At 60.1% G+C, this 207,917-nt stretch carries 182 protein-coding genes, 1 tRNA gene and 3 riboswitches; of the genes, 76 read left to right on the forward strand and 107 right to left on the reverse strand.

Features of this window, described 5'->3' with window-relative positions:
• The first annotated feature begins 264 nt into the window (after positions 1–264).
• The 4 genes from EDE09_RS13555 to EDE09_RS13570 all read left to right on the forward strand — a co-directional run bounded on the left by EDE09_RS13555 (position 265) and on the right by EDE09_RS13570 (position 5,755).
• The gene (locus EDE09_RS13555) at positions 265–1,218 is read left to right on the forward strand and encodes an ornithine cyclodeaminase family protein (RefSeq protein WP_105372256.1); all 954 of its coding nucleotides are present in this window, start codon (positions 265–267) and stop codon (positions 1,216–1,218) included.
• Positions 1,218–3,704 (forward strand): ATP-dependent helicase HrpB, encoded by a 2,487-nt coding sequence (gene hrpB / locus EDE09_RS13560; RefSeq protein ID WP_132411002.1) that lies wholly within the window; start codon positions 1,218–1,220, stop codon positions 3,702–3,704. The genes EDE09_RS13555 and hrpB overlap by 1 nt, the downstream gene beginning before the upstream one ends.
• 86 nt (positions 3,705–3,790) lie before the next feature.
• Positions 3,791–5,107 carry an ActS/PrrB/RegB family redox-sensitive histidine kinase gene (locus tag EDE09_RS13565; RefSeq protein WP_245422857.1) on the forward strand — a complete coding sequence of 439 codons (1,317 nt, stop codon included), beginning with the start codon at positions 3,791–3,793 and terminating at the stop codon, positions 5,105–5,107.
• 72 nt (positions 5,108–5,179) lie between these two features.
• Positions 5,180–5,755 (forward strand): ActR/PrrA/RegA family redox response regulator transcription factor, encoded by a 576-nt coding sequence (locus EDE09_RS13570; RefSeq protein WP_105372253.1) that lies wholly within the window; start codon positions 5,180–5,182, stop codon positions 5,753–5,755.
• Here EDE09_RS13570 and EDE09_RS13575 read toward each other — a convergent pair whose 3' ends face one another.
• Complete coding sequence (locus EDE09_RS13575) at positions 5,756–6,244, reverse strand: MmcB family DNA repair protein (protein WP_105372252.1); 489 nt, start codon at positions 6,242–6,244, stop codon at positions 5,756–5,758. It abuts the gene before it with no gap.
• Positions 6,245–6,423: 179 nt separating this feature from the next.
• Here EDE09_RS13575 and EDE09_RS13580 point away from each other — a divergent pair, with 179 nt between their 5' ends.
• Entirely contained in the window at positions 6,424–7,092 is a 669-nt protein-coding gene (locus EDE09_RS13580) for a L,D-transpeptidase (RefSeq protein WP_105372276.1), read from the forward strand.
• 79 nt (positions 7,093–7,171) lie between these two features.
• Here EDE09_RS13580 and EDE09_RS13585 read toward each other — a convergent pair whose 3' ends face one another.
• From EDE09_RS13585 to hslV, 7 genes are all read right to left on the reverse strand, one after another.
• Positions 7,172–9,343, reverse strand: a complete 2,172-nt coding sequence (locus tag EDE09_RS13585) for a malate synthase G (protein ID WP_132411004.1) — start codon at positions 9,341–9,343, stop codon at positions 7,172–7,174.
• Positions 9,344–9,439: 96 nt separating this feature from the next.
• The gene (locus tag EDE09_RS13590; RefSeq protein ID WP_132411006.1) at positions 9,440–11,443 is read right to left on the reverse strand and encodes a hydantoinase/oxoprolinase family protein; all 2,004 of its coding nucleotides are present in this window, start codon (positions 11,441–11,443) and stop codon (positions 9,440–9,442) included.
• A gap of 51 nt (positions 11,444–11,494) precedes the next feature.
• Positions 11,495–12,913, reverse strand: coding sequence for a cytochrome P450 (locus tag EDE09_RS13595; RefSeq protein WP_132411008.1), 1,419 nt, complete (start codon positions 12,911–12,913; stop codon positions 11,495–11,497).
• 43 nt (positions 12,914–12,956) lie between these two features.
• Positions 12,957–13,871 carry a DUF1402 family protein gene (locus tag EDE09_RS13600; protein WP_245505143.1) on the reverse strand — a complete coding sequence of 305 codons (915 nt, stop codon included), beginning with the start codon at positions 13,869–13,871 and terminating at the stop codon, positions 12,957–12,959.
• A 230-nt stretch (positions 13,872–14,101) separates the two neighbouring features.
• Positions 14,102–15,409 (reverse strand): ATP-dependent protease ATPase subunit HslU, encoded by a 1,308-nt coding sequence (gene hslU, locus EDE09_RS13605; RefSeq protein ID WP_105372247.1) that lies wholly within the window; start codon positions 15,407–15,409, stop codon positions 14,102–14,104.
• Entirely contained in the window at positions 15,406–15,930 is a 525-nt protein-coding gene (locus EDE09_RS13610) for a GNAT family N-acetyltransferase (protein WP_132411012.1), read from the reverse strand. The genes hslU and EDE09_RS13610 overlap by 4 nt, the downstream gene beginning before the upstream one ends.
• Positions 15,917–16,444: an ATP-dependent protease subunit HslV gene (hslV, locus tag EDE09_RS13615; RefSeq protein WP_112738415.1), complete on the reverse strand. Its 528-nt coding sequence runs from the start codon at positions 16,442–16,444 to the stop codon at positions 15,917–15,919. The genes EDE09_RS13610 and hslV overlap by 14 nt, the downstream gene beginning before the upstream one ends.
• Positions 16,445–16,622: 178 nt before the next feature.
• On the opposite strand from hslV, the gene hisB reads away from it, so the two are divergent.
• From hisB to coaA, 7 genes are read left to right on the forward strand one after another with little or no spacing between them, the layout of a single operon-like run.
• The gene (gene hisB, locus EDE09_RS13620) at positions 16,623–17,231 is read left to right on the forward strand and encodes an imidazoleglycerol-phosphate dehydratase HisB (protein WP_132411203.1); all 609 of its coding nucleotides are present in this window, start codon (positions 16,623–16,625) and stop codon (positions 17,229–17,231) included.
• A gap of 19 nt (positions 17,232–17,250) precedes the next feature.
• A complete protein-coding gene (locus EDE09_RS13625; RefSeq protein ID WP_132411014.1) occupies positions 17,251–17,733 on the forward strand; it encodes a DUF2628 domain-containing protein in 483 nt (160 codons plus the stop codon).
• Complete coding sequence (gene hisH / locus EDE09_RS13630) at positions 17,733–18,383, forward strand: imidazole glycerol phosphate synthase subunit HisH (RefSeq protein WP_132411016.1); 651 nt, start codon at positions 17,733–17,735, stop codon at positions 18,381–18,383. Before EDE09_RS13625 ends, hisH begins: the two co-directional genes overlap by 1 nt.
• A 29-nt stretch (positions 18,384–18,412) precedes the next feature.
• Positions 18,413–19,156 (forward strand): 1-(5-phosphoribosyl)-5-[(5-phosphoribosylamino)methylideneamino]imidazole-4-carboxamide isomerase, encoded by a 744-nt coding sequence (gene hisA / locus EDE09_RS13635; protein ID WP_132411018.1) that lies wholly within the window; start codon positions 18,413–18,415, stop codon positions 19,154–19,156.
• Positions 19,153–19,929: an imidazole glycerol phosphate synthase subunit HisF gene (hisF, locus tag EDE09_RS13640; RefSeq protein WP_105372240.1), complete on the forward strand. Its 777-nt coding sequence runs from the start codon at positions 19,153–19,155 to the stop codon at positions 19,927–19,929. The genes hisA and hisF overlap by 4 nt, the downstream gene beginning before the upstream one ends.
• A 14-nt stretch (positions 19,930–19,943) precedes the next feature.
• On the forward strand, positions 19,944–20,267 hold the full coding sequence (locus tag EDE09_RS13645) for a phosphoribosyl-ATP diphosphatase (protein WP_105372239.1): 324 nt from the start codon (positions 19,944–19,946) through the stop codon (positions 20,265–20,267).
• Positions 20,264–21,253 carry a type I pantothenate kinase gene (coaA, locus tag EDE09_RS13650; RefSeq protein ID WP_105372238.1) on the forward strand — a complete coding sequence of 330 codons (990 nt, stop codon included), beginning with the start codon at positions 20,264–20,266 and terminating at the stop codon, positions 21,251–21,253. Before EDE09_RS13645 ends, coaA begins: the two co-directional genes overlap by 4 nt.
• A gap of 27 nt (positions 21,254–21,280) precedes the next feature.
• Here coaA and EDE09_RS13655 read toward each other — a convergent pair whose 3' ends face one another.
• The 3 genes from EDE09_RS13655 to EDE09_RS13665 all read right to left on the reverse strand — a co-directional run bounded on the left by EDE09_RS13655 (position 21,281) and on the right by EDE09_RS13665 (position 24,042).
• A complete protein-coding gene (locus EDE09_RS13655; protein ID WP_132411020.1) occupies positions 21,281–21,892 on the reverse strand; it encodes an alpha-ketoglutarate-dependent dioxygenase AlkB in 612 nt (203 codons plus the stop codon).
• Between the two features lies 1 nt (position 21,893).
• A complete protein-coding gene (gene arfB, locus EDE09_RS13660) occupies positions 21,894–22,328 on the reverse strand; it encodes an alternative ribosome rescue aminoacyl-tRNA hydrolase ArfB (protein ID WP_132411022.1) in 435 nt (144 codons plus the stop codon).
• Between the two features lie 103 nt (positions 22,329–22,431).
• Positions 22,432–24,042 carry a phosphoenolpyruvate carboxykinase gene (locus EDE09_RS13665; RefSeq protein WP_132411024.1) on the reverse strand — a complete coding sequence of 537 codons (1,611 nt, stop codon included), beginning with the start codon at positions 24,040–24,042 and terminating at the stop codon, positions 22,432–22,434.
• Positions 24,043–24,369: 327 nt separating this feature from the next.
• Between EDE09_RS13665 and EDE09_RS13670 the strand changes: the two genes are divergently transcribed.
• The 12 genes from EDE09_RS13670 (at position 24,370) to trxA (ending at position 42,006) form a co-directional block, all read left to right on the forward strand.
• Positions 24,370–25,092 carry a response regulator transcription factor gene (locus EDE09_RS13670; RefSeq protein WP_105372275.1) on the forward strand — a complete coding sequence of 241 codons (723 nt, stop codon included), beginning with the start codon at positions 24,370–24,372 and terminating at the stop codon, positions 25,090–25,092.
• Positions 25,093–25,194: 102 nt separating this feature from the next.
• Positions 25,195–26,958 (forward strand): sensor histidine kinase, encoded by a 1,764-nt coding sequence (locus tag EDE09_RS13675; RefSeq protein ID WP_245505144.1) that lies wholly within the window; start codon positions 25,195–25,197, stop codon positions 26,956–26,958.
• Positions 26,955–27,419, forward strand: a complete 465-nt coding sequence (locus EDE09_RS13680; protein ID WP_112796089.1) for an HPr kinase/phosphatase C-terminal domain-containing protein — start codon at positions 26,955–26,957, stop codon at positions 27,417–27,419. Before EDE09_RS13675 ends, EDE09_RS13680 begins: the two co-directional genes overlap by 4 nt.
• 125 nt (positions 27,420–27,544) lie before the next feature.
• Positions 27,545–27,946, forward strand: coding sequence for a PTS sugar transporter subunit IIA (locus EDE09_RS13685; RefSeq protein WP_105372232.1), 402 nt, complete (start codon positions 27,545–27,547; stop codon positions 27,944–27,946).
• A gap of 14 nt (positions 27,947–27,960) precedes the next feature.
• Entirely contained in the window at positions 27,961–28,239 is a 279-nt protein-coding gene (locus EDE09_RS13690) for an HPr family phosphocarrier protein (protein WP_105372231.1), read from the forward strand.
• Between the two features lie 165 nt (positions 28,240–28,404).
• Positions 28,405–29,805: an adenosylhomocysteinase gene (gene ahcY / locus EDE09_RS13695; RefSeq protein ID WP_105372230.1), complete on the forward strand. Its 1,401-nt coding sequence runs from the start codon at positions 28,405–28,407 to the stop codon at positions 29,803–29,805.
• Between the two features lie 221 nt (positions 29,806–30,026).
• Positions 30,027–32,609 carry a PAS domain-containing sensor histidine kinase gene (locus EDE09_RS13700; RefSeq protein WP_132411028.1) on the forward strand — a complete coding sequence of 861 codons (2,583 nt, stop codon included), beginning with the start codon at positions 30,027–30,029 and terminating at the stop codon, positions 32,607–32,609.
• Entirely contained in the window at positions 32,606–34,117 is a 1,512-nt protein-coding gene (gene tsaE / locus EDE09_RS13705) for a tRNA (adenosine(37)-N6)-threonylcarbamoyltransferase complex ATPase subunit type 1 TsaE (RefSeq protein ID WP_132411030.1), read from the forward strand. Before EDE09_RS13700 ends, tsaE begins: the two co-directional genes overlap by 4 nt.
• Before the next feature lie 22 nt (positions 34,118–34,139).
• Positions 34,140–34,874 (forward strand): nucleotidyltransferase family protein, encoded by a 735-nt coding sequence (locus EDE09_RS13710; RefSeq protein ID WP_132411032.1) that lies wholly within the window; start codon positions 34,140–34,142, stop codon positions 34,872–34,874.
• A gap of 9 nt (positions 34,875–34,883) precedes the next feature.
• Entirely contained in the window at positions 34,884–38,078 is a 3,195-nt protein-coding gene (addB, locus tag EDE09_RS13715) for a double-strand break repair protein AddB (RefSeq protein WP_132411204.1), read from the forward strand.
• Positions 38,071–41,613: a double-strand break repair helicase AddA gene (gene addA, locus EDE09_RS13720; RefSeq protein ID WP_132411034.1), complete on the forward strand. Its 3,543-nt coding sequence runs from the start codon at positions 38,071–38,073 to the stop codon at positions 41,611–41,613. Before addB ends, addA begins: the two co-directional genes overlap by 8 nt.
• Positions 41,614–41,685: 72 nt before the next feature.
• Complete coding sequence (gene trxA / locus EDE09_RS13725) at positions 41,686–42,006, forward strand: thioredoxin (RefSeq protein ID WP_132411036.1); 321 nt, start codon at positions 41,686–41,688, stop codon at positions 42,004–42,006.
• Between the two features lie 78 nt (positions 42,007–42,084).
• Here the strand turns inward: trxA and EDE09_RS13730 are convergent, their stop codons facing one another.
• From EDE09_RS13730 to EDE09_RS13770, 9 genes are all read right to left on the reverse strand, one after another.
• Positions 42,085–43,437 carry a folylpolyglutamate synthase/dihydrofolate synthase family protein gene (locus EDE09_RS13730; protein ID WP_132411038.1) on the reverse strand — a complete coding sequence of 451 codons (1,353 nt, stop codon included), beginning with the start codon at positions 43,435–43,437 and terminating at the stop codon, positions 42,085–42,087.
• Between the two features lie 32 nt (positions 43,438–43,469).
• Positions 43,470–44,366: an acetyl-CoA carboxylase, carboxyltransferase subunit beta gene (gene accD / locus EDE09_RS13735; protein ID WP_105372222.1), complete on the reverse strand. Its 897-nt coding sequence runs from the start codon at positions 44,364–44,366 to the stop codon at positions 43,470–43,472.
• Positions 44,367–44,407: 41 nt separating this feature from the next.
• Positions 44,408–45,247, reverse strand: coding sequence for a tryptophan synthase subunit alpha (gene trpA, locus EDE09_RS13740; protein ID WP_132411040.1), 840 nt, complete (start codon positions 45,245–45,247; stop codon positions 44,408–44,410).
• Between the two features lies 1 nt (position 45,248).
• The gene (gene trpB / locus EDE09_RS13745) at positions 45,249–46,469 is read right to left on the reverse strand and encodes a tryptophan synthase subunit beta (RefSeq protein WP_132411042.1); all 1,221 of its coding nucleotides are present in this window, start codon (positions 46,467–46,469) and stop codon (positions 45,249–45,251) included.
• Between the two features lie 10 nt (positions 46,470–46,479).
• A complete protein-coding gene (locus EDE09_RS13750; protein ID WP_132411206.1) occupies positions 46,480–47,136 on the reverse strand; it encodes a phosphoribosylanthranilate isomerase in 657 nt (218 codons plus the stop codon).
• A gap of 561 nt (positions 47,137–47,697) precedes the next feature.
• A complete protein-coding gene (locus EDE09_RS13755) occupies positions 47,698–48,459 on the reverse strand; it encodes a M48 family metallopeptidase (protein WP_112796065.1) in 762 nt (253 codons plus the stop codon).
• 87 nt (positions 48,460–48,546) lie between these two features.
• The gene (locus EDE09_RS13760) at positions 48,547–48,969 is read right to left on the reverse strand and encodes a DUF2852 domain-containing protein (RefSeq protein WP_132411044.1); all 423 of its coding nucleotides are present in this window, start codon (positions 48,967–48,969) and stop codon (positions 48,547–48,549) included.
• A gap of 147 nt (positions 48,970–49,116) precedes the next feature.
• Positions 49,117–50,400: a polyhydroxyalkanoate depolymerase gene (locus EDE09_RS13765; RefSeq protein ID WP_132411208.1), complete on the reverse strand. Its 1,284-nt coding sequence runs from the start codon at positions 50,398–50,400 to the stop codon at positions 49,117–49,119.
• A gap of 261 nt (positions 50,401–50,661) precedes the next feature.
• Positions 50,662–51,504 (reverse strand): fumarylacetoacetate hydrolase family protein, encoded by an 843-nt coding sequence (locus EDE09_RS13770; protein ID WP_132411046.1) that lies wholly within the window; start codon positions 51,502–51,504, stop codon positions 50,662–50,664.
• Positions 51,505–51,661: 157 nt separating this feature from the next.
• On the opposite strand from EDE09_RS13770, the gene EDE09_RS13775 reads away from it, so the two are divergent.
• A complete protein-coding gene (locus EDE09_RS13775) occupies positions 51,662–52,261 on the forward strand; it encodes a nitroreductase family protein (protein ID WP_132411048.1) in 600 nt (199 codons plus the stop codon).
• Positions 52,262–52,404: 143 nt separating this feature from the next.
• On the opposite strand, the gene gyrB is transcribed toward EDE09_RS13775, so the two are convergent.
• The 5 genes from gyrB to EDE09_RS13800 all read right to left on the reverse strand — a co-directional run bounded on the left by gyrB (position 52,405) and on the right by EDE09_RS13800 (position 57,724).
• Positions 52,405–54,840, reverse strand: a complete 2,436-nt coding sequence (gyrB, locus tag EDE09_RS13780; RefSeq protein WP_105372214.1) for a DNA topoisomerase (ATP-hydrolyzing) subunit B — start codon at positions 54,838–54,840, stop codon at positions 52,405–52,407.
• 139 nt (positions 54,841–54,979) lie between these two features.
• Entirely contained in the window at positions 54,980–55,345 is a 366-nt protein-coding gene (locus EDE09_RS13785) for a helix-turn-helix transcriptional regulator (RefSeq protein ID WP_112796052.1), read from the reverse strand.
• Positions 55,342–55,914: a Smr/MutS family protein gene (locus EDE09_RS13790; protein WP_132411050.1), complete on the reverse strand. Its 573-nt coding sequence runs from the start codon at positions 55,912–55,914 to the stop codon at positions 55,342–55,344. Before EDE09_RS13790 ends, EDE09_RS13785 begins: the two co-directional genes overlap by 4 nt.
• Positions 55,911–57,029: a murein transglycosylase A gene (locus tag EDE09_RS13795; protein ID WP_132411052.1), complete on the reverse strand. Its 1,119-nt coding sequence runs from the start codon at positions 57,027–57,029 to the stop codon at positions 55,911–55,913. The genes EDE09_RS13790 and EDE09_RS13795 overlap by 4 nt, the downstream gene beginning before the upstream one ends.
• On the reverse strand, positions 57,026–57,724 hold the full coding sequence (locus tag EDE09_RS13800; RefSeq protein ID WP_105372273.1) for a Tim44/TimA family putative adaptor protein: 699 nt from the start codon (positions 57,722–57,724) through the stop codon (positions 57,026–57,028). The genes EDE09_RS13795 and EDE09_RS13800 overlap by 4 nt, the downstream gene beginning before the upstream one ends.
• 124 nt (positions 57,725–57,848) lie before the next feature.
• On the opposite strand from EDE09_RS13800, the gene EDE09_RS13805 reads away from it, so the two are divergent.
• Positions 57,849–58,370 (forward strand): FxsA family protein, encoded by a 522-nt coding sequence (locus EDE09_RS13805; RefSeq protein ID WP_132411054.1) that lies wholly within the window; start codon positions 57,849–57,851, stop codon positions 58,368–58,370.
• An 85-nt stretch (positions 58,371–58,455) separates the two neighbouring features.
• Positions 58,456–58,932, forward strand: a complete 477-nt coding sequence (secB, locus tag EDE09_RS13810; RefSeq protein ID WP_105372209.1) for a protein-export chaperone SecB — start codon at positions 58,456–58,458, stop codon at positions 58,930–58,932.
• A 48-nt stretch (positions 58,933–58,980) separates the two neighbouring features.
• Here secB and dnaQ read toward each other — a convergent pair whose 3' ends face one another.
• The 5 genes from dnaQ to EDE09_RS13835 are packed head-to-tail and all read right to left on the reverse strand — an operon-like array spanning position 58,981 to position 62,577.
• Positions 58,981–59,685, reverse strand: coding sequence for a DNA polymerase III subunit epsilon (gene dnaQ / locus EDE09_RS13815; RefSeq protein WP_105372208.1), 705 nt, complete (start codon positions 59,683–59,685; stop codon positions 58,981–58,983).
• Positions 59,678–60,280 carry a dephospho-CoA kinase gene (coaE, locus tag EDE09_RS13820; RefSeq protein ID WP_132411056.1) on the reverse strand — a complete coding sequence of 201 codons (603 nt, stop codon included), beginning with the start codon at positions 60,278–60,280 and terminating at the stop codon, positions 59,678–59,680. The genes dnaQ and coaE overlap by 8 nt, the downstream gene beginning before the upstream one ends.
• A complete protein-coding gene (locus EDE09_RS13825; protein WP_132411058.1) occupies positions 60,277–61,137 on the reverse strand; it encodes a shikimate dehydrogenase in 861 nt (286 codons plus the stop codon). The genes coaE and EDE09_RS13825 overlap by 4 nt, the downstream gene beginning before the upstream one ends.
• Positions 61,130–61,723 (reverse strand): Maf-like protein, encoded by a 594-nt coding sequence (locus EDE09_RS13830; protein ID WP_132411060.1) that lies wholly within the window; start codon positions 61,721–61,723, stop codon positions 61,130–61,132. The genes EDE09_RS13825 and EDE09_RS13830 overlap by 8 nt, the downstream gene beginning before the upstream one ends.
• Before the next feature lie 32 nt (positions 61,724–61,755).
• Complete coding sequence (locus tag EDE09_RS13835) at positions 61,756–62,577, reverse strand: pyruvate, water dikinase regulatory protein (protein WP_132411062.1); 822 nt, start codon at positions 62,575–62,577, stop codon at positions 61,756–61,758.
• Between the two features lie 404 nt (positions 62,578–62,981).
• Here EDE09_RS13835 and hemE point away from each other — a divergent pair, with 404 nt between their 5' ends.
• The 8 genes from hemE to EDE09_RS13875 all read left to right on the forward strand — a co-directional run bounded on the left by hemE (position 62,982) and on the right by EDE09_RS13875 (position 71,648).
• Positions 62,982–64,016 carry a uroporphyrinogen decarboxylase gene (hemE, locus tag EDE09_RS13840; protein ID WP_132411064.1) on the forward strand — a complete coding sequence of 345 codons (1,035 nt, stop codon included), beginning with the start codon at positions 62,982–62,984 and terminating at the stop codon, positions 64,014–64,016.
• Positions 64,013–64,558 (forward strand): protoporphyrinogen oxidase HemJ, encoded by a 546-nt coding sequence (hemJ, locus tag EDE09_RS13845; protein ID WP_132411066.1) that lies wholly within the window; start codon positions 64,013–64,015, stop codon positions 64,556–64,558. The genes hemE and hemJ overlap by 4 nt, the downstream gene beginning before the upstream one ends.
• Before the next feature lie 182 nt (positions 64,559–64,740).
• Entirely contained in the window at positions 64,741–66,006 is a 1,266-nt protein-coding gene (gene rho / locus EDE09_RS13850; RefSeq protein ID WP_105372201.1) for a transcription termination factor Rho, read from the forward strand.
• A gap of 85 nt (positions 66,007–66,091) precedes the next feature.
• Positions 66,092–67,390: a tRNA uridine-5-carboxymethylaminomethyl(34) synthesis GTPase MnmE gene (gene mnmE, locus EDE09_RS13855; protein ID WP_132411068.1), complete on the forward strand. Its 1,299-nt coding sequence runs from the start codon at positions 66,092–66,094 to the stop codon at positions 67,388–67,390.
• 48 nt (positions 67,391–67,438) lie between these two features.
• The gene (gene mnmG / locus EDE09_RS13860; RefSeq protein ID WP_132411210.1) at positions 67,439–69,313 is read left to right on the forward strand and encodes a tRNA uridine-5-carboxymethylaminomethyl(34) synthesis enzyme MnmG; all 1,875 of its coding nucleotides are present in this window, start codon (positions 67,439–67,441) and stop codon (positions 69,311–69,313) included.
• A complete protein-coding gene (gene rsmG, locus EDE09_RS13865; protein ID WP_105372199.1) occupies positions 69,313–69,930 on the forward strand; it encodes a 16S rRNA (guanine(527)-N(7))-methyltransferase RsmG in 618 nt (205 codons plus the stop codon). Before mnmG ends, rsmG begins: the two co-directional genes overlap by 1 nt.
• Positions 69,931–69,943: 13 nt before the next feature.
• A complete protein-coding gene (locus EDE09_RS13870; RefSeq protein WP_105372198.1) occupies positions 69,944–70,735 on the forward strand; it encodes a ParA family protein in 792 nt (263 codons plus the stop codon).
• A 28-nt stretch (positions 70,736–70,763) separates the two neighbouring features.
• A complete protein-coding gene (locus EDE09_RS13875) occupies positions 70,764–71,648 on the forward strand; it encodes a ParB/RepB/Spo0J family partition protein (protein WP_105372197.1) in 885 nt (294 codons plus the stop codon).
• A 6-nt stretch (positions 71,649–71,654) separates the two neighbouring features.
• Here EDE09_RS13875 and holA read toward each other — a convergent pair whose 3' ends face one another.
• Genes holA through leuS form a run of 3 tightly spaced genes read right to left on the reverse strand, consistent with a single transcriptional unit; the run spans position 71,655 to position 75,854 of the window.
• Positions 71,655–72,686, reverse strand: coding sequence for a DNA polymerase III subunit delta (holA, locus tag EDE09_RS13880; RefSeq protein WP_132411070.1), 1,032 nt, complete (start codon positions 72,684–72,686; stop codon positions 71,655–71,657).
• Positions 72,674–73,234, reverse strand: a complete 561-nt coding sequence (locus EDE09_RS13885; protein WP_105372195.1) for a hypothetical protein — start codon at positions 73,232–73,234, stop codon at positions 72,674–72,676. Before EDE09_RS13885 ends, holA begins: the two co-directional genes overlap by 13 nt.
• A complete protein-coding gene (gene leuS, locus EDE09_RS13890; protein ID WP_132411072.1) occupies positions 73,224–75,854 on the reverse strand; it encodes a leucine--tRNA ligase in 2,631 nt (876 codons plus the stop codon). Before leuS ends, EDE09_RS13885 begins: the two co-directional genes overlap by 11 nt.
• A gap of 174 nt (positions 75,855–76,028) precedes the next feature.
• Between leuS and EDE09_RS13895 the strand changes: the two genes are divergently transcribed.
• The 5 genes from EDE09_RS13895 to minE all read left to right on the forward strand — a co-directional run bounded on the left by EDE09_RS13895 (position 76,029) and on the right by minE (position 80,708).
• Entirely contained in the window at positions 76,029–76,688 is a 660-nt protein-coding gene (locus EDE09_RS13895; RefSeq protein WP_105372194.1) for a YggS family pyridoxal phosphate-dependent enzyme, read from the forward strand.
• Between the two features lie 104 nt (positions 76,689–76,792).
• Positions 76,793–78,715: a propionyl-CoA synthetase gene (locus tag EDE09_RS13900; protein WP_105372193.1), complete on the forward strand. Its 1,923-nt coding sequence runs from the start codon at positions 76,793–76,795 to the stop codon at positions 78,713–78,715.
• A gap of 154 nt (positions 78,716–78,869) precedes the next feature.
• Positions 78,870–79,604, forward strand: coding sequence for a septum site-determining protein MinC (gene minC / locus EDE09_RS13905; protein WP_105372192.1), 735 nt, complete (start codon positions 78,870–78,872; stop codon positions 79,602–79,604).
• A gap of 31 nt (positions 79,605–79,635) precedes the next feature.
• Complete coding sequence (gene minD, locus EDE09_RS13910; RefSeq protein WP_105372191.1) at positions 79,636–80,451, forward strand: septum site-determining protein MinD; 816 nt, start codon at positions 79,636–79,638, stop codon at positions 80,449–80,451.
• Positions 80,448–80,708, forward strand: a complete 261-nt coding sequence (gene minE / locus EDE09_RS13915) for a cell division topological specificity factor MinE (protein WP_105372190.1) — start codon at positions 80,448–80,450, stop codon at positions 80,706–80,708. The genes minD and minE overlap by 4 nt, the downstream gene beginning before the upstream one ends.
• A gap of 87 nt (positions 80,709–80,795) precedes the next feature.
• On the opposite strand, the gene EDE09_RS13920 is transcribed toward minE, so the two are convergent.
• Positions 80,796–81,506 (reverse strand): DUF1013 domain-containing protein, encoded by a 711-nt coding sequence (locus tag EDE09_RS13920; RefSeq protein ID WP_105372189.1) that lies wholly within the window; start codon positions 81,504–81,506, stop codon positions 80,796–80,798.
• Positions 81,507–81,726: 220 nt separating this feature from the next.
• Between EDE09_RS13920 and acs the strand changes: the two genes are divergently transcribed.
• Positions 81,727–83,679, forward strand: a complete 1,953-nt coding sequence (gene acs, locus EDE09_RS13925; RefSeq protein ID WP_105372188.1) for an acetate--CoA ligase — start codon at positions 81,727–81,729, stop codon at positions 83,677–83,679.
• A 79-nt stretch (positions 83,680–83,758) separates the two neighbouring features.
• Here acs and EDE09_RS13930 read toward each other — a convergent pair whose 3' ends face one another.
• Both EDE09_RS13930 and EDE09_RS13935 read right to left on the reverse strand, forming a co-directional pair.
• Complete coding sequence (locus EDE09_RS13930; RefSeq protein WP_112796010.1) at positions 83,759–84,205, reverse strand: thermonuclease family protein; 447 nt, start codon at positions 84,203–84,205, stop codon at positions 83,759–83,761.
• A gap of 49 nt (positions 84,206–84,254) precedes the next feature.
• Positions 84,255–84,473, reverse strand: a complete 219-nt coding sequence (locus tag EDE09_RS13935) for a DUF1674 domain-containing protein (protein WP_105372186.1) — start codon at positions 84,471–84,473, stop codon at positions 84,255–84,257.
• Between the two features lie 111 nt (positions 84,474–84,584).
• Between EDE09_RS13935 and htpX the strand changes: the two genes are divergently transcribed.
• The 4 genes from htpX (at position 84,585) to purH (ending at position 90,435) form a co-directional block, all read left to right on the forward strand.
• The gene (gene htpX, locus EDE09_RS13940) at positions 84,585–85,550 is read left to right on the forward strand and encodes a zinc metalloprotease HtpX (protein ID WP_105372270.1); all 966 of its coding nucleotides are present in this window, start codon (positions 84,585–84,587) and stop codon (positions 85,548–85,550) included.
• Positions 85,551–85,609: 59 nt separating this feature from the next.
• Complete coding sequence (locus EDE09_RS13945) at positions 85,610–86,956, forward strand: transcription antitermination factor NusB (RefSeq protein ID WP_245505137.1); 1,347 nt, start codon at positions 85,610–85,612, stop codon at positions 86,954–86,956.
• A gap of 98 nt (positions 86,957–87,054) precedes the next feature.
• Positions 87,055–88,737: a heparinase II/III family protein gene (locus tag EDE09_RS13950; protein ID WP_105372184.1), complete on the forward strand. Its 1,683-nt coding sequence runs from the start codon at positions 87,055–87,057 to the stop codon at positions 88,735–88,737.
• A gap of 81 nt (positions 88,738–88,818) precedes the next feature.
• Positions 88,819–90,435 (forward strand): bifunctional phosphoribosylaminoimidazolecarboxamide formyltransferase/IMP cyclohydrolase, encoded by a 1,617-nt coding sequence (gene purH / locus EDE09_RS13955; RefSeq protein ID WP_105372183.1) that lies wholly within the window; start codon positions 88,819–88,821, stop codon positions 90,433–90,435.
• Positions 90,436–90,446: 11 nt separating this feature from the next.
• Here purH and EDE09_RS13960 read toward each other — a convergent pair whose 3' ends face one another.
• Both EDE09_RS13960 and EDE09_RS13965 read right to left on the reverse strand, forming a co-directional pair.
• Positions 90,447–91,844 carry an MFS transporter gene (locus tag EDE09_RS13960; protein WP_105372182.1) on the reverse strand — a complete coding sequence of 466 codons (1,398 nt, stop codon included), beginning with the start codon at positions 91,842–91,844 and terminating at the stop codon, positions 90,447–90,449.
• A gap of 153 nt (positions 91,845–91,997) precedes the next feature.
• Positions 91,998–96,764, reverse strand: a complete 4,767-nt coding sequence (locus EDE09_RS13965; protein ID WP_132411076.1) for an NAD-glutamate dehydrogenase — start codon at positions 96,762–96,764, stop codon at positions 91,998–92,000.
• A 171-nt stretch (positions 96,765–96,935) separates the two neighbouring features.
• On the opposite strand from EDE09_RS13965, the gene pdxY reads away from it, so the two are divergent.
• Positions 96,936–97,808, forward strand: coding sequence for a pyridoxal kinase PdxY (pdxY, locus tag EDE09_RS13970; RefSeq protein ID WP_105372180.1), 873 nt, complete (start codon positions 96,936–96,938; stop codon positions 97,806–97,808).
• Between the two features lie 72 nt (positions 97,809–97,880).
• Entirely contained in the window at positions 97,881–98,555 is a 675-nt protein-coding gene (locus EDE09_RS13975; protein WP_132411078.1) for a carbonic anhydrase, read from the forward strand.
• Positions 98,556–98,570: 15 nt separating this feature from the next.
• Here EDE09_RS13975 and EDE09_RS13980 read toward each other — a convergent pair whose 3' ends face one another.
• A complete protein-coding gene (locus EDE09_RS13980; RefSeq protein ID WP_105372178.1) occupies positions 98,571–99,380 on the reverse strand; it encodes a lytic transglycosylase domain-containing protein in 810 nt (269 codons plus the stop codon).
• Positions 99,381–99,575: 195 nt separating this feature from the next.
• Positions 99,576–100,610 (reverse strand): aspartate-semialdehyde dehydrogenase, encoded by a 1,035-nt coding sequence (locus EDE09_RS13985; protein ID WP_105372177.1) that lies wholly within the window; start codon positions 100,608–100,610, stop codon positions 99,576–99,578.
• Between the two features lie 497 nt (positions 100,611–101,107).
• On the opposite strand from EDE09_RS13985, the gene EDE09_RS13990 reads away from it, so the two are divergent.
• Positions 101,108–102,991 (forward strand): MFS transporter, encoded by a 1,884-nt coding sequence (locus EDE09_RS13990; protein ID WP_105372176.1) that lies wholly within the window; start codon positions 101,108–101,110, stop codon positions 102,989–102,991.
• Positions 102,992–103,058: 67 nt separating this feature from the next.
• Here EDE09_RS13990 and lpxE read toward each other — a convergent pair whose 3' ends face one another.
• The 5 genes from lpxE to EDE09_RS14015 form a co-directional block, all read right to left on the reverse strand.
• Positions 103,059–103,865 carry a lipid A 1-phosphatase LpxE gene (gene lpxE / locus EDE09_RS13995; RefSeq protein WP_105372175.1) on the reverse strand — a complete coding sequence of 269 codons (807 nt, stop codon included), beginning with the start codon at positions 103,863–103,865 and terminating at the stop codon, positions 103,059–103,061.
• A gap of 130 nt (positions 103,866–103,995) precedes the next feature.
• Entirely contained in the window at positions 103,996–105,105 is a 1,110-nt protein-coding gene (gene leuB, locus EDE09_RS14000) for a 3-isopropylmalate dehydrogenase (RefSeq protein ID WP_105372174.1), read from the reverse strand.
• 102 nt (positions 105,106–105,207) lie between these two features.
• Positions 105,208–105,597, reverse strand: coding sequence for a RidA family protein (locus tag EDE09_RS14005; protein ID WP_105372173.1), 390 nt, complete (start codon positions 105,595–105,597; stop codon positions 105,208–105,210).
• A gap of 12 nt (positions 105,598–105,609) precedes the next feature.
• Positions 105,610–106,215: a 3-isopropylmalate dehydratase small subunit gene (gene leuD, locus EDE09_RS14010; RefSeq protein ID WP_105372269.1), complete on the reverse strand. Its 606-nt coding sequence runs from the start codon at positions 106,213–106,215 to the stop codon at positions 105,610–105,612.
• 138 nt (positions 106,216–106,353) lie between these two features.
• Positions 106,354–106,581: a hypothetical protein gene (locus EDE09_RS14015; RefSeq protein WP_105372172.1), complete on the reverse strand. Its 228-nt coding sequence runs from the start codon at positions 106,579–106,581 to the stop codon at positions 106,354–106,356.
• Between the two features lie 108 nt (positions 106,582–106,689).
• On the opposite strand from EDE09_RS14015, the gene EDE09_RS14020 reads away from it, so the two are divergent.
• Both EDE09_RS14020 and EDE09_RS14025 read left to right on the forward strand, forming a co-directional pair.
• Positions 106,690–107,592 (forward strand): CoA ester lyase, encoded by a 903-nt coding sequence (locus EDE09_RS14020; RefSeq protein WP_105372171.1) that lies wholly within the window; start codon positions 106,690–106,692, stop codon positions 107,590–107,592.
• Entirely contained in the window at positions 107,589–107,795 is a 207-nt protein-coding gene (locus EDE09_RS14025) for a DUF1737 domain-containing protein (protein WP_105372170.1), read from the forward strand. The genes EDE09_RS14020 and EDE09_RS14025 overlap by 4 nt, the downstream gene beginning before the upstream one ends.
• Before the next feature lie 12 nt (positions 107,796–107,807).
• Here the strand turns inward: EDE09_RS14025 and EDE09_RS14030 are convergent, their stop codons facing one another.
• A complete protein-coding gene (locus EDE09_RS14030; protein WP_105372169.1) occupies positions 107,808–108,245 on the reverse strand; it encodes a metallopeptidase family protein in 438 nt (145 codons plus the stop codon).
• 172 nt (positions 108,246–108,417) lie between these two features.
• Between EDE09_RS14030 and EDE09_RS28650 the strand changes: the two genes are divergently transcribed.
• From EDE09_RS28650 to bfr, 5 genes are all read left to right on the forward strand, one after another.
• Entirely contained in the window at positions 108,418–109,356 is a 939-nt protein-coding gene (locus EDE09_RS28650; RefSeq protein WP_245422851.1) for a hypothetical protein, read from the forward strand.
• Positions 109,253–110,818 (forward strand): DNA polymerase Y family protein, encoded by a 1,566-nt coding sequence (locus EDE09_RS14035; RefSeq protein WP_245422849.1) that lies wholly within the window; start codon positions 109,253–109,255, stop codon positions 110,816–110,818. Before EDE09_RS28650 ends, EDE09_RS14035 begins: the two co-directional genes overlap by 104 nt.
• Positions 110,815–114,252 (forward strand): error-prone DNA polymerase, encoded by a 3,438-nt coding sequence (locus EDE09_RS14040; protein ID WP_132411080.1) that lies wholly within the window; start codon positions 110,815–110,817, stop codon positions 114,250–114,252. The genes EDE09_RS14035 and EDE09_RS14040 overlap by 4 nt, the downstream gene beginning before the upstream one ends.
• Positions 114,253–114,402: 150 nt before the next feature.
• Positions 114,403–114,714: a (2Fe-2S)-binding protein gene (locus EDE09_RS14045; protein ID WP_132411082.1), complete on the forward strand. Its 312-nt coding sequence runs from the start codon at positions 114,403–114,405 to the stop codon at positions 114,712–114,714.
• Entirely contained in the window at positions 114,680–115,165 is a 486-nt protein-coding gene (gene bfr / locus EDE09_RS14050) for a bacterioferritin (RefSeq protein WP_105372165.1), read from the forward strand. Before EDE09_RS14045 ends, bfr begins: the two co-directional genes overlap by 35 nt.
• A gap of 221 nt (positions 115,166–115,386) precedes the next feature.
• Here bfr and EDE09_RS14055 read toward each other — a convergent pair whose 3' ends face one another.
• The 10 genes from EDE09_RS14055 to obgE form a co-directional block, all read right to left on the reverse strand.
• Entirely contained in the window at positions 115,387–115,923 is a 537-nt protein-coding gene (locus tag EDE09_RS14055; RefSeq protein ID WP_132411212.1) for an RNA pyrophosphohydrolase, read from the reverse strand.
• 16 nt (positions 115,924–115,939) lie between these two features.
• Positions 115,940–117,133 (reverse strand): divergent polysaccharide deacetylase family protein, encoded by a 1,194-nt coding sequence (locus tag EDE09_RS14060; protein WP_132411084.1) that lies wholly within the window; start codon positions 117,131–117,133, stop codon positions 115,940–115,942.
• A gap of 85 nt (positions 117,134–117,218) precedes the next feature.
• On the reverse strand, positions 117,219–118,550 hold the full coding sequence (locus EDE09_RS14065) for a S41 family peptidase (protein WP_105372162.1): 1,332 nt from the start codon (positions 118,548–118,550) through the stop codon (positions 117,219–117,221).
• Positions 118,540–119,922, reverse strand: coding sequence for a murein hydrolase activator EnvC (locus EDE09_RS14070; protein ID WP_132411214.1), 1,383 nt, complete (start codon positions 119,920–119,922; stop codon positions 118,540–118,542). Before EDE09_RS14070 ends, EDE09_RS14065 begins: the two co-directional genes overlap by 11 nt.
• Before the next feature lie 122 nt (positions 119,923–120,044).
• Positions 120,045–120,527 (reverse strand): 23S rRNA (pseudouridine(1915)-N(3))-methyltransferase RlmH, encoded by a 483-nt coding sequence (gene rlmH, locus EDE09_RS14075; RefSeq protein WP_132411086.1) that lies wholly within the window; start codon positions 120,525–120,527, stop codon positions 120,045–120,047.
• A gap of 107 nt (positions 120,528–120,634) precedes the next feature.
• Positions 120,635–121,108, reverse strand: coding sequence for a ribosome silencing factor (gene rsfS / locus EDE09_RS14080; RefSeq protein ID WP_112737256.1), 474 nt, complete (start codon positions 121,106–121,108; stop codon positions 120,635–120,637).
• Positions 121,109–121,218: 110 nt separating this feature from the next.
• Positions 121,219–121,878 (reverse strand): nicotinate-nucleotide adenylyltransferase, encoded by a 660-nt coding sequence (locus EDE09_RS14085; RefSeq protein WP_207914843.1) that lies wholly within the window; start codon positions 121,876–121,878, stop codon positions 121,219–121,221.
• Positions 121,853–123,136, reverse strand: a complete 1,284-nt coding sequence (locus tag EDE09_RS14090; protein ID WP_132411088.1) for a glutamate-5-semialdehyde dehydrogenase — start codon at positions 123,134–123,136, stop codon at positions 121,853–121,855. The genes EDE09_RS14085 and EDE09_RS14090 overlap by 26 nt, the downstream gene beginning before the upstream one ends.
• Positions 123,129–124,304, reverse strand: coding sequence for a glutamate 5-kinase (gene proB / locus EDE09_RS14095; RefSeq protein WP_132411090.1), 1,176 nt, complete (start codon positions 124,302–124,304; stop codon positions 123,129–123,131). Before proB ends, EDE09_RS14090 begins: the two co-directional genes overlap by 8 nt.
• Positions 124,301–125,362 carry a GTPase ObgE gene (obgE, locus tag EDE09_RS14100; RefSeq protein ID WP_132411092.1) on the reverse strand — a complete coding sequence of 354 codons (1,062 nt, stop codon included), beginning with the start codon at positions 125,360–125,362 and terminating at the stop codon, positions 124,301–124,303. Before obgE ends, proB begins: the two co-directional genes overlap by 4 nt.
• A gap of 98 nt (positions 125,363–125,460) precedes the next feature.
• Here obgE and EDE09_RS14105 point away from each other — a divergent pair, with 98 nt between their 5' ends.
• Positions 125,461–126,324, forward strand: coding sequence for an endonuclease/exonuclease/phosphatase family protein (locus EDE09_RS14105; protein ID WP_132411094.1), 864 nt, complete (start codon positions 125,461–125,463; stop codon positions 126,322–126,324).
• Positions 126,325–126,363: 39 nt separating this feature from the next.
• Here EDE09_RS14105 and EDE09_RS14110 read toward each other — a convergent pair whose 3' ends face one another.
• The 4 genes from EDE09_RS14110 to rplU form a co-directional block, all read right to left on the reverse strand.
• Positions 126,364–126,951, reverse strand: coding sequence for a GNAT family N-acetyltransferase (locus EDE09_RS14110; protein ID WP_132411096.1), 588 nt, complete (start codon positions 126,949–126,951; stop codon positions 126,364–126,366).
• Positions 126,948–127,583, reverse strand: a complete 636-nt coding sequence (locus EDE09_RS14115; RefSeq protein WP_105372154.1) for a GNAT family protein — start codon at positions 127,581–127,583, stop codon at positions 126,948–126,950. The genes EDE09_RS14110 and EDE09_RS14115 overlap by 4 nt, the downstream gene beginning before the upstream one ends.
• 128 nt (positions 127,584–127,711) lie before the next feature.
• The gene (gene rpmA, locus EDE09_RS14120) at positions 127,712–127,981 is read right to left on the reverse strand and encodes a 50S ribosomal protein L27 (RefSeq protein WP_105372153.1); all 270 of its coding nucleotides are present in this window, start codon (positions 127,979–127,981) and stop codon (positions 127,712–127,714) included.
• A 30-nt stretch (positions 127,982–128,011) separates the two neighbouring features.
• On the reverse strand, positions 128,012–128,323 hold the full coding sequence (rplU, locus tag EDE09_RS14125; protein ID WP_105372152.1) for a 50S ribosomal protein L21: 312 nt from the start codon (positions 128,321–128,323) through the stop codon (positions 128,012–128,014).
• Between the two features lie 316 nt (positions 128,324–128,639).
• On the opposite strand from rplU, the gene EDE09_RS14130 reads away from it, so the two are divergent.
• Positions 128,640–128,729, forward strand: a tRNA-Ser gene (locus EDE09_RS14130).
• 232 nt (positions 128,730–128,961) lie between these two features.
• The gene (locus EDE09_RS14135; RefSeq protein ID WP_245505138.1) at positions 128,962–130,494 is read left to right on the forward strand and encodes a hypothetical protein; all 1,533 of its coding nucleotides are present in this window, start codon (positions 128,962–128,964) and stop codon (positions 130,492–130,494) included.
• Between the two features lie 30 nt (positions 130,495–130,524).
• Here EDE09_RS14135 and EDE09_RS14140 read toward each other — a convergent pair whose 3' ends face one another.
• Complete coding sequence (locus tag EDE09_RS14140; RefSeq protein ID WP_132411098.1) at positions 130,525–131,763, reverse strand: glycosyltransferase family 87 protein; 1,239 nt, start codon at positions 131,761–131,763, stop codon at positions 130,525–130,527.
• Between the two features lie 246 nt (positions 131,764–132,009).
• Here EDE09_RS14140 and EDE09_RS14145 point away from each other — a divergent pair, with 246 nt between their 5' ends.
• Positions 132,010–132,837, forward strand: a complete 828-nt coding sequence (locus tag EDE09_RS14145; RefSeq protein WP_132411100.1) for a RibD family protein — start codon at positions 132,010–132,012, stop codon at positions 132,835–132,837.
• On the opposite strand, the gene EDE09_RS14150 is transcribed toward EDE09_RS14145, so the two are convergent.
• The 4 genes from EDE09_RS14150 to EDE09_RS14165 are packed head-to-tail and all read right to left on the reverse strand — an operon-like array spanning position 132,796 to position 135,997.
• Complete coding sequence (locus EDE09_RS14150) at positions 132,796–133,581, reverse strand: class I SAM-dependent methyltransferase (RefSeq protein ID WP_165924174.1); 786 nt, start codon at positions 133,579–133,581, stop codon at positions 132,796–132,798. The genes EDE09_RS14145 and EDE09_RS14150 overlap by 42 nt on opposite strands.
• The gene (locus EDE09_RS14155) at positions 133,578–134,624 is read right to left on the reverse strand and encodes a glycosyltransferase family 4 protein (protein WP_132411104.1); all 1,047 of its coding nucleotides are present in this window, start codon (positions 134,622–134,624) and stop codon (positions 133,578–133,580) included. The genes EDE09_RS14150 and EDE09_RS14155 overlap by 4 nt, the downstream gene beginning before the upstream one ends.
• Positions 134,621–135,019, reverse strand: coding sequence for a 6-carboxytetrahydropterin synthase (locus EDE09_RS14160; protein ID WP_132411106.1), 399 nt, complete (start codon positions 135,017–135,019; stop codon positions 134,621–134,623). The genes EDE09_RS14155 and EDE09_RS14160 overlap by 4 nt, the downstream gene beginning before the upstream one ends.
• Before the next feature lie 9 nt (positions 135,020–135,028).
• Complete coding sequence (locus tag EDE09_RS14165; protein ID WP_245505139.1) at positions 135,029–135,997, reverse strand: zinc-binding alcohol dehydrogenase; 969 nt, start codon at positions 135,995–135,997, stop codon at positions 135,029–135,031.
• 300 nt (positions 135,998–136,297) lie between these two features.
• Between EDE09_RS14165 and EDE09_RS14170 the strand changes: the two genes are divergently transcribed.
• Both EDE09_RS14170 and EDE09_RS14175 read left to right on the forward strand, forming a co-directional pair.
• Positions 136,298–137,083 carry a CDP-alcohol phosphatidyltransferase family protein gene (locus EDE09_RS14170; protein WP_132411110.1) on the forward strand — a complete coding sequence of 262 codons (786 nt, stop codon included), beginning with the start codon at positions 136,298–136,300 and terminating at the stop codon, positions 137,081–137,083.
• Complete coding sequence (locus EDE09_RS14175; protein WP_132411112.1) at positions 137,073–137,822, forward strand: FkbM family methyltransferase; 750 nt, start codon at positions 137,073–137,075, stop codon at positions 137,820–137,822. The genes EDE09_RS14170 and EDE09_RS14175 overlap by 11 nt, the downstream gene beginning before the upstream one ends.
• 1 nt (position 137,823) lies before the next feature.
• On the opposite strand, the gene EDE09_RS14180 is transcribed toward EDE09_RS14175, so the two are convergent.
• Positions 137,824–138,714: a lysylphosphatidylglycerol synthase transmembrane domain-containing protein gene (locus tag EDE09_RS14180; protein ID WP_132411114.1), complete on the reverse strand. Its 891-nt coding sequence runs from the start codon at positions 138,712–138,714 to the stop codon at positions 137,824–137,826.
• A 285-nt stretch (positions 138,715–138,999) separates the two neighbouring features.
• Between EDE09_RS14180 and EDE09_RS14185 the strand changes: the two genes are divergently transcribed.
• Positions 139,000–140,433, forward strand: a complete 1,434-nt coding sequence (locus tag EDE09_RS14185; protein WP_207914844.1) for a sulfatase-like hydrolase/transferase — start codon at positions 139,000–139,002, stop codon at positions 140,431–140,433.
• A gap of 12 nt (positions 140,434–140,445) precedes the next feature.
• Here the strand turns inward: EDE09_RS14185 and EDE09_RS14190 are convergent, their stop codons facing one another.
• From EDE09_RS14190 to kynU, 5 genes are all read right to left on the reverse strand, one after another.
• Positions 140,446–141,159: an ABC transporter ATP-binding protein gene (locus EDE09_RS14190; protein WP_105372123.1), complete on the reverse strand. Its 714-nt coding sequence runs from the start codon at positions 141,157–141,159 to the stop codon at positions 140,446–140,448.
• A complete protein-coding gene (locus EDE09_RS14195) occupies positions 141,156–142,928 on the reverse strand; it encodes a branched-chain amino acid ABC transporter ATP-binding protein/permease (RefSeq protein ID WP_132411115.1) in 1,773 nt (590 codons plus the stop codon). Before EDE09_RS14195 ends, EDE09_RS14190 begins: the two co-directional genes overlap by 4 nt.
• Positions 142,929–142,931: 3 nt before the next feature.
• A complete protein-coding gene (locus EDE09_RS14200) occupies positions 142,932–143,966 on the reverse strand; it encodes a branched-chain amino acid ABC transporter permease (RefSeq protein WP_132411117.1) in 1,035 nt (344 codons plus the stop codon).
• 302 nt (positions 143,967–144,268) lie between these two features.
• Positions 144,269–145,384 (reverse strand): ABC transporter substrate-binding protein, encoded by a 1,116-nt coding sequence (locus EDE09_RS14205; protein ID WP_105372263.1) that lies wholly within the window; start codon positions 145,382–145,384, stop codon positions 144,269–144,271.
• A gap of 172 nt (positions 145,385–145,556) precedes the next feature.
• The gene (kynU, locus tag EDE09_RS14210) at positions 145,557–146,750 is read right to left on the reverse strand and encodes a kynureninase (RefSeq protein ID WP_132411119.1); all 1,194 of its coding nucleotides are present in this window, start codon (positions 146,748–146,750) and stop codon (positions 145,557–145,559) included.
• 174 nt (positions 146,751–146,924) lie between these two features.
• Here kynU and EDE09_RS14215 point away from each other — a divergent pair, with 174 nt between their 5' ends.
• A complete protein-coding gene (locus tag EDE09_RS14215; RefSeq protein ID WP_245505140.1) occupies positions 146,925–147,845 on the forward strand; it encodes an alpha/beta hydrolase in 921 nt (306 codons plus the stop codon).
• Here the strand turns inward: EDE09_RS14215 and EDE09_RS14220 are convergent.
• From EDE09_RS14220 to cobA, 7 genes are all read right to left on the reverse strand, one after another.
• Positions 147,838–149,835, reverse strand: a complete 1,998-nt coding sequence (locus EDE09_RS14220; protein WP_132411121.1) for a CocE/NonD family hydrolase — start codon at positions 149,833–149,835, stop codon at positions 147,838–147,840. The two genes, EDE09_RS14215 and EDE09_RS14220, sit on opposite strands and share 8 nt — an antisense overlap.
• 26 nt (positions 149,836–149,861) lie before the next feature.
• On the reverse strand, positions 149,862–151,493 hold the full coding sequence (locus EDE09_RS14225) for an ABC transporter ATP-binding protein (protein WP_132411123.1): 1,632 nt from the start codon (positions 151,491–151,493) through the stop codon (positions 149,862–149,864).
• A complete protein-coding gene (locus tag EDE09_RS14230) occupies positions 151,486–152,313 on the reverse strand; it encodes an ABC transporter permease (RefSeq protein ID WP_132411125.1) in 828 nt (275 codons plus the stop codon). Before EDE09_RS14230 ends, EDE09_RS14225 begins: the two co-directional genes overlap by 8 nt.
• Positions 152,310–153,317, reverse strand: a complete 1,008-nt coding sequence (locus EDE09_RS14235) for an ABC transporter permease (RefSeq protein ID WP_132411127.1) — start codon at positions 153,315–153,317, stop codon at positions 152,310–152,312. Before EDE09_RS14235 ends, EDE09_RS14230 begins: the two co-directional genes overlap by 4 nt.
• An 80-nt stretch (positions 153,318–153,397) precedes the next feature.
• Positions 153,398–154,987, reverse strand: a complete 1,590-nt coding sequence (locus tag EDE09_RS14240) for an ABC transporter substrate-binding protein (RefSeq protein WP_132411129.1) — start codon at positions 154,985–154,987, stop codon at positions 153,398–153,400.
• 335 nt (positions 154,988–155,322) lie between these two features.
• Positions 155,323–156,636 carry a cobyrinate a,c-diamide synthase gene (locus tag EDE09_RS14245; RefSeq protein ID WP_132411131.1) on the reverse strand — a complete coding sequence of 438 codons (1,314 nt, stop codon included), beginning with the start codon at positions 156,634–156,636 and terminating at the stop codon, positions 155,323–155,325.
• Positions 156,633–157,415, reverse strand: a complete 783-nt coding sequence (cobA, locus tag EDE09_RS14250) for a uroporphyrinogen-III C-methyltransferase (RefSeq protein WP_105372260.1) — start codon at positions 157,413–157,415, stop codon at positions 156,633–156,635. The genes EDE09_RS14245 and cobA overlap by 4 nt, the downstream gene beginning before the upstream one ends.
• A 52-nt stretch (positions 157,416–157,467) precedes the next feature.
• Between cobA and EDE09_RS14255 the strand changes: the two genes are divergently transcribed.
• Entirely contained in the window at positions 157,468–158,577 is a 1,110-nt protein-coding gene (locus EDE09_RS14255) for a cobalt-precorrin-5B (C(1))-methyltransferase (protein ID WP_132411133.1), read from the forward strand.
• On the opposite strand, the gene cobM is transcribed toward EDE09_RS14255, so the two are convergent.
• From cobM to cbiE, 3 genes are read right to left on the reverse strand one after another with little or no spacing between them, the layout of a single operon-like run.
• Entirely contained in the window at positions 158,553–159,350 is a 798-nt protein-coding gene (gene cobM / locus EDE09_RS14260) for a precorrin-4 C(11)-methyltransferase (RefSeq protein WP_132411135.1), read from the reverse strand. The two genes, EDE09_RS14255 and cobM, sit on opposite strands and share 25 nt — an antisense overlap.
• Positions 159,347–159,763, reverse strand: coding sequence for a cobalamin biosynthesis protein (locus tag EDE09_RS14265; RefSeq protein WP_132411137.1), 417 nt, complete (start codon positions 159,761–159,763; stop codon positions 159,347–159,349). The genes cobM and EDE09_RS14265 overlap by 4 nt, the downstream gene beginning before the upstream one ends.
• Positions 159,739–160,983, reverse strand: a complete 1,245-nt coding sequence (cbiE, locus tag EDE09_RS14270; RefSeq protein ID WP_132411139.1) for a precorrin-6y C5,15-methyltransferase (decarboxylating) subunit CbiE — start codon at positions 160,981–160,983, stop codon at positions 159,739–159,741. The genes EDE09_RS14265 and cbiE overlap by 25 nt, the downstream gene beginning before the upstream one ends.
• Before the next feature lies 1 nt (position 160,984).
• Here cbiE and EDE09_RS14275 point away from each other — a divergent pair, with 1 nt between their 5' ends.
• On the forward strand, positions 160,985–161,752 hold the full coding sequence (locus tag EDE09_RS14275) for a cobalt-precorrin-6A reductase (RefSeq protein WP_132411141.1): 768 nt from the start codon (positions 160,985–160,987) through the stop codon (positions 161,750–161,752).
• On the opposite strand, the gene EDE09_RS14280 is transcribed toward EDE09_RS14275, so the two are convergent.
• Genes EDE09_RS14280 through EDE09_RS14310 form a run of 7 tightly spaced genes read right to left on the reverse strand, consistent with a single transcriptional unit; the run spans position 161,716 to position 169,903 of the window.
• Positions 161,716–162,480, reverse strand: a complete 765-nt coding sequence (locus EDE09_RS14280; protein WP_132411143.1) for a precorrin-3B C(17)-methyltransferase — start codon at positions 162,478–162,480, stop codon at positions 161,716–161,718. The two genes, EDE09_RS14275 and EDE09_RS14280, sit on opposite strands and share 37 nt — an antisense overlap.
• Positions 162,477–163,229, reverse strand: coding sequence for a precorrin-2 C(20)-methyltransferase (locus EDE09_RS14285; RefSeq protein WP_105372109.1), 753 nt, complete (start codon positions 163,227–163,229; stop codon positions 162,477–162,479). The genes EDE09_RS14280 and EDE09_RS14285 overlap by 4 nt, the downstream gene beginning before the upstream one ends.
• Positions 163,226–163,855: a precorrin-8X methylmutase gene (locus EDE09_RS14290; protein WP_132411145.1), complete on the reverse strand. Its 630-nt coding sequence runs from the start codon at positions 163,853–163,855 to the stop codon at positions 163,226–163,228. The genes EDE09_RS14285 and EDE09_RS14290 overlap by 4 nt, the downstream gene beginning before the upstream one ends.
• Positions 163,852–165,165, reverse strand: coding sequence for a precorrin-3B synthase (gene cobG, locus EDE09_RS14295; protein WP_132411147.1), 1,314 nt, complete (start codon positions 165,163–165,165; stop codon positions 163,852–163,854). The genes EDE09_RS14290 and cobG overlap by 4 nt, the downstream gene beginning before the upstream one ends.
• On the reverse strand, positions 165,162–168,452 hold the full coding sequence (gene cobN, locus EDE09_RS14300; RefSeq protein WP_132411149.1) for a cobaltochelatase subunit CobN: 3,291 nt from the start codon (positions 168,450–168,452) through the stop codon (positions 165,162–165,164). Before cobN ends, cobG begins: the two co-directional genes overlap by 4 nt.
• Positions 168,453–168,467: 15 nt before the next feature.
• On the reverse strand, positions 168,468–169,505 hold the full coding sequence (gene cobW, locus EDE09_RS14305) for a cobalamin biosynthesis protein CobW (protein WP_132411151.1): 1,038 nt from the start codon (positions 169,503–169,505) through the stop codon (positions 168,468–168,470).
• Positions 169,502–169,903, reverse strand: a complete 402-nt coding sequence (locus EDE09_RS14310) for a DUF1636 domain-containing protein (protein ID WP_165924176.1) — start codon at positions 169,901–169,903, stop codon at positions 169,502–169,504. The genes cobW and EDE09_RS14310 overlap by 4 nt, the downstream gene beginning before the upstream one ends.
• 106 nt (positions 169,904–170,009) lie before the next feature.
• Positions 170,010–170,212: riboswitch (cobalamin riboswitch) on the reverse strand.
• Between the two features lie 58 nt (positions 170,213–170,270).
• A riboswitch (cobalamin riboswitch) is annotated at positions 170,271–170,464 on the forward strand.
• A gap of 36 nt (positions 170,465–170,500) precedes the next feature.
• Between EDE09_RS14310 and EDE09_RS14315 the strand changes: the two genes are divergently transcribed.
• Genes EDE09_RS14315 through EDE09_RS14330 form a run of 4 tightly spaced genes read left to right on the forward strand, consistent with a single transcriptional unit; the run spans position 170,501 to position 173,519 of the window.
• The gene (locus tag EDE09_RS14315) at positions 170,501–170,677 is read left to right on the forward strand and encodes a CbtB-domain containing protein (protein WP_105372259.1); all 177 of its coding nucleotides are present in this window, start codon (positions 170,501–170,503) and stop codon (positions 170,675–170,677) included.
• Between the two features lie 13 nt (positions 170,678–170,690).
• Complete coding sequence (locus tag EDE09_RS14320; RefSeq protein WP_132411155.1) at positions 170,691–171,446, forward strand: CbtA family protein; 756 nt, start codon at positions 170,691–170,693, stop codon at positions 171,444–171,446.
• Entirely contained in the window at positions 171,443–172,057 is a 615-nt protein-coding gene (gene cobO / locus EDE09_RS14325) for a cob(I)yrinic acid a,c-diamide adenosyltransferase (RefSeq protein ID WP_132411157.1), read from the forward strand. The genes EDE09_RS14320 and cobO overlap by 4 nt, the downstream gene beginning before the upstream one ends.
• A gap of 4 nt (positions 172,058–172,061) precedes the next feature.
• Positions 172,062–173,519, forward strand: a complete 1,458-nt coding sequence (locus EDE09_RS14330) for a cobyric acid synthase (RefSeq protein WP_132411159.1) — start codon at positions 172,062–172,064, stop codon at positions 173,517–173,519.
• On the opposite strand, the gene cbiB is transcribed toward EDE09_RS14330, so the two are convergent.
• Entirely contained in the window at positions 173,503–174,468 is a 966-nt protein-coding gene (cbiB, locus tag EDE09_RS14335) for an adenosylcobinamide-phosphate synthase CbiB (RefSeq protein ID WP_132411161.1), read from the reverse strand. The two genes, EDE09_RS14330 and cbiB, sit on opposite strands and share 17 nt — an antisense overlap.
• Between cbiB and cobD the strand changes: the two genes are divergently transcribed.
• Positions 174,467–175,489 (forward strand): threonine-phosphate decarboxylase CobD, encoded by a 1,023-nt coding sequence (cobD, locus tag EDE09_RS14340; RefSeq protein ID WP_132411163.1) that lies wholly within the window; start codon positions 174,467–174,469, stop codon positions 175,487–175,489. The genes cbiB and cobD overlap by 2 nt on opposite strands.
• Here cobD and EDE09_RS14345 read toward each other — a convergent pair.
• The 3 genes from EDE09_RS14345 to EDE09_RS14355 are packed head-to-tail and all read right to left on the reverse strand — an operon-like array spanning position 175,482 to position 179,365.
• Positions 175,482–176,480, reverse strand: coding sequence for a P1 family peptidase (locus tag EDE09_RS14345; protein WP_132411165.1), 999 nt, complete (start codon positions 176,478–176,480; stop codon positions 175,482–175,484). The two genes, cobD and EDE09_RS14345, sit on opposite strands and share 8 nt — an antisense overlap.
• Before the next feature lie 4 nt (positions 176,481–176,484).
• A complete protein-coding gene (locus tag EDE09_RS14350) occupies positions 176,485–178,026 on the reverse strand; it encodes an aldehyde dehydrogenase family protein (RefSeq protein WP_132411167.1) in 1,542 nt (513 codons plus the stop codon).
• A gap of 55 nt (positions 178,027–178,081) precedes the next feature.
• The gene (locus EDE09_RS14355) at positions 178,082–179,365 is read right to left on the reverse strand and encodes an FAD-binding oxidoreductase (protein ID WP_132411169.1); all 1,284 of its coding nucleotides are present in this window, start codon (positions 179,363–179,365) and stop codon (positions 178,082–178,084) included.
• 99 nt (positions 179,366–179,464) lie between these two features.
• Between EDE09_RS14355 and EDE09_RS14360 the strand changes: the two genes are divergently transcribed.
• On the forward strand, positions 179,465–180,388 hold the full coding sequence (locus EDE09_RS14360) for a LysR family transcriptional regulator (protein WP_132411171.1): 924 nt from the start codon (positions 179,465–179,467) through the stop codon (positions 180,386–180,388).
• Between the two features lie 53 nt (positions 180,389–180,441).
• Entirely contained in the window at positions 180,442–180,678 is a 237-nt protein-coding gene (locus EDE09_RS14365; RefSeq protein ID WP_105372094.1) for an Lrp/AsnC ligand binding domain-containing protein, read from the forward strand.
• Positions 180,679–180,731: 53 nt separating this feature from the next.
• On the opposite strand, the gene EDE09_RS14370 is transcribed toward EDE09_RS14365, so the two are convergent.
• From EDE09_RS14370 to purU, 3 genes are all read right to left on the reverse strand, one after another.
• On the reverse strand, positions 180,732–180,929 hold the full coding sequence (locus EDE09_RS14370) for a hypothetical protein (RefSeq protein WP_105372258.1): 198 nt from the start codon (positions 180,927–180,929) through the stop codon (positions 180,732–180,734).
• A gap of 424 nt (positions 180,930–181,353) precedes the next feature.
• Complete coding sequence (locus EDE09_RS14375) at positions 181,354–183,999, reverse strand: aminotransferase class III-fold pyridoxal phosphate-dependent enzyme (protein WP_132411173.1); 2,646 nt, start codon at positions 183,997–183,999, stop codon at positions 181,354–181,356.
• A gap of 84 nt (positions 184,000–184,083) precedes the next feature.
• Positions 184,084–184,968, reverse strand: coding sequence for a formyltetrahydrofolate deformylase (gene purU, locus EDE09_RS14380; RefSeq protein WP_132411175.1), 885 nt, complete (start codon positions 184,966–184,968; stop codon positions 184,084–184,086).
• 317 nt (positions 184,969–185,285) lie between these two features.
• Here purU and EDE09_RS14385 point away from each other — a divergent pair, with 317 nt between their 5' ends.
• Positions 185,286–186,335, forward strand: a complete 1,050-nt coding sequence (locus EDE09_RS14385; RefSeq protein WP_245505141.1) for a glycoside hydrolase family 5 protein — start codon at positions 185,286–185,288, stop codon at positions 186,333–186,335.
• 43 nt (positions 186,336–186,378) lie between these two features.
• Positions 186,379–188,253 (forward strand): alpha/beta fold hydrolase, encoded by a 1,875-nt coding sequence (locus EDE09_RS14390; RefSeq protein ID WP_245505142.1) that lies wholly within the window; start codon positions 186,379–186,381, stop codon positions 188,251–188,253.
• Here the strand turns inward: EDE09_RS14390 and EDE09_RS14395 are convergent.
• The 5 genes from EDE09_RS14395 to EDE09_RS14415 are packed head-to-tail and all read right to left on the reverse strand — an operon-like array spanning position 188,221 to position 194,029.
• The gene (locus tag EDE09_RS14395; RefSeq protein ID WP_132411179.1) at positions 188,221–190,650 is read right to left on the reverse strand and encodes a glycoside hydrolase family 2 protein; all 2,430 of its coding nucleotides are present in this window, start codon (positions 190,648–190,650) and stop codon (positions 188,221–188,223) included. The genes EDE09_RS14390 and EDE09_RS14395 overlap by 33 nt on opposite strands.
• Complete coding sequence (locus EDE09_RS14400; RefSeq protein ID WP_132411181.1) at positions 190,647–191,630, reverse strand: DUF1839 family protein; 984 nt, start codon at positions 191,628–191,630, stop codon at positions 190,647–190,649. The genes EDE09_RS14395 and EDE09_RS14400 overlap by 4 nt, the downstream gene beginning before the upstream one ends.
• A gap of 4 nt (positions 191,631–191,634) precedes the next feature.
• Positions 191,635–192,546 (reverse strand): amino acid--[acyl-carrier-protein] ligase, encoded by a 912-nt coding sequence (locus EDE09_RS14405; RefSeq protein WP_132411183.1) that lies wholly within the window; start codon positions 192,544–192,546, stop codon positions 191,635–191,637.
• A gap of 50 nt (positions 192,547–192,596) precedes the next feature.
• Entirely contained in the window at positions 192,597–193,778 is a 1,182-nt protein-coding gene (locus EDE09_RS14410) for an acyl-CoA dehydrogenase family protein (RefSeq protein ID WP_132411185.1), read from the reverse strand.
• On the reverse strand, positions 193,778–194,029 hold the full coding sequence (locus EDE09_RS14415) for an acyl carrier protein (protein ID WP_105372086.1): 252 nt from the start codon (positions 194,027–194,029) through the stop codon (positions 193,778–193,780). The genes EDE09_RS14410 and EDE09_RS14415 overlap by 1 nt, the downstream gene beginning before the upstream one ends.
• Positions 194,030–194,206: 177 nt before the next feature.
• A riboswitch (TPP riboswitch) is annotated at positions 194,207–194,336 on the forward strand.
• Positions 194,337–194,432: 96 nt separating this feature from the next.
• Between EDE09_RS14415 and thiC the strand changes: the two genes are divergently transcribed.
• Complete coding sequence (thiC, locus tag EDE09_RS14420; protein ID WP_132411187.1) at positions 194,433–196,244, forward strand: phosphomethylpyrimidine synthase ThiC; 1,812 nt, start codon at positions 194,433–194,435, stop codon at positions 196,242–196,244.
• A gap of 782 nt (positions 196,245–197,026) precedes the next feature.
• On the opposite strand, the gene EDE09_RS14430 is transcribed toward thiC, so the two are convergent.
• Positions 197,027–198,073, reverse strand: coding sequence for a lysine-2,3-aminomutase-like protein (locus EDE09_RS14430; RefSeq protein WP_132411191.1), 1,047 nt, complete (start codon positions 198,071–198,073; stop codon positions 197,027–197,029).
• Positions 198,070–199,140 (reverse strand): EF-P lysine aminoacylase EpmA, encoded by a 1,071-nt coding sequence (gene epmA / locus EDE09_RS14435; RefSeq protein WP_132411193.1) that lies wholly within the window; start codon positions 199,138–199,140, stop codon positions 198,070–198,072. Before epmA ends, EDE09_RS14430 begins: the two co-directional genes overlap by 4 nt.
• Positions 199,141–199,306: 166 nt before the next feature.
• On the opposite strand from epmA, the gene efp reads away from it, so the two are divergent.
• The gene (efp, locus tag EDE09_RS14440; RefSeq protein WP_105372082.1) at positions 199,307–199,876 is read left to right on the forward strand and encodes an elongation factor P; all 570 of its coding nucleotides are present in this window, start codon (positions 199,307–199,309) and stop codon (positions 199,874–199,876) included.
• Positions 199,877–199,960: 84 nt separating this feature from the next.
• On the opposite strand, the gene EDE09_RS14445 is transcribed toward efp, so the two are convergent.
• The 5 genes from EDE09_RS14445 to EDE09_RS14465 form a co-directional block, all read right to left on the reverse strand.
• On the reverse strand, positions 199,961–201,394 hold the full coding sequence (locus tag EDE09_RS14445) for an efflux transporter outer membrane subunit (protein WP_132411195.1): 1,434 nt from the start codon (positions 201,392–201,394) through the stop codon (positions 199,961–199,963).
• A gap of 131 nt (positions 201,395–201,525) precedes the next feature.
• On the reverse strand, positions 201,526–204,624 hold the full coding sequence (locus EDE09_RS14450; protein WP_132411197.1) for an efflux RND transporter permease subunit: 3,099 nt from the start codon (positions 204,622–204,624) through the stop codon (positions 201,526–201,528).
• A gap of 44 nt (positions 204,625–204,668) precedes the next feature.
• The gene (locus tag EDE09_RS14455; protein ID WP_132411199.1) at positions 204,669–205,862 is read right to left on the reverse strand and encodes an efflux RND transporter periplasmic adaptor subunit; all 1,194 of its coding nucleotides are present in this window, start codon (positions 205,860–205,862) and stop codon (positions 204,669–204,671) included.
• 158 nt (positions 205,863–206,020) lie between these two features.
• Entirely contained in the window at positions 206,021–206,572 is a 552-nt protein-coding gene (locus EDE09_RS14460) for a TetR/AcrR family transcriptional regulator (RefSeq protein ID WP_105372078.1), read from the reverse strand.
• A gap of 92 nt (positions 206,573–206,664) precedes the next feature.
• On the reverse strand, positions 206,665–207,612 hold the full coding sequence (locus EDE09_RS14465; RefSeq protein WP_132411201.1) for a phosphoribosylaminoimidazolesuccinocarboxamide synthase: 948 nt from the start codon (positions 207,610–207,612) through the stop codon (positions 206,665–206,667).
• Between the last annotated feature and the right edge of the window lie 305 nt (positions 207,613–207,917).

A 207,917-nucleotide genomic window follows, 5' to 3' on the forward strand; every position in this document is an offset into this window, starting at 1 on the left:
ATTTCTTCAGAACGAAAGTCGTCGTCGCCAGCAGCGCCGCCGCCCTCGTCAGTGAGCGGGGTTATAAATCCATGCCCACAAACAAGTCAACAGGCGTTTTTAAAAAAATGTCATTTTTCTTCGGAGGGGCCGAAACCCGACCGTTTCCGCGAACAATTTGAACAAAGATTAACGAAAAGGCAGCCGTCGGTCCCCAAAAAGCGCTTTAACCGCCCCGTTTGCGATTGCTAGGGTGAGGGACATTTTTGGCGGCTGGAGTATGACATGCTGGTATTAAACGAGGAACAAACGCGCAGAGCGCTTCCCTGGGCGGAATTGATCGAGGCTATCGAGCACATGTTCCGCAGCGATTGCGTGATGCCCGTGCGCCATCATCATGACATGGAGGTTCCGGGCGAAGCGACCGCGGTGATGCTGCTGATGCCGGCCTGGGTGCCGGGCGACCATATCGGCGTCAAGATCCTCAACCTTTTTCCCGACAACCATCTGCGCTCGCTTCCCACCATCATCGGCAGCTATCTCCTGTCGTCCGGCAAAACCGGCGAGATGCTGGCGATCGTGGAAGGAGGAGAACTGACCGCGCGAAGGACGGCGGCGACCTCGGCACTTGCTGCCAGATATCTCGCCTCCCCGCATGCCGAGACCATGCTGATGGTCGGCACAGGGCGGCTTTCGCTCAATCTCATGCAGGCCCATTCCATAACCCGCCCTCTCAAGCGGTTTTTTATCTGGGGGCGCAATCCAACCAAGGCTGACGAGACCGCCAAAGAAGCACGGGCCCTCGGGATCGACGCCGTGATCGTCGACGATCTTGCCGAAGCGGCGCGGCGGGCAGACATCATCTCCTGCGCAACTCTGTCGGATACTCCGCTCATTCGCGGCGAGTGGCTGAAACCTGGGGCACATCTCGACCTTGTCGGGGCCTTCAAGCCCACTATGCGCGAAAGCGACGACGAGGCGGTGCGGCGCTCTTCCGTCATTGTCGATACCCGCGCCGGCGCGATGAAGGAGGGCGGGGATATCGTGCAGCCGCTTAAAAACGGTGTTCTCATGAAGGACGACATCAAAGCCGATCTTGCGGATCTGGCCCATGGAAGACATCCAGGCCGCATCAGCGCCGACGAGATCACGCTTTTCAAATCCGTCGGTGCGGCGCTGGAGGATCTGGCGGGGGCAATTCTTGCCTATCGCCATGCCAGCGGCCAGGTGCCCGGCTGATGAAAGCATTGCAGGAGCCGGGCGCGGTGATCAAAAACCTGCCGACGCTCCCCGTCACCCACGTTCTCGGCGAGATCACCCAGGCTGCCGCCAATGGCACGCGTGCCGTGCTGTCGGCGCCGCCCGGCGCAGGAAAAACGACGCTTGTGCCGCTGGCATTGCTGGAAGAGGCCTGGTGCACCGGCAAGATCATTCTCCTCGAACCGCGCCGGCTGGCCGCTCGCGCGGCCGCCTCGCGCATGGCCACGCTACTCGGAGAGCAGGTCGGAGACAGGGTCGGCTACCGGATGCGGCTCGACAATCGCATTTCCCCGAGAACCCGGATAGAGGTGGTGACCGAAGGCGTTTTCACCCGGATGATTCTCGACGATCCGGAACTTACCGGCGTTTCCGCGGTCATTTTCGATGAGTTCCACGAGCGCTCGCTGGACGCCGATTTCGGGCTGGCTCTGGCGCTCGACGTGCAGTCGGCACTACGCGAGGATCTGAGAATTCTCGTCATGTCGGCGACGCTCGACATCGAGCGGGTGGCAGGGTTGCTCGGCAATCCGCCGGTGATCAAGAGCGAGGGCCGCAGCTTCCCGATCGATATCCGATATCGCGACCGGGCACCGAGCGAGCGGATCGAGGATGCCATGACCCGCACCATCATAGAAGCACACCACCATGACGCCGGGTCGATCCTCGCTTTTCTTCCGGGACAGGCGGAAATCCAGCGCACCGCCGAGCGGCTCCAAGGCAAGTTCGGCCCCGAAACAACGATCGTCCCTCTTTATGGAAACCTTACGCAGAAGGAGCAGGACCTGGCGATCAGGCCGGCGCCGGCAGGCAGCCGCAAGATCGTGCTCGCCACCTCAATTGCCGAGACATCCATCACAATCGACGGGGTGCGGATCGTCATCGACAGCGGACTGCAGAGACTGCCGGTATTCGAACCGTCGACGGGTATCACGCGGCTGGAGACGGTGCGGGTTTCGCGCGCCTCCGCCGACCAGCGAGCCGGACGCGCCGGACGCACGGAGCCGGGGATCGCGATCCGGCTCTGGCATCCCGGCCAGACGGCGGCACTTCAGGCCTTCACCCCGCCGCAAATCCTTGCAAGCGATCTTTCCGCCCTAGCGCTCGATCTTGCCCATTGGGGCGTGCAGGATCCCGCAGCACTTGCCTTTCTCGATCCGCCGCCTGCGCCGGCCTTTAAAGAGGCAGTGGCGCTGCTTTCAGAGCTCGGCGCACTCGACGACCAGGGCAGCTTGACCGGAAAAGGACGCCTGATGCGCGAACTTACTCTTCCGCCCAGGCTTTCCGCCATGGCGATTTCCGCCGCAAAAGAGGGCCTTGGTCGTCAGGCATGCCTGCTCGCCGTGCTTCTCACCGAGCAGGGGCTCGGCGGAAACGATGTCGATCTCGATGAGCGGCTGAGGCGCTTCCGCAACGAACGCGGCGACCGGGCCGATTCGGCAAGAAAACTCGCAGAGAGAATTGCATCCAATTTGCCAAAAGCTGCGCGAGCGGGCGAAATAGTCCCAGCCGGCCGGCTTCTGCTTCATGCCTATCCGGATCGGGTCGCCCTTCAGCGAGGCGGCCGCGGGCGCTTTGTCATGACGAATGGCCGGGGCGCGGAACTGCCGGAAACGGAAAGGCTTGCTTCGGCGCAGATGCTTGTCGTTGCCGATCTTACCGGTCGAGCCGCGCAAGCGCGCATCCTCGCAGCGGCAGAGATTACCCGGGCGGACGTGGAAGAGGAGCTGTCCGACGCGATCGAACAAAGGGATGAATGCTTCTTCGACCGCGCCAGCCGGCAGGCGCGCGCCCGCCAGGTGAGACGCCTCGGCGCCATCATCCTCGAGGAAAAACCACTGCCGCGCCCGCATGGCGAAGCGGCGGCCAAGGCGCTTGCCGATGGCGTCCGCGAGCTCGGTCTCCAGGCCCTGCCGTTCTCCCGGGATGGCACACAGCTTCGCGAAAGGATCGGCTTTCTTAACCGCACGATCGGCGAACCATGGCCGGACATGAGCGACGAAGCGCTGCTCGCCCGGCTCGACGAGTGGTTCGTGCCGTTCCAGAGCAACGCTTCGAGCCTCGATGCCGTGGATGCGGGAGGCCTTTTTGAAGGGCTGCGCTCGCTCATTCCTCATGCGGCGGCGCAGGATCTCGGCAAACTTGCGCCCACGCATTTCGAGGCGCCGACAGGCCAGCGTCATCCCATACGCTACGATGGCGAAGAGCCGGTCCTGGCAATCCGCGTGCAAGAACTGTTCGGGCTGAAGAAACATCCGGCCGTCGCGGGCGGGAGGCTGCCGTTGCTGCTGGAGCTTACTTCGCCGGCGCATCGCCCGATCCAGACAACCCGCGACCTTCCCGGCTTCTGGGCGGGATCCTGGAAGGATGTGCGGGCCGAGATGCGCGGACGATATCCAAGACATCCTTGGCCTGAAGATCCTTCGGAGGCTTCCCCGACGACACGTGCCAAACCGCGAGGGACGTGACAGAATGCCGCCTGCGACCCGATGTCGAGCCGGTTTATGAAGCGGGTCGATTTCATCGGCATCCGCCGGAAAGCAGAGGCAAGGCGTTGAGTCCAGACAGTTCATCGGTGCGTTACGCGCAGTTCGGCCCTTCCAGCCGCCGCATCCGGCTTGAAACATTGGTACGGCTGCGCTGGCTTGCGGTCACGGGCCAGACGATCACCGTGCTGGTCGTCGGGCTGCTGCTGGATTTCCCGCTTCCTTTAAAGGAGGCGGCCATCCTGATCGGGGCGCTGGCCGTTGCGAACCTCATCCTTTCCGTCTGGTTTCCGCAAACGCACCGGCTGGGTCCAAAGTCGGCCCTGGCGCTGCTCGCTTTCGACCTCCTGCAGATGGCGGCCCTGCTTTTCATCACCGGCGGGCTCGCCAATCCGTTTGCGCCTCTGATCTGCGTGCCGGTCATCATCGCTTTTGCGTCGCAGCCGCTGCGGCATTCGCTGGTCTTGATCGTCTTCGCGCTGATCTGCACCACAGTGATCGCCTTCTCTCCCTATGCCGTTCCCTGGTACGAGGGAGAAACCCTGAGAATCCAGCCGGTCATGCAGCTCGGCGTCTGGTGCTCGATCGCTTCGATGATGATGTTCGCCGCCTTCTATGCCTATCGGGTCTCGCATGAAGCGACGCTGCTTGCCGACGCGCTTGCCGCCACGGAACTGGTGCTGGAACGAGAAAAGCACCTCTCGCAACTGGACGGACTGGCGGCGGCGGCGGCGCACGAACTTGGTACACCGCTGGCCACGATCAGCGTCGTTGCCAAAGAGATGGAGCGCGAGCTCGCAGAGAACGATCGGTTCCGCGAAGATGTTCAGCTCCTCAGGAGCCAGAGCGAACGATGCCGCGACATCCTCCGCCGGCTCACCTCGCTCTCCGCCGAAAGCGAGGAGCATATGCGCCGCCTGCCACTCTCTTCTCTGGTAGAGGAAGTGGTCGCGCCCCATCGTCAGTTCGGCATCGAGATCAAGCTCGTCGAGAAGAGTGACCGGGCGAGCGAACCGGTTGGCAGCCGCAATGCCGGCATCATCTACGGGCTCGGAAACCTGATCGAAAATGCCGTCGACTATGCCAGAAGCAAGGTTATCGTGACGGTCGAGCACAGCGCGGAACACGTGGCGATCACCATCGAAGACGATGGCCAGGGTTATGCGCCGGATATTCTCTCTCGGATCGGCGAACCATATATGACAAAAAGACCGCGGGAAGACGAGCGCGCAGGCGGGCTGGGCCTCGGGCTTTTCATCGCAAAGACGCTCCTCGAGCGCTCGGGTGCGTCGATCCGTTTCGGCAATCGCGACAACGGCGACGCGGGCGCACGCATCCGGATCGAATGGCCGCGATCGGTGATGGAAACCCATGATCCGAAATGATTTGCACCCCGGGTGCGAACGATCATAATTGACAAGGAAGGCGGGCCTTCAAGAAAGCCCGTGGAGAAAAAAATGGAACCGCACCTGGAAAATCAGAAAGCTCATACGGATCATGGACTGGGGCCTGACCCGTCGCTGCTGATCGTCGATGACGACGGGCCTTTCCTGCGCCGGCTGGCGCGCGCGATGGAAAGCCGGGGATTCCAGGTCGACACGGCCGAATCGGTCGCTGAAGGCATCGCCAAGTCGAAAGCCCGCCCGCCGAAATATGCAGTCGTGGATCTGCGCCTTGGGGATGGCAATGGACTTGATGTCATCGAAGCCATCCGCCAGAGCCGCGAAGATACCAAGGTGATCGTGCTCACCGGCTACGGCAATATCGCGACCGCGGTGACCGCCGTGAAACTCGGAGCGCTGGATTATCTCGCCAAACCCGCAGATGCCGACGATATCTTTCATGCGCTGACGCAGCGGCCGGGCGAAAAGGCTGATGTGCCGGAAAATCCAATGTCGGCCGACCGCGTGCGCTGGGAGCACATTCAGAGGGTCTACGAAATGTGCGAACGCAACGTCTCCGAAACCGCGCGCCGGCTCAACATGCATCGCCGCACGCTGCAGCGCATTCTCGCGAAACGCGCTCCGAAGTAATCACATTTCGTCGAAGCTTTTGCCGTTCGCCCATTCGGCCAGCATCAACCGCTGGGCGGCAGCGCGAGAGAAATTCAACGTCACCGCCTTGCGGGTTGCAGGTGCAAGCCTGTGTTCAGGCGCGTCACGCAGAAGATGTCCGCCGTAACCGTCCGAAAGGAACAGGCCGCAATCCTCCGGAAAGATGTCGAGCGGCACGTCCTTGTGAGTGGCGAAAAAAAGCCTGTCGCAATAGGAGCGGTAATCGGGCCATTTCCGGTCGACGCGGAAGTCCTCGATCGAGGTCTTGATTTCGATGATCCAGATTTCGCCCTTTTCGGAAATCGTCATGAGGTCGGCCCGCCTTCCGTTCGCGAGCACAAGCTCGGGCAAAAGCGCGTGGCGCATCTCGTGCAGCAGAATCTGCACGCCTCTTCGAACCAGCATGGCGCGCGCCGATTGACGCCCATCTATTAATGGATTGTTACTGGCGATGTTGAGTATAGTCATGTCTTCCGGCTACTGCCGCTGATAATGTTGCAAAAACGCAATGGCGTTTTTCTATTATGCGCCCGGCCCATCTCGCAGCATCGAGGCACCTTGCCAAGGCCAATTTAATCGAAAATAACGGCTTATCAAAGGTGCTCGCGCACCTGCCTCAATCGATTCGTTTATCCCAAGAGATTTCCATGCGCTTACGCAACAGCATGCTCGCACTCGGCCTGTTGGCGGCTACCGCCCTGGCCGGCTGCTCCACGACGTCGTCTTCCGGTGGCACCGAAGTGGCTACCGTCACAACCTCGCAGATTTTCACCGAATCCTACGGCTCGGTAAAGGATGCCGGCTATACTCTTCCGGCCATCCCGATCAGCCGCATGGACAAGAAGTTCCATCGTCAGATCGTCAGCTATTCCACAACCGAAAAGCCGGGCACGATTGTCGTCAATACCCGCGAGCGGTTCCTCTATTATATTCTGCCGAACGGTAAGGCCGTACGCTACGGCATTGGCGTCGGCAAACAGGGCTTCGCCTGGTCCGGCACGGCCTACGTTGCATGGAAGCAGGAATGGCCCACCTGGCACCCGCCGAAGGAAATGGCCGTGCGTCGTCCGGACGTCGCAAAATACGTCGAAGACGGCATGGGGCCGGGCCTTAGCAATCCTCTCGGGGCGCGAGCGATGTATCTCTTCAACGAAAAGGGCCAGGATACGCTGTTCCGCCTGCATGGAACGCCGGAATGGGCCTCGATCGGCACGGCCGCTTCTTCCGGCTGCATCCGCCTGATGAACCAGGACATCATCGACCTCTACAGCCGCGTCCGCCCCGGCCGCAACACCAAGGTCGTCGTGATCCAGTAATCGCGAAATTCGAAGTGAACGCAAAAGCCGCCGAAGATATCTCCGGCGGCTTTTTCTTTGGCAGCAATCAAAATATCCGTCAGTTGGCGAGCTTTGCTTTGAGTTCGATGCGCCGACGGTGCAGGACCGGCTCGGTATAGCCGTTTGGCTGCTCGCGACCCTTCAGCACCAGGTCCAGCGCGGCCTGGAAGGCAACAGAGCCCTTGAAATCCGGCGCCATCGGGCGGTAAAGGGGGTCACTTTCATTCTGGCCGTCGACGACCGCCGCCATGCGCTTCATGGTCTCGATGATCTGCTCCTCGCCGACCAGACCGTGGTGCAGCCAGTTCGCCATGTGCTGGGCGGAAATGCGCAGCGTCGCGCGGTCTTCCATCAAACCCACGTTGTTGATATCAGGCACCTTGGAGCAGCCTACTCCCTGATCGATCCACCGGACCACATAGCCGAGGATGCCCTGGGCATTGTTGTCGAGTTCGCGTTGGATTTCCTCCGGCGTCCAGTTCGGCCGTAGTGCCACCGGAACGGAAAGAATATCCGAAAGCTTTGCCCGCGGCCGGCTCTTCAAACCCGCCTGAACCTCGGCGACATCGACCTTGTGGTAGTGGGTCGCGTGCAGTGTTGCAGCGGTTGGAGACGGCACCCAAGCGGTATTGGCACCGGCCTTCGGATGGGCGATCTTCTGCTCCAGCATCGCCGCCATCAGGTCGGGCATGGCCCACATGCCTTTGCCGATCTGGGCATGTCCGGAAAGCCCGCATTCCAGGCCGATGTCGACATTCCAGTTCTCATAGGCCGCTATCCATGCCGCCTGCTTCATGTCGCCCTTGCGGATCATCGGGCCGGCTTCCATCGACGTATGGATTTCGTCGCCGGTCCGGTCGAGGAAGCCGGTGTTGATGAAGACCACCCTTTCCCGCGCCTGCCGGATGCATTCCTTCAGATTGACGGTCGTCCGGCGCTCCTCGTCCATGATCCCCATCTTGATCGTATTGGTGGGCAGGCCGAGCGCTTCCTCCACCCGGGAGAATATCTCGCAGGCAAAGGCGACTTCTTCCGGTCCATGCATCTTCGGCTTGACCACATACATGGAGCCTTCGCGCGAATTCTGGCGGCGACCGTTCGGTCCGATATCGTGGATCGCAATCAATGCCGTGACCATGGCGTCCATGATCCCTTCCGGCACCTCGTGGCCCTCGCTATCCAGCACGGCCGGATTGGTCATCAGGTGCCCGACATTGCGCACCAGCATCAGTGAACGGCGCTTCAGCGAAAACCGCGAGCCGTCCGGCGCGAAATAGTCCGTGTCAGGGTTCAGCTTTCGGGTGAAGCTCTTGCCCACCTTCTCGACTTCTTCTGCCAGATCGCCTTTCATCAGGCCAAGCCAATTGCGATAGACCACGACCTTGTCTTCCGCGTCGACGGCGGCGACGGAATCCTCGCAATCCATGATCGTGGTGATGGCCGACTCGAGGCGGACATCCGAGATCTTCGCCGGATCGTCCTTGCCGGTCAGCGTGGTTGCGTCGATCACGATCTCGATATGCAGGCCGTTCCTTCTCAGCAGCAAATGGGTCGGCTGCGACGGCTGGCCAAGATAGCCGGCAAATTGAGTAGGGTCGGCAAGCTCGACGGTCTTGCCATCCTGGGCTGCAACCTTCAGCTTGGCATCGGTGACGACGAAGGAGGTGACTTCGCTCCAGCTTGCCCCCGACAGCGGCACGGACCGATCGAGGAATTCGCGCGCCCAGGCAATCACCTTCGCGCCGCGAACCGGATTATAGCCCTTGCCCTTTTCGGCTCCGTCGGCTTCGGGAATGGCATCCGTTCCGTAGAGCGCGTCATGGAGCGAACCCCAGCGCGCATTGGCGGCATTCAGCGCGTACCGGGCGTTCATCACCGGCACGACGAGCTGCGGCCCGGCGATCCCGGCAATCTCGGGATCGACCTTGTCGGTCGAGACGCTGAAATCCGGCCCTTCGGGCAAGAGATAACCGATCTCGCGGAGGAAAGCCTCATAGGCCGCTAGATCCGTTGGCGCGCCGTTCTTGCGGTACCAGTCGTCCAGCTTCTGCTGAAAAGCGTCACGGGTGGCAAGCAAGGCGCGGTTCTTGGATGCGAGATCATGAACGATCTTCGAAAATTCGGAGAAAAACCGCCCGGCATCGACGCCGGTGCCCGGGAGTGCTTCCTTCACCAGGAAATCGTGAAGCTCCTCGTCGATCGCGAGACCGTTCTTTTCAATGCGACCCATGCATACCTCCCGATGTGCGCTGCAAAAAGTGTCTCACATTGCGCGGGCAAGGACGGGTGTCAATGCGACGAAGGCCTGAAACGGTTCGGTTCCGCCTCAACCTGCGGCGATCCGCGGCCTTCCCGTGGCCGTGGCCGTAATCCTGGCCTCTATGAGTTTTCTCGACCCTTCGATTTCCGGCGCGTCCACATCTTCCGAAAGCGTGACGACCGCCTCGTCGGCTCCCCCGGCTTTGGCCTGTGCCAGCGCCGCGGATACCGCTCGTTCCCGTGCAGCCGCCAGTGCTGAGGCCTCTCCAACGATCGCCAGTCGTTCGCCACCGCCGGACAGGATAAATCGACCTTCATCCGGAGAGGTCACGACGACACTGACGACCGCGCGGATTTGCCCCACGACCGCCCCGACCGCATTGGCGACATCGGCGTCCGACGGAATGACGGCTTCTGCGCCCAGCATATCCGCCACCGCAGGATAATAGACAGGAGCCGAAGCCCCGAGCCCGATCAGCGGCCGATCGAGCGACAGCAGCAAGCGGGCGATGCCGGGGCTTTTCTTGAGTGCCCGGTCGACAGCCAATGAAACGGATGGATCGATCCCTTCCGCCCCATCTTCCGCCAGACAGGTCGCAAGGACAGCCTCCGACGATTGGCGGGTCAGCCGGTAGACGATCTTCTCGGCGAATTCCTCCGGCGATCCCGCGATCTGTCGGCCGGAGCCATCCTTGCGCCGGATCGCAAGTTCCAGCCCCATTCGTGCCGCGTCGCCATTCCATTGGTTCTGCCGTCCAAGCACATGCAGGGCGTCCGAAGGCGTCAGGCCTGCCAGATGCACCAGGCCGCGCGCAACCAACCGGTCCAGTACCGCCTTCTGGGAGTTCATCGTCAAGAGATCGTTGAGTGCGATCGGCCCCTCTCCTATTCGGGCATAGAGGGCCTGCTCCGGCGTCGGCAGGCCCTGAGCCACCATATCCGGCACTCCTGTGCGCACCGCAAACCGGCCGTCATGCCGACCGACATGGGTGGCACGCAATTGCCTCTCGAGAGAGGAGATAACCGCTTCGCCGTGCGTTGCAGCCAGCAAACTGAGCGGCAACAGACGCCGAGGACCCAGCGTGAATCGGGCATCGAGGCCGCGATCATCGATATGCACCTCCGAATCGCCGCCTAGCCCATAGGTGCGCAGTGCCACGGCCTCCACCATGGTCCGATGGCCGCCCACGACCGCGCCTTCCTCGGCGAGCTTCGGCCGCCCTCCGTCAAGCACCGCGACATCGGTCGTGGTGCCGCCTATATCCGAGACGACGGCCTCGTCCAATCCAGTGAGAAACCGTGCACCCACCAGGCTGGCCGCCGGACCGGACAAGATCGTTTCGATAGGATGAAGCCGAGCCTCGGAAGCAGAAATCAGCGCGCCGTCGCCGCGCACGACCATCATCGGCGCCGATATGCCGCGGCTCGCCAGAAAATCCTCGCAGGAGCCGATCAGGCGATCGACAATCGAGACAAGGCGCGCGTTCAGCAACGTCGTCAGCGCCCTTCGCGGGCCTCCGAGTTTCGAGGTGAGTTCATGGCTGCATGTAACCGGCAGATGCAAAAGATTTCGAATGCGGTCTCTCACCCGGATTTCGTGAGCCGGATTCCGGACGGCGAAATAGCCAGCCACGGCAAAGGAGGAGACGGTGGTACCGAGCCCGGACATCGCCTTGTCAAGCTCGCTCATCTCGAGCGGCGTTTCGTTTCCATGGACATCGTGGCCGCCGGGTAAAAAGATCACGGGATCATTGCCAAGGGCTTCGGACAGCCCGCCGCGGGTGACATCCTCCGGTCCGAAGCCGATCATCACCAATGCCGCGCGGCCGCCCTGCCCTTCGACGAGTGCATTGGTGGCGAGCGTGGTCGAAAGAGAGACGAGCCCGATTTCCGAGGCGGAATACCCGCTCCTTGCAAGGACTGCATCGACGGCACCGGCGATGCCATCAGCAAGATCGTGCCGTGTCGTCAGCGACTTGGCCTTGGCGATGACACCCTCGCCTTCCCGGAAGAGTACGGCATCCGTATAGGTGCCGCCCGTGTCGATGCCTAAAAGAATGGGAGAGGTCACGCGAAATTCCTGAAGATCGTTCTCCGATCAATATCGCATGCTTGGCAAAGATCAATTCACCAAGGAAGACGTTGAGCGTCGCAGACTGACTCGCATCGGCATGCCATTACGGGGCTGTGTCGTCAGCTTCTGCACCGGCCAGACCTTGGTCTTCGGCGTCACGTCGAACCGATAGCGGTGCATCAACACCGAGAGTGCGATCACCGCCTCCTGCAGCGCAAAGGTCGCCCCGATGCAGGTTCTTGGCCCGACGCCGAAGGGCAGATACTGGAAACGGTTGATGCTGCCGCGGTTTTCGGGAAGGAAACGCTCGGGCATGAAGGCGCGCGGCTTATCCCAGAGAAGCTCGTGGCGATGCAGGGTCCATGGCATGACGAGAACCGTAACCCCGGCATCGATATCGATCGCTTCCCCTTCCGGGCTCGTCCAGGAATCGCGTGCGATTGCAGCACGGTTCAGCGAAGGTGCCGGCGGATAAAGCCTCAACGCCTCTTCGAAGGCAGCCCGCACCCACGGCATCAGATCCAGCCACTCGACAGGCTCTGCTCCCGTCACAAGAACCCGGTCGATTTCCTCTTCCATACGCTCGCGGATATAGGGCGATTGCCCCACGCAATAGAGTGTCCAGGCAAGCGCCCGGGCCGTCGTTTCGTGGCCAGCGCCGATAAACGTCAGGATATTGTCCTCAATCTCGTCCCGAGTCAGGCCTTCGGGACCTTCCAGCTGCAGAAGAAGCGTCAGGAAGTCCTGCGGCACCGTGTCCGGGTCCTTGCGCATCCGCTCGCGACGAAGCGCCATGGTCTCCGCCACGATGGCTCGGAATTTTTCCAGCACCCTTCTTCCGCCGATACGGGTCAGCCGGGGCACCCAGGGCGGTGCACGCATCATGTCCATGGGGTCGATACGCCCCATTCGATGCAGGAGCTGGTCGACGTCCTCCGATACCGAGTCCTTGCCCCCGGCAATTTCGCCGGAGAACAGCGTCTCGGACAGGATGGCATAGGTGAGATCGGTCATTTCGACGGAGATGTCGAAGACTTTCCCACCAGCGCCAACGTCCTGATATTTCCTGGCGAATTCCAGCACTTCGGCCAGCATCTGGCCCGCGAAGCCTTTGGAATGCCTGGGGGTGAAGACAGGCGCCATGGCTCTGCGCGAGCGCCTCCAGACCTCTCCCTCGGCGGTCAGCAATCCGTCCTTCAGGATCGGGCGCAAGACCAGCTGGCGGATTTCCGACATCTCGTAGTTTGCGGAGTTGTCGACCATGATGTGGCGGATAAGACCCGGATGATTGACGATCAGGGTCCTCTCCTTGAAGAACTTCGTCTCAATCCAAGGCAGGGTATAGGAAGCCCGGCCCCAAAGCTCCAAGGGATTGCGCAGAGCGATCCAGATCACCTCGGCGGGATTGAGCAGCCGATTACGCGGTACGGGCGCCGGCGGTACGAAGGGTTCGGGGCGCATGTCCATCGACGGCCCTCCTCAAAGGTCTCCTGAGGAAGAATATCAGCCCTCAGAGAAGAGATTTCAACTCGGCCAGCTTGTCGTTGACGAGCCAGCCGTAATAATTCTCCTCGGGCAGACCGCCGCGGTTCTTCAGCGCTGCGGCGCGTTCGGCCGATCCGCCGGTGTTGTAAAGGGTCGCGGTGACGCCGGGGTTGCGGGAGATGTCGATGCCCGCAATAGTCTTATAATCGTCGATGGCGCGGCGGATGCTGGCGGCCATATAGGCAAGCGATTTGTCCGGATCCATGATTGCATCATAGACGCTCGCAGCTTTGTTTTCATCCAGCTTCGGATAGCCGGATGTCCTTGCAACCATGTCCGACAACATCAAGGCCGTCAGCGGATTGACCTGGCCGAGGCCGAAGGTCTGGCCGGCATAAAAGGGCTGGAAGAAGACGGCGCTGAAACGGTTGTCTGGATAGGACACGCCCGTCACAGTGCGGCCCCGGAAACTCCGCTCCCAGACAGTCTCGCGGCAGGTCCACAGGCGGTAGGAATCGGAAACGTCGTCACATTTTTCGAATTCCGGCCGGGCGAGAAATTCCTGGATCGACTCGTCGCCGTAGCCGAACCGGAAACTGTTGCCGGCATAAGCCGCTGCCTTGACATAATAGGTCTGGAGCCGGTCATAGGCGTCGACATTGTAGGTGTGTTCGCCGACGATCGCGCCGATCATGTGGATCGCGTCGATGCCATAGTCGGCAGCGGTCGCCTTGATTTTGGCGACCAGCTTCCTGTCGGAGGCGAGCAGATCGCGGATCTTTTCGTATTTTTCATCGAAGCTGGTCTTGCCGGCACGGGTCCGGCGCACCGACGCACCCGGCACCTTCGGTTGCTCGGCATGGCGATTTCCCTCCGGCACCACCGTCAGACCGGTGGCGAAAACGGAGGAAGCCGCCGGTAGAGCGACGGCAAGAACCAATGCCAGAAGAATGCGTCTCAAGATTTCGTGTCCCAGGATTTCGTCTATGCCGGCTTCCGGCACGGGATGCTTAAAGCCATTCCATCGGCTCGCTTCAAGGGGGAACCGCATTTCCAGAAAACACGTCCCCCTTACGTGAATCGTCACCGACCTGTCGAGACGCGACCATTCAAAATCCCGTCAGTCTGCATAAAAGCAGCCGGACGTTGCCCGGCTGCCACGTTGCGACACTATAGAATGTAACGGGACAGATCGGTATCGGCGGCAAGATCACCGACATGCTTGCGGACATATTCCGCATCGATCATCACCGACGTACCTCCCTGGTCCGGAGCGTTGAACGAGATTTCGTCAAGAACCCGCTCCATTACTGTCTGGAGACGGCGGGCGCCAATGTTTTCCACCGAGGAGTTGAGATGTACGGCGACATCCGCCAATGCGTCTATCGCATCCTCGGTGAAATCGAGCGCCAGTTCTTCCGTGCCCATAAGCGCCTTGTACTGCCGGATCAGGCTTGCTTCCGTTTCGGTCAAGATCCGGCGGAAATCCTCCTTCGTCAGAGGCCTCAGTTCCACGCGGATCGGCAGGCGGCCCTGCAGTTCCGGCAGCAGGTCCGAAGGCTTCGCCACATGAAAGGCGCCGGAAGCGATGAAGAGAACATGATCCGTCTTCACCGGCCCGTATTTGGTCGAAACGGTCGTCCCTTCGACCAGGGGAAGCAGGTCACGCTGGACGCCTTCCCGGGAAACCCCGGCACCGAGGCCACCGTCACGGGCGGCAATCTTGTCGATCTCGTCCAGGAACACGATCCCATCATTCTCGACCGACCGGACAGCTTCCCGCTGGATGACCTCGTTGTCGATCAGCTTGTCGGATTCATCCCGGATCAGTTCGCCATAGGACTTCGCCACCGTCGTACGCACCTTCTTGGTACGACCGCCCATCGCCTTGCCGAACATTTCGGACAGGTTGAGCACGCCGATATTGGCGCCCGGCATGCCTGGAATTTCGAAGCCGGGCATACCTGAGCCCGTATCGGAGATTTCGATCTCGATCTCCTTGTCGTCCATCTCTCCGTTGCGCAGTCTCTTGCGGAAACTGTCGCGCGTCGCTGGAGACGCGGTCGCACCCACAAGCGCATCGAGCACTCTTTCTTCCGCGCTCATATGGGCCTTGGCCTGCACTTCCGCGCGCTTCTTCTCCCGCACCAGGCCGATCCCGACTTCCACGAGATCGCGAATGATCTGCTCGACGTCGCGACCTACATAGCCGACCTCGGTGAACTTGGTCGCTTCGACCTTGATGAACGGCGCTCCGGCAAGTTTGGCCAGACGGCGGGATATTTCCGTCTTGCCGACGCCGGTCGGGCCGATCATCAGGATGTTCTTCGGCATCACCTCGTCGCGCAGGCTCTCGTCGAGCTGCTGGCGGCGCCAGCGATTGCGGAGCGCAATCGCGACGGCGCGTTTGGCGTCATGCTGACCGATGATGTAGCGGTCGAGTTCAGAGACGATTTCTCTGGGTGAAAAAGTAGTCATTTCAAATCCGTTTCTTCCGGTGCATCCAGCGCCATGAAATGCGCCGGACCATAGATGGATGTCCTGGTGTCGATGTAGCGGAAACCTGCCTTTTCATAGGCGCGGATCGCGCGGATATTTTCCGGGTCGGGGTCGATGACGATCCGTTTGGCGCCGGCTGCGAAAAGTTCATCCACAAGCTGGCGAACGATCGCACTGCCATGCCCTTTTCCAATGAGATCCGGCGTCCCGATCGAGATATCTATGCCAAGTGTGCCTTTCGGCTGATCCTGGTAGGGATGCCCCTCTTCCAGATGCGGATCGTAGTACTGGAGGTAAGCGATCGGCTGGCCGTCCAACTCTGCGATCATAGGCCTCGTTTCGATACTCGACATCGAGTGCCTGATGCTTGTCAGCTCCTCACCGACCTCGCCCCACCATTCCGCCACATGCGGTTCGGCGAGCCACTTCGCCAGCAGAGGAAAATCTTCGCTGACGACATCGCGGAAATGATAGCGGCGGGCGCCGTCAGCTGTCGGCATCCAACGCTTCCACAACCAGGTTGTGATTGGTGTAGACGCAGATGTCGGCGGCAATATCGAGCGCCTGCCGGGCAATCTCTTCCGCCGACTTGTCCGTATCCATCAGGGCGCGCGCGGCGGCGTAAGCAAAATTCCCGCCGGAGCCGATCGCCGTCACGCCATGTTCGGGTTCCAGCACGTCGCCATTGCCGGTCACGGCAAGCGTGGTGGATTTGTCGGCGACCAGCATCATCGCTTCGAGATTGCGCAGATACTTGTCCGTGCGCCAATCCTTGGCAAGTTCGACGGCCGCGCGCATGAGCTGACCCGGATATTGCTCGAGCTTCTTTTCCAGCCGGTCGAGCAGGGTAAAGGCATCCGCCGTGGCGCCGGCAAAACCGGCAATCACTTCGCCCTTGCCGATACGGCGCACCTTGCGGGCATTGCCCTTCATCACGGTCTGGCCGAGGCTCACCTGGCCGTCACCAGCCATGATCACCTTGCCGCCTTTCCGTACAGTGATAATTGTTGTCATTCAGCACCCGTTGAGCCCCTGGTGGGGGCATTGGTTGGAGGCACGAAAAGCCTCGTTGGACCCTATGTAAGTTGGGCGCCGCGGAATGCAATCTTGCGGACGGGGATGTCCGGCTTTTGCTGGATATTTGGCTTTCTGCCTGATAAGGAGCCTCATCTAGTGCATGGAGCAGACCCCGATGGGCGAAACCACGATCCGGCGTGCAGGAACCATTTCCCGCAAGACCAACGAGACTTCCGTTTCCGTTTCCGTCAATCTCGACGGCACCGGGGCGGCAAAGGTTTCCACGGGCGTCGGTTTTTTCGATCATATGCTCGACCAGTTGTCACGACATTCGCTTATCGACATGAATATCGACGTGAAGGGCGACCTGCATATCGATGATCATCATACGGTAGAAGATACCGGAATCGCGCTCGGGCAGGCACTTTCGAAGGCGCTCGGCGACAGGCGGGGCATTCAGCGGTATGCTTCGATCGACCTTGCTATGGACGAAACCATGACCAAGGCCGCCATCGACATTTCCGGCCGGCCTTTCCTTGTCTGGAACGTCGCTTTCAGCGCGCCGAAGATCGGCGCATTCGATACGGAACTCGTGCGGGAATTCTTCCAGGCTTTTGCCCAGAACGCCGGCATCACGCTGCATGTGACGAACCACTACGGCGCGAACAACCACCATATCGCCGAGACCTGCTTCAAAGCCGTGGCGCGGGTGCTCCGCGCGGCAACCGAAATCGATCCGCGGCAGGCCAATCGCGTCCCCTCCACAAAGGGAATGCTGGTCTAGCCGCTCCGGGAGAAACTCCTTGAGAAGCTATCTCGTTCTGACACCGCCTGGAGGCCCGGATAGGGACCACCGCTCGACGCTCGTACTGCCGGACGGGTTTTCCTGGATGGCGCTATTCTTTCCATGGATCTGGCTCATCTGGCACAGGCTCTGGCTCGCCGGGATCGTGGTACTCTTCGGCCAGATCGGCGGCGGCCTTCTGACGAGCTTGCCCGGTTTCGAGCTTGGAGGCTTCCTGTGCGCCTTCGCGATCAACTTGCTCGTCGCGCTGGAAGGTCGACATTATCGCTCCGAAGCGCTGATCAGACGCGGCTGGACGGTGGAAACGGTGATTACCGCGCCCGATCTGGCGACAGCGGAAGAGATCTATTTTTCCCATCTGCCGCAACCCGACGAACAACAACTGCCGGCCCCGAGCGCATGGACGAAGCAGGCAAAGCCGTCCACGTACGGCTGGCAAGGGCCAGGTATCGGCCTTTTCGACTACCAAGGAGGACGCTGATGCGCGTCGCAATCATAGACTACGGGTCGGGCAATCTGCGTTCTGCGACCAAGGCCTTCGAGCGGGCCGCCCGCGAGGCGGGCATCGAGGCCGTGATCGACCTCACCGACAAGGCGGATGCCGTCGCGACAGCCGACCGGATCGTACTACCGGGCGTTGGCGCCTATGCCGATTGCCGGGCGGGGCTTGATGCGGTTCCGGGCATGCGGGACGCCATCATAGACGTCGTCGAACATAAAGGGCGCCCCTTTCTCGGCATCTGCGTCGGCATGCAGCTTATGTCTTCGCGTGGGCTAGAGAAGACGATCACCGAAGGGTTCGGCTGGATCGAGGGAGACGTTGTCGAGATGACCCCCAACGACCCTCACCTGAAAATCCCGCAGATCGGCTGGAACACGCTCGACCTGCATCACCCCCACCCGCTCTTCGAAGGCATTCCGACAGGTCCCGCCGGGCTGCACGCCTATTTCGTGCATTCGTACCATCTGGCGGCAAAACACCGGCACGACGTGATCGCCACCACCGAGTACGGCGGCGCCATGACGGCTTTTGTCGGACGCGACAATGTCGTGGGCTCTCAGTTCCACCCGGAAAAGAGCCAGACACTGGGCCTCGCCCTGATCTCCAATTTTCTGCGCTGGAAGCCTTGAGCTCGCGTACTGCCAGGACTGAACACCCCATGATCCTATTTCCCGCAATAGACTTGAAAGACGGCCAGTGCGTCCGCCTGAAGCTCGGCGACATGGCGCAGGCCACCGTCTACAATCCCGACCCCGCAGCGCAGGCCAAGGCCTTCGAGGACCAAGGCTTCGAATGGCTGCACGTGGTTGACCTGAATGGTGCCTTCGCCGGCGAAAGCGTCAACGGCGCCGCCGTCGATGCAATCTTGAAAGCCACGAAGAACCCCGTTCAACTCGGCGGCGGCATCCGGACGCTCGATCATATTGAAGCCTGGCTTTCGCGCGGACTTGCCCGCGTCATCCTCGGAACCGTTGCCGTGCGCGACCCGGGGCTGGTGATCGAAGCCTGCAAGAAGTTTCCCGGCAAGGTCGCCGTCGGCATCGATGCCAAGGGCGGCAAGGTCGCCGTCGAAGGCTGGGCCGAGGCTTCGGAACTTGGCGTCATCGAGCTTGCCCGGAAGTTCGAGGGAGCCGGCGTTTCAGCCATCATCTACACGGATATCGATCGCGACGGCATTCTGACCGGTATCAACTGGCCTTCGACGCTTGAGCTTGCGAATGCTGTTTCCATCCCAGTGATCGCGTCCGGCGGGCTTGCTTCTCTTGACGATATCGCCCGCATGCTGGAACCGGATGCGGCGCGGCTCGAAGGTGCAATTTCCGGCCGCGCGCTTTACGACGGCCGTATCGATCCCGCGCAGGCATTGGCGTTGATCCGCGCCCAGAAAGGACGTGCCGCATGACCTTGAAGGCCCGCGTTATTCCTTGCCTGGATGTTAAGGACGGCCGCGTCGTGAAAGGCGTGAACTTCGTCGATCTCATCGATGCCGGAGATCCGGTGGAGGCCGCAAAAGCCTATGATGCTGCCGGCGCCGACGAATTGTGCTTCCTCGACATCACCGCCTCTTCGGACAATCGCGAAACCATCTTTGACGTGGTTGCCCGCACGGCAGAGCATTGTTTCATGCCGCTCACCGTCGGCGGCGGGGTGCGGGCCACTTCCGACATCCGCAAGCTGCTGCTGGCCGGAGCGGACAAGGTCTCGATCAATTCGGCCGCCGTCAACAATCCGGATTTCGTGGCAGAGGCGGCCGACAAGTTCGGCAACCAGTGCATCGTCGTCTCGATCGATGCCAAGAAGGTATCGGCTGCTGATGAAACCGCCCGATGGGAGATCTTCACCCATGGCGGGCGCAATCCGACAGGCATCGATGCGGTCGAATTTGCGATCAAGATGGTGGAGCGGGGCGCGGGCGAACTGCTTGTGACCTCCATGGACCGCGACGGCACGAAAAGCGGCTACGACCTACAACTGACGCGCACGATTGCCGATAGCGTCCGAGCGCCCGTCGTCGCATCCGGCGGTGTCGGCAATCTCGACGATCTGGTCGCAGGCATCAAGGAAGGCCACGCCACCGCCGTGCTCGCCGCATCGATTTTCCATTTCGGTACCTATACGGTGGGTCAAGCGAAGCATTATATGGCCGAGCATGGCGTTGCGATGCGGCTCGACTGACCGGGAGAGACAGTGTGAGTGAATTTTCTCTTGGTGACCTCGAACGGATCGTGGCGCAGCGCGCCAAGGCCTCGCCCGATGAATCCTGGACGGCGAAGCTCGTGGCCGCCGGGCAGATGAAGGCCGCCAAGAAGCTTGGCGAAGAGGCCGTCGAGACGGTCATTGCGGCAGTCTCACAGGACCGGAAGGATCTGGTCGGCGAAAGCGCGGACCTCCTCTATCACCTTATGGTCGTATTGAATATTGCCGGCATCCCGCTACAGGATATCCTGGAAGAGCTTCAACGGCGGACCGGTCAATCCGGGATCCAGGAAAAGGCGGGCCGGCCGACATCATGAATATAGCACCTCAATCCGCCGAAACGTCCGATCCGGACGCGATTGTCGAATATTACTCGCCCTATCATCGATTCACGGCTGACGAATGGGCGAGGTTCCGCGCCGATACGCCCCTGACGCTGACGGCGGACGAGGTAGGGCGGCTTAGATCCCTCGACGACCCGATCGATCTCGACGAGGTGCGGCGGATCTATCTCTCGCTCTCGCGCCTGCTGTCTTCGCATGTCGAAGCTTCTCAGCTTCTATTCCAGCAGAGAAACCGCTTCCTGAGCCTCTCGGACGTCACCAAGACGCCTTTCATCATTGGAATCGCCGGGTCGGTGGCCGTCGGCAAATCGACGACAGCGCGTATCCTGCAGGAATTGCTCGCCAGATGGCCGTCGAGCCCGAAGGTGGATCTGATCACCACAGACGGTTTTCTCCATCCCAATGCCGTGCTGCAGCGCGAGAACCTGATGGAGCGCAAGGGTTTTCCGGAAAGCTACGACGTGGGCGCCATCCTGCGCTTTCTTTCGGCGATCAAGGCAGGCGAGCCCAACGTCAAGGCGCCGCGCTATTCGCACCTCACCTATGACGTGCTGCCCAACGAATTCACTCTCGTCGACCGGCCGGACATATTGATCTTCGAAGGCATCAATGTCCTGCAGTCGCGGGCGTTGCCCGCCGATGGAAAGATCGTGCCGATCGTTTCGGATTTCTTCGATTTTTCGATCTATATCGACGCGGACGAGGAGCAGATTCATACCTGGTACGTCCAGCGCTTCATGAAACTGCGCCAGACCGCCTTCCGCGATCCGACTTCCTTCTTCAAGAAATACGCTGCCATTGACGCGGACGCAGCACGCGCCGTCGCCGAGGGGCTTTGGGAAAACATCAATCTCAAGAACCTGCGGCAGAACATCCTGCCGACGCGTCCTCGCGCCGACCTCATCCTGCGTAAGGGGCGCAATCACCTCGTGGAAACGGTGTCGCTCCGCAAATTGTAGGCGATGGATCGGCGGCTATCGATAATTTTAGATGTTGACTCGGCGAAGGGTCAGATTGATCCGGCCGCCGTTCTTCAGAAGCGTAGACGTGCCGGGATAGATGCGATCGACGCCGTGGAAGACCAGCCGCCCTTCCCCGCCGAGCACTACGATATCCCCGCTCGCCAGCCGGAAGGAACGCGTCGGGTCCTTGCGGCTCAAGCCACCGACCCGGAACAGACAGCTGTTGCCAAGTGAGACCGAAAGAACCGGCGCTGCCAGATCGATCTCGTCCCTGTCCTGGTGCAGCCCCATCTTGGCCTCGTCCGAATAGAAATTGACGAGACAGGCTTCCGGCGCTTTCGGGTAGTCCGAGAGCGACGTCCACAGATCGATCAGTTCCTGCGGAATGGCGGGCCATGGCTTCCCCGTTAGCGGATGAAACGGTTGATACCGATAGCCCCCATCCTTGTCGGTCACCCAGCCGAGCGACCCGCAATTCGTCATGCGCACCGACATGGGTTTTCCCGTGCCGGGCATTTCCGGCACATAGAGCGGCGCTTCCGTTACAATGGCGCGAATCCTCTCGACCAGGCGTTCCTGCGCCGGCCGATCCAGATATTCCGGCAGATGACGTATGCCGTTCGATAGCGTTGCCAAGTCAATCTCCGGTGGGGCGGCCCCGCATTTTCTTCACCTCCGAGCGGCCGGACTTCTCCTTCAGCCGGCGCTCGACCGAACCTTTGGTCGGCTTGGTGGCTTTTCTTGGCGGCGGCGGCGGTTTGGCGGCCTCCAGGATCAGTTCCTTCAACCGCTCGCGCGCCTCTTCGCGGTTGCGCTCCTGGCTCCGGAAACGGCTCGCTTCTATCATCAGCACACCGTCCTTCGACACCCGTTTTCCGGCAAGCTTGAGGGCATTTGCCTTGATTCGCTCAGGCAGCGAGGGGGAATTGGCGATATCGAAGAACAGCTGAACGGCTGTGGAGACCTTATTGACGTTCTGCCCGCCCGGACCGCCGGCAAGCACGAACTGCTCGGTCAATTCCCATCCGGCGATGGTAATGCGGCTGTTGATAACGAGGGGATTGCTGGCCATGATCGACGGGTCTTTGCGTTTGGCCGCATCTTTCCCACAAAGCCGGCAAAAAGAAAACCGCCAGCTGAGCAGCCGGCGGTTCCACGTGAATCATTGCTTGAGCTTATTCGGCGGCGACGAGAAATCCAGGCGCCGCGTCGCGCACCTCGCTGTCGACGTGATCCTCGAACTTCTCGAAGTTCGAAATGAACATCGAAACCAGCTTCTGCGCCTGAACGTCGTAAGCCAAGCCGTCGGCCCAGGTCGAGCGCGGGTCGAGAATAGAGTTGTCGACACCCTCGACGGCAACGGGCACCGCAAAACCGAAATTCGGATCCGTGCGGAACTCGGCGCTGTTGAGACTGCCGTTGAGAGCGGCGGTCAACAGAGCGCGGGTTGCCTTGATCGGCATACGGCGACCGACGCCGTAAGCGCCGCCGGTCCAACCGGTATTGACCAGCCAGCAATTGACGCCGTGACGGGCGATCAGCTCCTTGAGCAGATTGCCGTACTCGGCCGGATGGCGCGGCATGAAGGGAGCGCCGAAGCAGGTCGAGAAGGTGGCCTCCGGCTCTGTCACGCCTTTTTCCGTACCGGCGACCTTGGCGGTATAACCGGAAAGGAAGTGATACATGGCCTGTTCCGGCGTCAGCTTGGCGATCGGCGGCATGACGCCGAAGGCATCGGCCGTCAACATGATGATCGTCTTCGGATGCGGTGCAAGGCCGGTTTCCGATGCGTTCGGGATGAAATGCAGGGGATAGGCGCTGCGGGTGTTTTCGGTCAGCGAGCTGTCGTTGAAGTCCGGAACGCGGTTCTCGTCAAGCACGACATTCTCGAGCACGGTGCCGAACCTGCGGGTCGCGGCATAGATTTCCGGTTCCGCCTCGGCAGATAGCCTGATTGCCTTGGCATAGCAGCCGCCTTCGAAATTGAAGACGCCGGTCTCGCCCCAACCATGCTCGTCGTCGCCGATAAGGGTTCGGCTGGGATCAGCCGAAAGCGTCGTCTTGCCGGTCCCCGAAAGGCCGAAGAAAACGGCGGTATCGTCCGCCGAGCCGACATTTGCCGAGCAGTGCATCGGCATGACGCCCTTGGCCGGCAACAAATAATTCAGGACCGTGAAAACTGACTTCTTGTTCTCGCCCGCATAGGACGTGCCGCCGATCAGAACCAGGCCATTGGTCAAGTCGCAAGCAATGACCGTCTCCGAGCGGCAACCGTGGCGGGCCGGGTCAGCGCGGAAGCTCGGGAGGTTGATGATGGTCAGCTTCTGCACGAAGTTTTCGAGAGAGGCGCGGTTCGGCCGGATCAAAAGATTGCGGATGAACAGCGCGTGCCAGGCCAGTTCCGTGATCATACGGGTCGGAAGCGCATTTTCCGGATCGGCGCCGCCGATCAGATCCTGCACATAGAGAGCCTTGCCAGCGGCATGGGCGAGCATGTCCTTCCGCAGGACCTCGAAGTGTTCCGGCGACATGGGCTTGTTATTGTCCCACCAGATCTGGTCTTCGGTATTGCCGTCGCGGACGATGAATTTGTCCTTGGGGGACCGGCCGGTGTGCTGTCCCGTGATGGCCCTCAGCGCGCCGTCGGCCGTCAGATCGGCTTCACCGCGGCGAATGGCTTCTTCATAAAGCTCGACTTCGGACAAATTGTAATTGACACGCGATACATCGCCGAAACCGATCGCCGCCAACCCGTTGGACGGGTTGTGAAGTCCAAACTCCTCCATGCGCGCATTCCTTCCGCTTATAGTTGAACGTGGCGCGAAATTAATGGGGGATTTCGGAAAGGGCAAGGGCAATTCCTAAAATTGCCTAGCAATATCAATTAATTAATCGATTTAAAAAAATTTATTACTCTTTAAATCGGTTTAAGGATGGTTTTAATCCCGCGTTAGCGGCACGTCGAATTTCTGATACAATTCTAGGATCGTAAGCCGCCCCTTTATCTTTGCCACAATTTGTTCCACCTTTATACTCAAGAAGCGCATCGGCTGAAGCCCCCGGGCTGGGGCGATTCCGGGAGATGCGCATAAATGGTGACGGAGACGGAGAGCATGCAGACAATCGCGCTCGTGGACGACGACCGCAATATCCTGACTTCGGTGTCGATTGCACTGGAGGCGGAAGGATACAAGGTTGAAACCTATACGGACGGCGCCTCTGCGCTCGACGGGCTGATCGCCCGCCCGCCGCAGCTGGCAATCTTCGATATCAAGATGCCGCGCATGGACGGAATGGAACTGTTGCGGCGACTTCGTCAGAAGTCGGACCTGCCCGTCATCTTCCTGACGTCCAAGGACGAGGAGATCGACGAGCTGTTCGGACTGAAGATGGGCGCCGATGATTTCATCACCAAACCGTTCTCACAGCGTCTTCTGGTGGAACGGGTGAAGGCGATCTTGCGCCGCGCGGGCAGCCGCGAAGCGCAGGCTGTCGGAAGCGGAAAGGTGGCATCGGATCAGCAGGCCGCGCGCACGCTGGAGCGGGGCCAGCTCCTTATGGACCAGGAGCGTCACACATGCACCTGGAAGGGCGAGCCGGTGACACTGACGGTGACCGAGTTTCTGATCCTGCATTCCTTGGCGCAGCGGCCAGGAGTCGTGAAGAGCCGCGACGCGCTGATGGATGCGGCTTATGACGAGCAGGTCTATGTGGACGATCGCACGATCGACAGCCACATCAAACGGCTGCGCAAGAAATTCAAGATGGTCGACAACGACTTTGATATGATCGAAACGCTCTACGGCGTAGGTTACCGGTTCCGCGAGGCGGCTTGAAACAGGCTTCCTTGCGGCATGATAACTTGAGGCCACGGCCGGACCAGAGATAATTGGTCCGGTGGAAGGACTGCAGTGGCAGATCAGACATTCGACAATGAAATGGCCAGAACGGAGAAGGTCGAGGCGCGCCGCGCGCCGCGGCGTTTCTGGTCGCGGCCTTTCACGCTCATCCGCCGGGTGTTCGGCCACGCCGTCTTTTCCAGCCTCACTCGCCGCATCCTGTTTTTCAACATCGCCGCGACGGTTGTTCTCGTCGCGGGCATCCTTTACCTCAACCAGTTCCGCGAGGGACTGATCGACGCCCGGGTGGAAAGCCTTCTGACCCAAGGCGAGATCATTGCGGGGGCGATCTCGGCCTCCGCGTCCGTCGACACCAACTCGATCACCATCGATCCGCAAAAGCTTCTCGAACTTCAGGCCGGCCAAAGCATTACGCCGGTGCCGAACGACGAGGATCTGGATTTTCCGATCGATCCGGAACGGGTGGCCCCGGTCCTGCGGCGTCTCATTTCGCCGACCCGCACGCGCGCCCGCATCTTCGACGCCGACGCCAATCTGCTGCTCGACTCCCGCCATCTCTATTCGCGCGGCCAAGTCCTGCGATTTGACCTGCCACCGGTCGAAAACGAGACGCAGACCTGGAGCGAATGGTTCGGCAGCCTTTTCAACCGCCTTCTGCAGCCGGGCAATTTGCCGGTCTACAAGGAAGCTCCGGGCGGTGACGGCTCGATTTATCCGGAAGTGATGAATGCGCTGACGGGCGTGCGCGGAGCGCTGGTGCGCGTCACCGACCGCGGCGAGTTGATCGTATCCGTCGCGGTCCCTGTCCAGCGTTTCCGGGCTGTCCTTGGCGTACTTCTGCTCTCGACCCAGGCCGGCGATATCGACAAGATCGTACATGCCGAGCGGCTGGCGATCATGCGGGTCTTCGGCGTCGCGACACTGGTCAACATCCTGCTGTCGCTGCTCCTGTCATCGACTATCGCCAATCCGCTGCGGCGGCTCGCGGCAGCGGCTATCCGGGTGCGGCGGGGGGCCAAGCAACGCGAGGAGATCCCGGATTTTGCCTACCGGCAGGACGAGATCGGCAACCTTTCGATCGCCCTGCGCGAAATGACCAACGCGCTTTATGATCGGATCGATGCGATCGAGAGTTTTGCAGCGGACGTCAGCCACGAACTCAAGAACCCGCTCACTTCGCTGCGAAGCGCGGTGGAAACCCTGCCTCTTGCCAAGTCGGAGGAGTCGAAGCAGCGGCTGACGGAGATTATCTTCCACGACGTGCGCCGCCTCGATCGCCTCATCAGCGACATTTCCGACGCCTCGCGGCTTGATGCGGAGCTTGCCCGTTCCGATGCCTCATCGGTCAACATGGAAAACCTGCTCGGCAATCTGGTCGATATCTCGCGCCAGATACGAACCGGACGCAAGCCGGTAGAGATCGACCTGGCGGTCGACCGCAAGGGTGGCAACAAATCGGCCTATCTCGTCAACGGCCACGATCTCCGCCTCGGGCAGATTGTTACCAATCTCATCGAAAATGCCCGCTCCTTCGTACCGGAGAAAGGGGGGCGCATTTCGATCCGCCTGTCGCGTATCAAGGACAGCGTCACCATCACCGTCGATGACAATGGCCCTGGTATTCAGGCGGAAGATATCGACCGGATTTTCGAGCGCTTTTACACCGACCGGCCGGAAGGCGAGAGCTTCGGCCAGAATTCCGGCCTTGGTCTGTCGATCAGCCGTCAGATCGCGGAAGCCCATGGCGGTACGCTGAAGGCTGAGAACCTGCACGACCCGAAAACCGGCGCCACGTCGGGTGCGCGATTCGTCCTCTCGCTGCCGGCCGGCGAAACGCAATGAACGGAGGCACGCTCAACATCCACGCCACGGCCGTGGTTCTGGGCACGCGCGGAATTTTGTTCACTGGGCCTTCCGGCAGCGGCAAATCCATGCTCGCCTTCGCCTGCATCGCCGCAGCCCGAAGACAGGGTGCCTTTGCGGCTTTGGTCGCCGACGACCAGGTTTTCGTCTCTCGCCACGGTGAGCAGCTCGTCGCAAGCCGTCCCGACCCGATCGCGGAGCTTATCGAATTACGCGGCAGCGGCATTGCAAAGGTTGAGAGCATTGCGGCCGCCGTACTCGATCTCGCCGTGGCAGTCATCCCCCATCCGGAAAGCGAGCGGCTCCCACCCGAAAACGAACGTTTCTCCATTGCCGGCATCGGAGAGCTTCCGCTCATCAGGATATGGCAAGGAACGCCTGATCCGCTTGCGGTTCTCGCAGCGTTTGCCTCCGATCTCCACGGTGAAATCCCCTTTTGATTGTCCGGCCGCCTGATTTTTTAACTTGAACTTCGATTCTACATGGAGAAGATGGCTTCCCACCGCTGGACGGCTTTATTGCGATGCGATAATGCCGCGAGTTTCCATAGCAGGGGGCAGTTTTCATGATCGGACTTGTGCTTGTCACTCATGGCAAGCTGGCTGAGGAATTTCGTCATGCAGTCGAGCATGTCGTCGGACCTCAGAAATTCATCGAAACCGTATCGATCGGCCCCGAAGACGACATGGACCAACGCCGGCAGGACATTGTCGATGCCGTGAGCAAGGCAAATGACAGCCATGGCGTCATCATCCTTACCGACATGTTCGGCGGCACCCCTTCCAACCTCTCCATTTCCGTCATGGAAAGCGGCAAGACGGAAGTTATCGCCGGCATGAATCTGCCCATGCTCATCAAACTTGCCGGGGTGCGCAGCGACAACAACATGGACAAGGCCCTCGCCGAAGCGTCGGAGGCCGGCCGAAAATATATCAATGTCGCAAGCCGTGTCCTCAGCGGCAAATGAGAACCAACGCCCGGATGTCGTCCTCCCTCTCCCGCGAATTCCTGATCGTCAACAAGCGCGGCCTGCACGCCCGCGCATCCGCTAAATTTGTGCAGATGGTCGAAAGCTTCGATGCGCAGATCACCGTCTCTAAGGACGGCACGACGGTCGGCGGAACATCGATCATGGGGCTGATGATGCTCGCCGCAAGCACCGGCTGCACCATCGAGGTTGCCGCTGCCGGCAAGCAGGCCCTTGAGGCGCTGGAAGCGCTCGGACAGCTCGTAGCGAACAAATTCGGCGAAGAAGCCTAACCTTTCTCGTCATTTCGTCCTGATATAAAGATATAAAGACTTCTTTATATCCTGGTTGCCTCGTGACCGTAAGCCTGCTAAACCGCTGGCAGCCTTCGCCTGCCTGGGCGATCTGTCGCGCGTCCTGCACGCGAGGCAAGCGTTATCGAACACCTGGAGAGCTTCATGAGCACTGAAAAGGATTACGTCGTCGCGGATATCAATCTTGCCGCCTACGGCCGCAAGGAACTCGACATTGCCGAAACTGAAATGCCAGGCTTGATGTCCTGCCGCGCCGAATTCGGCGAATCGAAGCCGTTGAAGGGCGCTCGCATCACCGGTTCGCTGCACATGACCATCCAGACGGCGGTGTTGATCGAAACCTTGAAGGAACTCGGCGCTGAAATCCGCTGGGCATCCTGCAATATCTTTTCGACGCAGGATCACGCTGCAGCCGCGATCGCGGCAGCCGGCATCCCCGTCTTCGCCGTCAAGGGCGAGTCGCTGACCGAATACTGGGAATATACCGACAAGATCTTCCAGTGGGCCGATGGCGGCTTCTCGAACATGATCCTCGACGACGGCGGCGACGCCACCATGTATATCCTGCTTGGCGCCCGCGCCGAAGCCGGAGAGGACGTGTTGTCGAACCCGGGTTCGGAAGAAGAGGAAATCCTCTTCGCACAGATCAAGAAGCGCCTGAAGGCTTCGCCGGGCTGGTTCACCAAGCAGCGCGACGCCATCAAGGGCGTCACGGAAGAGACGACGACCGGCGTTCACCGCCTTTACGAACTCTCCAAGAAGGGCCTGCTGCCCTTCCCGGCGATCAACGTCAACGATTCCGTCACCAAGTCGAAGTTCGACAACAAATACGGCTGCAAGGAGTCGCTGGTCGACGGCATTCGTCGCGGTACCGACGTGATGATGGCCGGCAAGGTTGCCGTCGTTTGTGGCTACGGTGACGTGGGCAAGGGTTCGGCCGCTTCGCTCGCCGGAGCCGGCGCCCGCGTCAAGGTCACGGAAGTCGATCCGATCTGCGCGCTGCAGGCAGCGATGGACGGCTTTGAAGTCGTGGTGCTCGAGGATGTGGTTTCGACGGCAGACATCTTCATCACCACCACCGGCAACAAGGACGTCATCCGCATCGAGCACATGCGCGCGATGAAGGACATGGCGATCGTCGGCAATATCGGTCACTTCGACAACGAGATCCAGGTCGCAGCACTCCGTAACCTAAAGTGGACCAACGTCAAGCCGCAAGTCGACCTGATCGAGTTCCCGAAGGGCAACCGCATCATCCTGCTGTCGGAAGGCCGCCTCCTGAATCTCGGCAACGCGACGGGTCACCCGTCCTTCGTGATGTCCGCGTCCTTCACCAACCAGACTTTGGCGCAGATCGAGCTCTTCACCAACCAGGGTCAGTACCAGAACCAGGTCTATATCCTGCCGAAGCACCTCGACGAGAAGGTCGCGCGCCTGCACCTCGATAAGCTCGGCGTGAAGCTGACCGAACTTTCCGAGGAACAGGCTGCCTATATCGGCGTGTCGACTCAAGGGCCGTTCAAAGCGGAACACTACCGCTATTAATCGGTAGCCGGTTAATCCACAACATGTAGCGGCCGCAGCCTTGACAATAGGCTGCGGCCTCTTTTTTGGCCGAATCCCTTCCCGGCGATTCCCTTAACAAGTATCCTTTTATGAATGATTCGTGCGGTTCCGGCCCGTCGACCTCAGGTCGTCGGCTCCGGGCAAGGCACGAAATGGTATGTCTTGTCGATGAGCGGCAATTGGACGGAGACAGACCGGTTATGTCGGTAAAAATAACGAGCCTGTTCAAGCAGGCCGATCCCTCTTGCGACGGAGTTGGTTCTCCGGCCTCGCAATCCGTATCCGGAGATCCGGATGACGGAGCGGCTGCGGGCGGATTCAATCGTCTCGCCCGCTTCGGCAGCGCCATTCTTTCGGGAACCGCTCTCTCTGGACTTGCGACAGCTGCTCTTGCGCAGCAGTCCGCCACGGAAGCGACCCGCCTCTTTTCCTCAACCGAAGTCGTGGTTTCATCGGTCGTCCTCGGCGCACTTGGCGCCGCGCTTCTTTCCGCTGTCTGGCTGGTGCGTCAACGGGGCAATATGGAGGCCGAGACGCAGGAAATGCGCAGCGCACTTTCGGATGCACAACAACGCATTTCCAAATATGAGGCCCTGATCGCCGACAAGAACCGACGCATCGTCATCTGGGAGGGCGGAGCATCGAAGCCCGAGTTCCTCGGCCAGCTGCCAGCGGAGACCGGAGCTCCACAGCAGGATCGCGACTTCCTGGCGTTCGGCCGCTGGCTTCGCAGCCTATCTGCAGGCGAACTCGAAAAGTCGATTGAGCTTCTTCGCAGCGAAGCACGCACCTTCGATATGATCGTCGAGACCAACCGGGACGAGATTCTCGAGGTTCAGGGCCGCGTTTCGGGTGGCAAGGCTTTTGTGCGCTTTATCGCGCTCAATAACTTGCGCGCCGAGCTTGCCGAACTGAAAATCGAACGCGAACGGCTTGCCGGCTCGATTTCCCTATTCCACTCGCTGCTCGATGCGATCGAACAGCCGGTATGGCGGCGAGACCATCAAGGTAAACTCAGCTGGGTCAACCACGCCTATGGCGACGCCGTCGAAGCGCCCACGCCAGATCGGGCAATCGAAGAGGGACGCGAATTCCTCGGCACGATCGCCCGCGAAAAGATCAAGGCGGCCGCGACGCCGGCCTCACCTTTCCATGACCGGATTTCGACAGTGGTGCATGGCAACCGGACCATGTTCGATGTTGTGGACGTCGTCATGCCGGGCGGTTCCGCGGGCATGGCTATAGACGTGTCCGAGGCGGAAGCGGTGCGCGAGGAACTGAAGCGAACGCTGAGAAGTCATGCGGAAACTCTTGATCACCTCGCAACCCCGGTTGCGATTTTCGATGGGGACCGCCGGCTGCAGTTCTATAATCAGGCCTTTGCCCAGCTCTGGGGCCTAAGCCTTCCCTTCCTGGATTCGCGGCCGGACAATAGTGAGTTGCTGGACAAATTGCGCAGCGAAGGCAAATTGCCGGAGCAGCTCAACTGGCGGAGCTGGAAGGAAACCGCGCTTTCCGTGTACCGCTCGCCGGACACGCAGACGGACCTCTGGCATCTACCGAATGGCCAGACGCTGCGCGTGATTGCCACGGCGCATCCGCAGGGCGGCGCCACATGGGTCTTTGAAAACCTGACCGAGCAGGTGAGCCTCGAAACCCGCTACAATACATTGGTCAAGGTTCAGGGCGAAACCATCGACCACCTCTCCGAAGGCGTTGCCGTTTTCGGTCCGGACGGGCGCATCCGTCTCTCCAACCCGGCCTTCCGGGCGCTGTGGGGCATCACGGCCGACGAAGCCAAGCCGAACACTCACATCAAGGCGATCGAGGCGGCCTGCGCGCCGTCCTACGACAAGCCGGACGGCTGGCGCCGGTTTGGCCAGATGCTGACCAATTTCGATGACGAACGGCCCTCGCTTCAGGGAACCTTCGAGCTCTATTCGGGCCTGGTCCTCGACTATGCCGTGACCCCGCTGCCGAACGCCCAGACGATGTTCACCTTTGTCGATATGACGGCAAGTGCGCGGGCCGAACGGGCGCTGAAGGAGAAGAACGAAGCGTTGCGGAAGGCCGACGAGATCAAGAACGATTTCGTGCAGCACGTATCCTACGAGCTTCGCTCGCCGCTCACCAATATCATCGGTTTTACGGATCTCCTGAAGACGCCGGGCATCGGTCCTCTCAACGAGCGGCAATCGGAATATATCGACCACATCTCGACGTCGTCCTCGGTCCTGCTGACGATCGTCAACGACATTCTAGACCTTGCGACCGTCGATGCAGGCATCATGCAGCTCCATTATTCGGAACTGGCCATCGACGATCTGCTCGATGACGTGGCAATGCAGATTGCCGATCGGCTGCACGAAAACGGAGTTACGCTTGCCATCACCGCGCCGGCCGGCCTGGGCACGATCGTCGCGGACCAGCAACGGCTGAAGCAGATCCTCATAAAGCTGCTCACCAATGCAACGAATTTTGCGCCGGAAGGGTCAGCCATCACCCTCAATTGCTGGCGCACCCCCAATGACGTATTCTTCTCCGTGACCGACAGAGGCCCCGGCATCCCGGAAGAAATACTGAAGAACGTCTTTAACCGCTTCTCCTCCAGCGCCAAGGGTGGCAAGCGCAGCGGCGCGGGCCTCGGCTTGTCGATCGTCGAAAGCTTCGTCAATCTGCATCACGGTGACGTCACGATCGACAGCCAGCCGGGCCAGGGGACGACCGTCACCTGCCGCGTTCCGAGCGCCGCCGGCAAGACACATTCCGTCGCCGCCGAATGACGGGCGCCACGGATTTAACGCTTCTTCTTGCCAACGAAGCCGACACGATTCGGCTGGGGGAAGATTTGGCACTTGCGCTCAGGCAAGGCGACTGGCTGGCTCTTTCCGGCGATCTCGGCGCCGGCAAATCCACACTTGCCCGCGCTTTGCTGCGGGCATTGGCCGACGATGACGAGCTGGAAGTCCCAAGCCCGACCTTCACGCTCGTGCAGAGCTACGACCTGCGGATTCCGGTGGCGCATTTCGACCTCTACAGGCTCGGTCACGCCTCCGAGCTGGATGAGCTCGGTTTCGATGAAGCGCTCGCAAACGGCATCTGCCTTGTCGAGTGGCCGGAAATCGCCGACGACCTGTTGCCCTCCACACGTATCTCCCTGCGCCTCGAACATCATGAAGGCGGGCGACAAGCAACGATTAGGGGACCGGAAGCCCAGATGAAGCGCGTCCGCCGGGTTCTGGCGATCCGTGCGTTTTTGAGCAAGCATGGTCATGATAACGCTCGGCGCCGTTTCCTGACCGGCGACGCCTCGATGCGGGCTTACGAGAAGATCACGACATCGGCTGGCGAGACACTGATCCTGATGGACTGGCCAAAGCCGCCCGCAGGTCCGGCCGTACTCGACGGCAAACCTTACCCCAAGGTGGCGCATCTGGCCGAAGACGCCTATCCTTTCGTCGCCATCGCCCAGTATCTGCGCGAACTGGGGCTGGCTGCGCCGCAGGTCCTGCATGTCGACTATGACCAGGGCATTTTGCTGATCGAGAACCTCGGCAGCGAAGGCGTCCTGGACGCGAACGGTCGACCGATCCCGGAGCGCTACCGTGAAAGCGTCGTATGTCTTGCTTTTCTGCACAGCCACGAGATGCGGCAGGACCTGCCCGTCGGCGAAAGCCATATCCACCACATTCCGGACTTCGATCCGACCGCAATGGCTATGGAAGCTCGGCTTCTTGTCGACTGGCATCTGCCGTGGAAACGCGGCACTCCGGCGACCGAAGAAGAGCGGGAGGACTATCTTGCAATCTGGGCTGGCCTGATCCGGGAGCTGGAAGGTTCCGAAAAGAACCTTCTGCTGCGCGACTTCCATTCACCCAATATCATCTGGCGCCCAAACGAGTCGGGCGTGCACCGCGTCGGGCTGATCGATTTTCAGGATGCGATGATCGGTCCGACGGCCTATGATCTTGCGTCGATCGTCCAGGATGCGCGGGTCGACATACCAAAACCGCTCGCCGACCAGATGATGGTCGACTACGTGACCCTACGACGCTCGCTCGGCGCCTTCGACGAACCGGCTTTCCACAAAGCCTGGGCGATCATGGCGGCTCAACGCAATTGCAAGCTTTCGGGCCTCTGGGTGCGGCTCATGCAGCGGGATGGCAAACCGGGCTATATGAAGCACATGCCCCGCACGCTTGGTTACCTTGCAACCGCTTTAAAGCACGAAACCCTGACGCCTCTGCGGGAATGGTGCAAGAAGGTCGGAATAGAGCTACCCGAATCATAGCCACGGCTCTAAAACAGCAGGCATGACCACCATCCAACAGGCCATGGTACTTGCCGCAGGCCTCGGCACCCGTTTGCGGCCAATCACCGATACGATGCCCAAGCCGCTGGTGCCCGTCTCCGGCAAGCCGATGATCGATTATGCGCTCGACGCTCTGGCGGATGCCGGCGTCAGGCGCGCGGCCGTCAACGTCCACCATTTTGCCGGCATGATGGAGGCACATCTTGCAGCTTATCCCCGTCTGCAAATCGTGATCTCGGATGAACGTGCGGCGTTGATGAATTCCGGCGGAGGCCTCGCCAAGGGGCTCAAACTGCTGGATCCGGGTCTCCTCTACGTCATGAATGCCGATCTTTTCTGGATCGGCGAAAAACCAAGCGCAAAGACGAACCTTCAGCGCCTTGCCGAATTTTTCGATCCGAATGCGATGGATTTGGCACTCCTCTGCGTCCCCCTCGAACGGACCACCGGCCACAACGGCAAGAAGGATTTTCAGCTCGACCCGGATGGGCGCCTCTTTCGTTATGCCGATGGCGGCGATAACCCAGTCGTTTATGCCGGCGCGATCGTCATGCATTCCTCCCTCCTCGATGAGGCGCCGGCGGATGCCTTCAATCTCAACATCTATTTCGACCGGGCGATCGAAAAAGGCCGCCTGTTCGGCATGATGATGGAGGGAGAATGGATTACCGTCGGCACACCGGAAGCCCTGCCTGCCGCCGAGGCGGTCATTACCCGCCATTCAGCGGGAGCCTGAGCCGTGGATATGCGGCAGAAACGCGTGTTTTCCATCCCGCCGGGCGCGCCGTTTCTGAAAACGCTGGCCACTGCCCTTTGTGAAGGGCGCCTCGATGAGACGTTCCGTTACGATCCTTCCGAACCGCTTTCGCTCGCAAATGTAACGATCTTCGTGCCGACGCGGCGTTCCGCCCGCGTGTTGCGCTCGGAATTCGTCGATCTTCTCGGCGGTCGCTCGACGATCCTGCCGGTCATTCGTCCACTTGGGGAAACGGACGACGACAGCGGCTATTTCGACCTTGCGGCACCGGAGGAAATGGATCTGGCGTTGCCGATCGGCGGCACCGCTAGCCTCCTGGAACTCGGGCGGCTGATCCTTGCCTGGCGCAACCAGCTTCCGAAGATCGTGCTCGACATACATTCGGAATCGCCGCTTGTGGCCCCCGCAAGCCCCGCCGATGCAATCTGGCTTGCTCGGGCGCTTTCCGAGCTCATCACCGCGGTCGAGACCGAGGATCGCGACTGGTCTGACTTGAAGAACCTGAACACGGGTGAACATGCGCTCTGGTGGCAGCTGACTGCGGAGTTCCTGTCGATCGCCAGCGCCTTTTGGCCGGCGCGCCTGGAGGAACTCAAACGTTCTTCGCCGGCAAGACATCAGGCAGCAATCCTGCGTGGCGAGGCTAAAAGGATCGCTACACGCGATCACAAAGGGCCTGTTATCGTGGCGGGCTCCACAGGTTCCGTGCCGGCTGCGGCCGATCTGATCGCAGCCATTTCCCGGCTGCCGAACGGAACCGTGGTCCTGCCCGGTCTCGATCTTTCCATGCCGGCGGATCAATGGGCGACGATTGGCGAACACGCCATCGACGGCTTGTCCGAACCCGCAAGCCGCAGCCACCCGCAATTCGGCCTATGGCGGCTGCTGCAGAAGCTCGGCGTCACGCGGGACGATGTCCGCATCCTGGGTGAGGTGCCGGACGAACTGATATTCCGGGCAACCGCAATCTCGCAGGCCCTCGTCCCCGCCAAGGCAACCGATCGCTGGAATAGCTGGCGGGAAGCGGCTGACCCTCACCAACTCGGGCGGGCATTCGCCGAAGTATCCCTCATTGAGGCCGCCAACGAACGCGAAGAAGCCGTCGCGATCGCGATTGCACTGCGTCTGGCGCTCGAGGAACCCGGCAGAAACGGCGGAGACAGCCAAGCTGCGCTCATCACGCCCGACCGGATGCTTGCCCGCCGGGTCACCGCCGAACTCGCACGCTTCGGCGTCATCGCAGACGATTCGGCCGGCTCGCCCCTTTCCGGCACGCCGCAAGGCACGATCACCCAGCTCCTGCTGGAAGCGACGCTGCGACCGGGAGATCCGGTGGCCATCGTCGGACTTCTGAAGCATCCCCTCCTGCGTCTCGGCCTTCCGTCGGGCGACCTGCGCACCGCCGTCGAAGCCTTGGAAGTCCTGGCACTGCGCGGGGGAGTCGGCGACATGGACATATCCGCTCTGGAGCCGCTGCTTGAAAAGCAGCTCGCCGATCAGTTGGACGACAGGCACCCGCCCCGTTGGCGGCTCTCTTTGACCCGAGAAGCGGCAGACCAGGCCCGTGATCTGGCCCGCCGCCTATCCGAAGCGGTGGAACCGCTTGCCGGCGCGCTGCTTCGCAGACGTCCCGATGGTCGCGGGCTGACGACCCGTCTTCTCCTTTCCGACTGGGCGGAGCGAACCGGTCGGGCGCTGGAGGCGATCTGCATAGACGAAAAGGGAAATCTCGCTGCCCTCTGGTCAAGCGAAGCGGGGGAGCGGCTGGCGAGCCTCCTGTCGGAGGTCATCGACACGGACGGCCAGATGGAGGCGGACGGGCCGCAATGGGTCGATATCGTGATGGCGCTGACGACGGGGGAAGCGGTAAAGCCACGCTCCCTCAGCCATCCGCGTGTCTTCATCTTCGGCACGCTGGAAGCCCGCCTGCAGAGCGTCGACATGATGATCCTCGGCGGGCTGAACGAGGGCTCCTGGCCCGGCCAGACGGTGAACAACCCCTTCCTTTCCCGGACGATGAAGACGGATATGGGCCTTGAGCCGCCTGAGCGGCGCATAGGACAGCTGGCTCACGACTTCGAAATGGCCTGCGGAACCCGCCACCTTATCCTGTCGCGTTCGTTGCGCCAGGGTTCCACCCCGACCGTGGCCTCGCGCTGGCTGCAGAGGCTGCTTGCGCTCGGCGGCAAGTCCTTCGCTGACGAGCTGAAAGCCCGCGGTCAGCAATATCGCGACTGGGCCGCGGTCATCGATGCAGGCGAGAGGCAGGATCAAGCCAAGCGCCCTGCTCCGAAACCGCCGGCCGAGCTGCAGCCGACGAAATATTCATTCAGCGAAGTGGGTCGGCTGCGCCGCGACCCCTATTCCGTCTACGCCCGCCGCGTCTTGCAGCTCGATCCGCTTGCACCATTCAATCAAGATCCAGGCGCCTCGGAACGCGGCACGCTCTATCACGCCATCATCGATCGCCATACCCGCGAAGGCCACCAACCCGGATCGCCGGCAGCAAGCGAAGCGATGAAGCGAATCACCGAGGAGCTTTTCGACGCCGCACAATTGCCGCCGCATATCGATCAGGTCTGGCGGCCGCGTTTCCGGCACGTCGCCCGGGCGTTCCTCGATTGGGAAACCGGCCGCGCTCCGGACGTCCGCAAGACCTTGACGGAAGTCGGCGCCGGCTGGGAGCTGGAGCCTGCCGGCATACGCGTCACCGGCATTGCCGACCGCATCGACATCACGGGCTCCGGCCAGGCCGATCTCATCGACTACAAAACCGGCCTCAGCCCGTCCGTCTCGCAGGCACGGGCGTTGCTCGACCCCCAGCTGGCGCTCGAAGCAGCCGCCCTGATGGCGGGGGCATTCCGTGACGCGGGGCTGCTGCAGCCGAAGGACCTCGTCTATGTCCGCCTGCGGCCCGGAGACCGTTTCAAGTCGGAAAAGGTCAACAACGAGGATGCAAACGCAACGGCGAAACGCCAGCCCAAATCAGCCCTGGATCTGGCCCAGGAATCGCTTGAGCAGCTTACTCGTTTCGTCGTTGCGTTGCGCACCGGTCAAGCCGGCTTCGCATCCCGGCTGATCCCGTTCATGCAAGGCGATTTCGGCGGCGAATACGACCACCTTGCCCGTGTGGCGGAATGGTCCACCGCGGATGACGACGGGGAGGCCGAAACGGATGAATGACCACCTTCCCGAGGACGACGATCCGCTGCGGTGGATCGACTGGACGACAGTGCAGCAGTCGCTGGCTTCCGATCCGGTCAGTTCCGCTTGGGTATCGGCCAATGCCGGCTCCGGCAAGACCCATGTTCTGACCCAGCGTGTCATCCGGCTTCTGCTTTCCGAATGCCGGCCCTCCTCCATCCTCTGCCTCACCTACACGAAGGCTGCGGCGTCGGAAATGTCGAACCGCGTCTTTCAGAGGTTGTCCGAGTGGACGGTGCTCTCCGACGACGAACTGCGGAAAAGAATCGCAGCCATCGAAGGACAGGAGCCGGATTCGTTTAAACTTGCCGAAGCACGGCGGCTGTTTGCAAAGGCGCTGGAGACGCCGGGCGGCCTGAAGATCCAGACGATCCACGCCTTTTGCGAGGCGCTGCTCCACCAGTTCCCGCTTGAAGCCAATGTTGCCGGCCACTTTTCGGTTCTCGACGACCGCGCAGCATCCGCGCTGCTGGCGGAAGCCCGCCGCTCCCTGCTGACCGCCACGTCCGCGGAAGAGGACCCGGAACTTGCGGAAGCGTTCGCGCATGTACTCGATCTCGGTGACGAATTCGGCCTCGAGACCTTGCTGTCCGACATTATTTCGAACCGCACCGCGATCCGCCGCTTCGTCGCGCGGGCGGAGCGCCACGGTGGCGTCGGCGTTGAATTGAAACGCGCCTTCGGGCTTCAGCCGGCGGATACCGAAGAGAGCATCGCAGCCGGCTATTGGCCGCTGCCAGCTCTTTCAGGCCTGACGCTCGACCTCTATCTGGCCCTGGCCGACCAGAAAGGGGGGCAAAAGGTAACGGAGGTGGCCTACGGGCTTCGGATGGTCCAGAGGGAGCCCGACGTCTTCAAGCGGGCTCAGCATCTCGACCAGATTTTCCTGACACGCGAAGGCAAGCCGAAGGCGGACAGCTCGCTGATTGCCAAAGCGATGGTCACAACCGCGCCGGAGCTGGCGCAAGCGATCGAAGCCGCCCGCATGCATATCGTTGCATGCCGGGACCGGCTGCGGCTTATCCGCATGTTCGAAGCAACCAAGGCGGCACTGGCGCTCGCCCGGCGGCTCAACGAAGACTATGAGGACCTCAAGAAACGGCGCAGTCTGCTGGATTTCGAAGACCTGATAGCCCGTACCGCAGAGCTCCTCACCCGTGAGGGCGTCGGTGCATGGGTGCACTACAAGCTCGATCAGGGCATCGACCACATCCTTGTCGACGAGGCGCAGGATACCAGCCCTGTTCAGTGGACGGTCATCAAGTCGCTTGCCGAGGATTTCTATTCCGGGGCCAGCGCGCGGGCGGCCCGGCGCACGATCTTCGCCGTTGGGGACGAGAAACAATCTATCTATTCTTTCCAGGGCGCGCGGCCGGAACGTTTTGCCGAGGAGCGCAGCGAAACCGAAAGGCGGGTGACGGGAAGCGGTCAGCCGTTCCATCCGGTACGGCTTCCCCTCTCCTTCCGCTCCACCGCCGACGTGCTGGCCGCCGTCGACCAGGTGTTTTCGCTGGAAGAGAATTCGAGGGGTCTCAGCGCGCTGGGCGAGCCCGTTCAGCACCGCTCCAACCGGATCGGTCACCCCGGGGCCGTCGATTTCTGGGACGTCGTGATGCCGGAAGCCTCCGAGCAGGAGGAGGATTGGACCGCGCCTTTCGACTCGACGCCCGATAAGGCCCCGTCCGCCATTCTTGCAAGCCGGATCGCCAACCGGATCGGCGAAATGATCGGCAGCGAAACCATTATCGAGAAGGGCGTCGAGCGACTGATCGAGCCCGGTGATATCCTCGTGCTCGTCCGCAAGCGCGACGCTTTCGTCAATGCGCTCACCCGGGCGTTGAAACGGCGCGACAACATTCCTGTCGCCGGTGCGGATCGGTTGCGGCTGACCAGCCACATCGCCGTGCAGGACCTGCTGGCGCTCGGGCGTTTCCTGCTGCTTCCTCAGGACGATCTGTCGCTCGTCGCTCTCCTGAAAAGTCCGCTCTTCAACCTTTCGGAAGAAGATGTCTTCGAGATCGCAGCGCTTCGCCCGGCGAATGCGAGCGCCTGGACACAACTCAACGGCCTGGCGGAAGAACAGCCTTTGCGGTTCCGCAATGCAGCGGACCGGCTACAGCATCTCCTGACGCTTTCGCGGGAGGTCAGCCCGCATGATCTCTTTGCACGGATTCTCGGCCAGTATGGCGGCCGGCGTAAATTCCTTGGTCGGCTCGGCACCGAAGCCGGCGACATCCTCGACGAGTTTCTAACCTTCGCCCTGGATCACGAAACCAACGGTCTGCCTGGGCTGCAAGCCCTCGTTTCCACGCTTGAGCTGGAATCTCCCGAGGTGAAACGCGAGCAGGACGGCGGACGAAACGAGATTAGAATTATGACCGTGCATGCCTCCAAGGGGCTAGAAGCACCGGTCGTCTTTCTCGTGGACAGCGGTTCGAAAGCGTTCATTTCCTCCCATGTGCCAAAGTTCAGATTGCTGAGGATTGCGGGTGAGGAAGTGCCGGCCTGGGTTCCGGGGAAGGGGCTCGCCAATGCCCTCACGGCGGCCGATGACGAGCGGATAAGACGGTCGACCGAGGAAGAATACCGCCGGCTTCTGTACGTTGGCATGACTCGCGCCGCCGACCGGCTGATCGTCTGCGGCTACCGCGGCAAGATCGACAATCCCGACACCTGGCAGGCCATGATTGCCAGGGCGCTCTCAGCCGACGAAAACCGCTGCAAGCCGGTGCAGTTCTCCGGTGCGGACGGGGAATGGAGTGGCTTTCAATGGCGGCTGCCTGGAACTGCCGGCAGGATCGAGAAAAGTCAGGAAAGGCTCCCGGCGTCAGGAGACAAAAGCGCTCTGCCTGCCGCCCTCTCCAGGGCGCTACCGCCGCAGACGCTTTTGCCACGTCCCTTGAGCCCTTCGGGTGCCGGCGCCATGATCGATGACGATGCCGACGATCTGATCGTCACGTCACCGCTCTTCCGCGAAGAAAAAAGTGTCGGCCTCGCATTGCAAAAGGGCCGGCTCGTACACCGCATGCTGCAGATGCTGACGGAGTTTCCCGAGGCCGAGCGGGAGACCGCCGCCCGGCGCTATGCGGAGCGGGCCGCACGCTTCTGGCCGGCAGCCGAGCGAGACAATCTCGTGGCCAGCGTCATGTCGGTGCTTTCGCAGGCCGAGCTCCGGCCAATCTTTTCCGAAAAGAGCCAGGCCGAGGTCTCGATCATGGGGACCCTGGCTCTGGAGGGAAAGGACTATGCCATTTCCGGGCGAATAGACCGGCTCGTGGTGACGGAAGATCGGGTGATCATTCTCGACTACAAGACCAATCGCGTTCCGCCAGAGACGCCAGACGACGTGCCATTTTCCCATCGCGCCCAGCTTGCCATATACCGAGAAATCCTGAAGCCGCTTTATCCGGCAAAAGACCTCGACTGCATCCTCGTTTATACCGAAACAGCTGCCGTTATTACCCTACCACCGGAACTCCTGTCACGTTCGCTTGCAGAACTCAAAACAAAGTGAGATGACCGCCATTGAAAACTTTGAGCGCCCGTCTCACATTTACACCAACAGAGAATCGTGAAGGAGAGCCCTATGGCTACCGTGAAAGTCGATAACAGCAATTTCCAGTCCGAAGTCCTGAATTCGGCCGAGCCGGTGGTCGTGGACTTCTGGGCTGAATGGTGCGGTCCCTGCAAAATGATCGCTCCGAGCCTCGAAGAAATTGCCACCGAGCTGGCAGGCAAGGTGAAGGTCGCCAAGCTGAACATCGACGAGAACCCGGAACTGGCAGCCCAGTTCGGCGTACGCTCGATCCCGACGCTCGCGATGTTCAAGGACGGTGAAGTGGCCGACATCAAGGTCGGGGCCGCTCCGAAGACTGCCCTTTCGGCTTGGATCTCCGGCGCCGCTTAAGCCTTTTTACGCAGCATGACCTCGAAAAACCCGGTTGTCCCCTGCAGCCGGGTTTTTTGCTGTTTCCGAAAAGGACCCTTATTTCGGTGGAGTGCCGTTGTCGGCAAGCACGTTGCCGGCGAAATAAAGCGATCCGCCGATAAGGATACGGGGCGGCGGGGCTCCGGGTAGCTGCCTTTCCGTAATTTCCCGCAAGGCTTCCTCCGTCGAGCCCGCCGGTTCCGCGACCAGCCCTGCATCGAAGGCGGCATGGGCCAGGACCACGGGATCGAGTGCCGACTCACTGCCCCTGATGCGGACGGTGAAGACATGTTCGGCAATGTCTGCGAACGCCCGGAAATATCCGACAGGATCCTTGGTATTGATCATCCCGGCGATGATATAGAGCGGCCGAGGCTGGCGCTCCTCGAAGGCGGCCATAGCTTCGGCAACCACCTCGCCGGCACCGGGATTGTGTCCGCCGTCCAGCCAGATTTCCGCGCCTTCCGGCGCATGACCCAGAAGCTTGCCTTCGGTAATCCGCTGCAACCGGGCCGGCCACTCGACCGTTGCCATCGCCTTTTCCATCATGGCTTCGGTCACCGGAAAGCCTGCCGCCTTGACGGCTCGGATCGCCGCTGCGGCATTGGCATATTGGTGCCGACCGGGAAGTCTCGGCAGCGGCAGATCCGCAAGGCCAAATTCGTCCTGGTAAATCAGGCGGCCGAATTCCTCGTGGGCGGAAAAATCCTGACCGTAGACAGACATCGGACAGCCCAGCCGCTCCGCGGTGGAAACCAGTGTATCCTGGGCTGCCTCAAATTCCTGGTGCCCTATGACGACCGGCCGGCCGCGCTTCATGATGCCCGCCTTTTCCGCAGCGATCAGTTCCACACGATCGCCAAGATAGGCCTGATGATCCAGCGAGATCGGCATGATGACGGAGACGGCCGGATCGGAAATGACATTGGTGGCATCGAAACGGCCGCCCAGGCCGACTTCGAGGATGACCGCATCGGCCGGCTGCTCGGAGAAGAGCAGAAAGGTAGCCGCCGTCAGAATTTCAAAGACCGTAATGGTCTGGCCGTCGTTTGCGGCAGCGATACGTCGCAGCACATCCGCTAACATGGCATCATCGACCAGCTGGCCTCGCCCACCCGTGACGCCGATCCGGTAACGTTCGTGCCAATTCACGAGATGTGGGGAAGTATGAACATGCGTTGCATAGCCGCCCGCCTCGAGCAGCGCCCGGCAGAAAGCCGTCGCCGACCCCTTTCCATTGGTGCCTGCAACGTGGATGACCGGCGGCAATTTCTTATGCGGATTACCGAGAACTTCGAGAAGCCGTGTGATCCGATCAAGCGAAAGGTCGAAACCCTTCGGATGAAGGGCCATCAGCTTGTCGATTTCCTGTTCAGCCGCGCTGACAACGGGCTCGTTCATCGTGCTCATCCCGCCGCTCCGGCTCTCGACACGTCAATCGGTCAGGCGCTGGCCGCAACCGGTGCTGCAATCGCCTGCTGGATCGGCTGCTTCGTCAGCATTTTCAGGATTCTTGCCAGCGTCGACGGGATGTCGTGACGCTTTACGACCATATCGACCATGCCGTGTTCAAGCAGATATTCCGAAGTCTGGAAACCTTCCGGCAGCTTCTCGCGCAGCGTCTGCTCGATCACCCGCTTGCCGGCAAAACCGATCTCAGCACCCGGCTCGGCAATGTGGACGTCGCCCAGCATTGCATAGGAAGCGGTGACGCCGCCGGTCGTTGGATTGGTCAGCACGACGACATAGGGCAGGCCCGCTTCCTTCAGCATGTTGACGGCAACGGTGGTGCGCGGAAGCTGCATCAGCGACAGGATGCCCTCCTGCATGCGCGCCCCGCCGGAAGCCGGGAAGATGACCAGCGGGCACTTTTCGGAAACCGCCCGTTCGCAGGCCCTGACGATCGCCTCGCCGGCTGCCATGCCGAGCGAACCGCCGATGAAATTAAACTCGTGAACGACGGCGACGAGCTTCAGACCCTGCACCTGCCCGACGCCGGCCAGGATGGTATCCTCCTGCTCAGTCTTTACCCGGCTGTCCTTGAGGCGATCGGCGTAACGTTTGGAATCGCGGAACTTCAACGGGTCCTGAGCGACCTTCGGCTGCGGCAGCGATTCGAAGTGGCCGCCGTCGAACAGATCCTTCAGTCGCGCCTTGGCCGGCATCTTCATGTGATAGCCGGATGCGGGGATGACCCACTTGTTCTCTTCCAGATCCTTGTGGAAGACCATTTCGCCGGTTTCCGGGCATTTGATCCAGAGGTTTTCCGGAACGTCCCGGTTCGGGCGGCCAAGCATGGAATTGATACGTGGCCGGACATAATTGGTGATCCAGTTCACTTGGGCGTACTCCCGTTGGAATCTTGCCTAATGTGGGTAAACTATTCGGCGGCAACAAGGCGGGCGGCGCGTACGCCGGTCGCCAGGCCGCGAACCAGGGTCGAAACAGCTGCGACTGTATCCGGACCTGCCGCACCGTCCTTCGTCAGGCTGCCCGCAATCTGCGCGACGATTGCCGAGCCGACCACAACGCCATCGGCCGCAGCGCCAATCGCCTTGGCGTGATCGGCCGTCTTCACGCCGAAGCCGACGCAGACGGGCAGCTTTGTGTGGCCCTTGATGCGCTTGACGGCGCCCGAAACCAGCGACGGGTCCGGCAGAGCCGAACCGGTGATGCCGTTCATCGAGACGTAATAAACAAAACCGGACGTGTTCTTGAGGACGGCCGGCAGACGCTTGTCATCGGTGGTAGGTGTTGCGAGTCGGATGAAGTTGATGCCCTTGGCAAGAGCCGGGATACAAAGTTCATCGTCCATTTCCGGGGGCAGATCGACGACGATCAGGCCGTCTATCCCGGCCGAGATTGCGTCATCGAGAAACTTGTCGACGCCGTAGACATAGATGGGATTGTAGTAGCCCATCATCACAATCGGCGTCTCGTTGTCCCCTTCGCGGAATTTCCGCGCCAGTTCCAACGTCTTTGAAAGGGTCTGGCCGCCTTTGAGCGCCCGCTGACCCGCCATCTGGATTGCTGGCCCATCGGCCATCGGATCCGAGAACGGCATGCCGAGTTCTATGACGTCCGCACCGGCCTCCGGCAAAGCCTTCATGATGTTCAGCGACGTTTCGAAATCCGGATCGCCGCCCATGAAATAGGTGATCAGAGCGGGACGGCCCTCGGCTTTCAGCGCCGCGAAACGGTTGTCCATACGAGCTGTCATGTCAGAGTTCCATTCCGAGAATCTTGCCGACGGTGAAGATATCCTTGTCGCCCCGGCCGGAGAGGTTCATCAGGATGATCTCTTCCTTGCCCATTTTCGGCGCGCGCTTGATGACTTCTGCGAGGGCGTGGCTCGGCTCCAGTGCCGGAATGATGCCTTCAAGTCGAGTGAGAACCTGGAATGCGTCCAGAGCTTCCTGGTCCATGATCGGCACATATTCCACCCGGCCGATGGAATGCAGCCAGCTGTGCTCAGGGCCGATGCCCGGATAATCGAGGCCCGCCGAAATCGAATGGCCTTCGAGGATCTGCCCGTCTTCATTCTGCAGCAGATAGGTGCGATTGCCATGCAACACGCCCGGCGTGCCGGCGGTGATGGAAGCGCAATGTTCTTCGCCCTGAAGCCCGCGGCCGCCTGCTTCGACGCCGACGATCTTTACATCCTGGTCGTCCAGGAAGGGATGGAAGATGCCGATTGCGTTGGAGCCGCCGCCCACCGCGGCGATGACGACATCAGGAAGCCTGCCTTCCGCTTCCAGGATCTGCTCCCGGGCTTCAGTGCCGATGACAGACTGGAAGTCGCGGACCATTTCCGGGTAAGGATGCGGGCCGGCAGCCGTGCCGATCAGATAATAGGTGTCATCGACATTGGTGACCCAGTCGCGCAACGCCTCGTTCATGGCGTCCTTCAGCGTGCCGTTCCCGGCTGTCACCGGCTTTACTTCCGCACCAAGGAGCTTCATGCGGAACACATTGGGGGCCTGACGCTCGACGTCGGTGGCGCCCATGTACACGACGCAGGGGAAACCGAAACGGGCGGCGACGGTGGCTGAGGCCACGCCGTGCTGACCGGCACCGGTTTCTGCGATGATACGGGTCTTACCCATGCGCTTGGCAAGCAGGATCTGCCCGATGCAGTTGTTGATCTTGTGCGAACCGGTGTGGTTGAGCTCTTCGCGCTTGAAATAGATCTTCGCTCCGCCGAGATGGGCCGTCAGGCGCTCGGCGAAATAAAGCGGGCTTGGACGGCCGATATAGTGAGCGCCGAGATCCGCCAGCTCCTTCTGGAAGACAGGATCGGTCTTCGCCTTCTCCCATTCGCCCTGCAGATCCAGGATCAGCGGCATCAGCGTTTCGGCGACGAAGCGTCCGCCGAAAATGCCGAAACGGCCGTCCTCGTCAGGGCCGGAACGAAACGAATTGGGTTGTGGCGTCTGGTTCACTCTCAACTCCTTAGGCGATCTTCTGCCGCGCTGCTGCGATAGCATCGAAGACCGCATCGATCATGCCAAGGTCCTTGACGCCCGGCGCACTTTCCACACCGGACGACATATCGATACCGGTTGCGCGGGTAGACGCGAGCGCGGCAGCGACATTATCCTTGTTCAATCCCCCGGAAAGCATGTAATCCACGCTTTCGTCAAGCGAAGCCATCACACTCCAGTCAAAGGAAACGCCGTTGCCGCCCGGAAGTTCGGATCCCGCCGGGGCCTTGGCATCGAACAGGAAACGGTCGGCGACGCCGATATAAGCGTCGATGCGGTCGAGATCGCCGGCCTCCCTGACCGAAAAAACCTTCATGACCGGCAGGCCGTAGAGCGCCTTCAAGTGCAGGACGCGTTCCGGGCTTTCGTTGCCGTGCAGCTGCAGGATATCCGGACGGAGCAGTGAAACGATGTCGTCCAGCTCCTCGTCGTCGGCATTCACCGTGACGGCGACGATCTTCACGCGCCCCCGGACACGGTCCGCCATCTCGCCAGCAACCTCCGGCGCAATATTACGCGGGCTTTTGGGAAAAAAGATAAAACCGATATGCGTGGCGCCCCGCGCCACGGCGCGATCGACAGCCTCTGGGGTCTTCAATCCGCAGATCTTGATATCAGGTTTCATGAGGTGCGGGAGTGACACGAAATCTTGCCGAAGTCGAGGCAAATCGTGCCAAGACGGATTGGCCCCTTGGCGATCTTCGGGTCTTGCGGGGCTCGCCCGGGAGGACGAGCGTTTGTTCTTTCGTCATCCTCGGCCTTGAGGCGAGGATCGGCCGGGACACGTCGTGTGCCTCGTATAAATTAGTTTAGGTGACACGCAACGTGTCCCGTTCGGTGTGTTTTTTCCGCGCAACTCCGGTTCCTCTGCGGCGACCCGTTTGTCGATGATGTTTATCAGGGCCGGTTTGTGTGCGACACACGCACGCCCCGCCGGTTCCGGCGAGAGGGGAACCATTTTCTGCGCAGCCCCTGACGATCCGCTTGCATAAGGGCGGTTCGCCAGATCACCGGTCCCGCCTCGCCGGTTATGCGGGCCGGTGTAGCCGAAGCGGGATGGGCAAATTCTAGGCGAGCCCCATGGGACGGGGATGGGATTTTTGTTAAGCTATTGAAAAATCCGGCACCAGGAGCCGTATTTTGCCCCTCTCCCGCTGAGATAAAGAGAAGATGTGGCCCGTGGCGATCAATCAAAATCGATTGCATGGAGCTGCGACCCATGCTGCTTCAGCCATTTGCGGGCCTCTTCCATCCGCGGGCAGAGCTCCTTGCAGAGCGCCCAGAACTTCGGACCGTGGTTCATCTCCTTCAGATGCGCCACCTCATGGGCCGCGAGATAGTCGATGACGAGAGACGGGGCCATGACGATGCGCCAGGAAAAACTCAGGTTTCCATCCCAGGAGCAGGAGCCCCAGCGGCTGCGGGTATCCTTCATGGTGATCGACCGAACCGGCTTGCGGATCGCGGCAGCATGGCGAGCAACAAGAACCTCCAGATCCTTGCGCGCCTCCTTCTTGAAAAAGGCCGAAAGCCGTCGGCCTATGTGACCCTCAAGTCCGCTCACCTTCAATACCGGTTGACCGTCCAGTACCAGAGCCTCGGTTATCCCTCTCAGGGAGCCAGTATGCTCGATGCGGTGAGACACGCCACGAAATGGAACGCAGCCGCCCGGGCGAATGGGGTTTTCGGTGGAAAATTTCGCAAGCCGCGTCAGCAGCCATCCCTGATGACGGTCAAGAAAATCCTCGATCTCGTGCCGCCGCAACCCAAGTGGTACCGTGAGATTGAGCGCCCGACCGCCCGGCTCGATCCGGAGCGTGATGCGGGTGGCCCGACGATTTTCCCTGATCGTCAGCGGCATTGCGCGATCGCCGACATCCAGGGTGCGCTTCACCGTTTCGAGGGGTCTCGATTTTGTGCGGGGGGGCTTTTTCAGAAGCGCGAACATTCTTTCTTTCTAACCGATTCCCTTCCCTAAAAAAGCCGGCGTTTTCGACGCCGGCTCCATTCTGTTTCACGTGAATCCAAGCAGGAGTTACAGGTCGACGACCGGGTTCTCACCGGAAGGCCGATTCTTGCGCTCGCGCATGAAGCGGTCGAACTCGTCCTGGTCCTTGGCTCGGCGAAGCTCGCGGACGTAGGAATCGAATTCCTCGCGCATCTCGTCCAGCTTACGGCGCTCTTCTTCGAGGCGGTCGAGCTCAGCCTTGCGCCAATCGTCGAACGCGACGTTGCCCGTCGAAAAATGCGTGTTGTAACGAGACTTCGCCCGGCGGCAGCCGGCGAACATGCGATCGGCGCGATCGTTTGCGTCGCGCTTGAAGCAGCGAAGCCTGTCTCCGAAGAGGATATAGGCAAGCATGGCGAGGCCCAACGGCCAGAAGACCACAAAACCGAGCACCATGAGAGCGATGGTGGCCGGCGTCCACTCCGGACGAATCAATGCTGACTGGTTCATAGGTCACACCCTAAGGTTTTCAGCGGGTGGCCGCATGCCAGCCCGACTGAATTCGATTTGGTGAGCGTATGACCCCCCTTCAAGAAGGGGAATCATTAAATTCAAGAAGATGCTGAAATATATGCCGGAAATCGGAACGAGGCGGTCTCAGCCGGCCTTGCCGCCCTTGATGATCCGTTTGAACGGCGTCGTCCTGGATGGTGTGCGGGCGTGCTTTTGGGTGAACGCGACGATCCGGGGCGCGATCTCGCGACGGAACCGCGACCCGTTGAACACGCCGTAGTGACCGACATCCGGCTGCATGTAATGCTGGCGCATGTCCTCCGGGATGTTCGCGCAGATGGTCTGTGCCGCCTGCGTCTGGCCGAGACCGGAGATATCGTCGTTTTCTCCCTCGATCGTCAGCAGCGCCACATTGCGGATGGCCGACGTATCGACGGGGATGCGGCGATGCATCATCTCGCCCTTCGGCAGCGAATGCTTGATGAAGACCGTGTCGACCGTCTGAAGATAAAATTCTTCGGTGAGATCCATAACGGCCAGATATTCGTCATAGAAATCCCGATGCTTTTCAGCCGACTCGCCGTCGTTCTTGACAAGGTGTTCATAAAATTCCTTGTGCGCGACGAGGTGCCGGTCAAGGTTCATCGACATGAAGCCGGAAAGCTGAAGGAAGCCTGGATAGACACGGCGCATGAACCCCGGCTGCGGCCACGGCACGTTCATGATGACGTTTTCGCGGAACCATTCGAGCGGCTTCTGCTGCGCGAGATCGTTGACAGCCGTCGGATTGATGCGGGTGTCGATCGGCCCGCCCATCAAGGTCATCGAAGCGGGGATCATCGAATCCTGCTGGGACTCCATGACGGCCACCGCCGCCAGGACCGGCACCGAGGGCTGACACACCCCGATCACATGCGTACCAGGCCCGATGACATGCAACATCTCGATGATGTAATCGATATAGTCGTCCAGATCGAACCGTCCCTCGGACAAGGGCACCATCCGGGCGTCGATCCAGTCGGTAATATAGACATCGGCATGGGGGAGAAGCGCTTCGACAGTACCCCGCAGAAGCGTGGCATAGTGGCCGGACATCGGCGCAACCACCAGAATCTTTTGATCCTGCCCCCTGCCGCCCGCCACGTGGCGTTTGAAATGCAGAAGATTGCAAAAAGGCTTTGCCCAGACGACCTCCTCGGTCACCGCAACAGGCTTTCCGTCAATCGTGGTTTCGGCGTGTCCGAAAACCGGCTTACCGTAACGACGGGTGACCCGCTCGAAAACTTCCAAACCTGCCGCAACGGTGCGGGCCACGGTGGTCTGCGAGAAGGGGTTGAGGGGATTGGCATAGAAAAAGCGCATGGCATCCGCAGCGGCGCGGAAGGGCGCCATGACGGCGTGGTTCATCTCATAGAGCTGATAGAACATCGAGGTGCCACCTTTCTTGATTTCCGACAGGGTATTCGGCAGGGGCATCGAACCAATCGGTTCGTTATTTATGGGGGAACAGGCTAGCACTTTTCTATTGCAATGCAACATCTGGGAGAGAACCGGCTGGACATGCCTGAGGGCGGAACGAGCGGAACACAAATCATCTGTGCTCTCTAGAATGGCACGCAAGCCTTAAGGTTCCGTGATGGCCGGGCAGATACGGACTCCCACAAGCAAGGATGAGAGTCCGTCAATCACTTATACATCGGCGACAAAGGTCTGGCGCTGGCTGCCAAGGCCTTCGATGCCAAGCTCGACGACGTCTCCGGCCTTTAGGAACCGCGGAGGCTTCATGCCGAGGCCGACGCCCGGAGGCGTTCCTGTAGAAATGATGTCGCCCGGATGCAGCGACATGAACTGGCTGAGATAGGAAACGAGATAGCCGACGCCATAGACCATGGTTCTGGAAGAACCGTTCTGCATGGTTTCGCCATTGACCTTCAGCCACATGCCGAGGTTCTGCGGATCCGCGATCTCGTCCTTGGTGACGAGCCAGGGGCCGACAGGGCCGAAGGTGTCGCAGGACTTACCCTTTGTCCACTGGCCAGCGCGCTCCGTCTGGAACGCGCGTTCGGAAACGTCGTGGCTGACGCAATAACCGGCGACGTAATCCATGGCATCGGCTTCGGAGACGTATTTGGCGGTCTTCCCGATCACGACGCCGAGCTCGACTTCCCAGTCGGTCTTTTCCGAACCCCGCGGAATGAGGACGTCGTCATTCGGTCCGCAGATCGCGGAAGTCGCCTTCATGAAGATGACCGGCTCCGGCGGAACGGTCGCACCCGTTTCGGCGGCATGATCGGAATAATTGAGGCCGATGCAGATGAACTTGCCGGTGCCGGCGACGCAGGCGCCGATGCGGGTCGGCTGAAGCTCGGGCAGACTTTCCGGATCGATCGCCGCAATCTTAGCAAGTCCCTCCGGCGATATCGCCGAACCCGCTATATCGGCCACGTGGCCGGAAAGATCGCGAATCTTACCATTGCTATCGACCACGGCCGGCTTCTCCTGGCCCGGCTCACCAACGCGCATCAGTTTCAAGGAATCTCTCCTCCGGTTGTCAGACAAGGCGCGTTTATGGATCAAGAGCCCCTGCTTGTCACGTCCGTTTCAGGGGGAAAGTGACCTGTTGCCCTCGGCGGGCTGTCGACTATGTAGATGTCTGTGATTTTTTTTGCCAACCCGCCAAGGGAAGTTCATGACCAGCAGCAATTCCCGACAATCCGAGTTTCCCATCGATGCCTTTTTCCTGGATCGGTGGTCGCCGCGGGCCTTCACGGAGGAGACGATCAGCCAGGAGACGATGCTGACGATCCTAGATGCCGCCCACTGGGCACCGTCCTCCGGCAACAACCAGCCGTGGCGATTCATCTATGCACTTCGCGGAACTGCTTCGTTCCCCATTCTGGTGGACATCCTTGTCCCCGGCAACCAGCGCTGGGCAAAGAATGCCGCCGCACTCGTGTTCGTCGTCTCGAAAACCTATCGGGTTTCCAAAGACGGCGAACGAAAGCCCGCCTATACCCATTCCTACGATACCGGCGCTGCCTGGTTTTCCGTCATCTGCCAGACGATGAAGCTTGGTTATCACGCTCACGGCATGGAAGGTTTCGACAAGGAAAGGGCGATCGAGGCGCTCGGCATTCCGGAAGGCTATCGAGTGGAGGCGGCGGCGGCGATCGGCCGGATTGCCGATCGGAGCACGCTTCCTGACGATCTTGCCGAGCGGGAATTCCCGAGCAAGCGGAAGCCCGTTTCCGAAATTGCCTTCGAAGGCAGGTTCGCCGGGGAGCCATGAGGCTTGGCACCGAGATTTAAGAATTGTTTCACGTGAATCCCTATCCACAGGAAAGATTCACGTGAAACATTTTTTACTCTGGACATAGAAAAAGCGGCGGGCATTGCGACCCGCCGCTTTTATTGTCGTCCGGTGCCGGAACGTCAGATGTCGAGGTTGGCGACGCTTAGCGCGTTCTCCTGGATGAATTCGCGGCGCGGCTCGACTTCGTCGCCCATCAAACGCGAGAAGAGACCGTCGGCGTCCGTCGCATCATTGACCTTCACCTGCAGCAGAGAACGGACGTTCGGATCGAGCGTCGTTTCCCAAAGCTGCTCGGCATTCATTTCACCGAGTCCCTTGTAACGCTGCATGGAGAGGCCCTTGCGACCGGAAGCGAAGATCGAATCCAGAAGTGCACGCGGACCCGGAATCTCCTGCGCCCCTTCCTTGCGGCTGAGCACCGGCGGCGTGCGGTAGATTTCCTGCAGGCGCGCCGTCATCTGATCGATATGGCGGGCATCCGCCGAGCCAATCAGGGCAACATCGACGACCGCGACCTCCTTGACGCCGCGCACCATGCGCTCAAAGCGCAAGCCGCCTTCCGTCGTCACATGGCCGGACCAGCCCCGCTCCGTTTCTTCGGCGATCATGTCCAGCCGCCGGGCCACTTCATCTGCCGTCTGCCGGGCGCGTTCGGGATTATCCGTCAGTTCCGGGTTCAACGCGCCGGCGATCGCCGCCTGCTCGATGATCGAACGGCTGTAACGGGAGTGCAGCCCTTCGACCAGGGAGCGAAGGCGAAGGGCATCCTGAATCACTTCACGCAGATCCTGACCGGCCCTTACCTCTCCCGAGCCGAGCGTCAAGGTCGCGTCCTCCAGACCCATGCCGATGAGATATTCCTCAAGCGCCTTCTCGTCCTTCAGATACTGGACCGATTTGCCGCGCGTCACCTTATAAAGCGGCGGCTGGGCGATATAGATATGCCCACGTTCGATCAGATCCGGCATCTGCCGGAAGAAGAAGGTGAGCAGAAGCGTTCTGATATGAGCGCCGTCGACGTCGGCGTCCGTCATGATGATGATCTTGTGGTAACGCAGCTTGTCGACGTTGAATTCGTCCTTGCCGATCGACGTGCCGAGCGCCGTGATCAGCGTACCGATTTCCTGGCTCGACAGCATTTTGTCGAAACGCGCGCGCTCCACATTCAAGATCTTGCCGCGCAGGGGCAGGATCGCTTGGTTTTCGCGCGAACGGCCCTGCTTTGCCGAACCGCCCGCCGAGTCACCTTCCACGAGGAAAAGTTCGGACTTTGCCGGATCACGTTCGGAGCAATCGGCGAGCTTGCCCGGCAACGAGGCAATGTCGAGAACACCCTTGCGACGGGTGAGTTCGCGCGCCTTGCGAGCCGCCTCGCGGGCGACGGCGGCTTCGACGACCTTGCCGACCAAGATCTTTGCTTCGGTCGGATGTTCCTCGAACCAAGTGCTAAGAGCCTCGTTAACGAGGCTTTCGACCACTGGCCGGACTTCCGAGGAAACAAGCTTGTCTTTCGTTTGCGACGAAAACTTAGGATCCGGGACCTTGACGGAAAGCACCGCGGTCAAGCCCTCACGGCAGTCTTCCCCCTGCAGTGTGACCTTTTCTTTTTTGGTGATACCGGAGGTGTCGGCGTAAGACGTGACCTGGCGGGTCAGCGCGCCGCGGAAACCCGCCATATGGGTGCCCCCATCGCGCTGCGGAATGTTGTTGGTGAAGCAGAGCACGTTCTCGTGGTAGCTGTCGTTCCACCACATCGCGACTTCGACGGTGATGCCGTCCTTCTCGCCCTTGATGGCGACAGGCTTTTCGACCAGCGGTTTCTTAGCGCGGTCGAGATAACGGACGAAGGCTTCCAAACCGCCGTCATAGAGCATCTCTTCTTCACGGATATCCGGCTTGCGCTTGTCCGTTAGCCGGATTCTCACGCCCGAATTCAAGAATGCCAACTCGCGAAGACGATGCTCGAGGGTATTGTAATCGTATTCCGTCATGGTGAAGGTCTGCGGGCTTGCGAGGAAGGTAACCTCAGTGCCGGAGCGGCCTTCATACTCCCCGATAACCTTCAGCGGCGCATCGGCGACTCCATGCGTGAAGGAGATCTCGTGGACCTTGCCGTTGCGCCGGATGCGCAGTTTCAGCCAGACCGACAGAGCATTGACGACGGAAACACCAACCCCGTGCAGACCGCCGGAAACCTTGTAGGAGTTCTGGTCGAATTTCCCGCCGGCATGGAGCTGCGTCATGATGACTTCCGCAGCCGACACACCCTCGCCGGTGTGGATGTCGGTCGGAATGCCGCGACCGTTGTCCGTCACGGTGACCGAGCCGTCAGGGTTCAGCGCCACGGTCACCAGATCGGCATGGCCGGCCAGGGCTTCGTCGATCGCGTTGTCTACGACTTCATACACCATGTGATGCAGGCCGGAGCCATCGTCTGTATCGCCGATATACATGCCGGGACGCTTGCGGACAGCATCGAGGCCCTTCAGGACCTTGATCGAATCGGCACCATATTCGGCACTCGCGTCATTCTCGCTGACGGGTGTATCGGTCATCAATTTTCTTCCAATCGTTTGAGATGCTGGCCATGCGAATCACCAGCTATTCCACCCCCGAAATATAGGCAAACCGGGGCGGTTTCTAAAGGTTGGTCCGTGGGAACACGGCATGAAAGCCGTGGATGGGCGCCGAAAGTCAATCCAGAGGAGGGTTTTTCTTCAACAGCATGTCCATTTCTTCTATCACGTCCGGGGCCAAAGTGCGAATCCGTTGCGCAAGGCGGTTGGCAAAGGCGGTGTAGGACGCCGGCATGCCCGACGTGTCCAGAACCACCTTCGGATGAGAGTCCGCTGCGAGCCCGAACAGTTCTTCTGCCTCATCCCAGATGATATTAAAATACCCGGCAATTCTCTGCAGGAGCTCGAAGGTCGGCTTGCCGCGCCGCCCGTGTTCAAGCGCAGAAAGATAAGCTGGCGTAACGCCGATCGCTTCGGCCAGCATCCGCTGGGTGATACCCCTTCGGCGGCGTAGTTCACGAAGCGCCTGACCGAAGGGCGTCATTCGCGCTCTTCCCCATGAGCCCGGCTGCGGGCAAGACGGACATACATCGCACCTTCCCCGCCGTGATGGCGCGCGGCCCACTCGTACGACGATATCAGAAACCGGAATTCGGCCTTTGAAAACCAGAGGGGCACGGCGCGGCGCAAAGCACCTTCACTACCCATCGAGCTGCCTTTTCCGGTGATAACCAGCACATGACGAAGACCCCGCTCATAAGCCCGAAGCAGGAAATCGAGCAGCAGGTCATGGGCTTCGTCCTGGAAAAGGCCATGAAGATCAAGCCGCGCCTCGATCGGGAGCCGTCCCTTGGCGAGCTTCTTCTTGACCGGCTTTTCGAGCGGATGATGATGACCGACGGAGCGTTTCGGCTTCTTTGCGGTTTCGGCCACCGGGCTTCCCGGCAAAGGCATGGCTTTCGGTCGGACAGGTTGTTCCGCCATTAGTTTGGCCGCTTCCTGCTCTTCAAACTCGAGGATTTCCTTCATCCGGCCCGGCAAGGCACGCGCAGACTTAGCCACCTTGCCCCAAAGGATTCGCTCTTCCGGATCGAGTTTGCGGCCACCCTTCATCCGCCGAACCTGTCCGCCAGATGCCTTGGCAGGAGAATATAAAAATCGGCTTCGTTGCGAACCGTCCCCGCCAACTCGCCCGCCTCGAACCCGGAGCCGGTAAAAATGTCGCCGCGCGAAGGGCCGACGATTGCGGAGCCGGTGTCGAGAGCCAACATCAGGCGGCTAAAGGGCTTGCCACCATCCAGATGGGTCAGCGTCTCGGAGCGTATGAAGAAGGGAAAACCGAAGGTGTGTATCTGCCGGTCGACCGCCAGCGATCGGCCGGCGATCAGCGGCACCTTAGCCGCCGCCACCGGTCCTAACGACGGATCGGAAACATCCGCCTCCCGAAAGAAGATGTAGGAGCGATTGTGCCACAGGACCTCATCGACCTTAGCCGGATTCCGTTCAAGCCAACTTCGGATGCTCTGCATCGAAACCGTAGCCGGGTCGATTTCTCCCCGGTCGATCAGAAGCTTTCCGATCGGTGAAAACGGATGGCCCGCCTTTGCGGCATATGTGATGCGCCTCACTCTTCCATCGGGATATCTCAGGCGCGCCGCTCCCTGCACATGCGCGAAAAAGACATCCACCTTCGATCTGGCAAAAGCGATCTCGAGGCCTCGCCCCGCGAGAAAACCACGGTCTATCTCGCCGCGGTCCGGATAAGCGACAATCCCGGTTCCGGATTGACGTCCAAACATGTAGCCGGAGTCCATTTCCGCCGGCCGGTTGGAGTCATCAAGATCGATCAGATCCGGAGGGCGGTAGTAGAAAGGATAGCGCCATGTCCCGTCGGATGTCTCGGAGACTTCCACTTCCGGCTCGTAAAAGGCCGTTACGAAACCCCGCCGCCCGTCTTGCCGGGCGATCTGAAACGGGATGCAATGGGCTTCAAAAAAAGCACGCGCCGACGCCGCATTGGAAGGGCTCTCGCTCGCCTTTTCAAGAAGGACCGTCAGATCCCCGGCCGTCAGGCCAAGCGAGCCGGTACGATATGGCTTGACCTTGAGGACATCCTCAAGACAGGACCTCATTCCGGGAAAAAGCGCACGGGGGTCCTCGTCCTCCCATCCCGGCAGATCCGTGAAGGCAACCCGCCGCAGCGCAAACCCAGCAGAACCGCCTGTCATTGCTCGGATTCGGTAGCGACCAGCTTCCAATTCGGGTCGCGGGAGCGGATGTCGCGGGCAAAAGTCCAGATATCGGTCACCTCGGCCACGGTTTCCTGGTCACCATCAATCAAGGTACCCGCCTTGTCGTAGGTAGCGGAGATCAGCTGGCTGATGATACGGACCGTAATCTGCGTTTCGGAATCCTTGATGACGGCGTGGGTTATGTCCGATTTGTCGATGCCGACAAATGTGGATTTTACCACTTCCCCCCTCGCCTCGCGTTCGGAGATCGCTGCATCGAAACCTTCATAGACTTCCTTCGAGAGCAGACCTTTAAGGGTCTTACGGTCGCTATCGGCAAACGCCATCACGATCATCTCATAGGCCATGCGCGCACCATTGAGGAAATCGCGCGGGCGGAAGGACGGATCCGCCCTCAAAATCTCCCGAAGGGAGGCATTGAGCGGCGTGTCAGGCTTGGCAACGGCATCAATGTCCAGATAACGCTGCTCGTCATCGGGAGCATCGCGGCGCGGCAAGGTCACAACCTTGCTGTCGTCTCCGCCCGGATTCTTCGCCACATCCCGCGGGCTGTAAGGATCGAACGGCGGTTTCTCGTTTCCCGTCCGCCGGCCGAGCACACTGCGCAGCTGAAGGAAGATCAGCACAGCGGCGACGAGGAAAAAGAGTGTTATAAAGTCGTTGGAACCCATATTGACCCGCAATGCCGTTTAAATCGTTGGTACAGCTTCTCATATAGTCCGCATCCGCCCATCATTCAAATAGCGAAGGCGTCAGTATCGACACGCGCGGGGCGAGATTAAAACAGGGAACATCATGCGTTTCTTTCTGCTGCCAATTCTTCTTCTGTGGCCATTGGCCGAAATTGCGGGTTTTGTCCTCGTCGGCCGAGCACTCGGACTGTGGGCGACACTAGGCCTCGTGGTCGGCACGGCGATCCTCGGCGCCATCCTGCTTCGCAGCCAGGGCATGCAGATCCTGAAACAGATCTCGGCCGAAAGCCGCGACGGCCGGATGCCCGGACGCACCTTGGTCGACGGTGCGATGATCGTCGTAGCTGGTATCCTGCTTTTGCTGCCGGGCTTCCTGACTGATCTTATCGGGCTCGCGCTCTTCATCCCCTTCGTGCGCAGCTTTCTGTGGTCCCTGGTCGGCAGGCGCATCGTCGTGATCCGCACACGCACGACCAGCCACTACGAGGGTAGCCGAACTAGACCGGCCGGCCAGAAACCAGGCCCAGTCGTCGATCTCGACGAGGAAGATTTTCATCGAGACGACAATTCTGCGAATTCCGGTTCGACCTCCCCTTGGGCCGGACCCAAAAGTCGGGAACCTTGAACGGGCCTGGAAGTTTGCCAGGGTTGTAAGGCATATTCCGAAATGTTAGAGGGCCTCAACGTTCCAGAGCCTCGAGGAAGTCCCAATGGCAGACGAAAACAACCAGGCCGCCCAGCCGTCCATCAACATTCTGGCGCAATATACCAAGGATCTCTCGTTCGAGAATCCCGGCGCGCCACGTTCGCTGCAGGCCCGCGACAAGGCTCCCGGCATTACGATCAATGTCAATGTCAATGCCAATCCGCTTTCGGAGGCCGATTTCGATGTAGTGCTGACGCTGAACGCCGAAGCCAAGGATGGCGACAAGGTGGTTTTTGCGGCGGAGCTCGTGTACGGCGGCGTCTTCCGCATTACCGGCTTTCCTCAGGAACATATGCTGCCGCTTCTCTTCATCGAGTGCCCGCGGCTGCTTTTCCCCTTCGCCCGCCAGATCGTCGCCGACGTCACGCGTAACGGCGGCTTCCCGCCGCTGATGATCGATCCGATCGATTTCGCCCAGATGTTCACCCAACGTATGGCTGAAGAGCAGGCTCGCTCGAAGGTCCAGGCCCTGAACAGTTGATTCAAGCGTCATATCATCAAAAAGAAACCGGGCTAAAACCCGGTTTTTTTATTCGGCAGGCTTGTATTTGAGCCAGAGTGCCTTGTCTTTGAGCGAGGCCACCATTGCGGCATGCGCCTCGACCTCTGCTTCCGTCAATCTGTTCGGCAAAGGCCGTGGCCGGCCGACAGCAGTCACTACGATTTCGTCCACCTCGATGACGGTCGTTGACCGCTCGGTACCCATCAGGCCGAGGGCAGCCTGACGCCCGCCCGTCATCTCGATATAGACTTCCGCCAGAAGCTCGGAGTCGAGGAGGGCGCCGTGCTTGGTACGATGGGCGTTGTCAATGCCGTAGCGGCGGCAAAGCGCATCGAGCGAGTTCGGACCCATCGGATGCTTGCGGCGAGCCAGTGCGAGCGTATCGACTACACGGTCGGTCTGCACCGGGGGCAGTCCTATCCTTTCGAATTCTGCGTTGATGAAGCCGATATCGAAGTTGGCATTGTGGGCAATCCATTTGGCACCGTCGAAAAATTCGACGATCTGATGGGCAATATCTGCAAAACCTGGCTTGTCCTTCAGGAACTCATCGGTGATGCCATGCACCGCCAATGCATCCGGATGAACCTTGCGGTCGCCAGGATTGATGTAAAGATGCAGCGTCTTGCCTGTCGGAAAATTGTTGATCAGCTCGATGCCGCCGATTTCGATCACGCGATCGAATCGGGTCTCGAGGCCGGTGGTTTCCGTATCGAAGATAATCTCACGCATGCTCGCTCATCTTTCCGGATCTTAAAGAGGCGATTATTTCCCGCACCCTTGCTTTCGCGCTCTGGAGACCGAGGCCGGTGTCGATCAGAAAATCGGCTTTTTCTCGTTTCTCTGAATCAGGCAGCTGGCGGGAGAGAATCATCGCCAATTTTTCCTCGGTCATGCCGGGGCGCGCAAGTACCCTCGCCCGCTGGATCTGTGGATCACAGGTGACAACCACTACCACATCCACCCGATCTGCACCTTTCACCTCAAAAAGCAGCGGAATATCTAGGACAACAATATCCGTCTTCGACTGCCGATGCCGCTCGAGAAAGGCGATTTCACGCTGGCGGACCAGCGGATGGACGATCGCTTCGAGGATCTGGAATTTTTCTGGTGCGGCAGAAAGCTGGCGCGACAGCTCCTGTCGATCGACAGCGCCGTCCCTGACGCTACCTGGAAAAGCAATACCGATGGGTGCCACGGCATCGCCGCGGTAAAGGTCGTGCACAACGGCATCGGAATCATTCACCGGCACACCCTCCTCCGCAAACATTTTTGCGGTCGTGGACTTGCCCATGCCAATGGAGCCGGTGAGGCCGACGACAATCATCCGTGTCTTTCCATATCGGCAATCACTATATCCCGAAGCGCCGCATCGACAGTCGGCCGGCGGCCGAACCACTTCTCGAATCCCGGCACCGCCTGATGCAGAAGCATTCCAAGGCCATCGACAATCGGGAACCCCTGCTCTTCTGCCTGAGCCAGCAAAGGGGTCTTCAGTGGTATGTAAACGATGTCTGTCACCACGGCACCGCTACGGAGAGGGGAAAAATTCACGTCAGGTGCCGGACTGCCGTCCATACCAAGCGAGGTGGTGTTGACGAACAATCCTGCGCCCGTCATCACCTCGTTCAGGGCTTCCATTGGATGAGCATGTACCTTGGCGCCGAAGCGGTCTGCGAGCTCTTTTGCTCGGGGCAATGTGCGATTGACCACATGAATCTCGCCAATGCCGCGGTCACGGATCGCCTGAATGACCGCCCTGCTCGCTCCGCCCGCGCCGAAGATCACCGCCCGATCGGCTCGGTCCCAGCCAGGGTGACGGTCATCGAGATTTGCGGTGAAGCCGTAACCATCTGTGTTCGTCGCATGGAGGATTCCGTCCTCCATCCACAGCGTGTTGGATGCTCCGAGTTCTTCGGCCAGTTCATCCGGCCTGTCTGCGAGTTTAAAAGCAAGTTCCTTATGCGGAATGGTGACATTGCCGCCGCGATAACCGGAACTGCCATCCCTCAAAGAGCGGATAAAAGCTGGGAAGTCCGCTTCCGTCACCGCCTCCGCCCGATAGGAGCCGGCGATGCCGAATTGCTTCAGCCAGTAATTGTGGATCATCGGCGAGCGGGAATGCTTGACCGGCCAGCCGGTGACGAAGGCGTTAACCAAGAATGTTTCACGTGAATCAGCCATCGATTGCAGCAAGCTCCCGCAGCTTATCGAGGAGCGGCAACATCGGCAGACCCAGGATGGTGAAATAGTCGCCTTCAATCTCAGAGAAAAGTTGAATTCCCTCGCCTTCCAGCTGATAGGCCCCGACGCTGGAAAATGCCTTTTCGCCCACCCGCGCCAGATATCGGTCAACAAAGGCTTCCGTCAGCGGGCGCACCGTCAGGTTGGCGTGGGAGACGTGCTCCCACAAGACGCCGTGATCCCTGACAATGGCGATGGCGCTGTTCAGCCGGTGGGTCTTGCCCGACAGCGACAGAAGGTTCTCCTTCGCTTCGCCAAGCGATTTCGGTTTGTGAAAAACACGATTGCCGAGCGACATGGTCTGGTCCGACCCGATCACCAGCGCACCCGAATGCCGCTGACTGACCTCCAGGGCCTTTGCTCTCGCAAGAGTGAGTGCGACCTTATCAGGACTTGCTCCTTCCAGGCTGGCTTCAATCTTCCGCTCGTCGATATCCGCCGCCTGACTTTCAAAGGTCAAGCCGGCATTTTCCATAAGCATTCGGCGAAAAGGGCTGGAGGAGGCAAGTACGAGAGGCGACGTCACGAATATCTCCCAGAAACCGCAGGCGGTTTCGCTTAACGCAGCTTCGGGCGCAGCGCAACGATCGCCGCCGCCGTCTCTTCGATGGATCTTCGCGTTACGTCGATGATCGGCCAGTTATGACGCGCGCAAAGTGCTCGCGCATATTTCAGTTCCTCGTTGATGCTGGCCCGGTCGGTATAATGGTGTCGGTCGAAACCCTGCGTGGCGCCCAGATCACGGTTCTCGCGCACCTGACTGATCCGATCCGTCGTCGCTATCAAACCGACAATCAGGGGCCGGGCGGCACGATAGAGGCTTTCCGGCAGGTCCACGCCTTGAACGATCGGGATATTGGCAGTCTTGATGCCGCGATTAGCGAGGTAGATGCTGGTCGGCGTCTTCGAGGTGCGGCTGATCCCGATCAACACCACGTCTGCTTCATCATAACTCTCCGGCATCTGGCCGTCATCATGATCCATCGTGAAGTTGAGGGCTTCGATGCGTTTGAAATAATCGGCATTCAGAGCGTGCTGGGCACCGACGCGACGGCGCGACGGCGCACCCAGATAAGCCTGGAAGGTGATCATGACCGGTTCCAGGACATTCACTGAGGGCAGTCCCATGTCCCGGCACCGTTCATCGATCAATCCGGCCAGCTCGTGATCGACAATCGTATAGAGCACGATACCCGGTTCCTGGTCGACGGCTTCGAGCACCGCCAGCAGCTGCTTGCGGTTGCGAATCAGCGGGTAGACATGTTCGACTGCAAGCGAGGACTGAAATTGGGCGGCGGCCGCGCGGCCCGCGGAGATGAGAGTCTCTCCGGTTGAGTCAGATATCAGATGCAGATGGAAGAAATTTTTTCGGTTCTCCACGCTAATCTTTACCCTTTGTTGACAACCCGGGAGAGACGATCGACTCGGCCGGGCCAAAGCTCCGGGCTTGGGAAAACCTCCGAGTTTTCCACATTCGCTGGTTCTGCGGATGTAGATCGAGGATGCTTGTGCACTCTGTGGACAAGGGCATCAAGCACCTTTTCGCTCCACAGCTTATCCACAAACTGCATTCGCTCCAGCACTACCATAACGCTTTGATCCAACTTGAGGAATCGGCTTATCCCTAAAAACCTCGCAGTGACCGCGTTTTTCTCTCCCGAACTTTGCAAAAGGCGGCCGATGGTCGCGTTGCCCGTGGTTTGACTTTAATCCTTGCTACTCACCGACTCTAAGAAATAGAAACCTATTCTAGATTCATTTCTTTTATTTTAGGGGAGACCCCATTGACCGGCCCATACCGGAAGATCGTCGAGGTGCTGAACGGCCAAACCGTTGCTCCGCCACCAATCTGGCTCATGAGACAGGCGGGACGTTATTTGCCGGAGTACCGGGAAACCCGAGCCCAGGCAGGGAGTTTCCTCGATCTCTGTTACACGCCGGATCTGGCTGTCGAGGTGACTTTGCAGCCGATCCGGCGCTACGGCTTCGATGCGGCCATCCTGTTCTCAGACATTCTCGTGATTCCCGACGCGCTGAAACGGAATGTTCGTTTTGTGCAGGGCGAAGGGCCGCAGATGGATCCCATCGACGTTTCCGGCATCGGAAACCTTAGCGGCGATAGCGTGCTGGATCACCTGGCACCCGTGATCGAAACGGTACGTCGCCTGCGGCGGGAATTGCCGGAAGAAACCGCGCTGCTTGGTTTCTGTGGAGCGCCCTGGACGGTGGCGACCTACATGATCGCCGGACATGGGACGCCGGACCAGGCGCCGGCACGGCTTTTCGCCTACCGACATGCCGAAGCTTTTGAGAAGCTCCTGTCCTTCCTGGCGGAAATCTCAGCGGAATATCTGATCGCCCAGATCGATGCCGGTGCTGATGCGGTTCAGATTTTCGATTCCTGGGCGGGTGTGCTCGGCGAGCGTGAGTTCGAGGATTTTGCGGTAAAACCAGTGGCCCGGATGATTGAAATCGTCCGCGCCCGTCGGCCGCAGGCAAAGATCATCGCATTCGCCAAAGGGGCGGGCCTCAACCTGCTTCACTACCGCCAGAAGACGAAGGCCGACGCGATCGGTCTCGATTGGTCGGTTCCGCTTTCCTTCGCGGCCGAGCTGCAGAAGGAAGGCCCGATCCAGGGCAATCTCGATCCGATGCGGGTCGTTGCGGGTGGTAAATCGCTCGATGAGGGGGTCGACGCTATTCTCGACAAGCTTGGGCATGGGCCGCTGATCTTCAATCTCGGCCATGGCATCACCCCGGAGGCTGATCCGGAAAACGTGACGAGCTTGATCAGGCGGGTGCGTGAGGCAAGAGCATGAGCCCCGACGAGCTGCAGGCGGGAAAACCGGCGGGACGGCGCTCGACCCTCAGGGCGGTCGTGGCTCTCGGCATATTCATCGCAATCCTCGCGGCAGTTTATCTCGCCCGGCCGGATGATTTCATCCTTTACGTCAAGGCTTTTCATGTGATTGCCGTGATCTCGTGGATGGCCGGGCTTCTCTACATGCCGAGGCTGTTCATCTATCACAGCGACGCCGAACCGGGCTCGGCACAATCGGAAACATTCAAGATCATGGAGCAGCGGCTTCTGAGGATCATTATGAATCCGGCGATGATGATCACATGGGCTCTCGGTCTTTACCTCGCCTGGGATGTCTATCAGCTCCGGGGCGGGTGGCTGCACGGGAAAATCACCCTGGTGGTTCTTCTCACGGCGGTGCATGTGCTGTTCAGCCGCGCGGTGAGGGCGTTTGCCGCAGACGGTCCGAGAAGGTCGCCGCGTTACTGGCGGATGATGAACGAGTTGCCGACCTTGCTGATGATCGGAATCGTCATTTTGGTGATCGTAAAACCTTTCTGATCGCTTTCTTTGACGAGATTTGGCGAACCCTCTTGCGGCGTTCCACGTGAATCGCTATTTTCTCCCCATCTCATCTCGTGGCATGCGTGTAATTTCCCGTCGTCCCCGGATCATTTTCCGCGGTAGCGAATTTCACCGACACGCCTACAATCTCCCTGAAATCCTCAATATGGTCCCCCTTCATGGCTGAAATGAAGCTTCAAGAACTCAAGAGCAAATCCCCTACGGATTTGCTGACCTTTGCCGAATCACTTGAGGTCGAGAATGCCAGCACGATGCGCAAGCAGGAGCTGATGTTCGCAATCCTCAAGGTTCTGGCGAGCCAGGACGTCGAAATCATCGGCGAGGGGGTGGTTGAGGTCTTGCAGGACGGGTTCGGCTTCTTGCGGTCGGCAAACGCCAACTACCTGCCGGGTCCCGACGATATCTACATCTCCCCGTCCCAGATCCGCCGTTTCTCCCTGAAAAGCGGCGACACCGTCGAAGGGCCGATCCGCGGCCCGAAGGAAGGCGAGCGCTATTTCGCTCTGCTGAAGGTCAATACGATCAATTTCGACGATCCGGAAAAAATTCGCCACAAGGTCCATTTCGACAATCTGACGCCGCTCTATCCCAACGAGCGCTTCAAGATGGAGCTCGATATCCCGACCTCCAAGGACCTGTCCGCGCGGGTCATCGATCTGGTCGCTCCACTCGGGAAGGGTCAGCGCGGCCTTATCGTCGCTCCTCCGCGGACCGGCAAGACCGTTTTGCTGCAGAACATCGCCCATTCGATCACCGCCAATCATCCGGAATGTTACCTGATCGTTCTTCTGATCGACGAGCGGCCGGAGGAAGTGACGGACATGCAGCGTTCGGTGAAAGGAGAGGTTGTTTCCTCGACTTTCGATGAACCGGCGGTTCGGCACGTTCAGGTCGCCGAAATGGTCATCGAAAAAGCGAAACGTCTTGTCGAACACGGCCGCGACGTCGTGATCCTGCTCGATTCCATTACCCGCCTCGGCCGCGCCTACAACACCGTCGTTCCCTCGTCCGGCAAGGTTCTGACAGGCGGTGTCGACGCCAATGCGCTGCAGCGTCCGAAACGCTTCTTCGGCGCAGCCCGCAACATCGAGGAAGGCGGTTCGTTGACGATCATTGCAACCGCTCTGATCGATACCGGAAGCCGCATGGACGAAGTCATCTTTGAAGAGTTCAAGGGCACCGGCAACTCGGAAATCGTCCTTGACCGAAAGGTGGCCGACAAACGCATCTTCCCGTCGATGGATATCCTCAAGTCCGGTACCCGGAAAGAAGACCTGCTTGTGCCGCGCCAGGACCTGCAGAAGATCTTCGTGCTTCGTCGTATCCTTGCGCCGATGGGAACGACGGACGCCATCGAATTCCTGATCGACAAGTTGAAACAGACGAAGAACAACGCCGATTTCTTCGATTCGATGAACACCTGATCGTTAGCCGGATTCAATTACAGGAAGCGCTCGGCTCGTCTGGGCGCTTTTTGATTTTTCGGATCTGGTTTGTTAAGGCAATGCCATGATCTCATCCGATACGATCTTTGCACTTTGCAGCGGTGTGTTGCCGGCGGGTGTCGCAGTCCTGCGGCTCAGTGGCCCTGGATCCTTCGATGCGGCGCGCGTTCTGGCGGGAGATTTGCCGCAAGCCCGCCGGGCAGTTTTAAGAACAATTCGGAGCCCCGACGGCTTGGTTATCGACCAAGCGCTTGTGCTTCTGTTCCCAGCACCCAATTCGTTTACGGGAGAAGATTGCGTCGAGTTCCAGCTGCATGGCAGTCGCGCCGTTATTGCAGCCGTTTACGAGGAGCTCGAACGGCTCGGTCTGCGGCTGGCCGAGGCAGGAGAATTCTCAAGAAGGGCATTTGAGAACGGCAAGCTGGATCTGGTGGAGGTAGAGGGCCTCGCCGATCTGATCGCCGCCGAAACGGAGATGCAGCGCCGGCTGGCGGTAGAACAAAGTCTGGGCGGCCAATCGGCGCTTTACAATCAATGGGCCGAAAGGTTGACCCGGGCGCGGGCGCTGATCGAAGCCGAACTGGATTTTGCTGACGAGGACGACGTTCCAGGATCGGTTTCCGACGGGGTGTGGTCGGACATGGCAGATCTTCTTCTGGAGCTTAGGGAGCATATCGCCGCCGCCAGGGCGGGGGAGGTTATCCGAGACGGATATAAGGTGGTGATCGCTGGGCCGCCCAATGCCGGCAAGTCCAGTCTGCTGAATGCCTTGGCCAAGCGGGACGTTGCAATTGTAACGGAGATTGCCGGCACCACGCGAGACATCCTGCATGTGGATATCGACCTAGACGGCTATCTCGTGCGATTTTTCGATACGGCCGGTTTGCGGTCTACCGACGATCGCGTCGAGCTGGAAGGAGTTAGGCGGGCTTTGACTGCCATTGAGCAGGCGGACTTGATCCTGCACCTCGAAGAGATCGATTCGGAACCGCAACAGTCTATACCTCTTGGGATGCCCAACGTGCTGCGGATCGGCACCAAGGTCGACAGCCATGGCGCCTCGTCCGCCTATGTCCTCTGTATTTCCAGTCGCACCGGGGAAGGACTTGAGGCGCTACGGGCGCATTTGCTTGCTACCCTGCAACAATTATGGTCCGGGTCTCTGGTCCCGAACCGCCTGAGGCATAGCCGTCATCTTAAAGAGGCTTCCAATTTCCTAGAGGAAGCGTTAAACGGCAGTGAGCTTGATGTCCGAGCTGAAAGCCTGCGCGCCGCAGCCTCCTCTCTTGGCCGAATAACCGGCCATGTGGATGTCGAGCAGCTCTTGGATATCATCTTTTCGCAATTCTGCATCGGCAAGTGATTCACGTGAAACGCCCAGTGGCGGGTTCGTGGAGTGATGGAAATGGACATGACATTTGACGTGGTGGTTATCGGCGGGGGACATGCGGGCTGTGAAGCGGCAAGTGCTTCCGCGCGGATGGGCGCCAGAACGGCGCTGATCACCCACAAGATAGAGACGATCGGCGTCATGTCCTGCAATCCGGCCATCGGCGGGTTGGGAAAGGGGCACCTTGTCCGGGAGGTTGATGCCCTTGATGGTCTGATGGGTCGCGTTGCTGACGAGGCAGGCATACAATTCCGTCTGCTCAATCGGAAAAAAGGACCGGCGGTACGCGGGCCGAGAACTCAGGCTGATCGCAAGCTTTACCGCCTTGCGATGCAGAGAGAAATCCTGAACCATCCCAACCTTGACGTCATTGAGGGTGACGCCTTCGACATCCAGACCGCGGAGGGTCGAGTAACCGCGGTGGAGATGAAGGATGGACGCCGATTCGGATGCGGAACGGTTGTACTGACGACCGGTACCTTCCTCCGGGGTCTGATTCACATCGGAGATCAAAAGATCCCCGCCGGTCGGGCCGGAGAAGAGCCTTCGCTCGGTCTTTCGGCAACTCTTCAGAGATGCGGGTTACGGCTCGGGCGGTTGAAGACGGGCACCCCTGCCCGCCTCGACGGACGAACAATCGATTGGGGCGGTATCGGTCGCCAGGAGGCCGACGAGGAGCCCGTCCCGTTCTCGTTCATGACCGACCGGATTACAACCCAGCAAATCGCCTGCGGTGTTACCCGCACGACAGAAGCCACCCACAAGATAATCTCGGACAACATCCATCGCTCAGCGATGTATTCAGGGCAGATCGAGGGTGTGGGGCCGCGCTACTGTCCGTCGATCGAAGATAAGATTGTCCGCTTCGGAGAGAGAGACGGTCACCAGATTTTTCTGGAACCGGAGGGGCTCGACGATTTCACTGTTTATCCCAATGGCATTTCCACCTCGCTTCCCGCCGACATCCAGGATGCGTTTATTCGTACCATCCCGGGGTTGGAAAAGGTCGCCGTTCTCCAGCCGGGCTATGCGATCGAATACGATCATGTCGATCCCCGCGAACTGACACCCTCGCTTGAGGTCATGAAGATGTCCGGATTATTCCTCGCAGGGCAGATCAACGGGACCACCGGGTACGAAGAGGCGGCCGCACAGGGCCTGGTGGCCGGACTGAATGCGGCTCTCAAGGCGGGCGGCGAAGATCCTTACCACTTCAGCCGCGCCGATTCCTACATCGGGGTCATGATCGACGATCTGACTTCACGCGGCGTAACCGAGCCGTATCGAATGTTCACCTCTCGTGCCGAATATCGGCTTTCTCTGCGTGCGGATAATGCAGATCTCAGACTGACTCCGAAAGGCATTGATCTGGGTTGCATACATGCGTCACGGCAAGAAAAGTTTGAGGCATATAGCGGGGAGCTTGATCAGCTTCGAACTATACTGAAGTCGCTCGATCTGACGCCGAATGAGGCGGCCCGACACGGCCTGAAGATGAATCAGGACGGACAGAGACGGACCGCCTACGAAATTCTGGCCTATCCCGACCAAACTCTTTGTTCTCTTTCCGCCGTATGGCCTGAGCTGGCAGATGTTTCTCCGAAAGCACGGGAGGCTCTGGAAATTGAAGCTTGCTATGCGGTTTACATGGATAGGCAGGTCGCGGACATTGCCGCAACACAGAAAAATGAAGCGCGTTCGATACCTCAAGACTTTGATTTCGCTTCACTTTCTGGTCTTTCTAACGAGGTCAGGCAAAAGTTGGCGGCCTCGAGGCCTGCCAATCTGGCACAGGCAGCAAAGGTCAATGGTATGACCCCAGCGGCGCTTGCTTTGCTTCTGGCCTTGCTCCGCAAGGAAGAGCTGGCGGCCCATCGCGTTAAACGAGTCTCCTGATGTTGTTAAACGGCAGGAGTGTTTCACGTGAAACGCAAGAACGGCTGGAGCATTTTTCTAAGCTCTTTCAGAAATGGGCCAAGACGATCAATCTCGTTGCTCCTTCGACGTTGGATGAGTTGTGGCACCGTCATATCGCCGACAGCGCGCAAATCTTTCATCTCTCTCCCGGCCCCTACACTTGGGTTGATCTTGGATCGGGTGGAGGGTTTCCCGGTATTATCACCGCCATCTTCTTAGCGGAGATAGGTGGTGGCTGGGTTCATCTGGTGGAAAGCAACCAGAAGAAGGCAGCCTTTCTTCGGGTGGCCCTGAGCGAAACAGGAGCCCGCGGCTCGATCCACCCAATTCGGATCGAAGCAGCAACGAAAGCAATCACTGAATGTGATCGGATCTCTGCAAGGGCACTTGCGGACCTCGAACAGCTCCTCTCCTATACCGCACCATGGGCAGGCAATAAAAATACCAGGGCATTTTTCCATAAAGGCCGGGATTACGCGAGTGAGGTGCAGAAAGCCCGTGGTCGATGGTCATTTGATCTGTTAAAACATAACAGTGCCGTCGAGTCAGATTCTGTCATCCTTGAACTCAGCAATATCAGGCACAAAGAACCCTAACTTCAGGTGCGGTATGTTCGAAAAAAACCGGATTATCACCATCGCCAACCAGAAGGGTGGTGTCGGAAAAACGACGACGGCGATCAATCTAGCGACGGCCCTTGCTGCAATCGGCGAGCGTGTCCTGATCGTGGATCTGGATCCGCAGGGGAACGCCAGTACCGGTCTGGGGATCGAACGCCGCGAACGGAAGATATCCTCTTATGATTTACTGATGGGCTATAACTCGGTTGCTGAAACGGCCTTGGAGACCGCGGTGCCCAACCTCTGGATTGTTCCGTCGACCATGGACCTGTTGGGGTTCGAGATGGAGATCTCGCAATCTTCCGACCGTGCCTTCAAGTTGCGGCGAGCGCTAAACACCGACGAAGCCCAGTTCTATTCTTATATTCTTCTGGATTGCCCTCCATCGTTCAATCTATTAACGATGAACGCGATGGCTGCTGCTCATTCAGTTCTTGTACCGCTCCAATGCGAATTCTTCGCCCTTGAGGGGCTGAGTCAACTTTTGGAAACCGTTGATCAGGTTCGCCGCACCATCAATCCGGCTCTTGATATCCAGGGCATCGTGCTAACAATGTTCGACGCTCGTAACAATCTGGCCCAGCAGGTCGTCAGTGACGTCAGGACCTATTTGGGAGATAAGGTCTACCATACCCTTATCCCTCGCAATGTTCGAGTGTCGGAAGCCCCCTCTTATGGAAAACCGGCTATTCTTTACGACCTGAAATGTGCTGGCAGCCAGGCCTATCTGCAGCTGGCATCCGAGGTGATCCAAAGAGAGCGTCGGCGCAAAGCGGCGTGAATGCATCGACTGGAGTGAGTAGAAGCGAATGAATGACGATGTTTCGAAGCGGCGCCTGGGCCGTGGTCTCGCAGCTCTGATCGGTGAGATGGACCAACCGGTTCCGGTCGACGGAGGCACGCGCGGCGTCAATCCAGATCGCATGGTGCCGATTGAATATGTCGCTCGCAATCCGCGTAATCCGCGAAGAAGTTTCGACGAAAGCGAGCTGCAGGATTTGGCGAGTTCGATCCGACAACACGGGATCGTTCAGCCGGTGGTTGTCCGCCCGCAGGGCTCGGATCGTTTTGAAATCATCGCCGGGGAGCGGCGTTGGCGGGCGGCGCAACTTGCGGGTTTGATTGAAATTCCCGTTATCGTTCGCGATGTGGACGATCGTACCGCGTTGGAAATCGCCATTGTCGAGAACGTCCAGCGCTCCGACCTTAATCCGTTGGAAGAAGCGCTGGGCTACGAACAGCTGATCGCAGAGCATGGCTATACCCAAAACGATCTTGGCGAGATTATCGGCAAGAGCCGAAGCCATGTGGCAAACAGTCTGCGCCTGTTGAAATTGCCGGAACCTGTTCGGGATATGCTTGCCTCCGGGAGCCTCTCCGCCGGGCATGCGCGAGCGTTGATTACCACTTCGGATCCTGCGGCACTTGCTCGTACGATCGTGTCAAAAGGTATGTCGGTTCGCGATGCAGAACGACTTGCGCAGAACGACATCAAGGCCCAGAGCGAGGGAGCATCCGTTTCGAAGACGGAACAAAAGGATTCCGATACGCTGGCGCTCGAGCGCACGCTGACGGACTCTCTCGGGCTGGAGGTCAAGATCAACCACAAGAGCGGCGGCGGCCATGTGCGGATCAATTATCGGAGCCTCGATCAGCTCGAGGAGATCTGCCGCTTGCTGGAACGAAGACAATGAACAAAATCAACGGCTTGACTGAATAGTGATCGCCATCAGGGTTTGGAAAGCAATACTCGGCTCAAGGTTTTGTTTCTGACGCGACATCAATATAGCAGATTGCAGACGTTCGGTTTCGCGAGACAACGCCGGCGCGCTCCATGTCCGGAGCGCTTTTTCCATCATCGGCTTGCGCTTGAAGTGAATGTGTCGGCCGAGCGTCATCATCACCTGTGCGACGGGAAGTTTTTTCTCTTCCATTTCAGCTTTCATCAGATCCAGCAGCTGGAACTGCTTGAGGCAGGATTGCAGGACGAGGAAAATCGGAGTCTTGGAAGAGAGGACTTTCTGTATGGCGCGATGGAGGCTGGGCAGATCGCCACTCAGGATCGCATCCACTGCTTCGTCGGCTGAAACGCCGCTTGCATCGCCGATGATGTCGTGGATGTGTTCCTCCTCCACCATACCCTTGCCGCGGCAATAAAGGGCAAGTTTTCGAACCTCATTGCGAGAGGCAACCCGGTCTCCTCCCAGAAGGTCCAGGAGCTTCTGCCGCGCCGCGGTGCTGATTTTGAGGTTTTCGCCTCCGAGTTCGCTGTCGATGAGGCTGTTCAAGGCTCTTATGTCATCCGCATAACAGGGAATTACGGCAACGGATTTCGCGGGCTCGGCAGTCTTTCGCAGACCGCTCCCTTTTTTCAGATCCCCTGCCTCGATAATCAATATATTGGCAGGAGGCGAACCTGCGGCGAGAATCTGAACCGCATCGAGAAGCGGCTTTTCATTCGCGGCACCGCGGAGCCAGACAAGTTTCGATCCGCCGAAGAGGCCGAGCGAGTTCACTTCATCCAGAAGCCTGCCTGGATCTCCCTGAAGATCTGAAACATCCAGCTTCAGCGTGGCGAATGGGTCATCTTTCGGAACTCCCGTCCGGGCAGCGATTATCGCGGCGCGTTCCGAGACCAGACCGCGATCAGGCCCGTAAATGACGAATATCTTGTAGAGTTCGACACCCTTTTCTGCAAAACGGTCGAACTCGTGGGACTTTATTTCTGCCATACCGTCTGCGGCTGAGGTTCGCGGGCTATTACGATCGCGATCTCGGCGCGAATGAACTCGGCAAGCTCGCGTGCCGCGCGGTTTTCAGCATCGCGAATGGCCCGAAGCTTGGCAAAGCCCTGCCCCGAAACATCGATTAGAGACACCACCTCGCGCTTGCTGGACCTCAGCACCTGCCCGTCGCTCAAGCGTGTGATCGTGTAGGTCGCCCCGACCTGCACACGGCCGGGCACAGGTACGCCCGTCGTGGAGACGTTGTCGTCGTCCTCGTCGTCGATAATGCTCGACGCCGTGCTGGTGGCCGACAGCTTCACGTCATAGGCCGGGCGCACAGACTCACCGGCACCGCCAGATGTCAGGAAGATCAAGTGGTTGCGGATGACTTGGTCAATGCGGCTCTGGGGGTGGGAGAAACCGACCGCAGCAAGCCGTTCGCCCGTGCCCGCCGACTCCGAGTAGAGGGGACGGACCTGGCAGCCTGCCACGACGGCAAGCAGGACAAGGCTGGAGATAAGGCCGATGCGACGGAAGGAGCGGTCAGACGACAATGTTCACGATCCTCTGTGGGACGACGATGATTTTCTTTGGCGCCCGGCCATCAAGAGCCGCCCTCACCGCTTCCAGCGCCAAAACCGCAGCTTCGACGGCACTTTGATCCGCGTCGCGGGCGATTGTCAATTCGGCTCGTTTCTTGCCATTGATCTGGATGGGCAAAGTGATGTCATTTTCGACGACTAGGGCTTCATCGTACTGCGGCCAGGCGGTCTTGGTCAGCAATCCGCCGTTGCCAAGCGCAGCCCAGCATTCTTCTGCGAGATGCGGTGTCATTGGAGCCACGATCTGCACCAGTATCTCCGCGGCGTCGCGCACCGCAGCTCGAAATGCCAAATCGCCTTCGCCCGCCGCGACCCTGCCGAGCGGTGCAGCCAAGGCGTTGACAAGCTCGTAAATGCGCGCAACCGCCTTGTTGAAGGAAAGCTTGTCGTAGTCTCCCTGGACGGCCTTCAATGTTTTATGGGCCAGCTGCGAGATCGCAAGCGCCTCGCCCCCCTTAGCCGGCTTCGGCTCGATGGTGGAGAGGTTTCCGGATGCTTCGGAGATCAACCGCCAGAGCCGCTGTGTAAAGCGGTGAGCACCCTCTACGCCGGCCTCCGACCAAATGACGTCGCGCTCAGGCGGCGAGTCCGAGAGCACAAAGAAGCGAGCCGTGTCCGCGCCGTAGGACTCGATAATATCGTCCGGATCCACGACGTTTTTCTTGGACTTCGACATCTTCTCTATCGAACCGATGGTGATTTCCTCGCCGGTCGCCAGAAGGGTAGCGCGTCTTTTGCCGTCGACTTCCTCAATGCGGATATCGGCAGGCGCTACCCATTCGCCATTCTGCCCGGAACCCCGACGGTAAGTCTCATGAACAACCATGCCCTGGGTGAACAGGCCTTTGAAGGGTTCCTTCAGGTCGACATGGCCCGTCTCCCGCATGGCGCGGGTGAAGAAGCGCGAATAGAGCAGATGCAGGATCGCATGTTCAATACCGCCGATATATTGATCGACGGGCAGCCAGCGGTTGGCGGCGGCTGGATCTGTCGGCTCGTTTTCCCAAGGCGCGGTGAAACGGGCGAAATACCAGCTCGAATCGACGAACGTATCCATCGTATCCGTCTCGCGACGCGCATTCTTGCCGCAGTTCGGGCAGGCAACATGTCGCCAGGTCGGATGACGGTCCAGCGGATTGCCCGGCTGGTCGAAGGTCACATCGTCCGGCAATCTCACCGGCAGATCCGCTTTCGGCACCGGCACGACGCCGCAGTCATCGCAATGAATGACAGGGATAGGGCAGCCCCAGTACCGCTGCCGGGAAATGCCCCAGTCACGCAGGCGGAAATTTACCTTGCGTTCGCCCTGCGGCATATTGCCGAGCAGCGTGTCGGACAACTTATCGGCAACGATCTCGAAAGCTTCCTCTGTCGTTTTACCGTCCAGGAAGCGGGAATTGATCATTACGCCGTCATCGACGTAGGCCGTATTGCCGATCTCGAAGGTCGCGGCATCGCCGCCCTTGGGCATAACGACCGGAACCACGGGCAGATCGTATTTGCGGGCAAAATCCAGGTCGCGCTGGTCGCCGGAAGGGCATCCGAAGATAGCACCCGTGCCGTAGTCCATCAGCACGAAGTTGGCGACATAGACCGGCAGTTCCCAAGAGGGATCGAGCGGATGCCTGACCCGGATACCGGTATCCATGCCCTTCTTTTCGGCCGTCTCCAGCGCAGCCAACGAGGTCCCGTGACGTCGGCACTCTTCTGCAAAAGCTTCGATAGCCGGATCCTGTGCGGCAACGGCCTTTGCGATCGGATGGTCGGCTGCGATCGCCAGGAAAGAAGCACCGAACAAGGTGTCCGGGCGGGTGGTATAGACCACCACTTCGTTCTCACCGGCAGGGGCGGTGCCAGGGACGATCTCCCAACGCAAGGCCAAACCTTCGGACCGGCCGATCCAGTTCTTCTGCATCAGCCGGACTTTTTCCGGCCATTGATCCAGGTCATCCAGCGAATCGAGCAGGTCCTGGCTGAATTCGGTGATCTTGAAGAACCACTGCACCAGCTCTCGCTGTTCGACCAGGGCGCCGGAGCGCCAGCCGCGGCCATCGATAACCTGTTCGTTGGCCAGCACGGTCTGATCGACCGGATCCCAGTTAACCTTCGATTGCTTGCGATAGACCAAGCCCTTTTCCATCATGTCCAGGAAGAGGTGCTGCTGGCGATGGTAATAATCGACATCGCAGGTGGCGAATTCGCGCGACCAGTCCAGCGAAAGGCCCATGGCCTTCAGTTGCTTCTTCATCGCTTCAATGTTCTGGTAGGTCCAGGCCTTCGGATGAACCTTGTTGTCCCGAGCGGCGTTTTCGGCTGGCATTCCAAAGGCGTCCCAACCCATCGGATGCAAGACGTTGAACCCGCGAGCGCGCTTGTAACGCGCAACCACATCTCCCATCGCGTAGTTCCGCACATGGCCCATGTGAATGCGGCCCGACGGGTAAGGGAACATCTCCAGGACGTAATATTTCTCGCGCGGATCGCTGTTGTCGGTCTCGAAGACCTTGGCTTCGTTCCACTTCTGCTGCCAGCGAGGCTCGGCATCGCGCGGATTATAACGTTCAGTCGCCATTTCGATGATATTCCGGGAAATCAGGATAAAGAGTCGGGCGAGACCTTCACCATGAAACCCCGCAAGCGTCAAGTTTTACGGGGTCGGGAAGGGGCAAAGTTTCAGGCGGAAAGGCCTTGGCAGAGGCTTATATGAGGGCTACTCGCTGACATCGCAAGAAATGGAAAGGTGATCATGAGCGTCGAGCAGAGACTTCACGAAGTTCAGGAACGGATAGGCAAGGCGGAGCGTCAGGCGAAGCGTCCGGGCGGATCGGTGGCGCTCGTCGCGGTATCGAAGACTTTCGACGCAGATCACATCCGGCCGGTGATTGCTGCCGGCCAGCGCGTGTTCGGCGAAAACCGGGTGCAGGAAAGCCAGGGCAAATGGCCGGAGCTGAAGGGGGAGACGCTTGGCATCGAACTGCATCTGATCGGGCCGCTGCAATCCAACAAAGCGGAAGACGCGGTCGCCCTGTTCGACGTCATCGAAACCGTCGACCGGGAAAAGATCGCCCGGGCGCTGGCCGGCGAGATGAAACGGCAGGGAAGATCGCCGAAGCTCTACGTGCAGGTCAATACCGGGCTGGAGCCGCAAAAGGCGGGAATCGAGCCGAAGAAGACCGCCGAATTCGTGGATTTCTGCCGCGACGAACTTGGTCTTTCAGTCGAAGGCTTGATGTGCATTCCGCCGGCGGAGGAAAATCCCGGTCCGCATTTTGCGCTGCTTGCCAGGCTCGCCCAAGATTGCGCAGTGGAGAAGCTGTCCATGGGCATGTCGGGGGACTTCGAGACAGCGATCGAGTTCGGCGCGACCAGCGTAAGGGTAGGCTCGGCGATCTTCGGTGCCCGATAATAGACTTTTGTCAAGTCTCTCACGCTTTCGTCGGGGTTTCCCGTAATCCGTCGCCATCCTAGAGTGGCGGCCATCGGGCTGTGCTCATGTGACGGGAGGTGCAGATGCAAAGCCGCTATTTCGACGCCTATAAGGGCTGGCAGCAAAATCCGGAAGAATTCTGGAGGGCCGCCGCAAAGGAGATTCACTGGTTCAAGCAACCGGCCAGGATCTTCGACAGGGACCAAGGCGTTTATGGCCGCTGGTTTCCCGACGGGGAGACCAATACGTGCTACAATTGCCTCGACCGGCATGTCGAGGCCGGACGGGGCGGACAACGGGCCTTCATTTATGACAGCGTGATGACCGGCACGCAGAAAAGCTTCACCTACGACGACGTGCTTGTCGAGGTACAGGCGATCGCCGCAGTCCTCAGAAAACATGGCGTAGCCAAAGGTGACCGCGTTATCATCTATATGCCGATGGTGCCGGAAGCGGTGTTCTCCATGCTTGCCTGCGCCCGCCTCGGCGCGGTCCATTCCGTCGTTTTCGGCGGCTTCGCTGCACAGGAACTGGCCGCGAGGCTCGAAGACTCCAAGGCAAAGGTGATCATCAGCGCAAGCTGCGGTCTGGAGCCCGGGCGCGTGGTGGCCTATAAGCCGCTTCTCGATCAAGCGATCGACATGGCCAAGACCAAGCCGGATTATTGCCTGATCCTTCAGCGCGATCAGCTACACGCGCCGCTCCGCTACGAGCATGGAGATCGCGATTTCGCCGATGCGGTCGAAATGGAAAAGGTCAGCGGTACCGAGGTGCCGTGCGTCGCGGTAAAGGCCACCGATCCGCTCTACATCCTTTACACGTCCGGCACGACGGGACAGCCGAAAGGCGTTGTCCGCGACAACGGCGGACACATGGTGGCGCTCCGCTGGAGCATGGAGAATATCTACGGCCTGAAACCGGGAGACGTCTTCTGGACAGCCTCCGACATAGGCTGGGTGGTCGGCCATTCCTACATCGTCTACGGGCCACTTCTGGCCGGCAATACCAGCGTGATCTTTGAGGGAAAGCCGGTCGGCACACCTGACGCAGGTACCTTCTGGCGGGTGATCAACGACCACCGCGTCAAGGTTCTGTTCACAGCGCCGACCGCTTTCAGAGCCATCCGCCGAGAAGACCCGGAGGGTGATTTTATCGCCAGATTCGATACGTCCAGTCTGACGGCATTGTTTCTGGCGGGAGAGCGCGCCGATACGGAAACCCTGAAGTGGGCAGAGCAGAAGCTTCGGATCCCGGTCATAGACCACTGGTGGCAGACGGAAACTGGCTGGCCGATGGCGGCGAATACGATGGGGCTCGGCCTGATGCCGACCAAGCACGGTTCGCCTACGCGGCCGATGCCGGGTTATGCGATCGATGTGCTTGACGATGCCGGTCACCCGGTACCGTCGGGGACGCTCGGCAATATCGTCGTGAAATTGCCCCTGCCCCCCGGTTGTCTCGTCAGCTTCTGGCAGGCCGACGAACGGTTCCGTGACGCCTGCCTTGCCGAATTTCCCGGCTATTACAAGACCGCCGATGCAGGGCTTGTGGACGATGAGGGCTATGTGTTCGTCATGGCCCGCACCGACGACGTCATCAACTGCGCGGGGCACCGGCTTTCCACGGGAGCGATGGAGGAGGTGTGCGCCATGCATCCAGACGTCGCCGAATGCGCGGTCATCGGCGTGTCGGATGCGCTGAAAGGCCAAGTTCCCTGCGGTTTCGTTGTCCTGAAGCACAATGTCGCGCGTGATCATGCCCTGATCAAGAAGGAAGTCGTGGGGCTCATCCGAAACGAAATCGGCCCGGTTGCGGCTTTCAAGACGGTGATGGTCGTCGATCGCCTGCCGAAAACCCGTTCAGGCAAGATCCTGCGCGGCACCATGCAGAAGATTGCCGATGGAATGCCATGGAAAATGCCTGCCACGATCGACGATCCCGCCATTCTCGATGAAATCACATCCATCCTGAAGGCGAATGGATATGCGCGCAGCGCAGCAGCGTGAATCTTAGGAAAACCTGCCGAGCCCTTGAAACCTCCGGCGTCGGCCGGAGGTTTTCTATTACCCAACCGCTTAATAAACTGGCCCAACGGAGCTTGGCGTTAACTACTTGTTAACCATACCGGCAGTACACACGGTCAACGATTTATTTACGTAGATGACCAAAGTGCTAACAGACGCTCGATCGATCCGCATCAAGGGCCGCTCTTTTCTGGCGGTCGTCCTTTCTCCCGATCTTCCGTTCGACGACTGGCTCGCAAGGTTGGACGATCTGGCGGCGCGTTCGGCCGGTTTTTTCCTAGGACGTCCCGTCGTTCTGGATGTTACGGATCTGCCGATCGACCGGGCTCAATTGAAGGAGCTGCTCGCCGAGTTCAGCCAGCGCAATGTCAGCATCATGGGCATCGAAGGCGCGCGTCCCTCGATCCTTGGCCAGGGCATGCCGCCCGCTCTGAAGGGCGGGAGGCCTGTTTCCGACGAAGCCGTGGCCAAAGAACCGGTCATCGAGCTGCAGAACAACCCGGCCGACAGCAAATCCGCAGTCGTCGAAAGCCGGCAGCCATTGCAGTCCATCATCATCCGGGAACCGGTGCGCTCAGGCCAATCGGTGATCTTTCCGGAGGGCGATGTGACCGTCATCGGTTCGGTAGCTTCGGGCGCCGAGGTCATCGCCGGCGGGTCCGTCCACATCTACGGGACGCTGCGCGGCCGGGCGATGGCGGGTTCGGTCGGCAACGCCTCGGCGCGCATCTTCTGCCGCAAGATGGAGGCGGAACTGCTGGCGATCGACGGCATCTACAAGATGGCTGAAGACATGGCTCCGAGCTTGCGTGGAAAACCCGTCCAGCTCTGGCTCGAGGGCGATACAATCATGGCAGAGACACTTATCTGAGCCGGAGACGGCTGGGAAACAGGAGAGAAACATGGGGAAAGTCATAGTAGTCACGTCAGGCAAGGGCGGGGTCGGCAAGACGACCTCCTCCGCCGCGTTGGGAGCGGCTTTGGCGCACAAGGGCGACAGGGTCGTGATCGTCGACTTCGACGTTGGTTTGCGCAATCTCGATCTGGTCATGGGCGCAGAGCGCAGGGTCGTTTACGATCTGGTCAACGTCATCCAGGGCGAAGCAAAACTCAGCCAAGCGCTGATTCGCGACAAGCGGCTGGAAACACTCTTCCTGCTGCCTGCTTCGCAAACACGCGACAAGGACGCTCTTACTCCTGAAGGGGTCGAGACGGTCATCACGGAGCTGAAGCGAGTTTTTGACTGGGTGATATGCGACAGCCCGGCCGGTATCGAGCGCGGTGCGACGCTTGCCATGCGCCACGCCGATATCGCGGTGGTCGTGACCAACCCGGAAGTCTCCTCGGTGCGCGATTCGGACCGGATCATCGGGCTTCTCGACGCCAAGACCGCCAAGGCCGAACGGGGCGAACGCATCGAAAAGCACTTGCTGCTGACCCGCTACGATTCGAACCGAGCCGAGCGGGGCGACATGCTGAAGGTCGACGATGTTCTGGAGATCCTCTCGATTCCGCTCATCGGCATCATTCCGGAAAGCATGGATGTGCTGCGCGCTTCCAACATCGGTGCACCGGTCACTTTGGCGGACGCCCGCAGCGCTCCGGCAATGGCCTATTTCGACGCCGCCCGCCGGCTTGCCGGCGAGGTGCTGCCGATCACGATTCCCGGTGAAAAGCGGGGTATCTTCGGCAAAATCTTCGGAAGGAAGGCCGCATGAGCATTTTCAGCCTTTTCCGCAAACAAAGGTCTGCGCCAATGGCGCGCGAGCGCCTGCAGGTGCTCCTGGCGCATGAGCGCGCTTCCAGCAGTTCCGATCTCGTTTCCGTGCTCCGTGAGGAAATCCTGGCCGTCATAGCCAAGCACGTACAGCTCGACAGTGACAAGGTGCACGTAAAGATGGACCGTGACGAGAACGTTTCGATCCTTGAGATCGACGTGGAAATTCCGCTCGACGCGGCATTGCAGGCGGCCTGAAACAGCGGCCGACCGCGTCCTTTGGACCAAAAAAAACCCGCCGGATCGGCGGGTTTTTGCGTTCAATGGAATGGCAGGCGGATCTGCTTAGAAGCGATCGTCCTCGTCTTCCTCGTCGCGGCGATTGGACTTCAGCGAGCTCAATTTCGCGAAGACGGCATCCGCATCGATTTCCTTTTCTTCCTCGCGTTCCGGGCGATAGCTGAAGCCCAGGTTTTCGGTCTCGGAAGCCGGCTGCAGTGAGGCGCCGAGCTCGGCAGCCGTCGGCAGCGGACGGCCCTTGGAGGCGCGTTCGACTTCCAGGTCGAGATCGATCTGGCTGCAAAGGCCAAGCGTGACCGGATCCATGGGCGTCAGGTTGGCGGAATTCCAGTGAGTGCGTTCGCGAATCTGCTCGATCGTCGATTTCGTGGTGCCGACAAGGCGGGAAATCTGGGCGTCCTTGAGTTCCGGATGATTGCGGACCAGCCAGAGGATGGCATTTGGGCGGTCCTGGCGCTTCGAAACCGGCGTATAACGCGGGCCGCGGCGCTTCGATTCCGGCACGCGTACCTTGGGCTCGAGGAGCTTGAGCTTGTAGTTGACGTCTGCCTCACCCCGGCCGATCTCGTCGCGGGAAAGCTGGCCGGTGGCGATCGGATCGAGGCCCTTGATGCCCTGCGCCGCTTCGCCGTCGGCAATCGCCTTCACTTCCAAAGGATGAAGCTTGCAGAAATTGGCAATCTGGTCGAACGAAAGGGCGGTGTTGTCGACGAGCCAGACAGCGGTCGCCTTCGGCATAAGCAATTGTTGGGCCATGGGTATAGTTCCTCTGTCGTCCGCGCCGGTGTCGCGGGCCGTGGGTATCAACCACAATTTCCGGGAATTTACCGCCCTATAGCTGAAATGCGACGGAATTGCAAATCTTCAAATGACATGGCCGTTTGTCTAATTGCCGGGCCGGCTTCACCTGTTATGAATGCAAAACAGATTGCCTAGTCGACCATTGGCTGCGGCGTCGTTCGATGGGGAGGTATTCATGTCCGAAAAAGTTTATCCGGTGCTCAAGGCCACCAAAGCGAGAGCTTTGATCGATAAGGAAAAGTACGAGAAGTGGTATGAGGAAAGCATCGAGAACCCGGACAAGTTCTGGGGCAAACACGGAAGGCGCATCGACTGGTTCAAGCCTTACACAAAGGTCAAGAACACCTCCTTCAAAGGCAAGGTCTCGATCAAGTGGTTCGAAGACGGCCTGACCAACGTCTCCTACAACTGCATCGACCGGCATCTGAAGACGCATGGGGAGCGCACTGCGCTCATCTGGGAGGGCGACAACCCTTATATCGACAAGAAGATCACCTATAATCAGCTTTACGATCAGGTCTGCCGGCTGGCCAACGTCCTGAAAAAGCACGGCGTCAAGAAGGGCGACCGCGTTACCATCTATATGCCGATGATCCCGGAAGCGGCCTATGCGATGCTCGCCTGCGCCCGCATCGGGGCGGTCCATTCGGTGGTCTTTGGCGGCTTTTCGCCTGAAGCGCTGGCCGGCCGCATCGTCGATTGCGAGTCTACTTTCGTGATCACCTGCGACGAGGGCGTGCGCGGCGGCAAGCCGGTGCCGCTCAAGGAAAATACCGATACCGCCATCCATATCGCTGCCCGGCAATATGTGACGGTCGACAAGGTGCTCGTCGTACGCCGCACCGGCGGCAAGACGAACTGGGCGCCCGGCCGCGACCTCTGGTATCACCAGGAAATCGCCAGTGTGAAGCCGCATTGCGAGCCGGTAAAGATGAAGGCGGAAGACCCGCTCTTCATCCTCTACACGTCGGGCTCCACCGGCAAACCCAAGGGCGTGCTGCACACCACCGGCGGCTATCTCGTCTATGCGGCGATGACCCATGAATATGTCTTCGACTATCACGACGGCGACATCTACTGGTGTACTGCCGATGTGGGCTGGGTGACGGGGCATTCCTATATCGTCTACGGACCGCTCGCCAATTGCGCCACATCGCTGATGTTCGAAGGCGTGCCGAATTTTCCGGATCAGGGCCGCTTCTGGGAAATCATCGACAAGCACAAGGTCAACATCTTCTATACCGCGCCAACGGCGATCCGCTCGCTGATGGGAGCCGGAGATGAGTTCGTGAAGCGGTCATCGCGGGACAGCCTGCGCCTGCTCGGCACGGTCGGCGAGCCGATCAACCCGGAGGCCTGGGAATGGTATTACAATGTCGTCGGCGACAAGCGCTGCCCGGTGATCGATACCTGGTGGCAGACGGAGACCGGCGGGCATATGATCACGCCACTGCCGGGCGCGACGGATCTGAAGCCGGGTTCGGCCACCAGGCCGTTCTTCGGCGTGAAACCCGAACTGGTCGACAGCGAGGGCAAGGTGCTGGAAGGGGCGGCTGACGGCAACCTGTGCATCAGCGACAGCTGGCCGGGCATGATGCGCACGGTCTATGGCGACCACGAGCGCTTCATCCAGACCTATTTCTCCACTTACAAGGGCAAGTACTTCACCGGTGACGGCTGCCGCCGCGACGAAGACGGCTATTACTGGATCACCGGTCGCGTCGATGATGTCTTGAACGTGTCCGGTCACCGGCTTGGCACTGCCGAGGTCGAATCAGCCCTCGTTTCACATCATCTGGTGTCTGAAGCTGCTGTTGTCGGCTACCCGCACAATATCAAGGGGCAGGGTATTTATTGCTATGTCACCCTGATGGCGGGCAATGAAGGCAACGATGCGCTCCGGCAGGAACTGGTCAAGCACGTCCGTCAGGAGATCGGCCCGATCGCGGCGCCGGACAAGATCCAGTTCGCGCCAGGTCTACCGAAGACGCGCTCCGGCAAGATCATGCGCCGCATCCTGCGCAAGATTGCCGAGGATGATTTCGGGGCGCTCGGGGATACTTCGACACTTGCCGATCCCGGCGTTGTCGATGACCTTATCACGAACCGCCAGAACAAGGCAGGCTGACAAAAGGGCCGCCTCCCCAGAACCGATCCCCGAAAGTTGTCGTCCAACTTTCGGGGGCAGTTCAAACGACGAAAGTCTTTCAATCGGTATTACAGATCCGGTGTGGCTTCCTGCCTCCGTCATAGTCTTGCACGAGGCCGGCAAGCAGGAGGTTGCTTGCGGCATTGCGCCCGTCCGACAAGATGACGTCGGCGACGATGCGGCCGAAATATTTGTCGCCTGAAATACGCGTGAGTTGAATTCTGGAAGAGGCTGCGGCCAAGGTTTCCAAGGCCTGCTGCGCATCAAGCCCTTCCCGGCGGAGGTGATCGCATTTTGATTTCAATTCTGGCGCATCGATGCCGCGTATCCGGACATAGACTTCCATCTTTTGCTGCGGCCAGGGCTGGGCTTCAACCAGCAGGGTGTCGCCATCAATAACCCGCAGAATTTTCGCGGTGACAGGTCCTGAGATCTCCTCGCGCGCCGATGCTTGCGTGAAGAGGGTTGTGACGAAACCAGCCAGAATTAGAAGTTCCTTGAGCATGAAAGGAATAAATTCCGATCATGCGCCAAAGTCAATAGGAATATTTACCTTAAAAGTCGATTGCCCGGCCCTTGATTTCCCAATCGCCGAAACGGGCGGGATCGGCGCCACCGCGGCCGCCATATTCTGCCGGCGTCTCGGTCTTCGCTTCCGCCTGCCGGCGTTCCTCAGCTTCCTTCAGCGCGCGCTGGGCCGCTGGGGGCAGAGGTCTCGGTGGAGCTTCTTCCTTTGTGGCGGTGTCGCGATTGTCGTTCTCTGCGTTCTGCATCTTTCGGATCACTGGATGGTTTATTGAAAACTGCGGTCGAATTGACCACATCATAGGGCGTTCGTCGCCGCAGGAAAACCCTTGAGCGGCATCGGCAACGGAGAGATGACGATGAACGTGATGCGCACCGCCATGCTTCTGGCCTTCATGACGGCCCTGTTCATGGGCGTCGGATTCCTGATCGGCGGCAGGGGCGGGATGATGATTGCCCTGGTGATCGCGGCAGGCATGAATCTCTTTTCCTACTGGAATTCGGACAAGATGGTATTGTCCGCCTATCATGCCCAGGAGGTGGACGCACGCACGGCTCCGGAATTCTATAATATGATCCGGGACCTGGCGGCCAATGCAGGCCTGCCCATGCCGAAGGTCTACATCTATGATAATCCCCAGCCGAACGCCTTTGCCACGGGGCGCAACCCGCAGAATGCTGCCGTTGCCGCCTCCACGGGCCTCTTGCAGCGCCTGACGCATGAGGAGGTGGCGGGCGTGATGGCCCATGAGCTGGCGCATATCCAGAACCGCGACACGCTGACGATGACGATTACCGCGACGCTGGCGGGTGCTATCTCCATGCTCGGCAATTTCGCCTTCTTCTTCGGCGGCAACCGCGAGAACAATAGCAACCCGCTGGGTTTTATCGGCGTGCTGGTGGCGATGATCGTCGCGCCGCTCGCGGCCATGCTGGTGCAGATGGCGATCAGCCGCACCCGTGAATATTCCGCCGACCAACGTGGCGCCGAAATCTGCGGTAACCCGCTGTGGCTTGCCTCGGCGCTCGCCAAGATAGCCGGCGCGGCACATGCCATTCCCAATTATGACGCCGAACGCAATCCCGCTACAGCGCATATGTTCATCATCAATCCTCTGTCGGGCGAGCGAATGGATAACCTGTTTTCGACCCATCCAAACACCGAAAACCGGATTGCGGCCCTGGAGCAGATGGCAGGCAAGTTCCCCGGCGGCGGCTCGACGGGCGGCTTCAGGGCTGGTAGACCCCAGCGCACCGCGCGCTCCGTGCCGACGACCGGCTGGGGCCGCGGTTCCAATGAACCGCGAAAAGGTCCCTGGTCTTGAGTGAGCCCAAGAAAAACAAGAAGTCGCCTTCGCACAAGCAGTATCGCAGGAAACCGGACTTGCCCGCGCAAGGCCCCGTACAGGGCGAAGCGCTGAAACCGGGGCTCGAAGTGCGAGCGACCGCGGCCAAACTGCTGGCGGCGGTCGTGGATCGGAAGATCTCGCTCGACGGCATGCTCGATCCGGTCCATGGCAATCCGGCCTACAAAGCACTCAGCGATGCGGACCGCGCATTGACCCGCGCGATTCTCACAACGGCGCTGCGGCACCTGCCGCGGCTCGAAGCGGCAATTGCATCGCTGATCGAGACGCCGCTCCCGGAAGGCGCGCGCGCCCTCCACCACGTGCTTGTTACCGCTGCGGCGCAAATTCTCCATCTCGACGTGCCGCCCCATGCGGTTGTGGATCTTGCCGTTGAACAGGCCAATCGAGACCCACGTAACCGCCGTTTTGCAAAGCTCGTCAATGCCGTACTGCGCAGGCTGGTGCGCGAGAAGGACGAGGTTCTAGTACGAACAGCCTCTATCTCGCCCGTACCGGGCTGGTTCAGCCAACGGCTTGTCGCTGCTTACGGCGAGATTGCGGCGGCTCGCATCGCGGAGGCCCAGCTCGTGCCGCCGGCGATCGATCTGACAGTGAAGTCCAACCCAGAAGTTTGGGCCGAAAAACTCGGGGGCAAGCTTCTGCCGACAGGCAGTATCCGGATGCCGATGTTCGAAGGAGCGGTATCGGCGCTTGAAGGATTTGCGGAGGGTGTGTGGTGGGTGCAGGATGCGGCAGCCAGCATTCCTGCGAAACTTTTGGGGGATCTGAAGGGCAAGCGGGTGGCGGACCTTTGCGCAGCGCCGGGCGGCAAGACCGCGCAATTGGTCGCGGCCGGCGCTAAGGTGACGGCCGTCGAGCAATCTGCCAACCGATTGGCTCGATTGAAGGAAAATCTTGCGCGACTGAGCCTTGAGGCAGAGTTCATTGCCGGCGATCTTTTCGACTACAAGCCCGAAGAACTGCTGGACGGCGTCCTGCTCGACGCGCCCTGTTCCTCGACAGGCACGACGCGTCGGCACCCCGATGTGCTCTGGGTCAAAGGACCGGGGGATATCGCAAAGCTTGCTGCGTTGCAGGAAAAGATGCTGCGTCATGCAATCACGCTGGTGAAGCCCGGGGGCATCGTGGTTTTTTCCAACTGCTCGCTCGATCCTTCCGAAGGTGAGGAACTGGTGCAACGGGTGCTGGCAGATCATCCTGATCTGAAGCGTCGGCCTGCAGAAGCGCAGGATTGGCCCGGCTTGCAAGAGGCGATCTCTCCGCTTGGCGAATTCCGAACGACGCCGGCAATGTTACCAGGCGACGACGAATTCGCAGGTGGAATGGACGGATTCTTCGCAAGCGTGCTTCAGCGCCAGTAAGGCTTTGTTCACCATACAAGCCCATTGTTTCGAATGAGCTAAAGTGATTCCGGCCGACCGGCTGGAGATCGAATCCTGCGGAGTGTTCTAGATTGACCATGCGGCTCGCAGATCGCCGGAGGCTCTTCTCCTACGGCTTGCGGGAAATCTGGCGCCGCTTTTGCCGGCGGTCCGCCGGATTGCGTCTGGCTGCCACCTCTTTTTCTCTCCACGTTCCCGACCGGTTGATCGTTGCACCCACGGACTTGAGGTCGCTCGATCCTTTTGTCGCGGAAGAGATCCTTGAAGGCCGCTTTCCGTTAGCCGGCCGTATTCTGGAAACTTACGGGCGCTCGCCCTTTTCCGTCGAGCTTCCATCTCGCGCCTTTGCCGAGCGGCTGCACTCCTTTGCCTGGCTGAGGCATATCCGCACCAACAAGACCGAAGCCAGCTGTGCCCATGTTCGTCAGGTGGTGGCCGACTGGATAGCACTCTACGGTCGGCGGCCGAAGGGGTTGGCATGGGAGGCAAATGTGGCGGCCGAGCGGGTGATCGCCTGGCTCTCCCACTCCACGGTTGTCTTGCAGGGTGCCGAGGCGGGTTTTTACCGGCGCTTCATGAAAAGCCTAGCTTATCAGGTACGCTACCTACGGAAGATAGCCGGCTGTACGCCCGAAGGCGATACCCGGCTGAGGCTCCGCATCGCGCTCGCCATGGCCTCGATCTCGATGCCGACGCGGGCTGCCTATATCCGCCGCGAAGGCAATCGGCTCGACCGGGAGCTGGAACGCCAGATCCTGCCGGACGGAGGCCATGTATCGCGCAATCCGCGGACGGTGCTCGACCTGCTCATCGACCTTCTGCCGCTTCGACAGACCTATATCAACCTGGGCCACGACCTGCCGCAGAAGCTCATCCCGACAATCGACCGAATGTATCCCGCCCTGCGTTTCTTCCGTCACCAGGATGGTGATCTTGCTCTGTTCAACGGGGCCAGTGCCACGCCTGCAAGCGAGCTGATGTCCGTATTGCGGTACGACGAAACCGCCGGCAAGCCGTTCAAGGCCCTGCCGCACATGAATTACCATCGGCTTTCGGCAGAAGGCACCACGCTGATCGTCGATACGGGGCATGCGCTTTCGACGGAGCTTTCACGCGGAGCTCATGCCGGCTGCCTTTCGTTCGAAATGTCCTCCGGCCGGCACCGCTTCATCGTCAACAGCGGCGCGCCGAAACATGGCAGCCGTACCTACCGGCAGATCGCCCGCTCGACCGCCGCCCATTCGACCGTGACGCTCAATGAAACATCCTCCGGCCGCGTTGCCCGATCCAGGCTGGCGGGGCCGATCTTACTTGGCGGCGTATCGGAGGTGGAGGTGGAACGCTGGGACGACCCGCATGGCAACGACTGGCTGCGGGCTATCCACGATGGCTATGTCCGCGAATTCGGCTATCTGCACGAGCGCGAGATCGGACTCAACGCCAAGGGGAACAAGATCAAGGGGCATGATCGCTTGTTCCTGCCCGAAGGAGAGGCAGCCGACGACGATCCCTTCAGCGCAGCGGCACGGTTTCATATCCACCCGGCGATTACGCTCCTGCGACGTGATGAAGAAAGCGTCGTCATGCGCGCGGCGGATGGCGAAACGTGGGTTTTCGCAGCTCCCGGCCTGCAGGTCTTGATCGACGAGGATATCTTTTTTGCGGATGTTTCCGGTGCCAGGCCGAGCCAGCAGCTCGTCATCGAGTTCTCCCTGCCGCACATATCGGAAATCCGTTGGATGCTGAGGCGCGGCGAATAGGCTTCCCCTGAGGGCAGAAGCTATGCTAACGGCGGCAATCCTTCGCAGTGCCGATCTATGGCGCGTTCCCAGGAGAGACCGATGGCCGTCGTTTCCAAAAAAATCCCTGCTCCCGATCGTATCAAAATTCGCACCGCGCTGCTTTCGGTCTCCGACAAGACCGGCATCATAGAGCTCGCTGAGGCCTTGGTCTCTCAGGGCGTGAGGCTGTTGTCGACAGGCGGAACACACAAGGCGATCGCGGCGACGGGTCTTCCCGTGACCGACGTATCGGAAGTGACGGGTTTTCCGGAAATCATGGACGGTCGCGTAAAGACGCTGCATCCGACCGTGCATGGCGGACTTCTCGCCATCCGGGACGACCAGGAGCATGCGGCCGCGATGAAGGAGCACGGGATCGAAGCCATCGATCTCGCCGTCATCAATCTTTATCCCTTCGAAGAGGTGCGCGCCGCCGGCGGCGATTATCCGACCACGGTTGAGAATATCGACATCGGCGGGCCCGCGATGATCCGCGCCTCAGCCAAGAACCATGCCTATGTCGCGACCGTCGTCGATCCCTCCGACTATCCTGCACTCATCGAAGCGCTGCGGACCAACGATGGGCAAACGGTCTATGCCTTCCGTCAGAAGCTTGCCGCCAAAGCCTATGCGCGCACAGCGGCCTATGACACGGCGATCTCCAACTGGTTCGCCGAAGCGCTGGACATCGAAATTCCACGCTACCGGACGATTGGCGGTGTGTTGAAAGAAGAGATGCGATACGGCGAAAACCCGCACCAGAGCGCGGGCTTCTACGTTACCGGCGAAAACCGCCCCGGCGTCGCCACCGCCAAGCTTCTGCAAGGAAAGCAGCTTTCCTACAACAACATCAACGACACGGATGGGGCTTTCGAGCTAATTGCCGAGTTTGCGCCCGCAAAGGCGCCGGCCTGTGCCATCATCAAGCATGCCAATCCTTGTGGCGTGGCGACGGGCCCGAGCTTGAAGGACGCCTATCTGCGGGCGCTTGCCTGCGATTCCACCTCCGCTTTCGGCGGCATCATCGCATTAAACCAGCTTCTTGACGGCGAGACTGCCGAAGAAATCGTCAAGCTGTTCACCGAAGTGATCATCGCTCCCGAGGTTTCGGACGAAGCCAAGGCAATCATTGCCACGAAGAAAAACCTGCGGCTACTGGTGACCGGCGGCCTGCCGGACCCGCGCTCGCGGGGGATCACCGCCAAGACCGTTTCAGGCGGGCTCCTCGTCCAGACCCGGGATAACGGCATGATCGAGGATATCGATCTGCGTGTCGTGACGAAGCGGGCGCCGAGCGAGCGCGAGCTCGAAGACATGAAGTTCGCCTACAAGGTGGCCAAGCACGTGAAGTCCAATGCAATCGTTTATGCCAAGGACGGCCAGACCGCCGGCATCGGCGCCGGACAGATGAGCCGGGTAGATTCCGCACGCATCGCCGCCATCAAGGCGGAGGAAGCGGCAAAGGCCATGGGTTGGGCGGAACCGATGACCAAGGGTTCAGCTGTTGCCTCGGAGGCTTTCTTTCCCTTTGCCGACGGCCTGCTATCGGCGATCGCGGCCGGCGCAACGGCCGTTATCCAGCCGGGCGGCTCGATGCGCGACGATGAGGTGATTGCCGCTGCCGACGAGCACAACGTTGCCATGGTCTTTACCGGCATGCGCCATTTCCGGCATTGATCAGCCGACTATCATTCCGGTGCTGCGTCGGGGTTACCGGCCGGGTATGGCGTCGTAAGCAGCAAGAGGAAACCAGCCAGCAGGAAGAGGATCAGCGTGGCCATTCCCAGCCGCGCCGATCCGGTCGCATAGGTGGCCAGCGAAAAGAAGAGTGTCGCCATGAAACTGGTAGCCCGGCCCGACAGCGCGTAGATCCCGAAAAACCGACCTGCTTCGGAAGAACTGACGCTGCGGGCAAGATAGGAGCGCGACGAAGCCTGCACAGGGCCGAAGGCGACGCCTATCAACAGGCCGAAGAGCAGATAGGCTTTTTCAGCAGCTGTTCCGAACAACCCTCCTCCGTCGTCCATGGGCAGCGGAAGCATGCCGAAGAAGACGAAACCTGGGCCCGTCGAGACAATGCCGAGGGTTGCAATCAGCAGGCATACGAGGCTCGCTGAGACGACACGCTTCGATCCCATCGCCTTGTCGAGCGCACCGGCGGCAATGCAGCCGAAGATGGCAACCACGTTCAGCAGGATTCCGAAGATGCCGATTTCTATCGTGGCCCAACCGAACATTCCAGCAGCGAAGGTGCCGCCAAGGATCAGCACGCCGTTGACGCCGTCCTGATAGAGCATGCGCGCGATCAAGAACCTGGAAATGCCCGCCCTCTGCTTCAATTCACGGACAGTTCCTGCAAGCTCCTGCAAGCCGGAGCGTACAGCCTCTGCAAAGGGCATCGCCTTTCTGGTGTCGGGCGTGAAGAAAAACATGGGAAGAATGAAGAGGAAATACCAAAGCGCCGCGATCGGGCCGGTAATGCGGGCGTCTTCTCCGAGATGAGGGTCGAGCCCGAACAGCGGGGGAATGCCGATCAGGGTCAACCCGGTATCCGGGCTTGCTGCGAGGAGCGCCACCACTGCGATCAGCACGATCATGCCGCCGAGATAACCGAGGCCCCAGGCGACATTCGAAACCCTGCCGACCTCGTCCTTGCTGATGAGGCGCGGCATCATGGAATCGTTGAAGACGGTGGAAAACTCGGCTGCGATGGAGGCCAGGATCATGAAAATCAGCGGCCAAATGATCGGGGAGCCGGGCGCTGCGAACCACAACATAGCGACGCAGGTGATTTTGACCGCGGCGAAAGACGCGATCCATGGCTTTCGAGGACCCGATTGATCGGCGATCGAGCCGAGGATCGGTGACAGTATGGCAATGGTGATCGAGGAGATCGTCGCCATATTGCTCCAGGCTGCCTGTGCCGAGACAGGGTCACTGGTCAATCGGGCGACGAAATAGGGGCCGAACACGAAGGTCGTGACGACGGTAAAAAAGGGCTGAGCTGCCCAGTCGAAGAGCATCCAGCCCCAGATACCGCGCCGGCTGGATTTCGCCGGCGCTTCCTCAATCACATGAACAGCCATTTTACCCCCCGGATCAGAGCGCTCAAACCTCTTCAAGCGATGAAGGTCATTCTGGTAAACAAGTCGTCCAGGGGACATAGCTGCGTTATGCCCCGCCTGGAATGCCATGATCATGGTGGGGACCGCCGGACGGTCTGCGGCCTCTCCCCTTTGCTAGATTGCCGGTCCGCGTGCGAGATCTCCGAGAAGCCCGGCGGCAACGGTGATCTTGGGAAGCGTGAGATCGCTGCCCTCGCTCAGAGCCATAAGTTCTGCTCCGATGCGGTTCACGCGCGTCCGGTCATTGCCAACCCACGCCTGCAGCGGCTTCTTTTCCTTTGGATGAGCCGTGAGGGCGGCGATGATGATGTCACGTCGGGCTGAGGCGATCTGCTGCAGGCTGCGTGAAAGCGCCAGACTCTCGTAGTGATCTGAGGTGGCAATTCGCTCGCCGGCACCGATCAGCCGATTGATGCGGAACGTCTCGGTGACAGCGAAGTAGCTTTCCGTTGCGCGCGCCATGGTCTCGCCGGTACGATTGGCAACCAGCATGATTTCGGGCAGGAGAACCAGGGTTGGCAACAGCAGGATTTCCCGTGCGACCGCCGAAGGGACGCCCTGTGCCTCGAACTCCGTGGCCTGTGCCGCGGTTTCCAGAATGCTTCCGGCGGTGATGGAGGAACGCAGGCCCTTAATTGCGGCTCTGAGCCGGCTCATGGCACCGGTCATATCGCCGGCGCCGACCTGCGTCTGAAGAATGAGCCGGGTCGCTTCCGCGAAGATCAGCGTGGTGCGGGCGTAGAGATCGTTTTGGACCTGGCCCGAAATCCGGCCGTCCAATGCATCGATTTCCGCCCACAGCTTCGGCAGGTCGAAACTGTCGCGTGCCAGAAAAGCTGCCTTGACGACATTTGATGCCGCAGCGCCCGTCACGTCACTCATCAGCTGTACGAAACCGGGCCCACCCCGATTGATGGCCTCATTGGCCAAGGCGGTTGCCACGATCTCCCGATGCAGGCGATGATTTTCGATATCGGCTGCGTAGGGCTTCTGCATCTTTGCCGGGAAATAAGCTTTCAGCACGGCAGAAAAATAGGGATCGTCCGGGATGGAGCTGTCGATCAGTGCGTCGAACAGGACGATCTTCGAATAGGAGAGCAGAATACCGATTTCCGGCCGGGTCAGGGGGCGGTTGGAAAGATACCGTTCGGCCAGTTCGTTGTCATCGGGAAGCGTTTCCACCTTACGGTTCAGGAGGCCCTGGCTCTCAAGCACGGACATGAGGCGTGACAGTTCTTCCCGGTTGGCGACGCCCTTTCTCTCGGTAAGGGAGATTGCCAGCGGCTGAAGATAATTGTTGCGCAGAACGAGCCCGGCCACCTCGTCGGTCATCGAGGAGAGAAGCTGGTTGCGCTTCTCCCGCGTCAACCGACCGTCCTGCATCGCCGAGTTGAGCGCGATCTTGATGTTGACCTCGACGTCCGAGGAATTGACGCCCGCGGAATTGTCAATCGCGTCCGAATTGCAGCGCCCGCCGGCGAGCGAATAAGCGATGCGGCCCTTTTGGGTGACGCCAAGATTGGCACCCTCGCCGATCACGCTCGCACGCACGTCCGCCGCAGTAATGCGGATCGGATCGTTGGCGCGGTCGCCCACTTCGGTGTCGGCTTCGGAAGCGGCCTTGATATAGGTGCCGATGCCACCGAACCAGAGCAGGTCTACGGGGCTCTTCAGGATCGCCGTCATGATCTCGAAAGGCGTTGCCGTCGTCTTGTCGATGCCGATCGCTGCGGCCGCTTCCGGGGTCAGCCTAACGGCCTTCTCGGCTCTCGAAATGATCATACCGCCTTTGGACATCGTCGTCCGGTCGTAATCCTGCCAGCTCGACCGCGGCAGGGCGAAGAGGCGCTCGCGTTCGACAAAGGACTTTTCAGTGTCCGGATCAGGATCGATGAAGATGTCACGATGATCGAAGGCGGCAATGAGCCTGATCTTGCGGGACAGCAGCATTCCGTTGCCAAAAACGTCGCCGGACATATCTCCGACACCAGCCACAGTGAAGGGCGTGGTCTGGATGTCGATGTCCTTCTCGCGGAAATGCCGCTTGACGGCCTCCCAGGCGCCGCGGGCGGTAATGCCCATCTTCTTGTGGTCGTAGCCGGCGGAGCCCCCTGAGGCGAAGGCGTCGTCCAGCCAGAAGCCGGCTTCCTGGGCCAATCCGTTGGCGGTGTCGGAGAAGGTGGCGGTGCCTTTGTCGGCCGCTACGACAAAATAGGGGTCGTCGCCGTCGATGCGCATCGTATCCGCCGGCGGTACGATTTCGCCATCGACGATGTTGTCGGTGATAGAGAGCAACGTTCTGATATAGGTCTTGTAGGCTTCCCGTCCGGCGTTAAAGACCTCGTCGCGGGAGCCTCCGACGGGCAGCATCTTGGGGAAGAACCCCCCTTTGGCGCCCACCGGTACGATGACCGCGTTCTTGACCTGCTGGGCCTTCACTAGGCCCAAAACCTCGGTTCGGTAATCCTCGCCACGATCCGACCAGCGCAAGCCGCCGCGTGCAACTCTGCCGAAGCGCAAATGCACGCCTTCGACCTCGGTGCCGTAAACGAAGATCTCTCGGAACGGTTTTGGCTCAGGCAGCCCGTCGAGGAGTTTTGGATCGAGCTTGAAGGCCAACATTCGCTTTGGTGATCCTTGGGCGTCGCGCTGGAAATAGTTCGTCCTCAGGGTGGCATCGACGGCGTTGACGAAACGGCGCAGCGTCCGGTCCTCGTCGAGGTTCGGGACGTTACCGAGAGCGGCTTCGATCTCGGCATGGGCTTCCGTCAGCTTCTTCACCCGCACCTTTTCTCCAAGCTTCGGATCGAAGCCGTCGCGGAAGAGACGGAAGATGGCGGCCGAGATGGCAGGGTATTTGTTCAGCGTGTCGGCGATGTAATTTTGCGAGTATACGATCCCGGTCTGGCGAAGATATCGGGAATAGGCTCGCAACACAGTGACTTCTCGTGCGGAAAGTCCGGCGAGCAGCACCAGCCGGTTCAGACCATCATTGTCGATTGCGCCATCGAAAGCCGATAGGAAGGCCTCCTCCAGTAACATGCCTTCATGGGAAAGGTCGATTTCCCGCGCATTATTAACCTGCAATTCCATGTCGTGCAGTACGACCAATTTGCGATCACTCCCCAACCCGACATTGAGTTCGAAAGTCTGCTCGCTGACCACATGGAAACCCAGGTTTTCAAGAAGCGGTACACGGCGGGAGAGCGAGAGGTGCCGGCCCTTGTGGAAAATCTTCAGCGAAACGGTGGCGGCAGTATCGGCGGGGCGGCGATAGAAGGCGATGCGGATCGTTTCACCGGCAGCGCAGGCGACGATATCGGGAAGATCCTCAAAGGTTTCCTCGGGGGAAAAGGCTTCCTGGAAGGCCTGCGTTACGGAGAGGCGAGGGCCTTGTTTTGCCAAGGCCGCAAAACGATCCTCCCAAGGGGTCGCGATAAGTCGGATTGCCTCTTCGAGCTTTGCCTGCGGAACACGTGGAGTCTTGCCGCCGCGTCGACCTACGATCATGTGTACGCGGGCCAAACCGCCTTCCGGAAAGGCCGGATAGTAGGCAGAGATATGCCCGTCGTAGATATTTGCGAGATAGTCGCCCACCTTTTCACGCACCAGAGAATTGTAATCCTCCCGCGGAACGTAAATGATCACCGAAACGAACCGATCGAAATGATCGATGCGTGGCAGCGCGCGTACACGAGGCCGTTCGCTCAATTCCATGATCTGCTCGCAGAAGCGAGCAAGCAGGTCGGTGTCGATCTGGAAAAGGTCGTCACGCGGATAGGATTCCAGCGTATTTGCCAGCATGCGGCCTGAATGGCTGTCCGGATCGAAGCCGAAGTGTTCCTCAATTCTGGCGGCCTTGGCGCGCAGGAGCGGGATATCGCGAACGGAGTGGGTATAGGCGGTGGCCGTGAAGAGGCCGACGATGCGCAGTTCTCCGACGACCTCGCCATTCTCGTCGAAACGCTTGACGCCGACATAGTCCATATAAGCCCGACGATGGACCACGGATTTCACGTTTGCTTTCGTGACGATCAGGAAATCCGGTCCATCGAGGAATTCAAGGATTTCCGGTGTGGTCGTCACGGCGTCCTTGCCCTGGCGCAACACCAGGACGTCCGGGTCGGACAATATGCCCAGACCACGGCCTTTGCCGCGCTCCACCTTCGCTTCGGGGCCTTTGCCGGAATAGACATATTCCCGCATGCCGAGAAAAGTGAAATTGTCGTCGCGCAGCCATTCCAGGAATGCGATCGCCTCTTCGCGATCGGCCTTCCGACGGCTGGTCGAATTGTTGAGTTGGCCGGCGGCGCCCTTGAGAACATCCAGCATCGCGCTCCAATCGGAGATGGACAGGTGCACCTGATCCAGGATGTAACCAAGGCGTTCTGTCAGCGCCGTTGACTGCTCCTGCGAGAGTGGCGCGATATGGATCTGTATCAGGCTTACGTGATGAGCTGGATTCCCAGGATTCTCATTAGAGCGAAGCACCGGCTCCTTGCCTGGCTCAAGAAGCAATATCGGGTGAACGGCCAGCATCAGATCACGGTGGGTGGCCGTCACCTCACCCATGACTGAATCGAAAAGGAAAGGCATGTTCCGATCGACAATCGTCAAGACGGAAACCGGCACGCCTTTGGGCTCCACCCCGGCTATAGGCGTTACCGTGATATCCGCCCTGACCCGTGGCCAAGCATTCAACCGTTCGGCCGCGTGCCTTGCGGATAGGGCCAGCATTTCAGGAGTATAGTTCTCAAGGTCGTCATTGCTGGCTCGGCCAAACAGGATGAGGGGGTCCAGAAGCGGTCCCTTGTCCTGGGTGGCAACCTTGCGCGCGTTTTCAATCTGTTTTTCACGCTTCGGATTCTGCCTGACGGCCATATTTTCTCCCTCCCCTTTTTTGATTAAACCGAATTATTTCATGCTCTGTCATCTTGCGGCAACGTGGCCGATCCATGTCCGCATGCGAGGTTGCCGCATTCTTCTCGACTATTATTGACACAGCGGTGCGAAGAAACCATCAACAGGCCATTGAAGTCGGAAAGCGGATCCATGCAGGACAACAGCAATGCCGTCATCGTCATTTCCAGCCACGTCATCCGCGGCTCCGTCGGCAATCGCGCCGCCGTTTTCGCCTTGGAAACGCTTGGATATCCAGTGTGGGCAATGCCAACCATCGTTCTTCCCTGGCATCCGGGTCATGGGCCTTCCACGAGGTTGACTTTCCACGAATCGGATTTCGACAAAGCTATAGACGATCTCATCCGCGCGCCATGGCTGGGTGAGGTAAAGGCCGTCCTGACGGGCTATTTTGGAAATGCAGCCCAGCCGCGTTCGGTGGCTCGGCTGGTTCGGGCCTTGAGGGAGAAGAATCCGCAACTCCTCTATGTCTGCGACCCGGTGATGGGCGACCTCGGCGGGCTCTATATCCCGCAGCCGACCGCGGAGGCGATCCGCGACGAACTCATTCCGCTTGCCACCATTGCCACGCCCAATCGTTATGAGCTTGCCTGGCTTTCAGGGGCGCCACTGGAAACCAACAACGAGATCATGGACGCAGCGATCGCGCTCGGACCGCCCCGCATTCTGGTGACCTCTGCCGTTCCGATGATGGCAGGCGGCACAGGCAATCTCTATCTCACCGGAAAACATGCGTTGCTTGCCGAACATCGGCTGATCGACAATCCGCCGAACGGCCTCGGCGATCTCCTCAGCGCACTTTTCCTGGGGCGTATTCTGGCAGGCATGGAAGAGGAAAAGGCGCTGCAGCTTGCGACGGCAAGCGTCTTCGAGATTCTGGCGCGCACGGCCAAGCGGGGAGGCGACGAACTGACATTGGAGACCGACGCTTCCAGCCTCTCCACGCCGATGGCGATGGTACAGATGCGCAGGCTCGTGCACCCGCTGCAACGGGCGAAGCGGTGATTCGGTTCTCATCTTAGCAACTGCACAAATGACCGTTGAAATTAGGCGCCTGCCGCTATAATCGTTTTCCCCATGACGGATTTTCCAGACAGACTTCTAGCGGGCTACCGCAATTTCATGAGCGGGCGTTACGCCGACGAACGCGAACGCTACCGGGTGCTGGCCGAAACCGGACAGAAACCCCACGCGCTTCTCATTGCCTGTTGCGATTCCCGCGCTGCGCCGGAAACTATTTTCGATTGCGGCCCGGGCGAACTTTTCGTGGTCCGCAACGTCGCCAACATGGTACCGCCCTATGAGCCGGACAGTCAGTTTCACGCCACTTCGGCGGCGGTGGAATACGCGGTACAGGTGCTGGAGATCGAGAATATCGTAGTAATGGGCCATGGCCGCTGTGGCGGAATCCGGGCAGCGCTCGATCCGGCGATGGAGCCGCTTTCGCCCGGCGACTTCATCGGTCGGTGGATGGCGCTGGTCCGGCCGGCGGCCGAACTGATCCAAAGCAATGATTTTATGACCCAGGCCGAGCGGCAGACGGCACTTGAACGCGTGTCGATCCGCAACTCGATCGCCAATCTCGAAACATTTCCGTTCGTGCGCAAACGCTGCGAGAAAGGCGAACTCAGCATCCATGGTGCCTGGTTCGACATCTCGACCGGCGAATTGTGGGTGATGAACGAGAAGGGCGACTTCATTCGTCCGGAGCTGGACGATCCGCGCCTTCAGGCCGAACAGGCGTCGGCCTGACCTGATTTTTCCGAGTTACCGACCGTCGATCTCGGCGCCGATATAGGCGATCGCCCGCTGATAGACGCTTGCGGCATTCCAGCCCTGGATGGCACCGAAATTCGGTTCCCCGGGCTGGTAGCCGGCACCGGCTCGCCAGCCATGTCCACGCAGGAAATTGGCGGTCGAGGCAAGCGCGTCGGCGCGCGAGCGAACCATATCGATATGGCCATCCCCGTCCCCATCGGCGCCGTAGCGTACGACGTTTAGCGGCAGGAACTGGGTTTGGCCGATCTCGCCGTGAGCCGCACCCTTGGCCGAGGTGCTCAGGTCTCCGCGAGCGACGAGCTGGAGAGCGGCGTAGAGCTGTTCCGTGAAGTAGGCCGAACGGCGGCAGTCATAAGCCAGCGTTGCGACGGCAGACAGCGTATGTTGATTGCCCATGAAGCCGCCGAAGCCGGTCTCCATGCCCCAGATGGCAAGGAGCGGTCCGGCCGGCACGCCGTAACGGCGTTCGATCGAGGCGAAGAGGGATGCATTGCCGGACTTCATGCTTTTGCCGCGGGAGATGATGGCGGCCCCGCCACGTTTGCGCATGAATTCGTCAAAGGAGAGCTTGAAGCTTTTCTGACCCCGATCGGCTCGGATCGTTTCGCGGTTATAAGAGACGCCGGCGAAGGCTTTTTCCACTACCGACGGGCTGATGCCATTCGCCGGAGCCACGCGCTTGAACTCGTCGACCCACCGGGCAAAGCCGGATGAGTCGTTACCGCATTGAAGCGCTGCAAAAGCCGGAGTGGTGGTCAAACCGGTTGCAATCAATCCTGCCAGCAAAATCTTCTTCATGCAGTTAACCCGTGGTCAGCCGGATCGCCTGGCCGCAGCGTCCGGAGGATGTGTTTTTCGGCCTTATGGCGGTGGTTGCAAACTTTCGCAACTCACCCGTTCATGAACAGTTCGTGATGCGCGATGATTCGGAGAGAAAACCCCGCCATTTCTGGCAGGGTTTCTATCCTAACATGTTTAATAAATTAATCGCTTTCAGGCGGCTGCCTTGCGCGGCTTGATCAGCCCCCGATTGACGAGAAGCTCGGCAATCTGCACGGCGTTCAGCGCGGCACCCTTGCGCAGGTTGTCGGAAACGACCCACATATTGAGACCGTTTTCAACCGTTGCATCTTCGCGAATGCGGGAGATGTAGGTGGCATCTTCACCGGCGCACTCGTAAGGCGTGATGTAGCCGCCGTTTTCGTGCTTGTCGATCACCAGGCAGCCCGGAGCTTCGCGCAGGATATCGCGGGCCTGGTCGGCGGTGATCTCGTTTTCGAACTCGATGTTGACCGATTCCGAATGACCGATGAAGACGGGGACGCGCACGGCCGTGCAGGTTACCTTGATCTTCGGGTCAAGCATCTTCTTGGTTTCGGCCAGCACCTTCCATTCCTCCTTCGTATACCCGTCTTCCATGAAGACATCGATATGCGGGATGACGTTGAAGGCGATGCGCTTGGTGAACTTCTTCGTCTCGACCGGGTCGGCGACAAAAACGGCGCGGGTCTGGGTAAAGAGCTCGTCCATGCCTTCCTTGCCTGCACCGGAAACGGACTGGTAGGTGGAAACCACGACGCGCTTGATCTTGGCGAAGTCGTGGAGCGGCTTCAGCGCGACGACGAGTTGAGCGGTCGAGCAGTTCGGGTTGGCGATGATGTTTTTCCTGGTAAATCCATCGATCGCATCCGGGTTCACTTCCGGCACGATTAGCGGCACTTCCGAGTCGTAGCGCCAGGCAGACGAGTTATCGATGACGACGCAGCCCTGGGCGCCGATCTTGGGCGACCACTTCTTGGAGATCTCGCCGCCGGCCGACATCAGGCAGATGTCGGTGTCCGAAAAGTCGTAGTTTTCGAGATTGGAAACCTTCAGCGTCCGGTCCCCGTAGGACACTTCGGTGCCCTGGGAACGAGCGGAAGCGAGCGCCACAACCTCATCCGCTGGAAAGCCGCGTTCGGAAAGAATAGTCAGCATTTCCCTGCCGACATTGCCGGTTGCCCCGGCGACTGCAATCTTGAAACCCATTTTCTTGCTCTCTTTCTGTCTCTCCTCGATCCGGTGAGGGGGAAGCCGCGGGATCTTGTCCGCGTATTCCTGGTCCCCGGCCTTGCCGGGGAGAGAGCGGCGGCCAGAGACGTCAGACGGTTTTCGTCGTCGTTTTGGCCATGGTTTTGAAGAAAGCGGAAAAACATCCGCGCTGCCCGAGCTGAGCAGCCGGCAGTGCGAAGGCAGCGATGTCGAATTCGCAAGCACGCATAGATGTGTCTTTCCGTTCGCGAAGGTGTTTAGAAGATTTTCGCCATGAGTCAAGCGAGGCCTGCATTGTCGGCGCAGCTACGACACTGCACCGCACCATTTCAGTTCGAGGAAATCGCGGTATTAGACGAAAGTCATAATCCCAAAGCATCTCTCTTCCTTTGGCCAGAATTCTGCCAATCTGCGACAATGCGTCGCCTTATTCATGTCCAGGAGGGAAAAGGACACGGAGCCGGCACGCGAGTTTATTCTTTGGGAGGACGACAATGGCTAATGTCGCAACGACCGCCGAGGTAAGAACCGGCGGTATGACGCGAGAGGAGAAGAAGGTTATCTTCGCCTCGTCGCTCGGCACTGTTTTCGAATGGTATGACTTCTATCTTTACGGCTCATTGGCAACCTTCATCGGCGCTGCCTTCTTCAGCCAGTATCCGGAAACGACCCGGAACATCTTTGCTCTATTGGCCTTTGCAGCGGGCTTCCTGGTCCGTCCTTTCGGGGCGCTTGTGTTCGGCCGTCTCGGCGACCTCGTCGGACGCAAATACACCTTCCTCGTCACCATTCTGATCATGGGTCTTTCGACCTTCCTGGTCGGCATTTTGCCGGGCGCAGCCTCCATCGGGATCGCGGCCCCCATTCTTCTGATTGCCCTGCGCATGCTACAGGGTCTGGCGCTCGGCGGCGAATATGGCGGTGCTGCGACTTATGTCGCCGAACATGCGCCGCATGGCCGACGCGGCTTCTTCACGTCCTGGATTCAAACCACGGCGACGCTTGGCCTGTTCCTGTCGCTGCTCGTCATCCTCGGCATCCAGCTGCTCGTGGGAAAAGAAGCGTTTGCAGCCTGGGGCTGGCGCGTTCCGTTCCTTCTCTCGGTCATCCTGCTCGGCGTTTCGGTCTGGATCCGCCTGAAGATGAACGAATCGCCTGCCTTCAAGAAAATGAAGGAAGAGGGCAAGGGATCGAAAGCGCCGCTCACCGAGGCATTCGGCCAGTGGCGGAATGCGAAGATCGCACTTCTCGCCCTGTTCGGCGCCGTGGTCGGCCAGGCCGTCGTCTGGTATTCCGGCCAGTTCTACGCGCTGTTCTTCCTTCAGAATATTCTCAAGGTTGATGCGCAGTCCGCAAACCTGATGGTTGCCGCGTCGCTTCTTCTGGGCACCGGCTTCTTCGTCTTCTTCGGCTGGCTTTCCGATAAGATCGGACGCAAGCCAATCATCATGGCGGGCCTACTTCTGGCCATGGTGACCTATTTCCCGCTGTTCAAGGCTATGACCTGGGCCGGCAATCCGGCTCTGGCGCAGGCTCAGGAAACCGTGCGGGCGACAGTGACGGCAGCTCCGGGCGACTGCAAATTCCAGTTCAACCCGACCGGCACTGCTAAATTCACCACCTCTTGCGATATTGCGACGGCTTACCTGACGCGCAATTCGGTGCCTTACGATGTCGTTGCAGGGCCGGCTGGACAACCTGCTACGGTCAAGATCGGCGATTCGACGATCACCAGCTATGACGCCATCGCCGCCGGTGCCGATGCAAAGGCCAAGGATGGAGCATTCCAGAAGCAGGTGAACATTGCCCTGCAGACGAGCGGTTATCCGCTGGCACGCGCTGCCTCCAAGGTGCCGGATGCAAAACTTGATGCCTTCGTTGCAGCCAATCCGGAACTGAAGCTTGATGCTGCCGCCATTCGCGCCGGCAACAAGGCCTCGGTTTCCGGCCCGGATCTCGTCTCGCAGAAGCTGCTGACGGCACAAGAAGCCACGGGCGTGACGGAGATGGCAGTTTATACCGTCCCGAACTCCGGCGCCTTCTCGATGGTAGCAGATCCGCAGGCGGTCAACTGGGTGACGATCATCGCCATCCTCACGGTGCTGGTAATCTACGTTACCATGGTCTACGGCCCGATCGCGGCACTGCTGGTCGAACTCTTCCCGACCCGCATCCGCTATACCGGCATGTCGCTGCCCTATCATATCGGCAACGGCTGGTTCGGCGGTCTTCTGCCGGCAACGGCATTCGCTATGAGTGCCGCCAAGGGCGATATCTATTACGGCCTCTGGTATCCGATTGTATTTGCGGGCATCACGCTGGTGATCGGCTTGCTCTTCCTGCCGGAAACCAAGGACCGGGATATCCACGCCGAATAGTCCTTCACAGCAAGGAACCGATAAGGAGAAGGCCCGGTGCAGGAAATTGCGCCGGGCCTTCTTTCATTCAAGCCTTTTCCTCACGCTTTGGCGGCATTCCGCGCGGCGGGAAAGACGCATTTGAGCGGTCAGGGCGCATGATCAAGGGTATCGGTCGGCGTAAAACCGGCCACCCGCCCGGCTCCTGCCTGAACAGCAAACCATAACGCGAGAACACGATTGCCATGAGAATCGAGAACCAGGCGCCAAAGGAAAGGCCGGCGATGACGTCGCTTGGATAGTGGGCGGCGACGATGACGCGCGAGAAACCGACCCAAAGGCTCATGACCAGAAAAAGAAGCCTGTAGGGTGGGGCAAGGATGGCCATGGCCATCAGAAATGCCCCTACAGTCGTCGCATGGCCGGAGGGAAAGCTCTCGAAGCGGGAGCCGGAAAAGGGATTGAACCCGTATGAACTCCACTCTTCGTAAAGAACGGGGCGTGCGCGCCCAATGACGCGCTTCAAGAGGTTGACCGCCAGGCCTGAGCCGGCAACGCAGATAAAGAGGTAGATGGCCATATGGCTGACGAGCATTGCCTGGAAACGTGTCTTCAGCGTCGGTGCAAGCCGGATGACCGCCAGCGCCTCAAAGAAAATGACAGCGCTTCCAAACAGGATCCAGCCGGATTTGCCGAGGTCGGTAATGGTTTCCCCAAAAGGCTTCAGAAGGTTGCGGGTATGGGCCGCATAGGAACCGACAGGAGCGTCCAGCAGGAAAAAGGCGATCAGGATCAGGTTGACCGTAACCAGCGCGTAGGACCACCACCGGGGCGAGGAAGACCCTGAACGGTAGCGATAGCGGCGGTGTTTCAGTTTTTCGATTGTCCGTTTCATCAGCCTTTATCCGTGGCGCGGGAGCGATCCCCGTGCTCTCTCCCATAGATTTCTCGATATGGGTAGCCAGACGCTGAAAACAAAACGGCGAAAGGGTCTTTCCGCTCTTTGCGGAAAGACCGGTAGGGCATCAGGCGGAGAGGCTGACGAACTCCTTGAGGATCGCGTCGCCCATTTCGGACGTGCCCACTTTGCGGCAGCCCTCGGCCATGATGTCGCCGGTACGGATGCCCTGATCCAGCACGTTGGCGATCGCCTTTTCCAGATTTTCCGCTTCCTTGATCATGTTGAAGGAATAACGCAGGCACATGGCAAAGGAGGCGATCATAGCAATCGGGTTGGCAATGCCCTGGCCGGCGATGTCGGGGGCCGAGCCGTGGACAGGTTCATAAAGCGCCTTGCGCTTGCCCGTCTTGGCGTCGGGCGCGCCGAGCGAAGCGGACGGCAGCATGCCGAGCGAGCCGGTCAGCATTGCCGCGACGTCGGAAAGCATGTCGCCGAACAGATTGTCCGTAACGATGACGTCAAACTGCTTCGGTTGGCGCACCAGCTGCATGCCGCCGGCATCGGCCAGCATGTGTTCGAGTTTTACGTCCGAATAGGAGCGCTTGTGGGTTTCGGTGACCACTTGGTTCCAGAGCACGCCGGACTTCATGACGTTGCGCTTTTCCATGGAGCAGACGGCATTGCCGCGGGTACGGGCCAGCTCGAAGGCAACGCCGGCAATCCGCTCAATCTCGTAGGTATCGTAAACCTGCGTGTCGATGCCGCGCTTCTGTCCATTGCCGAGATCGATGATTTCCTTCGGTTCGCCGAAATAGACGCCGCCAGTCAGTTCGCGAACGATCAGAATGTCGAGACCTTCGACCAGTTCCGGCTTCAGAGACGAAGCGGATGCGAGAGCCGGATAGCAGATGGCAGGTCTCAGATTGGCGAAGAGCTCCAAGTCCTTGCGCAGACGCAGCAGGCCGGCTTCCGGGCGGACCTCGTAAGGAACATGATCCCATTTCGGCCCGCCGACGGCGCCAAAGAGCACCGCATCCGCCTTCATGGCCTTGGCCATGTCTTCCTCGGAAATAGCGACACCGTGAGCATCATAGGCTGAGCCCCCGACCAAGCCTTCGTCGAGCACGAAATCGGCCTGCATGGCGCTGTTCATATGAGCGATGATCTTGCGGACTTCGCCCATGGCCTCAGGGCCGATACCGTCGCCGGGAAGGAGGAAGAGGTTCTTTGCCATATCTTGTGGTGTCCTTGGTTTTTTCAGGCTCAGGTCCTCCCGCGCGGATCTCGCGCCTGGCGAAACCTCGTCCGAGCCTGTCGAGGACGAGGCTGGAAAAGTTCAGGAACTACCGGCGCCAATGCGGGCGGTGACTTCGATTTCGATTTTCATTTCAGGCGTGGTGAGGCCGCAGACGACCATGGTCGCGGCGGGACGGACTTCAGAAAAGGTTGCACCGAGCACATCAACGACGGCGTCATAGTCGACCATATCGACCAAGTAATAACGCACACGCACGATATCTTGCAGACCGCTTCCGGCCTCCTTCAGTGCTTTTTCGATGGTGCCGAGCGCGTTGCGCGTCTGGGCGGCGACATCGTCCGGCATTTCCATCTTCGCATAATCGTAGCCCGTCGTGCCGGAGACGTAGACCATGTCCCGGTCCACGACTGCGCGTGAATAACCGATCCGCGCTTCAAAAGGCGATCCGGAGGAAATCCGCTTGACCATGAGAGCGTCCGATCAGAGCCAGGGGCGCTCGGTGCGGTTCTTGGTCTCGAAGCTCCTGATTGCGGCATCACTCTTCATGGTCGAGGCGATGTCGTCGAGGCCTTCGAGCATGATGTGGCGACGGCCGGGATCGATGTCGAAATGGATCGAGCCGCCGTCCGGACCGGTGATTTCCTGAGCTTCTAGGTCTACCGTGAGAACCGCGTTCGAGCCGCGTTCGGCATCGTCCATCAACTTTTCCAAGTCTTCCGGGCTGACGACGATCGGCAGAATGCCGTTCTTGAAGCAGTTATTATAGAAGATGTCCGCGAAGCTGGTTGAGATGACGCAGCGAATGCCGAAATCGAGCAGCGCCCAGGGAGCATGCTCACGGGAAGAGCCGCAGCCGAAATTGTCGCCGGCCACCAGAATCTTGGCATTTCTGTATGCGGGCTTATTCAGCACGAAACCCGGGTTTTCAGCGCCGTCTTCGGTGTAACGGGCTTCCGCAAAGAGGCCTTTGCCGAGGCCGGTGCGCTTGATCGTCTTGAGGTAGTCCTTCGGAATGATCATGTCCGTATCGATATTCACGACCGGAAGCGGCGCTGCGACGCCGGTGAGTTTGGTGAATTTTTCCACGATCTGCCTCCACATGGACTAATCTGCGGAAGCTGCCATAAAGCAAATCGACAAGGATTTGAAGGGCTGTTTGCCTGGAACCGGTACGCCGATGTGCTGGTTTTCAGCGCCTTTTAGCCTTTAAAGGGCGTTTCCGGTTTACAGGTCTATGATCGTTCCGCGTCCGTCGTTCCAGACATGCATCTCGCGCTTGTCCGTCTTCGCCCGCACCGGAACCGGCTTCAGCCGCGCTGAAACTGCTCGTCCGATGGAAAGAACTGCAAGAATACCGGCAAAGGCGACAGTGAGTGACGCCGTCAGAAGCGCTGCCATGGCGAACAAGGCAATCGCCGATACGATGACGAAGAAAACGCGAATATTATGCATGATCCAAACCTTTCTCGTTGAAGAATGTGGGCTCTCGCGCCCTTTCTTGCAAGGGGTTTTGCGCATTGCGGTATTGCCGGGACTTCAAAAGATTGACAGAAAGCCGTGATGACTTCCTTGACCGACATCAATTTCGCTCCCTTCCGGTTTCGCCGTTCGGTTTTGAGCGTGCCGGCCAGCAATCAGAGGGCTCTGGAAAAGATCCGGACCCTCGACTGCGACGCCGTGATCTTCGACCTCGAAGATTCCGTCGCGCCGGAGAAGAAAGCCGAGGCGCGTGAGAATCTGCGCCGGTTGTTCAAGGACAATCCGCTGCAAGGAGTGGAACGGGTCGTCCGCATCAATGCGCTCGACACCCAATTCGGCAAGGCAGACATGGATCTTGCGGTGGAAATCTCTCCGGACGTGGTGCTGGTTCCCAAGGTTGAGCAGGTGGCCCAGATACAGTCCGTGGCGGATATTCTCTCGGAAGCCGGCGCTCCGGACGATCTTGCCATATGGGCGATGATCGAAACGCCGAAAGGCGTCTTGAACGCGTCAGCGATCGGAGCTGCCGATGAACGGCTCCAATGTTTCGTCGTCGGTCTCAACGACCTGCGTAAGGAGACCGGCGTGCTGTCGCAGCCGGGTCGCGGCTATCTTGTGCCCTGGCTGATGCAGATCGTGCTGGCCGGCAGAGCCCATGGGATCGACATCATAGACAGCGTCTTCAACGATTTCCGGGACACGGAGGCTCTCGAGGCAGAATGCAGGCAAGGCCGCGTCATGGGCTTTTCCGGGAAAATGCTGATCCATCCCGCCCAGATCGAGCCCGCCAACCGGCATTTCGGACCGGATCCGGAAGCGGTGAAAGATGCTGAAACGATCATCGCCGCCTTTGCGAAGCCGGAAGCGCGACATCTCAATGTCATCAATCTCAACGGCCAGATGGTGGAACGCCTTCACCTTGTGGAGGCCGAGAAACTTGTTGCCAAGGCGAAATTCCTAACCGAACGAAAGAACGCTCCATGAAACTCTACCGTTTTCTCACCGGCCCCGACGACGCTTCCTTCTGCCATAAGGTGACGGCTGCGCTGAACAAGGGGTGGGAGCTTCATGGTTCGCCGAGCTATGCCTTCAACGCCACGACCGGCGAAATGCAGTGTGGGCAGGCGGTCACGAAGACCGTGGAGGGCAAGGACTATCATCCGGACATGAAGCTCGGCGAGCAGTAGGCGTCAAGCCGATCAGCGCTGTGCGGCAGCATCGGCGCTGGCTTCGATGCGCTCCATATCGTCGTCGCTCAAGCCGAAATGGTGACCAATCTCGTGGATCAGCACATGGGTGATGATATCGCCCAGGGTTTCCTCGTTTTCGGCCCAATAATCGAGGATCGGGCGTCGGTAGAGCCGGATACGGTTCGGCAGTTCGCCAGTTTCCATGTTGAAGCGTTCGGAAATGCCGCGGCCCTCGAACAGGCCAAGGAGATCGAAGGGAGTCTCGAGCGCCATGTCCTCGAAAACCTCGTCATCGGGAAATTCTTCGATCTCGATGATGAGATTGGTCGTGAGCGCCCGGAATTCCTCCGGCAGATGGCCATAAGCATCGATTGCCAGCGACTCGAATGTGCTGATCGTCGGCGCATGGCGATCCTGCCAATCGTCGGTCTGGTCAATGCGGGCCATGGGCTCTCCTTCTGATCAGGCCCATATAGTGCCTCCGGCAATATTTTTCGAGAGAAGAATCATTGACCTATCGGAAGAGGAAAAGATTCCCGCGTCTCTTCTGTTGACTCTTCTTCCGACCTCTGGAATCCATAAGAACATAAAGTGAACATATATGGATGGAGCTGACGCCATGGCCGAGAACGCCACGGCGCAGGAAAGACTTTTTGCCCTGCGCGCACAGATCGCCCGACTGGAGGGAAAATCCCTGCCAGCACTTGCCGCGGCAGAGCAGGCGCAGGCTGCCGAAAGGCCGGAATGCGGCAAAACCAGGATAAAACAGCCTCGTCTTCCCTTCGGCATAGACCCGTTGGATGTCGCCTTGGAGGGCGGCTTGCCGCTTGATGGAATTACGGAAATCCGCACGCGATCGATGGGAGATGCAGGCGCAGCAAGCGGTTTCACCTTCGCACTCGCATCTCATCTTAAGAGAAGGAAAGCCGATGGTGCGCCTGTTCTGTGGATCGGTGATGTCGTTTCCAGGCAGGAGGCGGGTGCTCCTTATGCGCCAGGCCTCGGGCAATTCGGGCTGAAACCTCAGGAGGTTCTTTATGCAGTGCCGCGAAAGCTGGATGAGGCGCTATGGCTTGCGGAAACTGCACTGGCAAGCAGGGCGCTTTCCGCCACCATTCTCGAGATCCGCGGCAATCTCAAGAATTTCGGCCTTACCGAGAGCCGCAGGCTGAACCTTCGGACAAAGGCGGCGGGGCGCCCCCTTTTTCTGCTGCGGCATGCAGGCGAAGAAGAGGCGAGCAGCGCTTCCTTCCGCTTCCTTGCCGAACCGGCGCCGGCCACCGGCCGGCGTCTTCCTGATGGATCCGTGCTTGGCGGCAGCATCGGCTATCCCGTTTTCCGACTCATTTTGGAGAAGAGCCGTAATCCGGCTCCGCTCTCCTTCCTTTTGGAGTGGAACCCCCATGACCGTCAATTTTCCCTCAATTCCAAGGCAGGAGAGGTTTTCTCTTTCCATGCCCCGCCAGCGCATTCTGGCGCTGGTCTTCCCGCATCTGCCGACAGACAGGATCGCGCGCCGACTCTGGGGCATATCGTGGCGCTCGAAAGGGCGTCCTGAGCATCCGCCGATCCTCTGCGTCGGGCGGCGTGACAATGCCATGCGGCTCACGGCGCTTGACGAGGTTTCGGAACGCTTCGGCCTGAGGCGAGGGCAGGGGCTGACAGAAGCACGCGCCATGTTTCCGGCAATCCATGTCATGGACGAGGACGAAGCAGCGGATCGGGCGCTCATCGAAGCCATCGCCGACTGGTGCGATCGCTATACCCCTCTGGTGGCTTTGGACGGATTGGATGGGCTTTTCCTCGATATCACCGGCTGTGCCCATCTCTTCGGGGGAGAAGAAATGCTTCTCAAGGATATTCTAGGTCGGCTTTTCCAGATGGGCTTCGACGTCAACGGCGCGATCTCCTCGTCGCCCGGCCTCTCCTGGGCCGCTTCCCGTTTCGGCCTAGGCGGCGTAATCTCCCACGATGGCATTGAAGAAGCGTTGGCGCCGCTGCCGGTCAACGCCTTGCGTCTCGACGCGATGGCGATCTCGTCGCTCCACAAGCTGGGACTGAAGCGGATTGGCGACCTTCTGTCCATGCCGCGCGCGCCGTTAGCGCGCCGTTTCGGAACGAGCCTGCTCCAGCGGCTGGATCAGGCACTGGGGCTGCATGAAGAAGCCATTTCCCCCCGCCGGCCGGTTGCCGCCTTGTCTGTCGAGCGAAAGCTTGCCGATCCGATCCAGGCGGAAGAGCATATCCTGCAATTGACAGGGCAGGTCGCGTCTTCGCTGAAACCGGAGCTGGAAGCCCGTGGCGTCGGCGGCCGCATCTTCGAGCTGGTGCTGTTCCGGGTGGACGGCTGCGTCTTTCGTATTTCGGTGAGAGCTTCCCGGCCGCTACGCGATCCAAAGCGGATTTCCTCGCTGTTTTCCGAGCGCTTGGCGACCGTACACGACGATCTTGATGCCGGATTCGGATTCGAGCTTCTCCGTCTCAACGTGGTCGAGCACGAGGTTTTCAAACCCTCTCAGGATGACTTCACCGGCGACGGCCAAAGTGATGCCTCGTTTGCAGATTTCGTGGACAAGGTTTCGGCCCGGCTCGGCGCGAACTGTCTGCAGATTGCGGAATTGCGGCAAAGCCATCTGCCGGAGCGGGCAGAGAGTTTCCTATCTGCGATGGCGGCGAGGGCCGTGGGTAAAAATGTCGAAGAGGCTTTTGCCTTCATGCCGAAAGCCGACCGGCCTCTGCGACTCTTCCGGTATCCGGAACCTATCGAGGCTTTTGCCGCCACGGTTCCCGACGGCCCTCCGCAGCGTTTTCGCTGGCGGCGGATCGTTCATCGGGTCGTGCGCGCCGAGGGCCCGGAACGGATTTCTCCAGAATGGTGGCTCGACGGAAAGGATGCTGAGGAGCGCGATTATTTTCGCCTTGAAAGCGAAACGGGCCGCCGCTTCTGGGTTTTCCGTGAGGGTCACTACAAAACGGGAGATGCAGCTCCCGTCTGGCGTGTCCAGGGGATTTTCGCATGAAGGATATCCCGGCTTTCTTCGAGATCGGCGCAAAGACCAATTTCTCCTTCCTGGAAGGAGCGGCGCGGCCGGAGGAGATGGTGCTGGCCGCAAGTCTGCTTGGACTTTCCGGTCTCGGTATTGCCGATCGGAATTCCGTAGCGGGCGTGGTTCGGGCGCATAACCAGGTCAGAGAAATGCGGGAGACTTGCAAGCGCCAGCAGGAGCGGGGCAGGAAGGAAGGCGAGAACGAGGCTATCGAACCTTGCGCGTTTTATCCCGGCGCGCGGCTCGTTTTTTCTGACGATACACCGGATGTGCTCGCCTATCCCCGCAACCGGAAGGGCTGGGCCAATCTTTGCCGGCTTCTTAGCCGGGGAAACCTCCGGACCGAAAAGGGCTCCTGCATTCTGGAAGAGTGGGACTTTCTGGAATGGTGCGACGAAATGATGCTTGCCATCATTCCGGATTTTTCCTCCGCAGAAGATCCTCGATATCTCGCTGATCTCAGCGATCGTCTGAAGAGCTATCGCGAACGATTCCGCAAGGACATCTATCTCGCTCTTTCGCCGACCTATGACGGGCGGGACGGATTTATTTTTGCAACTTTTGCACAAATCGCCTCCCGCAATCGCGTGCCATTGATCGCGACCAACTTGCCGCTTTTCAATCTGCCCTATCGCCGGTCGCTATCGGATGTAATGACCGCCATCCGGGAGCATGTGACAATTCAGCAGGCGGGTTTCCGACTGGCTCCGAATGGGGAGCGGCATATCAAGCATGCGGCTGAAATGGCGCGACTTTTCCATACCTATCCGGATGCAATTGCCAATACGGAGCGCTTCTTCAGTCGGCTGAAGTTCTCTCTGGATGAACTCAGTCATAATTACCCGGATGAGAGCGTTTCAGGCGAAACGGTATCTGAAACCCTGGAACGGCTTACCTGGGAAGGAGCCCAACGCCGCTATCCTGACGGCATTCGGGAGGAGGTTTCCAATCAGATCAGGTACGAGCTCGATCTTATCAAGGAGATGGCATACGAGCCTTACTTCCTGACGGTGCGCCACATTGTTTGGCATGCCCGGCATGTCTTGAAAATTCTCTGCCAAGGGCGCGGTTCGGCCGCCAATTCCACCGTCTGTTTTTGTCTTGGCATTACCGAAGTCGATCCAACATTTACGACGCTGCTATTCGCGAGGTTCATCTCGACTGAGCGTAACGAGCCGCCGGACATTGACGTCGACTTCGAACATGCGCGCCGTGAAGAAGTCATCCAATATATTTATGAGCACTACGGTTATCGCCATGCAGGATTGACCGCGGCGGTCACCAGCTATCGAACCCGGATGGCTGGCCGCGAGGTGGCCAAGGCCTTCGGGCTTTCGGAGGATGTGCAAGCTGCACTTTCGAGCACGGTCTGGGGCTGGTCCGAGGAGGGGCTTTCGGAGCGGGAAGCAAAGGTCGCCGGTCTCGATGTGTCGGACCCGACGACCAAGAAGGTTATTACTCATGCAAGAGAACTCATGGGCTTCCCGCGCCATCTCACCCAGCATGTCGGCGGTTTCCTGATCACGCGCGACCGGCTCGACGAGGTCGTGCCGATCATGAAAACCGCCATGCCCGGGCGGTATATGATCGAATGGGACAAGGACGACCTCGATACGCTCAAACTCCTGAAGATCGACGTGCTTGCGCTCGGCATGCTGACCTGCCTGAAGAAGGCATTCGAGCTCATGCGTCTGCGCTACGATGTAAACGAAACCCTGGCCGACCTTTTGCAGAAGGATAGGGATAGCAATGTCTACGACATGATCTGCCGGGCCGATACGATCGGAGTCTTCCAGATCGAAAGCCGGGCGCAGATGAGCATGCTGCCCCGACTTCGGCCGAGAATATTCTATGATCTCGTCGTCGAAGTGGCGATCGTGCGGCCGGGTCCCATTCAAGGAAACATGGTCCACCCGTATCTGAAGCGGCGGGAAGCCGTAAGGAACAAGCAGCCTATCGAATATCCCAGTGGTGAATTGGAGAAGGTATTGGAGAGAACGCTTGGCGTCCCGCTATTTCAGGAACAGGCGATGCAGATCGCCATCACGGGTGCCGGCTTCTCTCCTGAAAAGGCCGACAAACTCCGCCGTTCCATGGCGACATTCAAGCGATCAGGGCGAGTGGAGGAATTCAAGCGCGATTTTATCGATGGAATGCTGGAAAACAGCTATTCTAGGGAATTCGCGGAAAGCTGTTTCAGCCAGATCGAGGGTTTTGCGGAATACGGCTTTCCCGAAAGCCATGCGGCGTCTTTCGCCTTGCTCGTTTATGCGTCTTCCTGGATCAAAGCCTATTATCCGGATGTCTTTTGCGCAGCGCTTTTGAATTCACAGCCCATGGGTTTTTATGCGCCGTCGCAGCTTATCCGGGATGCTCGGGAGCATGGGGTCGAAATTCTTCCGGTCGACGTCAATCATTCGGATTGGGACTGCACCTTGGAGGAAAGCCGTTTTGACAAAAATACCATCGATGGCCGCCATGCTTCAATGAAGGAGGTGATCAGGACAAAATATGCCGTTCGGCTGGGATTCAGACAGGTCAAAGGCCTTGCTGAAAAGGGCTTGAGGAAAACCCTGCTCGCCAATCGGGGTAGGGGATATATATCGGTGCACGATCTGTGGCTGCGCTCCGGCCTCGACAAATCGGATATCGAACGGCTTGCGGATGCCGATGCTTTCACCTCCATGGGGCTTTCCCGTCGGGAAGCCCTCTGGGCCGTTCGAGGTCTCGATGGGAAAAAAACCGCTGAGGATTTGCCCTTGTTCGATGTAGCGGACGGCTTAGATCTTCGGCCGGAGACGAAGGTATCGCTTCCCGCCATGCTGCCAGGCGAAGAGGTGATCGAGGATTACCGATACCTCTCCTTATCGCTCAAGGCCCATCCGGTCTCGTTCCTGCGGGAGGAGTTCAGGTCTATGGGGGTCACCCGCAGCGTTGATCTGTTGAATGTCCCGAATGGACGGAAGGTCACGATCGGCGGACTTGTGTTGGTGCGGCAGCGGCCGGGATCTGCCGGAGGCGTGATCTTCATGACGCTGGAGGATGAGACCGGGGTTGCCAATGCCATCGTCTGGCCCAAGACGTTCGATCGCTATCGGCCAATTGTAATGGGTGCGCGGCTTGTGAAGATTCAAGGGAGACTGCAAAGCCAGAGCGGCGTCATCCACACGGTGGTGGAGCATATCGAGGATCTCACGTCCATGCTCGGCCTTCTCCAGAAGGAGACGCGACGTTTTGGCGTGTCCGCACGCGCCGATGAAGCGCTGCAATCGGGCGGTGATCACCGGGGCAAGCGGCGCTCTAACGGAATGGACGACCGTTCTTCCAAAACAGCGGGGAGGGACACTCTTCAGTCTTACGTCCCCGAACCGGGGCGGGTAATGCCGAAGGGGCGGAATTTTCATTGATGTGATCGACATCAATGATCGCGCGTCCTTACCTGGTACATAATCCCCCAGTTCCTCCAGAAAGGACGAACTTTAGATTTTTCTTGACATCTGCCAACCGCTTTCGCAAAAGAGGATGTTAGTGCTCATGTTTCGCAGGTCGACGCGAGAATGCTAGTTTGCAGTTGCAATTACATCACCGACAAGGAAATCCGCGACACTATCATTGAGCTGCTCAATGAAGATTGTTGGCAGCTTATCGTTCCGGCCAAGGTCTATCATGCCATGAGCAAACGTGGCCGTTGCTGTGGCTGCTTCCCCAGCGTCGTTGATCTTATCATCCGCACAACCGAGGAATATCACGCTCGTCGCGACTCGACGGAAGCCGAGGTCGTCGTATATATGTCCCGCTTGAGACAATTCCACGAAGAAACCAGGAGAGCGGACATTGAAAGGCGACTTAAAGGTCATCGAGCGGCTTAACGAGGCACTGTTTCTCGAGCTCGGCGCTGTCAATCAATATTGGCTGCATTACCGCCTTCTAGAGGACTGGGGTTACACCAAGCTTGCCAAGAAGGAGCGTGCTGAATCCATCGAAGAGATGCAGCATGCGGACAAGCTGGTTGCGCGGATCATTTTTCTCGAAGGACACCCCAATCTTCAGACTGTGGCGCCATTGCGCATCGGCCAGAACGTCAAGGAAGTGCTCGAAGCCGACCTTGCCGGTGAATACGATGCCCGCACGGCCTACAAAGCTTCCCGCGATATCTGTCACGCGGCAGGCGACTACGTCTCCATGAAGCTTTTCGAGGAACTCCTGGCTGACGAGGAAGGTCATATCGACTTTCTAGAAACGCAACTGGAGCTCCTGTCAAAGATCGGCGAGGAACGGTACGGTCTTCTCAACGCGGATTCCGCCGATTCCGCCGAATAAATATCGGCGCCATCGGATATCGAAGCCCGGCGAGCACCGCTCCGCCGGGCATTTCTTTGATCAATAGGACGGCCTTGTTCTCTTCCAGAATAGAAACGCTCGGATCCCGCGGGTCCCTTAAAGCGTGCCGCGATCCTTCGGATTCGCTTGCTGCGCTTTAAATCCTTGTTCTATCGCATGCCGTTATCGCAGAACCGCTGCACGCTTTTGCGCGAAATGCTTCAAGCTGCTGTTCTTGCAAGATGAGCAAATTCAGCCACGACCTGTTCGTAGACATTGCGTTTGAAGGGCACGATCAATTCCGGGAGGTCGACCATCGGCTTCCATTCCCAGGCGTCAAACTCAGGCGCATGGCCCCCCGGCGGTGGATTGATGGCAATTTCGCTTTCGTCCCCGTCGAAGCGAAAGGCGAACCAGCGCTGCGTCTGGCCGCGATATTTGCCTTTCAACCCGATGCCGATGAGATGTGGTGGCAGGTCATAATTGATCCAGTCGCTGGACTGCGCCAGCAAAGTGACCGAGCGAATCCCTGTCTCCTCGTAAAGCTCGCGATAGGCAGCGGGGAGTGGATTCTCGCCCTTGTCGATCCCGCCTTGCGGCATCTGCCACAGCTGCGGCGACCCGTCGAACTCGCTATTGCCTTCGCTGATCCGGCGGCCCGCCCAAACCAAACCATCGCGGTTCAGAACCATGATTCCGACGCATGGCCGGTAAGGAAGGTCCTCGGCGCGGATCGCGCGTTTGTCCTTGCTGCTCATTTGCGGCTCAACTCCATCAGGGTGCAACACTTTCGCTCGCCAGCGTCGAGACGCCGACGACCTCAATCCCGCGTTGCGACGCCTCTTCACTCCACTTCCTTATGGCGTCGATGCTTTCATCGAAAGCTGACGCAATGCCGACCGCCTTGCCATTACGCGCAGCGATCCGCTCCAATTCATCCAGCTTCTTGAGGATCGCATCGGACTGCAACTGCCCATCGAGAGTGAGATCACCAAAAGCGTGCGGCAAATCGATCGCCTTGGCGATGACTGCGGTCTTCGACTGACCGGATGTGCCGTCATCGACGAACAGCAGGCCGCGTTTTGAAATGTCACGCAGAACGGGTTCCAAGGCATCGGTGTCTGCGAGATAACGGCCTCCAAGATAGTTCATGATGCCTGTATAATTGGTAATCTTGCCCATCGCCTCGTGCAATCGCTCAAGATTCTGTTTGGCCGAGGTTTTGGTCAACAAGGTGCCTGGGCCGGGATCGTTTGTCGGATAGTCGAACGGCTCGAAGGGCACCTGGATCAGGATTTCGTGGCCACTCCGGCGAGCCTCCTGCATCCAGCGCTGCAAGCTGTTGCCGCTGGCGGCGAAAGCAAAGGTCACTCCCGCTGGCAATTGCTGGATCGCCCGCTGCGTCCCGGTCTGGCTGAGACCGAGGCCGCCGACGACGATTGCGATCCGCGTCCCTCGTGCGCCCGACCAGGGCCGTGCATATTGGTCCATCGGCCGCAAGCCGTCCGGACCAACGACAGGCAGACGGCCGTGCGGCGATTCCTCAAGCAGCATCTCATTGGGCTGGGCGGCCACGCGCGGATCCTGGCCGATGCGCTGCGCATCGAGCAGCACCGGGCCGCCGCCATCTCGCGGGCGGGGCGTGTATTTCGTGACGACCGATCCGTCGTCGGTCAATGTCCGCTCAATATTGGCGCCGGAATTCGGATTCGAGCGTGGCATGGCGGAGGACGGCAAAGCGGCAGGTCCTTCGGCATCGGCGGAAGGTGACGGGGCTGCCGGCGGCTTTGAGGGTGTGGTCGTGGCGACCTGCTTCAGCGCCGCGTCGCCACGCATACCATAGATCGAGAGGCCGAGCACACACGACACGGCCAGGAAAGCAAATACGGAGACTGCGGAAAACCGCCTCGCCCGCGGCTTTGCGGCCGGCCGGTTCTGCCCGAGCGGAGCGTGAAGATCGGTGCCCAATTTCAGTCCCGCATCATAGCTCTGGGTAAGCGAGACCGGCCAGAATTGCCTCTCTTCGACGCAGCACCGGCCGGTTTCGATATTGTCACTTCTTTACGTTTGCGGCGGCCTTGTCCGGGCTCGGCGGGAATGATGCATCCGTCTTTGTCCCATGAAGCAGGTCCATGGCGTAGTTCAGCTGGATATCATCCTTGGCTTCCGGCGGCACGTAGGCAACCGAGCCGGAACCTTCCTCGGTTTCGGCAGCCCCCTGGATATGTCCACGCAGGCTCGACTCGCCTTCCGCGCGCACCTTGCCCTGGAGCTCCGCCGGCAGCGGCTGCTCGACCTTGATGTCCGGAGCGATGCCGGTACCCTGGATCGACTTGCCGGACGGCGTGTAATAAAGGGCCGTGGTCAGCCGCAGCGCACCTGCGTCGCCAAGGGGTATGATGGTCTGCACCGAACCCTTGCCGAAGGAGCGGGTGCCGAGCACCGTCGCACGCTTCAGATCCTGCAAGGCGCCGGCGACGATTTCCGAGGCGGATGCCGAGCCGCCGTTAACGAGAACGATTACCGGCTTGCCGTCCGTCAGGTCTCCCGGACCTGCATTGAAGCGGCGGGTCTCGTCGGCGTTGCGGCCGCGGGTCGACACCACCTCCCCACGCTCCAGGAAGGCATCCGATACGTTGATCGCCTGATCGAGAAGGCCGCCCGGGTTGAGGCGCAAATCGAGAACATAACCTTTAAGCTTGTCGGCCGGCACATCCGCCTTGATCTTCTTGATCGCCTTCTCGAGGTCGTCATAGGTCTTCTCGGTGAACGAGATGACCCTGAGATAGCCCACGTCGCCGCCTTCAACCCGAGACTTGACAGCGCGCACGGCAATGATGTCGCGGACGACCGTGATGTCGAGCGGTTTATCGGCACCCTGTCGGATGACAGTGAGCTTGATCGGAGTATTGACCGCGCCACGCATCTTCTCGACGGCTTCTTCGAGCTTGAGGCCGCGCACCGGCTGGCCATCGATCTCGGAAATGAAGTCGCCTGACAGAATGCCGGCACGTGAAGCCGGAGTATCGTCAATCGGAGCGATAACCTTGACGAGCTCGTTTTCCATGGTGACCTCGATGCCGAGGCCGCCAAACTCGCCACGCGTCTGCGTGCGCATGTCCTCGGCGTCCCTGGCGTTCATGAAGCTCGAATGGGGGTCGAGCGAGGTCAGCATGCCGTTGATGGCGTTTTCGACCAGTTTCTCCTCGTCCGGCGGCGTAACGTACTGGGCACGAACGCGCTCAAAAACATCGCCAAAAATCGACAATTCCCGGTAGGTCGAAGGGCCGGCAGCTTGCGCCGGCACCCCGGCCGAATAAATCACGCTCATCGCGGTCGCACCCATGAGTGCACCGACGATGACAAGAGAAGCCCTACGAATCATTTCGTGCCCTTCCAGTTTCTTTCGCGGTCCACCACGGTCTGGAATCGACCGGAGTGCCGTCCTTTCGGAATTCAATGTAAAGCGTTGGACGATCTGTTTCCAGCGCCAATGCCGTTGCGCTTGCCACTCTTTTTTCACCCATCACGGCAATGGGCTCGCCTGCGAACACGAATTTGCCCTGCCGTGCATTCACTTCGTCCATGCCGGTCAGAACCAGATGGTATCCATCTCCGGCATTAAGGATGATCGTCTGCCCATAGCTTCGGAAGGCGCCAGCAAAAACCACGAGGCCGTCGGCCGGTGCGGTTACCACTGCATCGGGATTCGAAGCGATAGTCAGGCCTCTTGCCGTATGTCCCGTCCCGTCGGCGTCGCCGAACCAGCGCAGTACATCGCCGGCGACCGGAAGCTCCAGCTTCTGTTTGAGGCTCGAAAACGCGTATGCGGGCGCAATGCGGTTTTTGTCGGGCACGCCGCTTTCGGCCAGCCGTTTTGCCCTTTCGCGCTCGGCCTCCGACAGCATGCGCTGCCGCTCCTCTTCCGCCCGGGCTCTGTCAATCGCATCGCGCACCGAAGCGATCTCGCCCTCGAGCGATTGAATAAGGCCTTCGAGCGAATTGGCGCGACCAGCCAGTTCCTCCGAGCGACGGCGCTCCGCATCGAGATCGGCGGCGTTGCGCTTGTTCAATTTTTCGTTTTCCGCCAACAGAAGGTCCATCCGCCGCTCCTCCTCAAGGCTTTCGGCGATCGTATCGGAAACATTGGTCTTCTCCGAAAGGGTCGCCGCCTGCAAAGAGGCAAGCGATTGAAGGTCGGCAACGAGCTTATCCGCCTCATGGCGCATTCCCGGCACGACCGCACCGAGCAGGATAGCGCTTCGTACCGACGCCAGCGCGTCATCCGGTGTCACCAGAAGTGCCGGAGGCGGGTTGCGCCCCATCCTCTGCAGCGCAGCCAGAACCTCCGCCAGAACGGCGCGGCGGCCGCGCAGAGAGGCACGGATGCGATCTTCCCTGACTTTGAGCTCCGCAATCTTCTTTTCGCTGTTCAGAATCCCGGTTTCCAGGCTCTTGCGCCGTGCGGCGGAATCTATAAGCGCCTGGCGGATGTCGGCGCTGTTCTTTCTGGTTTCCGCGATATTTTTTTCGATCGCTGCGGCCCGTTCGGTCGACAGCTTCATGTTCTTGGCCAGAACCTCAAGTTCACCTCGGGTCTCGTTTCGGCGGCGCTGGAGATCGGCGGTGGGGTCGACGGCAATGGGCTGCGCTTCCGAAGGCGGCGCGGATGCATCAAAATCCTGCGCATGCGCAGGAACGGAAAGAGGATGTGAAAAAGCCAGGGTGATACCGAGGGCGGCCGCAAGAAGCAGCATGTGCCGATTCGATATCATGCTTCCCTTCCTCATCTTCGCTGCGATAGTCCGATCGGGAAAGCGTAAGCTGATTTGCCGGACAGGACCACAAACAACATCGTGTTCGAAGGTAAATGAAACGTTCACACTCGGTGATAAGGATGGCCGGAGAGGATGGTCACGGCTCGATAGAGCTGTTCGGCGATCAAGATTCTAACGAGTTGATGCGGCCAGGTCATCGATCCGAGGTTGAGCACCATGTCTGCGCGTTGGCGCAGATCGGCATCAAGCCCGTCGGCGCCGCCGATTGCAATCATCACGTCGCGCTTGCCGTTATCACGATAGCGGCCGACAAGTTCGGCAAAAGCCTCGCTGTCGAGGGCCTTGCCCCGTTCGTCCAGAAGAAGGAGCACCGCGCCCTCGGGAAGGGCCTTTTCCAGCAGGCTCGCTTCCTCGCGCTTGCGGGTCTCGGCATTTGCGGCGCGGCTTTCCTGGACCTCGACCAGTTTAGACAGTTCCAGCCCTACCGCTGGGCCGGCCTTGGCCAAGCGGTCGAGATACCGGGACGCAAGGTCCTTTTCCGGTCCGGCTTTCAACCGTCCCACGGCAAAAAGGCTTATCCGCATGTCCTGATCCGTTGGTTTTGACGGTCGAAACCACTTTCAGGCGACGAGCATGCGCCCCGCCTTGAATTTCAACCCGACCCTGACGGATTCAAGCCTAACTGAAGCCGTCAGTGCAGCAGTGCACCTTCCTCGATATCCGGAGCGGCCCACATCTTTTCGATGTTGTAGAACTCTCGGATTTCCGGGCGGAACACATGGATGATGATGTCGCCGGTGTCAATCAGCACCCAGTCGCCGGTCTCCAGTCCTTCGACGCGAGCGGTTCCCAGGCCCTCGTCTTTCAAGTCGGAAATCAGGTGATCGGAAATCGCCGTGACATGGCGGGTCGATCGTCCGGAGACGACGACCATGTAGTCTCCGAGCGCTGATTTTCCAGCAATGTTGATGGTGACGATATCTTCAGCTTTGGAGTCCTCGAGGCTTGCGAGGACCAGTTCGAGAGCGCGGGCAGCAGCATCGGCGCCACGTTCCAGGCTCTTCGGGAGGACGGAAGCCGTCTTTCCCTTGGCGTGTACTGTTGTCAGGGTTTGTCCTTTCTTCCGGTAACAGCAACATGCACTTTCAGCGAATCCGAGTCGCACTCGGCCGCAATATAAAAAGTGGCATCGAATGGTTAATCTTTCAAGGGAGATGCTGAAAAGGTGATCATAAGATGTAGAACCATGCCCAATGGCCGCGCATCCTGGCTATTCTAGCTCGCTTTCTGGCCGCTGGTGTCGCGGATCGCAGTGGAACTCAACGCCGAGCGGGGGCCATGGATGAAGGTCCAGGCAGGTGCTTTCCTTTTCCAGAGCGTGCCGGCATCGTCTTCATCGACACGGGCATAGTGGAAGGTACGAGCCATCTTGGACGACAGAAACGACAGGGTGGCGCCGGGCCGGTCGATGACCGCGATCGGGAACGTAGAGGCAATCTCTTGCCATTTCTGCCAGCGATGGAAGGTCTTCAAGCTGTCTGCGCCCATGATCCAGACGAAATGCACATGCGGCCTCCGCGCCTTCACGAATGCCAGGGTATCTGCCGTATAGGCGCCGCCGAGGGTTTTTTCGAACGCAGTCACCTTGATGCGAGGATCATGGATCAGTCTTTCACTCATGGAGAGCCGGTCCGGCAGCGAGGCAAGCTGAGCCCGGCTCTTCAAGGGATTGCCAGGAGTTATCATCCACCAGAGCTGATCGAGGCCAAGACGCCGGAGGGCTATCTCCGCGACCAGCAGATGGCCCTCATGCGGGGGATTGAACGAACCGCCGAACAAGCCCACCACCATGCCACGCTCCACATGCGGCAAGGCAAGATAACGGGAATCGACAGCCGGTTCGGTCACGTCAGGGCCGAATCTGGCCGGTGCCATGCACCCGGTATTTGAAAGAGGTCAGCTGCTCGACGCCGACAGGGCCACGGGCGTGCATTTTGCCAGTCGAAATGCCGATCTCGCCACCCATGCCGAACTCACCGCCGTCGGCAAACTGCGTCGAGGCATTGTGGATGAGGATCGCCGAATCAATCTCGTTGAAGAAGCGTTCGACCACTTCCGGATCCTCAGCGATCACAGCCTCCGTGTGGCTGGATGAATAGGTGTTGATGTGACGAATCGCACCGGCAATTCCATCGACGATGGCGACGGAAATTACCGAGTCGAGATATTCCGTGCGCCAATCTTCTTCCGTCGCGGGCTTCAAACCCGGGAAAACCTTCAGCACTGCTGCGGAAGCGCGAATCTCGCAGCCTGCCGCGGTCAGCTCCTGAAGAATTGGCATCAGATGCGTGCCGATGGCCGCGCTATCGATCAGCAAGGTTTCCGCGGCACCGCAAACCCCGGTACGGCGCATCTTGGCATTGACGACGATTTCCTTGGCCATTTCCACATCTGCGGAGGCGTCCACGTAGATATGGCAGAGACCTTCCAGATGAGCAAAGACCGGCACGCGCGCCTCGTTCTGCACCCGAGCGACGAGGTTTTTTCCTCCACGGGGGACGATGACGTCGATTGCGCCATTGAGGCCGGAAAGCATTGCGCCCACGGCGGCGCGATCCGGGGTGGGCACGATCTGAATTGCATGCTGTGGAAGGCCTGCGGTTTTCAGGCCGGCGACGAGGCATTCATGAATAGCTTGCGATGAGTGGCGGGAATCGGATCCACCCCGAAGGATCACGGCATTACCGGCCTTCAGGCAGAGTGCGCCGGCATCGGCCGTTACATTGGGCCGGCTTTCATAAATGACCCCGATGACTCCGAGCGGAGTACGGACACGCTCGATATGGAGGCCATTCGGCCGATCCCAGGCGGCAATGACTTCGCCGACCGGATCCTTGAATTCTGCAATTTCCCGCAACGCATCGGCCATGCCGTCAACGGCCTTGTCCGTCAAGGTTAGCCGGTCGATGAAGGATGGCAGAAGGCCTTTGCCTTCGACATTCTTCAGGTCGGCGGCATTGGCCGCGAGAATTTTGTCCCTGGCGGCGACGATCGCATCCGCCATAGCGTTCAGAGCTTTGTTCTTTGTCTCGGTCGAAGCCGTTGCGAGTTCGCGTGCGGCGACCTTGGCGTTACGGCCAATCTCGTCCATGACAGCGGCAACACCGTCTGCTGCAATGACCTTCTCAAGCATGGGCGGCGTCCTCCTTGAGGTCTTTTTTTGTTTTCCGTCGGGCGGAGGCGGTCATGACGAGGTCATCGCGGTGAACCATCGCAGCGCGGCCGGCATAACCGAGAATTGCTTCGATCTCTCCGGACTTTCGGCCGATGATCTGGCGCGCCTCCTCGGCATCGTAACTGGCCAGTCCACGCGCGATCTCGCGCCCGTCCATTCCGACGATCGCGACCGTATCGCCGCGGTGGAAATTGCCCTCGATGCGGCGCACCCCGGCAGGCAACAGACTCTTTCCCGTCCCCAGCGCATTTTCAGCGCCTTCATCGACGAAAAGTTCGCCGGCCGGCTGGAGTTGCCCCGCTATCCACGTTTTACGCGCCGTGACCGGTGTGCCGGAAGGCGCGAACCAGGAAGAGCGGGCGCCCTCCTCGACGGCGCGCAAAGGATGGTCTGTTTTGCCGGATGCGATGATCATGGCGCAGCCGGCGCCGGTCGCGATCTTGCCCGCATCGATCTTTGTGCGCATACCGCCGCGGGAAAGCTCGGAAGCCGCGCCGCCTGCCATCGCTTCGATCTCCGGCGTGATTGCCGGAATGATATCCAGGAATCTTGCCTCCGGGTCGAGATGCGGCGGCGCCGTATAGAGCCCGTCGATATCCGAAAGGAGGATGAGAAGATCCGCGCTGGTCATGGTTGCGACGCGTGCGGCGAGACGGTCGTTGTCACCATAGCGGATTTCCGTCGTGGCGACCGTATCGTTTTCGTTGATGATCGGCACCGCACCGATCTTCAGGAGCTGGTTGATTGTTGCGCGGGCATTCAAGTATCGGCGGCGCTCTTCGGTGTCGCCCAGGGTCAGCAGGATCTGGCCTGCTACGATGCCATCCCGAGAAAGGCTTTCGGACCAGGCGCGAGCAAGCGCGATCTGGCCGACTGCCGCCGCTGCCTGGCTTTCCTCCAGCTTCAGCGCTCCTGCCGGCAGGTCGAGCACCGTCCGGCCCATCGCAATCGCGCCGGAGGAGACCACCAGAACGTCGATGCCTTTGCCTTTCAGCGCCGCGATATCCGCGCAGATTGCGTCGAGCCACTGCGCCCGGAGGCCGGTCTTCCGGTCCACCAGAAGAGCCGAGCCGATCTTGATGACAATGCGGCGGTGGCTTGCGAGAGGCCGGCGTGCTGCGGTCATTGACCACCCTCTTCATCGAAATCCTGGATGGGTACGGATCGGTCGGGAAGTGCCGTTTCGTTGCCCTCGCTTGCTTCGACGATCACGTCCCGCAGTGCACGCAGCACTTCGGTCATACCTTGGCCCGTGACAGCGGAGATCAGGAACGGCGTCTGGCCGCACGCCTTTTCCAACTCCTTCGCCTTCTTCTTCAATTCCTTGTCGTCGAGCACGTCGATTTGCGAAAGAGCCACGATGACTGGCTTGTCGATCAGGCCGCCGCCATAGGCTTCGAGTTCGTGTTTCACCGTCTTGTAAGATTTACCGACCTTTTCTTCGACGGCGGAGACCAGATGCAGAAGCACCCGTGTGCGTTCGACGTGGCCGAGGAAGCGGTCGCCGATGCCAACACCCTCATGGGCACCTTCGATCAGGCCTGGAATGTCGGCGAGGATGAATTCCCGGCCGTCGATGGTGGCGACGCCGAGGTTGGGATGCAGCGTCGTAAACGGATAGTTGGCGATCTTCGGGCGAGCCCGGCTCACGGAGGCTAGGAATGTCGACTTTCCGGCGTTAGGCAGCCCGACCAGGCCTGCGTCGGCGATCAGTTTCAGCCGCAGCCAGATGGTCTTTTCCACCCCTTCCAGACCGGGATTGGCCCAGTTCGGCGCTTGGTTCGTCGAGGTTTTGAAATGGGTGTTGCCGAAACCGCCATTGCCGCCCTTGGCGAGCCGGAACCGCTGCCCCTCTTTCGTAAGATCGATAATCAGAGTTTCGTTGTCTTCCTCGAAAATCTGAGTTCCCACCGGGACTTTCAGCGTCACGTCCGCGCCATTGGCGCCGGTGCGGTTGCGCCCCATTCCGTGCGTACCGGTCTGCGCCTTGAAATGCTGCTGGAAACGGAAGTCGATCAGCGTGTTGAGGCCGTTCACGGCCTCCACCCACACATCGCCACCGCGTCCGCCGTCCCCGCCATCCGGTCCGCCGAACTCGATGAATTTTTCCCGCCGGAACGAGACTGCACCCCCGCCGCCGTCGCCGGAGCGTATGTAGACTTTTGCCTCGTCGAGAAATTTCATCTTACTGCCGTCTATCTTGTGTTAGTCGGAGCCTCGTTTCACGATGGGCATCCGGTGGGTTTCGATATCGCCGGTTGGGGCGGAGGTCAAAGATTATCATGAAGTTCGTGAGCTATAACATCCAATACGGGATCGGAATGGATGGCAGGTTTGATCTCGGCCGCATCGCAAAGAGCATTGAAGGCGCCGACATCATTGCGCTTCAGGAGGTGACGCGGGGTTTCGTAAAGAACAATCACGCCGATCTCGTCGCCTCCTTTGCCGAGCTTTTCTCCGACTACTTCCACGTCTACGCCGCGCCCTGCGACGTGTTGCTGGACATCTCCGTCGAGAACGGTCGCCGCATCGAACGCCGTTTTCAGTTCGGCAACATGATCCTGTCGCGCTGGCCGATCCTTGCCACGCGTCATCTGCTCCTGCCGCGCAGCCGTACCATCGACAAGCTCAACCTGCAGCGGGGCGCGCTGGAAGCCGTCATCGCTGCGCCCGATGGTCCGGTACGCGTCTATTCCGTACATCTCGATCACGTTTCTCCGGATGAGCGGCTGAGCCAGATCCGTTATCTGAAGGACCGGGTCCTCAATTTCGTCGCCGAAGGCGGGGGCTTGACCGGCGCGGCGGAAGAGGGTTTTCCGGACCCGCCCCTGCCGGAGGATTTCATTCTGATGGGCGACTTCAACATGGAGCCGGAATCGCCCGAATATATCGCCATGGTGGGGCGGCAGGATCGCTATTACAGCCGAAGCCTGCGCGCCAATGAGCCTGTCGACGTACTGGATCGCCTCGGGCTCCTGTCGCCGCAAAGTTTCACCTGGGCAAAGCCGCCTGGTGATGGGCCGGTCAAGATGCATTTGGATCATTGCTTCGTGAATTCTGGACTGGCGCCGCGGCTGAAAAATGCCTGGGTGGATCACAACGCGCTCGGATCAGACCACTTTCCGCTCTGGATTGAGGTCGATTGAGATCCGGCGGTTTTCCGCCGGATCTCCTGGTTTCGGGCTTCACGGTCGGCCAGGGCGGCGGAAATCCTCCGCCACCAGGATGGTCTCGATGTGAGGCACCATGCGGTTGCGCGACAGGCAGAAGATTTCGTCTGCATCGGCGATCCGGAAGCCCAGCTTCTTCTGGACGTGCAGCGATGCGAGGTTGTCCGCAAACGCTCCGGAATGGAGCGTTGCGTCAGGCATCCGCCGGAAAAACCGCTCCAGCACGGCCGCGGCAGCTTCGGTCATGTAGCCGCGGTCCCAGTAAAAGCGGTTCAGCCAGTATCCGAGATGCCATCCGCCGGTTCGCAGTTCGATGGCCACGACGCCGATATGGACATCGTCGCCCGTCGTGACGGCCAGCGTCCAGTCAGGCAGAATGCCCGATGTCTGCGGCACGAGCCAGTCCAGCGCATCCTGCCGATCATATGGCTGGGGTACGCGTGACAACATGCGGCTCACCTTGAAGTCGGAAAGCGATTCCGCGATGGCCGTTGCGTCCGCAATCCGGTGCGGCCGCAACAGCAGCCGCTCCGTCGTGATAACCGGGCAAGGTCCCGGCAATGTCGCCAGCGGAGCGGGCTTTTGAAGAACGGCGGCGTTCATCGCAGTTCTCCCCAGCTTCTCAACGACATCCAGGTTTTGCGGTCGAGCCGGAACCATTCGACGGCGACCATGCCGCCAAGGGCCATGCAATCGATCATGCCGGTCCCCTGAAACTGGAATCCACATTTCTGGATCACCCGCTTGGAGGCAATGTTGGTGACCCGGCAACGGGCATCGATGTAGTCGATGTGGTTGCGGGTGCGAAAGGCCATGTCGATCAGGATATGTGCGGCTTCCGTGGCATAACCTCTGTTCCAATGAGGCTCACCCAGCCAATAGCCGATCTCCAGCGTCCGTTCGTCCTGGTGGGGTTCCAATGCGCAGCAACCGAGGAAGGCGCCGTTATCACCTCGCGTAATGGCGTAGACGCATTTGCCGATCTCGCCGGCTTTCGTGCGTCGCACGAAATCGGCAGCGTCTTTTGCCGTATAGGGATGCGGCATACGCGACACCATGGTCGCGATATTCGCATTGTTGGCGAGATGGGCAAGTGCGTCGATGTCTTCTTCGTGGGGTGCGCGCAGAACCAGTCTCTGCGACAGTAAGACGGGGCAATCGCTTCTCGACCGATCAGGTCTTAACCGTTCCTCTGGCGGCCGGGATTGGCTCGCCCTCAATAGTTCGCCTTGCATGTTCAGTCCTCCTGCTGGGGGTAAAAGAAAAGGGAAGATGGTGGTGTCCCATCTTCCCTTTTTCTTACTGAACCTTGGACGTTCAGCCGGGTCGATGTGACACCGGCTGCTTGAAACGCTTACCGGCTTTATTCTGCTGCTTCGGCTTTCGGCATTACAGACACGTATACTCGGCCATTGGCCTTCGTACGGTAATTCACGTTGCCTGCCGTAAGTGCAAAAATGGTGTGGTCCTTGCCGAGGCCGACGTTCTGACCCGGATGCCACTGCGTGCCGCGCTGGCGTACGATAATGTTGCCCGGAATGACGGCTTCGCCGCCGAACTTCTTCACGCCAAGGCGCTTGGACTGAGAATCGCGACCGTTGCGCGACGAACCGCCAGCTTTTTTATGTGCCATTGGAGTTCTCCTTTACCCTTCGAAACCTGATTAACCGAGGATGTCCGTGATGCGGACGACCGTGTGATGCTGGCGATGGCCCCGAATCCGCTTGGAATTCTGGCGGCGACGCTTCTTGAAGGAAAGGACCTTCTTGCCACGGTTCTGCTCGACCACTTCGGCCTTGACCGTCGCACCCTTGACGAACGGGGCGCCGATCTTGGCATCGGCGCCTTCGCCGATGATCAGGACTTCGTTGAATTCTACAACTGCGCCAGCTTCGGCTTCCAGCTTTTCGATGGTAAGCACGTCATTGGCTGCTACGCGGTACTGCTTACCGCCGGTCTTGATGACTGCGAACATTTTTTATCCTTTCATGTTCGGTCCGGCTCTATCCCGATTAAGGATGGCCGTCTTTTTGTCAGTCGGTTCTAGCAGAGGTTCCAAAGAGAAATCTTTCGATCCGTCTGCCGGTGAGGTCTGGTCGGATGCCGGACGGCTTCCTCACAAACAAAGAGGCATGGAATCTTTTCCACGCCTGATCGGGTGCGGGCATACGCGAGAGACAAAAAACTGTCAAGATAAAAGCTTGGCTTCTCTTGATATTGGCCCCTTGCCAGTCCGAAGTTTCATCGCTATGAGACAGCCCGCGCTGACCAACGCGTCATCATGCTCAAGCGGAGAGGTGGCTGAGTGGTCGAAAGCACCGCACTCGAAATGCGGCATACGGGCAACCGTATCGTGGGTTCGAATCCCACCCTCTCCGCCATTTTCTACTTCGCCCGCCAATGAATAAGCTGCAGCTTGCAGTCGTTCGATGGTCGGGTCGAACTCTCGATACCACTCGCCTCGGCCTATGCAAAAGATATAGACGCGTATCCGATTGAAGGGTCCGGCGCCGCCTTTTGGGCTGCTTGCCGGCGATGCGCGTATGGCTTTCGATGCGATGGCCGCAAGTTTCAAGCCGAGACAGCAGCAGGTCCGCTTTCAAGGAGAGCCAGGTGAACCGTCGCACGCTGCTGCAACTGTTGTCGAGTGCCGCCATCACGCCCTTTCTCGGCAGTTCGAGCAGCGGTCCGGCACTTGCGGCCGCTCCATCACCCGGCCGCTTGGCCCTGAATATAAGCGGCATGTCCTATTGGGCCGCGGAACAGCCCTTTTCCAATCTTGCCCACAATGCGGCGCGCTGGCGGGTCCAGATCAAGGACGCGCCCTTCACCTGGGACACGCCGCTGCCTCCGATGACGGAAGACGGATACCCGACCGTAGTGCCAGAGGGGTCGGTGATGGATAGTTTCCTGATATTCACCGAGCATCGCAAGCACCTGCCTGTCGAGCTTTCGGTCCACTATGACGGGAAGGGCCGAATGACCTATGTCGGTGGCGGCGAACTCGAGGCCCGGTTTCCCGGACGCGACGATGTCAGGAATCTGAGGAAGCCGGACGCCTTTACCGGCCGTATATTGGAAACCGACCCTGCGGATCCGATTCGCAACATTAGGGTCTACGAGCGCGGCCCGATACCGAAAAGCAGGTTCAGAGAGCCGTTTCTGCAGAGGCTCAAGGGCATGTCCGCCCTGCGCTTCATGGACTGGATGGGCACCAACAATTCCAAGGTGCGGAGCTGGAACGACAGGCCGCGACCCGGACAATTCGGTCGCTCTGATCTCGGGGTTCCGCTCGAATACATGATCGAACTCTGTAATGAGGTGAAAATCGATCCCTGGTTCAACATGCCGCATCTTGCCGATGACGATTATGTTCAGCGCTTCGCCGAGCAGGTCCGCAAGGATCTCGATCCTAGTTTGAACGTGCATGTCGAATATTCCAATGAGGTCTGGAATACGATGTTCGATCAGGCGGACTATGCGGGAAAACAAGGGCTGGCGCTCGGCTTTTCGAACGACGGCTACCAAGCACAGCTTCGATATTATGCCCATCGCGCGACGCAGATCATCTCGAGATGGGAAGATGTGTTCGGTGCCGACAGGCATCGGATCATCGGCGTTTATTGCGCCCAGGCGGCGAACGATTGGACGAGCACGACCATAATGTCCTGGAAAGGGGTGGAGAAACACGCGGATGTGCTGGCCATCGCCCCCTATTTCGGCGGCGGACTTGGAGCGCCGGAGCAGGCGGACGAAGTCTCCACCTGGCCGCTCAGCCGGATCTTCTTCGAGTTGGCAAAGGAAATCGAGACGGAAAACAAGAGATCCATCGAAACTCAGGCGGAAATCGCGCGAGAGCATGGCGTGAAACTTTATGCCTATGAAGGGGGCCAGCACCTCGTCGGTTTCGGCGGCGCCGAAAACAACGAAAAGCTGACGGATCTGTTTATCGCCGCCAACAGGGATCCCCGTATGGGGGAGCTCTACATTCGGCATATCCAGAACTGGTGGGCGGCCGGCGGCGATCTGTACGCGGTTTTTGCCTCTATGGGCGAACCCAGCAAATGGGGAAGCTGGGGGCTGCTGGAGATCGAGGGTGCGAGCCATCCGAAATGGGAGGCCGTACAACGGCTCTTGGAGAATTGATTCGAGATCGTTGCCAACGACTGCGACAGATCAGGCTGCGACGGAGGAATAACGCTTGTTGGGAGCTGCAGTGCGACTGATCTCGTTGCTCCAGACGATTACCGCCAGGCAAAGCGCTGCGAGGATCAATGTGCGTGAATGGACGATGAGCGGAATGTCGATATCGCGAAGCAATCTCTGCGGTATGAAGAAGCCGAGCGCCAAAATGGCGTAAAGGCTCAATTTTGCAAAGCTGGCGCTATGGAGGACCATCATCATCCCGTAGCTCCAGAGCAGGATGACCGCGACATAGTCGTAGTCGTGCGCATAGAGAAACGTGAATGAAAGCACGAGCAGTGCGTGCAAGATGACCGTCTGGTCGAGATGGCGCCGGTACCTGAATAGAAGCGCCGTCCCCGCGAGGCACAGCAGGATCAGCCACAGGCGGTCCGGCTCGAGCCCGTGCGCGACGAGAAGGCTTTCCATGCCGACGACGAAGGGCGAGCCCGGTGCATTGATGGAAACGTGCGAATAGCCGCCAAGTGAGGTCAGCCAGCTTTCGAATGGTTTCAACGGGCCAAGGAGCAGTGCGCCGGGGAGGGTCATGAGGCCGGCGAGCGAGCCGCCTACCAGAACCATTCCGATATTCGCCGACATGAGCAGCCAGATGACGTAGAGAACGGAAAGCTGTGGTTTCAGGGTGGCAAAAGCAAGAAAAACGCCCGCCGTCACCCATCGGTCCTTTTGCCGGAAATGCCAGGATAACAACAGTGCAGCCATGACCGGCAATGTCATCTGTCCCTGGTACAAGCTGGTTGCAGTGTAGGGGTTGCCGATGATCAGAGCCAGCGCCAAGGCTTGTGCAATGGTCATGCTTCTGAAGCTCTTTATGTTCAGAAACCATTGGTTGGCGCAGTAGCACATGGCCGCAATGGCGCCCAAGCAGATCGCAATATGAAGGGCAAGGGCGATAGATTGCGGAAGAAGGCCAAACGCGACAATAATCGAGAGTGAGTGTGGCGGGTAGGAATAAGGCTGCGGGCTATTCATGAGCGCGAGCCACGGATCGCCGCCTTGAAGGAACAGGCCTCCCGCACGATAGAAAACCATGAAGTCGTCGCCGATTGGCCCGGCCTTCATCACGCCCTGTATCCCAACCGCGTAAAGCATCGCAAAAGCGAGCGCCAGAATCGCGATCGATATCAAGGGGTTGGAAATCTTGGCGAAGCGTCCTATCGCAATCATCAGATGATGCCCCAGGTTCAGAGGATCAGTGTCGCTTTCGCGCATTGATCATCTGATAACTGGGTAAGCCCCGTGAGGCGAGTAAGGCAATGAGATGAGGCTAAGCCTTATGGCGAAGGGGTAATCGGACTCAGATCCGGCCGCCCCGGACCCGCATCCTCCGGGTTGACGGGTCTTGGGAGTATCCACAAGGTGAGTTTCTTGGGATGCGCTAAACCTATATAGCATAGGCAACGGAACTTCTTTTTCGTCGCGGCATTTCCAGTTTCCGGCCGGCTAACGAGGCGATGGATGCAATCAGTCAGAGTAACCGACGAGATGTGGCAGCATCTGCTCTCGCTTCGCGAGGGCCTGATCGGGCCTCGCGTGCTTTCCCCGGATGCCGACGTCTCCTGTCTGCCCCTTTACGCCCCGATCGCCCGGCGGAGTGGGCAATTCGTCTTGGCACAAGTCGGCCAATCGCTCGATGGCCGAATCGCAACTCCGATGGGGGACGCCCAGGATGTTTCAGGATCCGACGGGATCGCCCATCTGCACCGTTGTCGCGCCCTGGTTGATGCCGTCGTCGTCGGCGTCGGAACGGTGGTGGCGGATGATCCGAGCCTTTCCGTTCGCGTCGCACCCGGAAAGAGTCCTGTGCGTGTCGTGGTGGATTGCAACGGACGCATGCCCCGCCGCGCCAAGATGCTGAACGACGGCGGGATGCCAGTTATCGTCATACAGGCGGACGACGTGGCACGCCGCAATGGCGGGCATGAGCTGATCTCATTGCCACGACAAGCGGATGGCAGCCTGTCGCCCCGCGATATTCTTGCGGCCCTCACCGAGCGAGACCTTACCTCCGTGCTGGTCGAAGGAGGGGCAAACACGATCTCGCGCTTCATCGACGCGCAATTGGTCGATCGGCTGCATGTTTCCGTCTCACCTATCATTATCGGCTCGGGGCCGGCAGGTATCCGGCTCACGCCAATCGATCGGCTTTCTCAGGCGCGCCGTCCTGAAGTTCAAGTGTACAACATCGGCACCGATATCGTTTTCGACTGCAATCTACGTGTCGAAGCCCAGCGGGCGGCGGCATTACCGGATTGCGAGGATATCCTGATGGCCGACACGGCATGAACATTCCCGCCGATCGATCATCGCGGTCCGGAATTCTGCCCAGTCATCGACCTCAGCTGCATCGAGCAGGCCATATTCGTGAACTGCGCGGATTATTCCATCGAGAAAGAGCCGTTGCAGCTCCGCGTCGGCCGCTGTCATGATCCAAGGCGATGCGGCAGTCTTGACCGAATAGCCTCTTTTTCGCAGGCATTCCGACAGTGTTTGCCACGCCGTCGGTCCGAGCGATAGGCCGAATCCCTTGTTACTCAACTGATGGGCATTGAAACTCTCCATGATCGCCTCATCGAGGGCATGTGTTGTCGACCAGTGCATCTCGCCGTCATAATTTAATGCGGCATAGAGGCAGGCGCCGACTTCAGAAATCTTTTCGACAAATGCCAGGATGTATCGTTCGGAACAGAGATCAAAAAGCGCCGACGCCGTCACCAGACCAACATCGGCAAGCGGCAGTGCTTCCAGATCGTTCAGATCTCCGCAGAGGAACTCCGCTTCGCCCAGGTGGCGGCGTCGGGCCTCATCCAGCAGTTGCGGATCGTGATCGAACAGCCTCCAGCGGCAGTTTCCGCCTATCTTGGGTGAAAGGGTGCGAAAAGTCGAACCGGTGCCGCATCCGATGTCGAGAATGCCGTCCCTGTTTGTGTTCCTGACGGCTTCGATCGCTCCGGCCAGCAAGGCCTGATCGCGGGAGCGGACGTCTACCGGCTCCCGCAAGGCAAGCCATGTCTTGCCGAAGCCGGTCACTGCACCGCCTCCAGATAGTCGGATATGACTGTGGCCGTGTCTTTCCAGGACGGCAAACTTGCGCCCGCAATCGCAGCGGCGTCCGCCATGGCAATGCGCGTCTCGGGTTCCTGCAACAGTCGGCGCAATGCGGCAGCAAAAGTCTCCGGATCATCCGGAGGTACAAGGAAGCCGGCGCTTTCCGGCACGACATCCGGAACCGCACCGGCTGCGCAGCCGACAATGGGCAGGCCTTGTGCGAGCGCTTCGGCAAAGACCATGCCATAGCCCTCATACCGGCTGGCGAGCGCAAAAATGTCGGCTTTGGCGAGCTCGCCGCGTACGTCGTCCAACTGGCCGGCAAAGTCGATCCGATCGCCCAGGCCCGACTGGGCGACCTGTCGTTCCAGTGCCACCGTGACGCCTGGATCGAGGGTCTTGCTTCCGACGATGCGGCAGATCCAAGGCAGGCCCTGGATCTTTTCGAGCGCGCAGATCAGCACGTCGTGGCCCTTGCGGCGGGTCAGGGTGCCGATGCTAAGGATCAGCGGCGGGTCGCCCCCACCGACTGCGAGGGGCGCTGGATCGACCCCCGGGGTGGCCACCGCGATCTTTTCGAATGGTACCTGGTAGTTCGCCGCGAGTTCCGCAGCGGTGGCGTGGGAGGTGACGATCACCCCATGCGTATGCGCAAGCGCGGCCGCCTCCCGTGCTTTCAACTCCTGTTGCCTCACCTCGCTGAGCCCCGTTTCCAGAGCCAAGGGGTGATGTACAAGGGCCAGTATCTTAAGCCTGCCAGCCTCTCGTGCCGCCCATTGGTCCATGACCCCGAAGGCAAGCCCATCGACAAGGACAAGGCTTCCGTCCCGACACGTGTCCGAAAGAAGCTGTCCTGCATCGGAGAGTTGGGCGCTGCCAGGATTTGGGAAACCCTCGCCAAGCGAAACCAGCTGAATATTCCAACCGCGTTCGGCAAGCGATGCGATGACGCGCCGGTCGTAGCCGTATCCGCCAGTGCGGGTTTCAATATCCCCAGGGTAAGCAAAGACGATATCTCGGTTCACAATTCCGCCTCATACCAGCCTCGAGCCATGTGGGATTCGTGTAGCATAACCCGCAGCTTGCGAATGCGCCCACCATCTCTCCCCAATCGACCTTTGCCGATCGCCGCGGCGATACGGTCGAAAATGTGCTTCGCGAGAAATTCCGTCGTCGTTATCCGGCCTGAGAATATCTCGAGCGTGTCCAGATTCTGATAGTTCAGCGGCGCGAGGACCTCTTTCAGAACATCAATGGCCAGTCCGATATCGACGGCCAGTCCATTTTCGTCGAGGTCTTCGGTAAAAAAGGCGGCATCGACCACGAAGGTGGCCCCGTGCAGGCCTTGTGCAGGCCCGAAAACCGGGCGGGGAAGGCTATGCGCGATCATGACGTGATCACGGACTTCGACGGCGAACATGAGATTTCCTCAAAAGCGAATGCGGTGGCAGAGTGTGGCGGGAGAGCCGATTATGCGTGCATAATCGTCAGCCAATGTCTGGAAGGCGGTTTCTCCCGAAATCAGGCAATCGAGTTTGCCGTCGGCAAGGAGCTGAAGGGTCTTCGCCATTCGCCGTCCAGCATTCCAGCGAGGGCGGTGGTCCGGCGGCAACGTACCGACCTGGGAGCTGACGATAGAAAGCCGCCGGGCGTGGAAAGCGCCGCCCAGGGGGATTTGCGCGGATTGCCCGCCATACCAGCTAGCCTCGACGATACGGGCTTCACAGCCGGCATGATCGAGGGCGGCGGCAAGCGCTACGTCGGAGGCGGACGCGTTGATCAATACATCGCAATCTTCAGGGACGGAATCCGGCAGGGTGAAGCGGACGCCCAAAATTCTCGCGGCTTCCAAACGGTCCTCGATTATGTCGCAAACCATCGTTTCGGTGCCGATGATCCGCGATGCCAGATAGGCAACCATCAGCCCGACAACGCCGGCGCCGAAGACGGCAACCCGATCACCCGGCTGGATCCTCGCGTCCCAAATGATATTGAGAGCGGTTTCCATATTGGCGGCAAGGACAGCCCGTTCGGGCGGAAGATCCTCCGGCAGGGTGTGGACGGAACCGGATGGTACGCGAAACCGATCCTGATGTGGATGAAGACAGAAGACAGGCCTTCCCACCAAAGAGTCAGGTCCCGCCTCCACGACACCCACGGCGGCGTATCCGTATTTGACGGGAAAAGGGAACCGGCCAGCCTGATGAGGCGCCCGCATGCGCTCATACTCGCTTTCCGGCACGCGTCCTTCGAAGACGAGGGATTCGGTACCGCGGCTGATGCCGCTGAAAAGCGTACGAACCGTGGCTTCGCCTCCCGCTTCCGCAGGAAGGGCTTCGGAACGCAGCATGCAGCGCCCTGGCCCTTCGAACCACAGCGCACGGCTCTCATTCGTCACGGCTGCTTCCTGAGCTGTCTCACGCCTTGTCAAACACCAGCCCCTTTCACTCCTACCAGTTCACACCTAGGGACTTAATCGATGGCGGCAAGGGAGCGTTTCCGCGAGAGGGTAAGCGCCGTATCACGTTTATTTGACAGGGCTTTCAAAATCCAGCCTTGGCGGTTCGTCGTAAATCTCCCCATCTTGCTCATGAGGAGCTTGTCATGAATTTTTCACATAGTCTTTCGGAGAAGGTGGGCGGCGTCACGCTTGTCCTCGACTTTTTGGGTTGGGAAACCTTCTTGAAGAGTCGTTGCGATGGCTGAGTGGACCGGTGCCCATCGTCCGGACGAAATGTTGGCCCGCAATGCCCGCCGCTCGCTGTTTATCGATGCCGCTGCGGCCACTTTGGCCGTCGGGGTGGTTCTTTTGGCAAGCATGTATTTTTTCGGCGACCGTCTGGGGCTTGATACTCCGGCGATCAGCACCGCCTTTGCCATTTATGCGGCAATCTCGGCGGTTTCACTTGGTAACCTCGAGGCGCATGGGCACAGTCGGTTCGGCTTCGCCAATGTCATTACGACGATCCGCGGCGCGGTCACGGCCGTTCTGGGTGGGTTGTTGCTGGCCTCAAGCGGGTTCGGCCATCATCCGGAGACGTTGTACCTTACCGGAGTGGTGGTTTCGATCGTCCTTGGCCTGGACGGGATAGACGGCTATTTCGCACGCAGAGGCCGCACGGTTTCGCCTTTCGGTGCGCGTTTCGACATGGAGATCGATGCTCTGCTCATCTTCTTCCTGTCTCTGGCCGCCTTCCTGTTGGACAAGGCCGGGGCCTGGGTGCTGCTGATCGGCCTGATGCGTTACGGCTATGTTGGCGCCCAGGTGCTCCTTCCTGGGCTTCGTGGGGATTTGCCGCCTTCCACCCGACGTCAAGCAATCTGCGTCGTGCAAGGAATAACGCTCTGCCTGCTCCTCTTTCCGGTGGTGGCGCCGCCAGTGTCCGGCCTGCTTGCTGCAGGGGCACTTGGCGCGCTCACCTACTCCTTCGGTGTCGATGTGGCGTTTCTGCTGAACAGGAACGGGCGCGGCCATGCGGGCTGATTTCGCGGCTTCCCTCGGGTTTGTCCGCTCGTTGCTCATCTACTACGGCCAGCCCTGGCGCCGTTCGGCGCTCCGACGCTTTTATGCAGACTTCATCAGGCCGGGCGACTTGGTGTTCGATATCGGTGCGCATGCCGGCAGCCGTAGCCGAACGTTGCTTTCGCTCCGCGCCAAAGTGGTCGCGCTCGAGCCGCAGCCGATATTTGCCGATTTCGTCCAAAGGACTTTTGCCGGCGAAGACCTTATCCTGCTGCGTAAGGCCGTAGGGAAGGAGGCGGGAAGCGTCGATCTGCATATTTCACGGATGCATCCCACCGTAACCAGCATTTCGTCCGCCTGGATTTCGAAGGTTGGCAAGACCGCAGGCTTTCGCAACGTCACCTGGGATCGGGTCGAGCGCGTCGAAATGACTACACTGGACGCATTGATCGCAGAGTTTGGCCTTCCGCGTTTCTGCAAAATCGACGTGGAGGGTGCAGAAGCCGATATCATAGCCGGCTTGCATCATCCGGTGCCGCTTGTCGCCTTCGAATATATTCCCGCCACCATGGAGATCGCCGAAGAGGCGATCGGCCATCTGCGGAGACTTGGGCCATATCTTTTCAATCGCGTCGAAGGAGAGCGACATCATTTCGTGCGTTGCGAATGGATGTCTGCCGACGACATGTTGATCGAGCTATCCCGGCTGACCAAAGATAATTCGTCCGGCGATATCTATGCACGGCTTGAAGGGGGATGATTCAGGCCCGCTTTTTGCCGAGCGCCGCTGAAATCAAGACAATGAGACCGGGCGTGGCTCCCGCCAGTGCCAGGAGGCCGTAGAGGATGCTGGCGGCAACTCCGTCCGAGGCCGTGTAACCGAAGAGGGGCCAAAGCGACGCTGCGGCCGTTTCACGGGCTCCCCATCCGGCGATCGTGGCCGGTATCAACATCGTCAACAGGCCCAGTGGAATGGCGGTCACGGCTGCAAGCGCCGGCAGCGGTGCGCCGACAGCTGCTGACGCGACCATAAACATGGCAATGTAGCTTCCGACGATCGCAATGCTCAACGCCGTCTGCAACAACCACGCTCGCTCCTGCAGGAAGACCTGGGCAAAGGCTGTATGGAGCTCTTTCGTGTATGGCGCGATCCTTCGTGGCGGATAGCGAAAAACAATGAGGACAGCCACCGCCCCAGCGGCGACGAACAATGCGAAACCTTGAAATGGAGTGCGCAGATTTTCCGGGATCATTCCGCCGTCGAGAAGGGGCCAGATCAAAATTCCGAATGCCGCAATGAGAAAGAATATGCCCTGACCGGCTACCCGCTCCAGGATTACCGCCTGGGCCGGAACCTTCCAACCCTCTTTTATTCCGGCGCGGTTACGGAAGGCTCGCAAGGTATCGCCTGCCACGCCGCCCGGAAGAAGCTGGTTGAGCAGCGTTCCCAGGTAATATTCGCCGATTGCCCGGCCTCGATCCAGGCCTTGCCCAAGCCTCGCCGCCGTAAAGCGCCAACGCAAAGCGGAAAGCACGATCTGAACCTGGACCAGAATGAGCCCTGCTATAACATGAACAAGGCTGGCCGATGACAGATCTGCTGCTATTCGTCGTGGATCGGAACGCCAGATCACGGCAACGAGAAGTGCCATAGCCGCTATAATGCCGATAAACTTCAATAGACGCATAGCGTGCAACAATGACGGAGAGAGGGACGCATGAATGAATACCGGCCTTTTCGCGCGCGAGGTCGCAACGTTCTTCCACAGTATCATACGCGTCCCGCTGTAAACCGGTTTTCCACTCTTCGGATCACGATTTCGTTGTTGTTGGTCGCTCTGATCCTGGCGCTTCCATCCAATCCGCAGTCCCTCGTGGACCTTTCTGACGTAAGATTTCCACTCGAAGTCGCGGGGCTTGCATTCCTGGCGTCAACGATGAGTGGCCGGTTTTTGGCCCTCCTGCGCTGGTCAGCCACTTTGCTCGCTGGCGCAATGCTGCTTCTCAAATTGGCGGACCTTGGCACCGGCATTGCCTTCCAGCGGCCGTTCAACCCGTATCTGGACGTCAAGATCCTAACCGACGGATGGAATCTCCTGAGCGGTGCGGTGGGGGCCAGGGAGGCCGTCGGAATCATCTGCGCCGGTCTGCTTGCTTGGCTTCTGGTTGTTGCCCTGCTCTACTGGTCGCTCGGCGGCTTCCGTAATCTTTCAAGCCAAACGCGGCGGCGATTAGCAATCGGAAGCGGCGTCCTTTTGCTCGTCGGCCTGACGCTGTTTGCTGTACAGGATGATAACCGCCGCAATCTCGGCGTCGACGCGCCGACCTTCCCCTACATCGTCAACCGGATCGACATGATAAGGGAGTCCAATGCCGACCTTGATCGTTTCGAGGCCGAACTGGGTCGTGATGCGGTTTCCTCCGGCCCGCATTTTGCGGCGTTGTCCGGCATGGACGTCGTGCTGGTCTTTATCGAATCCTACGGCCGTAGCGTCATCGAAGATCCGTCATATGCCCTCCGGATCCATGATCGCCTCGCTGCGGTCGAGCACGAGGTCCAAGCGTCGGGATTACAGGCGCGCAGCGGCTGGCTCACCTCGCCTACGGTCGGAGGTTTAAGCTGGCTCGCGCATGGCACCCTTCTTTCGGGGCTGTGGGTTGATAACCAGTCTCGTTATGACCGGATGATCACGAGCGAACGGCGAAGCCTCAACAGTCTTTTTCGCGCATCGGGTTGGCGAACTGCCGCAGTCATGCCGGCGATTACGCTCGACTGGCCGGAATCGGCCTATTTCGGCTATGACCGCGTTCATGCTGCCGCGGGCCTCGGCTACAAGGGAAAACCCTTCAATTGGGTGACGATGCCGGATCAATATACGCTGGCGGTCTTCGAGAAGCTGGAGCGATCACCCGGACATCGACCTCTCATGGCGGAGATTGCGCTGATCTCCAGTCATGCGCCCTGGACGCCAATTCCTTCACTGGTCGACTGGGACAAAGTAGGTGACGGGACCATCTTCAACGACCAGGCGGAGAGTGGCGATCCGGCCTCGGTCGTGTGGGCAGATCCCGAGCGGGTGCGTTCGCAATATGCAGCCTCGATCGACTATGCGCTTGAGACCCTCGGCTCCTATATGGCTCGATATGGAGAGAACACGCTTTTTATCCTGCTCGGAGATCATCAGCCCGCCTCGATCATCACCGGAGAGGGTGCGTCCCGCGACGTGCCTGTTCATCTCGTGACCGGCAACCCGGAGATCTTAAAACGCATCGACCCTTGGAAGTGGCAACCGGGCATGCTTCCCACGAAGGATACACCGGTTTATCGAATGGACGAATTTCGCCAGAAATTCGTCGAAAGTTTCGATTGATCGGGCAAGGTTTCAGGAATGCGCGCCAAGATAACTTTCCATCAACGCGGGATCGACTGCCAATTCGGCTGCGGGACCGGAACGCCGTACTTCACCGAGCTCCACCAGATAGCCTTCATCGGCAATTTCCAGGGCTGCGCGCGCGTTCTGCTCTACCAGCAGGATGGCCACTCCGGTTTTTCGTAGTTCCGAAACAATGTTCAGGATGTCGGCGACGATTCTGGGCGCGAGACCCAGGCTAGGCTCATCGAGCAGCAACAGGCGCGGGCGGCTCATCAGCGCGCGCGCCAGCGCCAGCATCTGACGCTCGCCACCCGATAGCGTACCAGCCAGCTGTTTGCGTCGCTCGGCAAGTCGAGGGAAGCGTGCATAAAGCTCTTCACGGGTTTCTCCCCGTTCAGAGGCGCTGCGCAGGAAGCCGCCGAGTTCAATATTGTCCTCGACGGTCATGGATGAAAAAAGCTCCCGCTTTTCCGGCACAAGGCATAGGCCTGCAGCGACGCGGGCCTCGACAGAGCGCGGCACCGGGACTCCATCATAGAGGATCGCACCGGTTGAGGGGATAACGCCCATGACCGCATTCAGCAGCGTCGTCTTGCCGGCACCATTCGCGCCGATCACGGTGACGATGCTGCCGGGCCGCATGGCAAGCGAAATGCCATGCAGAACCTCGGCATGTCCATACGAGACATGGATATCGGTCAATTCGAGCAGGTTCCGGCTCATGCCACGCCTCCGAGATAGGCGGCAACCACGGCTGGGTGCCTGCGGACGTCCGCCGGCCGGCCCTCGGCAATCAGTGTGCCGAAATCAAGGACGACGAGATGATCGACAAGGCCCATGACGAAGCCCATATCGTGTTCGACCAGGAGCACGCTGACGCCCTCCTGGCGCAATTTGTTCAGAAGCGTGGCAAGCTCCTGCTTTTCTCCGTGCCGCAGGCCAGCCGCGGGCTCGTCGAGCAGCAGTATCGTCGGATCGGCCGCAAGTGCACGAGCGATTTCGAGAATACGGATCTGGCCGAGGGCCAGATCGCCGGCTGGCCGGTCGCGGTATTGGCTAAGGCCGACGCGATCGAGCTGGTAGGCTGCTTCGGCGAGCAAAGTCGCCTCCTCCTCCCGGTCGAGCCGAAGGAAACTCCTGAACACCCCGGCGGAGCCACGCAGATGCGCTCCGAGGGCAACGTTTTCCAGAACCGACATATCCGGCAGGATCTTGGCGTGCTGGAAGGTTCGCGCGATGCCATGTTTGGCGATCTCGCGCGGACTGTTTCCGGTCAAAGGCTGGCCCTGGTAGGAGACGGAACCGCTGGTGAGGGAGGCGATGCCGGTGATCAAGTTGAAGGTCGTGCTTTTACCCGCGCCATTGGGGCCGATCAATCCGACAATCTGCCCGGCCTTTACCTCGAAACTTACGTCGCTGACCGCCACCAGCCCGCCAAAGGCCTTGCGGGCCCTGTCCACCTTGATGAGCGGCGAACCCGGCGGCGCAAGCGTGCGCTTTGCAAGTTTTCGTACCGAGGTGGGAATTGACCGCTGGCTTTTTGCGGGCATCAGGCGCGCTATCATGGGCCAGAGGCCATTGCGGGCAAGCTGCAGGATGGCGACAAGAAGGATGCCGAAAACGACCATTTCCACATTGATGCCGCTGCCGACGAGCTCCGGCATGACGCGCTGCAGGATCTCCTTGACGATCAGCACGAACGCCGAACCGAAGATCGCTCCCCAGATGTAGCCGGAGCCGCCGACCACGGCCATCAGCATGTATTCGATTCCCATGTTGAGGCCGAAAGGCGTGGAGTTCACCGAACGCTGCATGTGGGCATAAAGCCAGCCGGAAAGGGCTGCGACAATAGCGGCGAAAATGAAGACAATGAGCTTTGCGCGCTCGATGTTGACGCCGAACGCCTCGGCGGCCTGACCACCGCCACGCAAGGCACGAATTCCACGACCGATTCGCGAATTGAGGAGGTTCTGCGCGCCGATGGCGGTAAGGATCACAAAGATCCAGATGACGTAGAAAATCGACTGGCCGCTGAGAAGCGGATAGCCAGCTATATTTAGCGGCGGTATGCCGGTGATGCCATCGTAACGACCGAGCATTTCGATGCGCCCAAAGAGATAATAGATGGCGAGACCCCAGGCGATGGTGCCGAGCGGCAGGTAATGTCCCGAAAGGCGCACCGTCATCAGTCCCAGCGGAACGGCAACGGCGGCGCCTATCAATAGCGACACCGGTAGGGTCATCCATGGCGAGAAACCATGGGCGGTGGTCAGCACGGCGGTGGTATAGGCGCCGAACCCACAGAACGCCGCCTGGCCGAAGGAGGTCAGTCCGCCGACGCCGGTCAGCAGCACAAGGCCTATGGCGACTAGTGAAGCTAGCCCGACATTGTTGGCGAGCGTTATCCAGAATGGCGGAACCGGCAGCAGGGGAAGAACCGCGAGGACTGTGATGGCCGCGATGCCAGGCATGAGGTGCTTGTTGGCGATCATGGCTTACTCCTCCTCATGGTGGACGGCATCGATGGAGAGCCAGATCAGCACCGGAACGATCAGGCCGAACACGATGATTTCCTTGTAGTTGCTGGCAAAAAAGGACGCGAACGACTCGACCATGCCGACGCCGATTGCGGCAATGGCCGTGACCGGAAAGCTGCCCATGCCTCCGAGAATGGCGGCCACGAAGCCCTTGAGACCAATCAGGAAGCCGGTGTCGTAGTAGATCGTGGTGATCGGTCCCATCAAGACGCCCGATACGGCGGCGATCATTGCTGCCAGCACAAAAGCGGTGACGCCCGTCAACTGTGTGCGCACGCCGACGAGCCGGGCGCCGAGCCTGTTGACTGCCGTCGCCCGCAGCGCCTTCCCGAGCAATGTCTTTTCAAAGAAGAAATAGAGGGCGACCATGATCAGGATGGTCGTGAAATAGATCAGCACGCTCTGCGCCGTCACCAGCAGAGGCCCCATGGTAAAACTGCCGTCATGCAGCGGCGTAGCGCGCAAGCCTTCAGGGCCGAAGAAGATCAGCCCGAGACCTAGCATGGCGAGGTGAACGCCTACCGACGTGATCAGCAGCACCAGTACCGATGCATCCGCAAGCGGCCGGTAAGCTATACGGTAGACGTAAAGACCCATGGGCGCGATGATCAACACGGTCATCAGCGCGCGGATGACGGAGGGTAACTGCAGCGGCGCCAGATAAAGCACCGCGCCATAGATCAACAGAGGCAAGCCGAGATTGAGCGCAAAATTTCGGGCGAGCGCGTCGACCTTGAGATCGCGCCGCCATGACCAGAGGTCGAGCAGAAAGGCAGCTGCGCCGAAGCAAAGGAGCAGCTTCGGCGTTCCCGGCACATTGCCGGCATCCAGTGTGGCAAGCGTCAGTGCGCCATAGGCAACGAACTCGCCCTGGGGAATGAAGATCACGCGGGTGACCGAAAAGACCAGGACGATGGCAAGTCCCAGCAGCGCGTAAACCGCGCCGTTGGTCAGGCCGTCCTGGATCAGGAATGTCGCAATCGTCGCGTCCAAATGCATCCCTCACGCTTGTGCGATGGAATGGAGTTTTTAAGAAGGATCCGCCGAGGGCGGATAACATATTCGGCAAATACAGTTTGTTGCTGCTGACGGTTTCCAGCCCCTCATGCCGAATTGATCCGGTATCTGCTACGGCGGATCTGCGCCGCGAACGATGCCTTGCGAGAGCCTTCGCCTCGCAGGATCTCGTACGCCAGATACCGGATCAAGGCCGGATGACGAGGAGGACATGTGGCTTTCCCTGCGGTATCAACGAAGGAAAAGCCGTCACATGGGCCGTTCAGCGGTCAAATGGCCTACTTCTTCTCCGGCAGCAGCTGGAACTTTCCGTCCTTGGCGGTCAGCAGCACGGCGCCGCGCTGGTCGAGGCCATAATGATCTTCCGGCGTAAACTGGAACACGCCATGGGTCGCATTATAGGGACCGCTCGATTCTATGGCATCGCGCAGTGCTGCACGAAATTCCGAGGTGCCCGGCTTGGCCTTCTGCAGCGCGACTGGCACGGCCTTCTTGAGGATGACCATGGCATCCCAGACATGCGAGCCGAACTGTGTGCGGCTATTGGGGCCGAACTTGCCTTCATAGGCCTTGAGGTAGGCCAGGCCTTCCGCCTTGGTCGGCGAATCGTCGGGCTGGTCTTCCGCCACCATGACGGGGCCGGAAGAGAAGATCGTGTTTTCTACCGCCTTGCCGGCAATGCGCAGGAATTCGAAGGTCACGGCGCCCGAGACAACGTAGACCGGACCGGTGAATCCACGCTCGCGCACGCCGATCTGCGGCAGTGCCGCGCCGGTGCCGGAAGCGCCGATGAAGACGGCGTCGGGCTTGGCGGCAATCGCTTTCAGAACCTGACCGGAAACCGAAGTATCGGCACGGGCATAACGTTCGTCGGCCACGACTTCCAGACCGTATTCCTTGCCGGTGTTCTTGAGTTCTTCGACCCATTGCTGGCCGTAGGAATCCGCAAAGCCGATGAAGGATACGCGCTTGACGCCATCCTGCTTCATGCGCGTGAACATGCGCTTGGCGAGCACGCTCGAATACTGCGGTAGGACAAAGGTCCATTTCCCCTTGGCGACCGGTGGCGGCACCGGAGAAATGGCGAAATGCGGCACGCCCACTTCGGCGGCAACGCCGGCCGCACCGATCGCAGCCGGCGTCAGCGCCGAACCCATGATCACGTCGACCTTGTCGTCATTGGCAAACCGGCGGGCGTTGGTCGTAGCGATCGAAGGGTCGCCGGCATCGTCCAGCAAGATCACCTTGAGCTTTTCGCCGGCGATCTCCTTGGGCCAGAGCTCCACCGAATTTTTCAGCGGGATGCCGAGCGCTGCGCCGGGGCCAGTGGTGGGGATCGTGACGCCGATCGTTATGTCGGCCAGCGCGGGGGTGACGAATACGGGAAGGGACATGACGGCAATCGCCGCTATCCCAGCAAAAAACCGGTGTTTCATAAAATCCTCCCAGGACAAAGTGGGCGATCTCCTCCCGCCCGTCTGTTTGTTTACATGGAGATTGTTTCTTTGTAAACAATCTCCATGGCCGAACTCCTGGTTTGATTGGCTTTCAGCAGAAACTGCAGGGTCAGGTGACCAAGGCCCGCTGTTTGTATTCCGCGGTATCCCAAATACTGTTGGTCATGATGTCTTCCAAAACATCGACCGCCTTCAGAACATCGGTTTCCCCGATGTAAAGGGGCGTGAAGCCGAAGCGGATTGCATTGGGGGCCCGGAAATCGCCGATGACTCCGCGGGAGATCAGGGCCTGCATGATGGCGTAGCCCTCGGGATGGAGGAAGGATATCTGGCTGCCGCGTTTCTGTCCGTCCCGCGGCGAGGCGAGTTCCAGCGCGGGGCAGCGCCGTTCGACCTCCGTCACAAACAGGTCGCACAATCGGATCGATTGCCTGCGCACATCCTGCATATCGACATCCTCCCAGGCATCGAGCGCCGCATCGAGAGCGGCAAGACCGAGGATCGGCGGCGTGCCGACGCGCATCCGATCGATGCCGCCGCCCGGCCGGTAGCTGAGATCGAAAGCGAAGGGCTGTTCATGCCCGAGCCAGCCGGAAAGGGCTGGCCTTACCTTATCCGCATAGCGCGGCGCCACATAGATGAAAGCCGGAGCGCCCGGGCCACCATTCAGATATTTGTAGGTACAGCCGACAGCGAAGTCCGCTTCGGCTGCAGCCAGATCCACCGGCAGAGCGCCGGCGGAATGGGCGAGATCCCAGAGGGTCACGACGCCGAGAGAATGGGCCTTCCTCGTCAGCGCCTTCATATCGTGCAGCCGCCCGGTGCGATAATCCACCTCGGTCAGCATCAATACGGCGACTGTCTCGTCGATCGCAGTTTCCACCTCTTCGGGTTCGACGATCTTCAGCGTGTGTCCTTTGCCAAGTGAACCTAAAAGCCCGTGGGCCATGTAAAGATCGGAGGGAAAGTTCCCGCTGTCGGAGAGGATCACCTTGCGTTCCGGCACCAGTTCGAGGGCCGAGGCAAGCGCCTGATAGACCTTGATTGACAATGTGTCGCCCATGACGACCGTGCCTGGCGGGGCACCAATCAGCTTGCCGACGCGGTCGCCGATGCGGCGCGGCATCGTCATCCATCCTGCCTGGTTCCAGCCCTTGATGAGAAGCTGGCCCCATTCCTCCCTCATCAGCCTGTCGACGCGCTCCCTGGCCGACAGCGGCAGCGGGCCGAGGGAGTTGCCGTCCAGGTAGGTCGTCCCCTCCGGCAGATAGAAGAACGAGCGGGTTTTCGAAAAATCCGTCACGAGAAGCACCTTGCAGTTAGAGACAACGGCGACGATGAAGGTCAGACTAGAAGCTGGTGCCGGTCATGCAAGATGGATTCGCGCCCGGGTTGGCGGATTTCGGGCGCATTCCGATCTTGTTCAGCGCCCACGGCCGCATTAACCTTCCACCATCCTGCACCGGAAGGTTTGTTGATGATGATGGACACTGCTTCCAAGCCGGGACCCCGCCCGGAAGAGTCGGGTATTCTGGAATTCCTGAGGATTTGCGACGATTTCTATCCAGCGGATGCGGTCAATGCTCCGATCCAGCAGCAGCGCGACTGGTACGACGCACTTTGCGCCCGTTTCGACCAGCCCCTGCCGCAGGGCCTCACCTTTCGGGACGAGATGCTGTTCGTGCCGGTCCGCCACTATCGCCCGGCCAAGATAGGCACCGAGACCGTATTGCTCTATCTGCACGGCGGCGGCTTTGTGGTGGGATCGCTCGATAGCCATCATGCAATCTGCGCCGAGATTGCCGAACATGCCGGCGCCGAACTTGTTGCAGTGGACTACCGGTTGGCACCGGAACATCTCTGGCCGGCCCAGACGGACGACTGCTTCGGCGTGTTGAAACAGCTTCTTGGACAGGGAAACAGGATCGTCCTGATCGGCGACAGCGCCGGCGGCAACCTTGCGGCGAGCCTGGCTTTGCGGGCGCGCGACGAAGGGCTTCCCGGCGTTGTCGGCCAGGTGCTGATCTACCCCAGCCTCGGCGGAGACCTGGTTTCCGGCTCTTACCTGGAGATGGCGCAGGCGCCCGGGCTGACGACTGCGGACGTCGCCTACTACCGGGCGATCCTGAAAGCTCCGTCGGACGAGCCGGTGGCTCATCCGCTGCTGGCACATGATCTGGCTGGTCTGCCGCCCGCTTACATCACCGTCGCGCATTTCGATCCGCTTCGCGACGACGGATATCTTTACGCACAACGACTGAAGCGGGTGGGTGTGGAGGTCAGCTTACGCGAAGAGCCGCAGATGGTGCATGCCTGGCTGCGGGCCCGGCATATGAGCCAGGGCGCTCGCGAAGGTTTTCATGCGGTATGCGAAGCGGTTAAGCGATTGGCTACATGAGATCGCGCGGGATCGACTTCTCGAATATCTTTTCGAACACCTGTTTTTCGGCCTCATAGGCGGTCACGGATGCGCCGATCAGCCAGTCCCTGTCGGTGCAGGAAATCCGCGAAATCGAAATTGTCCGCACCGACCAGCCTGGCCGCTGCATATCGCATGTCCAGATAGCGGTGCCTTTCATGGAAAGCGGGTCATCCGGTGAGATCGACCACAGTTCCTCGCGAAGCTGGCGCGTCGAAAGCCCGGTGCCGGGACGTTCGGTAAGCCCGGTATCCTCATGAACGAGGTAGTCGGTGCGGTTGGCGGAGAGGTCGCGGGTTACGCTGCGCCTCGTAACGGGTGGCGTATGGGCGATATATTTCGGCAGGGGATCGGGATTGCCGGGCTGCTTCATTTCGAACGACTCGTGTTCACCAAGCATAGGCAGCGCGAGGCCGAGTGAGGCGATGTCGATGGTCAGTCCGGAGTTTACCGGAGGCGGGAGGATCGTAGGCCAGTAGGCCGTCGAGAGCGACAGCCGGATGCGGTGCCCTTTTCCAAAGCGGTAACCGCAAGCGTCAAGCGCCAGACGGATCGATACCGGCTCGCCCGGCGTCAGCGGTTTCGGTTCGGCATTGCCATCACGATGGGCGAGGTTGATGACACCGAAGGAGACCCGTGTCGCCGAGCCGTCCGGATGTATGTCGACCACGCGAGCGCAGAGGTTGGCAAGCTCCGCATCGGCACGAAGCGCAACGGTCAGAACCGGTTGGCCCAGATAGGCCTGCGGTTCGGAAAGCGGCATCGTCTCCAAGACGAGAGAGCCGGCATCGTCGACGCGCTGGTCCCCTGCAAGCTCCGCATCGGGCTTGAGGGTGAACCATTCACCGGAGGCCGTACCCGTATCGAGAGGCGACTTGAGATATATTTCATGCGCCGCGCTTGGGGTCGGCATGCCCTCCAACAGCGTACCGAATTGATCGACATAAAAGCAACGCATATCCGGCTTCGACCAGACCTCCTTGGAAATCCAGATCCCTGGATCCGAATCGCGGCGCAGCGCGGGCTTCGGCCCGTCGAGAAGATAGGCGCGCACCTGGGGAATGGTCTCGACGCCATTTTCCTCGCCGCGGAGCCAATGGTTCCAGAAGGCGATCGCTTCGCCAAGGAAATCGGCGCGCGGTTTCGGCCAGGCAAAATGTGGATATTTGTGCACCCAAGGCCCGATCAATGCCTTGGCCTTCTTGCCGAGACCCTCAACGGCCAGGAGCGGCGTGTTGCGATAACCATCTGCCCAGCCCGCGATCACCAGTACCGGGATTTCGATTGCCGAGTAATCTTCAGAGATCGAGCCGTGGCGCCAGAAGTCGTCTCGACGCTGATGTGTCAGCCATTCCTCCAGGAAAAAGGGTTCGTTTTCCAGCCGCTTCATCCACATCTCGCGCCAGCGCTCGCCGGCAAGTTCAGGGTCCGGCGGACGCGATTGATAGGCAAGCATGGTTGCGGCCCAGGAGAGCTGCGCCGATAGATGGCAGCCATTCTTGTAGTGGATGTCGTCATTGTATCGATCTGTCGTGGATGCGATCGAGATTACTGCCTTCAAGGCCGGCGGGCGGAGCGCTGCCACCTGCAGGCTGTTGAAGCCACCCCAGGAAATGCCCATCATCCCGACATTGCCGTTCGACCAGGGCTGTTCGGCGATCCAGGCGATCAGTTCGCAGGCATTCGCCAACTCAAGCTCGGTATATTCGCCGTCGATGACACCGTCCGACTCGCCTGAGCCGCGGATGTCGACGCGCACTCCGGCAATGCCCGCCGCAGCGAAGGCCGGATAGGTGGATTCGTCTCGGGCACTCGTTCCGTCGTGCTTGCGATAGGGCAGGAATTCAAAGACCGCAGGCACCGGGTCTGCTTCGGCGCCGTCGGGCATCCAGATGCGGGCAGCAAGCCGCGTCCCGTCCCCCAGCGTGATCCAATGGTTTTCGATGACGGTGAAAGAGCGCTCGGTCATGTCGCATGCACTTTCAAAAAAGACAGTCAGTTTCCGGCGCTCGCCATGCGTCTTGTGCTCAGAACCCGCTCAAGCCAACCGATCTCCATCTCCGGGACGGATTTCAGCAGCAGGTCGGTATAGTCGTCGAATGGCGGCGAAAGCGCTCGAGATTTGGGCCCGAAGCGCACCAGTCGGCCGCGATGCATGACGGCAACTGAATCGGCGATGGCCCTCACGATCGCAATGTCGTGGGTGATGAAGATATAGGAAAGCTGAGATTCCGTCTGCAGCTTCATCAGCAGTTTCAGGATACCCTCTGCAACCAACGGATCGAGCGCGGAAGTCGGCTCGTCACAGAGAATGAGTTCCGGCTTTGCGGCGAGCGCCCGAGCGATCGCCACACGCTGCTTCTGACCGCCTGAAAGTTCTGCCGGATAACGGTCGATGAAGCCGTTGCTCATCTCGATTTGCTCGAGCAGTTCCTTGACGCGCGCCGTCTTTGCCGCACCGCGCAGACCATAGTAAAAGGTCAGCGGCCGACCGATGATATCGCGCACTGTCTGGCGCGGGTTCATCGCCGTGTCGGCCATCTGATAGATAAGCTGGATGCGGCGAAGTTCATCGCGTGACCGGCTTTTGAGTGCAGGCGTCAGCGGCTTGTCTTCGAAAGTGATCCTTCCGTCGCTTGGCGGCAGGAGGCCGGTGATGACGCGCGCCAGCGTCGACTTTCCGGAGCCGGATTCGCCGACGATCGCCAGCGTCTGACCTTTGCAGAGATGCAGCGACACCCCGTGCAGCACCTTGAAGCCGTTCGAATATTGGGCGCTGACGTTATCAACCCTCAGCAGCGCCTGGCTCTGGTCGGGCGCCTCTTGCCGCGCCGTCTGGCGAACGTTCACCAGCGCACGGGTATAATCCTGTGTCGGTGCTTCGATGATCTGCTGCACCGAACCGTATTCGACCGTCTTCCCATATCGAAGTACCATGATGTCGTCGGAAATCTGGGCCACGACGGCGAGATCATGGGTGATGTAAAGCGCGGCGGTATTTGTCTCCTCGATCGCATGTTTGATTGCCGCCAGGACGTCGATCTGGGTTGTCACGTCGAGCGCGGTCGTCGGTTCGTCGAACACGATCAATTCCGGGTTCGGGCAGAGCGCCATCGCCGTCATGGCGCGCTGAAGCTGCCCGCCTGAAACCTGATGCGGAAAACGGTCTCCAAAAGTCTCCGGGTGCGGCAGGCCGAGGACGCGGAAGAGATAGAGGGCTCGCTTGCGGGCCTCGTCCTTGCTCATCAGTCCGTGCTTGACCGACGCCTCGATCACCTGATCGCCAAGGCGATGTGCCGGGTTGAAGGCTGCCGCGGCCGATTGGGCCACATAACAGACCTGAGCGCCGCGTACCTTGCGAATGCCGGCCTTGCCTAATGCCAGGATGTTCGTTCCGTTCAGCGAAACTTCGCCGCCGGTGATCTCGGCGCCGCCGCGGCCATAGGCGAGGGCGGAAAGGCCGATGGTCGATTTGCCGGCCCCGGATTCGCCGATCAGGCCGAGTACCTTGCCTTTCTGGAGGTCGAAGGACACCCCGTCGACGATGGTGATGCGCTTGGGCGGCTCGCCGGGCGGATAGCTGGTCGCCTCGATCTTGAGATTGCGGACGGACAGAAGTTCAGGCATCGCCGCGGCCTCCCTTGAGGCTGGAAGTTCGTTTGAGCAGCCAGTCGACCACGAGATTGACGCAGATGGCGAGCGCGGCGATTGCCGTCCCGGGCACCAGAGCCGCCGAAATGCCGAAGATGATGCCGTCCTTATTGTCCTTTACCATGCCGCCCCAGTCCGCCGCGGGAGGCTGGATGCCGAGCCCGAGGAAGGAGAGCGTGGAGAGGAAGAGAATGGAGAAGGCGAAGCGCAGACCGAATTCAGCGAGCAGCGGAGAAAGCGTATTGGGCAGGATTTCCCGGAAAATGATCCAGGTGGTGCCCTCGCCACGCAGTCTTGCTGCTTCCACGAACTCCATCACTGCTACGTCGAGCGCCACGGCACGGCCGAGTCGATAGACGCGGGTCGAATCGAGCACCGCCATCACGAGGATCAACACGATCAGATGCTGCGGCAGGACGGCGAGCACGACCAGCGCGAAGATCAATGTCGGGATCGACATCATCAGGTCGTTGAAGCGGGAAAAGACCGTATCGATCAACCCGCCCGAGACGGCGGCGATGAAGCTTAGCAGAATTCCGAGCGAGAAAGAAATGACCGTCGCGGCGAGAGCAACCGAAAGGGTGGTGCGGGCGCCGTAGATCAGTCGCGAGAGGATGTCGCGTCCGAGATTGTCGAGGCCGAAGAAGAATTGGGCGTCCGCCTCCTGCCAGACGCCACCGACCACCTCGGTCTCCCCATAGGGAGCGATCAACGGTGCAAAGGCGGCGCAGAAACAGGCGAGCGCGATGCCGATGATACCGACCCAGGCGGTGATAGGGATTTCTCTCAATCTCATCGCGGATGCCTCAGACGGGGATTGGCGATGATTGCAAGAATATCGGCCAGCATGTTCAGGAAGATGTAGACGGCGGCGAAAATCAACCCGCAAGCCTGGACGACCGGTATGTCGCGCACCGTCACCGCGTCGACCATGTACTGGCCCATCCCTGGATAGACGAAGACCACTTCCACCACGACGACGCCGACGACGAGGTAGGCGAGGTTGAGCGCCACGACGTTGATAATCGGTGCGAGAGCATTGGGGGCGGCATGTTTGACGATGGCCCGGAAAGCGGAAAGACCTTTGAGTTCCGCAGTCTCCATATAGGCGGAGGACATGACCGACAGAATTGCGGCGCGGGTCATCCGCATCATGTGGGCGAGAACGACCAGCACCAGCGTTGCAGTCGGTAGGGCGATCGCCTTGAGCCGCTCGATGAAGCCCATGCCCTCGTAGACGGTGGCGGGAAAGGTCGCGATACCGAAATTGACAGCGAAATAGAGGATCAGCAGGTAGCCGATAAAGAATTCCGGTAGCGAGATCGCCGCAAGGGATATGACATTGATGATCTTGTCCGGCATACGGTTGCGGAAGTGCACGGACAACATGCCGAGCCCGACGGCGAGCGGCACGGAGATTACCGCTGCAAAGCCGGCAAGGAACAATGAATTGCCGAGGCGATTGCCGACTTGTTCGGAGACGGAATTCCTGCTCGCCCAAGAGGTGCCGAAATCACCTTGAACCGCTCCGGCCAGCCATTCGAAATAGCGGGTGACGACGGGGCGATCGAGACCGAGTTCGGCGCGGATGTTTGCAACCGCCTGCGGCGTAGCCGACTGCCCAAGATAGGTCGTGGCGAAATCGCCAGGCAAAGCTTCGACGCCGCCGAAGATCAGCATCGAAACGGCGACGAGAAGCAGGAGAGAGAGCAGTATGCGCTCGATGACAAGAGCAAGAAGGGGAAACCGTTCTTGAAAACGCTGTCTGGGCAGGCTCTCTGTTTCGGTAGGATTGGACATCGGCAGAAGGCCTCGTTCTGAAACGGAAGGAGGATCGCGAGGCGCCCGCGATCCGTCAATCGGCATTCCGTCTTGAAGAACTAGGCGTCCAGCCAGACGCGGGTCGCGACATAGCCGTTCGACATGTCGTTGCCGATGTCGTGAACGTAGCCCTTCACCTTCTTGCTGGCGGCGTTCACGAAGTCGTTGAACATCGGCAGGATGAGGCCACCCTCGTCGCGCACCGTCATTGCCATGGTGCGGTACATGTCCTTGCGCTTCGTTTCGTCCAACTCGGAGCGGGCCTCGAGAAGGAGCTTGTCGAATTCCGGACGCTTGAATTTCGTGTCATTCCAGTCGGCGGTGGAAAGATAGGCCGTGGAATACATCTGGTCCTGGGTCGGACGTCCGCCCCAATAGGAGGTGGAGAAGGGCTGGACGTTCCAGACATTCGTCCAGTAACCGTCGCCGGGTTCGCGCTTCACCTCGACATTGATGCCGGCCTTCTTGGCGCTCTGCTGATAGAGCACCGCGGCGTCGACGGCTCCCGGGAAGGCAACCTCCGACGTACGCAGCAGAACAGAGCCGCTGTGCCCGGACTTCTTGTAGTGAAACGCCGCCTTGTCGGGGTCATAGGCGCGTTGTTCGATTCCCTCCGGGAAAAGGGCATAGGTGCTGTTGATCGGAAAATCGTTGCCGACCTTGCCGTAGCCACCGAGGACGGTCTTGACCATGCCTTCGCGGTCCATGGCGTATTTCAGCGCAAGCCGCAGATCGTTGTTGTCAAACGGCGCCTTGTCGCAATGCATGATGAAGACGTAATGGCCGCGGCCGGATGTGGAAAGAACCTCTACCGTAGGAGCGCGCTTCAAGAGCGCTACGGTCTTCGGGTCGACGCGGTTGATGTAATGAACCTGTCCAGAAGAGAGCGCGGCGATACGGGCCGTGGCGTCGTTCATCGCAATGATTTCGACGGAATCGACAAAGCCGCGATCGGAGCGCCAGTCGTCCTTGTTCTTTTCGAAGGTGGCCCGAACCCCCGGCTCAAAACTCGCTACCTTGTAAGGCCCGGTGCCGATCATGGCGTTCGGATCGTCGGTGCCGCCGTTCGGCTGAATGATCAGGTGATAGTCGGTCAGCAGCAGCGGGAGGTCGGCATTGCCTTCTGTCAGCGTGAGGACGAGATTGCCGCCGTCGGCCTTGATATCCTTGATGGATTTCATCACGCCCAGCGCACCGGATTCCGCCTTCTCGTCCGTATGCCGCTTGAGGGTGGCAATGACGTCGTCGACTGTCAGGGTCTTGCCGTTGTGGAACTTCACACCGGAGCGGATCTTGAAGGTCCAGGTGACGGCGTCGGGGGAGGGTTCCCAGCTTTCGGCCAGTGCAGCAACAGGTTTGCCGGTCAGGGGTTCGGATTCCACCAGCATGTCGCCCCAGCAGCGGCCGACGACGAACATAAACTGGGAAAGCGCCTTGGCGGGATCCTTGGAATCGGTCGCCGCAGCACCTTCCAAGCCAAGTTTGAGATGTCCGCCCTTTTTCGGTGTCTGAGCTTCGGCACTTGTAGCAAAGAGCTGGCTTGCCGCCGTGAGCGTCAGCCCGGCCGCCATGGCGCGGCCCATGAATTCGCGGCGGTTCATGCCCCCTGCCGTCACGCGACCGGCGAGATATTTGGTAAAGTCGCTCATTCCCCTGTTCCTTATCGTTGAGTTGAAAATGCCTTCTTCAGGCTCATCCTGCGGTTTCCTCTTCCGCTCGGATCTGCCCGTCATCGATTCTGGGAAATGCTCCGGTTGCCGCCGGTCTTTCCATCCTAATGATTAAGCGCGATAGCGGCCGATGTCTGCCGTTCGACCGCGTCGGATCCCTTTTGGTCCGCTGGCAAAGTCTTTCCATGGATTAAGGTTCGGATCGTTATGATGCGCTGCATTCCATGCGACATAAAGTGCCACCGATGCGACGGTTTGCGCCGCAATTCCAGAAATGCCGCAACCTGCGTTTGTTTGCACTCCGTTAGGAGTGCTCAGCCGCGCGCTATGGCGTGGAAGAATGTGCCGCTGACGAGGCCGCGGCGCCCGCCCGATGGCCCGATTTCCTTGCCTGTCCCATCGGCGATCATCGCAAGCGGCTTATCGGTTCCCGGCGAAACGACGCTCGCATAGTGGAACTCATGGCCGCGGGCCGTTTCGCCGGCCCGACCGATAGGACTGTCGGCACAGAGTTTTGCTTGCCGGTAGCCGAGGTTCATCTTGCGTCTCGCAAAGCTGGTGCGATGCGATAGAAGTCCGGTCATGGCATGGGTCACGCCGTCGGCATCCTCCAGCGTTTCGCCGAGCACCATATAGCCGCCGCACTCGCCGTGAACGGGCTTCGTCTCGGCAAACCGTGTGAGCCCGGCCTTGAAATGGCCGGCGGCGGCCAGTTTTCCGGCATGCAGTTCCGGATAACCTCCCGGCAACCAGCATATATCGCAGTCCGAGGAAGGCGCCTGGTCGGCAAGTGGCGAGAAGGGAACGAGTTCCGCTCCGGCCTCGCGCCAGCCGTGCAGGAGGTGCGGGTAAAGAAAGGTGAAGGCCGCATCCTGCGCCAGTGCGATGCGATGACCCGGAGGAGGCAAAGCCTTTTCCGGCGCTCCAGGCGGTATGTCGAAAGGCTTGGCCGCAGCGAAGATGGCGTCGAGATCGAGAGACGCTTCCATGGCATCGGCCAGGCGTTCGATATGCGCATCCATTTCCGGATGTTCGTTCGCCTGAACCAGCCCAAGATGCCGCTCGGGCAGGATCAGCGTCGGGTCGCGCAGGATGGTCCCAACGACCGGCAGCCCGATCGCCTCGATTGCCTCGCCGCTCAGTTTCTTGTGGCGCTCGCTGCCGGCGCGGTTCAGGATGCAGGCTGCGATCCGGACTTCGGGATCGTAATGGGCGAATCCATAGGCGATGACGGCAGCGGTCTGCGATTGGCCAGACACATCGAGGACCAGCAGGGTCGGCAGCCCGAAGAGCCGGGCGAGATCGGAAGCCGCACCCGAGCGGTTCGGCTCGCCGACGATGCCGTCGAACAGGCCCATAGCGCTTTCGATCAGAATGAGTTCCGCGTCCTCGGCTTGTTTTCGCGCCAGATGCCGCAAGAGGTCCGGCGCCATCGCCCAGCTGTCGAGGTTAAGGCCGGGCAGATGGGTCGCGGCCTCATGAAAACCGGGATCGATGTAGTCGGGTCCCGTCTTGATGCCGCGCACCTTTACGCCCCGCCGGGCAAAAGCCCGCAACAGGCCGATCGTGACGCTTGTTTTGCCGGAACCGGAGCGCGGCGCACCGATGATAAGTGCACGGGCCGTCATCGCGTGTTCCCCGGCGTCAGGATTTCCCGCATGGACACGATGCCGCCGATGACAATCAGCGCGGGGGCCGAAAAATTCTGTCGCAGAACCTCTTCTTCCACGGTGCCGAGCGTCGCGACCAGCGTTTTCTCTTCGGTCGTGGTGGCCGACATCACCACCGCCGCCGGCGTATCGGGCGAAAGACCACCCTCCATCAGCAGACGCGTGATATCACCGATCATCTTCAATCCCATATAGATGACAATCGGTTCGCCCAATCGGGCGAGCGCGACCCAATCCAGATCATCTTCCGTGCCTGCCGCGTGGCCCGTCGCAAGGGTGATAGATCGGCTGATCCCCCGCATGGTGGCGGGGATCCGCGCCGATGCGAGGGCCGCCAGTGCGGATGTCATGCCGGGAAGCACTCGGAAGGGAATACCTGCCTTGACGAGCGCTTCGGCTTCCTCACCGCCGCGGCCGAAAATAAACGGGTCTCCGCCCTTCAGCCTCAGAACGCGCTTGCCTGCCTGCGCCAGTTCGATCAGGGAGGAGGTTATGTTCTCCTGCGTTGCGGACGGTTTGCCGCCGCGTTTGCCGGCGAAAAGCAATTCCGCCTGCCTGCCAAGCGCAAGCACATCTTGCGAAACGAGCGCATCGTAGACGATGCAGTCTGCCTTGGAGAGCGCGTCCGCCACTTCCAGCGTCAAATAGCGGGGATGGCCCGGGCCTGCGCCAGCCAGCCAGACATGGCCTGGTTCGAAGTCCGGAGCTGCGACAATCTTCTCGATACTTTCATTCATAGGCAGACCTTTGGCCGGTGACGCATGACACCGGTCGATATATAGAAACGGCATGGAAGAGGATGGCAAGAACCTGCGCCGTGGCTGGACCACGGGAACCTGTGCGGCGGCGGCGAGCAAGGCTGCCTGCCTTGCCCTTCTTTCCGGCAGATTTCCGGACATAGTGGAAGTGACGCTGCCTGGCGGTCAACGCCCGAGCTTCACGCTGGCAATGGAAGAGCGGGGAGAGGGGTTCGCCAAAGCTGGCATCATCAAAGATGCGGGCGACGATCCGGACGTCACCCACGGTGCCCTGATCATGAGCACCGTGCGCCGTGGCGCTCCCGGCAGTGGCATCATCTTCAGGGCCGGCCGGGGTGTGGGAACGGTGACGCGTCCCGGCCTGCCGCTGCCGCCGGGTGAGCCGTCCATCAATCCCGTGCCGCGCAAGATGATCACGCAGGCGATTTCCGAGGTGGCGGGTGACGAGGTGGATTTCGAGGTCGAGATTTCCTGTGCGGATGGCGAGAAGATCGCCGAAAAGACGCTGAACGGCCGGCTCGGCATCATGGGCGGCATCTCGATCCTCGGTACAACCGGGATCGTCATTCCCTTTTCCTGTTCGTCCTGGATCCATTCCATCTGGCGCGGCATCGATGTGGCGCGAGCGGCCGGTCTCGATCATGTGGCCGGCGCGACCGGCAATACGTCCGAAAGGGCCGTTCAGGCCCATCACGGCCTGCCGGAGATTGCACTGATCGACATGGGCGATTTTGTCGGCGGAATGCTCAAATATCTGCGTGACCACCCGGTGCCGAAGGTCACCATTGCCGGCGGCGTCGCCAAGATGACAAAGCTCGCCCAAGGCATGCTCGACGTGCATTCGAAACGCGGCCTCGCCGATCTCGAAGCCTTGGCGAAAGTCGCTGCCGATGCTGGAGCAGATGCCGAGGTCGTCGCCCGTCTTGCTTCGGCCAATATCGTTGCGCATGCTTTTTCGATTGCCACGGAAAGCGGTCTTCCTCTGGGAAACCGCATCGCGGCACTTGCCTGGAATACCGCCGCCAAAGTCCTCCACAGTCCCGAAATCGCGCTGGAAATCCTGGTCTTCGATCGGGAGGGCCAGCTGGTCGGCCAGACCCAGTTTACACCGTCCGATCATTCGGAACCCTTGCCCGTCTGATCATTGCCCGACTCGAGCCAGCCAGGCCGAAAGCGACGAACATAGTCTGCATTGTAAAGTCGGCTTTCGGCGAATTCGGTCGCTCCCAATGCCTTGCCGATAAAGATCAAGGCCGTGCGTTCTGCAGGTTCGGCGGCGAGCTTGGCCTCGATGTCGGCAAGCGTCCCCCGAATGATGCGTTCTTCGGGCCAGGAGGCGCGCACAACGATCGCCACCGGGCACTCCGGCCCATAGAGAGGCGTCAGCTCCGTGACGACCCTGTCTAGGGCATGGACGGCGAGATGGATAGCCAGCGTTGCACCGGTGGCGCCAAACGCTGCCAATGTCTCGCCTGCGGGCATTTTCGAGGCACGGCCAGAGACCCGGGTCAGCACAAGGCTCTGCGCGACCTCCGGGATCGTCAGCTCGCGCTTGAGCGCTGCTGCTGCTGCCGCGAAGGATGGCACACCCGGGGTTAGCGTGTAGTCTATGCCGTGTTTTTCCAGACGGCGGATCTGTTCGGCAACTGCGCTCCAGACTGAAAGATCGCCGGAATGCAGCCGTGCCACGTCCTTGCCCGCCTTATGGGCGGCGACATATTCCGCTTCTATCTCATCCAGCGAAAGCGAACCCGTATCGACTACCCGCGCCTCCTTCGGGCAATAGTCCAGCAGTTCCTTCGGCATTATGGAACCGGCATACAGACACACGGGTGATCGCGCCAGGATATCGCGGCCGCGTACGGTAATGAGGTCCGCGGCACCTGGTCCGGCGCCGATGAAATGTACCGTCATGCCTTTTCCTTCGTTGCCGCCAGCGCACAGGTAGCGCCATTGGCGATCAGCCGCGGGACGAGGATCTCCGATCGATCCCCGGCGACGGCCAGGGCGGCCGCTTCGGAGAGGCTGGAGGCAAGCGTCTTTGCTAAGCTATGGCGGGATACCGTTCGGGTGCGTGGTTCGGCCTGCAGCAGTGCGTCGTCGTCCACGATATGCAACGGCAAGCGCAATGTCTCCGCAAGCTCGAGGATGCCGGGCTCCTCCCGCTTGATCTCGCCGGTCGCCAATGCGGCCACAGATTCCCGTGAAATCCGCGCCGCTGCGCAGGCGGCGTCAAGCGCCGACAGGATTTCCTCCGCGGTGCTACCTTTACGGCAACCCAATCCCGCTACGATCATCGCTCTTACCCCTGCTTTATCCATGTCCATTGCGTCACCGGCATCGCCGGTTTCCACCCGTGCATCGCCCCGATCGGAGCCACTCGTGAAACGTCAATCCGAATAAGATTGCCGCCAAGGCGCGCGTGGATGCCGAGAAGCACGGTTTCCATTTCAAGCGTCACTGCATTGGCGACGAGCCGCCCTCCCGGCTTCAGGGACCCGATAGCCGCGTCGAGCACGCCGGATTCACTGCCGCCACCGCCGATAAAGACTGCATCGGGCGCAGGCAGGCCGTTCAGGGCATCCGGCGCTTTCCTTTCAACAACGTGCAAGCCGGGTACGCCGAAGGCGGATGCGTTCCTTTCGGCCCGTGCCGCTCGCTCCGCATTTGCCTCGATCGCGATTGCCCTCATCGAAGGATCGGCCAGCATCCATTCAATGCTGATCGAGCCTGAGCCGGCGCCGATGTCCCATAAAAGTTCGCCGCGTCGTGGCGCCAGTGCCGAAAGCGTCAGGGCCCGGACCTCGCGCTTGGTGATCTGCCCGTCATGCTCAAACAGAGCATCGTCCAGGCCAAAGGCGCGCGGCAGGATACGGGCGTCAGCTTCGGCCGCTACCTCCACTGCTACGACATTGAGAACGTTGATATCCTGCCATGCAAATTCATTTGCGCGGGCCGATCGAACACGCTCCGTCTCCCCACCGAGCGCTTCAAGGACCGTCATCCGGGAGCGACCGAAACCGGCCTTCGTCAGCAGTGCGGCCAGCTCTGCCGGTCCCTTCTCGTCCGATGTCAGCGCAATAATTCGCCGGCCGGGATGCAGAAGCGGCCGGATAAGATCGAGCGGGCGTCCGTGCAGGGATACTGTTTCGATCTCCTGCAGCGGCCAGCCAAGCCGAGAGGCTACGAGAGAAAACGCCGAAGGCGCCGGGTAAGTCACAAACTCCTCTGCCGGAACATGACGCGACAGGGTGGCGCCGACGCCGAAGAGGAAGGGATCGCCAGAGGCAAGAACACAGACTTTTTGGCCCCGAAGCGTCACAACGTCGAGCATGGCGGCATCAAAAGGGGTAGGCCATGGGCGTGCCTCGCCTGATATCGCGGCGGCTGCCAATTCCAGATGCCGCCTTCCGCCGAAAACGACGGACGCGGAAGAAACCGCGGCGCGGGCGTCTTCGCCGAGACCTTTCAAGCCTTCTTCGCCGATGCCGACGATGGACAGCCAGCGGCTTTGGTTTAAAGCTCTTTCTGCTGATTCAGGAGGCATCTTGTTACACTCCATCCTCATTCTCGGCGGCACGGCGGAGGCCAGAAAACTGGCCGAGAGGCTTGCCGGCGATACGCGCTTCATCACGACGTTGTCGCTTGCCGGCCGCACGCGCGCACCGGCCGAGCAGCCCGTTCCCGTTCGAGTGGGCGGTTTCGGCGGGGCCGAGGGCCTGGCCGCCTTCATCCGGGAAAACGGCGTCACCATCCTCATCGACGCCACCCATCCCTACGCCGCGCAAATTTCGCGAAATGCGGCCGAGGCCGCCCGGTTTGCGAATATACCGCTCATCGCGCTGCGGCGGCCTGCCTGGACGCGAGATGCCGGTGACCGCTGGATCGAGGTCGACAGCATCACAGGCGCCGTCGGGGCGTTGGGTGAGACGTCCCGCAAGGTGTTCCTCACTCTCGGCCGACAGGAATTGTCGCCATTCGAAACCGCGCCGCAGCACCACTATCTGATCCGCAGCGTCGATCCGGTGGAGCCGCCGCTCGATGTGCCCCATGCGATTTACCTCACGTCGCGCGGTCCTTTTGCGGAGGCCGACGAGGCGCTGCTGCTTGCAGAGCACGGGATCGAGATGATTGTCGCAAAGAACAGCGGCGGACCGTCGAGCTACGGCAAGATCGCAGCCGCCAGAAAACTCGGTATCGAGGTGATCATGGTCCGCCGCCCGGTCCTGCCGGACGTGCCGTCCGTCGAGACGATCGAGGATATGCTTGCCTGGCTCGATCATGCCCCGGCACCTTTGAAAAAACGGGGCGAGTAGACGAGCGGGCGCCGCCCGTCCCGTTCAATCAACTTCGTTTCTGCGGTCCCGACGATCACGCAGGTGGCCATGTCGGCCATTCCGCTTTCGGCCTGCGACAGGGGAACGATCCGGATTGCTTCGTCCGGGCGACCGGCGGCGCGTCCGAAAATAACCGACACTTCGCCGGGCAAATGGCGGCGAAGAAGCGCAAATGCGTCTCCGAGTTGGTGCGGCCGTGCCTTGCTGACGGGGTTATAGAAGGCCATGACGAAGCCCGCTTCCGCTGCTGCGATCAGGCGCTTTTCGATCACATCCCAGGGCTTCAGGTTATTGGAAAGCGAGATGGCGCAGAAATCGTGACCGAGCGGTGCCCCGGCCTTGGCGGCGACCGCCAGCATGGCGGTTATGCCGGGCACCACCGAAAAATCGATGTCGCGCCATTCGGCTGGTCCTTCGTCGATCGCCTCACAGACTGCGGCCGCCATGGCAAAAACACCCGGGTCGCCGCCGGAAACGACGCAGACCTTGCCGCCTTTCGCCGCCATTTCGAGGGCGGCGCGCGCACGGGCAAGTTCTTCCCGGTTGTCGGATGCGTGCCGTCGTTGATCGGCCCGAAGGTCGAGGCGATCGATATAGGGAAAATATCCGAAAAAATCCTCCGCATCCGCAACGGCCGCAAGCGCCTCCGGTGTCACCTGATCTGGATTTCCGGGGCCGAGGCCCACGACGGTTAATCTTCCGCTCATCGGTCCGCTCCCGGTCGCGTCTTCCAGCCGGGTACGAGGACGATGGAAAAATAGGGGGCAGGGCTCTGGTCGCGATCTTCAAGTTTCTGAGCCGCGCCGTTCGACATGGTGCCGCGCTCGACGTAAAGCGCGCCTGACAGCTTGCCGACCGATGCCAGCGCCCGGCGGATCTTCGGAAGGTTGCGCCCGACCTTCATGATCACCGCGCCGTCCGTGTCCTTCAGTCTCTCAACCAGTTTGTCTTCCGGCAATGTGCCGGGCAGCACACTCAAAATGTCATCGCCCTGGACAAGCGGCAGGCCAGTCATCGACCAGCAGCCGGACATGGCCGTGACGCCGGCGATCACCTCCGCCTGATATCGGCCGCTGAGCCGCACATGCAGGTGCATGTAGGAACCGTAAAATAGCGGATCCCCTTCGCTCAGCACGGCGACGTTCTTGCCAGCGTCGAGATGCGCGGCGATCTCTTCCGCCGAGCGATCGAAGAAATCTGCGATGGGGCCGCGGTAGTCCGCCTCGTCCTTGTTCGTTTCCACTGTGACCGGGTAAACCAGCGGCAGCTCCAATGTACCGGAGCGGATATGGGCCTCAACGATGGCACGACCGTTGCCTGTGCTGCCCTTTTTGCAAAAGAAGGCAATTACATCTGCCTCGTTGATGGCGCGGACCGCTTTCAGCGTCAGGAGTTCCGGATCGCCTGGCCCGGTGCCGACGCCGGTCAGTCTGCCCTTGAGGATCGCCGCGTTCAAAGCCCTGCCCTCGCGAGAGCGTTGACGCAGGCCGCCGTCATTGCCGAGCCGCCCATGCGGCCCCGCACCACAGCAAAAGGAATGCCGAGCGTCGATTCCATCAACGCTTCCTTGGATTCGGCGGCGCCCACGAAACCGACAGGCATGCCGATGATCGCAGCCGGGCGCGGCGCACCGGCATCCAGCATTTCGAGGAGGCGGAAAAGCGCGGTCGGCGCATTGCCGATCGCCACCAATGCGCCATCCATCTCGTCCCATAAATCGAGGGCCGCGGCAGACCGGGTATTGCTGATCGTTTTCGCCAGCTCGATCGTCCGGCTGTCGCGGAGCGTGCAGATCACCTCATTATGCGCGGGCAGACGGGCTCGGGTGATGCCGTGCGCCACCATTTCCGCATCACAGTAAATCGGCTTGCCCGCGTGCAGCGCCCCACGCGCCCGGGTGACGAAGTCCTTTGAAAAGCGGAAATGACCGGCCGCCTCCACCAGCCCGCAGGCGTGGATCATGCGCACCGCAATCTCTGCCTGATCGGGGGAAAACGACGAAAGGTCGGCCTCTTCGCGGATGATCGCAAAGGACTTTTCATAGATGGCGTCGCCTTCGCGGATGTAATCGTAACTGTTCATGGTCGTCCTGATATGGCAGCTGCGGCGAGCCGATCGGCCCCGAGCCGGGCTAGGCAAGCGGCGGAATTTTCCCCGGCACGCTTTTCCGATCTGACGAGATCGGCAAGGCGGCGAAGCGTGGCTTTGGTATCGGCAATTGTGATGTCGGCAAAGGGCAAATCGGTTGCTTTGCCTTGGGCGATCAATGAAAGGCCTGCAAAGGTGCCGCAAAGGGCAAGCGCCGCCGGTTCCGGGTGGGCGCAGCCTTTCGGGCAACCCGAGATGTGCAGCTTGAATGATCCATCCAGCAGGTCGGAGCAGCCACGTGCCGTTTCTTCAGCCACATCGCGAGTGGCGATACTAGCCGACCGGCAGGCGGGACTGCCGGGGCAGGCGGCTATGTGAGCGCGCGGATCGGCCGCCGACGTGATGAAGCCGTTTTCGGCAGCGAATACTGCGAGGGCTTCGCATGCCGGGCGCTGGCCGAAAAACAGCAGGGAATGATCCAGAGCCGGCTTCAGGAATCGGACCCCGCGCCGCTCGGCTTCTACACAAAGCGCAATGACATCCTCGGCTTTCGATTGGGCAAAGGCAGGTCCGATCCCCACAGCATGGAGGCTGTCGGCCAGCACAAACAGGTCGAATGGAGAGGTGGTCGGGAGCTCGCCGTTGTCCCGCAGGAGGTTCGCCGCCAAATCTCGCCCTCTGGCTCCGTTCCCCATGGAAGCAAGTTTTCCAAGCAGATCGAGCGCCGCTGAAACAGCCTCGGCTTCGTCGAGCGTGGCCAAGACGCCAGCGGATGCTTCCGAACCACCGAGGAGGAGCTTCCAGCTGATATCATCGCCCATCTTCACCGCCACCAGGCGGATATCGGCCAGAAGATGGGAAAGCCGCAGCTGGCCGTGCCCATCCACAACGACCGACATTTTGGGCGCCAGTCCTGCGATATCGCGTGCACCTAGCCGAATAGCATCCGCAATCGGGCGCGGATCGGCGATCTCGGTGTCGTCCAGGCCGGCAAGAGGCGGAGTCTCCACCGCCAGTCCCTCGCGCAGCGGCAGGTTCAAGGCCCGCACGTCTGCGTCGAGCAAAGGTGCGGATGCCTCACTCAGCCCCCGGATTTGCAAGTTACCGCGGGCGGAAATATCCAGAATGCCGTTGCCATGAATGCGGGCAAGCCGGCAGAGATCGACCAGTTGCAGAGGCGATATCGCATCGGTCAGCGCTACACGGGCCAGCAAACCGTCGCCGGTCATCATCGGCGCGGAAAGCGCAGGGCAGGCACCGCGCCGCATGTGCAAAGTCGTGGGGTGGAGCGAGGGAGCTGTCATGCCACCTCCCTTGCGAGCATTTCGAGCTCCGCGTCCACGGCGTTGCGGCGCGGATGCCAAAGGCCCCGGCGAAGCGCAGAGCGAAACCGCTCGCCCATGTGGCGCAAGCCCTCCGGGTTTTGGCTGATCAGGAAATCACGAACCTTTTTATCCCCGATATAGGCGTCATAAGTTGCTTCTATCAGCGACTGCGGGATGGCATGGGTCGTTTCCGCAAAACCAATCAGCCGGTCCACAGTCTCCACCAATTCGGCCGCGCCCCGGGGGCCGTGCCGCATCTGGCCGGCGATGAACCGCGGGTTGACGGCGCGGGCACGGACCACGCGGGTCACGGCTTCGGAAATCGAACGGGCTTTCGGCTTCTGCGGGTCCGTCGTGTCGAGGGCTATAATGTCCGCCTTGCCGCCGAGCGCGGCGACCGCCGCGGAGAAGCCGCCGATGAAGGCGACATCGGCGGAACCGTCAAGCAGGTCGCGGCCAGGATCGTCGCCGGTGTGAACGAGGAGGTCCGCCGATCCCAATTGTTCGGCAAACTTTCCAGGCATCTGAAATGCATCACCTTCGGCGCCGCCGAAAGCGTGGCTGGTGGCATCGAGATAGATGCGTCCAAGCTCCTCGCGTTCAGCCCAGGCGCCGTCGGCAAGCTTTTCCTCGATGCCGGAACCATAAGTGCCGGGCGCCGAACCGAATATGCGCGGCGGCACCCGGCCAAGTTTCCGGGCCTCTTCGGCGAGCGGATTGTCGCCGGGCGCTTCTTCACGTGCGGCGATTGCCCGCATGGCGGCGTCGAGCAAAGCGATCAGCGCCGGGAACATGTCACGAAAGAGCCCGGAAATCCTGAGCGTCACGTCGATGCGCGGGCGACCGAGTATCGCCGGCGGCAAAACTTCGATGCCGGTTACGCGGCCGGTCGCTGTGTCCTGCACCGGCTTTGCGCCCATCAGGGCGAGCACCTGTGCCACTTCCTCGCCGCCGCTTCTGAGCGATGCGCTGCCCCAGAGATCGAAGACGAGGCTTTTCGGCCAATCGCCATGATCCTGAAGATAGCGTCTCAGGATTTCTTCGGCGGCGCGTTTGCCAAGCTCGAAGGCGGTCGGTGTGGGTAGCGTGCGGGGATCGCTGGCGAAAAGGTTGCGCCCGGTCGGCATCACATCAAGGCGGCCGCGCGCCGGGGCGCCGGATGGGCCGGGGCGGATGTGTGTTCCGTCCAGCGCATCGAGCAAGGCCTGGCGTTCGGCCGCGGCGCTCCGTATCCGCAACAGATCGTCATCGCCAGGTGCGACCTGCCCGAACACGTGCTGTCCATCCTTGATCGCAAAATCCTTGAGATCGCAAAGAAAAGCATCGATCCGGGTAAGGGCAGTGTCGGGATCGTCGTCGCGGGAAACGCCAGCCTCCGAAGCCAATCCCGTCTCGCGGGCGGTCTCGACGATCAGCTTTGCCAGCCGGTCGCGACGCCGCCGGTCCAAACCGTCCGCCTGCGCATATTCGTCGACGAGCAGTTCGAGCTTCTTCTGCTCGTCGGAAAGCCCGGCGCCGGTCAGCACCGGGGGCAGATGACCGACGGTGACCGCGGAAATCCGCCGTTTGGCCACTGCCGCCTCGCCAGGATTGGAAACGATGAAAGGATAGATGATCGGCAGGCTGCCGGTCACAAGTTCGGGAAAACAATCTTTCGACAATGCCACCGTTTTGCCGGGCAGCCATTCAAGTGTGCCATGCGCGCCGACATGGACGACCGCGTGAGCGCCGATCTCGTCCCGCATCCACTGGCCGAAGGCGATCAACGCGTGGCGAGGCGGAAGCTCGGGGTCGTGATAATCGGCGCGGCGATCTTTATTGCGCCCGCGGTCCGGCGCGAGTGCCACGGTGATGTTGCCGAAATGCGCGGCGCGGAAGCGGTAGGCCCCGTCTTCCACATCCTCATCCGTTTCAGGCAAACCCCAGGCGGCTTCGGAGGCGGTTGGCGAGCGGTAGGCGGTAAGCCGATAGGCGCCGGATTTCCCGACCAGCCGGTTCAGCAGGTCCCGTGCCGTCTCCGGAATGCTCGAGACATAGTAGCCGGCTAGGGAGAGCTGGTGCAGCATCGACAGCACGCTTTGCGGCACGTCGAGGCCGACGGCATACCCCGTTCGCCCCGGCGCGCTCGGGTAGTCCGGCAGCAGGATGACGATCTTGCGTTCCGTCCGGGCCGTCATTTTCAGGCGCAGAAAGGCGGAAATGCGATCGGCCACCTGTTCGACCCGATCCGGTTCCGGCTGGTTCACAAGATTTGCGGAATTGTCGCCGGCCTTGAAGGAGATTGCCCCGGCGAGGATGCGGCCGTCCAGTTCAGGCAAGACGACATGCATCGCGAGGTCCGCCGGGTTCAGGCCGCGCCGGCCTTCCGCCCAGCCCTCCCGCCGGGTCGTGGCGATCACGACCTGGAAGACTGGAACGCCGGCACGGTCAAACAGCGTCTCGCCCTGCTCGTCGGCGCTGCTGGCGAAGGCTGTGGTTGCGATGATCGCGGCCGGCTCTTGTTCCGCTATTGCCTGTTCCACAAAAGCCACCGCATCTGCATCCTTCAAACCGCTGACGAAGATCGGAACCGGCGCGAAACCGCGTGCAGCCAGCGCTTCGAACAGTGCATCGATCGGTGCCGCATCGTTGGCGAGCAGCATGGAGCGGTAGAACAGGATCGGCAGGCGCGGCGAGCCCGTCGCGGCGCTCGTCAACAATTCAGTCGCCTCGACGATGCCTTGCCCCGGTTTGTAAAATCCAGCCTTCGGCACGGGTGCCGCTTGCGTCAGCGCCTCGGTGTCGCCGGTTGCAAGCGCAGCCAACCGTCGCGCCAGAAGCCGCATGTTCTCCCGCCCACCCTCGCGAAAACAGGCGAGGATGCCGGCAAGCGTCTCTTCTGAAACCGTCGAGGCAGCGGCCAATCGGTCGTCGCGGATGCTGCATTCGCCCGGCAGCAACGCCAGCGCGATCTTATCGCGTCGCGCAAGCCGGGAAAGCTCTTCCACCCCATAGGCCCAACGGTCATAGCCGCCGAGGATGCGCACGAGAATGAGACGGGCATGCGCCGCCGTCCTCTCTATCCATAGATCGACGGACATCGGGTGCCGAAGATCGGAAAGATTGGCCAGCCGCAAGCTCGGCTGATCTGGGTGCCAAGCCGCAGCAATACCGTTCAGGTCGCTCCCGGAAAAGGACAGCACCACCACATCGGCCGGCGACTGGTTAAGGTCGACCGGTTCGATCAGGTCGTCGAGCGACGACGATGTGGTGGCGAGGATATGCATCCTTTTCTTCAGCCTCTATGCGGCCAGCATTCTTTCGATCGCTTCGCGGTCGATTCCCTTTTCACCGATCACCACGAGGCGGCTCTGTCGCGTTTCGCCGGGTGCCCAAGCGCGATCGAAATAGTGGTTCACGCGCGATCCTACCGCCTGGACCTGCAGGCGCATCGGCTTATCCGCGACTTCCACGAAGCCTTTTATGCGCAGAACGTTTTCCGCTTCCGCCGTCGCGGAGATGCGCGCCGCAAGTCCGTCGGCATCGGAAATGGCCGGCAGATCGACGACGAAACTGTCGAAATCATCGTGGTCGTGATCAAGCTCGTCGTCGTGATGGGTCTTGCGGTTTTCAATGTCGTCCTCCACGGCAAGGCCGAGGCCGATCAGCACGGCCGGGTCGATCGCGCCATTAGCCGCGGTTACGATCTTTACGGCCCGCGGCAGATGCGCAGAGACGCGGTCCCTTGCTGCGGCAAGCCCGACCGAGTCCAAAAGGTCCGTCTTGGTCAGCACGATCATGTCGGCGCAGGCCACCTGGTCTTCGAAGACCTCCTCGACCGGATCGTCGTGGTCGATCGAGCCATCCGCCTGGCGCTGAGCCTCGAGCGCTTCGTGATCGTCGGCCACCCGGCCTTCGGCGAGTGCGAGGCCGTCCACCACTGCAATCACCCCATCCACGGTCACCCGAGCTTTGACGTCCGGCCACTGGAAGGCCTGGACGAGGGGCTTCGGCAGAGCGAGGCCGGAGGTTTCGATGAGGATATGATCGACGCGCGGCTCGCGGGAAAGAATCTGGTCGATCGCCGGCACGAAGTCGTCTGCCACCGTGCAGCAGATGCAGCCGTTGGCAAGCTCGATGATATTGTCTTCCGGGCAGGTCTCAATACCGCAGCCCTTCAGCACCTCTCCGTCGATGCCGACATCGCCGAATTCGTTGACGATGATCGCCAGCCGCTTGCCATCCAGCTTTTCGATCAGGTTACGGATCAACGTGGTCTTGCCGGCGCCGAGGAATCCGGTAACGACGGTGCACGGAATGCGGTCGAAATTGACGCTCATGAAGGCATGTCCTCGTGATGATGAAAGGGTGGGATGCGGGCCGTCATGCCCTTGCCGCGCAGGCAGGCGGGACGGCCACGAAGGGGAAGGAAGCCACGCTCGTCTTCTGCGAGCATCATTGCGCCGGCGACGATATCGTCGACGTTCTCCAACGTCAGATGACCGAAGACATAGGACCAGCCGGACCGATGGTTGAAGGCGGCACTCGGGCTTTTTTCGCAATTGGCAAGGCAGGTCACCGGCTTGACTGCCAGCGGCTTGCCGGCGCTAGCTTCCTTCAGCGCAGCGATCATTTTCAGGCCCGGCCGGATATCCGGATCTGCTTCGTCACGGCAGTTCGTGCAGACGAAGATTGTCACGCCGATGTCGTCGGGATCGTCTTTTCGCTCGTCACTCATCATTCAGCCGCGTTACCGCCGGGTTCAAACAATCGGGGTGCGGAGCAGAAAAGCAAAGCTCGTCTGCCATGAATGACACGGCTTCCTCCGGAGCACCCCGCCCGGCGAAGCTTACAAATCCAACGGCAGGTCTCCTGGCTCGCGGGTCGCCGCCATTTGCCTGCCTTCCCGGATTATCCAGTGGCTCGGTGGCAATGGCTCGCCGCCTACAGTTGCGGGGGCAGCCGCGGCATTGAGCATAAAGCTCGCACCGCATTCTCTCTTAGCCCCTCCCGTTGCCAGAAAAGGACCGTTCCTTTCAACTACGCCCGGTCGCGACACCATGTCAATGCGTCGCAAAGGCGATTGCGAGGCTGGCGAATTCGTCTATAGTGGCCAAGCCTATGGTGCCCGAAAGGGTTTGAGGGAATGCGGTGTGACGGATTGTCGTCAAACCCGCGGCTGCCCCCGCAACTGTAAGCGGAAAGTCTTCGTCCATGAAGCCACTGGAAAATCCGGGAAGGCGGGCGTTAGGCGTTCGATCCGCGAGCCAGGAGACCTGCCGAGGCTGAAGACGAAATGGAACGGCCCTCGGGTGGAGGGCGAAAGGACGATACGATGGTTACGAATTCCGCTTCGATGGCAACGAGCGTTTCTGCTTCGAAGATTATTCCGCTTAGCATGACGGCCCTGCTTGGCTTGTTCATCGTCGGTTTCGTCGGCTTCTCCCACATGGAAGTCGTTCACAATGCCGCCCACGATTCGCGCCATTCCTTCGCTTTCCCCTGTCACTGAGGGAAAACTTTCCATGTCATTGTTTCGTAACATCGTCTTCACGGCGGTGATCGCCGGGCTATTGTCCGGATTGCTGCTCACGATCATGCAGAGCCTTTCCACCGTGCCGCTGATCCTGCAGGCCGAGGTATTTGAAAATGCCGGCGGTGGGGCAGGCCATAGCCACGATGTTCCGGCAGCGGGAGCAGCTAGTCCTGCCGACCACCACCATGACGAAGCGGCCTGGGCTCCAGCCGATGGCCTCGAACGCTTCATTTATACCGCCGCTGCCAATGCATTGTCGGCAATTGGTTTCGGGCTCGTTCTGGTCGCGGCTTCAGAGGCTCTTGGCGGCTTCAGGGGTTGGCGCGGCGGCCTGATGTTCGGCATTGCCGGCTTCCTCGCCGTCAGTCTCGCACCCGGTCTCGGCCTGCCGCCGGAATTGCCGGGCATGCCCGCTGCGGAACTTGGGCCTCGACAAATCTGGTGGATATCCACCGCCGTCTGCACTGCGGCTGCGCTTGGTCTCCTGGCTTACACGCGCTCGGCGATTTTTGCTGCCCTGGCGATCGGTCTGCTGATTGCTCCCCACCTGATCGGCGCGCCGCTGCCGCCGTCTCACGAGACGGTCGTGCCGGTCGAATTACACGCTCGCTTCGTCAACGCGGTTTATGCCACGAATCTGGTGTTCTGGGCCCTGCTTGGGGCAGCTTGCGGCATGCTTCGCGAGCGTTTTCACGCAGGCGAGGAGGCTTCTGCCGCATCTGCGGCAAAGCTCGCTTCACGGTGAAACAGGTCGACGAAAGCATAGCCGAGCGCCATCGCGCCAAGATGGCGAACCGCAAGGCGGTTCAGGACAAGGAAGTCGCGGAGAAGACCCTGGAAAAGGGCCTTCTCATCGTTCACACCGGCCCGGGTAAAGGCAAGTCCACCGCCGCTTTCGGGCTGGCGCTGCGCATGCTCGGCAACAACCGCCGAGTCGGCGTGGTGCAGTTCATCAAGGGCGCTTGGTCGACGGGCGAGCAGCCGGCGCTGGCGGTCTTCGGTGATCGCGTTGTCTGGCACACGATGGGCGAAGGCTTTACCTGGGAGACGCAGGACCTGAAACGCGATATCGCCGCCGCCGAAAAGGCTTGGGAAAAGGCGCTCGAGCTCATGGCTGACGAGACGATCGGCTTGATTATCCTGGACGAACTCAATATCGCGCTGCGCTATGATTACCTCGATCTCGACAAGGTCATTACGGAGCTGCAGTCGCGACGGCCGGACCTGCATGTCGTCGTCACCGGCCGAAATGCCAAACCAGCATTGATCGAGGTAGCCGACATGGTGACCGAGATGACGCTGGTGAAGCATCATTTCAAGGCGGGCGTAAAGGCTCAGGCCGGCATCGAGTTCTAGGCGCATGGTTGCTCGATCACTGATGTTTCAGGGAACGGGTTCGGACGTCGGCAAGTCGTTGGTCGTGGCGGGCCTTGCCCGCGCCTTCACGCTCCGAGGTCTGAAGGTTCTGCCGTTCAAACCGCAGAACATGTCGAACAATGCGGCGGTAACGGCCGACGGTGGTGAAATCGGCCGGGCGCAGGCATTGCAGGCCCGTGCCGCCAAGGCGCCGCTCAGCGTCCACATGAATCCTGTCTTGCTGAAGCCGCAGAGCGAAGTTGGCGCGCAAGTGGTGGTGCAAGGCAGGGTCGAGGGCAATGCCAAGGCGGCCGAATACCAGGATCTGAAGCCGAAGCTGATGCCGCGCGTGCTGGAAAGTTTCGAGCGTCTCCGAAATCAGGCGGATCTCGTGCTGGTCGAGGGCGCCGGCAGCGCCTCGGAAATCAATCTGCGCCAGAACGATATTGCCAATATGGGCTTTGCCCGGGCAGCCGACGTGCCGGTGGTGCTGATCGGCGATATCGACCGCGGCGGCGTGATCGCCAGCTTGGCCGGTACGAAGCTTGTGCTCGAACCTGAAGATGCGGCGATGATCCGCGGCTTTATCGTCAATCGCTTTCGGGGCGATCCAACGCTGTTTGCCGACGGCATGCGGATGATTGCGGAACTGACACACTGGAGGTCGATTGGCCTTCTGCCGCACTTTGCCGATGCAGTCCGCCTGCCGGCGGAGGACGCGCTCGGTCTCGCCGGCTCCTATACCCGGAAGGCGGGGGCGAAGATCCGCATCGCCGTGCCGATCCTGCCTCACATATCGAACTTCGACGATCTCGATCCGCTGGACGCCGAACCGGATGTGGAAATCGTCCGCGTCCGGCCCGGCGAGGTCATTCCGGTGGATTGCGATCTCGTGCTGCTGGTCGGCTCCAAGGCAACGATATCCGATCTGGAGGCGCTAAAGGCGGCTGGTTTCGATATCGATATCGCCGCGCATGTGAGACGCGGCGGACGTGTGCTGGGTCTCTGCGGTGGTTATCAGATGTTAGGCAGCCGGATTTCTGATCCCGAGGGTATAGAAGGTCCACCGGGGGCGGTTGATGGACTTGGTTTGCTCGATATCGAAACAGTGCTGACCGGCGACAAGCGGCTGGAAGCAGTTTCCGGCAGCAGTTTCGACGGAGTATCATTAGTCGGCTATGAAATGCACGTGGGCCGGACGACCGGGCCGGATTGTGCGCAGCCGTTTTCGGTCGTCGGCGGCAAGGCCGACGGGGCGCTGTCTCGCGACGGACGAATCTGCGGCACCTATCTGCATGGCCTGTTTGCCGATGACCGGCAGCGCTCTGCCTGGCTTGAGCGGCTGGGTGGCGGGGCGTCCGGGCTGAACTACGAAGCAGGTGTGGACGAAGTGCTCGACCGCCTTGCTGCCCATATGGAAAAGCATCTCGATCTTGACGGATTGCTCAGACTTGCCAGATGATCCACGCCAGGACGCCGAAAAGGCTGATCAGCAAACCGTCCGCGACCCGGGCCAGTTTCAACGCGCGAACGATGTCCTCATGGGTAAGTTCCGTACGTCCGCCGGCGCCCATGAAACACGCCTCGATCATCTGGCCGCCATAACTCCGCGGCCCTGCGAGCGCTATCCCAAGCGCGCCGGCCATCGCCGCCTCAGGCCAGCCGGCATTCGGGGACCGGTGATGCCGGGCGTCCCGAAAGATAGCCTTCATCGCGTCTTTCGGCGAAGCATTGGGGATGAAGAATGCGGCAACGACGAAAAGCAGCGCACTCAGGCGCGAAGCGGGCAGGTTGATCACGTCGTCGAAGCGCGCCGCGGCCCAGCCGAACGCCTCGTGCCGCGGCGATCGGTGACCGATCATGCTGTCGGCGGTATTGGCGGCCTTGTAGGCCGCGCCACCGGCCAATCCACCGAGGCCCAGCCAGAATGCCGGCGCCACGACGCCGTCGGAAAAATTCTCCGCCAGGCTTTCGATTGCCGCGCGGCAGACGGCGGCTTCGTCGAGTTTCTCCGGATCTCGCCCGACGATCATGGAAACAGCCTTTCGTCCGGCGTTCAGTCCGCCGTACCTGATAGCGTCAGCGACGGCCGCGACATGCTGTTCGAGACTCTTCTGGGCGGGCAGGCTTGCGGCAACAACGGCAAGCAGGATCGACCCGAAGGGCAGGAAGAGAAGCCCATATTCGAGCGCCAATGCCACGACGATCACCGTGCCGAGCAGTACCAACAGGGTAAGAATGCCATTGCGCCTGCGCCTGGCAAAGTCATCTTCTTCCCGGTTCCAATTGGTGTCGAGCCGGGATATCAGCCCGCCTATCCAGGTAACCGGATGGCCGATGCGGCGAAACAGCCAGTCCGGATAACCAAAGATCCGCTCGATGATCAGGGCAAAAAATGCGAGAAAGAACATGCCGGTGATAAGGCCTGAGGTTGGCGATCCGATACAGCACGGCGGCAATCTTGCTCAGGCGCGAGCGTCGTTTCCCGATGCGCCCGAACCGTGGATCGATCTTTCCACCGGTATCAATCCGCATTCCTATCCGCATTCTCCCATTCCGGGCAATGCCTTGGCGCGACTGCCGGAGCCGTATTTGGCTGAACGGCTGAAGATACTGGCAGCGCGGGCATACGGAGCACCTTCTGCGATGCATGTTGCCGCTGGGCCGGGAACCCAGATCCTTCTGCCTGTCATTGCCGGCCTTGCTGCGGACTGGGGCGGAGGCAAGGCGGTGGTCCTCTCTCCTACCTATGCGGAACATGCTCGCGCCGCGCGGCTTGCAGGCCTTGAGGTGACCGAGACGGAGGATATGGAACGGCTGGCGGATGGCCGTCTGGCGATCATCGTCAATCCGAACAATCCCACCGGCCGGATTGTCCAGCGCGGCGATCTTTTGACTCTTGCGGCCGTGATGCGTGCCAAGCGCGGCCTTCTTGTCGTCGACGAGGCCTTCATGGATGTCTCTGAAGCGGAGAGCGTGGCGGGCGCAGTCGATGCAGGAGGCTTGGTCGTCCTGCGTTCCTTCGGCAAATTCTATGGCATGGCGGGGCTTCGGTTAGGCTTTGCCATCTCGCATCCCGAGACCGTCGTGAAAGTCGAGAGCCGCCTCGGCCCCTGGGCGGTCTCCGGTCCGGCGCTGCACATTGCCGGCGAAGCGCTTGCCGATGCCGACTGGCAGAAGGCGATGCGGGAAAAGCTGAAGGCGGATGCGGCGCGGCTCGATGCCGTGCTCGCAGAAGCGGGCATTTCCGTCGCGGGGGGTACCTCGCTCTTCCGCTTCATCCGCGACACGCGGGCGCAGGCGATCTTCCAGCATCTCGGCGAGCGCGGGATCATCATCCGACGGTTTGCGGAGCGCCCGGGGGATCTCAGAATCGGCCTGCCCGCTGCGGAAGATTGGCCACGCGTGGAGCAAGCGCTGCGAACTATCTAACCAGGGAGCCGAAGCTGTCGCGCCAGGCGGGCTGCGCATCCGGCACCGGTAACGCGGTTGCTTCGTAGACTCCGCGCGCCACTGCGCGCGCCGTTACCAGCGTCCCAAGATGGCATATCTCCAGAAAGTCTCCTGGGTCATTCAGGGACCTGGCGCCGGTCGCTGCAGAAAAGATCGTATCGCCATCGCCCGGCAGATGGGTCGGCAGGACGGCCCGGGCAAGCCCGTCATGCGCCATGATCGAGAGGCGGTGAGCCTCCGCCTTGCTCAGCCCCGCGTCGGTCACCACAACACCGATTGTCGTCGCAATCCTGTTACGACCCTTCATGCGCAGCCGATTGTCGAAGTTCTGCGGCAAGCCGAGCCCGCCGTATTCGCCATTCTCCTCGAAGGGAGCGGCCCAGAAATGCGGACCGTCGCCTACCGTCGCGGAACCCATAGCGTTGACCGCCATCAGTGCCGCAACGGTATGGCCGGCTGAAGTTCTGGCACTCGATGATCCGATTCCGCCCTTGAAGGTAGCGGTGGTGGCGCCGGTTCCTGCGCCCACCGTGCCAAGGGCGAAGGAACCCTTTGCCGCCGCCTCGAAAGCCTCGTACCCCATCTCTCGATAGGGCGAGTGAAGTCCCCAGTCCTTGTTGCCGCCGTTCAGGAGGTCCATCAGAATCGCCTGCGGCACGATCGGCACCCGGACCGGGCCGACGTCGAAACCACGACCTATCTTGCGGAGGCCCGCCTGGACGCCCCCTGCGGCATCGAGCCCGAAGGCCGAACCGCCGGAGAGCACAAAGGCATCGATCGCCTGCACCGTCATGGATGGATCGAGCAGCGCAGTATCCCGCCCGCCCGGCGCGCCGCCGAGCACCGAGCCGGAAGCGACTGCCGGTTCGTCGAAAACGATTACCGTCACGCCCGAACCCAGCACATGATCCGTAGCGTGGCCCACAGCCACGCCCTCGATGTCGGTGAGCAGGTTCAGCGGCTGAGACATCCGATCAGATGACGTCGAACTTGACGCCCTGCGCCAATGGCAATGTGCGGCCGTAGTTCAGCGTATTGGTGGCGCGGCGCATATAGGCCTTCCAGGCATCCGAACCGGATTCGCGACCGCCGCCGGTTTCCTTCTCTCCGCCGAATGCCCCGCCGATCTCGGCGCCCGAGGGACCGATATTGACATTGGCGATGCCGCAATCGGAGCCGTGCACGGATACGAAAGTTTCGGCCTCGCGCATGTCGTTGGTGAAGATCGAGGAGGAAAGGCCCTGCGGCACGTCATTGTGCAGCGAGAGCGCCTCATCGAAGCTCGAATACTTCATCACGTAAAGGATCGGAGCAAAAGTCTCTTCCTTCACCGGACCTGCCTGAGCAGGCATTTCCACGATTGCCGGGCGCACATAGTAGGCATCGGTCGAGCTTTCGGCATGGACGCGTTCGCCTCCGACCACTTTCCCGCCAGCGGCCTTAGCGGCCTCGAGCGCCTTCTGCATCTTGTCGAAAGCAGCCCGGTCGATCAGGGGGCCGACGAGGTTGCCGTTTTCCAGCGGATTTCCGATGGTGACCGACTGATAGGCTTTGACCAGGCGTGGTACCAGCGTGTCGTAGACGCTGTCATGGACGAACAGGCGGCGAAGCGTGGTGCAGCGTTGTCCGGCCGTTCCCATGGCAGCGAAAGCAACGCCCCGCAGCGTCAGGTCGAGATCCGCGGTGGGCGTCACGATGGCCGCGTTGTTGCCGCCGAGTTCCAGAATGGAACGGGCGAAGCGCTGCGCCAGGCGCGGCCCGACGGCGCGGCCCATGGCCGTCGATCCGGTCGCCGAAACCAGCGGCACCTTCTCGTGATCGACCAGGATCTCGCCGATCGCGCGCCCGCCGATCAGCAGCGTGGAGAGGTTCTTCGGTGCCGTATTGCCTTCTGCAACATAGCGGGCCAGCGCCTTTTCGAAGATCGCCTGGGTTGCAAGCGCGGTCAGCGGGGTTTTTTCCGAAGGTTTCCAGACGGTCGAATTGCCACAGACGATGGCGAGGGCCGCATTCCAGGACCAGACCGCGACCGGGAAATTGAACGCTGAGATGATGCCGATAGCCCCGAGTGGATGCCAGGTTTCCATCATGCGGTGATCGGCGCGTTCGGTGGCAATCGTGAGACCGTAGAGCTGGCGGGAGAGCCCGACCGCGAAGTCGCAGATATCGATCATTTCCTGCACTTCGCCAAGGCCCTCCGAGGTGATCTTGCCGACTTCCACCGACACCAGTCGGCCGAGCGCCGATTTGGCCGCACGCAGCTCCTCGCCGAGCAGCCGGATCAGCTCGCCTCGCTTTGGAGCAGGCACGGCCCGCCATTCCAGGAAGGCGGCATGGGCGGCTTCGATCGCCTTTCCGGCCTCCTCAGCCGAAATCTCCGGCAGCTTGCCGATCTCGGCGCCAGTGATCGGCGAGCGGACGACAAGCGTGCCGCCGGTATAGCTTTCGGCTTTTACGCCAAGATCGCTCAGAATGCTTTTCACCTCGGCGGCGAGATCAAGAGTGGCAAGGGTCATATCGGTCTCCGGAATTCAATGTCAGTCAATCTACAAATCGGCGATGGTTTGACAATCAGAACCGTTCGCCGGCGAAGTGGGCAATCTGTGCGCCTGCTTCATAGTAGGCTTCCTTGAGAGAGCGGAAGCCTGGCTCCGTCGTATCGGTCAGCGGCAGCGGCAGTTCGGCTTCTGAAATCTCGCCTAGTACATGCGCGGCGAGCACTTTTCCGAATGTCGTTCCGGGGGAAATGCCGCGGCCGTTATAGCCGGAAAAGCCGACGGCGTTGCGGCCGAACTTGTGGAAGCGCGGCAGCGCATTGTCGGTCATGCCGATCAGGCCGTACCATTCGGCCTGGAATTCCACCTCGCCGAGTTGTGGGAAGATACGTTTCAACGAACGTCGCGCCCAGGCCTTGTGGATGGCGGTACCGGTGCCGCGCAAAGCCCCGACCGAACCGAAGATCAGGCGCCCCGCCTGATCCATGCGGAAGGAAGAGAGTATTTCCTTGGTGTCCCAGCAGCCTTCGCGACCGGGGACGATCGAGTGGCGGAGGTTGTCGCCGAGGGGTTTGGTGGCGAGGTTGAAATAGGGCAGATGGACCTGTTCGCGGCGAACCTGTTCCCAAGGGCCGGTACTGTAGGCATCCGTGGCGACGATAATCCAGTCAGCCGTAACTTGTCCGTGAGCAGTCCTGATGAACTTCTTGCCATTCACTTCGCCGGTTTCGATCGCCGCGCTGCCTGTATGAAGTTTCGCGCCTGCCCTGACGGCGGCATGGGCCAATCCGCGGGCATAGGCAAGCGGCTGCAGCGTACCGGCGCGCATATCGAGCAGCGAACCTGAATAGGCCTTGCTGCCCGTGCGCCGTTCGGTTTCCATGGCGTCCAGCAAAGTGACCGGGGCGCCGCGTTTCTGCCATTGGCGGGCGCGCTCCTCGAGTTCCTTCATGCCATCGGCGCCAACCGCGCAATGCAGCGTACCGTTCTTCTCCAGCTCGCATGCAATGCCGTGGGTCTCGATCAAGTCGCGGACGAGATAGGGGCCGTGTCCAAGAAGATCGAGGGCCCGTTCGCCGTAGAGCGGGCCGAGTTCCTTCGTAAAATCGTCAGGCATGACCCACATGCCGGCATTGATCAGGCCGACATTGCGACCCGCGCCGCCGAAGCCGATCTCTGCAGCCTCCAACAGCCTCACATCGACGCCCTTCTGGGCGAGATGCAGTGCGGCCGACAGACCGGTATAACCTCCTCCGACAATCGCCACATCCGCGGTAACGAGTTCTTCCAACCGCGGCGTCACGGGAGGAGCGGGAGCGGTCTTTTCCCAGAGGCCGTGAGAGCGGGGATCGTTCAACATGATGGAAATGTCCGGAAGTGGCGCTTCAGACTCTTTACAGAGGCTCTTTATCCATGAATATCGACATGTTCTCAACAGGTCATTCGCTGGAGGAATGACATGCTGCCGCCCCGGCGCTTCCTTCCCTCGTTTTCTTTGCTCGCAGCGTTCGAAGCGGCGGCCCGCACCGGCAGCGTCACGGCGGCAGCCAACGAACTCGGCCTCACCCAGAGCGCCGTCAGCCGCCAGATCTCGGCGTTGGAAAAGCAACTCGGCGTGGCACTGTTTCTTCGCGAGCGCCAGACAATCCGGTTGACGCTTGCCGGTGACGGGTATGCCCGAGAGGTTCGCGAAGCGCTGCGGCGGATTTCGAATGCCTCCCTGAATCTCAAAGCCAATCCATCCGGCGGTACGCTCAACCTTGCCATCCTGCCGTTCTTTGGTACCCGTTGGCTCACTCCGCGGATTGCGCATTTTCTCGAGGCCCATCCGGGCCTGGTCGTGAATCTCATCACCCGGCTCGAACCCTTCGATTTCCGTTTCGATACGCTGGATGCCGCGGTCCACTTCGGCGTGGCACGCTGGCCGGGCGCTGCGCTCACCTTTCTGATGGACGAAGCGGTGCTGCCGGTCTGCAGTCCGGAATTTAAGGCTCGACATGAAATTCAGGCGCCCGGGGATGTGTTGAAGGTGCCGCTGCTGCATCTCAATACGCGCCCGGACGCCTGGGAGCTGTGGTTTTCCCAGAACGAAATCCCGTTCGAAACCTTGCACGGAATGCTGTTCGATCAATTCATGCCGATGGTCGAGGCTGCGTCGGCCGGCCTCGGCGCGGCGCTCCTGCCACGCTTCCTGATCGACCGGGAACTGGAGCAAGGGCTGCTGGTGCCGGCCGCCAAAGGCCGGGCTATGGAAACCGGACAATATTATCTTGCCTATCCGCCCGACCGCGCCACCTATCCTCCGCTCGCCGCGTTCCGCGACTGGATACTGCAGGAGATCCGGGCGGACCGGCTTGCGAACGGCAACCGCATCGGCCAATAGTCGGATATGTGCCATCACGATCGCAAAGGCGATCAACCGACGGGAAGACGTCCATGAAGCCCATCTTCGTGCAGCTTCGCTGCAAGCCCGGTCAGACCTATGAAGTCGCCGACGCCATCTACAAGACGGAACTCGTCTCCGAGCTCTATTCGACAAGCGGCGACTGGGACCTTCTGCTGAAGATTTACATCAAGGACAGCGACGAAATCGGGCGGTTCGTCAACGAGAAAATCGCGTCGATACCCGGCATCGAACGTTCCTTGACGACAATCACTTTCACTGCCTTCTAGTACGCATGAAAAAGCCGCCCGGAGGCGGCTTTTGAAGGTGCTTAAATCAAATTTCAGACATGCGCCGTCGGCGCCGCGTTGCGCGAACGAACAAGGTCGCGAATGGCAAGGCGCACCTCGTCGGCAGAGCCAAAGCGCTGTTCGTCGAGATCGATGACGTGGAATTTCACGGCGATGAACTTCAGCCGATCTGCGTCCGGAATGACAATACCGACGGGCTCGCCGCCGAATTCGATAACTTGCTTCTGCATGGCAGACTCCCGCATTGACTGCTTGATAGGCAGCTCTGGCGAATGAAAATTTTCAGGAATGATGGAACTGAAAGCGTTACATTCGACAGCACGGAAGGGAGCGGCGATCCGTGCCAATCATGTTGGACGCATCCCCACCGAAGGCGGCGACGCGGACGAATTTATACATGTCACTCTCCCTCACGATGTTGCGTGCAAAACCGATCGGACTCACCGATCGAACGAAAACCGTCTGTAGCAAAACCTGACAGCGCGATCAACGAAAATCGGTATAACTAGAATTTTTTTCCGATCGATGACAGGAAGAAGGCGGAATTGTGAAATTTCATTCGCATATTCGCGACCTGCGTCCGTCTGCAATTAAATAGGTGGCGTCCCGGCTTGCGCAAGGCGGAGCAGCGGAAATTTCCATTTCGGTAAGCTGTCAATTTTGCGCGAGAGCGGTTTCGAGCCGCTCGAGCAGTCGGTCGGCGCTGTCGCGGGCAAAGCAAAGCGGCGGGACGATCAGGAGCGAAGCCGGCGCTTCGGTATTCGCCAAGACGCGCTCCCTTCGCAGTAGCGCCGTTATCTTCTCGGCGAGTTCCTCATTCTTGAAGTTCAGGGCAAGGCATAGGCCACTGCCGGTTACATCCTGGATTGCATGATGACGGCGCGCCAGCTGCTCAAGGGCTGATTTCAGGTGGTCCCCGACAAGCCGGGCATTGTCCCGCAAGTCCTCTTCCGACCAGATTTCCAGCATGGCTGCGGCGACCGAACAGGCAACAGGGCTCGGCTTTTCCATCCTGTCGTCTGGGGCGGCCGCGAGATTTTCGCGAGCGAAGCATACGGCAATATCTTCTCCGGGAAGTCCTGCCACCAGGATGTCGGGCGACAGTCCCAGTGCCTCGAATCCCCAAAGATAGCGGCCGGATCTGCCCCAGCCGGAGCGCGTCTCATCGATGAGCAGCAAGCCCTCGTTGCGTCGAAGCGCCTCCAAGATCTCAGGAAGGCCGTCGAAAGGCTGCGTGTAGCCAGCAAGCAGCAGACCGGCCTTATCACCCGCATCCAGGGAATCTATCGTGCCTTGCACGCCGCCGGCACTGTTTATCGCGGGATCGTGGGTTGTCCCCGAAACTCCGGTGATACTGACGATCTCGTGTCGGCCGGTATGGTTGCGCGTGAGCGCCAAGGCGTAGTGAAATGCATCCCGCCACCCGCGCAGGACATATAGGTCATCAAGCCCCGTTGGTGCGAGCGCCTTCAGGCGCTGGGCCAAAAGCTCTGCCGCTTCGAACGGCTCGGAAGAGGGCGCATTCAACAGCAGACGCTGGCGATAACTCGCCGCTGCGACGCGCGGGTGGCCGTGGCCGATCAGCGATGTGTCTTCCCGCAGATCGAGCAGACAGCGGCCCGCAGCGTCGAAAAGATGCTCTTTCCAGCCGCGGACCGGGATGTTCATCTGGACGGGTACCGGTGCATCGGTGACGACTCCCAGGAGTGCTGCCGGCGAGGGGCATAGCCTGGACCAGGTGCCCACCTTCTCCGCCGTACAGAAGAGCGGCGGCAGGAGTTCGGGGTCCCGGCAGAAACGTAGACGTAGCCCGCCAACGGAATTTTCGGCGCCGGCAACGGCACCGATCGGGTCGCCCATACTGAGCTCGTTGCCGTCCGGAAGCGCGCAGTCCAAACCTTCCAGATGCAGTGCAAGGCTTGCTCCCGAAAGAACGATCCGCGATCCGACGCTTTTCAACGTTCCGGCAAAGGGCGCCAGCGCCGGCGTTCCTGCTGGCACGCAAACGTCCACGTGGAGCGCGAAGTTTTCCGGTTCCTGCCGCGGGTCCGCAAGGCTCTTCGAAAGGCGGTATTCGCCGTAGCGCGTGCTGCAGCGCCCGGTTTCCCTGGCGATGCGGGCGAGCATTTTCCAATCGTTTTCCGGGTCGATCCAGTTGCCGCCGTAAAGCAGAGGACTGGTGACGCTGAGATCGACGGTCCGGATCGTTTCCGGATCGATGTCCGGCAGCATGGGGATCATTTCCGGCAGCGGATTTGTCATGCCGGTCGCCTCGAGAAATGCTGCAAACACCAGCGCCGGAGAGATTGCTGTTGCAGCGCGCAGCACGGCATGCCGTTTTTCCGTTTCCTCCTTTGCCTGCGGATCAGCGGGCCGCTGTGCCAGTTTGCTCTCGGCTTCGGCCGTCAGAATTCCCGTGCGGGCGACGACCAGCGGCCAGAGTGCTTCGATCTCCGTGAGAGTGAGCGGATAGAGGTCGTGATAGGCGCGAATGGCCGGTAAGAGTGCCAGGGCATCACCGTCCCGATTTACCAACAGGAATGCGCAGGTATTTGCCAATCCCGCAACAAGCCAGCTCTTGGCGATTCCGGTAAAATCCGTCACGCCGGTCGGCAGCCAGCCGGCCTCCGTCGTGTTGCCCACGACGGTTCCGGCATCCAGGTTCTGGTGGACGGCCGCGATCCGCAGGCCTGGGCCCAGCGGCTGGATGCGCCTCAGCGCCGTCACCATGGCCTTGGCAATGACGTCGCGTGTTTCCTGATCGGTTACTTCAGCCAGGAGCGTTACCGTCTGCGGGCCTGCCTTTCGCAGATCGCTCTCCGGCTCACGTTCCAACAGCGGATTGTCAACGCCTTCGAGGCTTCTGGTGAGTGCCGCCGAGATCGATCCGAAGGCGGCGATCCCTTTATCCGACAACGTGTCGTCCGCAGGCAGCGGAGCACCCTCCAGAAAGGTCAGGAGACGCAGGCGCCTGTCTTCTCCTTCAAGCGGTAGCACAACCGTGTCTGCGCCGTCTTTGGTGAGCACCGGCTCGGGAACCAGCGGGCCGTCGGTGCCGCGCAGAATATGCCGCATCAGCGCGTGTTCGGCCTCGATCTCCGGAAGGGGGGCATCGGCAGGCGCCGTCTTGAGGAGATAGCGCATATGGCCGTTGTCGATCAGGAAATAGGGGTTCTGCCGCCCTTCGATCGGAAATACCTGCCCGGACAGCCCGTAGTGTTCCCGCAAAACTCCCTCCACCGTCTCAATCGCAAGATCGGTTGACGACGCGTCGGTGAGTTCGGGCATGCCGTCGGACATAAGCCTCTCCGGAAGGGGCGCTCCCGAAGAGGATAGAGCGGCGGAACCGCGCGTCCATAGGCTCTCGGCTAGTTAGGCACTGCCTCAGCCCATTCTCTCGGAAGCATAGGAGCCCGGGCTCGGCGGGAAGACAACGGTGCGGTTGCCGTTGATAAAGGTGCGGTGGTGGATATGGGCGTGGATGGCGCGGGCGAGAACCTGGCTTTCCACGTCACGGCCGAGCGAAACATAATCGTCCGGGCTTTGCGCGTGGGTAATGCGCACCGTGTCCTGTTCGATGATCGGTCCTTCGTCGAGATCGGCCGTGACGTAGTGAGCGGTCGCGCCGATCAGCTTCACTCCGCGCTGGTAGGCCTGTTTGTAAGGGTTGGCGCCCTTGAAGCTCGGCAGGAAGGAATGATGAATATTGATGATCCTCCCCGACATCTTGGCGCAGAGCTGGTCGGACAGCACCTGCATGTAGCGGGCCAGCACGATGAGTTCGGTGCCGGTCGACTCGACGACATCCATCAGCTGGGCTTCCGCCTTGGGCTTGTTATCCTTCGTCACCTTGATGTGGTGGAAGGGGATGTCGTTGTTGACCACCAGTTTCTGGTAGTCGAAGTGGTTGGAGACAACGCCGACGATGTCGATCGGCAAGGCGCCGATCCGCCAGCGGTAGAGCAGGTCGTTCAGGCAGTGGCCGAAGCGGGAGACCATCAGGAGAACCTTGATGCGGTCCTCCGCATCGAATATCTCCCAGTCCATCTCGAACTTGTCGGCGATCGGCTTGAAGCCTTCGACGAGTGCCGGGCGCTCGGCGCCTTCTTCCGACAGGAAGCTGACGCGCATGAAGAATTTGCCGGTGTCGAGGTCGTCGAATTGCGAACTGTCGATGATATTGCAGCCCATCTCGGCCAGGAACCCGGATATCGCCGCCACGATGCCGCGCGTCGACTTGCACGATACCCTCAGAACATAAGTCTTCATCTAGATCTCCCTCCTCCGTCGCTGCAGGCTATTCGTGTATACACAAAACATTCCCTAGACAATATTTCGCCCCAAATTCGAAAGGAAATTTGGTTGAAATCATGGCAAGGCTGATATGGTCATGTGTACATAGAAGCCGTTTTGAGCCAAGCGGCGGATATTTTTCGGTTGCTTTGAACTTAAGGCCGGCTGCCTAAAATTCCGTTCCCTTTGCGTCGTCCGGGCGCGTATCGCCGCCGTCTTGCTGTTTCCAGGCAACCATTGGCATTTGCTAAAGGTTCTGATGCCATGTTGCCCGGACTAAAATGGAGGAAGACGTGGAACAGCCGCTTCGACAAAACCGGCCCTCCCGCTTGCACGTGCTTGGTGTTCTCGTCTGTTTCACGATTGCTGCCGGGTCGGCCAAGGCTGAACCGCTGTGCTTGCGAGGGGTGAATCTCGCTGGGGCGGAATTCGGGGAGCTCGGCGCCGAGTACGGCGCCGGATACGTCTATCCTTCCAAGGAAACGATCGATTATTTTGCTGGCAAAGGATTCAACACCGTCCGGTTGCCGTTTCTGTGGGAAAGGCTCCAGCCGGAGCTCCACGAACCTTTCGATGCGGCCGAGTTCAAGCGGCTGTACGATACCGTGATGCTCATTCGTGCAAGCGGCATGGCCGTCATTTTGGATCCGCATAATTATGCCCGCTTCCGAGGGAATTTAATCGGATCTGAAGCCGTCCCGCAGAGCGCTTTTGCCGATTTCTGGCGTCGTCTGGCCGCCGCCTTTGTCGGGGTGGAAGGCGTGGCCTTCGGGCTGATGAACGAGCCTTACGGGGTTTCGGCAGAAGACTGGCTGCTGTCCGTGAACGCTGCGATCGCCGCAATCCGCAAGACAGGAGCCGGCAACCTGCTGCTGGTTCCAGGTACGGCCTGGACGGGCGCCCACAGCTGGACGACGGGCGACTACGGCACGCCCAATGCCTCGGCAATGCTCGGGGTCGAGGATCCCCAGGATCACTATGCCTACGAACTTCACCAATATCTGGATGTGGATTTTTCCGGAAAGAACTCCGAGTGCACGCGGGCGGCGGACGCCGTTAAGGCGGTACAGGATGTCGCCGGTTGGTTAAGAGATCATGGCCGAAGGGGTTTCCTCGGCGAGTTCGCGGCACCGGCCAGCCCGGAATGCCTGACAGGACTTGCCGATATGGTGAGGACAGTCGAGCAAAATGCCGATGTCTGGCTCGGCTGGTCCTATTGGGCTGGCGGCGATTGGTGGCCGGAAGACGAGGCGCTCAACATTCAGCCGACAAAGGAGGGTGACCGGCCGCAGATGCAGGTTCTCTCGAGCTTCTTTTCGGAACAAACCGGCTGCAATCGCTAAAAGTTCAGATAATTGCTTAAGCCTACATAAGCGAGCTTGGGTTATGCGTCGAAAGGATGATCTGGAGATTGCCAAGACGACCATGATGGACGCAGAGAAGACAGCCCGGCTGGAAGTGCAGGAACCGCCGTTGCAGCCGCGGCAGGCCGCCGAGCCTTTCACCTTCGGCAGCACGGTCGGCCTGTTTGCGCCCCCGTCACCGGATACAGCGGTTTCCCGCCTCGCCGTCCTCTTCGCCAGTCCCTGGGGCCTTGAAGAGATGTGCACCCGCAAGTTCTGGCGCATCATTTCCGAGAAACTCGCCGATCGCGGCATTGCGAGCCTTCGCTTCGATTATCCCGGGACAGGCGACGCGCTGGATGGCAAGGATTTTACAGAAGGCCTTTCCGTCTGGTCCGATAGCCTGATTGCCGCAGCCGGGCGGCTCAAGGTGCTTTCCGGCTGTGAGCGGATCGTCGTTGTGTCGCAAGGCCTCGGCGCAGTTGTCGCCACCGCTGCCGCGGGGCAGATCGAGGGCCTGGAAGCGATCGCCTATCTCGCACCAGTCATATCCGGCCGTCCGCACCTTCGCGAGCTCGCCGTCTGGTCAAAGGTCGTGGACGATAACCTCGGCCTTTCCGAGGCGCAGCGGGACAAGTCGGGCGTTTCGATTGCGTCGCTGACAATGCCGGCCGAAATTGCCGCGGACATTCGCGAGGTCAATCTGATGGCGGTGGAGCGGGCGCCTGCGGCGCAGGCTCTGGTAATGGGCCGGCCTGACAGGCCGGCGGACCGGGAATTCGCCTCACGCCTGACGACGCTCGGCGCCAAGGTCACCGAACAGGCCTTTGAAGGCTACGACAAGCTTGTTTCCAATCCGGCGATTTCAAAACTGCCGCTGCCGGTGGCAGACAATCTGGTGGACTGGATCGCGGCTATCCCCGTTCCGGAACGCTCGGCGACGCGGCCTCAACCGGTCGTCGTTTCGCCGCTCGCCGGTGACGGTTTCGCTGAAACCCCGGTCCGTTTCGGGTCGAACAACCGGCTCTCCGGTATCGTCTGCGAACCGCTGCACGAGCGCGGCGCTGCGACGGTGCTGTTCCTCACTTCGGCCTATGACCGCCATGCCGGCTGGGGACGCACGACGGCGGCTATGGCGCGGATGCTTGCCCGATCCGGTATCCCCTCCCTCCGCTTCGATACCGCCAATGCCGGCGACAGCCCGCTCGTGCCCGGCCGTCCGGAACAGGTCCTTTATCATTCCACGCAGAACGGCGATGTATCGGAGGCGATCGATTTTCTTGAAACTCGTGCATTGGCGCCTGTGATTGTCGCGGGACGTTGCAGCGGCGCCTATCTCGGATTTCAGTCAGCCCTGACCGACGTCCGCATCGCGGGCGGTGTGTTGGTCAATCCGGCCGTCTTTCGATGGCGCCGGGGGCGCTCGGTCGAGGATGCCATCGTCAACGGTACCCGCAGCCTCGATGATTACGGAAAACGGGTGCTGCGCGCCGAGACCTTCAAGCGGGTTCTTCAAGGTGACGTCGATCTTCGTGCGGCGATCCGTAATATTGCCAAGGCTCTTACCAAGCGGCTTTCCCACCGGATGACCCACGTTTTTCGGGATTTTACCTCAGAGGGGCGGGAGATCTATCGCGCTTTCGACCGGCTCAAACGCCGCGGCGTCCAGGTCTCGTTGATCTATAGCGAAAATGATCTCGGCCTCGACCACTACAATTTCTATTTTGGCCGCGACGGTGCGGGCCTTGCCCGGTTTCCCAATGTATCGGCGACTATCATTCTGGATGCGGACCACAATCTGACGCCGGATCACGCCCGTGACGTCTATCTACAAGCCGTGCAGCAATTGGCTTTTCGCCTTGCGCCGTCGACCGGCACGGAAAAATCAGAAATATATGGGGCGGCGGCTGCCGAGTGAGCGGACGACACCCTGCGGCCGATCAACCGCAGTAACCTCTGCGACAAGCCGCACGCGTTTCTTATCGCCCGGCGCCAGATGGAACCAGTTGTCGGCAGCGCGGTAGCCTGGAACATCCAGATTGACCGACTGTGCGAATAGGTCGGTTGCAAGTTCCAGCCAGCACCCTGAGGGATCCTCGACCAGCGCCGCGCTTATCTCGGCATCATGAAGTGCAGAGGGGCGTCCGAGCGGAAAATGAAAGGCCTCGGCGAGAATTGCACCTGTCTCGCCATGCCTCAATCGGGCCACGGTCACGTCGTGGGAGGGTGGTCCGAAGCGGTAGGCATAGCCGGTGTCGAAGAAGGCGCCGAAGAGGTCGGTACAGGCCAGGCTTTCGCTGCCCCGACCAGACAGCCTCAGTTCACGTCGGCCGGAAACCACGGGAAGCTTGCCGTCCCGCAAGCAGGCAATCTCCAAACTTACGGGTAAGCTGCCTGGCGTCTCGTTCAGGAGGTGAACATCGAGCCCATTCGTGCCCTCGTCGGTGAAGAGGACTTGAAGCGGCCGAAACGACCTTTTCAACGCGTACCAGGCCGGTTTCGGCAGACCGTCAACGCTGATCACGCCCCATCCGGGGCCCGGCATCACGTCCTGAAAGGTAAATACCAAGGCACCGTTGCAGGTGGAGCCCGGCCGTCGCCATTCGGCAAAGGTAGCTTCCATCACCTCCCCGGTAACGACGCGGGAGAGCATGAGATAGCGCTCAAAGTCATTCTGCCGAAGCTCCTGCGGGTCGACGGCGTAGAGATCGCCGAGATAGTGGTCGCGCACGTCCTCGAAATCCCAGTCGGCACCTCTGTCGCGAGGAATGCCGGCCTTGCCGTCGGCCAATGTCTCGGTTCCGGAAAGGTTGGAAAAGGCCAGGCATTCGGCGGCAAAGCGCACATTCGCCCGCCGCGCATCTTCGAGCGGGCGCTTATAGGCGCCGACGCCGTAGTAATGCGCGACACCGGCATTGGGATGGAAGGGCAAAGCTCCGCCGGAAGGGGAATTAGCCACATAGGGCAGGTCCGGCCGGTATCGAGCGGCGAGCTCTGCCAGAATCTCTTCGCAGAACGCTCCTTTCCAGATGCGCTCCGGCAGACCGAGCATGGCCCCCTGCTGATAGATTTCACTGCCGCCGCAAAGGATAGCAAGCGATGGAGACGCTTGTGTCGCGTTCAGGAACTGGGAGATTTCCTTTTTCACGTGAATCACGAAATCCGGATCGGTCGCGGGATAATCGAAATTGGCGAACATGAAATCCTGCCAGACCAACAGCCCGAGCTCGTCGCAAAGCGCGAAGAAGTCACCGCTCTCGTAGGCCGCGACGCCAGGAATACGGATCATGTTCATGCCCGCATCCCTCGCGAGCCTCAGCCATGGCTCATAGGCGGCGCGCTCGCCCGGCAGTTTCACGATGTCGGCTGTCGTCCAGACGGCTCCGCGGCAGAAAATCTTCTCGCCGTTGATGAGGACCGCGAAGTCATTGCCATCGGTGCCGCGATCGACTGTCATGTTTCGAAAGCCGGTTCTGGCAAGCAACGTCGCCTTTCCGTCGATCTGCAGGGTGACGTCGTAAAGCGCAGGCTCACCATGGGTATGCGGCCACCAGGGTTTTGCGTCAGGCAGACGAAGTTCGGCTGAATATCTTTCGTCGGCGAGCGAAAACTCGGCCTCTTGGCCATTACAGATCAGACGGAGATCGCGTGCCGGGCCCTCATAGGAAAAGGCGACCCTGAGGATGCCGCCCTCGTGGCTGACGAAGTCCGTGGCGATCGAAAGGTCGGTAAGGCAGTCTTCGCCCGGCCTCACCAGCGACACCGGTCGCCATGGACCGACGGCATGGATTTCGGGGCACCAGCCGGGCATGAAGCCCAGCGAGGTGGTGCGAACCAGCCGGAGGCCCTGATTGTTCATGAGCCTTGGGCGCCAGCGGGCACGCGGTCCGGTTTTGTCCAGATGCGGTTTCAGCGCGCGACAACAAATCGACAGGGTCTCGCCGCCGGTCAGCTCTACCGGCACGTCGTGACTTTCGAACATGCTGTCAAACGAGAGGACCAGCCGATCACCGAGATAAACCTCCCCCACCGTGGCGAGGCCGTCAAAGCGAAGGATTGCGGTACCGGGTGCCTCGCCGGCAAGCGAGCGGCGATACCAGGCATCTTTCTCGATCAGAGGCTCCGGTTCATCGCGGTCGAAGCGGCCGGCGGCTTCCAGAGCGGCCGCAGCCGTGCCCGGCACGGCCGCCGGAATATCGTCGAGGGCAGGCGGCAGATGACTTGGCAGCGAATAGGCGTCGCGCTCGCTCAAAAGCAATGACCAGCCCTCCGAAAGAAGACTGGTCTCAGTGCCGATCAGCGAAAGTGCGCTCACGCGGCCTCGCGGGTCTGGGCCAATGTCATGGCCAGTTCTGCCGCCAGCAGATCCCAGGCTTCGACGGCCGGATCGAGCGCCGTTGCCAGCGGGTCAAATTTCTTGCGGGTGACGGCGCGGGCAAGCTGGAATTGCGTAGACTTGGCGACTTCAGCAATTCTCAGCGCATGTTTTTCCGCCTGCGCAAAACCCTTGCTATTCAGCCAGTCGAGATGGCTAGCCAGAAGTTCGAAATTGGCCCCCACCTGCCTCAGCGTGTTGAAGGCATATTTGTGGAAGAAGCCGAAATCGCGTTCGGCCAGGCGCTCGACCTGGGTCGGGAAGACCTCGGCGAAAGCCCGGATCGGATTTTGCTCCGGCCGTCTGGCGAAATGGTGCCGCAAGAGTTTCCACGCCGTCTCCCGCATGTCTCTGGCAGCCGGATAGGTCGCCGGAAACTTTGCAAATTCGGTGTACGGCAGGAAGGGCAGCGCCTCCGGGGCCGCATTCGTCTGGAATAGGCCGTCGAAATCTTCACTGGACAAATGGAAGAAGCCGCCGTTGTGAAAGTAGTCCAGCTCGCGCTTCTCCAGGTCGAGCCGGTTTACCGCCACCGTCGTCTTGCCATGCTCCTGGCGATAGGTCACTCCGCGCGTATCCGGCAGGAAGTAGCTGTCGAGCTCCAGCAGCGTCAACCGGCCGCGGCCGATTTGCTCGAGCACATGCCGCTCCGGCCTGTCGAAGATCGCCAGTTCCGTGACGCGGATGCCGTAAAGCGCTTCGAGATCCTCCAGCGGCACCTTGAAAAAGGTGAACTGGTCGCCCTCAAAATCCTGGGTCAATGTGAAACCCAGCATGGCTTCCGGCGGAAGGCCCTGCGCCGAAAGCACCTCGATCCAGAGGTCCACATAACAATTGGTCTCCGGCCAGATGCGCTCCGCCGAATGTAGCGCATGCGGCCTGTAGCTGGCCGGATCAAGACCGGCTAGAACTCCAGCCATGGCCTTAGCCCCACAGGGTGGCGCGGACGGATTCCGGCCACTCTTTCACGTCGAGACCGTGGGTGTGGAAGAGAGCGAGTGCGATCCGCTCCAGCCCGAAACCGACGCAGGCCGTGTGTGCGACGCTGCCGTCTTCCAGGTTCAGGCCCCATTTCAAACCGAAACTATCCTGATGATAGTTGAAGCTCATGCAGGCGGTCGGCTTGGCAACCGAGGTGATCGGAATCAGGAGCTCGAACTTGAGGTTCTGGTCGCGCTGGTTGTTGACCAGCATCTTGCCGGCGCGGCCGAAGAAGGGGTCGTTGGCGATGTCGATCGTCACCTCGAGGCCGACCGACTTCATCATCTCGACGCCGCGATCCATCCAGCGCTGGCGGAAATCGGTGACGTGTTGTTCCGTGCCCATGCAGACATATTCACGCATGCGGAACAGCTGCTGGCGGGCCGGGTCCTTGGAGGGCTCGTGGCGGAAGCAGTAGCTCTGCAGATCATAGAGAGCGCCGGACTTCGGCAGGTTGCCGCGCCGGGCAACGGTCGGGTAGAGCGGATAGCAGGCGGCCGGCGTCAGCACGATATCGGTCGCTTCCTGACCCTTCGTCCAGTCTTCCTCGCCCACTTCCATGCATTTCAACAGGCTCATGTGGTCGAGCTCGTTGCCGCAGAAGGAATGCACGGTGCCGGCGAGCTGCGGAAAGCTCTTCATGTAGCCGCTCTGCTCGAAGAAGGCGCGGTTCATGCCGGGCGGAAAGCGCATGGCTTCCGCGCCGTCGGCCCCGCCTATCCTGTCGATCAGCCGCTCGAAGGCCGTAATCACATCTTCGAACCGGCCGCTGCGGCCATAAAGCCCGTCGACGCCGGTGTCGATCAGAAGGCCTGCGTCGAACAGGCGGTCGAGAAAGGAAACTTGCATATCCATGGCTTCACCTCATTCAATTCATTTGACGGGCAATCATTGACGGGTGGGCGTCAGCCGAGAAGGCTGGTGTCCGGTTTCTGTACGAGCAGCATGGTCGACGTGTTGCCCAGAATGCGGTCGTTGGAAATCATCAGCTGGGCCGAATGGGCATCGCGCAGATGCCGGCCGAGGCTATAAGGCGTGCCGTTCTTGTAACCCATGATGCCGCAGATGATCATCGCCTGGTTGATGATGGTCAGGATCGTCTCCGACGAGGCGAGCTTGACGTTGTTCATGGCGATCGAAAACGCCATCGAGGAAAGCTGGTCCGGCTCAGCCTTGGCGTCCTCGTAGGCCTTCAGGCCCGAAAGAATGTTCGACTTCAGGAGCTGCAGCAGGTTGGATGTTTCCGCGAGTCTCAACGCGCCGGGCGGCGTGGTGCCATTCGCCTTGCGAGCGGCGGCGCGCACGAAGGCCTGCGCACGCAATACCGCATCGGCTGCGATGCCATACCATACCGCGCTCCAGAGGAGGTGCGACGAGGCAAGCATGCTCTGCGCCGCGATTTCGGCAAACGGTTTCGGGAAGATCTGCGTGACCGGCGCCTCGCCTTTGAAGATAAAGCCGTCAGAGCAGGTGCCCCGCATGCCGAGCGTATCCCAGTCCACCGTCTTTTCCAGCGTATACTGGTTCTTCCTGAAAACGGTCATGACCTGGTCGCCCGGAGCCGCGTCGGCGTGGGCGCGGGAGGTCACCATGATGACATCCGCATGAACGCCGTAAGAAATGACGGTCGCGTCCTTCGTCAGGCGGCAGATGTTTCCGTCGATCTCGATGGCGCAGATGGAATTGCGCAGATTGCCACCGATGCCGCCTTCCGTTGTCGCGGAGGCGACAAGAAGCTGACGGGCGCAAAGCTCGCGCATGAAATCCCTATGCCACTCGCTGTCGCCGCCGTGCTCGACCAGGCTTGACACCTTGATCTGGTGCATGGCGAAGACCATGGCGCTTGCCGCGCATGCCTGTCCCAGGATGGAGCAGACCTCCGCGATCTCCTGTGTCGAAGCCCCCTCGCCGCCAAGCGATATGGGGACCTGAATGCCGAGCAGGCGTTCGGCCCTCATGGCATCGACCGCTTCCTGCGGAAAACGGGCTTCCCGGTCGACGCGGTCGGCATTTTCGGCCGCGACCTCCGCCACTCGGCGGGCACGTGCGCCGAGCGTCATGTCGGCGGCAAAGGCTGGGAGGCTCATCACGCAGCCTCACGGGCTTTCACGATCTGGGCGACCGTCTGCTCGATTGCCGAGATGCTGGCAAAGGACTTGCGATTCAGGAGGCTGTCGGGAAACTCGATGTCGAAAGCCTCTTCGATGGCCAGCATCAGCTGCACGGAGGCAAAGGAGGAAAGCCCGGCCGCATAAAGATCGGCCGCATCTTCAAGTTCGGTCACTGCAACCGGAAGCCCGCCGACCCGTGCCAGCAGTTCGCGAATAGTCTCGTTCATCTCGACATCTCCAATGACTGGAATTTGCGTTCATCGCCGGGAACACTGTCTACGTCGGAAAGCATAAAATTCCGGTAAGAAACGTCGTGAAGTTAGGGCTGCGGGATTCGCTAAAATCCGAGATATCCGCATGGCCAGCTTTGGCTTGACACGGGCGCTCGGCAGGTTTTTGATGCTCGCATTCACCAGGGGGGTCCCGGCAAGGGGCTGAGATACTGCTGGTCGGACGGCTTTGCCGCCGAGGCGCAGTGACCCGTTGAACCTGATCCAGTTCATACTGGCGTAGGGACGGTGCGAGCGCTCACGGCTTTCAGGCGGGATTCCCGTCCATCGGCTCAGGCGTTTTTCCATCATTCCAACACTGGAACTGGGTCTCCAAACGGCAAACCTTGGAGCCTCACCCATGAATATCGCCACACCAAAGCTTACGCCTGTCGTCACGACCGGTCCGCTTCCCGCCTCCACCAAAGTTTTCAAATCCGGTGTCGTCCACGCGGATATCCGGGTGCCGATGCGTGAGATCGCGCTGCATCCGACCTCCGGCGAGCCGCCGGTCACCGTCTACGATTCCTCCGGCCCCTACACCGATCCGGCCCATGCGGTCTCGATCGAAGCCGGCCTGCCGCGGCTGCGCGAAAGCTGGATCAGGGCGCGCGGCGATGTCGAATCCTATGAAGGCCGCGTCGTGAAACCGGAGGACAACGGGTTTGTCACCGGCGATCGCCTGACGCCGGAATTCCCGGTCCGCAACACGCCCCTGAAGGCGAAAGACGGCAGGGCCGTTACCCAGCTTGCCTATGCGCGCGCCGGCATCGTCACGGCGGAAATGGAGTTCATCGCCATCCGCGAAAATCTCGGCCGGCAGGCGGCCAAGGAAGCTCTCATCCGTGACGGCGAGAGCTTCGGAGCGCATATTCCGGATTTCGTGACCCCTGAATTCGTTCGCCGCGAAGTCGCGGAAGGACGGGCGATAATCCCCTCCAACATCAACCACCCCGAAAGCGAGCCGATGATCATCGGCCGGAATTTCCTGGTGAAGATCAACGCCAATATCGGTAACTCCGCCGTCACTTCCTCCATGGCGGAGGAGGTCGAAAAGATGGTCTGGTCGATCCGCTGGGGTGCGGATACGGTCATGGACCTGTCCACCGGCCGGAACATCCACAATATCCGCGAATGGATCATTCGCAATTCGCCGGTGCCGATCGGCACGGTGCCGCTCTACCAGGCGCTCGAAAAGGTGAACGGCATCGCCGAAGACCTGACCTGGGAGGTCTATCGCGACACGTTGATCGAGCAGGCTGAACAGGGCGTCGATTATTTCACCATCCACGCGGGCGTCAGGCTTCCCTACATCCCGCTCACCGTCAATCGCGTCACCGGCATCGTCTCGCGCGGCGGCTCGATCATGGCAAAGTGGTGTCTGCATCACCACAAGGAGAGCTTCCTCTACGAGCATTTCGAGGAAATCTGCGATATCTGCCGGGCCTATGACGTGTCCTTCTCGCTCGGCGATGGCCTGCGTCCCGGCTCGATCGCTGATGCCAACGACGCGGCGCAGTTTGCGGAGCTGGAGACGCTCGGCGAACTCACCAAGATCGCCTGGGCGAAGGATTGCCAGGTGATGATCGAAGGCCCCGGTCATGTGCCGATGCACAAGATCAAGGAAAACATGGACAAGCAGCTCAAGGTTTGCGGCGAGGCGCCGTTCTACACGCTCGGGCCGCTGACGACCGATATCGCTCCCGGCTACGACCACATCACCTCAGGGATCGGGGCAGCGATGATCGGCTGGTTCGGCACGGCGATGCTCTGCTACGTGACGCCGAAGGAACATCTCGGCCTGCCGGACCGCAACGACGTCAAGGTCGGCGTCATCACCTACAAGATCGCCGCGCATGCGGCCGATCTCGCCAAGGGCCATCCGGCAGCCCGGGTTCGCGACGACGCGCTTTCCCGCGCCCGTTTCGAGTTCCGGTGGGAGGACCAGTTCAACCTGTCGCTCGATCCGGAAACGGCGCGCTCCTTCCATGACGAGACCTTGCCGAAGGAAGCGCACAAGGTGGCGCATTTCTGCTCCATGTGCGGCCCGAAGTTCTGCTCGATGCGGATTTCGCATGATATCCGGGCTGAGGCGCAGAAGGAGGGACTGGAAGCCATGGCCGCCAAATACCGCGACGGCGGCGATCTCTACATGCCGGTGGGGAAGGAGTGAGCATGATCCCATGCCCTTCGACGTTGGGCCAGTTCACGTCGAGGCCGGTTCACCCTCCTCTGCCCTGCCGGGCATCTCCCCCTCAAGGGGGAGATCGAAGGAGGCATGCTCAGCGATCCCTTTCCAATCGTGAAGGGCAGGAAGCCGGCGGGGAGCAGAATTCAGCAATCTTGCGGCAATCTCAAGGCTTTGACTGGGTTAGGGCCTCGCTTCCAGCCGATCTCCCCCCTTGAGGGGGAGATGTCCGGCAGGACAGAGGGGGTATGGCGGGGCACGCCCCACAATGCTGCCTTTCCATGTTTGTCCCGGGGACAATTCATCGCCGCCGCTCAGCATCTCCAATGACTTGACCGCGTCATCATCCCCACCCTCCGCATCCATGCCTACAATCCTCCCGCTTCCGTCGCCGGAGTGTTTCGCGAGACGTTCGCGGGCAGGCGGGAGCCGGCGCTTCCATTGGACCCGTAACGTGCGGGAAAGGTGGAAGAGGTGAAAGCCATGGAGGAGAGCGGGCCATCAACCCGATCGCTTCCTATCAAGCCTCCCCCGGGCAGCCATGTCCGGTTCGGTATAGCCGTGCAAGTGGCAAGGTTTCCCGAAAGGAGACCGCAAATGAAGCCACGCAGCGAGGCGAGATGATCACCTGTAGGGGCAGGACACCCCGAAAGAACGCCGAAGGCCACGCGAATGCGGAGCCACACATACAAAATCAAATGAGGTTCCGCATTCGTGTGGGCTCTCCAAAACACGGGCAGGAGCTGTCGCGTGAAGGCGAGCGCGCGTCACTTCGGAGGATATCTGTGCTCCTCGCCGCGGAAATCGCTGACCGAATAGCAGCCGCCTTCCGTGCGTACCGCACTTTTGCCGATCATCGCCTTGCCATGACCGCCCGGAATATCCAGGACATAGGTCGGCTGGCACAGCCCGGAAACATTTCCGCGCAGCGCCGCAACGATCTTCTGCCCATCGGCGATATCCAGCCGGAAATGGCTGGTGCCGGGCGCAAGATCCGGATGATGCAGATAATAGGGTTTGACCCGGGTTTCGACAAAAGCCTTCATCAGGTCGCCGAGCACGACCGGATCATCGTTGATGCCCTTGAGCAGCACCGTCTGGCTGACCATGGGAATGCCTGCATCGATCAACCGCGCGCACGCGGCGCGGGCGGTATCGCTCAGTTCGCGGGGATGGTTGGCGTGAAGCGCCACATAGATCACCTTGCCGCTTTCCTTCAGGGCGGCGATCATCGCCTCGTCCACGCGGTCCGGCTCGACCACCGGAACCCGCGTATGGAAGCGGACGATCTTCACATGCGGGATATCAGCAAGCCCCTGCATGATTACCGAAAGCCGCCGCGGCGAAAGGACCAGCGGATCTCCGCCGGTGAGAATCACTTCCCAGATCTCGGAATGTGCGCGGATATAGGCGAGCGCCGCCGACAGCTCTGCTGGCGCCAGCGTGCCGTCGCCCTGCGGACCGACCATTTCGCGGCGAAAACAGAAGCGGCAATAGACCGGGCAGATATGCACGGCCTTCAACAGCACGCGGTCCGGATAACGATGGACGATGCCCTTTACCGGACTGTGCGCCTGATCGCCGATGGGGTCGGCGCGTTCTTCCGGCGTCGCCAGCAACTCGGCCGGATCGGGCACGAATTGCCGGGCGACAGGATCCTGCCGGTCGGTACGGTCGATGAGCGAAACCACGGTCGGCGTCAGGGCTATGGCGTAACGGTCCGCGACGGCGCGAATGGCTGGGAGTTTTCCCGGTTCGATCAGTCCGGCGGATGCCAGCTCATCGGTAGTCTTCAATGAACGCGTCGCGGTCATCCAAACACCTCCGCGACCGGCGCCCACATGACCTGCTCAATGCGCGTGGCACCCGTGGCCAGCATGGCGAGCCGGTCGAAGCCGAGCGCCGCGCCGCTTGCCGCCGGCATGATCGAAAGCGCGTCGAGAAAATCCTCGTCGAGCGGGTAGCGCTCCCCGTAGATGCGGGCTTTTTCCGCCATCTCGTGTTCGAAGCGGCGGCGCTGCTCGCCGGCGTCCGTCAATTCCCCGAAAGCATTCGCCAGTTCGACCCCGCAGGCGTAAAGCTCGAACCGTTCAGCCACACGCGGATCACGCGCCGAAGGCCTTGCCAGCGCTGCCTCGGAAACCGGGTATTCGCAGAGAATGGTTGCCCGGCCTTGCCCGAGATTGGGCTCGATCTTCTCCACGAGCACCTTGCTGAAAAGATCGGCCCAGGTATCGTCCTCCGAGAACCGTATGCCGGCTTGTTTCAGACCCGTTGCAAGAAGATCGCGGTTCGTGTCGCCGCTCGCCGCAACGGATGCAAGCAAATCGGTGCTGGCAAAGCGGTGGAAGGCTTCGGCGAGCGTCAGGCGTTCCGGCTCCGCAAAGGGATCAATTTCCATCTGACGGAAAACAAAACGCTTGGTCTTCGCGGTCTCGGCCGCCAGTGCCAGCATATGCGCACAGTCGTCCATGAGCTGCTCGTAGCTTTCGCCGACGCGATACCACTCGAGCATGGTGAATTCGGGATGATGCAGCGGTCCGCGCTCCCGGTTGCGATAGACATGCGCAAAGGTGAAGATACGGCGCTCACCGGCAGCCAGCAGCTTCTTTGCCGCAAATTCGGGGGAGGTGTGCAGGTAGAGAGGTGCCCTCTTGCCATCAATCGCGATGGCCTCCGTCGCGAAAGCATGCAAATGGGTCTCGTTACCAGGAGAGACCTGCAAAGCGGCCGTGTCCACCTCGACGAAGTCGCGCTTGCCGAAGAAGCCGCGCAAGGCGGTCTGCACCGCGTTGCGGCCCATGAGGAAGGGCCGGCGGTCCTTGTGGCTTTCCGGCGTCCACCAGGGCGTCCGGGATGTGGCAGGTCTGGGCGCGTTCATTTATGGCTTTCTTTGCCGGTTCTCCGCGGCGAGGCTTCCACTTTGCGCTATTTTAGGGTAGTTCCCGCGCGGAAAACAGACGATCCGTCCTTCAGGCCGGTTATCGCCCGGTCCTCTACGACGCATTTCCGGCAGTGACAAGCCGCCAGGCTATATAAGGATTATCATGGTCAAGATCATCGCTTCTTCGGTCCGCAAGGGCAACGTCCTCGAAGTCGACGGCAAACTCTATGTCGTTCTCACCGCCGAGAACTTCCACCCCGGCAAAGGCACGCCGGTCACCCAGGTCAATATGCGCCGTATCGTCGATGGCGTTAAGGTATCGGAGCGCTGGCGGACCACCGAGCAGGTGGAGCGCGCCTTTGTCGAGGACGTGAATTTCCAGTATCTCTACGAAGACGGCGAAGGCTTCCACTTCATGAACCCGGAGACCTACGACCAGGTGGTGGTCGACGTCGAGACGATGGGCGACCAGAAGGCCTATCTCCAGGAAGGCATGACCTGCATTCTTTCCATGCATGAGGGCGTTGCGCTGGCTCTTCAGCTACCGCGCCACGTCACGCTAGAGATCGTCGAAACGGAACCGGTCGTGAAGGGCCAGACGGCCTCCTCTTCTTACAAGCCGGCGATCCTCTCGAACGGGGTTCGGACAATGGTTCCGCCACATATCGACGCCGGCACCCGGGTCGTCATCGCCACGGAAGACAATTCCTACGTCGAGCGTGCCAAGAACTGATCGTCCCCGGCCTGTCGGTCCATGATAAAAAACCTCCGAAGCCAGGGCTTCGGAGGTTTTTCTTTGTCAGGTTGTCGAGTGAGCTTATTTGGTTACGACGACAGAGGCCACCTTGGTGTCGGCCGCGCCAAAGGCGTAACCGCCGCCGATCGCGACGTTGAGCGCGACGTAGTCCTGCGCCACTTGCTGCACGGCCTGGGCAAGGTTTGCCTGGGCGGTCGAAACCTGACGCTGTGCGTCGAGAACGTCGAGCAGCGACGAAGCGCCGTCGCGGTAGCTTGCGGTCGCAAGCTGCAGCGCCTCCTGATAGGACTTCACCGTCGCCTGCAGGGCATCCACGGTGCGGCGATCGCGGGCAACGGCGGCGAGCGCGTTTTCCACCTCCTCGACGGCGTCCAGAACGCTCTGCTTCCAGTTGAGATAGGCCTCGCGTGCGGTCGATTCCGCGAGCTTCACGTTGCCCTTGAGGCGTCCGCCGTCAAAGATCGGCAGGCTGAGTTGCGGCCCGAAGGACCACGTCAGCGAGCGGGTGTCCAAGGCGCCGGCAATGGCATTGTAACGCGGCGAAATGGAACCGCCGAGCGTGATCGCCGGATAAAGCTGCGCTTCGGCAACGCCGATTTCCGCCACTGCGGATGCCAACTGACGCTCCGTCGCACGAATATCCGGGCGATTGCGGATCAGGTCGGCCGGAATGCCAGCCTTAACGTTGAACCGGGGAACCGGCTGACGAGCGCCTCTCTGCAGCTCCGGCACCAGCGACGAAGCCGGCTGGCCGAGAAGGGTCGCAATGCGATGGGCTGCGGTGCGGAACTGGGTCTCGAGGCCCGGAATTTCGGCCAGGGTGGAGTTCACAAGGCCTTCCGATTGAACGACGTCCAGACGGGAAGCGGCGCCCGCTTCCAGCTGAAGCTTCGTGAGGTCCAGCGTTTCGCGCCGCGAGCCCAGGTTCTGCCGGGCGATCGCGATCCGCTCCTGGTAATAACGAACGTCGATATAGGCCGCTGCGACCTGCGACAGGTAAGTGAGGCGCGCCACGTCCGCAGCGGCATAGGATGCGTCAAGGCTGGCGAGGGCGCTTTCCTTGGATCGGCGATAAAGGCCGAACAGGTCGAGGAACCAGGAGGCATCGGCGCTGCCGCCGCTGACCGTGGTTCTGGCGAACGAGGTTGTTTCGGCCTTGGTGTGCACGCCAGTCGTGGTGCTGGAGGCTGAGAGATCCAACGAGGGAAGGCTGCCTGCGCCGGCAATGGTGACATTCGCCTGTGCGGCGTTGATGCGTTCAAGCGCCTGCAGAATGTCGAGGTTCTGGTTGAGACCCTGCTGGACATAACCGTTCAGACGGCTGTCGTTGAAGGCCTTCCACCAAGCGACTTGAGAGACATCCCCGTTACTGGTTGCCTTGGCTTCGGCGAACTTACCCGGCAGGGCAATCTCCGGCGCGGTGTGGTCGGGACCGACAACGCAGCCCGAGAGCAACAGCAGAGTGAGAGGAGCAACAATACGAATGGATAACATTTTTCTGTCCCAGTGCCCTACAACGGCGAAAGTCGACTTTTTAAGCCGCTTCCGATTTATCCGCCAGAAACGAATCCCATCATTCCTGGCGGCATTACACGTCGAATATGTTAACGAACGTAATCTCTATCCTACCTTTTTTCACGGTTTGATAACCGTCTAACGGCAACAAAGAAGGACGGAACGAAGAAAATTCCGAGGAGTGTTGCAGAAAGCATACCACCCAGCACCCCGATACCGATCGCATTCTGGGCTGCAGAACCCGCTCCAGTGGCGATTGCAAGCGGCACGACGCCAAGGATAAAAGCGAGTGAGGTCATGACGATCGGCCTCAGGCGCAGCCTTGCCGCTTCGAGCGTGGCATCCAGGAGGCTCATGCCGCCTCCTTGCCGTTCCTTGGCAAATTCCACGATCAGGATGGCGTTCTTTGCCGCCAGGCCGATGGTGGTCAGGAGACCGACCTTGAAATAGACGTCGTTGGACTGGCCAAAGACATAGGCGGCCGTCAGAGCCCCGAGGACGCCGACCGGAACCGCCAGAATGACCGAGAACGGCACCGACCAGCTCTCATAAAGGGCTGCAAGGCAGAGGAAAACGATCAATACGGAGAGCGCGTAAAGCATCGGCGCTTGCGAACCCGAAAGCCTTTCCTGATAGGAGATGCCCTGCCAGGCCACCGTGTAGCCGCCCGACAGTTCCGCCGTTAACCGTTCTATTTCGTCCATCGCCTGACCGGTGCTGACACCCGGGCCAGCCGCACCATCGAGCGAAATGGCGCTCGTGCCGTTGAAGCGGGCCAGTTGCGGCGAACCGGTGACCCATTCGACGGTGCTGAACGACGAGAAGGGAACCATCTCGCCTGCATTGTTGCGTGCGTACCAGTGCTTCAGGTCGTCCGGCTGCATGCGGTAGGGCGAGTCGCCCTGCACATAGACCGGCTTCAACTCGTTGTTCAGGGTGAAGTCGTTGACGTCGCGTCCAGCGAAGATCGTTGCCAGCATCGAGTTCACCGAAGCGAGATCGACGCCCATGGCTCCCAGTTTTTCCTGGTCTAGCAGGATCTTCATCTGGGTTTCCGAACGCTGGCTATTGCTGCGCAACGAGCTGATATTGGGGTTGCCGGTGCCGGTCTGGATGAGTTGCTGCGAAGCTTGCGTCAAGGCGTCGTTGCCGTTGTTGCCGCTGTCCACGAGATACATGGAGAACCCGCTCGACGTTCCAAGCCCCTGGATCGCCGGCGGCAGCAGTGCAAACACCTGGGCGTCGCGCAGGGTGAAGAAGTAACCGCTGGCGCGCTGCACGATCGCCGCGGCGGATTGTTCCGGCTTCGTGCGTTCCGCGAAATCCTTCAGCTTGGTAAAGACGATGGCATTGTTCTGCCCGCTGCCGCTGAAGCTGAAGCCGAGGACACCAAATACGGCGTCCACATTGTCCTTTTCCTTTTCCTGGAAATAGGCCTCCACCTTCTTCACGACCTCGTCCGTGCGCGTGGTCGTCGCGCCGTTCGGAGTCTGAATAATCGTCAGCAACACGCCCTGATCTTCCTGCGGAAGAAACGAGCTCGGCAAACGGGTGAAAAGCCAGGCGCAGCCCGCAATGACCAGAACAAAAACCACAAGCACCCTGAGCGGTCTCTTCAGCAGATAGCCGATCGTGCCGACGTAGCCGGAGGTCGTGCGCTCGAAACCGCGGTTGAACCAGGCGCCGATGCCGCGACGCTTCTTGTGATGGTCGATCGGCTTCAGCATCGTGGCGCATAGTGCCGGCGTCAGCACGATGGCCACCAGCGCTGAAAGCAGCATGGCGGATACGATGGTAACCGAGAACTGGCGATAGATGATGCCGGTTGATCCGCCGAAAAAGGCCATCGGAATGAAAACGGCGGTGAGCACGAGCGCAATGCCGATGATGGCGCCAGTGATCTCTCCCATGGATTTTTCCGTTGCCTCCAGCGGCCCCAACCCCTCTTCGTCCATGATGCGCTCGACGTTTTCCACCACGACGATCGCGTCATCCACCAGAAGGCCGATCGCCAGTACCATCGCGAACATGGTCAGCGTATTGATCGAATAGCCGGCAACCGCCAGAATCCCAAAGGCTCCGAGCAGAACCACCGGTACTGCAATCATCGGAATGAACGTTGCCCTGAGGTTTTGAAGGAATATCAGAAGCACCACGAAAACGAGGATGATCGCCTCGATCAGAGTATGGACGACCTTTTCGATTGAAAGCTCAACAAAAGGCGTAGTGTCGTAGGGATAGGTGATCTCGACACCTTCCGGAAGGGTTGGCGCCAGCTTGGCCAGCTCAGCTTTCACGCGATCGGCGGTATCCAGCGCATTGGCGCCCGTGGCAAGATTGACGGCAAAACCGGTGGAGGGAAGACCGTTCTGGCGCGATTCGCCACCATAGCTTTCCTGGCCGATTTCGGCGCGGGCGACATCGCTCAACCGAACTGTGGCGCCGTCCTGTTCGACCTTGAGGATGATCCGTTCGAACTCGTCGACGGTAGTCAACTGGCTTTGAGCCGTCATGGTGAGGGTAAGCTGCTGGCCTTTCTCGGCAGGCAGGCCGCCAAGTGCGCCGACCGAAACCTGGGTATTCTGCGCCTGGATCGCCGCCGTGACATCGGCCGCCGTCAACTGGTATTTCTGCAGCTTGAACGGATCCAGCCAGATCCGCATGGCGTAGCCGGAGCCGAAGATATTGATACTGCCGACGCCTTCCAGGCGCTTGACGGAGTCTTCGATCTGGGTGGAGAAGACGTCGCCAAGGTCGACGGAATTACGTTTCCCATCCGTGGAGACGAGCGCGCCGACCATCAGGATGCTGGATGTAGAGCGCGCAACCTCGATACCGGCCTGTTGCACGACATCGGGCAATTGCGATTGAACAAGCTGCAGCTTGTTCTGCACCTGAACCTGCGCGATGTCGGGAAGGACGCTGTTGCCGAAGGTGAGGGTGATCGTCGCTCTGCCCGTGCTCGAGGCCGAACTCATATATGTGAGGTCGTCGAGGCCGGTCATGCCGTCTTCAATAATCGTCGTCACCGACTTCTCAACCGTTTCGGCACTCGCGCCGTTATAGCTCGCCGTGATTTGAACAGTGGTCGGAGCGATCTCGGGATATTGCGAGATCGACAGCGTTGCAATTGCAAGCGCGCCCCCAAGCATGATGACGATCGCGATGACCCAGGCGAAAACCGGTCGCCGGATGAAGAACTTTGCCATTCAGATTATCCTTGCGGCGTTAAGCGCTGTCTCTGCTGGTTCGGTCAAGGCTTGGCAGCCTCGGTTTTCGGGGTCTCGATGACGAGGCCTCGATCGTCCAGCTGCGCCTCGACCGGCTGAACCGGCGCATCGTCTGCAATCCATTGAAAACCGTCCACGATCAGCCGGTCTCCATCGGCAATTCCTTCCGTTACCAGCCAATTGCTGCCGGAAACGACGCTGATGGGGAACATGCGGGTCTCGACCTTGTTATCGGCGGTGACGAATTTGGCCGACAGCTCGCCGCGGGCATTGCGGGTGGCGGCGCGTTGCGGGATCAGGTAGCCGGTTTCCTCGCCCATGGTGACGGTTGCGCGGACATACATGCCAGGCAGGATGATATTGTCGGGATTTTCGAAAACGGCGCGGATCTGATAGGTGCCCGTCGTTTCGCTCACGGCCATGTCCGACATGTCGAGTTTGCCGGTCCGCGCATAATCCGTTCCGTCCTCAAGCCTCAGGCGTATGTCGGCCTTGCGCGGATCGCCGCTCAGCCGGCCGGATGCCATGGCGGCGCGCAATTCCAAAAGATTGGTGCTCGAGTCGATAAGATCGATATAGATGGGATCAAGACGGCGCAGCGTCGTCAGCGCCGTTGTCTGGTTGGCGGTGACGATATTGCCGACGCTGACGTTCGAGATCGACGTGACGCCATCGAAGGGCGCACGAATCTTGGTGAGGTCGAGGTCGATCTCGGCGGCTTGAAGGGCTGCCTTGGCCTGTTCGACATCCGCCTGTGCCTGCAGCAGCGTGACCCGTGCATTCTCGAATTCGATCTGGGTGGCGCCGCTGTTGACCAGCCGTTCGTAGCGGGTGAGATTTGCCTGCGCGGCCGGAATGCTGACCTCCGCCTTGGAGAGCGTCGCACGCGCCTGCGCAACGGTTGCCGAGTAGGTATTGTCTTCGATCTGATAGAGGACGTCGCCGGCCTTGACCTCGTTGCCCTCCTTGAACGCGATCTCCTTGATCGCTCCGGTGACGCGGGGACGGATATCCGCCGTCTGATAGGCAACAGCCCGCCCCGGCAGGACGGTTGTGATAGGCTGCTGCGATTTCTTCAGAGCGACGATGCTGACCGGCTGAGGCGGACGCTGAGGCGCGCCCCCTGCCGCCCCGTTCGCCGTCTGCTCACTCGAATCGCTGCAGGCCGCCAGGGTGATGGCGAGAAACAGAGGAAGGATCAATTTACGTCCGGTCATGGCGTCCATCCAGGGCAAACATCAGAGATGACCCACGGCAGAAACGACCGGGGGCGCAGGGCTCGAAAAGGTAACTCGTCTTTACGAATCGGAACAGAGGCCGACGGCCGAGTGATACCGCGGCTTGCGAATTGCCAAGTGACGTAATTGAAGAATCGTCACTTAGCAAGAGGATTTTGCAATGCAGCATTCACAAGTTTGACGAGGCCTGCACAACGATCCTGAAGTTCGGCCTCATCTTCACCCGCCAGAAAAACGGGGTGTAGTACGCTCAGGAATGCCGCCGCGACATGCCGGCCGGTCGTTTGATAATCGGCACAATAATACACGCCATCCTCCACCCCTTGACGAACCAGATCGCAAAACAGCGCGTCGATGAGTTCCTTGTAGTGCCGGCCGCTCGGCAGGTCCGTTTCCGACATCAAAACTATGATCTCAAGGAAGAACGGGTTCTTCCTGATATCCTCAAGATGCGCTTCCATAAGGTTGCAGACGACGGTAGCCAGTCTTTCCGGGGCGGGTGCAGGCCGGTCGAGCGTCTTGAACCTGCCGATCATCCGGGTGATGTGGCGATCGCAGATCGCGTCGACCAAGGTCGCCTTGGACTGGAAATGCTTGAAGATGTTGGCGGGCGACATGTGCAGGGCCTGGGCGATGTCGGCGATCGAAGACTTGGCGATGCCGCGCTCCCGAAAGAGCGTCTCGGCCATGTTGAGAATATCCTCTCGGGTTTCCTCAGCCCTGCGCCTCGGTTTGCGCACTCTCACCTCTTCAAGCCTTGCCAAATCCGGACGCTCTCTCTCTACAGGGTGAAATAGGGCTTCAGATTCTCGCGGATGCGGTCCAGCACGCTTGCGCCGGACGTATCGGCGACGAAGGTCTTGCCCGTGATCCTCTCGTAGGCACCACGGTATACCTTTGCCGTTTCCTCGACCAGTTCCAGGGGAATGGACGGGATCTCGTCCTTATACGGGTCGCAGCGTTCGACCACCCAGGCGCGGATGAAATCCTTGTCGAAGCTCTGCGGCCTCGTGCCGTTGCGCAAGGCATCCTCATAGGTGTCCGCGATCCAGTAGCGACTGCTGTCGGGCGTATGGATTTCGTCCGCCAGTATGATCTTGCCGTCCTGATCGGCGCCGAACTCATACTTGGTATCGACCAGGATCAGGCCACGCGCTTGAGCCAGCTGCTGGCCGCGCGCAAAAAGAGCAAGCGCGTAGCCGGACACGGTTTCCCACTGTTCCGCCGTCAGAAGCCCGTTCCCGACTATATCCGCCGGCGTCAGCGGCTCGTCGTGGCCTCCGTCGAACGCCTTGCTGGTTGGCGTGATCACCGGCTGCGGCAGGATTTCGTTGTCCCGCAGCCCCTCTGGAAGGTTCAACCCGTATACGTTCCGCTCACCCTTCTTATAAAGGGTCAGGAGGGAGGTCCCCGTCGTGCCTGCGAGATATCCCCGCACGACGATCTCGACCGGCAATATATCAAGCCGCCTGCTGATCACGACATTCGGATCCGGATAGGCCAGCACGTGATTGGGGCATATGTCCCCGGTCGCTTCGAACCAGTAGCGCGCGGTCTGGGTAAGCACATGGCCCTTGTCGGGTATGCTGGTCAGGATGCGGTCGAAGGCGCTCAGCCGGTCGGTCGCGATGATGATGCGGCGACCGTCGCTCAGATCGTAGTTTTCGCGCACCTTGCCACGATAATAGTTCGGCAGTTCGGGAATGAAGGCTTCGGGAAGAACGCGCACCTGGATAGCTTTCTGCAGAGTTGGGGGGAATGGCCCTGCTATCGCATGGTTTGCCGCGGCAGCACAAGAATGTGCTTGTGGGCGGCGGGGGTTTGTGGAAACCCGGGCGGAGGGGCTCAGGTCGACTGGTTAACAATGGTTAACGCGGAAAAACCAAAAATTTTTGTAAATTACGTAATTGTATCAATGAATTGTTCGATTTTTCGATTTTTCCAAATCAAGCCTGTTGACTTGTTTGTGGGCATGGATTTATAACCCCGCTCACTGACGAGGGCGGCGGCGCTGCTGGCGACGACGACTTTCGT

Source organism: Neorhizobium sp. S3-V5DH (assembly GCF_004343065.1).
Lineage (GTDB): Bacteria > Pseudomonadota > Alphaproteobacteria > Rhizobiales > Rhizobiaceae > Neorhizobium > Neorhizobium huautlense.

Coding starts and splice junctions, on each gene's coding strand:
- cobN (WP_132411149.1), bottom strand. CDS start 168,452: ATGCATATCCTCGCCACCACATCGTCGTCGCTCGACGACCTGATCGAA.
- EDE09_RS14040 (WP_132411080.1), top strand. CDS start 110,815: ATGAAGGATATCCCGGCTTTCTTCGAGATCGGCGCAAAGACCAATTTC.
- EDE09_RS13755 (WP_112796065.1), bottom strand. CDS start 48,459: ATGTTCGCGCTTCTGAAAAAGCCCCCCCGCACAAAATCGAGACCCCTC.
- holA (WP_132411070.1), bottom strand. CDS start 72,686: ATGGCAGAAATAAAGTCCCACGAGTTCGACCGTTTTGCAGAAAAGGGT.
- EDE09_RS13665 (WP_132411024.1), bottom strand. CDS start 24,042: ATGGAGGAGTTTGGACTTCACAACCCGTCCAACGGGTTGGCGGCGATC.
- hisB (WP_132411203.1), top strand. CDS start 16,623: ATGGGCGAAACCACGATCCGGCGTGCAGGAACCATTTCCCGCAAGACC.
- trpA (WP_132411040.1), bottom strand. CDS start 45,247: ATGACAGCTCGTATGGACAACCGTTTCGCGGCGCTGAAAGCCGAGGGC.
- rlmH (WP_132411086.1), bottom strand. CDS start 120,527: ATGCGGATAAGCCTTTTTGCCGTGGGACGGTTGAAAGCCGGACCGGAA.
- leuB (WP_105372174.1), bottom strand. CDS start 105,105: ATGGCAAAGAACCTCTTCCTCCTTCCCGGCGACGGTATCGGCCCTGAG.
- EDE09_RS13700 (WP_132411028.1), top strand. CDS start 30,027: ATGTCGGTAAAAATAACGAGCCTGTTCAAGCAGGCCGATCCCTCTTGC.
- cobG (WP_132411147.1), bottom strand. CDS start 165,165: ATGACAGCTCCCTCGCTCCACCCCACGACTTTGCACATGCGGCGCGGT.
- EDE09_RS14365 (WP_105372094.1), top strand. CDS start 180,442: ATGAAGCCCATCTTCGTGCAGCTTCGCTGCAAGCCCGGTCAGACCTAT.
- EDE09_RS13980 (WP_105372178.1), bottom strand. CDS start 99,380: ATGAAGAAGATTTTGCTGGCAGGATTGATTGCAACCGGTTTGACCACC.
- EDE09_RS14185 (WP_207914844.1), top strand. CDS start 139,000: ATGAGTGGCCGGTTTTTGGCCCTCCTGCGCTGGTCAGCCACTTTGCTC.
- efp (WP_105372082.1), top strand. CDS start 199,307: ATGGTCAAGATCATCGCTTCTTCGGTCCGCAAGGGCAACGTCCTCGAA.
- cobD (WP_132411163.1), top strand. CDS start 174,467: ATGCCGGTGATAAGGCCTGAGGTTGGCGATCCGATACAGCACGGCGGC.
- mnmE (WP_132411068.1), top strand. CDS start 66,092: ATGATCTCATCCGATACGATCTTTGCACTTTGCAGCGGTGTGTTGCCG.
- EDE09_RS13555 (WP_105372256.1), top strand. CDS start 265: ATGCTGGTATTAAACGAGGAACAAACGCGCAGAGCGCTTCCCTGGGCG.
- EDE09_RS14375 (WP_132411173.1), bottom strand. CDS start 183,999: ATGTCCGACGGCATGCCCGAACTCACCGACGCGTCGTCAACCGATCTT.
- addA (WP_132411034.1), top strand. CDS start 38,071: ATGAATGACCACCTTCCCGAGGACGACGATCCGCTGCGGTGGATCGAC.
- EDE09_RS13760 (WP_132411044.1), bottom strand. CDS start 48,969: ATGAACCAGTCAGCATTGATTCGTCCGGAGTGGACGCCGGCCACCATC.
- EDE09_RS14370 (WP_105372258.1), bottom strand. CDS start 180,929: ATGCAGAAGCAAGTTATCGAATTCGGCGGCGAGCCCGTCGGTATTGTC.
- EDE09_RS14355 (WP_132411169.1), bottom strand. CDS start 179,365: ATGTTGAACGATCCCCGCTCTCACGGCCTCTGGGAAAAGACCGCTCCC.
- hslU (WP_105372247.1), bottom strand. CDS start 15,409: ATGACTACTTTTTCACCCAGAGAAATCGTCTCTGAACTCGACCGCTAC.
- EDE09_RS14415 (WP_105372086.1), bottom strand. CDS start 194,029: ATGAACGAGACTATTCGCGAACTGCTGGCACGGGTCGGCGGGCTTCCG.
- rplU (WP_105372152.1), bottom strand. CDS start 128,323: ATGTTCGCAGTCATCAAGACCGGCGGTAAGCAGTACCGCGTAGCAGCC.
- hisA (WP_132411018.1), top strand. CDS start 18,413: ATGATCCTATTTCCCGCAATAGACTTGAAAGACGGCCAGTGCGTCCGC.
- EDE09_RS13825 (WP_132411058.1), bottom strand. CDS start 61,137: ATGGCTGATTCACGTGAAACATTCTTGGTTAACGCCTTCGTCACCGGC.
- EDE09_RS13585 (WP_132411004.1), bottom strand. CDS start 9,343: ATGGGTCGCATTGAAAAGAACGGTCTCGCGATCGACGAGGAGCTTCAC.
- EDE09_RS14360 (WP_132411171.1), top strand. CDS start 179,465: ATGCTGCCGCCCCGGCGCTTCCTTCCCTCGTTTTCTTTGCTCGCAGCG.
- EDE09_RS13950 (WP_105372184.1), top strand. CDS start 87,055: ATGCGGCTCGCAGATCGCCGGAGGCTCTTCTCCTACGGCTTGCGGGAA.
- EDE09_RS13930 (WP_112796010.1), bottom strand. CDS start 84,205: ATGCTCAAGGAACTTCTAATTCTGGCTGGTTTCGTCACAACCCTCTTC.
- EDE09_RS14045 (WP_132411082.1), top strand. CDS start 114,403: ATGCTAGTTTGCAGTTGCAATTACATCACCGACAAGGAAATCCGCGAC.
- EDE09_RS13795 (WP_132411052.1), bottom strand. CDS start 57,029: ATGACAGGCGGTTCTGCTGGGTTTGCGCTGCGGCGGGTTGCCTTCACG.
- EDE09_RS13750 (WP_132411206.1), bottom strand. CDS start 47,136: ATGAAACCTGATATCAAGATCTGCGGATTGAAGACCCCAGAGGCTGTC.
- EDE09_RS13875 (WP_105372197.1), top strand. CDS start 70,764: ATGAATGACGATGTTTCGAAGCGGCGCCTGGGCCGTGGTCTCGCAGCT.
- cbiE (WP_132411139.1), bottom strand. CDS start 160,983: ATGCCTCCTGAATCAGCAGAAAGAGCTTTAAACCAAAGCCGCTGGCTG.
- EDE09_RS14230 (WP_132411125.1), bottom strand. CDS start 152,313: ATGAGATTGAGAGAAATCCCTATCACCGCCTGGGTCGGTATCATCGGC.
- minD (WP_105372191.1), top strand. CDS start 79,636: ATGGGGAAAGTCATAGTAGTCACGTCAGGCAAGGGCGGGGTCGGCAAG.
- cbiB (WP_132411161.1), bottom strand. CDS start 174,468: ATGTTCTTTCTCGCATTTTTTGCCCTGATCATCGAGCGGATCTTTGGT.
- EDE09_RS14180 (WP_132411114.1), bottom strand. CDS start 138,714: ATGGCACTTCTCGTTGCCGTGATCTGGCGTTCCGATCCACGACGAATA.
- epmA (WP_132411193.1), bottom strand. CDS start 199,140: ATGAACGCGCCCAGACCTGCCACATCCCGGACGCCCTGGTGGACGCCG.
- EDE09_RS14400 (WP_132411181.1), bottom strand. CDS start 191,630: ATGGCTGGAGTTCTAGCCGGTCTTGATCCGGCCAGCTACAGGCCGCAT.
- leuS (WP_132411072.1), bottom strand. CDS start 75,854: ATGGCGACTGAACGTTATAATCCGCGCGATGCCGAGCCTCGCTGGCAG.
- EDE09_RS13710 (WP_132411032.1), top strand. CDS start 34,140: ATGACCACCATCCAACAGGCCATGGTACTTGCCGCAGGCCTCGGCACC.
- ahcY (WP_105372230.1), top strand. CDS start 28,405: ATGAGCACTGAAAAGGATTACGTCGTCGCGGATATCAATCTTGCCGCC.
- EDE09_RS14015 (WP_105372172.1), bottom strand. CDS start 106,581: ATGCATAATATTCGCGTTTTCTTCGTCATCGTATCGGCGATTGCCTTG.
- EDE09_RS14290 (WP_132411145.1), bottom strand. CDS start 163,855: ATGAACAGTTACGATTACATCCGCGAAGGCGACGCCATCTATGAAAAG.
- gyrB (WP_105372214.1), bottom strand. CDS start 54,840: ATGACCGATACACCCGTCAGCGAGAATGACGCGAGTGCCGAATATGGT.
- minE (WP_105372190.1), top strand. CDS start 80,448: ATGAGCATTTTCAGCCTTTTCCGCAAACAAAGGTCTGCGCCAATGGCG.
- pdxY (WP_105372180.1), top strand. CDS start 96,936: ATGCAGGACAACAGCAATGCCGTCATCGTCATTTCCAGCCACGTCATC.
- coaA (WP_105372238.1), top strand. CDS start 20,264: ATGAATATAGCACCTCAATCCGCCGAAACGTCCGATCCGGACGCGATT.
- EDE09_RS14110 (WP_132411096.1), bottom strand. CDS start 126,951: ATGAACGCCGCCGTTCTTCAAAAGCCCGCTCCGCTGGCGACATTGCCG.
- obgE (WP_132411092.1), bottom strand. CDS start 125,362: ATGAAATTTCTCGACGAGGCAAAAGTCTACATACGCTCCGGCGACGGC.
- EDE09_RS13580 (WP_105372276.1), top strand. CDS start 6,424: ATGCGCTTACGCAACAGCATGCTCGCACTCGGCCTGTTGGCGGCTACC.
- EDE09_RS13800 (WP_105372273.1), bottom strand. CDS start 57,724: ATGGGTTCCAACGACTTTATAACACTCTTTTTCCTCGTCGCCGCTGTG.
- EDE09_RS14410 (WP_132411185.1), bottom strand. CDS start 193,778: ATGAGCCTCCCAGCCTTTGCCGCCGACATGACGCTCGGCGCACGTGCC.
- purH (WP_105372183.1), top strand. CDS start 88,819: ATGGCCGTCGTTTCCAAAAAAATCCCTGCTCCCGATCGTATCAAAATT.
- EDE09_RS13570 (WP_105372253.1), top strand. CDS start 5,180: ATGGAACCGCACCTGGAAAATCAGAAAGCTCATACGGATCATGGACTG.
- EDE09_RS14345 (WP_132411165.1), bottom strand. CDS start 176,480: ATGTCTCAGCCGCTGAACCTGCTCACCGACATCGAGGGCGTGGCTGTG.
- EDE09_RS14020 (WP_105372171.1), top strand. CDS start 106,690: ATGACTTCCTTGACCGACATCAATTTCGCTCCCTTCCGGTTTCGCCGT.
- minC (WP_105372192.1), top strand. CDS start 78,870: ATGACCAAAGTGCTAACAGACGCTCGATCGATCCGCATCAAGGGCCGC.
- EDE09_RS14160 (WP_132411106.1), bottom strand. CDS start 135,019: ATGTTCGCCGTCGAAGTCCGTGATCACGTCATGATCGCGCATAGCCTT.
- trxA (WP_132411036.1), top strand. CDS start 41,686: ATGGCTACCGTGAAAGTCGATAACAGCAATTTCCAGTCCGAAGTCCTG.
- rpmA (WP_105372153.1), bottom strand. CDS start 127,981: ATGGCACATAAAAAAGCTGGCGGTTCGTCGCGCAACGGTCGCGATTCT.
- thiC (WP_132411187.1), top strand. CDS start 194,433: ATGAATATCGCCACACCAAAGCTTACGCCTGTCGTCACGACCGGTCCG.
- EDE09_RS14255 (WP_132411133.1), top strand. CDS start 157,468: ATGGAAGAGGATGGCAAGAACCTGCGCCGTGGCTGGACCACGGGAACC.
- hemJ (WP_132411066.1), top strand. CDS start 64,013: ATGAGCCCCGACGAGCTGCAGGCGGGAAAACCGGCGGGACGGCGCTCG.
- EDE09_RS14025 (WP_105372170.1), top strand. CDS start 107,589: ATGAAACTCTACCGTTTTCTCACCGGCCCCGACGACGCTTCCTTCTGC.
- EDE09_RS13960 (WP_105372182.1), bottom strand. CDS start 91,844: ATGGCTGTTCATGTGATTGAGGAAGCGCCGGCGAAATCCAGCCGGCGC.
- hslV (WP_112738415.1), bottom strand. CDS start 16,444: ATGACAACAATTATCACTGTACGGAAAGGCGGCAAGGTGATCATGGCT.
- EDE09_RS13670 (WP_105372275.1), top strand. CDS start 24,370: ATGCAGACAATCGCGCTCGTGGACGACGACCGCAATATCCTGACTTCG.
- EDE09_RS14055 (WP_132411212.1), bottom strand. CDS start 115,923: ATGAGCAGCAAGGACAAACGCGCGATCCGCGCCGAGGACCTTCCTTAC.
- EDE09_RS13610 (WP_132411012.1), bottom strand. CDS start 15,930: ATGCCGACAGCTGACGGCGCCCGCCGCTATCATTTCCGCGATGTCGTC.
- EDE09_RS13935 (WP_105372186.1), bottom strand. CDS start 84,473: ATGCAGAACGCAGAGAACGACAATCGCGACACCGCCACAAAGGAAGAA.
- EDE09_RS14445 (WP_132411195.1), bottom strand. CDS start 201,394: ATGTTATCCATTCGTATTGTTGCTCCTCTCACTCTGCTGTTGCTCTCG.
- hisH (WP_132411016.1), top strand. CDS start 17,733: ATGCGCGTCGCAATCATAGACTACGGGTCGGGCAATCTGCGTTCTGCG.
- lpxE (WP_105372175.1), bottom strand. CDS start 103,865: ATGAAACGGACAATCGAAAAACTGAAACACCGCCGCTATCGCTACCGT.
- htpX (WP_105372270.1), top strand. CDS start 84,585: ATGAACGTGATGCGCACCGCCATGCTTCTGGCCTTCATGACGGCCCTG.
- EDE09_RS13985 (WP_105372177.1), bottom strand. CDS start 100,610: ATGGGTTTCAAGATTGCAGTCGCCGGGGCAACCGGCAATGTCGGCAGG.
- EDE09_RS14140 (WP_132411098.1), bottom strand. CDS start 131,763: ATGCGCGAAAGCGACACTGATCCTCTGAACCTGGGGCATCATCTGATG.
- EDE09_RS13870 (WP_105372198.1), top strand. CDS start 69,944: ATGTTCGAAAAAAACCGGATTATCACCATCGCCAACCAGAAGGGTGGT.
- EDE09_RS14315 (WP_105372259.1), top strand. CDS start 170,501: ATGGTTACGAATTCCGCTTCGATGGCAACGAGCGTTTCTGCTTCGAAG.
- proB (WP_132411090.1), bottom strand. CDS start 124,304: ATGACCGCAGCACGCCGGCCTCTCGCAAGCCACCGCCGCATTGTCATC.
- hrpB (WP_132411002.1), top strand. CDS start 1,218: ATGAAAGCATTGCAGGAGCCGGGCGCGGTGATCAAAAACCTGCCGACG.
- EDE09_RS13595 (WP_132411008.1), bottom strand. CDS start 12,913: ATGGACATGCGCCCCGAACCCTTCGTACCGCCGGCGCCCGTACCGCGT.
- EDE09_RS14145 (WP_132411100.1), top strand. CDS start 132,010: ATGCAATCAGTCAGAGTAACCGACGAGATGTGGCAGCATCTGCTCTCG.
- EDE09_RS14240 (WP_132411129.1), bottom strand. CDS start 154,987: ATGAGCGACTTTACCAAATATCTCGCCGGTCGCGTGACGGCAGGGGGC.
- EDE09_RS14320 (WP_132411155.1), top strand. CDS start 170,691: ATGTCATTGTTTCGTAACATCGTCTTCACGGCGGTGATCGCCGGGCTA.
- EDE09_RS13895 (WP_105372194.1), top strand. CDS start 76,029: ATGAGCGTCGAGCAGAGACTTCACGAAGTTCAGGAACGGATAGGCAAG.
- acs (WP_105372188.1), top strand. CDS start 81,727: ATGTCCGAAAAAGTTTATCCGGTGCTCAAGGCCACCAAAGCGAGAGCT.
- EDE09_RS14350 (WP_132411167.1), bottom strand. CDS start 178,026: ATGACCCTTGCCACTCTTGATCTCGCCGCCGAGGTGAAAAGCATTCTG.
- addB (WP_132411204.1), top strand. CDS start 34,884: ATGCGGCAGAAACGCGTGTTTTCCATCCCGCCGGGCGCGCCGTTTCTG.
- EDE09_RS14170 (WP_132411110.1), top strand. CDS start 136,298: ATGGCTGAGTGGACCGGTGCCCATCGTCCGGACGAAATGTTGGCCCGC.
- EDE09_RS14065 (WP_105372162.1), bottom strand. CDS start 118,550: ATGATTCGTAGGGCTTCTCTTGTCATCGTCGGTGCACTCATGGGTGCG.
- EDE09_RS13575 (WP_105372252.1), bottom strand. CDS start 6,244: ATGACTATACTCAACATCGCCAGTAACAATCCATTAATAGATGGGCGT.
- EDE09_RS13920 (WP_105372189.1), bottom strand. CDS start 81,506: ATGGCCCAACAATTGCTTATGCCGAAGGCGACCGCTGTCTGGCTCGTC.
- EDE09_RS13785 (WP_112796052.1), bottom strand. CDS start 55,345: ATGACGCCCTTCGGTCAGGCGCTTCGTGAACTACGCCGCCGAAGGGGT.
- EDE09_RS13690 (WP_105372231.1), top strand. CDS start 27,961: ATGTCGTCCTCCCTCTCCCGCGAATTCCTGATCGTCAACAAGCGCGGC.
- EDE09_RS14005 (WP_105372173.1), bottom strand. CDS start 105,597: ATGGTCAAGCGGATTTCCTCCGGATCGCCTTTTGAAGCGCGGATCGGT.
- EDE09_RS14280 (WP_132411143.1), bottom strand. CDS start 162,480: ATGAGCGGAAGATTAACCGTCGTGGGCCTCGGCCCCGGAAATCCAGAT.
- arfB (WP_132411022.1), bottom strand. CDS start 22,328: ATGGCCAGCAATCCCCTCGTTATCAACAGCCGCATTACCATCGCCGGA.
- hisF (WP_105372240.1), top strand. CDS start 19,153: ATGACCTTGAAGGCCCGCGTTATTCCTTGCCTGGATGTTAAGGACGGC.
- EDE09_RS14090 (WP_132411088.1), bottom strand. CDS start 123,136: ATGCTTGAGAAGGTCATTGCAGCAGACGGTGTTGCCGCTGTCATGGAC.
- mnmG (WP_132411210.1), top strand. CDS start 67,439: ATGACATTTGACGTGGTGGTTATCGGCGGGGGACATGCGGGCTGTGAA.
- EDE09_RS13675 (WP_245505144.1), top strand. CDS start 25,195: ATGGCCAGAACGGAGAAGGTCGAGGCGCGCCGCGCGCCGCGGCGTTTC.
- EDE09_RS14235 (WP_132411127.1), bottom strand. CDS start 153,317: ATGTCCAATCCTACCGAAACAGAGAGCCTGCCCAGACAGCGTTTTCAA.
- EDE09_RS13900 (WP_105372193.1), top strand. CDS start 76,793: ATGCAAAGCCGCTATTTCGACGCCTATAAGGGCTGGCAGCAAAATCCG.
- EDE09_RS14205 (WP_105372263.1), bottom strand. CDS start 145,384: ATGTCCCTTCCCGTATTCGTCACCCCCGCGCTGGCCGACATAACGATC.
- tsaE (WP_132411030.1), top strand. CDS start 32,606: ATGACGGGCGCCACGGATTTAACGCTTCTTCTTGCCAACGAAGCCGAC.
- coaE (WP_132411056.1), bottom strand. CDS start 60,280: ATGATTGTCGTCGGCCTCACCGGCTCCATTGGCATGGGCAAGTCCACG.
- EDE09_RS28650 (WP_245422851.1), top strand. CDS start 108,418: ATGGCCGAGAACGCCACGGCGCAGGAAAGACTTTTTGCCCTGCGCGCA.
- EDE09_RS14035 (WP_245422849.1), top strand. CDS start 109,253: ATGCCCCGCCAGCGCATTCTGGCGCTGGTCTTCCCGCATCTGCCGACA.
- EDE09_RS14115 (WP_105372154.1), bottom strand. CDS start 127,583: ATGCAAGGCGAACTATTGAGGGCGAGCCAATCCCGGCCGCCAGAGGAA.
- cobW (WP_132411151.1), bottom strand. CDS start 169,505: ATGAGCGTCAATTTCGACCGCATTCCGTGCACCGTCGTTACCGGATTC.
- secB (WP_105372209.1), top strand. CDS start 58,456: ATGGCAGACGAAAACAACCAGGCCGCCCAGCCGTCCATCAACATTCTG.
- EDE09_RS13730 (WP_132411038.1), bottom strand. CDS start 43,437: ATGAGCACGATGAACGAGCCCGTTGTCAGCGCGGCTGAACAGGAAATC.
- EDE09_RS14215 (WP_245505140.1), top strand. CDS start 146,925: ATGATGATGGACACTGCTTCCAAGCCGGGACCCCGCCCGGAAGAGTCG.
- EDE09_RS14030 (WP_105372169.1), bottom strand. CDS start 108,245: ATGGCCCGCATTGACCAGACCGACGATTGGCAGGATCGCCATGCGCCG.
- EDE09_RS14105 (WP_132411094.1), top strand. CDS start 125,461: ATGAAGTTCGTGAGCTATAACATCCAATACGGGATCGGAATGGATGGC.
- EDE09_RS14310 (WP_165924176.1), bottom strand. CDS start 169,903: ATGAGTGACGAGCGAAAAGACGATCCCGACGACATCGGCGTGACAATC.
- EDE09_RS14070 (WP_132411214.1), bottom strand. CDS start 119,922: ATGCTGCTTCTTGCGGCCGCCCTCGGTATCACCCTGGCTTTTTCACAT.
- dnaQ (WP_105372208.1), bottom strand. CDS start 59,685: ATGCGTGAGATTATCTTCGATACGGAAACCACCGGCCTCGAGACCCGA.
- cobM (WP_132411135.1), bottom strand. CDS start 159,350: ATGACGGTACATTTCATCGGCGCCGGACCAGGTGCCGCGGACCTCATT.
- EDE09_RS14175 (WP_132411112.1), top strand. CDS start 137,073: ATGCGGGCTGATTTCGCGGCTTCCCTCGGGTTTGTCCGCTCGTTGCTC.
- rsmG (WP_105372199.1), top strand. CDS start 69,313: ATGTTGTTAAACGGCAGGAGTGTTTCACGTGAAACGCAAGAACGGCTG.
- EDE09_RS13975 (WP_132411078.1), top strand. CDS start 97,881: ATGACGGATTTTCCAGACAGACTTCTAGCGGGCTACCGCAATTTCATG.
- EDE09_RS14430 (WP_132411191.1), bottom strand. CDS start 198,073: ATGACCGCGACGCGTTCATTGAAGACTACCGATGAGCTGGCATCCGCC.
- EDE09_RS14220 (WP_132411121.1), bottom strand. CDS start 149,835: ATGACCGAGCGCTCTTTCACCGTCATCGAAAACCATTGGATCACGCTG.
- rho (WP_105372201.1), top strand. CDS start 64,741: ATGGCTGAAATGAAGCTTCAAGAACTCAAGAGCAAATCCCCTACGGAT.
- EDE09_RS13965 (WP_132411076.1), bottom strand. CDS start 96,764: ATGGCCGTCAGGCAGAATCCGAAGCGTGAAAAACAGATTGAAAACGCG.
- cobA (WP_105372260.1), bottom strand. CDS start 157,415: ATGAATGAAAGTATCGAGAAGATTGTCGCAGCTCCGGACTTCGAACCA.
- EDE09_RS14265 (WP_132411137.1), bottom strand. CDS start 159,763: ATGGACATGGATAAAGCAGGGGTAAGAGCGATGATCGTAGCGGGATTG.
- purU (WP_132411175.1), bottom strand. CDS start 184,968: ATGAAGACTTATGTTCTGAGGGTATCGTGCAAGTCGACGCGCGGCATC.
- EDE09_RS13680 (WP_112796089.1), top strand. CDS start 26,955: ATGAACGGAGGCACGCTCAACATCCACGCCACGGCCGTGGTTCTGGGC.
- EDE09_RS13765 (WP_132411208.1), bottom strand. CDS start 50,400: ATGTTCTATCAGCTCTATGAGATGAACCACGCCGTCATGGCGCCCTTC.
- EDE09_RS14460 (WP_105372078.1), bottom strand. CDS start 206,572: ATGGCCGAGACGCTCTTTCGGGAGCGCGGCATCGCCAAGTCTTCGATC.
- EDE09_RS14225 (WP_132411123.1), bottom strand. CDS start 151,493: ATGCCTGAACTTCTGTCCGTCCGCAATCTCAAGATCGAGGCGACCAGC.
- EDE09_RS14405 (WP_132411183.1), bottom strand. CDS start 192,546: ATGGATATGCAAGTTTCCTTTCTCGACCGCCTGTTCGACGCAGGCCTT.
- EDE09_RS14245 (WP_132411131.1), bottom strand. CDS start 156,636: ATGACGGCCCGTGCACTTATCATCGGTGCGCCGCGCTCCGGTTCCGGC.
- EDE09_RS13775 (WP_132411048.1), top strand. CDS start 51,662: ATGACCAGCAGCAATTCCCGACAATCCGAGTTTCCCATCGATGCCTTT.
- EDE09_RS14390 (WP_245505142.1), top strand. CDS start 186,379: ATGCGTCGAAAGGATGATCTGGAGATTGCCAAGACGACCATGATGGAC.
- EDE09_RS13685 (WP_105372232.1), top strand. CDS start 27,545: ATGATCGGACTTGTGCTTGTCACTCATGGCAAGCTGGCTGAGGAATTT.
- EDE09_RS14195 (WP_132411115.1), bottom strand. CDS start 142,928: ATGATCGCCAACAAGCACCTCATGCCTGGCATCGCGGCCATCACAGTC.
- EDE09_RS13805 (WP_132411054.1), top strand. CDS start 57,849: ATGCGTTTCTTTCTGCTGCCAATTCTTCTTCTGTGGCCATTGGCCGAA.
- EDE09_RS14085 (WP_207914843.1), bottom strand. CDS start 121,878: ATGGCACCGGCCAGATTCGGCCCTGACGTGACCGAACCGGCTGTCGAT.
- EDE09_RS14330 (WP_132411159.1), top strand. CDS start 172,062: ATGGTTGCTCGATCACTGATGTTTCAGGGAACGGGTTCGGACGTCGGC.
- EDE09_RS13990 (WP_105372176.1), top strand. CDS start 101,108: ATGGCTAATGTCGCAACGACCGCCGAGGTAAGAACCGGCGGTATGACG.
- EDE09_RS13790 (WP_132411050.1), bottom strand. CDS start 55,914: ATGAAGGGTGGCCGCAAACTCGATCCGGAAGAGCGAATCCTTTGGGGC.
- EDE09_RS14455 (WP_132411199.1), bottom strand. CDS start 205,862: ATGACCGGACGTAAATTGATCCTTCCTCTGTTTCTCGCCATCACCCTG.
- EDE09_RS14190 (WP_105372123.1), bottom strand. CDS start 141,159: ATGAGCCGGAACCTGCTCGAATTGACCGATATCCATGTCTCGTATGGA.
- EDE09_RS14450 (WP_132411197.1), bottom strand. CDS start 204,624: ATGGCAAAGTTCTTCATCCGGCGACCGGTTTTCGCCTGGGTCATCGCG.